Below are 230686 nucleotides of genomic sequence, written 5' to 3'. Positions count from 1 at the left end.
GATCCAAGATACATGGGCTATACACCAGATGTTGGTCATATAACTTTTGGTGGGATGGATGCAGTTAAAATCTTTAAAGACTATCTCCCACTTATCAAACATGTTCATTTTAAGGATGCTTCAAACAATTGTGAGTGGAAGAAGATGGGTGAAGGTGATATCGACTTCCAAGGTTGTGTTCAAGTCCTCGTGGATGGGGGATATAAGGGCTGGATAATGGTTGAAGAAGAAACGCCAGAAGCACAATCTAATACAGAAGAGGTTCTTGTTGATATTAGTAAATATGTGAATAAAAATTTAGTTCCAATTATTAAAGGTGAAACAAAAGTTAGCATTTAATGAAAATAAAGTAGTCTTAAAAAACGTGATATTACTGGGGTCTTAAAATGATTGTCTTTTCATTTTGATTGTACCCCTTTTTCTATACTACCAGATAAGGAGTGTATCCATTGAAAAAACTATTAAATAATCCAACTAATGTAGTAGAAGAAATGATTGATGGTTATTTAAAGGCACATCCAACTTATGTAAGAAGGTTAGAAGAGAATGATAGAGCTGTCGTTACAACTCGTAAAACGCTAGATAATAAGGTTGGTATTTTGATTGGTGGGGGATCAGGACATGAACCTGGATTCTTAGGCTATGTTGGAGACGGAATGGCTGATGGCGTTGCGGTCGGAAATATCTTTGCATCCCCACCGCCTGCTCCTATCTTGGAAGTAACAAAAGCAATTAATAAGGGTGCTGGTGTCGTTTACCTATATGGTAATTATGCTGGTGACGTTATGAACTTTGGGATGGCGGCAGAATTGGCTGAAATGGAAGGGATTGAAGTAGAGATGGCCCTTACTACAGATGATGTAGCCTCTGCTCCTAAAGAGGAAAAAGAAAAGCGACGTGGAATTGCAGGAGAATTTTTCGTTTTTAAAACAGCAGGTGCTGCAGCAGATAAAGGGTATGATTTAAAAAATGTTGCACGAGTTGCTAGAAAGACAAATGAAAATACAAGATCGATGGGGGTTGGGCTGACTCCTTGTTCATTACCTCAAACAGGAAAACCAAGTTTTGAAATTGGTGATGATGAAATGGAGCTAGGCCTAGGACATCATGGTGAGCCAGGTATTAAAAAGGCCCCACTTGATACAGCGGATAACGTAGCAGATGAACTATTAGATCATATCTTTGCAGATATGCCTTTGAATGCGGGTGATGATGTAGCCGTCCTAGTAAATGGATTGGGGTCTACTCCAAGAATGGAATTGTACATTATGTTTAGAAGAGTAGAACAGAGATTAAAAGAAAAAGGGATTAACATTTACCGTTCCTATGTTGGGGATTATATTACATCTCTAGAAATGGGTGGGTGCTCTATCACTTTAACAAAGCTCGATGATGAATTAAAGACTTTTATAGACCATCCTGTTGATTGCCCAATGTTCACCCAAGTTAAGGAGGATTAACTAATGAAAATTACTTCTATAGACTTTTTGAATTATTTTAAACATGTTGTTGATGTTATCGAGAAAGAGAAGGATTACCTTTGTGAACTCGATCGAAAATTAGGGGATGGGGACCACGGAGTTACCATGTCGATCGGATGGCAGAGTGTAAATGAAAAACTAAATAATGAGCTAGCAAATGAAACAGATTGCGGAAAGATTAGTTCTGTCATCGGTATGACATTTTTAAATGCTGTAGGTTCGTCCGTTGGTCCATTATATGCCTCTGGGTTTATCAAGGGCTCCCAAGTAATAAAAAATAAAGACGTGTTAAATGATGAAGACCTTACAGAATATTGGATTGCTTTTGCACAAGCTGTGAAGGATCGAGGGAAAGCAAACGTCGGTGACAAAACCATGATCGATACCCTGGAGCCATTTGGGGAAACTTTAAAAGAAAACTTTGCAGAATCAAGTGACTTTTTAACTTCATATCAGAAAGCAGTATTAGCTGGTAAAAAAGGAATGGAATCTACGAAAGATCTACTTTCCAAAATTGGCCGCTCAAGCCGTTTAGGTGAAAGATCTTTAGGTGTACAAGATCCTGGCGCAACTTCTGCCTATTTAATCTTAGAAGCATTCCTAGAGGTATGTAAGTCAAAATCAAACAATTAGGGAACATAGTCATGTAAGTAAAAATGGAAATGAGATTAGAAATTAATATTTCTCTTTAGGAGGATTTGTAATATGAAGCTTGCAATCGGTTGTGATCATAATGCATTTCATTTGAAAGAAACAATTAAGGAATTTTTGGCGAATACAGAGCATGAGATTATCGATTATGGATGTTATACGACAGAGGCAGTCGATTATCCTGATGTTGCATTTGAGGTTGCTCAAGCAATTAGTGAAGGAAAAGCTGAACGGGGAATACTTTTATGTGGTACTGGTATTGGTGTTTGTATAGCTGCTAACAAGTATCCTGGAATTCGAGCCGCTCTTACACATGATGTATACTCTGCTGAACGCGCACAATTAAGTAATAATGCCCAAATTATTACACTAGGCTCTCAAATAGTTGGTCCTGAACTTGCTAAGAAAGTTGTTTCGGCATACTTAAATGTAGAATGGGCTGAGGGATCTAAAGTGAAGGTTGATAAGATTATACAGAAGGAACAAGAAGTATTATTGAATTATAGTGGTAACTCTGGCTGTTAGTAATGGATAGAGTGATAGCTAATCTATTAAAATAGTATAAAGATGAAAGCATTTACGTAACCCCACGACAGTGGGGTTATCTTTGCATAACTGTTCTCTATTAAGATTAATGAAAAAGAGAATGGGGAATGGTTACTCCATGTAGTAAGAAGAATTCCGATGCAATAATAATAGGAGGGAAAATAGTGAAATATCGTAAACTTGGAAACACTGGATTAGAAATTAGTGAGGTTAGTTTTGGAACTTGGGCGATTGGAGGTGCGTGGGGGAAAACCACTGATGCTGAGAGCTTGAGGTCTTTGGAATATGCTATCGACCAAGGTGTAAATTTTTTTGATACTGCCGATGTATACGGAGATGGTCATAGTGAAGAGTTGTTGGCAAAAGCAACGAAGGGGATGGAAGATAAAATTCATATTGCGACAAAGTTCTGTCGTCAAGGTGACATCGCTGATCCGCAAAATTACAGTTATGAGCAAGTTAGCCGCTATTGCGAGGACAGCCTTCGTCGTTTAAATCGTGAGACAATCGATTTATATCAAATTCATTGCCCTGCGACTGAAATTTTAAGAGATGGCCAAGTGTTTGAAGTACTTGATCGTTTACAAAGTGAAGGGAAAATCCGTCATTATGGAGTGAGTGTTGAGACTGTAGAAGAAGGACTTATTTGTTTGGAAAATCCTAACGTGAAGAGTCTCCAAATCATATTTAATATGTTCCGTCAAAAGCCGCTAGAGACTCTAATTCCAGAAGCTTATAAAAAGGGAGTTGGAATACTTGTTAGATTGCCGCTTGCGAGTGGATTATTAACAGGCAAATTCACGCCAGACCATGTGTTTGAGGAGGATGATCACCGTCGTTTTAATGAAAATGGTGAAGCATTTAATGTTGGGGAAACCTTCGCAGGACTTGGTTTTAAAAAAGGTGTAGAGCTGGCTGAACAACTAAAGTGGATTGCGGATGGTAGGAATACAATGGCAAGTGCAGCTCTTCGTTGGATTTTAGATTATGAGGAGATATCTTGTATTATTCCAGGATTCAAAAATGTAAGACAAGTTCAAGAAAACCTAAAAGCGCTTGAAACAAAATCATTTACAGCTGAAGAAAAGCAAAAGATTCATCGCTTTTACATGGAAAATGTCAAAGACTTTATTAGAGGTGCATATTAATAGAGGGACGAGCACAGCTCGTTCGGAGACTGTTGACAAACGCTCGCATACTTCGTTGCTTGCTTCACTCGTCCGCTCATGAAGACAACTTCTATTCGCGTCTTCGGTCGGCTTCGCTCCTCGTCTGAGAAGCGTTTTTAATACAGTCTGAGAAAGTGAATCTTACTAGTGTTTCTTATAAAAATGGGTGTAGACAAAGTTAAATTTGACTTTGTCTACATTCTGGGACGAGCACAGCTCGTTCTTTTTTTAGGAAGAACTACAAATGTAAGACGTTCATATATAGATAAATTGAGTGATTTGTAAATTTGTTACAAGATTTAAGAATTTTATGGTTTAATTATGTTAAAGGTATTGTGGGATAATTATTTATGCGGGAGGTGATAGGATGGGTAAAACGGCTAATCGAGCTTATGCTGCTACAATATGGATCACAAAATTCGCCTATTTAAATTTACTTTGGTTAGGCTTTACTTTAGTAGGACTTGTTTTGTTAGGGCTATTTCCTGCAACGGCGGCAATGTTTGCAGTCATTCGTAAATGGTTCATGGGGGAGACCGATCTTCCAATTTTTCGTACATTTTGGGGTAATTTTAGAACAGAATTTTTGAAAAGTAATGGTGTTGGGTTAATTCTCGTCATTGTTGGTGGACTGATTGTACTCGACTTAATTTTCGTTAAAAATTCAAATGGTGGTTTTATTCGTTTAATTCAAATCCCCATCTATTTATTTAGTTTTGCAGCAGTGATGACAACACTTTACGTTTTTCCTGTATACGTACATTATGAGTTAAAATTGATTCATATTTTTAAAAATTCATTTTTGATGATGGTAATCAATCCACTTGAAAACCTTGTTATGATTATTAGTTTGATTACTGTATTTTTTGTCTCGAAATATATTCCAGGACTAGGCTTTTTCTTTGGCGGGAGTTTATCTGCGACAATCATTATGGCAGCATGCTACCGGGCTATTCAAAAAACGGAGAATAAAAGGAGAGGTTAGAATGAAGGCCATCAATAAGGCTTTTCTTTTAGAACTAAGCTCTTCAATCGATTTTAAAGTGGTAGGATTAATAAATGAATAGTCCTTCATCAAGCATATGAAGGACTGAACGGATCTCATCCACTAATCTTCAAAGTTAAAAATTGTCAAAGATTCTGTCAGTGCGGCACTTTCAGTTCTTTTACTGTTTCTCCCTCAATTAATTTGGGTTGATAAAAGGTTTCGTTAGGTAGATCTTTTTTACCTTGTAATTTTTTTATGACCCAATCCGCTGCATCACGCCCCATTTTTTCTTGAGGATGTGTCAAAGTAGTGAGCTTGATATTTGCATTTTTGGCAATGTATGAATTGTCTTGACCAATAATTGATAAACTGTCTGGAATAGAAATATTAAGTTGTTTGCATACATTTGCCACTTCTAATCCGACCTCATCGTTATAACAAACAAGTGCAGTTAAAGCATCCTTATTTTTACTTAAGAATTCCTTCAGATTCTTAGACAAATCTGGTTTTGTTTCTGTGTCATACGAAAACACATGATCGGGTATAAAACGTAGTTTAGCTTCACCTAGTGCTTTTATATACCCCTTCATTCGGTATTTTCCTTGTAAATCATCTGTTTTTGAAATAAGTCCAATTTGAGTGTGACCTTTTGAAATCAATTCTTTTGTTGCAAGATAACTCGATTGCACATCATCGAGGCATAGGAACGGAACATCTAGTTCTTCATAGTATGCATTAATCATGATGAAAGGCACATCCTGTTCCTTGAAAGATAAGTAGTAAGCAATGTTAGGATTGTATAAATTGCTTTTTGTAGGTTCCACAATTAATCCGTCTACGCCGTATGATAGCATCATTTCTAGAGCTTTTTTTTCTTGTTCAACATCGTTATTTGTGCTGGCTAAAAGTAAGGAGTAATTATCCTCATTTAATCTACTCTCGATTCCACGAATAATTGAAGGGAAAATATAGTCGGAGATATAGGTCGTGATTACACCAATCGTTTTCTTATTAGAGATTACTGGTGATCTAAATTGGTTCGTTACATAAGTTCCAGATCCCTTTTCACTTCTTAAGTAACCCTCAGTTGAAAGTTCCATTACAGCCTTACGGACGGTGTGTCGGCTAACATTATATTTTTTTTGCATGGCAAGTTCTGTAGGAATTTGTTCTCCAACGTTATAATCTCCAGAAAGAATTTTACTTTTTATATCTTCAACAATGATCTGATATTTTGGTTTCATCTGCCTCACTACTTTCCTATCTGTTCATAAACATAGACTACCAATTAAATAGTTGTGCGTACATATTTTATCATAGATTTTATTTAGTTGAAAGTTTGAAAAAATGTACATTTGTTAGGTAATAGATCTTTTATGAGATAAACGTTAGCTAGTAGAGGAAATATAATTGACTGCACTATTTCTTAATATGTTGACAAATGTACGTACAAAAAATATACTTTATTTGTAAGCGTTATTAAAAATATAAGTCTATCCTTAATAGATATTGATACTTTTGCTGGAGAGGAGAAATTAGGTGGAAGCGAATCAAGTAGACATTAAACAGGTAATTACCCGAGGAGAAACCTCACTTGGAATCGAGTTCGGATCCACTCGCATCAAAGCAGTCTTGATTAATAGTCAATTTGAGACAATTGCATCAGGAAGTTATGAGTGGGAAAATCGTTTGGAAAATGGTTTTTGGACGTACAACTTAGCAGATGTTTTGGATGGTTTGCAAACAGCTTATCGAGAAATGAAACAACAAGTTGAACAAGAATTTGGGATTACCCTTGAAAAAATTGGTTCTATTGGATTTTCTGCGATGATGCACGGGTATATGGCTTTTGACGAAAAGGGTGAGCTACTTGTTCCATTTCGGACTTGGAGGAATTCGACAACAGGTCCAGCGGCAAAAGAACTTTCGAACCTATTTCAATTCAATATTCCCGAACGGTGGAGTATTGCACATTTATATCAAGCAATCTTAAATGACGAGGAACATGTTCCGAGAATTCATTTTATAACGACTTTAGCTGGTTACATTCATTGGATGTTGACTGGAAATAAAGCGATTGGAATAGGTGATGCATCTGGAATGTTCCCAATAGATGAAACAACAAAAAATTACAATGAAGAAATGATCGAACAGTTTGATGAACTTATCGCTGAAAAAAAATACCCTTGGAAGCTTAAAGAAATTCTTCCTAAAGTGTATATTTCGGGCGATCAAGCAGGGGAATTAACAAGTGCTGGGGCGAAAATATTAGATCCATCTCTACACTTACAGCCTGGCATCCCAGTTTGTCCACCAGAAGGTGATGCAGGAACAGGAATGGTTGCGACAAATAGTGTGAGGAGACGCACTGGAAATGTTTCGGTTGGAACATCTGTTTTTGCAATGATTGTATTGGATAAAGAACTATCAAAAGTATATCCAGAAATCGACTTAGTCACGACACCTAACGGAAGTCCCGTAGCCATGGTCCATGCGAATAACTGCTCAAGTGACATTAACGCTTGGATAGGTTTGTTCCGTGAGTTCTCGGAGGCGATGGGGTATGAGGTTGATACCTCTGAATTATTTCGTGTGATGTTCAACAAAGCAATGGAAGCAGATCCAGATGGCGGTGGACTGCTAAGCTATGGATATTTTTCAGGAGAAAATATTACAGGTTTAATAGAAGGTCGACCTTTGTTCGTTCGTTCACCTGAAAGTCATTTCAATCTAGCGAATTTTATGAGGGTTCATCTTTTTACGGCATTTGGTGCGTTAAAAATTGGGATGGATCTCTTGACAAAAGAAGAAAATGTATTGATCGACAGCATTTTGGCTCATGGTGGGTTATTTAAAACACCAGTAGTTGGCCAAAAAATTATTGCAGCTGCGATGAACGTTCCTGTTTCTGTTATGGAAACAGCTGGAGATGGCGGTGCCTGGGGAATGGCGATTCTTGCATCCTACATGATGAGTAAAAGCGAGAATGAAAGTTTAGAAGATTTCCTTACTGATAAAGTTTTTGAGGGAATTGATGCCCAAGAGATTCATCCTGATCAAAGTGATGTAGAAGGATTTGAGGTATTTATCGAGCGTTACATAAAAGGACTGAAAATTGAGCGAGCTGCTGTCGAATATTTACTTCCATAACGAGAAGGAAGGAGAGATTAACATGTTAGATCGACTTAAGGAAGAAGTGTATCAAGCAAATTTGGAATTACCTAAACATGGTCTAGTCAAATTCACTTGGGGGAATGCCAGTGCGATTGATAGGGCTAGTGGGTTATTTGTGATCAAACCAAGTGGTGTTGATTATGAAACGATGAAACCTAGCGATATGGTGGTTGTAGATTTGGATGGGAATGTTGTAGAAGGCGAGTTAAGACCTTCATCAGATACACAGACACACGCAGTATTATACAAGCACTTCCCAGAAATTGGCGGAATCGTTCACACACATTCTACTTGGGCGACGATATGGGCACAAGCAGGACTTGATGTTCCAGCAATGGGAACGACTCATGCAGATACTTTTTATGGTTCAATTCCATGTGCTCGATTTTTAACGCAAGAGGAAATCGACAGTGGGTACGAGGCCGCAACAGGACGCGTCATCATTGAAACATTCGAGGAGAGAGGACTCGATGTTCTAGCTGTACCAGGTGTTTTGCTTCATGGACATGGCCCCTTTACATGGGGAAAAGATGTGAATGCTGCCGTGGTGAATAGCGTTGTGTTAGATGAAGTTGCAAAAATGAATTTGTTCACACGTGGGTTAAATAATTTCGCTGTAGAATTACCGCAACGTATTTTGGATAAACATTATTTACGGAAGCATGGGAAAAATGCATATTACGGACAAAAATAATTCTAAACTATGAAACTAGGAAAAGGGGATTATGATGGAGAATAAAGAGTTTTGGTTTGTTGTTGGCTCCCAGCATCTATATGGGGAAGAAACGTTAGCAGAGGTTAGAGCACACGCAAAAGAGATGACCGAGTCATTGAATGCAAGTGGTGTGTTACCATATCCACTCGTATTGCAAGATTTAGCTGTTAGTGCGGAAAAAATTACTAATATTATGAAAAAAGTTAATTATCGTGATGAAGTTGCTGGGGTCATAACGTGGATGCATACGTTCTCGCCTGCAAAAATGTGGATACGTGGTACAAAATTATTACAAAAACCGTTATTGCACCTAGCAACCCAATATAACGAAAGTATTCCGTGGCAGACGATTGATATGGATTTTATGAATCTAAACCAATCCGCTCATGGTGACCGTGAATATGGTTTTATTAATGCTCGTTTGAAAAAACAAAATAAGGTAGTAGTCGGTTACTGGCAACGCCCTGAGGTTCAAAAGCAAATAGCCGATTGGATGGATGTAGCTGTTGCTTACAATGAAAGCTTTAATATAAAGGTAGCTCGCTTTGGCGATAATATGCGTAATGTTGGTGTAACAGAGGGCGACAAGATCGAAGCTCAAATTCAATTCGGATGGACAGTTGACTATTTTGGTATTGGAGATCTTGTTCAATATGTGAAGGCTGTTACAGATGAAGAGATTGATGCATTGTTTGCGCAGTACGCAGAAGCCTATGAATTTGATTATGGTAATTATAGTCAAGCAGATTGGGAAGCGAGTGTGAAGGTGCAAGCTAGTTATGAAATTGCCATCAAGCGTTTCCTTGATGATGGCGGGTACACAGCGTTCACAACTAACTTTGAAGATTTGTATGGCATGAAACAACTTCCAGGTTTAGCAGTTCAACGATTAATGGCACAAGGTTATGGTTTCGCGGGTGAAGGGGATTGGAAGACTGCAGCTCTCGATCGTTTACTAAAGGTCATGAGTCATAATCAATCTACTGGATTTATGGAAGATTACACATACGAATTAGCAGCAGGTAGGGAAGCTGTGCTTCAGTCACACATGCTTGAAGTCGATCCAACATTAGCGAACAATCGCCCGAAGATTGTAGTGTCTCCATTAGGTATTGGTGATCGGGAAGATCCAGCACGTTTAGTATTTGACGGCAAAGCGGGTGAAGGAGTTGTTGTTTCAATGGCTGACTTTGGTACCCATTTCAAATTATTAATCAACGAAGTTACAACATTTGAACCAACCGTACCTGCTCCAAACCTTCCAGTTGCACGTGTACTTTGGGAGGTGAAGCCGAACTTCCAAGAAGGAGTGAAGGCTTGGATTGAAAATGGTGGTGGTCACCATACTGTAGTTTCACTGAATCTAACAACTGATCAGATTATAACCTTTGCAAAATTAGTAAACCTCGAATATGTCTTAATTAATTAGCTAATAAAGAAAGTCTAGATACCTCTTGTATCTAGACTTTCTTTATTTTGGGGTTCTTCTCAAAGTGGTTGTAGTGATTTGAAAAAACAAACCTAGTTATAGAAGTGGAAAGCATCTCACGATCAGAAATCTATTGTGTCATAAGCAATAAATTTTGCGAAATGCCTTATTTTTTAATGTGATTTATACATGACCCTGCTAAATATATAAGCATTGTTTTATGTATCAAAATGGATACGAGGTATCAATTTTTAAGCATTAAATTTTAGCTTGATTCTTAAGGGCTATTGATTAAACAAATATTTCATATTAATATTTAAGTAAATGGTTATACGTACAACTTATGTGCAAGGAGGTTCTTGATAGAAAAGTTATTGTCAATGTGTTATTTTATACAACATAAACTTATTAAAATTAGATGGAATACTGAAAAGATCCTCACAATATATGGGTAGGGATATTATAGAGTATAAGAAAAGCCACTATAAAAACAGATAATCAATCAATTTTTACTACAGATGTATGGATGGAGTGTTATTGAGTGAATGAAACAAAATACGGTATGGTAAAAAGTTGGATCAAGTCCAAAATATTAGATGGTACCTTTTTGCCTAATAATAAGATTTATTCAGAAAGTGAGTTAATGGAACAATTTCATGTTAGCAGACATACGGTTAGATTAGCATTAGGGGAATTAGTAAGTGAGGGATGGTTGTATAAGGAACAGGGGGCAGGAACATTCGTTTCGGAACAAAACGAAAAATCAGTAGGCACTCCTGGAACGACAAATAATAAGAGGATTGCTATCATTGTTACCTATATCTCTGACTACATTTTTCCTTCAATCATTCGAGGGGCTGAAGGTATTTTGAGTCAGGAAGGATACCAAGTTAGCCTGTTCAGTACAAATAACGATCATGATAATGAACGTAAAATACTAGAAACAATCATTACTCAAAAATTTGACGGAGTCATTGTAGAACCTACAAAGAGTGCAATATCTAACCCGAATATTAATTATTATTTAAACTTAGAAGCTTTAAATATCCCTTATGTCATGATTAATGCTGCATATGATGAACTAGAACCAATCAGTATTGTTATGGATGACGAAAAAGGTGGATACATACAGGCTGAACATTTGATTAACTTAGGACATCAGAATATATTAGGTTTCTTTAAAAATGATGATTTACAAGGTTTGAAAAGAATGAAAGGATATTTTAAGGCTCATCGTGAAAATGGAATTCCGATTAATCCGAATAATGTTGTAACCTATACGACTATGGAAAAATCTACGAAACCAGTTGAGGCGTTAGAAGATATATTGAGTACCAAAGAAAATCTGCCAACTGGAATTGTTTGCTATAACGATGAACTTGCAATGAAATTACTTGATGTTCTTAGACGAAAAGATTTATGTGTGCCAGAAGACATCTCCATTATAGGTTTTGATGATTCCTTTTTTGCTGATATATCAGAGGTGAAACTAACGTCTGTCAAACATCCTAAAAGTGAACTAGGTGAAATGGCTGCTAAGAAAATCATTAAATTAATTAAGAATAGAAAAAAACAAAATGGGAGTGACACCTATGAATCATTCTTGTTTGAGCCAATCATTACTTATAGAAATTCAACAAAGGATTTAGTAAAGGACTAAACGGCTTCTTCTATTTTTCTATCAAAAAAAGAATTGTGGTACAAGTGTGCAACAAAACTTCAGTTTTCAAAGTGATACGTACAACATAATATACTTAAGAATTTGTCATACAAATGTCTTAAAATTCTATACATTATTCGTTGACATGTACGTATAAGGTGGATATAATAAAAGTGTAAGTTGAATGCGTTTTCAAACATTTTCAAAGTTCTTGAAATCGCATTAACTTTACATAGACTATATTAATTAGGAGTGATAGTTACCAGATTAATAACTTACCTTTTTAGCGAACTTAGTTTATTAGTTGGATAAAGAAAGTACAGGGGGAATGAATAATGAAAAAGAAGAGTCTTTCGTTCTTTAGCGTTCTACTTTTATCTTTTGTGTTATTATTGGCTGCTTGTAGCGGAGGAGGAAGCGAGGCGAAACCAACAAACTCTGATGATGTAAAAACCGCTGGTTCTGATATTGAAGACGCAACAGAATTAAGTTTTTGGACTTTTGCTGGGACACACGCTGATTTTTACGCAAATGCCGCTGAAAGATGGAATGAACAAAATCCAGATAAACCAATTAAATTGACAGTTGAAAACTATCCATTCGATCAAATGCACAACAATTTATTAATGGCCTTGCAATCTGGATCAGGTGCACCTGACTTGGTGGATATTGAGTTAGCAAAATTTTCGAACTTCCTTAAAGGTGATGTCCAATTAGAACCTCTGAATGATTTAATTGAGCCTGAATTAGATAAGTTTATTCCAGAAAGAGTTAGTATTTATGAGAAAGATGGAAACTATTATGGTGCTCCAACCCATCTAGGTGCTTCAGTTGTTTATTATAATATGGAAATTATGGATGAAGCTGGTGTAGATATTGATGAAATTAAAACTTGGGATGATTATGTAGAAGCAGGTAAAAAAGTGGTGGAAGTGACAGGGAAGCCGATGACCACCATTGCAACTAACTGGTACGGAATATGGCCTTTTGCAGCTCAAAGAGGATCAGATTTCTTTGATGAAAACGGCGAATTAACACTAGATAGCAAAGAAAATATTGAAACATTAGAATTTGTTAATGCTTTAGTTAATGAACATAAAATTGCAGAAATCGCTCCAGGAAACGGCTATCATTCTGAAGAATTCTATGGCTTCATGAATGATGGTGGCCAAGCATCTTTAGTTATTCCTATGTTCTATATGAAAGATTTTACAACTTATATGCCTGACCTAGAAGGAAAGGTTCAAATTCGTCCGATGCCTAAATGGTCTGATTCAGAATATCAATCCGCAACGATGGGTGGAACAGGTACTGCTGTTACTAGCCAATCAAAACATATTGACTTAGCGAAAGAATTTTTATACTTTGCTAAATTATCTAAAGAAGGAAATATCCAACTTTGGACAGAACTAGGATTTGATCCTCCTCGTTGGGATGTCTGGGAAGAACCAGAAATGAAAGAGGATAATGTTTATTATCAATATTTCCATAAAGATATTTTTGATATCTTACTAACTGTAAAAGATAATGTTGCGGGAATTCAGATATCTGAATACACTCCAGATGTTCTATCAGAAATTGATTCAAATATTATGCATAAAGTACTCAGGGAACAAAACGCTACCCCAGAGGAAGCATTAAAAGAATCAGCAGATACTATTAGACAGAAAATGGGAAGTAATTAATAGTCTATAGGTATGGGCAGGATGTATGTAATCCTGCCCATACCTCTAATTTTAATATGATAGAAGGGATAAAATGTACGAAGTAAATGTAAAAAACAAAAGAAATCTTACCCCTACACAAAAGCCCAAAAATGAAAACAGTATTATGAAGTTTCTTAACTCAAAAAAAGTTGTACCATATGTTTTTGTTTTTCCATTTATCGTATCCTTTACAATACTTACCTTATATCCTACGATTCAAGCTTTTATGATGAGTTTCCAAAGAATCTTACCTGGACAAATTGAATTTATAGGATTACAGAATTATGAAAGGATTTTCAATCAGACATTTTATAAAGCGCTATTCAATTCAACAATCTATACAATACTAACCGTTTTAATTCTAGTATCAGTACCCATAATTCTTGCGATATTATTAGATTCTAAATTAGTTAAATTTAAAACAATTTTTCGTTCAGCATTGTTTATTCCTGCTCTGACTTCTATCGTAGTCGCTGGTGTCATTTTTAGGTTAGTTTTTGCAGGGTCAGAAAATGCGATTGCGAACCAAATAGTAGGCTTCTTTGGTTTTGAACCTGTTAGTTGGCAATTCACTGCATGGTCAGGAATGTTTTTAATGGTAATTATGGCTTCTTGGAGATGGATGGGAGTCAATGTTCTTTACTTTTTGGCAGGTTTACAAAGTATTCCTAAAGAATTGTATGAATCAGCTGAAATTGATGGTGCCAACCTATTTCAAAAGTTTAGAAATGTGACACTACCATTCTTAAAACCTATTATTATTTTTGTAACGACAATAAGTATTATTGGTGGCTTTAGAGTCTTTGAAGAGAGTTATGTTATTTGGCAAGGAAATTCACCTGGAAATATTGGATTGACACTTGTTGGATTATTGTATCAAGAGGGTATTCAACAAAATGATATGGGCTTTGGAGCAGCGATAGGTGTAGTGCTCTTAATCCTTATCTTTATCATCAGTATTATTTATTTATTATTGACAGGTGCATTTAAAAGAGGTGATGAGTAGCATGAAAAAAACGAATACTCTAACAAAATGGATTGTAAACATATTTTTAGTAATCGTGGCGCTTATTGCTTTATTTCCATTAATAAGCCTCATTATCTCATCGTTTCGTCCATCATCAGAACTAATGAGAAACGGGATATCATTTTCAATAAATTTCAGTGAACTTTCACTAAAAAACTATGCACATATCTTTACTGAATCGCCTGCATATTGGAAATGGTATAGTAATAGTTTAATTATTTCAGGATTAACGATCGTCTTATCGTTATTTTTCTCTTCTATGGTTGGTTATGCACTTGCAGTATACAACTTCAGAGGTAGAAACCTGCTATTTCTCTTTGTGTTAGTCATTATTATGATCCCATTTGAAGTGTTAATGCTACCACTCTATCAATTAATGATTAGTTTTAAATTGATTAATACGTATACGGGAGTAATGTTACCGTTGATTGTTGCACCAACTGCTGTATTTTTCTTTAGGCAATATGCTTTAGGGCTACCTACAGAATTGATGGATTCTGCTAGGATTGATGGCTGTACTGAGTATGGAATCTATTTTAGAATAATGGCTCCATTAATGTTACCTTCATTTTCAGCTATGGCTATCTTACAAGGGTTAGGTAGTTGGAATAATTTCTTATGGCCATTACTTGTCATACGATCAAGTGACTTGTTTACATTGCCAATCGGATTGGCGACATTATTGACGCCATATGGAAATAACTATGATACGTTAATTGCAGGATCTGTAATGACAATAATACCTATCATTATCCTGTTTATTTTCTTCCAACGATACTTTGTTGCGGGTCTAGCTTCAGGTAGTGTAAAAGGATAATTAAATTTAAAAAAGATGAGCGAAAGGTGTTAGAGGATGAGTAGCCAAAACATTGTTAATTCTCTGGATAGACTATTTACTTGGATAACTCGTTTAGTGGTCTTAAACTTATTATGGATTTTTTACACGATCATTGGACTAGTAGTTGGAGGGATCTTTCCAGCAACATTGTCCGTTCTAAAGATATTTAGAAAGTGGATTATTGGTGAAGAAGAAGTACCACTTTGGAGTACATTTAGACAAGAATATCGGAGAGATTTTATTAAGTCTAACATAATAGGTTGGATACTTACTCTTTCAGGAATGATCCTTTTTATGAATTATCTAGTCATTAAAAGCACAGAAAATATTAGTGTTTTAATTCCTGTAGCCTTTTATATTTTAATTATCCTTTATATAAATGTATTGATTTGGTCCTTCCCGCAATTAGCGCATTATAATGGTGAAATTAAAGTTTTCTTAAAAAATGCGATCATTTTGGGATTTGGTAAATTACACTACACAATTGCTATAATCATCTATTTATTTATAGTAATGTATATTTCATTAAGTTTTCCTGGAATTCTTCCTTTTTTTACAGTTAGTATAGGTGCGTTCGGTTGGATTTGGTTATCAATGAACTTGTTTCAAAAAATGGATTTAAAAAGTGAACAGACTACAATGCTTTGAGAAAGGTGAATAAAATGACTTTGAACGTTGTTAAGGCGAAAATGGTTATAGATAAGACATTTAAGATAGCAGAAATAGATCCAAGGATTTACGGTTCTTTTATAGAGCAACTAGGTCGTGCTGTATACGGTGGAATCTATGAACCTACTCATAGTACTGCTGACGAAGAGGGGTTCCGCCAAGATGTTATGGAATTGGTAAAAGAATTAAAGGTGCCAATTATTCGCTATCCAGGTGGGAATATGGTTTCTGCATATAATTGGGAAGATGGAGTAGGACCAAAAGAATTAAGGCCAAAAAGGTTGGAGTTGGCATGGAGTTCGTTAGAAACAAATGAAGTTGGAACAAACGAGTTTATCTCCTGGGCGAAAAAGGTAGATGCTGAGGTAATGATGGCTGTAAACTTAGGTACACGAGGTATTGATGCAGCTCGAAACTTGGTTGAATACACTAACCATCCAGGAGGGACATATTGGAGTGATTTGAGAAAAAAACATGGGTATAAAGATCCTCATCAAATCAAAGTCTGGTGTCTCGGAAATGAAATGGATGGACCTTGGCAAATAGGGATGAAAACAGCATATGAATATGGTCGGCTTGCTGCTGAAACTGCGAAAGCTATGAAATTAGTTGACCCGACAATTGAGCTAGTTAGCTGTGGAAGCTCAGGTTCAGGTATGCCAACATTCCCTGAGTGGGAAGCAGAAACGCTTGAACATACATATGAATATGCTGATTATATTTCTCTACATCAGTATTATGGAAATCGTGATAATGATACCGCTAACTATTTAGCAAGTTCGTTAGATATGGATAATTTTATTAAAACTGTCATTGCAACATGTGACTATATAAAAGCGAAAAAACGTAGTAAAAAAACAATAAATTTAAGTTTTGATGAATGGAATGTGTGGTACCACTCAAATGCTCAAGATAAAGAAATTGAGCCTTGGTCTGTTGCACCACCATTATTAGAGGACATCTACACATTTGAAGATGCACTCCTTGTAGGAAGTATGCTGAATACATTACTAAAGCACTCAGATCGAGTAAAAATGGCTTGTATGGCACAATTGGTGAATGTTATCGCGCCAATTATGACAGAAACAGGTGGTGGTGTCTGGAAGCAAACTATTTTCTATCCATATTACTATACATCTGTTTATGGACGTGGAACTGCGCTTCATTCTATCGTTGATTCTCCTAAATATGATAGTAAGGACTTTACGGATGTTCCGTATCTAGATCAATCGGTCATTTATAATGAAGAAAATGATGAACTAGTCATATACGCAGTGAATCGAAATTTAGAGGACGCGTTAATAGTGGATGTTGATATTCGTTCATTTGAAGGGTACAAATTAATCGAGCATGTTACGCTAGTAAATGAAGAAGCAAAAGCTGTAAACTCCATCGTGAGCGAACAAGTTAAACCTAGTATTTGTAATGATTCTTATATCGAAAACGATACTTTAGTAGCTGTATTGCCTAAGATGTCATGGAATATGTTACGTCTAAAGAAAAACAATGAATAATAAAGATACGAAAAGAAAGGGGCTGTCCAAAAAGTCACTGAAAAATGACTTTTGAGGACAGCCCTCATTTTTTGTTTTTTGGGTTTACTAAAAATTCTGGTGTTGATTTCCGCTGCAGGTACTCGCTTCCTTACCTGTAGTCAAGTGTTTTTCTTACCTGTAGTCAAGTGTTTTTTTAAAATTGTTTTTCTGTCATAAATAATTTAAATAGTTTAAAGCTGCCGACAGGCCGTTACTCTCCGTTCCGGCGCTCCGCTTTCCGCGGGCATGGCTTGAGCCTCCTCAGGAGCGAAAGGACTGCTCCCTGCGGGGTCTCAAGGCTCATGCTATTCCCGCAGGAGTCGAGCGCCTGCACTACTAGGACCAGGTTTGGATAAAATAAAAATGTGTATACCAAATAGACCTAGCGAATATTTGTTTTTTTCACAAGGTCTTATGTGATATAGTGGAGCTATCCTGTTACGAAGCTTTGGCTGATTCGTAATCATACAGGACATCATGTTGAATAAGGTGAAATGCGACTTTCAAGAACTTATTCACACATGCAATCATCGCAACCTTATGGGGCTTACTCTGGGGTTGCTTTTTTAATTGGTCGTAATAATCCACAATCGTATTTTTAGTTTTTGTCCTTAATGAGATCATTGACATCACCATGAAATAAAGGATCTGCCTCAACCTTCGGTTTCCACGTTTATTTATCCGATCCTGGTACTGAAGTTTACCTGATTGGAACCGTTGGATATCAATCCCTACGTATGCATTGACCTGTTTGTGATTTTTAAAGCGGCGGATGTCGCCTAACTCGCCAATTATTCTAACTGCTGTAGATTCCCCAATTCCAGGAAATGACACGAGAACTTGAAAATCAACACGATCTTTCGATAGATCCACCATCTGTCTAATAATATCCTTTTTCTGATCCACCAGTTCCAAAATGCGTTTGGCATAGTGTCGTAGATGTTGGCAGCGTACGTCTTCCGGCCGAATTGCTGAATAGGAATTTTCTGCAGCGTTGATTAGTAATGCCGCTTTTTCCTCCGCTTTTTGATTAGATATATTCTTACGGGTTGCTTGTTTGATTTGGTTACGTAAATCCTCTTTTGAAAGCATATGTAAGCATGCAGGATGGGGATAAAGCTGAATGATATTTAAAAACAGGACTGAGCTCTTTGTAAATACCTTTTCAAGTAGCGGAAAGCTTAGTTGTAGGAAAGAGTGTAGCCTGTTATAGTGATGCCTTATCTCCTTTTCTATATCTTCATAGTAGCGTCCCAGTGCACGCATTTGTTCAAAGTATTCTTCTTGTACGTATGTTTCCTGCCGGTCCAATCTGAAATGGGATTTAGCCAATTCATGTGCATCACTAATATCTGTTTTATGTCGGCGCATGGCTGCCATCTGAAGCTTAGCCTCCAAAGGGTTCAAGCGAATATAGGGATATTGGTGTACCTGCAGGAAGTTCTCAAGCCCTTTAGAATAGACACCCGTAGCCTCAAAGACAATGTCAGGTACTTTGCCGTCCTGTTCCCTAAGTGATTCAATACGTCCTTTTAATGATTGGAATCCAGATATCGTGTGTTCTAATTCCCCTTCATATTGACAGCGTTGATAGCAGTCGTATATTACTATTGTACTTTTTCCCATACTTACGTCAAAAGCAATTACATGTTTCATAATTCTTCCCCCTGTTTACATCACATAGAAGTTCTTCACAGTGCCTCATCGATTCCACTTTCTTATACACGATCTCGAAGATCCAACATACTAAACTGATTCTAATAAGGGTGTGAAGCGTGTCGGTTTCCTTATACGGATTCTTAGATCCCAGCGAGTACACGACTTCACTTCACTTCTACTAAAAAAATAGTAGCACAAACCGTGGCCTTGGTCTGTACTACTAATGTTAGTATGTTTCCGCGGGCGGTCCGGGAGCCTCCTCGTCGCAAGCTCCTGCGGGGTCTCCCCTGGCCACGCTTTTCCCGCAGGAGTCTCGTACCTTCCGCTACAATCAACAAGGTTACAAAATTTAATAGTATTGACTCGTAACTTTTAAAAAAACACACAAAAAAATCATCCTTTTTAGTAAAATGAAGTTTTAGGTGATCGCAATAGTTATTCTAAAACGGACAAAGATTCCACCTTCTTGCGTATGAAAGAAGATCATATGAAAAATGGCCAACTTAAGCCAGGATACAACGTATAAGTAGGAACAGAAAACCAGTTTATTCTATACTATACAATACATCAACGCCCACCAGACAATCGGTGCTTCATCCCTCATATGGAGAAACTGGCAGCTTCTTCTTTACCAATACCCAAAACGGTTATTGCCGATGCAGGATATGGTAGTGAGGAGAATTATGTTTACGCTGTCGGAGATGAGAAAGAGCAACGATTCGAGTTTCTTATTCCGTATGGAAGCTATGTACAGGAACCAAACCCGTAAATATAAAAAGGACATCAAAAACGCAAAAAATTGGACTTACGTGGAAGATGACGACTATTTTATTTGCCCGAAAGGAATGAAAGTAACGTTTAAAAAATACCTGAATAAAAAGAATAAATCTGGCTACGAGCAAAGTTTCAAAATATATGAAAGTGAAGATTGTACCGATTGTCCACTAAAAGCACAATGCACAAAAGCAAAAGGGAATCGTCAGATTCATTGGAATACGATTTTTGAAGAAATGAAAGCCAAGGCTAAAACAGCCCTTGAATGTGATGAAAAGTCCGCTATCTACGCACAACGTAAAGTTGAAGTAGAAAGTGTGCTCGGTCACATCAAGGGCAATAGGTCGTTTCGCAGATTTTCTCTGCGGGGGCTCGACAAAGTATATGTCGAGTTTGGAATTGTGGCATTAGCCCACAATATATTGAAAGTAGCAGGCATACGCCAGCTACTTTCAGAGAAAAAATCGAAAAAAACAAAAAGGCAAGGGAGAAAAACGACCGTTTTTCTCCCTTGCCTTTTTGTTTAGGACTTATCGGACAGCCCCTTCTTTTATTGTACCTTCAATTTCATTGGAGAAAAATGTTTATTATGATTCACTCTATATCTAGTAGGTGATAAGTTCGTAATTCTTTTAAAATTACGGTTAAACGATCTGAGATTGTTGTAACCACAATTAAAGGCTATGTCGCTTATGGACTGGTCACTGTTTTTAAGTAGATAACAAGCTTGGGTAATCCGATAATGATTTAGGTATTCAGTAAAGGATAATTTGGTCATTTGAACAAATAGCTTCGATAGATAGGCATAGTCATATTGTAATTGTTTTGCGATTACTTTTAAGGTGCACTCTTCACTGTAATGACGATCTACATATAATAAAATTTTGTGTAATACTTTTGTTTTTGTAGAGTATTCAACTGGAGTAAATTCTGTTTGATCTACCAATGTACCGCACACATCATAAAGAAAACTTTTTTGTCGATAGATTGAATTCAAGTTCGTATAGTCAGGAACAGATTTTAGGCGAATAATATTGTTTTCTGGTACAAATCCCTTATAATTCATAAAAAAATGTCCAACAATCTCTGGTGAAAAGATAATAATGGAAATATCGGATTGATAGGGCGTCTTAAATTCGTGCATTTGGTTATTAAAAATGAAGGCAGCATCATTTTTATGTAATACGTATTCTTTTTGATCAATTGTCACGGCTATCTCTCCGTCGTTTACAATGATAAGTTCATATGCATGATGATAGTGGAGAGGAAAGCTAAAATTATATAGATGAGAAGTGTGAAATAATTCATTTTCCTCAACGCCATGATGTTCAAAAAAAGCCATAAATAATCCACCCCTAATCAGATAAAAAAACACTAATATTGTCTTTAATTATACTATTTTTTGAATAGAATACGTATCGATTTACCTCCTATAATAAACATATAATGACTAAAGGAGGAAGTGGAGTGGCATACGTATATCATGTAGCAAAGTCTGGTTCTGACCTAGCAGAGGGAACCAAACAAGATCCTTTCTTAACCATAAATAAGGCAGCGTCGGTTGCCGTAGCAGGGGATACTATTATTGTCCATGAAGGAGAATATCGGGAATGGGTTAAACCGAGAAACGGTGGATTAAGTGAAAATAGAAGAATTACTTATCAAGCTGCCGAAGGAGAAAAGGTTGTTATTAAAGGTTCTGAGCAGATAAAAGAATGGGAACGAGTAGAAGGAACTGTTTGGAAAGCAGTACTCCCAAATGAGTTTTTCGGAGACTATAACCCGTATATAGAAAAAATCTTTGGGGATTGGGTTGTGTATAACCCTGGCAGACATTTAGGTGATGTTTATTTAAATGGCATGTCCTTTTATGAAGCTGAAAATCTAGAACAATTACAAAATCCTGAAGTGAAAACGGAAGTATTAGACCATTGGACACAAACGATTGTACCAGTCATTAACCCAGAGCAAACAAAATATCTTTGGTTTGCTGAAGTGGATGAAAAGAATACAACCATCTATGCTAACTTTCACGAGTCAAATCCTAATGAAGAATTAGTAGAAATAAATGTAAGGAAAGCTTGTTTTTATCCAGAACAGATGGGGATTAACTACATTACGGTGAGAGGTTTTGAAATGTGCCAAGCGGCAACTCCTTGGACTCCACCGACAGCCGATCAACCTGGATTAATTGGGCCGCATTGGAGTAAAGGGTGGATTATCGAGGACAATATTATTCATGACTCAAAGTGTAGTGCTATTAGTATCGGAAAAGAGGCTTCAACTGGAGATAATTTCCGAAGTAAAAGAAAAGATAAGCCAGGCTATCATTATCAAATAGAAACTGTTTTTCTAGCAAAGCAATCTGGTTGGAGTAAGGAAAAGATTGGTTCTCATATTATTAGAAACAATATCATCTATGATTGTGGTCAAAATGGAATTGTAGGTCATCTAGGCTGTGTATTTAGCGAAATCTATCAAAATCATATTTATAATATAGGCATAAAGCGTGAATTTTACGGACATGAGATAGCTGGTATTAAGTTGCATGCTGCCATCGATGTGCAAATTCACAATAATCGGATTCATGATTGCTCTTTAGGAACATGGTTAGATTGGCAGACACAGGGGACAAGAGTCAGCAAGAACTTATATTACCGTAACAGTCGTGATTTATTTGTAGAGGTAAGTAGTGGTCCTTATATCGTCGACCACAATATTTTAACAGCTGACTATGCTTTAGATAATCATGCTCAAGGTGGAGCTTATATCAATAACCTGATTGGTGGTAAAATGGTACACCGCAAAATGCTCGATCGTGCCACACCGTATCACGTTCCACATAGCACTGAGATAGCTGGATTCGCTGTTACGTATGGTGGAGATGATCGCTTCTTTAACAATATTTTTATCGGTGATGATGGGTTAGAAGATGTAGGTACTGTGCATTACAATGGATACACCACTTCACTTGAAGAATACATTGAAAAGGTACATGAACAAGAGGGAGATCATCAAGCATTTAATCAAGTAGAGCAGCCCGTTTATATTAACAATAATGCTTACTTTAAAGGTGCAAACTCCTTTGAAAGAGAAAATGAAAAACTTGAAGATCATAACTTCAATCCGAACCTAGAAATTATTGAAGAAGGGGACGAGATATATCTGTCACTTGAACTGCCTGAAGGCTTTGGTAGATTCCTAGGAGAGATCCATTCTACAAATACGCTGGAGAGGGTTCGTATTGTAGATGCGGAATTTGAAAATCCAGATGGAAGTGTTTTATCATTGGAGACGGATTTAGTAGGAAATCAAAGAGAAGAAAAAAGTGTAATAGGACCAATCGCCCAATTAAAGGAAGGAAAGAATTATATTAAGGTCTGGGGTTAATCTTTAGAGAAATTTTTTTCTTATTGCAAAAAAACTGCCACAGTTGTCCTGTGGCAGTGAAACTATTTTTAATCGTATCTTTTTACAAGGGTTATTTTAAAGGCTTTATCCTTTCACAGACCCTGCAGCCATACCCTCAACAATCTTATCACTTAAGAATAAGAAAGCAAGAAGGATTGGTACAATACTGATCACAAGTGTGGCACCGATTGCGCCCCAGTCTGTTAAATACTGACCAACAAAGTTGTTAATCCCAACTGTTAACGTCTTCCATTTATCAGAACTGATGAATGTATTGACAAATACGAACTCGTTCCAGTTATAGATCATGTTGATAATAGCAGTTGTAGACAAGACAGGGACTGTCATTGGAAGTGTAATTTGGAAAAAGATTCGATGAACGGAGCATCCATCCATAACTGCTGCTTCTTCAATTTCTCTTGGAAATGTTTTATAAAATCCAAGTAATATCATGATCGTTAATGGCAAGTTAAAAGCTGTATAGGATAAAATAAGGGATAATGGATTATCCGTTAAGTTTGTACTGTTATACATTTTAAAAAGCGGTATTAAAGTTGAATGTAATGGGATCATATAAGCGACTAGGAATAATCCAAGGACTGGTCCGCTAAGTTTCCAATTCATTCGTGTAACCGCGAATGTTACTAAGCTAGCGAGAATGACAGTTAAGATGACCGCCGAAATAGTAATCCAAACACTGTTAAAGAAGTAGACTCCAATATTTCCAGATGTCCACGCTTTCGTATAGTTACCCCATTGTGGGTCTTGTGGTAAAGAAAAGGGAGACATACCAAAGACTTCTTTATTGGTTTTCAGGGAAAAGAACAACAACCAAATCAATGGATAGATTTGAACAATGGCAAATCCCCCGAGTAAGAGATAAAGAAATCCAAAGCCAATTTTGTTCAAGAAGGATTTCTTTGGTTTTTCCGTAGATAGGCTTGGTGTTACTTGCTGTGTTCGTACCTCACTCATTATGATTCACTCCCCCTTAAAATTGAACTTCGTCTTTGGATTTTGTCAATTGTGATGTTAACCATGTCATTACTAGACAGATAACTAAAAGTCCAAATCCAATTGCACTACCGTATCCAAAGTTATTTAATTTAAATGCTTCTTTGTACATGTATGAGGCCATTACTTCACTTGCACCGTTTGGCCCGCCACCAGTCATAACATAGATTAAATCAAAATATTTCAATGAGCCCACTACTGCAAGCATAATCGTTACTTTAAATACACCTGAGATTAGTGGCAATTTAATTTTAAAAGCAATTTGTAGTGGGTTTGCACCATCAATTTTTGCAGCTTCAATGACTTCATCTGGCACATTCTTTAATGCTGCATAATAAATCAAAATGTAAAAACCTGCGAACTGCCAAATGATTGGGATAAAAATTGCATACAGTACAATTTCTGGATCAGCTAACCAAATAGGTGGATTTTCAACACCAAAGTATCCTAGTAGAGTATTTAACATACCATTTGTAGGGTCGAAAATTTTCATCCAAAGTTGAGCGATTGCAACTGATGATAATAACATTGGAATTAAATAAATCTTACGTAATAGGTCAGACCCTTTAATTTTACTTGCTAAGATAAGTGATATAGCTAAATACAGTAGTAAGCTAGCGGTTGAAAAGATAGCTAATAAAAATGAGTGCCATGTACTGGACCAGAATACTTTATCTTGAATTAAGGTAATGTAGTTGTCTAAACCGATAAACTTCATTTCACCAATTCCGTCCCAATCCATGAGACCGTAGTATCCAGATAATCCAATTGGGATATAGATAAGGACTAGAATGAGAAGTAAAGCAGGGAGTGTATAAAGGGCGATAACGAATTTATTTGACATCACACTTTTCATAATGGTTTTGCCCCTTCCTTTCTATTAAGAAGAGGGCATATTTTTGAGTAATATGCCCTCTCATTGTATGCCATGATTATTTTTCGGCAGCAAGAGCTTCCTCTTGGGTTTTTGCAAATTCTTCTGGAGTTGTTTGGCCACCAAATAAAGCTTGGATTTGGTTTAAATGAACATCAGCCACGCCCGCAGACATTTGAACATCTGCATAAAGTGTTAGGTTTGTTGCATTACTTAAATCGTTAAGAATATCAATGTACATTGGGTGAAGGTCGCCACTAGATGTATCCACAATTGTTGCAGGGATTACACCAGCGTCTTCAACTGAACGTTTACCCCATTCTTCAACAAGGTAAGAAACAAAATCTTTTGCTTCTTCTTTTACCTTTGATTGTTCAGATACGAATAGACCAATACCAGGGCCACCTACAAAGCTGTCAACATCACCTTTACCACCTTCATAGATTGGGAATTTGAAGTAACCAATTTTGTCCTTAAACTCTTGTTCAACTTCTGGACTTGTTGTGTAGTTTGGTAATTCCCAAGTAGCCATCAAGTACATTCCTGCTTGTTCATTCATGAAATAACCTTTAGCTTCATCATTGGATAATCCGTTAAATCCTTTTACAAATGCATCCATGTTTACAAGTTTCTCAATTTCCTCTGCAGCTTTCACCAATGCTGGGTCTTCAAAACTTCCTGTACGGTTAATTGCATTGTTTAAAGCATCTTTTCCACCGATTCTGTCTGCAAGGTACATGAACCACATAGATCCAGTCCAACGGTCTCTATTACCTAACGTAATTGGAGTGACACCGTTATCCGCAAGTGTTTCCACTACATTTAGGAATTCATCATATGTTTCTGGTACTTCTAAGTTATATTTTTCAAAAATTTCCTTATTATAATAAACGGGTGTAATGTTTAATTCTAATGGTAGACCGTATGTTGTGTCATCCACAGAAAATGCATCTAATGTGCCAGCTACAAATTTATCCTTTTCAACGACGTCATCAAGTGGTGTGAACATATTTGCGTCAACGTAAGGCTTCATATAACCAGCAGCCCATGTCACACCAACATCTGGAAGTTCATTAGATGCTGATAATACTTTAATTTTTTCTTTGTATTGCTCGTTAGCTAAGATTTCAGTTTGAATATCTACATCAGGGTTCTCTTCCTCGTAAGACTTAATAATGTCATCAACGATTGTGTATTGTGCTTTTGAGCTACCCTCAGACCAGATATGCATCATTTTTACTACGGTTTTGTCACTGCTAGATCCATCAGAATCTTTTGCGGTATCATCAGAAGATGAGCATCCTCCTAAAATTAATCCGCCCGCAATTGCCATGGACATAACAGCGGTAAACGCTTTCTTTTTAATCATTAAAAAACCCCCTTATTTGTTGTCCTCAATATCTTACACTTAAAGTCTATCATTGAGAAACGTATCAAAAAAGGGGACGATAATTGGGAATAATACTACTATTTTTAGAAAGCCTTTTCATTGCTTGTTTTCCGGTATGCAGTAGGTGTCATTTTCTCATATTCTTTAAAAATTTTTATAAAGTACTTTGTAGTGTTATACCCTACTTCTTCGGCGACTTCATTGATCGTAAGTTTGGTTGAAAGGAGTAGTTCTTTGGCACGCTGAATTCTCCGTCTAGTTATATATTCACTAAAATTTAATTTAATTTCATCTTTAAAGAGTACACTAAAATAACTTGGATTTAGATGAACATGAGCTGCTACTTCTGTTAGGGTAATGTCATCCTTAATATGTTCATCTATATAGGTGACAGCTTCACGGATTGTGTTAGATGTTCCATCGATTTTTGTTGTAGCATCAACAATCTTTTTGTCAACCACCTTTTCTATTATTCCTGCTCTAAGTTTTTTTTCTAGTATTTGTACCGCATCTTCAACCGCTTCTATTAACGTACTCTTGCTAATAGGTTTTAAAAGATAGTTTACAACACCGAGGCGAAGTGCCTCTTGTGCATATTCAAATTGAGAGTATGCAGATATAACGATAACAACAGGGGACAACCCTTTATCTCTAATGTTTTGTAGAAGTTGCAACCCAGTCATCTCTGGCATGCGGATATCAGAAAGTAAAATATGAATTGGTTGTGTTTTCGCAATTTGAAGAACTTCCTCACCACTTTCAGCAATGAGGATTTTAAATTCGCCATTATTCCAGCTCTCTAAGGTTCTTTGTAAACCTTGTCTTGTTCTTGGCTCATCATCAACAATCAAGATATTTTTAATTAACATATTATTCTCCCCCAATAGGTATTTCAAACGAAATCCGTGTCCCTTTAGTCGGTTCACTTTCAATTAATAGTTCTGAATACAAGTTTTCGTTGTAGTAGAGTTTTAAGCGCTTATTTACATTTGAAATAGCAATCCCTTTACCTTTTGTAGAAGTGACACCACTCGTTTTCATCGCTTGTACGATTTGATGGACGCGCTCTTGGTCCATTCCAGGGCCATCATCTTGAACTGAAATTCGAATCCGATTGGTATTAACTTGTTCTACTGTGATCGTTACAAGACAGTCGCCGATTTTATTTCCAGCACCATGTAGGATCGCATTTTCAACAAGTGGTTGAATAATGAGTTTTGGAATTCGTACATGCATACATTCATTAGGGATTGTAACTTTCCATTGTAGGCGGTCACCAAATCTCATTTTCATAATTTCCATATAATCTTTAATGTGTTTGATTTCATCCTTTAGATATACCCAATCATCATCAGTCTCTTTTGTGATGGTATATCGGAATAAATCAGACATTGCAATCACAATATCAGATAGTTCATCTTCATTTTTTTCTTCTAATGACCAATGCAAGGCATCTAGTGTATTAAAAAGAAAATGTGGGTTGATTTGTGCTTGAAGTGCCTTTAATTCACTACGACTACGTAGGATCTCTTTCTGATAAACCATTTGGATTAAATGGTTTGTTTCCTTCACCAACTGATTGTAAGTACTGTTTAGTTCATTAATTTCATTGACTGAAGGAACATTTGGATTTAAGGTAAGAGTTCCTTTTCCCGCAAGTTGCATTGTTTTGGTTAAGCGAACAATTGGTTGTGTGATGATTGTTGACAGGAATAAGGAGAAACTCATAAAAATAACTGCACCAACTACACCAGACAGAACGATACCTCTCCGTATTCCTTCGATTCCTTTAGTAAGTTCACTTATTGGGGTTAAAATAAATACTGTCCAACCTGTAAGAGTTGAGGTTTCCCTTGAGACTATAAATTCTCCTTCCTCAAGTTGAAGTGTACCTTCTGGATTTGAAATGATTTTTGTGAGATCCCCATCGTAATTCTGAATAATAGGCTGCTCATTTTTGTCTAACAGGATGGAAAATTGGTTGTTCGATTTTGCAAACTGAAAGTGATTACGGTCGATACTAATTAGTAAATATCCTCCATTTTTATACGTACGGTCGATTAAACTTATTCTTCTTATGGCAAGGAAGTTATTTTTATCTTGTGGATCATCTCCAACCCAGACCAACCTACCTTTTGCTTGGTCTGCTTTTTGAATCCATCTAGGATTAATTCGGTCTTTTAATAAGCCTTCATCAAGAGGTATCACACGATGTTGTTGCTTAGAAAAAATTTGATATGAAAAAATTCCATCGCTATTCCCTAAAATCCGGTTAACACTTCCCATTAATTGCTGGCGTTCTTGAAATGAGATTTCTTTCCCATCATAGATTTTTGTAAGTATATGTTGCACTTCTTCATCTGTAATCACGAGTTTTGAGGACATGTTGATTTGTTCGAATAACGATTCAAATCTAGCATTTGTTTCAACAGCAACCTGATTAATTTGTTTCTCTGCATTGCTTTTTAAAAGAGTAGAAACCTCGTTCAAAGTTAGTAGTCCCACAATTACTAGAACGATGATCATAACAAACAAGAAGATAAATAAAATTTGATTTCGTAATGTATTCCATTTTCTTAGTTGCTTAAGCATAAGAGTCGCCTCTCAATTTTGACGTAAGTAGATTACAAAGCAATAGTGTAATCGCTCGCATGTTAAATTTGGTAATTGTAGGGAGTTAGTCCCATTCCCATTTTATCATCTACTCAATAAAATGAAAACGTTTGTTTATTAGTTATACTAAGTGTGGAGTACATTAAATGTATTTTTGGGACTTTAATTTTTAAAATTTTTCGTTAAGTATTGACTAAATTATCTAAAATGTATAACATTTATTCTAATAGTTAAATAACGCAATTCTTCTTATCACGAGAGGTGGAGGGACTGACCCAAAGAAGCCTCGGCAACCAGCTAGTCAAAGCCCGGTGCCAAGTTCAGAGGAAGTATTATTACTTTCGAAGATGAGAAGGTGGACGAATGTAAAAGGATGTTTATATATTCATGTGCCCCTTCTGTTATCTTACAGAAGGGGTTTTGTTTGTTTCCAATATGTAGAGAGGCTCTATGCGGAATCTACAGAACATTCTTGATTAATATGGAAGAGATTTAAAGGGAATCTTAAGAATATCAGCATTTTTCAAAAAATATATTGACTATATTAATAAAATATTCTATAATCCTTTATGTAGATGAAGTGTTAATACGTTAATACGTCAATTTAATAAATATTTCTTATCCAGAGTGACTGAGGGAACAGGCCCGAAGAAGTCCAGCAACCTTCAAGTGAAAGCTTGAAAAGGTGCTAATTCCTGCAGGTGCGTTAAGCGCCTGATAGATAAGATGAGGCCCCCTCTTCTTATATTGAGGGGGCTTTTTATATAACCATAAAATGAAAAAACGATTATTCTAATAATCTTTTAAAAATGAATTCGGAGGTATAAACAATGACTACACAATATAACACGTATGATGATGAGACGATACTATTACATGGGGGCCAATCTCCTGATCCAACAACGGGTTCACGAGCAGTTCCAATCTACCAAACGACTTCATTTGTATTTCATAATACAGATCATGCTCAAAGTCTATTTAGCCTTGATGAGTCTGGGAATATCTATTCTCGTATTGGTAACCCGACTGTTGATGTACTTGAAAAGCGAATTGCGTTATTGGAGGATGGCGTCGCTGCCGTAGCAACATCGTCAGGAATGGCTGCAATTGCTTTAGCTATCATGAACGTAGCGGAAGCAGGAGATGAAATTGTAGCAGCTTCAAATTTATATGGTGGAACTTACAATCTCTTCGCTGTTACGTTACCGAAATATGGAATTAAAACTCATTTCGTTGATCCAACAGACCCAGAGAATTTTAGAAAAGCAATTACGCCTAAAACAAAAGCTGTATTTGCTGAAACAATTGGAAACCCAAGCTTGCATGTATTAGACATTGAAGCTGTTTCGGAAATTGCACATGAGAATGGTATACCTCTCATTATTGACAATACGTTTGCTTCACCATATGTTTGTAAACCAATTCAATTTGGAGCAGACATTGTTGTTCACTCTGCAACCAAGTGGATTGGTGGACACGGAACAACAATTGGTGGACTAGTAATTGATGGTGGCCGATTTAATTGGAACAGTGAAAAGTTCCCAGGTTTTACAGAGCCAGATCAAAGCTATAACGGCATATCTTATGCAAATGAATTTGGTACTTTGGCATTTAGTACAAAACTCAGAGTTCAGCTTTTAAGAGATTTTGGCTCTTCTTTAAGTCCACATAGTGCGTTCTTATTACTACAAGGACTTGAAACATTACACTTACGAATCGAAAAACATAATGAAAATGCATTACAGGTTGCAAGATTCCTACAAGAACACCCTGCAGTTGAATGGGTTGCTTATCCAGGTCTTGAAGAGCATCCAGCACATGAACTAGCAACTAAATATTTACGTTCTGGATTTGGTTCAATCGTAAACTTCGGAATTAAGGGTGGCAGAGAAACTGGTAAGAAAGTAATTAATAACATTGCGCTATGGTCACATGTAGCAAATGTTGGAGATGCAAAGTCACTAATCATACACCCTGCGTCAACGACTCACCAGCAATTAAGTGCAGAAGAATTAAAATTAACGGGAGTAAGTGAAGAGTTAATTCGTCTTTCAGTTGGAATTGAATCATACCGTGATCTAGTCAATGATTTAGACCAAGCTTTTTATGAAGCGACAGGAATCTCATCAAAAGGTGAGCAAAAAGGTGAAACAGCTGTTAACGATGAGGGAGTCATTCGTTGGGCTCTACAATCTACATTTATTCGTGAAGAAGTTGATGGGAAGGAAATTCAACGTGCCAAAACAATTGCAGTTGTAGGACTAAGTGGTAATCCAGCTCGACCAAGCTACAGACTCGCACGAAAAATGCAACGTCTCGGCTATAAAATTATTCCTGTTAATCCAAGAGAAACAGAAGTATTAGGCGAGCAAGCTTATCCAGATTTAGCCTCTATTCCAGTGAAGGTAGATATTGTTCAGGTATTCCGTAGTCCTGAAGCAGCGATTGGTGTTGCAGCAGAGGCAGCTAACATCCAGCCAAAAGTGTTCTGGCTACAAGAAGGGGTTATTTCTCCGAGAGCTGTTGAGGTAGCGAAAGAAGCGGGTCTTGAAGTTGTTCAAAATAGATGTACTTATAAGGAAGCACAACGACTCAGGGGTGCAATTGTTACTTACGCTTGCGAAATTTAAGACTAAAAGTCAGATAATGACTTACAGTTTTTACATGGTAGATTTATTAAATAGTAAAAGATAAAAGCATGAGCTGACGGAAATTTTAAAATGGTTTTTGTTAGGTGACTGGTGCAGCGAGGGAAATGCTTTAATTTCGATAAGGGAGGAAGAAAATAATGACAACACAACACAGTTTACTAGAATCTAATATTCTGTGGGAGCCAAGTGAAACTTGGGTCTCACAGTCTAATTTGATGAATTTCTCACAAAAGGTCGGTTTTCCGCTTCTGCCTTATGAGCGTTTTCATCGCTGGTCTGTCGCTGAGCCTGAAAACTTCTGGTCAGCAGTATGGGATTTTGCGAATGTTGTAGGAGAAAAAGGTACGAAGATAATGATTCCACCAAGTGATGGTGGGATGCTTGGTACTCAATGGTTTCCAGATGCCCAATTGAATTTTGCAGAGAATCTTTTACAAGGTGAAGAATGGCAGACAGCCGTTATCACAGCAGATGAAAACGGAGTCTCTCGTTCAGTAACATTTGGAGAACTACGTAGCATGGTGGCTACTGTTCAGTATGGATTAAAAAGTTTAGGAGTAAATAAGGGTGATCGTGTTGCAGGTGTTGTTATAAATGGCCTTGAAGGCTTAGTGGCCTTGTTAGCAACCACTTCGCTAGGCGCTGTATGGACATCATGCTCTCCAGATTTTGGTCCAAAGGGAATCATTGATCGGATTGGGCAAGTTCGTCCAAAGGTATTAATAGCCACTTTGGAATACCAGTATAACGGAAAGTTCTTTGATATTCGAGATAACATTTCAGCAGTTAGTCAGGTACTTAAGGATGTTTCGGCTATCGTGACTTTATCTGAAGGAACTGATTTAGTAGTAAATCAAGACACAACAGTGTTAAGTTGGCAGGATTTATGTCAAGACAGCTCATCTCAGCTGGAGTTTACTAGAGTTCCTTTTAATCATCCACTATATATCCTATATACATCTGGAACTACTGGACTACCAAAAGCGATTGTTCACTCGGTAGGAGGTACATTGCTTCAACACTTAAAAGAACACCAGTTGCATTGTGACGTGAAAACTGGAGATGTAATGTTTTGGTACACAAATACTGCATGGATGATGTACCCATGGCTTGTTTCAGGATTAGCAAGCGGTGCTGCAATTCTTCTCTATGATGGGTCACCCATTCCTAAGAAAAATAAAGGCATCTTATGGGAGATTAGTGAAAAAATTGGACTCACACATTTCGGAACAAGTCCAAAATATCTAGAAACTTTGATGAAGGCGGGCTATCAGGTAGGGAAGAAACATGATCTATCTAGTTTGCGTAGTGTTCTTTCTTGTGGAGCACCTTTAGCAGCTGAACAATATGATTGGATCTATAACGACATCAAGACGGATATTATGCTAGCTTCTATTTCAGGTGGAACTGAAATTATTGGATGCTTTGTGATGGGTTCCCCTGTACATCCAGTTAGACGAGGAGAAATTACATGTAAAGCACTCGGTATGGCAGTGGATGTACTAGATGACCGTGGAGTTTCGGTGATCAATGAAAAAGGTGAATTAGTATGTACAAAAGCATTTCCAAGCATGCCAATTACATTCTGGGGTGAGGACGGAGACGAGCGCTACTATTCTGCTTATTTTGCTGAACGTCCTGGTATATGGTCCCACGGTGACTTCGCAGAACAGACAGTTGAACAGACGCTTGTCATTTACGGTAGAGCGGATACTACACTTAATCCTGGTGGGGTTCGAATTGGAACTGCGGAAATCTATCGAGTTGTTGAACAAATTCCTGAGGTACATGATTCAATCGTTTTTGGTTTTCCTGTAGATAATGATGAAGAAATCGCGTTGTGTGTTGTGACAAAAGATGGAGAGCTCGATCAAGCCTTAGTTGATTACATTCGTAAGGAAGTTAGGAAAAAAGCTTCACCACGTCATGTACCGAGACGTATTTACAGTGTAAAAGAGATTCCTTATACAATTAACGGCAAAAAGGTTGAGGGAGCGGTGCGTTCAACAGTACTTGGACAGCCAATAAAGAACAAAGGTTCACTTGCAAATCCCGAATGCCTTGAAGAATATAGCAGCTTGACTGAAAGGAGTTTCTTATAATGGTTAGACGCCAACCTAAAGGTGCAATTATAGGGATTGGAGAGCTTACTCCAGTCCGTTATAGCGAGGGTGCAACCACTCTTGGGTTAATTGCAGAGTCAGCAAGGCTGGCTATTCAAGACGCTGGTATTGTAAAAGGTGAGATTGATGGTTTATTAATTGGTCCACAAGTAGGAGAGACTCCGCAACATGTGCCAGCTACAGTTGCAGAATACCTTGGTCTAGAGCCAACAATGTCAAATGTGGTAGACCTAGGAGGTGCTACTGGTGCGGGCATGATCTGGAGAGCTGCTGCTGCGATTGAAGCAGGTATGTGTAAAACAGTTCTATGTGTTCTTGCCAATATCAATGAAAAAGGTAAAACCTTACGTTCTCCGAACCGTAACCCAATTCGTGAATTTGATGTTCCATTTGGCGCTTCAGGTGCAAATACTTCTTACGCGTTGCTAAAGCAACGTCACATGGCGGAGTATGGTTCGACTCAAGAGGAATTTGCACTTATTGCTCATTGGGCAAGAAAAAATGCACAGCTAAATCCTAAGGCGATAACGTATGGTAAGCCTGCTTCTGTTGAGGATGTGTTAAAATCTCCATTAATTATCGATCCTTTGCATTTATTCGAAATTGTAATGCCAGTCGCTGGTGGAGCGGCAGTCATTGTTACCTCAGTTGAAAATGCCAAAAGAGGAGTACATTCGCCCGTTTATCTGCTCGGAGCAGGAGAGAAAATCACCCATAGGGCAGTTAGCCAAGCACCGTCATTGGAAAATGCACCACTAAGTTATGCCATTCCAAGTGCACTAGATCAAGCAGGTTTAACAGTGCACGATATGGATTTGCTTTCTATATATGATTGTTATACGAGTGTAGTTGCACAAACATTGGAGAATGCAGGGCTTTGTGAACCTGGAAGGTTTGGTTCCTGGATGAAGGAGCATTCTTTCGGTCATGATGGGGATTGGCCACTGAATACACATGGGGGTCAATTAGGTTTTGGTCAGGCAGACCTTGCTGGAGGTATGTCACATGTTATTGAAGCTGTACATCAATTACGACATGAAGCAGAGTTGAGACAGATTCCGAATGCACGCCACGCGCTAATAACAGGGAATGGGGCAACACTAAGTGAGGCTGCAGCATTAATCCTGGGGGTGGAATCATGATAGAGAAAATAGAAAATTTAACGGTTCCAGGTCCAACTGTGACACCAACTACAAAACCATTTTGGGATGCAGTAGCCCGAGGTGAATTTATCCTACAGAATTGTTGTGATTGTAGCAAATGGGTATTTTATCCTCGTTCCCACTGCCCGCATTGCTGGAGTAATCAACTTGAGTGGGTACCAGCTTCAGGGAAAGGCAAGTTAAAAACGTGGAGTGTTGTACATCGACCAGGTCACCCAGCTTGGGGAGAAGTTGCACCTTATACATTAGGAGTTGTTGAGTTAAAAGAAGGTCCAACAATGCTTACACATTTGTTGGTAGAACCTAATCAAGAATTAAAAATTGGATTACCATTGCAAGTTAAACCAGTTAAAGTTAATAATGTTTGGTTGCCGTTTTTTGAGAATACAGAAGAATAATTGATGAAATACATTACATCATCTCAATAAAGGAGGGAAATTGATGTCTACAGCCCCAGTCAATCATGAGGAAATAAATACAGATAACAAAGGTTTCTCTAAGGAACATCGCAAGGTCGGTTTGGCCAGCTTTATTGGTACAACTATTGAGTGGTATGATTTTTACCTATACGGTACAGCTGCAGCTTTAGTATTTCCAGCATTATTTTTTCCAACATTCGATCCACTTTATGGAACTCTAGCTGCATTTGGTTCCTATGCTGCAGGATTTATAGCTCGACCATTAGGAAGTGCAGTATTTGGTCATTTCGGTGATAAAGTTGGCCGAAAGAAAATGTTGACATTATCTCTTTTATTAATGGGAATAGCAACATTCTTGATGGGGCTCGTTCCTTCCTATCAAACCATTGGATTGCTTGCTCCACTTCTAATAAGTCTTCTTCGAATTGTACAGGGATTTGCAGTTGGCGGTGAGTGGGGTTCAGCGGTGGTGATGTCTGTTGAACACGCACCGAAAGGAAAACGGGGGTTATATGGAAGTTTTCCGCAAATGGGAGTTCCAGCTGGTCTTCTTTTATCCACTTTCGTATTCTCAATGGTAAATAATAGCATGTCAAATGAGGCTTTCCTAGCTTGGGGTTGGCGAATTCCATTTTTACTCAGTGCTGTACTTGTAATCATTGGACTTTGGATTCGATTAAGTGTGAGTGAATCGCCTGTATTCCAGAATTTAGCAGAAAAGAAGCAGATTGAGGAAAAACCAGTGCTTACTGTATTACGTACTCAAAAAAAGCCATTATTCTTAACAATTGGTATGAAGTTAGTACAAAATGCAACATTTTATATTTATTCTGTATTTGTCCTAACGTATCTTGTGGGGACCGTTAATGTTGATCGCTCCATTGGCCTAAATGCAGTGATGATATCTTCAGCTGTTGGTTTAGTAACAATGCCTTTATGGTCATATTTATCAGATAAGATTGGACGTAAACCTGTTTATTTGGGCGGTACAATTGCTACGACACTCTTCATATTTCCATTTTTCTGGCTAATGGACACAGGCTCGGTCCTTTGGATAACAATAGGAATTGTGCTCGGTTTAAATGTTATCCACGATGCGGTATACGGTCCACAGGCAGTATACTATTCTGAACTTTTTGGGTCACAGGTTCGTTTAAGTGGTGCTTCCATTGGTTACCAAATTGGGGCAATTCTAGCTGGTGGATTCTCACCTCTAATTGCAACGTGGTTGTTAGCAGAATACGATGGACAAAGTTTGCCAATCATTCTATATCTAGTCGCACTAGGTGTGATAAGCATTATTTCAACGTTATTTGCACGAGAAACGTACCGTGATTCTCTAACCTAAAGGTTTGTTCAAAGGTTAGGTAAAAATGACTTCATAATAGAAGAGCCTCGGTAAAATACGACACGGCCTATGTCTAACGTCGGCGTCACCATATCCTGTATACGTTGGTTGGTTTACATTTGAGTTACTAGTAAAAAATAATTTTTCCTATGTGCGGAGAATAGCTACTTGGTTATAAATAGCATTCACTTCTCAACTCAAAGATGTTTCCCCCTAAAACTTTCGACGTACAGGATGTGCTAGTGTCGACACTCAAGACATGTGGACGTGTTTTTTTGTTCATGTTGTCGTTTTTTTATCCTATTTTTTGAACGCAGAAAATGAGAAGGATAGGTGATTTCATATGAAAAAGACGGTTTTAATTGATGGAGTTCGTACACCTATTGGACGATTTAAGGGAAGTTTAAGCAGAAAAACTGCTACAGAACTTGGAACAGCCACCCTTTCGGAGCTGATTCGTCGTGTTCCAGAAACAGCTCAAGCAGACGGTGTGATACTTGGTCAAGTAATACAGGCAGGCCAAGGCCAAAACCCAGCACGTCAAGTTGCATTTGATGCGGGTGTGGATATCCATACTCCTGCTATAACGTTAAATAGTGTTTGTATTGCAAGTATGGCATCTATATCTGATGCTGCTCGTCGTATAAAACTAGGAGAAGGCGACCTTTTTGTTGTTGGAGGCTTTGAATCGATGACCAATGCCCCTCATGTTTCTAACCTTAGACGTGAAGTCAAAATGGGCGCAGTCGAATTCTACGATACATTAAACGATGGATTATGGTGTGCACTTTCTGAACAATCAATGGGTGGTTTATCTGAGGTTACGAACCGAGAGTTAAATATTAGTAGAGAAGAGCAAGATGAATACGCTCTAACTTCTCAGTTGAGGGCAGCAAACGCGCAGAGTGCTGGAATTTTTAGAGAAGAAATCGTGGGAATTAATGTTGCAGGGCAACTCATTACAGAGGATGAATGTATACGACCTCAAACCTCGATTGATAAACTGCAACAACTTACACCTGCTTTTGAAGAGAAAGGAACGATTACTGCTGGGAATGCTAGTCAGATGTCCGATGGTGCGAGTGCAGGGATCCTCTCTAGTTTGGATGCATGTGAAAAATTAGGAAAATCACCACTGGCAACAATCGTTGACTGGGCTTATGTGGCAGGACCAGATCCATCCCTACATCTACAGCCAGCAAATGCGATACGTGCTTTATTGAAAAAAACAAATTTACAAGTTTCAGATATTGATTTGTTCGAAATCAATGAAGCTTTTGCTAGTGTAGTTCTTGCAAGTCAACGTGAATTAGGGCTACCATCTGATGTTGTTAATGTGAATGGCGGGGCGATTGCCCTTGGTCATCCTCTTGGCGCCAGTGGCTTCCGTCTAGTATTAACTCTTGCTCGTGAACTCAAACGACGTGGGGGCGGCCGAGGCATTGCATCTATGTGTGGTGGTGGAGGGCAAGGAGCAGCAGTCCTAGTAGAAGTAGAATAACAGACATCATATTATAAGAGTTGATGTCTTTCGTTTCGCAAGGCGTTTTACCTTTAAAGGTCAAAACGCCTATTTTTTCATGCTATTTTAACAAAGAATGATATAATTGAATGATATTTTTAAATATTTTAACAAAGAGGTGCAGCATGACAAAACGTATAGGAATTTATTTAGGTGGCCTCTCGCTTACTGCACTAGGTATTGCACTTATTATTTCATCATCAGTTGGAGCTGGGCCGTGGGATACGGTGGCTGTGGGATTAACTAAGCATTTAGGACTGACGATTGGAACGTGGTCCATTTTTAGCCAGGTAATGTTTATTTTAATTACTTGGATTCTAGAAAAGAGTAGATTCAGAATTGAATCGGTTATCCCCATTTTCATAAGAAGTGTTTTTGTTGATTTTTGGTACTATATTGTATTAGGAAATGTTGAATTAACTTCGTCTTGGGAGCTTCAAATTGCCAGTTTCCTTACAGGCATCATTTTAGCAGGAATCGGGATTGGCATTTATATGGAGGTGAATTTTCCTAAGACTCCGATTGATGGCATGATGGTGGCAATCAGCAATCGATTTGGTTGGAGTTTTAACGTAGTAAGAATGGGAATTGAATGTACAGGTACTTTTCTTGGGTTTGTATTAGGGGGACCTGTAGGGCTTGGTACTTTAGTGATTGCATTGTTTTTAGGAAAAATTATTCAAATTGTCAATACTAGAATGAAGAGAATCATGCAGGTATCAAACGCTACTCAATCTTTTTAAGTATACGGATATTCAAATCAGCTGCAATTTGGTAAAATGAAATGAATCTAAAATAGAGGTAATGGTATGGATCCTTTTACAAACTACATCGAATTTAATAGAGAAAAATGGGCTTTATTACGTAATAAGACGCCTTTGTTACTCACAGAGGAAGAGTTAGATAGCATTCGAGGGATTAATGAAGAAATTTCCCTACAAGAAGTTGAAGAGATCTACTTACCTTTAACACGGCTGATTAATTTAAAAGTTAAAGCTACTCAGCAATTACAAGGTGCAACCAATTCATTTTTAGACTATAAAGCAAAAAAAGTTCCATATATTATTGGGATTGCTGGTAGTGTCGCGGTCGGAAAAAGTACGGCAGCAAGGGTTATTCAAACCTTGCTTTCACGATGGGACAACCATAAAGAAGTAGGTTTGGTTACGACTGATGGGTTCTTGTATCCTAATGCTACCTTAGAAAAGAAGGGTCTAATGAGTCGAAAGGGCTTTCCTGAAAGCTATGATACTCAAAAGTTAATTCATTTTATGATGAAAGTAAAGTCTGGTAAATCAAAAGTCGAAGCACCGTTATACTCACATTTAACGTATGACGTGCTACCTGATAAAGAGGTTATTTGTAATCCAGATATTCTAATTGTTGAAGGAATTAATGTTCTGCAAGTTAGTAAATCACATTCTGTATTTGTCAGTGACTTTTTTGATTTCTCCATCTATATTGATGCAGATGTTGCAAATATCAAGAAATGGTATATAGAACGATTTTTAACGCTGCAAAAAACAGCCTTTCAAAATCCAATGTCATACTTTCATCGATATAAGACTCTGTCAAGGGCAGAGGCTATCCAGAAAGCAACTAACATCTGGGAAGAAATCAATGCTAAGAACTTGCGCGAAAATATCCTCCCTACACGACTTCGAGCGGATATCGTATTAAAAAAGGGTGAGGAGCACCTGATGGAAAAAGTGTATTTGAAAAAGTTTTAAGCGATTAGTGTGGGTCACAGGAGAGTTCCGTGACCCATGCTCATGTGCAGTTGATTCAATAAATATAATCTTATTATTTTTTAGTGCAAGGAATAATTATAAATCAACCCCTGTACTACGAATTGAATGTGAGAGATATTCCTGTTTCTCTAGATGCTTTGCTGGACAAGCATAACATTCTTTCTTATCCTTATATGTGGAAAATAGGAAAGAATGAGGGATGAAAATGGAAATAAATAAACCATATCTATCAAGAAGAGATGGTGACCTTTGGCTTACGGAAGATGAATATAATAACCTAAAAGTTAGTTATCGGATAAAGGATATCATTTTTGATCAACAATCTTCTTTCCAGGATGTCATGATTCTGGATTCATATCAGTTTGGAAGAATGCTAGTGCTAGACGGGATTGTTCAAACTACTTCAGTTGATGGGCATATTTATAACGAGATGATTTCACATGTGCCAATGGCGATCCACCCAAATCCGAAGAAAGTCCTAATCATTGGTGGCGGGGATTGTGGAGTCGCGAGAGAAATTTGCAAATACGATGAAGTTGAGCACATAGATATGGTAGAAATCGATGAGCTCGTTGTAAAAGCAAGTATTGAGCACTTGCCTGAGGTATCAGGACGTATTGAAGACCCGCGTGTTCATTTTGTTTTTGATGACGGGGTTAAATTTGCCGCTAATAAAAGTAACGAATATGATTTAATTATCGTGGATTCATCTGATCCAATCGGCCCAGCAGAGGTCTTATTTGAAATGGACTTTTACCAAAGCCTACGTGAGGCATTAAAAGAAGATGGAATAATGGTTTGCCAAAGTCAATCACCGATTTTCCACTCAGAAGTGATGAGACAGTCATATACAAGAATTATGGAACTATTCCAAGAGGTCAAACTGTATACAGCAGTTGTCCCAACTTATCCTGGCGGGCTATGGAGCTTCACGATTGGGTCAAAAAAATATACTGAGGCCGACCCAACTAAAGTGAATAATAAGAATACGAAATATGTGAATGGGAAAATTGTGGAGAGCTGTTTTACACTACCAAAGTTCATAAGTGACCTATTAAAATGAGGCGGGTTGTGATCAGCTACCCTTACCTATTAAGAATAATTGTTACTGGGCTTAGTTCTTTACTTGAACTAAGCCTATTTTGTTATAAAGTATGTAAAGGTTCCTTTACATTATAAAAAATATAAGAGATGAAGAACGGAGTGAAAAATAAGGTTTCAGAATTTAAGAAAAGATATGGTTTTTCACAAGATCGTTTAGCAGAAAAACTAGGTGTTTCCAGACAAACAATAATCTCAAACGAAAATGTGGTCTATTCGAAAATATAGTAGAACACCTTGGTGTTCTACAATCACGCTTGCTGCTCAAAATATAGTGCAGTTTTGTTTACGCAAAATCAGATTGATACTCTATGAAACAATTCTAAAGGGCAGTTCGTATAATTAGAAAGGAAAAATGTTAGGTAGCATGTAAGACGGTTCCGTGAAACAAAAAAGGAGTGATGAGGATGGATGAAAGAATACAGAGTTTGTTAGATTATACAAGAGAAAAATATGGTCTCTGGGACTATTACCTCGAAAGATATAGCTTCGACCGAAATGTAACTATCTTTAATGAAACAGTTTATACGTTAACAATGGAATGGTTTCCTAACCATATAACAAATCAAGAGAATGAGGATGAGAATCCAGAAGGTACGGCAGTAATCACAATGGATGTGAAGAGTCGTAGAATTGAAAGTGTTATTTTCGTGATGGGTCAAACATTTGCAAAGAATGGTATTACCTTCTCAAGTAAACTTGACATCATTAAATGGATTGAACAAGAAACGGGATTAACCTATGGACAGCAATTCAAACTTAGTAAGGAAGCTGAAGGGGCAATCCATTTTAATGAGTGTATCGATGGTGTTGATGTCTCCCCATCTGGATCTATCGAGGTGAATTGGAATCATCATGGCGATCTTACCTTATTCACAGTCCATGGTCATTTTCCATCACATGAGATCATCAAGGTGGAACCATATACATTAAGCTTTGAAAAAATAGAAGACATCGCAAGAGAACAACTGAAAATGCTTGAATTTCCCGATTTTGAAAAGCAACAACTAGTGACTGCTTATGCAGTAGAAGAAATCTATGTCAGGAATGATCTTACATCAACAATACCATTTGAAGTCATTGTTGATGGACAGGGATATTTAAAGATTGATGAAACATTGTATTGGGACGAGTCTCTCTCGACACCCTTTGATCGAAAAGAGATTATTTGGCGTGATGAGATTACCGCTGAACAAGCATTTTTATGCGAACTTTCGCCTGACTCACTCCCGATTACGAAAGCTGAGCAAGAGAAATGTATTGTAGCGGTTCGGGACTTTTTACGAAGTGAATATCCAGATGATTCTGGGATCTGGGTTTTAAAATCACTTCATCGAGAATCGGGATATATTCATGCGATTCTAAGAACAAATCAGCAGAATAAGCGTGTTTTTCAACGGAAATTAACTATCATGATTCGTGTAAATAGCCTTCAAGTTGCGAATTATATAGACAACCAGATGATGTTAGAAATGTTTGATGAGTTTAAGGCAAGTGGTGAAATATTAATTAGTAGGGAAGAGGCATATTCGAAGCTAAAAGAAAAGTATGATCTAAAACCTGTTTATGTGTATGATTTTGACCAAAAGCAGTATGTCCTGTGTGGGAAAATTGATTGCCAGTTTGCAGTTCACGCATCAACAGGTGAAATTCTTCCTTTAGATGAATTATAACTATTACAAAGTGACAGGTCTCCAGTTTCGTTTTGCTAGGATGACCTGTCACTTTGTGATTTTATTTCAATTATCTGCGATATTTTTCAGTGACTTCTTTTGTGAGAATTCTAATTTGTTAGAAGTGATTTACATAAACAAAAGCGAGCATTTCTTTTTCATGGTAATCTCCATTTTCGAAAGGGTATGATTGATCATTTCCTTTAATTCCTCAGGAATGGCGTACATGGTATTCCATTGTTTTGAAATATTCCACATATCAGCAAGTAGTATCTTAGTTAGACAGGATTTCCTAGTTTGAGATGATTTATTAATGAATGCAAGAATGCTCGACCAGCGGTTTCTTATATCCTTCGTGAAACTGCGACCTGTCCCAATGGTGGCAAAGGATCAATTCTTGTTCAAAAAAAACCGACACTTTTGTGACTTTTATCACACGAATATAGTACAAAAGTATTAAACGTTATATAATTACGGAATAATAATATATTTAATTCAAGATAATTTGGGGGATATTATGGTGAAAAAAACACTAACAGGACAACTAGGTATCATTATTATCGCAGTCATATTTATGTCTATGATTATCTCCACCATATCAAATTACTGGGTAACATATCAAAAGACATATGAAGCAGCGGGAATTGAAGCTTATGGTTGTGCGAATATTACAACTGGTTTGATAAGTCCAAAAGAAGTTCAAGCACTATTTGAAGGAAAGAAGGATCCTAAAGAATTTAAAGAAACGTTAGACTGGACGACTGATCACAAGTCAATATTTGAAGGACAATACATTCTATCCCTTGATGGTACTCTTATGGCTGTGGATAGTAATTTGGAACAACAGGGATTCAAGGCGGGAGATACGTACCATATTGATCAAACAGCTTTAAAGAAAATCCAAGAAACAAAGCATCCTCAGTATTCTGAAATTTATAAATATGAAGGGGTGAAGCGTATTACTGGGTATGCACCAATATTTAAAGATCATGATCCAACGAAAGAAATCATAGCTTTAAATGCTATTGATTTTGATGCTCAGATTGTAAAGGATAGGACTTGGGATACTGTAAAAGATAGCTTTATTCTTGGTCTGTTACCTATGCTGCTAGCAGGTATTCTCACGATTCTTATCATTAGAAGAAAGACGAAACCTCTTACCACGTTAATCCATCATGCACAACAAATAGCGGCAGGAGATTTAACAGTTGAAAATGTGGTGATTCGAAATAAAGATGAAATTGGAGAATTGGCGACATCATTTAATCAAATGGCAAAAAATCTACGTCATCTTATCGAACAGGTAAGTTCTGTTACAACGTCTTTAGCTGCTTCTGCTGAAGAGTTAACGGCAAGTTCAGAACAAACTAATGAAGCTACCAAACAAATTGCTGAGACGATCCAGCAGGTAGCGTCTGGTGTGGATCAACAGGTAAAAAGCGTTGAGGAAACGTCACAAACTGTGACTGAAATGTCAACTGGTGTTCAGCAAATTTCGAAAAATACTCAAGTGGTTTCAGCTTCAGTGGTTGATACAGTTGAGAAAGCTTCAGAAGGTGGAGAATCAATTCGAATTGCTGTAAATCAAATGAATTCTATCAATCAAACATTTAAAGATTTATCCGAGAACATTAAAGGATTAGGTAATCGTTCAGAGGAAATAGGTAAAATTATTGAGGTCATTACTAATATTGCAAGTCAAACCAATCTCTTAGCATTAAATGCTGCAATTGAAGCTGCAAGAGCCGGCGAACATGGACGTGGGTTTGCTGTTGTTGCAGATGAGGTACGAAAATTAGCAGAACAATCTGCTGGAGCTTCCAATCAAATCTCAGAGCTCATACTCGATATACAAAGTGAAACAAAAAAGTGCATACAAACAATGAAAAAAGCTACAGAGGAAGTTAATTCAGGAATTGGAATTGTTCACACTGCTGGGACCAACTTTGATCAAATAGAAGGATCAATTCAAGAAGTTACAACACAAATCCAGGAAGTATCAGCAGCTATTCAGCAAATGGCAGCAGGAACTGAACAGATTGTTCAAGCCATGCGCTTAATCTCAGAAGTTGCGGAAGAATCAGGTGCAGGTACACAGGAAGTATCTGTAACAACTGAGGAACAGATGGCATCAATGGATGAAATATCTACTTCTGCAGGCTCATTAGCAAACATGGCTGAAGAATTACAGGGCATTGTCAATAAGTTCAAAATATAAAATTTTGAAACACTTACAAGGAGACATAATAGCATGGAGTTGAATTTAGAGAATAATCCAATACTCGAGAAATTAAGTCCTGAAGATCAAAAAGAACTTAAAGAGATACTGAAAAAACTTTCCGCTGTAAAGTTTGCGTTAGACCAGTCATCGATTGTAGCCATTACAGATAATAGAGGAAGAATCACGTATGTGAACGATAAATTTTGTAAGCTATCTAAATATACACGTGAAGAATTAATCGGACAAGACCATCGGATTGTAAATTCAAACTACCATTCCCGGGCATTTTTCAAAGACATGTGGGCAACCATTGGCAGAGGCAAGGTTTGGCGAGGGGAAATGAAAAACAGGGCAAAAGACGGTAGCCACTACTGGGTAGATACAACAATCGTTCCATTTCTAAATGAAAAAGGGATACCTTATCAATATGTTTCGATTCGTAATGATATTACATTTAGAAAGAAGATGGAAGAGGAACGGGAAAAGTCAGAACAAATGATATACAGGTTAGCTTACTATGATACGTTAACCGATCTACCAAATCGAAGGTTATTTACAGATCTTCTAACAAATGAGGCCCAAAATCTTGGAGAACAGAATGCAGTAATGTTTTTAGATATTGACAAATTAAAAAATATCAATGAATTTTGTGGCCATGAAATAGGAGACCTCATTTTAATGGAGGTATCCCATCGCCTTAGTCAATGTCTTCGTGAATCGGATGTACTCTCTCGGTTTGGTGGAGATGAATTTACCATTTTATTAAAAAATATCTCTGGAAAATCTCAGGTGGAACAAATAGCTCAACAAATGCTTGAGAACCTTGAGAAAACAGTTATTTTAGGGGAACGCACCTTTAATATTACCTGTAGCATTGGAATTGCATTGTCACCATATGATGGCTTAGGATCGGAAATTCTATTAAAGCGTTCAGCTATTGCGTTAAATACCTTAAAAGAAAGTGGTGGAAATGGCTTTGTATTCTTTGACGTGAATATGGAAAAACGTGCTATGGAAAAAAATCTGTTCGAAGCTGATTTACGAAATGCGATCCAATTAGAAGAATTCTTTCTTGAATATCAGCCGAAAATCGATTTATTTTCCGAGAAAGTCATAGGGCTAGAGGCACTGGTTAGGTGGCGGCATCCTCAACGGGGATTGATTTCTCCAGCTAAGTTTATTCCAATTGCAGAGGAAACGGGACTGATCATCCCATTGGGAGAATGGATTTTACGCAAAGTTTGTGAGCAAACGAAACGTTGGCAACAAAAAGGGTTGCCTCCATTACGGGTTTCGGTGAATCTTTCGGTACAACAACTGAATCAACTTAATTTAGTTGATAATATAAAACAAATTTTAATAGATACCGAGTTGAATCCAAGATGGCTTGAGATAGAGATAACCGAAAGTATTTTTGTGGAAATTGACCGTGTTTCTCCTGTTTTGGAGCAAATTAGAAATCTTGGGATTAAGATATCAGTCGATGATTTTGGGACAGGGTATAGCTCATTAAGTTATTTGAAAAACCTTCCTGTAGACATCTTGAAGATTGATGCTTCTTTTATTAGAGATATAACGTATGATCCTGGAAGTCAGGCAATTGTAAAAGCCATTATCACTTTTGCAGAAGCTTTTAATCTAGAAGTTATTGCCGAAGGAATTGAAAACAGAGAGCAGTTAAATGTATTACTAGGTCAGGGCTGTATCCAAGGACAAGGATATTACTATAGCAAACCACTTCCAGTGCAAGAAACTGAAGAATATTTGAATAAACCCGTTATATAATAGAGAGCGAGAGACAGGTTCAATTGTCCACTGTTAACAAACAGTGGATAAGTGAACCTGTCTTTTTTTGTCTACAGGGTTACACTCATGCCTAAATATGCATACGATAATTTATTATGAATGGGAGGGAAACGAAAGATATGTATTATGTACCGTATGTATATCCATCTCACTATCACCAACATTATCAACCATATATGAATGTCCCGATGTATCACTGGAACTATTCGAATTATTTTCAATCACCGATGTCTAGAGAAAAAGTGGTATTTAAGGATCAAGGAAGACAACCATTTGTTGTGAATATTAATGAAGCCTCAAAGCAAAATCAAAATTATCGTACATCGATTTGGACAGGAGACCATTTACAGGTGACATTAATGAGTCTACAAGTTGGAGAAGATATAGGTTTAGAAGTGCATCCAAATGTTGATCAATTTTTACGACTCGAACAGGGGCATGGGCTTGTTCAAATGGGAAAACGAAAAGAGAATCTGGATTTTGTTCGTGAAGTGAACGACGATTCGGCCATTATTATCCCAGCGGGAACATGGCATAACCTTACTAATATCGGGAATGTGCCGTTAAAACTCTATTCCATCTATGCACCACCAAATCATCCATTTGGCACGGTTCATAAAACGAAAATGGAAGCAATGGCAGCTGAATCCGAACATCACGAATAACAAATAGTCAAAAAAAGGCAGTGTTTTACAGCACTGCCTTTTTGTTTATTTGTCTTTTTCTTCAAAATGAGCATCAATTGGTCCATTTTTTTCTTGTTCAGTTTGTTCCTGTCTTTTTGATTTTTTCTTTCGACGCAAGCGTTCGAGTATCTTGCGGTAATTTAAGGTAATTGTTTTAGGTTCATAATAATCGGATACCATGATGTCCCGAGTTGATGCTTTCATAAATGACCAGCCAAGCATGACCATGATGAATAAAAGTGGAAAACCACCAACAATACTTGCGGTTTGAAGGGTTCCAAGTCCGCCGATGAACATCAGGGTTAGAGGCATGATACAAAGAGCAAATGCCCAGAAAAGACGATTCCATCGTATTGGCTCATCTTCAACTACCTTTTGTACAACAGACGCTAACACAAAGGAACTAGAATCGAATGTTGTAGCTAGAAATACAATGGCAAGAACGGTAAAAACCAAAATAATAAACCATGACATAGGCAGGCTGGACATCACATCTAATATAGCGACAGGTGCTCCTTGCGTATTCAATGTGTGAATGATGTCCATTTCTCCCGTGAGCTGCAAATGCATTGCGTAGTTTCCTAATACACCAAAAAATAAAATACTTCCAATCGTTCCATAAATCATAGTACCAAGCACCATTTGTTTGATGGTACGACCACGGGATATTCTAGCTACAAAAAGACCTACAAACGGTGCATAAACTAACCACCATGCCCAGTAAAACACCGTCCATGTTTCAGGGAAAGAGGTTGATTCAAAAGGACCTAATGAATTAAAGGGTTCAGTCCAAGTACTCATATGAAAGAAGTTATCCAATAGGAGACCGATACTATTAACAGTTGTTTCTAATATAAACAGTGATGGCCCAAAAATAAAAACGAAAGCCAATAAAAAGAAGGCGAGATATAAGTTTACATCTGATAGTACCTTGATTCCTTTTTTTAATCCTGTATAAGAACTAACTGCAAAGACGACCGTTACGAATAATAAAATAATTGTTTTAACGGTCATATTCACTTCAAGACCTGTTAGTCGGTTGATCCCTTCCGCAATCATCGGGGTTCCTAGAGCAAGAGTAGTACCTGCCCCACCGATCAGACCAAACATAAATAAAATATCAATAATAGTTCCAAAAGGACCATCTGCAAGCCTACCAATTAATGGTCTTGTTGCCTCACTAATTTTTAAGACTGGCTTTTTTCTAACATAGTAAAAATAGGCGATTGGTAATGCTGGTAATGTATAAATCGCCCAAGCAATTGGCCCCCAATGAAAAATACCATAGGTAGTCGCCCAAGCAATAGCTTGCTTGGTTCCAGGTGGAACTCCGAATGGAGGTCCTTGAAGGTAATAAGCCCACTCGATGGTTCCCCAATATAAAATACTTGAACCAATTCCAGCACAAAAAAGCATGCCAGCCCAAGAGAAATCATTAAATTCTGCTTTTTCTCCTTTATCTCCGAGCAAAATCTGACCATTTGCACTAAATGATACATAAATAAGAAAAAAGAAAATCATAATCCCTACTAATAAATATAAAACTCCAAAATTTGTTGTCACATAGGCATTCGCGGCATTAACTACCTCTTCACCAGACTCTGGCCAAATGACAAGAGGGATGGTCACCAATAATAGTAATGTGAAGGCACCAATAAATGTCGGCCAATCAATCACTTTATTTTTCATCTGAAGAAAACCCCCTTCTTTTTCTGGTAGTTTTTACAACTAATTAGGAAATATGCAATTCGGAATTCTAATTCATTTAGCGACTAAGAGTATAACAGCTTTCGCTCCTTCATATTATGTATCGTGAGAGGGGGCATGATGATTTGAACGATGAACGTAAGACGAACCGTAACACGAAGGATGAGCAATTAGAGCAATTCCGTGTGGATGATAAGGGAAAGAAACTTACAACGAATCAAGGATTAAAGGTGTCAAATGATGAATTTTCGCTAAAAGCTGGAATCCGTGGACCTACTATTATGGAGGACTTTCATTTTCGTGAAAAAATGACACATTTTGATCATGAGAGAATTCCAGAGCGCGTCGTTCATGCCCGAGGATTTGCGGCTCATGGTGAATTTCAAGTATATGATACGAGTATGAAACCATTCACAAAAGCAAAGTTCTTGAATGATCCAACGGTAAAGACCCCTGTGTTTGTTCGCTTTTCAACAGTTGTAGGCTCACGAGGATCTGCTGATACAGTGCGAGATGTACGTGGTTTTGCCACTAAGTTTTATACAAACGAGGGTAACTATGATTTAGTAGCGAATAATTTTCCCGTCTTTTTTATTCAAGATGCCATAAAATTTCCAGACATCGTACACGCAATCAAACCTGAACCAGACAATGAAATCCCTCAAGCATCTTCGGCACATGATACATTTTGGGATTTTGTCGTTAATAATCGAGAAACTGCCCATATGGTTATGTGGCTGATGTCAGATCGAGCTATACCAAGAAGCTTTCGTATGATGGAAGGATTCGGGGTCCATTCATTCCGTTTGATTAATGATGAGGGGAAATCTCATTTTGTTAAGTTTCATTGGAAACCAATGTTAGGAGCACATTCTCTCGTTTGGGATGAGGCACAAAAAATTTCAGGAGAGGACCCAGACTTTCATCGACGTGATTTGTGGGAGAACATTGAAAAGGGGAATTTCCCTGAGTATGAATTAGGCGTCCAAATCCTCAAAGAGGAAGATGAGTTTAAATTTGATTTTGATATTTTAGATGCAACCAAAATTTGGCCAGAAGAAGATATACCAGTTAAAATTATTGGAAAAATGACTTTAACACGAAATGTGGATAATGCTTTTGCAGAAATTGAACAAGTTGCCTTTCACCCTGGTCATGTGGTCCCTGGGATTGATTTTACTAATGATCCGTTATTACAGGGACGTTTGTTCTCTTATACAGATACTCAATTGATTCGACTCGGTGGACCAAATTTTCATGAGATACCAATAAATCGTCCAGTTTGTCCCTTTCATAATAATCAGCGTGATGGATATCATCGTCAGACAATAAATCGTGGTAAAGTAAGCTATCACAAAAACTCGTTAGCAGGGAATACACCTACTCCAGCTAGTGTCGAGCAAGGTGGTTATTCCCACTATCAAGAGAAGGTAGAAGGGAGAAAAATCCAAGCTAGAAGTGAAAGTTTTAAAGATCATTTTTCACAGGCAACACTTTTCTGGAATAGTATGCGCCAACCTGAAAAGGAGCATATAATTGAAGCATTTCAGTTTGAACTAGGTAAGGTCAAGAGTCAATCTATTCAACAACAAGTAGTTGATATGTTTGCCAATGTAAATGTAGATTTAGCAACAGAAATAGCGAATTATCTTGGTGTTCGGCCACCAAAGGCTGGAGGGTCTAACGTCAAAAAGTTCTCTCCTGCTTTAAGTCAGCTCAATACAACATTTAGTCCAAATACTCGAAAAGTTGCTGTAATCCTTACCGATCATTTCAAAGCTCAAGACGTAAAGCATGTACTTGATCAATTAAAGACAAGTGGTATTCAACCCGAAATTATTAGTGAGAGACTGGGAATAGTAAAAGGTTCAGATGGTACTGACTTGAAGGTTCATCATACCTTTTTAACGACTGAATCTGTATTATTTGATGCGGTTTACATGGTGAGAGGAAGTAGACGGAGTAAAAAGTTTAATAAAGATGCTGCTCATTTTATACATGAAGCCTTTATACATTACAAGCCGATTGGTGCAACTGGTGAAGGAAAGAAGTGGATGGAAGTAAACAAAATCGAAAATGCTCCTGGAGTGGTCGTGGGAGATGATCTGGATAGCTTTGTAAAAAAGTTTATCCAAGCGGTTAAAGCCCACCGTCATTGGGACCGTCAGCTTGTATAAGATTGTTAAAAGCAATAAATAAGGGGATGAGTACTTTACAAAGGTAAAAGTAAATCATCCCCTTCTATACAATCATAGTCGTTAATTAAACAAGTATCCTACTTTAGTACATGGTTTAAGAGTGATTATGAAAGGTTTTACTATATAACATAAAATCCTCAATTAGTTCTCTGTTTGGTTCAAAACCAATCCCAGGTTCTGTTGGAACTTCAATATATCCATCTTTCATTGTTACTTGAGGAGTAATAATATCTTGTTTCCAGTAATGGGACGATGGTGCAGTATCACCTGGTAAAGTAAAGTTTGCTAGGCTAGTGATTGCGATGTTGTGAGCACGTCCAACACCTGCTTCAAGCATTCCCCCACACCACATCGGGATCTTGTTTTCCACACAGAGTTTATGAATTTTTAACGACTCGGTAATCCCGCCGACACGACCAATTTTTAAATTAATGATTTTTCCACTATTCACCTCAATTGCTTTACGTACGTCTTCCACCGTATGGATAGATTCATCAAGACAGATTGGGGTTTTGAGCTCCTTTTGTAATCTAGCATGATCAATCAAATCATCATAGGCAAAAGGCTGCTCAACCATCATTAGATCAAAATCATCTAATTGTTTGAGATACGAAATATCATTAATGGTATATGCACAGTTTGCATCCGCCATAAGTGGTATTTCTGGGAACTCTTGACGGATTGCTTTTAAAATATTCATATCCCAACCTGGCATAATTTTTACCTTAATGCGTTTATAGCCTTTGGTTACAAAGCCATCAATTTTTTGTAATAGTTCTTTTTCTGACTTTTGGATACCGACACTTACTCCTACTTCAATCTTATCCTTTACACCACCAATAGCTTTAGCTAGAGATATACCCTGTTCTTTTGCATATAGGTCCCAAATCGCACCATCTAATGCAGCCTTTGCGTTATAGTTTCCACGTAGCTCCTTGAAGGTCTTTGATACATCATCAGGGTGCTTAATCTCGGTTTGCATGAGCTTTGGAATCAAGATATCCTCCAGCAAATGCCAATTGGATTTGACGGTTTCTTCATGATAAATAGGGATGGCATCTGAGACCGTTTCTGCCCAACCAGAAATACCACTTTTCGACTTTACTTCCACTAAAATAAAGTCTTTATCTGTTAACGTTCCAACACTTGTCTTAAAAGGATGAAGCAATCTCATTCTCATATATCGTAGAATTATACTTTTTATCTCCATATTTGGTTCTCCTCATTTAAACATTCTTTTTTAAAAGATACATATAAAGCTCGTGGTTGTCAGAGGCTTTTATTAAATCAGTAACGATCCAATCTTGATTTAGATAATGGGTAAACACCTGCTTTGTCTTTTCTCTCCACATAACTGCAACTTCAAAATTCTTCTTCTTTATTTCTTGAAAATTACCAGGTACAGGAACTAACAAGATTTCTTTAGATTCCTCGAGGTTAATCGTTCGTGGTACAATACCTTCGCTATTAGTTTCCGTATCGATTAAAATAGGAGCATTACGTAAATCATCGTTTCTTGATGCTTGTCCAGTATCTTTGACAGACCATTTTACAACGAAACGATCGGTAGAAATACCATCGTTCATGCCATCTGTCATTTCCCCATAGGCATTTTCAATATACGAGGTACAAACTGCGCCTAATTTATGTAAATTTAAATTTCCATTTACCGTTTCAAGTGGATCATAGGTCCAAGAAATTAAATCATAGCCCATTTTTAAGGCTAATTTACGTTGTTCATGCTTTAATTTCTCACCAATACCAAGTTTGCGGAAGTCGGGATGAATTCCTAGACTATGAGAAACAAGGTATGGCTTCCTTCCGTCAAAACCCGGAAAGCTATATTGGAACCCAATTAGTTGTTCTTCATAGAATGCACCTAAAATAAAACCGCCGTTTTTTATCGTTGCGGCTGTATGGCTGATAGGTACAGTGTCTTCAGGACTCCAAACGATTGATTCTAACTTGTGAACTAGTTGTAATTCTTCTATTGATTTTATGTTCTTATATGTTATGGATGATAAAATTTCTTGTTGCATTATGTACCTCCTAGTAGCTCGAATACATCTCATTATAAAATGATTAGAACACGAGCACAAGGTAACAGGTCCAACTACCTTCGGAGGAAAGAGGACCTGTTAGTGATACCTATAATATTAATAGGCCGATAATGGTAGATATAATTAATCCAATCGAAACAGGAAGAAAGCTTTTTCGGACGAGTTCGATGACGGAAACTTTTGCAAATCCTGCGACTGCTATGAGTGATGACCAGGCAATTAACGTTCCACCACCTACCCATATAGAGCCCATTTGCCCAATAGCGGACAATGTTTCAACATCAACACCCACACTTCCACCTAAAGCACCAGATAATGAACCAACTAAAGGAAGACCTGAGAATCCAGAACCATCTAATCCTGTTATTACTCCAGTTAAAAGGATTCCAAACCCAGCAATAAAGGCATTTTCAGGGATGAAATGTTGACCAGATACAACTAAATCAAATAAGAATGAAGGTGAATCATCAGGATTCGTTCCAAATATTTTGCTGGTTAATTCACCACTACCTAAAAAGAAGAATCCAGCAATCGGAATGACAGGGCCCATCGCCTTAAAAGCAAAAACAAACCCCTTTACAATATTGTCGCTAACTGCAGTTAGGGATGAACGCGGCTCCTTAAATGTTGAAGCAGCAATAAGGAGAATGGCAGCAGCTCCACCAATTAACGCAGCACCCGTTCCACCTTCGACTGACGGAATGACATCGGAAAACTTTGCTAGGAACATGTAGACAATAATAATTAAAAACGTAATCGGAACAAGTATTGAAAAGAGTAGACTATATTTGCTTTTCTTTGTTTCGTCATTCGAAGTTTCAGTGTTATCTTGTTCAAAATCAGCATCACTGTTTTCCCAAGCCTGTAAGTGATCATCAGATGGACGTAAAATGTATTTTCTCAAGGTTAGATAGGCGATAACAATTGCCGTGACTCCTGTTATGATGGATAGTAACATTGCTCGGTCTGCCACAATGCTAACATCTGCTCCTGCAGCAGTTGCTGTTAATGTTGGGGCAATTTGAATGACATAATCTGAAGATAACGCCATACCTTGACCTGCAAGGGAAATTGCTATTGCGGCACCAATTGGGGGAAGACCGGCTCGAACGGCAACGGGGATAAGTAAAGCTCCAACAAGTGGTACAGCAGGTGTCGGCCAAAAGAACAAGGAAATAACATAGGTTACAAAGATAATAACCCAGAAAGATATATGACCGTTTTTCATCAACTTCTGGAATGGTGTGATCATTTGTTTGTCAGAACCTAATGATTTTAGGGAGTGTAAGAGAGCGGTCATAATAGAAATGATTAGAAAAATGTTAAATAATTCTCCAGCTGCTACCAAACTCGCATTGAAAATAGTCTGAAGACCTGATGAAAATGAACCTGTAAAAATCCAACCAACCAAAAATGTAACAATAATTGAAGGGACCACAACATTTTGTCGAAATAGCATGGTAAAAATGATGATACCGGTCCCAAATAAATACATCCAATGAGCCGCAGTAAGTTCCATTTATATAAAACCCCCTTAGAAGTCGAATAGCAAAAGATATTCGCTCAATATTTTATGCATTTGTGTGGGCTTAGGTGAAAGGGCAGGGGGTCCATATAAAATTTTAGTGCGATTGTGATGAAAATCCTACTAAGATAAAAAAATGCCTGTGTCTCATAGGTAAACCTAAGGCACAGGCACTTCTATTACATGTGACGAAATTTTACTTTAAGAAGAACATACTGAGTTCTGGAATAAAGCTGATAATAATAATATCCACAATCAACATGATAAGGAACGGAACAATGGCCCGAACTATTTTTTCTAGTCGTAGGTTTGCAATATTGGATGCGACAAATAGATTAATACCAACTGGAGGTGTGATAAACCCAATCGCGAGGTTTACAACCATTATAATACCAAAATGAACAGGGTCGATACCAACAGCTGTTGTTACTGGTAATAAGATTGGCGCCATGATTATAATTGCTGCAGAAGTTTCCAAGAATGTACCAACAATTAATAGAATGACGTTAATAATAAGTAATACAATGATTGGATTTTCAGAAATAGTAAGTAGTGCATTCGTGATTGAAAGTGGAATTTGCTCTCTTGTTAATATAAAACCAAAAATCGATGCACACGAGATGATAAACATAATAACCGCTGATGTAACTGCCGATTGAATAAAGACTTCAGGTAAATCCTTCCACTTAATTTCACGATAAATAAATAGTCCAACAATCAATCCATAAACAACAGCTACAACAGAAGCTTCAGTTGGCGTGAATACACCACCATAGATTCCGCCTAGTATAATAACGGGCATTAATATAGCGAGAATCGCTCTATTAAAAGACTTGATAACATCAAGAATCGAGCTCTTTTCACCCTTACCATACCCTCTTTTTCTAGAGATAAAGTAAGCTACAAGAATGAGTGAAATACCAACGAAAATACCTGGTAATATACCTGCTATGAATAAATCACTAATTGATGCTCCAGCGATAACACCAAATAGTATTAAAGGAACACTTGGTGGAATCATGACACCGATTGTTCCACCAGCAGCTTGAATAGCGGTCGAAAAGCTCTTATCATAGCCTTTTTGAACCATGGCAGGAATCATGATTGCACCAACTGCTGCAGTTGTTGCTGCACCCGACCCTGAAATTGCAGCAAAGAACATACATGTGACGACCGATACCATTGCTAGGCCCCCGTGCATTCTTCCAACGATTGTCATTGCAAAATCCACGAGTCTTTTTGAAATACCTCCAACTTCCATTAACTTACCTGCAAGAATGAAGAAGGGAACAGCCATTAACGTAAATGAATCTGTTGAAGTAAACATTTTTTGGACAACAACCATTAATGGCACATTGTCTTGAATCATAAGTACAATCATAGAAGCGAGTCCAAGAGCAACAGCTATTGGAATGTTAATTAAAAAAAGAACGATTAGTAATCCAAATAATAACCAAGCCATTAGTTCTTCGCCTCCTTATTCCATTCAGTAATCACGACATAAAGTAGATTGATAATAAAAAGTACACTTGATATCGGAATTACTGTATAGATGTACCCCATTGGGATTTGAAGGACTGGAGACTTCTGAATCATGCTTCGATCAATAAAATCTAAGCTATGAACGATAATCTGCCAAAAGAAAAAGATGACAAGAATCGAAATAACGACATTGAGTATTTTTTTAACTTTTGGTCCGAAAGCATCATAAAGTATTTCGACTCCAGGATGTGCATTTATACTCATTCCATATCCAGCACCGAGGAATGTAGTCCACACGAGTAAATAACGTCCTAGTTCTTCAGTCCATGCTAGCGGTTGTTCAAGGACGAAACGGAAGAGGACTTGTAAAAAGACAACGACTACTAATACAAAAAATAAAATGATCAGTACCCATTTAAAAAATCCATTTATTATATCTACTACCTTTTTTATCACCTGATATTACCCCTTATGGTAAAAAAACTTGGATTGTGCAAGGCACTCACCAAGTTTTTTTAAGATTAGTTTCCGTTCAAGATTGCTTCAATGTTTTCTTTACCAAAGTCTTTTTCATATTTTTCAAATACAGACTGAAGTGCGTCACGGAAAGGTTGTACATCAACATCTTCGATTACTTCCATACCAGCGTCTTTTACAACTTGTAAAGAATCAGTGTCCGCTTTTGTGCTAAGTTCACGAACTTTGTCACCTGCGATTTTTGCTTCTTCCTTGAGTATGTCTTGGTATTCTGAAGGAAGTGTATCCCAAACAGATTTACTGAACATAACCACTGCAGGAGAGTAGATATGTCCTGTTAAAGTCATGTATTTTTGGTTTGAATCAAAGAGCTTGTACGTATCTGCAATAATTAATGGATTTTCTTGTGCATCAACAACTCCTTGTTGTAGGGCGGTTAATGCTTCATTCCATGCCATAGGTGTTGGTTGAGCACCGAGAGCGTTAAATGCATCAAGGTGAATTTGGTTTTCTTGAGTACGGATTTTTAATCCTTGTAAGTCTTCTGGTTTTGTGATTGGATGTTTACTGTTTGTAATGTGGCGGAATCCATTTTCTGCCCATGCAAGACCCATAAGTCCAACTTCTTCCATTCCAGATAGAAGGTCTTGACCAACTTGTCCATCAAGAACGCTGTATGCATGTTCTCTTGATTCAAATAAGAATGGTAAATCAACAATACCGATTTGTGGATAAAAGTTTGCAATCGGTGCTGTTGATGAAATGGACATATCAGCTGTACCGAGTGTAAGAGCTTCTGTCAATTCTCTCTCTGCTCCCAATTGGTTTAATGGAAAAATTTCAATCGTAACTTTACCATCAGTACGTTCTTTCACGTTCTCAGCTAGATCAAGAAGTGCAAGATGATAAGGATGTTCTTCAGTTTGAGAATGTCCTGCTTTAAAAGTATATGTTTTTCCTTCGTCTATCGCGTCATCTGATGATGAGTCGCTTTCTTTACTAGTATCAGTACCTCCGCATGCTGCTAAAACTAAAGCAAACACCATGAAGAGTACCATCCAGGAAAGTTTTCTTCCTTTCATGATAATGTCCCCCTTATTGTCAGAAAATTTTATATGATATTGAACATTATAACATCTTTCGAACATTTTTCTACAATATTTTTTATTTTTAGATATTATTTTTCTTTAAAGTGTAAAAGGGGTTCATAATGTTATATTCACTGAGCGATAAGCAAAAAAAGGAATCGTTGTATACTAACGATTCCTTTAAAACATTATTTTCCTAGACTTTGTAAATATTCAATTAGTACATCAATTTGAGCATCGCTTAAACTGTCCTTAAATGGAGGCATTCCAGCGCTACCATTTTTGATTTGATTAATGAGTGTTTCTCTATCTTCAAGCATTGCACTACGCTGTAAACTTGGTCCATTATGGCCACCTACACCGTTGTCTCCGTGACATGCTAAACAGTTGTTTTTATATACATCTTCACCTTGATGTACAGTGGATTTATCACTTTCTTCAGCATCTTGTTTCTTATCAGTAGCTTCAGGGTCATTAGCGGTTGGTGAAACATTGATTTGATCTTCAGGTATATCTTCTAAAGACGCATAGCTTCCTTCTAGAGAGAATGTATAAACCTTGTCACCATGAGTGGTTCCTGCAAGTGAGTTACCAGCAGCAAAAATAGTGATATACTGCTTACCATCAATTTCATAGGTGATAGGAGGTGCATTCGCTCCTGCATCCATTTTAAACTCCCATAATTCATTGCCATTTGTTGCGTCATATGCAATGATTCGGCCATCATTATGACCTGCAAACAAGAGATCACCTTTTGTTGTTAGAAGGCCACTATAAGCAATCTGGTCCCAATTTTTTTGCCATACAATTTTATTCGTTTTAATATCTAGTGCCGTTACGGTACCACGACCAGGTGCGTACGGTACAGGCTCCATTAAACTTCCTAGCCATACTTCACCTTCTGTGTAAGTGTTTGCTTCATCATCTTTATCATGGGAGAACGAATAATACGTATCATTCGCTTGTACGTAGAAAAGTTCAGTATTTGGGTTATATGCTGATGGCGGCCAGTTTGCTCCACCTTGTGGTCCTGGTTTTACTGTAATTGGTTCATCCCAGAATGGTGTAAATATATCACCTATTTTACCTTTCCATCCTTCTGGTAAGTCTCTTTCAACATCTTTTTCTGTTACAGTTTGAGGAATAAAAGCATCACCAACAGGGAATGGCTGAGTAGGTGATGTTTTTTGTCTTTCATCCTGAGGAACAGGCTTTTCTTCAATACCAATAAGTGGCTCACCATTTGTTCGGTCCAATATGTAGACCCAGCCTGTTTTCCCAGCTTGTGCAATCCCTTTTCTCATCTTTCCATCCATTTCTACATCAAATAAGATCACTGGGTTTGGTGCATCGTAATCCCAAATATCATGGTGAACTTCTTGGAAATGCCATTTGTATTCACCTGTTTTAGCATCAAGTGCTAGGACTGAATCGGCAAATAAGTTGTCTCCTTCACGTTTACTTCCATCTAAGTCGGGAGCTGTGTTGCCAGTAGAAAAGTAGATAAGTCCAAGTTCTGGGTCGATAGCCGGTGTTTGCCAAACCGGTGCTCCACCTTTTTTCCAGGCGTCATTATCCTGTGGCCATGTGTCATGTCCTACTTCTCCAGGTCCTGGAATAGTGTAGGACTTCCACTGTTCTTCGCCTTTCTCAGAGTCATAAGCGGCAACAAATCCACGTATCCCGTATTCACCACCGGCAATCCCAGTATATACCATTCCGTTATAATAAAGAGGAGCGCTAGTAATGGTATATCCTTTTTCCCAGTCTTCAACTGTGGTTTCCCAAACAAGTTCACCAGTTTTTTGATCTAAGGCAACTAATCTCGCATCTAAAAGTCCGACAAAAACCTTTCCGTCGCCTAATCCAACACCTCGACTTGTCCATCCACAACAGACAGTATCTAAATTTGCTGCTAATTCAGGGCGATATTCCCAAATTATTTCACCTGTCCTTGCATCGATTGCTTGAACATCGTGAGCTCCAGTAATAGTGAACATAACTCCGTCATAGACAATGGGAGTTGCTTCACCTGAATATTTAAACTCATAACCAGAGCCGAGACTTGTAACCCATTCGGCTTTTAATTCCTTTACATTCGATTTATTGATTTTATCCAGCGGTGAATATCTACTATTAAATATGTTTCCACCGTTTGTGATCCAATCTCCTGATGGTTCGGCCGTTAAATCCTCAGCACTAAACTTCGGCGCCATTTTTCCAGGGTAGTCCTTATGCTGAACTGAAAAGTGCTTGTTATTGTCTACTTTTTTGTCTTCTTTTTCCTGGTTTTCAATGCCTTGTTCAGCCTGTTCTTCACCGATATTTTGAGAAATCATTATACCAGCTCCAACGGCAAATATAACTAACAAGGTGATAATCAACCATCTGAACTTTCTCATCTTTAAAACTCCTTTCAATGATGATTGTTACTAAATTTGTAATAATTTCCCCTTTAATTAGCAAATTCATTCTTTTATTTCATTAGTGGTAAAGAAGATGGATAAAAGTTTGTTTGTATAGTGAAAAAATTCAGTTCAATATGTATGCAAGAATCTTGTCATGTTACTTAATGTGTGTTAATTTTAGTTTATGTAACATTAACGGGAGGATAAACGAATGGAGTTTGTCGATCCAATTAGGGAAGTAAGTGAGATAAATGCGATTAAAGAAGTATTAAGAAAACAATCGCAAAGAGATCTCTTGCTTTTTGTATTTGGAATAAATACAGGAATTAAGGTGAGTGACTTACTTTCATTACGCGTCGGGGATGTATGGGACGAGTCGGGAATGAAGGAGTTCTTGTATGTGAAAGATGTAACAAGTTCAACAGTAAAAGCCTACTATTTAAACAACATGATTTATTGTGAGTTAAGCAACTATTTACAGAACCAAAATTATAAAGAGGGCGACTTTCTATTCAAATCAAAGAAGGACGATCAGCCTATTTCTAGACAGCAGGCCTATCGCATCATTCACAATGCGGCAAAAGAAGTTGGAATTTCTGGGAAGATAGGAATGCACACACTTCGAAAAACATTTGGATATCATGCCTATTTAAAGGGAATTGCCATTTCTATCTTAATGAATATATATAATCATCATTCACCATCGGAAACGTTCAAATATATCGGGATAAATAATGAAGAAAAGCAAATGGTAAAAGTGGACGTTAACCTATAGGTTAAATCGTCGTCACTAGGGTGATACAAAAACACAAAAAAACTCCGCGCAAAAAGCGGAGATTATAAGAAGTCATCATCGTCTATATTTGTATTCATTTCTACATTCGTTAAATCAGTTACGATATCCTCGTTCACTTGGACCTGTAGTGTCTTTTGGTCTTTCATAAATTTAAAAATTCCATTATTAAAGTCGGTACCGAATTCTTTGAAAAAGATTCCTTCGTAAACAACGTTTCTTGTATGTTTAAAGATAAGACGATAATGTTCATCTTCTTTTACAAGATAAGCACGAACTCCTTTGTCAAAATGCCCTTCAGTGTTTTTAAGGAAGCGGGCAACTGAAATAATATGAAGGTCAACAAAAGGTATTTCTTTTAATAATGAGTTTATAATGGACCCCTTTGTCATTTGCTCCCAACGACTTTGTGCTGTTTGACCTAAGATGATTTGCGTAATATTTTTCTGTCTAGCAACATCAGCAATTACTTTCGCAATTGGTCTTTTCTCATTGTCTTTCATAATAAATGCATCCGCACTATGTTGGTCAGCAATTTCCTTCCATCTCGTAATGTAGGAAACTTTCTCAGGGTCTAAGTCATCGAAAGGCTTTGGATCAACAGTTAGAATGTACAATGGACAGTCTAACATTTTTGCTATGTTGCAACCACGTTGGATGAGACGTTCACCATTAGGACCATAATATACACAGACGAGAATACTTTCGTCCATTCGTTCTTTTTTCATTTTCATTAGCAACTCACCTCAAAGCTTGATGTGAAATCTGTGGCAGGGCCATTTATCTTAATAATAATTAGTAATAAAATATGGAACCACTATAGATAGTCCTTCAACTAAATGGGAGCTCTCATGTATCAAACCACCTGAAAAATGTAATTATAAAATGTCAATTAGTTATAAACTATGTATGACTATATCGCATGCTACAAAATGAGTCAATCTATTAAACTAAATTGTAAAAAATATCCTTATAAAGGAGGCGATTCCATTGTATTGGTTTCATCTTTTAATTATGTTGCCTTTTCTATTCGCCGTGTTTGTTCCTATATTATATAAAAAATTCTCTTCGCGAATTCATACAGGTTGGTTCGTTTTCTTCGTGCCACTCTTGATATTCGCCTATCTTTTAACTTTTATTCCCACAATTTCGGCTGGGAATACAATCATCACAACTATACCTTGGATTCCAACCTATAATATTGATTTTTCAACTTATATCGATGGGTTAGGTCTGACATTCGGATTGCTAATTTCAGGCATTGGTGCCTTAGTCATCTTATATTCAATTTTCTATTTATCAAAAGAACGTGAAGCACTTCATAATTTTTATGTGTATTTACTTATTTTCATGGGTGCGATGCTTGGTTTAGTCTTTTCTGATAATGTCTATGTTCTATATGTGTTTTGGGAAATCACGAGTGTTTCTTCTTTCTTATTAATTGCGTATTGGTATGAACGTGAAAAATCACGATATGGAGCACAAAAATCAATGTTGATTACTATTTTTGGCGGGCTTGCCATGCTTGCTGGTCTCATCATGATTTCAAGTGCTTCAGGAACGAATAGTATTCGTGAAATGTTACTACATGTTGATGCTATTACCTCTAGTGCATTATTTATCCCAGCAATGGTGTTAGTTTTACTTGGTGCTTTTACTAAATCAGCTCAGTTTCCATTTAGCATTTGGTTACCTGATGCAATGGAAGCTCCAACACCGATAAGTGCCTATTTACATTCAGCGACGATGGTTAAGGCAGGGATTTATTTAGTTGCGCGATTAACTCCAATTTTTGGGGGTTCATCTACTTGGTTCTGGCTTGTAACAGGAATTGGTTTAATTACATTATTGTATGGTTCAGTAAATGCAATTAGACAGACAGATTTAAAAGCATTATTAGCATATTCTACGATCAGTCAATTAGGACTAATCATGAGTCTTCTCGGTCTTGGATCAGCTGCTATGTATTTCGATTTAGGTAATGAGACGACTTTATATGGAACTGCGATATTTGCTGCAATCTTTCATTTAGTCAACCATTCAACGTTTAAGGGAAGTCTCTTTATGGTGGTTGGTATTATCGACCATGAAACAGGGACTCGTGATATTCGAAGACTAGGTGGATTAATGAGTCTTATGCCTATTTCCTTTACACTCACAGTAATAGGTAGTTTTTCAATGGCTGGATTACCACCATTCAATGGCTTTCTAAGTAAAGAAATGTTTTTTACAGCTGCAAAAAATGCAGCAGGGATGGACTTTTATAACATGCAGACCATCGGAATTCTTATTCCGATAGTAGCGTGGGTTGCGAGTGTCTTTACATTTATCTATTGCATGATTCTCTTATTTAAGACATTTAGAGGGAAATATAAACTTGACAATGATCGAGTTGTTCATGAAGCGCCATTGGGAATGTTGATCTCTCCTATTATATTGGGATCACTTGTCATTATTGGTTTCTTTTTCCCAAATGTACTCGCGGATAATTTATTAAAGCCAGCACTGACATCTATCTTACCAGTACTTTCAGAAGCAGCCGTATTAGATCTTAAAATATCAGCATGGCATGGGTGGAATCTTGAACTATGGATGACCATAGGTGTCATTGTTCTTGGAACCATCCTTTATCTAAATTTAAGAAAATGGTATCGAGTGTATCACCTATATCCACAATCATTAACGATCAATAATATTTACAATTTATTTATCAATGGAACAGAGAAGTTATCTGGCAAGATTACAAATGTTTATATGACTGGGTTTATTCGGGATTACCTCGTTTATATTTTTGGTTTTATGATAATTGCTGTTGGAGGGGGAATATGGCTGTTTGGCGGAATCTCTTTTGATTCCTCCAATGACGCAGTAGCAACACCTTTTGAAATAGCGATGATGATTTTAGCTTTAGTTTCTGCAGTTTCCGTTATTTTTTCAAAGTCGAGGATTACTTCAATTGTAGCGGTGGGAGCACTCGGATTTTTCGTGGCATTCTTCTTTGTCTTATTCCGTGCACCAGATTTAGCGCTAACTCAACTAGTTGTTGAAACGGTAACTACAGTGCTGTTTCTGTTATGTTTTTATCATTTACCAAAAATGCGCAAGGAAGTTAGTCGTATACCGTTTAAATTAACGAATTTGATTATTTCAGTGGGAGCAGGGGCTGTTGTCACAATCGTTGCATTAGCAGCGAATGGAAACCGACTGTTTGACTCCATTTCAAGTTATTATGAAAATTCATATGAACTAGCAGGAGCGAAAAATATCGTAAACTCCATTTTAGTTGATTTCCGCGGTATAGATACGATGCTAGAAATCCTTGTCTTAAGTATTGCTGGCCTTGGGGTTTACTCATTAATAAAATTACGTTTAGCGAAGGAGGGATCAGATGAAAGAGCCGAATGATGTCATCATCAGAAGTGTCACAAAGGTAGCTGTTGTTATTATTTTTACCTTTGCCATCAATTTATTTATTTCTGGACACCATAATCCAGGCGGAGGTTTTATTGGAGGGCTGGCTTTCTCGGCAGGTCTGGTTCTTCTATTCCTCACGTTTGATATTGAAACAGTTCGGAATAACTTGCCCTTAGATTTCAAAGTAGTTGCTGCAATTGGTGTACTAATTGCAGTATTAACGGGGGTAGGTGGGATGCTTTTTGGCAAAGAGTTTTTGACACAAGCATTTGGATATTTTGATATTCCAGTTTTCGGAAAAACTGAGCTCGCTTCAGCGGTTTTATTTGATGTAGGGGTCGCCTTGGCAGTCATTGGAACATCGCTCACAATTATTATGAGTATAGGTGATGATCGATAATGGAAACATTAATGTCAATTCTAGTAGGGATTTTATTTGCAATCGGGATATATCTTATCTTATCAAAAACATTATTTCGGATTATATTAGGAACTTCCATACTTGGCCATAGTGTGAACCTACTTATTATCACAATGGGTGGTCTTGAAAAAGGTGGACCTCCATTGTTAGGAATCAAGGGATTATCTTATGTTGATTCATTGCCTCAGGCACTTCTTCTAACAGCAATCGTGATCAACTTTGCAACAACAGCATTATTTTTAGTGCTAAGTTACCGTGCTTATAAGGTATTAGGCACGGACGATACTCAAGCAATGAGAGGTAAAAGCGATGGGTAATTTAGTTGTTTTTCCAATTATCATCCCCGTCATTATCGGGATGATTATGGTTGTTTTTCGAAAAAACATAAGATTGCATAGGGCTCTTAGTCTAACTGCAGTCATTGGTGTATTTATCATCTCATTGATATTAATGCACCTAAATAAAATAGAAGGGATTCAAGTTCTTCAATTAGGTGGTTGGGCAGCGCCATTTGGAGTGAGTATGGTTGCAGATATGTTAGCGGCCATATTAGTCATGGTAACAAGTATCGTAGCACTTTGCTGTCTCTTGTATGCTTTTAATAGCATCGGGAAGGAAAGGGAGTTATTTTATTTTTATCCACTTTTCTTGTTTCTCATTACGGGTGTGAATGGTTCCTTCCTTACAGGAGATATTTTTAACTTGTTCGTTTGTTTTGAAGTGATGCTTGTTTCATCCTATGTATTGATTTCTTTAGGCGGAACAAAAATTCAGTTACGAGAATCAATCAAGTATATATTAGTGAATATGATTTCGTCATTCCTATTTTTAGTAGCTGTTGCGTATTTATATGCAATTACAGGTACCTTGAATATGGCTCACCTTTCAGCTCGCATTTCAGAGGTAGGTCAAGATGGTGTCATGACTACCGTGGCGATTTTGTTTTTGATAGTGTTTGGGTTAAAGGCAGGATTGTTTCTTTTCTTTTGGCTTCCAGGATCTTACGGTGCACCCCCAACAGCAATTGCAGCTATTTTTGCAGCTCTTTTAACAAAGGTTGGAATCTACGCAATTATGAGGGTCTTTACGCTAGTGTTTTACCATGAGCCAGAGATTACCCATTTACTAATCGGAATTTTAGCAGCTGTCACGATGATACTTGGAGCAATTGGTGCAGTGGCATATTGGGATATTAAACGAATCATTACCTACAATGTGGTTGTGGGTGTCGGTTTTATTTTAGCTGGGGTTGCTTCTCTTACTACAGAAGGAATCACTGGTTCTATTTATTATTTAATGCACGATATGATTGTGAAAGCACTTGTCTTTCTTTTAGCTGGAACGATTATCTATCTTACAGGTACGAGTAACTTAAGAGAATTTAGCGGACTGATGAGGCTACAGCCAAAATTCGGTTGGATGTTTTTTATTGCAGCACTATCGCTTGCAGGAATACCACCGCTTAGTGGATTTTTAGGAAAAATATTTATCACTGAAGGAACATTTGCTTCTGATTATTTTTGGCTAGGCGGTATAGGTTTATTGACGAGTTTAATGGTGTTATTTTCAATCATGAAGATTTTTATGAACGGCTTTTGGGGATATACCGATGTACCAGAAGAAACAGAAACACTTGATTTAAAAGGCCTGCTTTTACCAATGGGAATTCTTACAGCTTTGACGATTGTACTTGGTCTCGGGGCACAGGGCATCAGTGAATATGTTGATATTGCAGTTGATGTAATTATGAACCCAAGCATCTATATCGAAGCGGTCTTAGGCAGTGCCGTTAACAGGTAAATTTAAAGAATGTAGTAATGATAAGAAGCCCACTGTTGTTCATAATCAGAAAGGGGTGGTTTAGAGATGCCCATGCAGGTTTTAATCAATTTGCTCATCAGTTTTATATGGATGTTCCTCCAGGATAGCTGGACTTTTCTAACCTTTTTAAGTGGCTATTTGTTCGGATTGATCGTGTTATTTATCCTGAGGAGATATTTTTCAAGTCAATTTTATGCAGAGACTTTACTCGCCATTATAAAGTTATTTCTAGTCTTTATATATGAGTTATTTACTTCAAGCGTCTTAGTTGTAAAGCAGGTTATGCGTCCGCGAATTAATATTACACCAGGCATTTTTACTTTGGAAACAGAGCTTGAAGGGGATTTGGAAATCACATTGCTTGCGATGCTCTTAACATTAACTCCAGGTTCGGTTGTTGTTGAGGTTTCACATGATCAGAAAAAGTTTTATATTCATGCTATGGATATTCCAGAATCTAGTGACGCAGTGTTGCGTTCAACAGCTAAATTTGAAGAGGCTATTAAGAGGGTGACGCGTTAATGATAAAAATAATTTTACTCATTTCATTATGTTTTCTAACGTTTGCTGTTTTTGCGACAATCTATCGTTTGGTGAAGGGTCCGTCAGCCTCTGACCGAATTCAAGCCCTTGATGTATTAGGGATTAATATTCTCTCAGGAGTAGCGATCTTTTCCGTGTTTTTGCGTAATACCGGCTTTTTTGAAGTGATTTTACTAATTGGAATCCTCTCTTTCATTGGGACGATAGCCTTCGCGAGATTTATTGAAAGAGGTGTTGTTATTGAGCGGAATAAACAATCCGGTTGAAGTAATTGAAGTCTTTGCGGTTTTATCTATTTTAGTAGGGACCATCTTTAGTTTTTTTGCTGCAGTTGGGTTGATACGGTTACCTGATGTGTATTCACGGGCACATGCTGCATCGAAAAGTTCAACGATGGGAGTACTGTTTATCTTAGTCGGAACGTTTCTATTTTTCATAATGGAAGGTACATTTAGCATTCGTTTATTTCTAGGAATCTTTTTTGTCTTCCTTACTGCCCCTGTGGCAGCACACGTTATCGTCCGCTCTGCATACCGTTCAAAGGTTCCCCTTGCTGAACAAAGCGTTCAAGACGATCTCAAAGGAGTTATTGAAATAGGAGAACAGGGAGAAGGATCTTCTGGTTCTGAGAAATAAGGGAGCAAATGAGTAGCATACGGATTAGTGGAACACGAGATATTCTAAAGGTTCGAGTGAGATGAAGGACATCGCGGATTAAAGGTGAATCTGAAATGTCCTTCATAATCACTCTGGATGATAAAACATGTAGAAAAAATTAGTCAGTTTAAAATGACAAAACTTTTTAAAAGGTTACTTAGTGTCGCTGACAAACTGGTTTAAAAAGTAGCTGGAATGTCTTTGATAGGTATTTTGAAAGACAAATCAGATTAAAAATCAAACTAATATGTCCTATTTTGTCAGTGTGCTAGACAAAATGGATAAAAAAATGATCTAATAAATTGAACCTCATCAACTAGCAGTAGTTCTATAATATGGGACCCATAGACAAACTTCCCTTCAAGGATGTCCTCAAAAAATTTAATTGTGAATCGGCTAATGTGCCGATCGCAACATTATAAGCTTCCTCAGTACATATTACTGTGGTTGGTATCATTGCCAAAGCTTTCGAAAATCAAACTTTGTTATCTCAATAACAATTTCCCCTTCTGAGAAGTAATTATCATTTTTCTCTTTCCATTAGAAATAGCTATATATCAGACAACCAATTTTGTACCAAATCACCAATTAGTACACATAATCCAGTTTTCGGTCATAAAATATATAAAAGACTGGAAAGTTGTGATATGAATTTATGAGAAACAATTCAAACAATCACTGCTTATTTAAAAATTTAAAAGAAAAACGGATGTCATTTGAGCGGGTTTTTGAACATATAACTGAGTTTATGCGTTCTCAACCAACTGGGAAATTCAGGCTCATTATTGGTACAGACTCTCAAGTGCATCCAAGGCAAACTACCTTTATCACAGGTATTGTCATACTTAATGAAGGAAAAGGTGTGTGGGCATGTATCCGAAAAGTGGTTGTTCCAAGAAGGATGGAGCAATTGCATGAGCGTATTTCCTATGAATTATCATTATCAGAAGAAATTGTCTCGTTGTTTACCGAAGAGAAAAAGAATCAACTCATTGAAATAGTACTCCCACATATCTACGATGGCGCATCATTTACAATGGAAGGTCATATTGACATTGGAGCAGGAAAGAGAAACAAGACGCGTGAATTTGTCAATGAAATGGTAACACGAATGGAAGCAATTGGTGTAGAACCAAAAATAAAACCAGATGCATTTGTCGCATCATGTTATGCAAATCGTTATACTAAGTAATTAAAACACTACGAGTTAAAAGAATCGGTGCCCGTCATCAGTGAAGGGAGAAATTTCGCTGTTGTCGGGTACCGATTCTTTGTTGTGACTTCAGAATAATATGTGGAGTAAAGGAAAAAATGAATGTGAAATTCCGCTCAAATCTTTATCATCCTGGTAAAAAGGAAGAGGGGGAGGAATTTGTACAGAATCTTCATCATAAGAGAAGTGATGTATCCTCATAAAGTCCTTCATAAAGCAGATGAAGTTCCGAATTATATGAAGTATTCCTCACAAAGTAGTTCTTCTGCAAGAACATCCCTTGCAAACCTAATTCTTCTCCTGAAAGTCCCCCGTATAATAGACGGATCTGATCAATTCATTTGAATGTTGTTGGACAAGCATACCCCTTATTCAATCGTCTGAGTTTATTCCCTCAAAGAGCCAAAAAATAAAAAAAACCCAAGAATAACTAAAATACATCAGAAGTGTTCGTTTTTATAGGGTGCTAAAATAAGATTACTAGTTATTGAGAATATAAGGTGAAATTGAAAAGAGGAAAGGTTGGAAAGAGGAGGTTGTGTATTGGCTTTTCGTTAACTATCTGAAAATGTGACAAAATCGAAATGATTAGGGGGGAAGTAGATGAAGGGTTCAGTTGTAACTGAAGAGAATACTAGTAATAAAGAGATTCGTTACAATCACAAAACAAGTTTTCGAAGAAGATTAGGTTTGCTGAACAAGCATAAAATGCTTTACATCATTTCTATACCAGGAATATTGTACTTTATTATCTTTAAATACATACCACTGATAGGGTCGGTCATCGCATTCAAGGATTATAATATCTTTATGGGAATATTTGAAAGTCCGTGGGTTGGTCTAAAACATTTTGCAGGATTGTTCCAAAACCCTGACTCTATTCGTGTATTAAAGAACACTCTATTATTAAGCTTTTATGATATCATCATTTTCCCTGCGCCACTGATTTTGGCATTACTATTAAATGAATTAAGATTAATCATTTATAAACGCATCATTCAAACAATTGTTTATATGCCTCATTTTCTTTCTTGGGTAATTATAAGTGGGTTGTTTATCGGTATTCTTTCTCCAACAACTGGAGTTGTTAATCACTTTATTGGATGGTTAGGATTTGAGTCAATTTATTTTATGGGTTCGGAAAAATATATTCGTCCAATCCTAGTGTTAACGTACCTGTGGCAAAGTGTTGGTTGGGGAACGATTATTTATTTAGCTGCCCTAGCTGGAGTCAATCCTGAGCTTTATGAAGCGGCTAAAGTTGATGGAGCAAATCGATTCCAACAAGTATTAAATATTACACTCCCAGCTATTTTGCCTACGTTTAGTATATTGTTTTTACTTCATATTGGTAATTTTCTAGATTTTGGTTTTGAAAGGGTTTACGTTTTTCTAAATCCACTCAATCAAGCAAATGGAGATATACTAGATACCTATATTTACGAAGTAGGTTTACTAAATGCACAATATAGTTTTACAACAGCAATAGGTCTCTTTAAATCGATTGTAGGTCTTATACTTTTAGTTTGTGCAAACTTTTTTAGTAAAAGGCTCACTGGAAATAGCTTGTATTAGGAGGTAATGACATGAAAAAAAACGTAAGTCTAGGATCTAAAATATTCGATATATGTAATGTATTATTTTTAGCGCTTATTTCTTTGACGATGTTACTCCCTTTAGTTTCGGTCATTGCAAAATCATTTAGTAGCTCTAATGCCATAACAAAAGGGGAAGTCTTCTTTTGGCCAGTTGAATTTACATTAATGAATTTTCAATATGTGTTTCATGATGCATCAATATGGAGAGCTTTCTTTATCTCGGTTCTTATAACAGTAGGAGGAACTTTAATAAATTTACTTGCGACAACATCTCTTGCTTATCCACTCTCCCGACCAGAGTATCAGGGAAAAAAAGTTATTCTATTACTTGTTTTATTTACAATGATTTTTTCCGCACCATTAATCCCTTCATATTTGGTAGTAAAGAACTTAGGGATGGTTAACACCCTATGGGCATTAGTTATACCAGGTATGATAAGCGCATTTAACTTTTTTGTTATGAGATCGTTTTTCTTGAATATTCCTAGCACAATGATAGATGCCGCACGTATTGATGGGTTAAGTGAGTTGGGAATATTATTTCGAATCGTTTTACCTCTATCAAAACCAGTATTAGCAACGATAGGGATATTTTATGGTGTGAATCACTGGAACAATTACCAAACTGCTTTATATTATTTGAATGATCCTAAGTTATACCCGTTACAAGTAAAATTGAGACAAATGATCGTGAACGATGAAATGAATATAGAAGCCAACTCAGTATTTTCATCAATGGCATTAAATTCACCTGAAGGGATTCAAATGGCAACTGTGGTTGTAGCTACAATACCAATCCTGGTGTTGTATCCATTTCTACAAAAGCATTTTGTAAAGGGAGCAATGTTAGGTTCAGTTAAGGAATAACACAAAAAAACACCAAATCTGCCTAAAGATAAACCATGTTGAGGCGTTTATTTCAAAATATAATTTATACAAGCGAATGAAAGCGCTTAATTTAAAGAGGGGGCTGGATAATGAAAAAAGGATTCTATTTGTTAGGGATGTTATTACTCTCGATGATCGTAATGATCGGTTGTCAAAGTAAGCAAACCGCAGATGAAGAAAAGCCAAAAGAAAACACAAATGATGCAACAGAAGAAAATGACGAACCTTTGAGTTTTTCGATTTCAATGCGTACTCTAGCGTTTACTCATGTTGAAAATTCTCCTGATATTAACAAGGATGAGTATGTACTAGAGCTAGAAAAGTTAACGAATACTGATTTAGATATTCGACTTTTACCACACAAAGAATACTCGACTAAGATGGACCTAATGTTTGCTTCTGGGGATATACCTGATGTAGTTCAGACATCTGGTGGTTTTGGAGAAGGAAGTGGTCAATCTTTACAGCAAGCTGTACAAGCAGGAGTTTTTCTATCACTAGATGATTTAATTGAGGAGTATGGACCTAATTTGAAAAAATATATTCCTGAAGCTGCGTGGGAGCAACAAAGATTTACCGATGGGAAAATATATTCAATACCTGAGTTTTTATCAAACCCATCACGTAGAGCAACTTGGATTCGAAAAGATTTATTGGATAAGGCTGGATTAGAAGTCCCAACTACCGTTGAGGAGACAATTGATGTATTACGTGAGTTTAAAAAGATGGGAGTACCGCAACCATATGGTGGACGTGCAGAATTTAAGTACTCAGATACATTCTTTGGATCCTACGATGTTCTACCATATCAAAGTATGTGGGAAATAGATGAAGATGGAAATCCTGTTCCTAAGTTTTTTGATAGTGAAAATATGCAAGCAGCCCTTCAGACATATAAGACAATGTATGATGAGGGATTGTTACACAAAGAGTTTTTAACAATTGATTCAACTCAATATAAAAATGAAGCAATTAATGGAAATATAGGAATGTGGGTCATGAATGCAAATGAGTTATTACAGTGGGAGCAGCAGCTAAAGGAAAATGTACCTGATGCTGAAATTGCACTTGTACCTTCACCAATTGGTCCAGACGGGAAGGGTGGATATTACCTATATGGTGATGTCACTCGTGCATATGCTATTAACAAAGATGCTAAAAACCCAGAGAAAATCATTCAATTCTTCGATTGGATGTTATCTGAAGAAGCAGAGAAATTCTTTACTTATGGTATTGAAGGAAAAGACTATACAGTAGAGAATGGCAAAATCAATTATAATCAACCTCAAACAATAGATGAAGTAAACATTGAGCGTTATCGTACTGCATTCTTATGGATGGTGCAAGATACAACATATATCAAAGGGTTGTTAGAATTGACTCCAGAAGGCCAACAACTTATTGAAGTATATGATACCATCCTTGCAAATGAAGGTAGAGATGGAATTAGATTTGAACCACCATTACAATCCTTAGATACATTACCAGATTTACAACCTAAATCAGACACTCCACCGAAATTGTTAATGGGGCATATGGCCAAAATGATTACTGGAGCAGAACCAATTAGTGATTGGCCAAAAGTGGTTGAAGAATGGAAAGAAAGAGGTGGAAATAAAGTTCTAGAAGAGGCATCTGAGCGGTACAAGAGTGGGGAATATTCAGCCCCAAGAAAATAGGTAGAAAGACGGCTGTCCTAAATGCAAATTTGGGGTGGCCTCTTTGAATTTATTTTTTAATCTACGTTCTATTATTTTCTAACCCTCACTGAGAGTAAGCATATTAAATTGAAGGTCCTATCATTTGTGTAGTAGAATAGTTTAAAGATTCAAAAAATAGAGAGGGGAATAGCATTGAAAATTTTAGTGATTGAAGATGAACATATGGTGCGGAAACGTATATGCTATTTACTTAGGCAATTGAATTTCGGTGTGAATACGGATGTAGAAATGTATGAAGCCGAAGATGCTTTTGAGGCTGAAGAACTATTAATCACTCACTCCTTTGATATTGTTTTGTCAGATATTAATATGCCTGATAGGGATGGACTATCTTTACTCTCAAAATGGTACGAAGTGTACCCACATACTCAGTGGGTTATTATCTCGGGCTATGATTCTTTTCAATATGCCCAGAGAGCAATGGTTTATGGTGTAAAAGACTATCTATTAAAACCAATTTCAAAGGATAAACTGTCCGAAACGGTGGATCGACTAGTAGAAAATATAAAGAAAAAGAATAACGATTTTATAAAAATTAGTGAAATCGAGAATATTTTAATAAAACTTGAAGAAGTCATATGGTTTATGAACGAAGAATTAGTACAAAAAACTGTAAACGAGTGGGAAAATGAAGTCGAAAAGAAAGATTTTGGTACACATTATTACCGCAACCTTATGAATCACTTGATAAATACATTGAGTAATCGAATCAATCAAAAAGGGAGTATTCAACTGGACTGTTCTTATATTCTAACTGGCAATAATATCGAAAGTATTACAAGAGAATTTGTACAAAGTTGTCATAAAATAATTGATGAAATTCGCATCCAAAGAAAAGGAAAATTGATTGACCCAATAGAGGCAGCTAAACAATACATGGAGAAGAATGTTTGTGCGAGAGTGAATCTAGATGATGTGGCACAAAGATTAGGACTTAATTCATCCTATTTTAGTCAATTATTTAAGAAAGAAACAGGTCAAACATTTGTAGAGTATAGGACTCAACTAAGGATGGAAACCGCAAAGCGACTTCTTGAGAGTAGTGATTTACGGATAATCGATATATCAAATGAGATTGGATACGATGATGCAACACATTTTACAAAAATGTTTAAGAAGCATACTGGCTATTCTCCAAAAGAATATCGAAATTTATTAGGGATTAAACAATGAAAAAGTGGTTACTGAGTTTAAATTTATTTCAGAGATTATTGCTCTATTTTTTAATTATCATGATCGTACCATTAATTCTAGTGTCTAGTATCATCTATATCCAATCTTCTAAACTACTTGAAGAACAAACAGAAGAGTATCTAGAACAGGTGATTACGAATCTATCTTATCAATCAGATCGTTATATAAGAAATTATGAGTTAGCAACTTTGCCCCTGGTTTCAAATCCTAATGTGAAGTATTTTCTTGATTTAAACGATGACAATACCAAAGAACATATCAGATATCAATATTATGAATCAATTTGGTCAATGATGGATCAAATCGCCATTCAGCATCCAGCAATAAATCGAATGTACATTATTGGGGATAATGGTAGGCATATCGCTTCACAGGATAATAGTACTTTTCCGCGAGAAGAAAAATACAAAAATCTTCATCCCATCACGCCAGAGAACGGAAAAATTATCATTCAACCTTCTGATAAACATGATGATATTTCAATAACGATTGCGAGAAAAATTAGGGGGATGGAATCATTTTCTCCTAATGGAATTTTAGCCATTGAAGTAAGTATTGAACAACTAGGTGAATTGTGGAGGAAAACAAGGCTCGGTGATAATGGATTTTTTATGATAACTGACACAAATGGGAAAGTTATTTATCATCCAGATTTCAAGTTTATCGGTGAAACATTAAATGAAGTTGGGCGTATGCAAGTCAGTGAATTTAATCAGGGAACATTTTTTGAAGAGTGGGACGGAGAAGATACCTTTTTTCGGTTTTTAACTTCAGACTATACAGGATGGAAGTTAATTGCAGGGGTACCCGAGTCTCAACTACTTGCTCCAATTGCAGGTGTTAGACAAACTGCGTTGATATCGGCAGGGATTGTTGTATTAATTGCGTGCTTGTTGGCCATTAGTTTTATCAAACATATTGTACATCCGATTCGATTAATCGAACGTACTATGAAATCAGTTGAGCAAGAAAAATGGGAAAAGGTTCCAAATTTCTCCAGGAATGATGAGATCAAGAGTTTGGTTAATAGTTATAATACAATGGTAGATAAACTCTCAACACTAGTAGAACAAGTCTATAAAGCAGAATTGAAAAATAAACAAGTAAAAATCGAACTACAAGAAAGGGAATTAGAAAAGCAAAAAATCGAGATACAAGCTCTTCAATCACAGATTAATCCTCATTTTCTATATAATACTTTAGAAACAATGGGAGGTTACGGTCTAATAAATGGGATAGAGGAGATTTCCGACATGGCTGAAAGTTTAGCTCACATGTTTCGGTACTCTATTCGAAACCTCGAAATCGTAGAATTATCAGATGAAATTGAACATATTAGAAATTATCTTACCATTCATGAATGTAGAATGAAAAAACCTATCTCTCTAAATCTAGAAATTGAAGAAGAAGTGTATCATGCACAGATGGTTAAATTAAGCCTGCAACCTCTTATCGAAAACGCGATTGAGCATGGTCTTAAAAAGACAATGAAAGAGTTGGAGATTACAATACGGACTTTTATTCAAGGAACAGATCTCCATGTTTGTGTAATTGATAATGGCAAAGGGATCTCAGCAGAAAAACTAGAGGAAATCAAATGGACTTTGAAAAAGGACAATCGAAATAACCATAAATTTAGTGGTGATCTAGGGATCGGTGTTACAAATGTAAATAGAAGAATTGAATTACTTTTTGGTGAAAAATATGGGTTAGATTTCGAAAGTAAAGAAAATGAAGGGACAACTGTTTCAGTTATTATCCCCTATAGGAAGAATGAAAAATGCAAGCCAGCATAAGTCTATCAAAATCAAAAAAAGACAAAAAATAGCATGTATCAACCTCAATGCTAAAAATTCCATAATTCAATATAAAGAAAACACCAGAAATAAATTTACTCTCTATCTATAATGAAAAAAATGATAGCGTTTTCATTACTATTGATAAAAGGAGTGAGATTTAAGTAGGTAGTGGTTGAATATTGTTTATGTTGAAGGAGGAGTACGATGAGGTTTAAGAAGAAAAAAGTACCATTTATTTTGTATTTGCTGTTAACGATTATTCTAGTTATTCCGGGCTTACCAGTTTTCTCAGAAGATATACAGCCTATTAAATTAGAAATTAAAGAGGTTACAGCAAGTGGACACGATGGAAATTTTCCTGAAAATACATTAGATGATAACTTAGAAACTCGATGGTCATCAGAAGGTTTGGAAGAATGGATCTTATATGACCTAGGAAAAATACAAGCCATCGGATATCTAGGTCTAGCTTTTCACAAAGGAGATCAAAGAATATCGTTTTTTGATGTCCAAGTGTCTGTCGACGGTGAGAATTGGCAAACGGTATTACAAGATGGTAAATCGAAAGAAGGAGAACTCGGGTTAGCTGCCTATGATATTGAAGATGCTAATGCCCGCTATGTAAAAATTATTGCTAAAGGCAATTCGTCCAATCTATGGAACAGTATTACAGTCACGCACATATATAGTCCTTCTGAGACTGGTGAGTTAATTCTCGAAGAACTTGTCCCTCCAGAGCCCGAGGAGCGAGAGGATATAACATATACTGAACCAGGACTAATAAATACGGATGGAACGAAGCATTCCATTCATAAGCCAAATAAAGTGACAGGTCAAACGTTAAATGTAATAGATTTTGGTGCAGACCCTGCAGATAATGAAAAGGATGATCTTCCAGCTATCCTATCAGCAATTGAAGCAGCTAATCCTGGAGATGAAGTATACCTACCAAAAGGTACCTATAATTTAAAAAGTACTTTACCAAACGATGGATCGTCCCATATTGGATTAAAGTCTGGAGTGAACATTCGTGGGGAAAGTCAAGAGAATGTATTTCTTGTATCTGTATTTGGTGCTGATGATCCAAATGGTAAAGTGATTCGGGCATATGGATTAACGAATATTGTGATATCAAATCTAACAATAACCTCTACCTTTAGTGGTAGTTTTTCAACAGATTCGAAGCAGAATAATCCAGACCGTGGGGGACCCACATATGGAATCTATATTTCAGACGGATTTGGCAGTATGCCTTCATCAAATATTCTTATTGACAAGGTAACAATTGAAAAGTATCAAAGAATGGGAGTTCGTATAGAAAATAGCCATGATATAGTTGTGCAGCATGCCCTATTTCAGAACGCAACAGATGTGGGTGGTGGAGGCGCTGGTTATGGGGTCACGATTCAGGGAATTCCGAAAACTGACCGAACTGGATATAAGAATGATACTCGGTATAACGTAATAAGAAACAGTGTATTTAAAGGTCCCTATCTCCGACACGGTGCATTGATTCAATATTATGCACATAATAATGAAATCTATAATCATACATTTGAGAGCACAGTGTTAGATGCTATAGATTTACATGGAGAAGATGAGTATTTAAACGAGATTTATAAAAATGAGATTTCAAATATTTTAACTGGTGCTGGAATTGGTGTTGGTAATACTGGGGGATCTGCTCCTAGTAATCATGATGCTTCAGGCCCATACAATTATATTCATGATAACAAAATAAGTAATTCTCGTGAGGGTATTAAAGTCCACATGGGATCTCCTAATACCATCATCGAAAAAAACACAATAATGAAAACAACCCAACCTAGTAATGCAAAAGGGATCTTCATTCAAAATGCCCCAGGAACAATTATTCGTGATAACAAGATTATGAATAATACAGCTACTGGGTTTGTAGGGATTATACTTGCATATGATAATGGAGATAGCAATGCAGGGAATATTGGTGCAGGTAACCCCAAAAATATCGAAATAATAGGCAATAAAATTAATGGGAATATGAATGGTCTACGGATTGAAGCAGGTACTGATATTAGAATGCATAATAATGATGTGAAAAATAGTATCGAGAATGATTATTATATTAACTTTACAGAAATAAAGCATGGAGAACCTAGTGAACAAGAAGTGCTTATTCCTATAGACGATGCGTTAGTAGATATTGAAAAACCAGATTCAAATTATGGATTAGAAAGCCCTGACCTAACTGAAGCTGGAGCGTCTGATAGGAATTACTTTAAATACTTCAATATAAAAAGTAATTCAGACTACAGTAAAGGTAGAGTTGGTTTTTACAAATTTGATATTTCTAAGAATGTAGATATCGAGAAAGCGCTATTTGAAATAACAGGAAAAGTAGGAAGTAATACTACGAGAGTTGAACTTGATGTGTATGGATTAAAAAATGATAACTGGGATGAAGAAACCATTAATTGGGGAAACTCACCTAATCTTGAGTCTAATTCAGTAAGTATAAAAGGAGTGGGGGATTCAGCATTTTATCTAGGTTCAATTACGGTAGAATCTGTTGATGAATCAAAATTATATTTGAATGTAACGGACTTTGTAAAAGAACAAACTGATGGAATAGTCACTTTTTTGATTATTGACACACTTGGGCAGAGTGGAAATGTGAATATATACTCTAAAGAAGAAGGTAACGCCACAAGGTGGCCATCCCTAAAGATCGGAAAATAGCAATCTGATGATAAAGGACTTATCCAATTGGATAAAGTCCTTTATTTGTTTTATTTTGCATCTAAAAAAAAGCCAACAATCACTAAAATAATACCGAGGACCGATATGGTCAAAATGATACGATTTATTTAATCAACTAAATTACAAATGTAGGAGGTATAGACTTGGAAATCAACTTAAATGGAAAGGTAGCATTAGTAACGGGGGCTAGTGGGGGGATTGGTCAATCGGTTGCTCTTGAATTAGCATCGAATGGAGCAAAAGTAGCAGTGAATTATTTAACAAATAAAAGAGGTGCAGAAGAGACTGTAAAATTAATAGAAGAACAAGGTGGAAAAGCAATTATGATTCAAGCAGATGTTACTGACCTTGCTCAAATCGAATCTCTAGTGAACGAAGTTGAAGACAAATTGGGGAAAGTTGATATTTTAATAAATAATGCTGGTAACTTAGTAGAGAGACGACCAATTGCAGAGATGACAGCAGATTTATGGAAGAAAGTAATGGATGTCAATGTTACTTCTGCAGTTTTCGTAAGTAAAGCTGTCCTTCCAGGAATGAAAGATAAAGGGTCAGGTTCTATTATAAATCTTAGTTCACTTGCAGCCCATGATGGAGGCGGACCAGGTGCTGTACCTTATGCAACCTCAAAAGGGGCAATCTTAACATTTACAAAAGGTTTGGCAAAAGAACTTGCTCCTTTTGGAATCCGAGTAAATGCCATTTCTCCTGGATTTATTGATCAAACAAAATTTCACACTGTATTTAATACGGAAGAAGGAAGGAAAGCAGCAGTTAGTAAAATTCCATTAGGTCGTGGAGGAGTTCCGCAAGATATTAACGGTGCTGTCGCTTTCTTAGCTTCAGACTTTGCTTCCTTTATTACAGGAGAAACAATTGAAATTAATGGTGGAGTGTTTATGAAGTAAAAAGAACCCAAGTCAAAAAGGGGGAGATTTGATGCGGTCTATCTATCAACCGATTAGTGGGGTTTTAGATGTAAAATATGCACCAGATGAAAACACAGATATTATAGAAAATCCCCCACGTTTTACGTGGATGCCAGTACAATTAGAAAATGATCAATATTGTTTACAAATCTCAACGAGTGAAGAATTTTTACCAGAGCAAACAGTAACGATTCACAATATCCCATACAATTTTTACACTCCTAATCAAGTAATGAAACCAGGTACATATTATTGGAGATACTCACTTGAACAACCTAATACTAGTACAGCAACTGATGCTTGGAGTGAGGTAAGAAGTTTTAGTGTACCTGAAAATGCAACAGAAACACCACTTCCAAGTAGGGAAGAACGTTATGAAAAGGTAAATCTTGCACATCCTAGATTATGGTTAGGTCCAGAAGAGCTTGAAACATTTAAGCAAGAAATAAAGAATAATCCTTCACATTGCAATTGGAATGTTTTTTATAAAAAATCCGTAAAACCTTGGCTTGAAAGAGATTTTATCCCTGAACCAAGCCCATATCCTGAAAACAAACGTGTTACAAAACTTTGGAGACAAATGTATTTGGATTGTCAGGAAACACTATATGCAATTCGTCATTTAAGTGTAGCGGGTGTCATCCTAGAAGATGCTGTCATCTTAAATCGTGCGAAAGAATGGTTAATCCATGTATCAAAATGGGATACAGAAGGCACGACTTCACGTGACTATAACGATGAATGCGCTTTCCGAGTAGTTGCTGCTTTGGCTTGGGGATATGATTGGTTATATGATCATTTAACGGCAGAGGAAAAAGGCTTAGTCCGACATTCTCTTAGAAGAAGAACGGAACAAGTTGCTGAGCATGTCGTTAAACGTTCAAAGATTCATCAAGTCCCATATGATAGTCATGCTGTCCGCTCTTTATCTTCGGTTCTTATACCATGCTCCATCGCGTTACTAAATGAAGTAGAAGAGGCAAAAGATTGGCTAGATTATACACTCGAATACTACGCTTGTCTCTACACGCCTTGGGGAGGAAAAGATGGTGGATGGGCCGAAGGTGGAATGTACTGGACGACTGGTATGGCTTACCTTATCGATGCATTAAACTTGATTAAAAAATATATGAAACTTGATTTCTATCAACGTCCATTTTTTCAAAAAACAGGGGATTTTCCTTTATATTGTTATAGCCAAGATACACGACGAGCAAGTTTTGGTGATCAGTCGAACCTAGGTGAACGTCCAGGTTTGAAAACTGCCTTTAACATTCGTCAGTTTGCTGGTATTACAAATAACGGTTGGTATCAATGGTATTATGAACAGGTAAAAGCCTGGGATACAGAGGCTGATACAAAGTTTTATAATTATGGTTGGTGGGACTTTCCATTTGATGACATGGTATATTTACATGACTATCCTGAAGTTAAGGCAATTCCACCTTCAAATATTGACAATGTGAAGTGGTTTAAAGATATAGGATGGGTAGCATTTCATCATAAAATGGACCAGCCGAATGACCATATTATGTTGTTAACAAAAAGTAGTCCATATGGATCCTTAAGTCATAGTCATGGAGATCAAAATAGTTTTCTCATTCATGCCTATGGTGAACCACTTGTCATTAAATCAGGTCATTATGTAGGATTTTTTAGTTCCATGCACAAAAAGTGGAGAAGACAAACCCAATCTCATAATACGATTCTTATTGATGGCATTGGCCAATACGCCGATTCTAATAAAATTCTTAATAAACAAGCAGAAGGTAAGATTCTTGAGGTCGGGTCTACCGATGAATATAGCTTTGTCCGAGAAGATGCAACAAAAGCTTATTCTGAAACGGTACCTTATTTGGAAAAATTCGAGCGAGAAATCTATTTTGTTAATCAGTCGTATTTTGTAATCGTAGATTATATTAATTTAAAACAACCAGGTAGGGTTAATTGGCTTCTACATTCCTTGCATAAATATGAGATTGAGGATCAGGTGTTTAGAATTAAGGGTGACAAAGCGAATCTTGAAGGACGCTTTATCTATAGTTCTTCTGGTGATTTATCGATAAGTCAAACCAATGAATATAAAGATGTAGACCCAGCAGAGATTGAAGGGTTGCCGAAAGAATGGCACCTAGAAGCAACAAGTAAAAAGTCTAACCGACATCGCATTGTTACGCTACTTACGCCAAATCGTAAAGATGAAAGTAAATATGTTTCTTTCTTCATGGATGATCAAGATCATGGTGTCCATCTCTATTTTACCGAGAATGGAAAGACATTTCGAGTTGAAGTGTCTAAGGCATATTAAATTACGTGAGTAGCAGTGGTTGAGTGCGAAATGTAATTCAAAAAGGGCATCCAACAGTCATTTAAACGTGACTAGTTGGATGCCTTGCTTTATTAATTATTAATATACTTTTCAAAGACCTCGCCAAAATCTTTTTGGAGGTATTGTTCACGCGCTGATGAGAGCCAAGAGAAGCCATATTCCGTTAAATGTTTGTATTCGTCAGAAAGGGTAACATCTGATGTTCTTGAATTGTGTAAGACAGATACAGCTTTATCTAAGCTAGTGACCGCCATATCATACATAATACTATTTTCGTGAATGACCTCAGAAATATAAACGAGTGCTTTATATAAATCATTTAATTTATCAATTTGTCTTTTATCTACATCAATACTAAATGCTTGGTTTCCGAGAGTGAATTTAATTTCAATATCTAAGTCGACTCTACCAGCCGTCTCAAGAAAGACATTCGAAATTTTATGCTGTGAATATGGATATCGTTTTAACATCCTCTTAGACGAAACCGCATTCGCACCATCGACATGAATGAATGCAATATTGGTAAAGCAGTACTCGTCTGCTTTTGTCTTAATTAAGAAATAAATCTTCTCGTTGTCCTCATGTCTTATGTAATCATCCGCGTCCGTTTTATCATAATCTTCAGGACCAATAATTTTTCCGATATCAGATAAACCTAAAGCATCTGCTGCGAATTTTTTTAACAAGTTAACTTCCCCTTCCAACCTAATATTTTTGCTCCAAATTCATTATATCGTGTATCTTACGGAAGTATAACCAGCAATTCCTAGAGAACAAGACCTAAAAAATGCTTTTATGATTGATTTCTAATCTAATAGTACTAGACAAGAGTGCATGTGAATAAACAGAGGTAACGTCATTTTCTAAAAAAATGACAACCCATCTAAAGTTACGACATGGTCATTTATGAAGACTAGTGCTAAACTTGAAGCGATTGTTAAACCTTTTTTTTGGAACAGAAAAAAAGTAAACGATTTCATATAATTGAAATCATCTAAGGGTTTAGTGCGGTATTTTTTTGATATGGCCATAAGGGAGGAGAGATAGATGATGAAACAAGTCAGATTAGGAATTATTGGCGTTGGGGTGCAAGGGAAAAACTATGCCCGATTTGTAAAAGAGGGAAAAGTGAAGAATATGGTGATTGGAGCGTTTAGCGATATTGATTCGTCCCAACAGGAATATGTCAATGAGAATTATCCAGGTGTGCCTTTTTACTCAAATTATATTGACATGTTAGAAAGTGGTGATGTTGATGCAGTTGTAACAACAGTTCCTCATTATCTCCATCCAAAGATTGCGATGGACGCATTAGAACGTGACATCCATGTACTTGTTGAAAAACCAGCAGGCGTATACACAAAACAAGTTAAGGAATTGAATGAATTCGCAGCAACCAAACCTGAATTAACATTTGCTGTTTTCTTCAATCAACGAACGAATCCACTTTACCAAAAGGTAAAACAAATTATTGATGATGGAGAAATTGGTGAAATTCGGAGTTCAAATTGGATTATTACAACATGGTGGAGACCACAAGGATATTATGACCAAAGTGCTTGGAGAGCGACTTGGGAAGGTGAAGGTGGCGGAGTTCTTGTGAATCAAGCACCACACCAAATTGATCTAATCCAGTGGATTTGTGGAATGCCTAAGAAAGTATTCTCAAATTTAAAATATGGCTTTAAACGTAATATTGCAGTTGAAGATGATGTAAAAGCAATATTCGAATATGAGAATGGTGCAACAGGATTCTTTGCAACTTGCACCCACGATGTGTTAGGTACTGATCGTTTTGAGATCTTAGGAGATAACGGGAAAATTATTGTTGACGATAGTAGAAAGTTGACGGTAAGAAGACTGCATAAATCAGAGCAAGAAATGAGCGCTACCCTTGGCATGGGAGAATTAACCAAACTTGTGAAAAGTAATGGCACAGAGCAAATTTATGAAGAAGAAGTTATTGAGTTCCAAAGTGTATGGGGTGTCCAGCATTGTACGATTCTCGAAAACTTTGCAGCTAATATTTTAGATGGAACTCCATTAATAGCACCAGGTCGTGATGGAATACATGGTGTTGCATTAGCGAATGCTATTCATCTTTCTAGTTGGTTAGGTAAAGAGGTTGAACTTCCACTTGATGAAGAACTCTACTTAACGGAATTGAACAAAAAGATTGAAGAAGAAAAGAAAAATCACTTAGTAAAACAATAGAATCTAGTAACCCCCTTTACTATTTAAAAGCGGGCGAGATTATCCTCAATGAGTTGCTCACAATGATAATCGAACAACAGGTTGAAACAAATAAAGAGGAGGTTTTTTGGAAGATGAAAAAAGGTAAAATCGCAGTTCAAATGATGACAGTTAAATCCACGGTTGCTGAAATTGGTGTCTATGAAACAATGAAAAAGCTACACGAGCTCGGATATCGTGCAGTAGAAGTATCTCAAATTCCAATGACCGTTGAAAATGTAGCTGAAATCAAAAGAGCTTCAGAGGATTTTAATATTGAAATCGCAGCATTATCTGCACCAATTGAAGCAAAACCTGGAACAACAAATGAGAACTTAACCGATCATTTTGACAAAATTGTAGACGATTGTAAAACATTAAATAGCAAGTATTTACGAATCGGTATGATTCCAGTTGAGATTCTTGGAGACAAAGGAAAAATCATGGAGTTTATCGATAAATTAGAAACCTTCACAAATAGACTTGAACAAGAGGGAATTCATTACTATTTCCATAACCACCATATTGAATTCCAAAAATATGATGGAGAGTATTTACTAGACATCATAAAAAATAATACGACAAAGCTTGGCTTTGAAATCGATGTGCATTGGGTAGCACGAGCAGGAATTGAGCCTGTGAAATTTATGGAGGGGTATGCTGGTAGATTAGGATTACTACATATTAAAGATTATCGTGTTGGAGAAATCGACTTCAGCAAAATAACAGATCGTGCATCTTACGTCCAAAATGTTCATCATAATATTGAGTTTGCAGAATTAGGAGAAGGAAATTTAGATATTAAAGCAATCATGGACGCTGGACTGAAGTATGGGGCAGAATACTTCATAATCGAACAAGATAATACATACGGTAGAGACCCAATTGAAAGTCTTGATATTTCTGCGAAGCACTTAAGAAAGATCGGATACGGGGATTGGTTTTAATCTTATAGTAGATGAGTATGTTCAAATAGGTCCGTGAGAGAAAGCTCAAAGCTCAACCTTGTCCAGGTTGAGCTTTCTCTTTGTGTTTCTATGCGGACTTATTTTTTTTGATAAATTGACGAATGAGACTGATGATAAATAGAAGTGGGATATAGCCAAACATGAAAGCAGTGCTACTATAGGTAACCAGTTCTTTAATAAGGTGGGTGTAAAAGAGATCAATGAATCGACTATTTACAATTATTTTAATAGCTAATAAAAAGAGCAGAATATACGTCGGTTTAAATTTTGGAAACGTAACTTTAACTGCTCGAACAGCTGACCATAGATAGATGCACATAACTGGCATAATCACTAATAGAAAAGTGAAGATGAATATAAACTCAAAGCGCTCAAGAAATGGAAACTGTATGATTTTGATCATTGTTAAAGTAGGCCATGTTAAGTGTGTGATCTTACCTTGGATAAAGAACATAAATGTAATAAGTGTAACTAACATATACAAAAGTGTTGTTGCCAATAAACCCAAATGCCCCCATTTGCTCGCCTTTTTTCCATTTTTAATGAAAGGAAAATAGACAAGAACAGTTTCAAAACCTACAAACAATGGGATTGCTTCTTTTCCAGAAATAAAATAGTCTTTCATACTATGATCGAAAAGTGGTTGAAGATATGAAACCTCTAAATAGTTAACGATATAAAAGAATGAAATTAATAAAGTAGCTGGAATCACCACACCCCAAAATGCAATCCCTGTAATAACTCGGAATCCTCCTGAGACGAGATAATAAATGAGAATCCCAATTAGTAGAGCATACTCCCAGCTAGGTATTCCATCGAATACCCAAACTTGGAGTGCATCAATATAATCATATACTACCGCTACTGCAGATAAAGTAAAATAACACGCCAATATTAGATTTAAAACTCCTCCTAGTTTCTTTCCAACCAATTCTTTATGATACGATAGAATATCTCCTGCAGTAGACTGTTTTAAGATATAGAGTATCATTAAAAAGAAAAGATGAAAGCTTAAACCCAGAGCAAGTATGGGCATCCACGCTTCACTACCAGCTCCCTTACTCACATCCCCTTGAAACCGTAACATTGTCATGCTCGTTTGGGAGCCATGAATTAAAAAGAACAAGAAATAGGGGGAGACTTGTTTATTTTCACTAATCTGACTGTTCATAATTGACCATCCTAGTCTAGCCCTGAAGGCCAGAATGTATGATTTCTAAATCTAAATTTATATTGATTGGAAGGGAAGGGTATTGTTGATCATAAAACGATTTTTGATCCCAATTTCGGTCCTGGGAACGAACGATATTGCCAATACCAAGTGGATCAACCCCATTTTCTTTGAACGTATTTAACAGTTCGTCAATGTCTTTACTTATATTTTTTTTAATCATTCTTTTTATCGTCTCGAGATCTTGTGGATTTTCTAAATTAAACCTGTCTGGATGGTGCATAATTGACCAGGTTAGATGTAAGGTAAGGTTTAATTGCTGCTCTTCTTTTACCCAATCCCATTTACTCTTACTTCGAAATCCTTGAACGATAATGACATCTTTTCGACTTTCCTCATCTAATACAATTTCATAAACTCCTTGAGTACGCTCATCCTCTAGAATTGAGAAAATAAACGTTTCTGTGTCATTCAAGTGAAGTTTAAGTTTATCGTCTTTAAATATACCAACCCTATCTACCTGAATCTTATTATTTTCGTCAATGGTCAGCATAGGTACATAGGGATCTACTCCTTCACCGTATAAGTGGTTTAAGTATACATGTAGGTTCGTTCTTGGTATTTGTTGACCTGTCATATTTTGCTTAATTTTATCATCTAAAGTTAAATCGGTTTTTTGTAGGACTTTAAGCGTTTCTTTAGCACTCTGGGTAGAAACGGCAATCTGTATATTAGTGGCGATTTGTGGTGTCAAAAGCAGACGTTCTATGACATCACTTACTCCAGATTTTGCAAAATCATTACCGAATACTATTACATTAATTTTTGATAGTGCAACTGGCATAACAGTGTGTGTGGACATTTTTGGCCTTTGTAGACCAACTGCGTCTGTTTTTTGTTCAATAAATTGACTATTATCACTCGATTTACTTTTGGTGTATTCTGGGAATAATGCGGTTCCAATTATATTCCCCTCCTCATCTTTATCAAAACCAAAGACATGGATAATACTCAATTTATCGACATACTTCGTTCTCGCACAGCCTACTAAGCTTATGATAATAAGCAATAACATGATAACGATTAAACCTTTTCTCCATTTACCCATACAATCTTCGCTTTCCTTTGCACGTGTTTTTATTCTGAATCTAGCCCTTCCTCTGGATTTTTATTTGTAGATGGATTATACCTTTTTTTATGTAAAGGCCGAACGATACTTGGTCGTTTGCTGAGATTTGTAAAATTAGGTCTTATAAAGGAACCGAGTGCCAACCCTTTTCTATATGGATAGAGAGGAGCCATATATGGTGCTCCCAATGATTTTAGTCTTAATAAATGTCCGATAATAAATAGGACGCCTACATAGATCCCTAACCCGCCCCAAATAGCTGCAAGAATGATAAAAGGATATCGCAATAATCTAACAGCATTCGACATTTTATAAATAGGTGTAGTAAAAGAAGCTAATGCCGAAAGGGCGACTATTATTAATAAAATATTACTTGTTAGTGCTGCTTCAACAGTTGCTTGTCCAATAACAATTCCACCCACAATTCCTAGTGTTTGACCAATTTTTGTTGGCAGGCGCGCACCTGCTTCTCTCAATAGATCAATCGTTACTTCCAGGAATAAAACTTCAAGAACAGGGGGAAAGGGAACATTTGCCCTTGAGTTAATAAGTGGACCAAGTAAATCCTTCGGGATAACCTCGAAGTGGAAGGTTAAAATGGCTACATAAAAAGAAGTAGCAAAAATAGAAAATAACATTCCAAATATCCGAATTAATTTAAAAAAAGATGCCACCACAGAAGGAAGATAGAAATCTTCTGGATTTGAAAAAAAATCCATAAGGCTTACGGGTCCTATTACGGCATAGGAGGATTTGTCGCTAAGCAGTACAACTTGTCCTATTAAAAGAGAAGCTACCGTTCGGTCTAATCTCTCTGTCGATACAAATAATGGAAAAGGAGTTCTTGAATGATCAGAAATAAATTGTTCAAGTTGAGTATTATCAAATACAACATCTACATCGAGATCTTGTAACCTTTGTTTTGCCGTTGTGACAAACTCAGGATTCGTCACGCCGTCTAAATATGCGATAATAACTTTCGTTTGACTTCTCGTTCCAACCACAAATTCTTCAATAATTAAGTCTGGTGTATCTAGATGCTCTCTTAGCATATGAAGATTGGTATCAATATCTTCAATAAACCCAACCTTTGGGCCAAGCACACTAAATTCATTTTGTGTATCATTTGTTTCTCGTTGACCTAATCTTGAATCACCTATATTAATTAATGCAAACTCATCCAGTTTATTTTTGAAATAGAGAGCAATTACTCCTTGATGAAATGACTTTTCAATTTCGTTAGGATCCTTTGAGATTTTAATATCAACATTTGGAATAATGCTTCTCAAATCCGAGAGTTGTTTTATCTCAGTAGCTGGTTGTAAATAGGGTAAGATAAACTGTTGTAATAGTTTTTTATCTATTAATGTTGAAAAAAAACTCACTTGTAAGGAATGTTTTTTTTCAATAGGTGAAAATGTTAAAAAATCACTCGATTTTTTTGCTTTTTCAAAAACTTCTTCAATGGTTTTTTCTTGTGTGTCATAATGTTCCACAGACTTAGTCAGTTTCTTCTTTCTAAACATACCTCCACCTATCTCCACAAAAGTTACAATTTCTTTCAACTAGTATTTAACAACAAAAAAGGAAATATTCGTCAGAATGCAAATCCTTGCCGAGAACGCAAATTTCGTGTAAACGGCGCAATTCTTGTGTTTGACGGCGCAAATCCCGAGTCGGGGACGCAAATCCCTGGCCGATGACGCAAATCTGGTGTGCACGGCGCAAAAATCCCGAGCTGACGGCGCAAATCCTGTGTTCGATGACGCAAATCCCGAATCGATGACGCAAATCTGGTGACGACGGCGCAAATCCCGAGTCGGGGACGCAAATCTCGTGCCGATGACGCAAATCTGGTGTGCACGGCGCAAATCTCGTGCCGGGGACGCAAATCCCTGGCCGATGGCGCAAATCCCGAGTCGGGGACGCAAATCTCGTGCCGAGGACGCAAATCTGGTGTGCACGGCGCAAATCTCGTGCCGGGGACAGCAAATCCCTGGCCGAGGACGCAAATCCCGTGTCGAGGACGCAAATCCCTGGCCGATGACGCAAATCCCGAATCGATGGCGCAAATCCCGAATCGATGGCGCAAATCCCGAGTCGAGAACGCAAATCCGAGTCGAGAACGCAAATCTGGTGTGCACGGCGCAAATCCCGTGTCGAGGACGCAAATCCCTGGCCGATGACGCAAATCCCGAATCGATGGCGCAAATCCCGAATCGATGGCGCAAATCCCGAGTCGAGAACGCAAATCCGAGTCGAGAACGCAAATCTGGTGTGCACGGCGCAAATCTTGTGTCGGGGACGCAAATCCCTTGCAGATGGCGCAAATCCCTGGCCGAGGACGCAAATCCCGTGTCGAGGGCGCAAATCCCGAGCTGACGGCGCAAATCCTGTGTTCGATGACGCAAATCCCGAATCGATGACGCAAATCTCGTGTTGACGCCGCAAATCCCGTGCCGAGAACGCAAATCCCAAGGTGAAGACGCACACCCCGCGTCAAAACAAAAATCTCGTAGTGGAAGGCGCGAAAATCAGTTACGAAACCCAAAACTGAGTTAACAAATGTTAAATGCTAATACTTTCTAGGTAGTTGGGAATTCCAAAATTGCAGTTTGTGCTTTATACTTGGTTAGGATGTTGTAAAATAGGATAGAAATGGACTATACTTCTAAATTTAAAGACCAAAAAACCACTTAAATAAAACTATGTATAGGTATCTAGCTTTTTTCCGAGGGAGGAACATGATTTGGCAGTAACAAAACCTGAAACAATGATTGTTGATATAAAAAAATTAGATGAAAAGGGTTCTGGCCAGGCAGTTGTTTGGCGTGAGAATGAACATGGCAACAAAAAGAAGTTAAAGCTCACGATTCCACAAACCTTAATTGGAGAGAAAGTTCGTGTAACGGTAGACCAGCCAGACCGTAAGAGAAGAAAGGTCGCGGCTGAAGAAATCCTAACATCAAACGAACAAAGGGTTGCACCACCTTGTCCACATTTTGAAAAATGTGGTGGCTGTGTGTGGCAGCATTGGGATTATCAAGGACAACTTCAGTACAAAACCGAATATGTGAAACGACAAGTGGAATCACAAGGGTTTAATCCAGATCTTGTGAAAGAGACGATCGGAATGGATAATCCTTGGCATTATCGCAACAAAATGGAATTTACCTTTTCACCTGAAGGTGCACTTGGTTTGCACGAACAAGGAAATTTCCGAAATATCATTTCTCTTGAGACCTGTCTGATTGCAGGTGAAGAAATGGTTGAAGGTGCAATGGAAGTAGCAAGATGGGCGAAAGACCATCAGCTACCAGGATATAACAAAGACCGTCATGAAGGACTTCTTCGTCACTTAATGGTTAGACAGTCTTTTGTAACGGGAGAAATCATGCTAGCACTGTTTGCGACAGAAGCTCCAGAGGGAAATCTAAAGGAAGCAGCAGATGATTTAGTAAAACGTATTGAAGAAAAATTCCCAGAGGTAAAAAGCCTATTATGGCTTGAGAACACAGACTGGGCCGACAGAACTCAATCAGAGAAAACGCATGTCTTAGCGGGTCGTGACTTTATATATGATGAAATGGATGGGTATCGTTTCCGTGTATGGTTTGATACATTCTTCCAAACTAATCCAACACAAGCTCAAAAATTAGTCGATCTTGCAGTTGATATGGGAGAACCGAAGAAAACAGAAAAGGCGATTGATCTTTTCTGTGGTGTTGGCACATTTTCTCTACCATTTGCAAGCCGTGTTGAAAAGCTTGCAGGGATTGAAATCGTTGAAAGCTCTATTGAGTCAGCAAAACGAAATGCGAGTGACAATGGTTTATCAAACACGTATTTCCTAGCGAAGGATGCACGAAAAGGAATTGACGAAGTGCTTGAGAGTTTTGGAAGACCAGAGCTTCTCTTACTAGATCCTCCACGCTCAGGTGCTGGTGGTAAGGTGATGAGAAGAATTGGTCGCTCACAGCCTGAACGCATTGTTTATGTTTCTTGTAATCCAGAAACTTTTGCAACTGATATTAAAGAACTTGAACCATTTGGATATACTCTAAAAGTTGTACAACCAGTGGATTTATTCCCACATACGGTGCATGTTGAAGCAGTTGCGCTACTCATTAAAGAATCATAAAAATTGTCACCTGCCCCAAAATACGGGCAGGTTTTTAATTTACTTGAACCTATAGTTGGGATATAGGTCATGTAAAACACGTGTTTAGTTGCCTTATACATGTGTTTGATTAACTTGGGTCAGGCATTTTTAAATTCAAGAGTAGAAGAACAAACTTACTAATTCTAATTTCCTCCAATAAATTTTTCAAAAGTAATAAATACTACAAGTATTACTAAGAATGTTTGATGGAGGACACTATGTCAAAAAAACAGAGTTTATTAAGAAATGGAAACAAGTCTTCACTGATCGCTTCAATCGTAAATACCATCATTGCAATCATTAAGGGAGTCGCCTATTTCTTCACAGGTAATGTTGCGATGTTTGCGGAAACGATGCACTCCTTGGGTGATGCGGCTAACCAGTTTTTTGTCTATATTGGCAGTGCATTAAGTAAAAAAATGCCGACAGAAAACTATCCAAATGGTTTTGGCCGACTTGTAAATCTGGTCTTACTTTTTGCTGTACTTATCGTAGGGATTATGAGTTATGAAACCATTAAAGAAGGATATCATCATATTATCCATCCAACCGAATCAACTGGAATAGCCATTAGTCTTTCTGTTTTGGGATTGGCAGCAATCTTAGAGATGTACGTTCTATTTAAGGCAATGAAGGAAGTTCTTCATGAAGCAGGTGTAGAAGCAAAGGGGTTTGGGATTGTTCGTAAAAGCTTTGTGAATTTAAAAAGGGCTACCCCTGCAACAGAGCTTGTTTTTATGGAAGATTTAGTTGCAACTCTTGGTGGTATCATAGCAATTATAGGTATTTTACTTTCTTATTATGCCAGGTGGCATGCCGCAGAAGGAATTGCTTCTATTATTATTGGTCTGATGATGTTTTATGTAGTGGGAAGAGTGTTTTTAGACAATGCGAAAGGAGTGTTAGGTGAAGCAGACGAAGAATTGGAAAATAAAATTGCTGAATTTATTTTTACTAATCCTGAAATCAAAGATATACACACCTTGTATGCAATGTCAGAAGGAGAAAACTTTCACATTGAAATGAAGCTTGTCATTGATTCAAATTTAACTGTAAAAGAAGCATTTGAAATAAAAAATCGAATCGAAGAAAAGATACAAGCCATCAAAGGAGTGACAGATGTCATTATTGAATTTGTAGAGGATGATGGTGTAAAGACATGGACACAGGGACTTATAACAGAATAAGAAGTGTTGCGAAAGCTTCACTAAAAAGGGCAGTTTACCATGTGGTGAGTTGCTCTTTTTTTATAAAGGAAGTAGGTAAAATAAGCAAAAAGTTCGTGGGAATTATGATATTATAATCATATCCATAATAAAAATGTCGTTTTTTATCTTACAAATTAGTTAGGGGAGACTTATGATAGGATTTATACCTACGAAAAGTAAACAAAATATCGACAGGATCCTATTAGCAGCCCTAATGGGATTGGTTTTATTAGCCTCTCATTTTGAACTTTCTCTCTTGTATGGAATTACATTTACTTTTGCTAGTATCTTTATGTTCTTAATACTTCGTATTTTTGGCTATGTCACAGCCATTATAACGGGTCTTATAACCATCTTCTTTAACATAACTTTTTCCGATAGTTTTTACCTTACAGGCATCATGCTTGTGGAAGTTGTTTTTGTTGGTGCTTTTTTCTTACGAAGGAGAAAAGCAAAAATGTTTTTCGTTGATGTATTTTTTTGGTTGTTAATCGGAATTGCATTATTGTATTTCAATTTCCGAGAATCTATATCTGGTACGGCACTCTACTTTCTAATATTCAAAGATGTTACAAATGGTCTTTTTAATGTATTAATCGCAGATATGTTATTAGCCTATTTACCATTTTATAAATTAGTAAAGAATAACCGAGTGAATAAAAATAATGTCTCTATCCACCAATTTCTATCTCAAATTACCATCTTTACAATCCTTGTCCCTTTTTTTATCAGTGTGATTACAAATACTCTCAATATATTCGAAGATATTAAAAAGGATGTTGTAAAAGCAGGTGAAGCAAGAGTCAATCGGATTGAAAATGAACTACATCGATTGGAACATGGCAATACAATTGACATAAGCCAGATTGTTGAGATGATTTGGAGAAATAAGAATCCAGACAGTAACATTTATATTCTCGATAATGAAGATCATGTGATTGCATCAACATCCTCTCTTAATCTTGATCTAAAACAATATCGGATCAGGGAAATATCACCTAATCTGTTTGAGGCATTCCCAGTCAGAGCAGGGGATGTACATCCTGTTACGAAATGGAATGATGCCTTTTATTTTTATACAAGGAACACGGACACTTTTCAAATCATGCTGCAATATCCAATTGGTCAGTATCAGCAAGAAATCTTTGAAATATCGCTTGATCAGCTTAAATATTTACTGCTACTTGCCGTTGCGGCCATCCTATTTATTATGATGGTAAGTCGCTTGCTCACCAATCATTTGAAGCTACTCACACAGATTACAACAGGCCTACCAGAAAAGCTTCATTCATCTGAAAATATCCAGTGGCCACAAGGATCGATTTCTGAGCTTCGTGTGCTAAGTAATAATTTAAAAGAGATGGGGAATAAGTTAAAGGAACAATTTCAAGAGAGCATTGAGATGAACAAAATTTTAAGAGAGCAAACAGCGAGATTAAAGGAATCCGAGGATAAGCTCCATAAACTAGCTTTCTACGATAGCTTAACTTTTTTACCAAATCGCTATTTTTTCCAGAAATATGTTCGAGAATTGATTCGTAAAGAATCAGGACAACAGATAGCCATTATCTTCCTTGACCTAAATCAATTTAAACAAATCAATGATACGTTGGGACATGATGCTGGTGACATGCTTCTAAAATTGACAGGAAGAAAGTTAATGAAGTTGCAGGAAGAATATAGGCAAGTTTTCAGACTTGGCGGAGATGAATTTGTTGTTGTACATACCGCAAGAAATAGGGAAGAAATTAATAAAACCTTGCAGATGATTGTCAAAGAGTTTTCAACTTATTTTACAATAGCGGGTCAAGACCAATATATTACAGCAAGTATTGGGGTAAGTGTATACCCTGATGACGGAGAAGACCTGGATACATTAGTGAAATATGCAGATATTGCTATGTATATGTCCAAAGACAAAGGTGGAAATACTGTTCAATTTTTTGATGAATCCATGAAATATAAATTCCAAGAGCGCCTAGTGATCGAAAACGCATTACGGACTGCTTTGAACAATGGGGGATTCGAACAATATTATCAGCCAAAAGTTTCAAGAAGTACCATCACTGGGGTTGAAGCATTGCTTCGCTGGAATGACCCACAGCTAGGAAGTGTATCTCCAGCAGTTTTTATCGAAGTTGCAGAGGATATTGGGCTCATTTCGCAATTAGATGAGTGGTCGCTTGTAAGGGCTTGTAGACAAAACAAACAATGGCAAGAGGAGCGTTTTCTAAAAGTTCCAATCTCTGTAAACTTATCCGCGAAACATTTCCAACAGGATTATGTCGTTTCGATGGTTAAGAAGGCGTTGGCAGATTCTCAATTAGAGCCAAAATATTTAAAGCTTGAAATAACTGAAAGTGTGTTTATTTCCGATCAACAACTGGTTGCTGATCGAATTCGAAAACTTAAAGATCTAGGTGTTCAAATTTCAATAGATGACTTTGGAAAAGGATATTCTTCTCTCTATCAATTACTACAGCTTCCAATTGACGAGATCAAAATTGACAGACAGTTTATACATCATATTGATCAAGATGATAAAAAGGCGTTAATGGTAAAATCAATTTTTGATATTGCCCATGGTCTTCAATTGAATATCGTTGCAGAAGGAGTTGAAACTTGGGAAGAATACAGCGTCCTTGTGAATATGGGGTGCGATGAAGTTCAGGGCTATTTATTCAGCCGCCCATTAAATAAATGCGACATGACTGAATTCATGCTTGATGATAGGGAATTGAAGGACAAAGAAACAGTCTAAATGGAAAAGGAGGTTCATAGACACAGAACCTCCTTTTCTCTATAGGGTAATATTCACATCTCCATCCTCTGTAATTTCTACTGTTGTGTAGCTTTCAAATGTGGACATTTCTGTGATTTCCCGGTCTTCATTACTTGCAAAGCTCTCCATGTATCTTTGATATGTCTCTGGGTCCTTGACAATATGGTAATAATAAGTCATTTTACCGTCGTGATCATTGTGAGTTCTTAAAAAAAATCGATCTTTAAACTCATTTTTAAACCATTCCCTGGCTTCCAAATGATTCGTAAAATCCGGCATGTTCTCATAAATAGATGTGATATCGATGTTCAATTCTAAACACCCCCAATAGATTCTCCACTTAGTATGTGCTACGCTTTTTAAAATATAATAACAGCTGACAAGAAACACCGCTTTTCATTAATCAAAAAACAAACCATCAAAAGGGATTTTGGTCTGATATCAAGAATAAGTAATACAAGCAGCGAAAAGAGTTGCATCCTTGATATTTTTGAAATGAGGTGGATAGGATTGGAACACGTAGTAGGAAAGTTTATTGAAGTAGACAAAGGTGTAGAATTGTTTGTTCAAGACGTTGGTGAAGGTGAGCCACTTGTGTTTATTCCAGGGTTTACTTTTACAACCGAAGTTTTTACTAAGCAGGTTGAGCATTTCTCTAAAACAAATCGAGTCATTGTTTTAGACCCTAGGAGTCATGGGCGTTCGACAATTGCTTTACACGGAAATGATTACCAAACACATGGGGCTGATTTAGCGAAAGTATTGGAAGCATTGAATGTAACGAACCCGACGCTTGTAGGGTGGTCATTTGGTTGTTCCACCGTTTGGGCCTACATTAGACAGTATGGATTGGAAAATATTAAATCCTTTGTTTTTGTTGATATGCCCCCAAAAGCATTATCAACGAACCATGAAGATTGGGTGGAAGGACCACTAGACACAATAGCTGCGATTCATACGACATATTTACGTAACCCATCTGGGCAAAGAGAGTTTATGACAGATTACACAACCCAGGTTATGATTCAGAGGGAGCTTGCAAAAGAAGAATTAAATTGGATCGTTGATCAGTCTATGAATACTCCGTATTACATTGCAGCTAGTTTGTTTGCGGATGGGATGTTTTCGGATTACCGTGAAGAAGCAAAGAAAGCAAGTGAGACGCTTCCAACCTTAACAGTCATTGCAGAGCATTGGGCTGAAACAGCCGTTGCTTATACAAAGAAACTTACACCTAAATCGGCGATCGAAGTACTTGGTGGGCATATGATGTTTTGGGAACATAGTGAAAAATTCAATCGCATTCTAGAACACTTTTTGAAAAAAGCATAAGTTTGAGAAAAGACTGGGGGGATTAAGCCCCCGGTCTTAAATTGTTTTCAGCTTTCATTTTCTTTTCGAAGTCATTTCGTTCGATTAATAGGGAGACAATAACACTGCCAACAATCGCCCATAAAGGTGCACCAATGTTAAAGTAGTTCACGCCAGACATTCCGATAATAAAGGCAAAAAAGGCACCCATTTGAAATTTAGAATCTGAAAAAGCAATTTTCAGAGATGATAAAAGTACATTTAACATAGCCAGGCCAGCAATTGTACTCACAATAACACTTGGCATGGCAATAACAAAGGGAACGACAAATGCTGCAAATAAACCAAAGCTAACAAACAGTACACCACTAACAGCAGAAGCAGCATATCGGCCATCCTTTATTCCAGATTCATCAGAAGCGCAAATAGCTGTCATAGGACCAGCAGTATTAACGGCATGTCCTCCGAAAAAGGATGCAAAAAATCCAAAAAATGAGCCGAAAACTGCCATTGCACTAATTGGAGGTTTATACCCTTTTGACATTAAGATTCCTGTTGATTGAGCATTTTCTGTACAAATAATTACGATTGCAAGAGGGATAGAAAGTGAAAAAACGGCATGTAAACTAAAAGTCGGTATTTCTAGGTGAGGAAGTACAAACGAACTTTGGACATTTGAAAAATTAAATTCATTCAACACAAGAGCAAGTACGACTGAGACCACTAATGCTGATAACACAGGAGGTATCTTCTTAAATAAACGTGACGATAGTAAATAAACTAAAATAGCCGAACCAGCTAAAAAAGGAGACACTTCTACAGATGTAATCATCTCAATCGCAAATCGCATCATAATACCTACAATCATTCCCATCACAATAGGAATCGGTATCCAATTCATCACCTTATTAAGTAACCCTGTGATACCGAGGATAAAGACGATGAGATTTGAAATTAGGTAGGCACCAATCGCTTCTGGTAAAGAAAAGTGTAACAAAGCGCTTCCAACTAGCACGGCTCCAGCAATGGAATGTGCTCCAGCAATGGGGAGCCTATATTTTAAAGATAAAACTAGACCTAATAGACCTCCAAAGAAATAGACGGCAAATAACCAGCTAATGGTTTGGGCATGGGTAAGACCGCCGCTTGAAGCGCCTCCGATAATAATAAGGGCAGGACCTGTACAACCAAAAATAGCAGCCACAATTCCAGAACTAACGGTATTCATGTTAAGATTTTCATTTAAATCTTTTAATATACTATTTCCCTTCATTGGTACCTCCTACAATTTAACCATTTTCACATTATTAATAGAACATATGTAATTAGGTACATAATAACACAAATTGAAACGTTAATTATGTATTTTTTCCGAGCGGTTAAAAAACGACAAAAAAGATAGAATAGAAGAGTATTTTAGAGAAAAAAGAGTATTTGTTAGCAAAAATGACCAATTTGTAGATTTGATAATAAAAATAATATTCAGTATATTTTAAATAAATTACGAAAGTTTTAAAAGCGTAATATATGACTCTAGGAGGTAATGAAGAATGACAACTACAGTAAACGAAACAAAAACATTAACAGTAAAAAAAGCTAATGGAATTGCAGAAATCCACATGCATGTGAACAAAACAAATGCCTATGACCTTGAGTATTACAAAGAATTAAATGCAGCAATTGATGATATTCGTTTTGACAATGATATAAAAGTAGTTGTATTAATGAGTGATATGCCAAAGTTCTTTTCAGCAGGTGCAAACATCAATTTCTTAAAATCTGCTGAGCCACGCTTTAAAACACAATTCTGCTTGTTCTGTAACGAAACATTAGATAAAATTGCACGTTCTCCACAAATTTGGATCGCTTGCTTAGAGGGTCATACTGTTGGAGGCGGCCTAGAAATGGCTCTAGCATGTGATTTACGCTTCATGGGTGACCAGGCCGGAAAAATTGGTTTACCTGAAGTTTCGCTAGGTGTATTAGCAGGAACTGGGGGTACACAGCGTCTAGCTCGCCAAGTAGGACACTCTAAAGCTCTTGACCTAAATATAACAGGTGAAACATTAACCCCGCAAGAAGCTTTGGATATTAATCTAGTTGACCGAGTTTATCCACAAGAAGAAATAAGAGAGAAAACATTAGAATATGCGCAGAAGATTGCCAACAGTGCAACTTACGCCACATCTAATATAAAACTATCAATTATGAATGGTAAAGAAATGCCACTTAACGTAGCCATTCGTTATGAGGGCGAGCTTCAGAACCTACTATTCCGTTCACAAGATGCACAAGAAGGGCTGAGCGCATTCATTGAAAAGCGTGAACCGAACTGGAGTGGACAATAAAATAACAGGCTATGATCTCTCACATGAATGACGGTTTGAACAGAAACTATGCTTCTTAGTCTTGCTCATTCCTAATTGATTATAGTTGAGGCCACATGATGTGACGTTCTTTATCTTAGTTAATGTAGTCGTGTTTTTACGCCCCACTTATCCAATTAATACTTTGAGGTTCTTAAGTAGAGGGACTGTCTGTTAATGCGGGATATAGTCAACTGAATGAAAAGCGATATCGGAAATTCCGATATCGCTATTTTAAAATAGTTTATATATTCTAATGGATTTAAAAAGGTTCGGTGAACTTTCCCGAGCCTTTTTAACACTAGGAGGATTGTATATGAGGTCAAATACATTTCAAGTTATCGTGAACTGGGGGGATACGGACAAAGCAGGTATTGTCTACTACCCTAACTACTTCAAATGGTTTGATATTGCAGGTCACCAATTCTTTAGAAGTTGTGGATTATCGCCTAATAAGCTGGAAGAAGAACGACAAATCATTTTACCAATGCTTGATGCAAGATGTATTTTTGAAAAAACATTATTTTATGATGATATTATCACCATTCGAACAGAGGTCGAAGAAATAAAAACGAAAACCATTCAGTTAAAACACGAGGTATTTAGAGGAGAAACAAGAACAGGACATGGGTATGAAATCCGAGGATGGGTCAGACAAACACCAGATGAGATTAAAGCGGTACCAATACCAGAAGACGTGCTTTCTATACTAAGAGAAGACCTTCATACAAATGAAACAGGGAAAAGACCACTTTTTAATGCATAAATTCCAAAATCCTCTATAATAAAAGAAACAAACAATTTCAAAAAATAATAAATCATAGGTGTGTGACTAAAGATGAAACCAAGATCCTTAATGTTTACGCTATACGGTGAGTATATTAAATATTATGGAGGAGAAATTTGGGTTGGCAGTTTAATTGAATTGATGAAACAGTTTGGTATATCCGAATCGTCAGTTCGAGGAGCTATTTTTAGAATGGTGCAGAATAACTTACTCAAAGTACGAAAAGTTGGAAAGAAAAGTTATTATTCACCAACTTCGAAAGGCCGTGTTGATGAAGGGGTAAGCAGAGTATATGCAACACAAAATCACACATGGGATCAAAAGTGGAGAATTCTCACATACTCATTTCCAGAGGAAAAACGTGAAATTCGTAATAAAATCCGAAAAGAACTGATTTGGACGGGGTTTGGTAATCTTACAAATAGTACGTTGGTATCACCAAATCCAGTTGAGGAACAGGTTCTTGAAATGATTAAGGAATATGAGATTGAGGAATACGCATTTTTATTTACATCATCTTCTATCGTTTCACATGATAACCAAAGCATTCTTGACATCGGGTGGGACTTAAATATGGTGAAAGTAGAATATCAAACATTTATAGAAAAATTCACTCCTAAATTTGAGTACCTACGTGAAAAAGCATTAAATAATACGTTAAAGGATGATGAATGTTTTATTGAAAAAACAGTTCTTGTCCATGAATATCGGAAATTTCTCTTCCAGGACCCGGGCTTTCCAAGAGATTTACTACCAGAAGGCTGGATTGGTATTAAAGCTCGAGAATTATTCTGGAATATACATCAGCTATTATCAATCCCGTCAATCCGTTACTTTGAATCTGTTTTTGAAGGTGCTCCAGATCGTGAAATTCAAATAGAACGAGATAAAGCAATTAATCCATTCGGAGAGATCTACATTTAACGTTTATAGAGGTGAGCCATGAATATTGAAAAAATAGAATTTGGTGGCTATCGAGTGGGAATTCCAGTCCCGTTCCCAATGAAGTATGTGTATTGTTATCTTTTTAAACAAGATAATGGCTATGTGATGATTGATGTAGGGTTAAATTATAAAGCAGCTCGAGATGCATGGCAGGTGGTTTTTGACCATTTAGGAATAGCACCTAAAGAAATTCATACGATCTATCTTACACACTTCCATCCAGATCATTCAGGGCTTTCTGGTTGGATGCAAGAGTTAACTGGCGCGAATCTTTATATGCATGAAATAGATGCAGAAATGATTGAACGTGTCTGGGGAAAAAATAGCACTCAAGTTTCAAGAATGCATGAAATGGTAGTAAAGCACGGAGTTCCTGAAGATTTAGCAGATGGAATCTCTGAACATATGGATAAATTACATAAGAATGTGCTTCCGTTGCCTGTTGTAAAACCAATTGAAGACAAGGTTGTGTTTGGCGAAAAACATTGGTCAGTTATCCACACGCCTGGACATAGTGCGGGTCATATTTGTTTTTATCAGCAAGAGGAAGAGATTCTAATTGGTGGAGACCATATTCTTGAAAAAATTACACCAAATATTAGTGTATGGCCAGGTGCAAGTCAACATCCATTACATGAATATATAGACTCCTTACGAAAATTGAAAAAGTATGTCATAAAGAAGATTTACTCTGCCCATCATGCACCTGTTCTGAATGTAAATGAACGAATCGATGAACTGATTGAGCATCATCACGAACGACTAACCTATATTGAACGTTTAGCGGATCAAAAAACAACCTACGAAATTGCAAAAGTACTGTTCGCTTATAGGGAACTTAATCCGCATCAGTGGCGTTTTGCAATTGCTGAAACAATTGCTCACCTAAACTACTTAGAACGTGAGGGACGAATAACAAAGCGAAGCGGCGGTACATTTGTTTATTTCAGGTCGCAGATAAACTAGGAAAATAGCAATAAAAGAATTGGTAAACCCAAGATGCTAGTATTCTTTACTAGCAATCTTGGGTTTTTTTAAATATGAATTTCCACTGTTGAAGCCCCGAATAAAAAGGTCGGACCTGTAGAAAGTCCCACATCCACCAATCTATAAATATCTCTAAAACAAAGAATGTATTATGATTTTTAAATTAACGTCTAAAAAACATTATAAACATATTGACAAACAATTTTTAATATTCTATATTACAATATATAGACGATAGTTAAAAAAACGTAATACAAAGAGGTGTTCATTGATGAGTTTAAAAGAAGCTGAGGTATTACTGGAAAAAGTTCAGAATGGTTTCATTGTTGAACGCATGGAGGATATGAATGATGAGTATTTGAAAGCGTTAAAGCAAACACTTGTGATTGTAGGAGATACTGAATTACTTAGCGTGCCACCACTATTGACTGTCTACGATCAAGCCCCAAACTTAAACTATAAAATTACCGCTCTAGCCGTTATGCAAGATGAAATTGGTCATGCACATATCGCTTACCGCTTGTTAGAAGACCTTGGCGAAAACACAGATGAAATGCTCTACCATAGACCGGCAAATAGATGGAAAAATCCATATGCATTCGACTTCAAATTAGATAACTGGGTTGAACTAGGTGTCTTTAATGGACTGTTTGATCGTTCAGGATACACACTTTTAGGTGATGCATATGAACATACTTCTTACGGACCTTGGAAACGTGCTCTTGTAAAGGTAGATAAAGAAGAGTTATTCCACCTTCGCAACGGTGAGATTATTATGAAAAATGCAATGAAGAATCCAGAAACGGCAAAGCAAGTCCAAGATGCTGTGGATTGGATGTTTTTAATGGCACTTGAATTTTTCGGTGTTGCAGATAACTTAAAGAGCCGTTCGGCACAATTAGAGTATCGATTAAAAGGAAGAAGTAACGATGAACTAAGACAAAAGTGGTTATCAACGGCTGTCCCATTCTGTGAGTCAATTGGAGTTAAAGTACCCGCACATTACGACGAAGACCAAGGCAAATATGTTATAGATGTCCCATTCCCTTGTAAATTTGATGCAGAAAACAAGAAGTGGTTAACAGATCAACCTGATACATGGGAAGGAGCGATTGAACGCTTTAAACAAAGAGGCCCTCAAAATAAAGAGTTTGTGAATAGAATTCAAAAAGGGGCTTGGGAGTTAGAAAAAATGAGAGCAGAGGAGGCGTAAACATGAGTGGAATCATCCAAAACGTACAACCAACAACCACAAAATATTGGGATGCACTTAAGGAGGTTATGGACCCTGAGTTTCCTATAAGTGTAGTGGACATGGGATTAATTTATAATATAACCCAATTTGGAAGCGTTTTAGAAGTGGTGATGACTTACACATCTACTGGATGTGCCTGCATGCAATGGATCGAAAACGATATTAGAGAACGTTTGTTACAAGAAGAAGAAATAGAGGATGTAAACATCCAAGTTGTTTGGGATCCGCCTTGGACTACAGCGAACTTAAGTGAAGAAGGAAAGAAAAAATTAAAACACTGGGGGGTAAGTTCATGACAGTTGAAGTAGCAACCAAACAAGATTACCTTCTTTTCACTCGAATTAATCGAGGGGATGAACTAACTCATGTGGGAACCTTTAAAGCGGTTAATGATGATTTAGCAAAAATTTATGCTCAGTATATTTACGATGAAGAAGACTGGGTTGAGATGTATGTTGTGAAAAAAGAAGCACTGGTGAATGTTCGAAGACCAGAACCATTATTTGCAAAGGAGTGGGACCGATGACTAAGGAACATATATCGTTAATAGAACTAGGCGAAACAATAGCTGATAATAAATTCATTTTAGGAGATCGTTTAGTTGAAGTTGGAATTAGTGGTCCCAATTTGGAAGCTACACTGTCATCGATTGCGATGGCGCAGCAGGAATTAGGACATTCTAGACTTCTGTATCGTTGGGTTTCTGACCTAACAGGTATTAGGAAAGAAGTTAAACATCAGACAGGAAAGGCCTTCCAACAGAATGTTAATATCGCAAATTGGATTGAACTTATCGCTGGTCTTTACGTAACCAATGTTGCCATTGACCTAGTAATGCGAACAATGATTGATGCAAACAACCCAAATGTGAAACCACCTTTTACAAAATTGCTAAAGGAACAGCAGGAGCATCTGATCTATTCGAAAAACTGGTGCCAGCAACTATTGCTCGATAAGGGATCCATTCCAAGAAGATGTCGAGAAGCCATATCAAAAACAGCCCAAGAAGCGAAGGAATGGTTAATTAAGGTAGAGAATGATTTGTATCTCGTTACTGAGAACATTATTCCAAAGGATGCAAGATTAGTAGAGCAATTTGAATCTCAAATTAGCGAAGTTTCAAAGGATGTGGCGAAAACAAATGTCGGCTAATCATGAAACTGTTCAATGCTCGTTTTGTTCATCTGAGAATGTAAAGCGGATTTCATCCTTTGGTACTGCCCAATTAGTCAGGCAATACTATTGCAATGATTGTAAGAGTGTATTCGAATATATTCGATGGCAGAAAGAAAATGCGGCTAAGTAGAATACATCCTCCAGAAAGGATTAAAAAATGATGCAGCAAATTAAAAAAGTAGGAGTTATCGGTTCAGGAACTATGGGAGCAGGAATAGCTCAACTACTTGTACAAAATGGGTATCCCGTCATTCTTTTTGATATTGATGAAGTAACGGTCACACGTGCAAGAGAAGCGATAGAATCAAAGTTAGATAGATTAGTAGATAAAGAAAAAATGAGTATCGAAGCATCACACCAAGCAAAAAAGAACTTGGGTATTACAACGGATATGGTTTCATTTGCTGACTGTCAGTTGGTCATTGAAGCAGCGCCTGAAAAACTGGACATTAAACGTTCCATTTTTACACAGTTAGAAGAAATCTGTTCGAAAGATTCGATTTTGGTGTCGAATACGTCCTCCCTTTCGATCACAGAAATCTCTGGCCAGAGTACAAATCCAGAAAGAATCGCAGGTTTGCACTTTTTCAATCCAGCACCAATCATGCCACTAGTAGAAGTGGTAAAGGGTTTAAAAACAGCTACCTCAACTGTTGAAACTCTTACTCAGTTTGCAAAAACAATTCATAAAAGCCCAGTGACGTGTAAAGATACTCCTGGTTTTATTGTTAATCGTGTGGCAAGACCATTTTACAATGAAGCATTACGTATTATGAATGATAAGATTGCTTCAGTCGAACAGATTGATCGAATTATGAAACGTGCAGGAAATTTTAAAATGGGTCCTTTTGAATTACAGGATTTAATCGGAATTGATATTAATTTCGCAACTACAAAATCGGTATATGAAGGGTTCCACGGAGAAAGTAGATTCCGTCCACATTACTATCAAGAGCGTATGGTGCAATCAGGTAGCCTAGGAAGAAAAACAAAGGGAGGGTTCTTCGAATATGACAACTAAATCCGTTCTCATTGTTGGCGATAATTTACTAGCAAAAGAACTCTCTAGCGTGTTCCAGGTTAACCCTCAAGTAAATTTGGTAGATTCGCAGTTACAAAATACCAAAGTCGATGTTGTGATTGAAACAACAAATATGGATAAGGAAGAAAAGAAACGTCGAATCCATGAAATTGAGGCCATTGTTCCACAAACTACATTAATTTTAACAACAACACTAGGCGTGACAGCAACGGAAGTGGCATCCTGGGTAACCAATCCTGATAGAGTCTTAGGATTTGGAACTTTTGCAAATTTTAATGAAGGTAGCTTAATTGAAGTGGCGGTGCCAATACAGGCTGAACCAGGTTATGTGAAAGATGCTGAAACTATTTTTACAATGATTAATCAGGAGATAGAACTTGTGGAAGATGAGGTCGGACTCGTTTTCCCGAGGATTTTTTCAATGATCGTTAATGAGGCCGCTTATGCTTTAACAGAGCAAACAGCAGAGGCGGAGAGTATTGACTTAGCAATGAGGAAAGGCACCAATTATCCAAAGGGTCCACTTGAATGGGCCGAGGAAATCGGTCTTGACGATATTTATGCAGTTTTAAGCGGATTGTATCGTGAAATAGGAGAGGAGCGCTATCGACCAGCTCCCCTTATTCGAAAACTTGTATATGCTGGCTGGATTGGTGGGGAAAAAGACAAATGCTTTTATCATTATCAAAACCGCACAAGGAGCTTTCAGTATGAGAGAAGCTGTCATAATTGATGCTGTACGAACACCTATTGGAAAACTAAATGGTTCACTTACAAGTATACGACCAGACGATCTTGCTGCACATGTAATCAAACAGCTAATGGCGCGTGTTGACCTAGATTCCACTCTGATTGAAGATGTATTTTTCGGATGTGCAAATCAAGCGGGGGAAGATAATCGCAATGTGGCGAGAATGGGCTTGTTGCTGGCTGGTTTGCCAGTTTCGATACCAGGTGTAACGGTGAATCGTCTTTGCGGTTCTGGACTTGAGGCAGTAAATCAGGCTGCTGCTGCAATTAAATCAGGATTAGGTGATGTCTTTATTGCAGGAGGAACAGAAAGCATGACTCGTGCTCCTTATGTAATGATGAAACCTCAAGTGACAAATGCTAAAGGAAATCAAACCTTACATGACACGATGCTTGGCTGGCGCCTGATTAACCCAGAGATGAATGAAATGTATCCTCCGATTAGTTTAGGAGATACGGCTGAAAATGTCGCTGAAAAATATCGTATTTCAAGGTCGGAGCAGGATGAGCTTGCATTTCTTAGCCAGCAAAAGGCAACTATAGCCATTCAAAGCGGAAGATTCAATGATGAAATCGTGCCAATTCAAATTCCACAAAGAAAAGGAGAGCCTCTTCTTTTTAAGGAAGATGAACATGCACGCCCAGAAACTACTTTGGAAACCCTGTCAAAGCTAAGGCCCGTTTTCCGAAAGGATGGGACAGTTACTGCTGGGAACTCATCAGGGATCAATGATGGTTCTAGTGCGATTCTCGTAATGGAGAAGAATCTTGCAGAAAAGCTCGGGTTAAAACCAATCGCACGAATTGTAACCTCTGCAGTTAGTGGAGTTCATCCAGATTATATGGGAATTGGTCCAGTACCAGCGACAAGAAAAGCATTACAAAGAGCAGGTCTAACTGTTCAGGATCTCGATTTAATTGAAATAAATGAGGCATTTGCAGCACAATCAGTTGCATGTATGAGAGAGCTAGAACTTGATATGGATAAAGTGAATGTCAATGGTGGTGCGATTGCATTAGGGCATCCATTAGGATGTAGCGGTGCACGAATTGTGACTACACTGGTTCATGAGATGCAAAAACGAGACGTGCGTTATGGATTAGCGACCATGTGTATCGGCGTTGGTCAGGGAATCGCAACAATTATAGAGAAAATGTAGGGAGTGAAAACGACATCTATGGTTGAATTAAAAGAAACATACCAACTATTGATTAATGGAGAATACTCAAATAGTAGCAATAATGAATACTTTGAAACCTTTAACCCTGCAACTGGTGAAGTGTTAGCAAAAGTAGCAAAAGCAACGAAAGAAGACGTAGACCGCGCTGTTGATGCAGCAAGGAACGCATTTGAAAATGGAAAATGGCCCAAAATGCCACAAGCAAGAAGAGCGAGGGTTCTAAACAAAATAGCTGCAATTATGCGTGAACGCTTCGATGATCTAATCGAGGCCGAAGTATTAAACAGTGGAAAAACGGTCGCCGCTGCAAAGGGACAAATAGGTCAAGCGATCGAGGATTTTGAATTTTATGCAGGTGCCATAACAACCTTTGGTGGACGTACAAATCCTGTACCGAATGGTTTTTTTAACTACACTGTTAAAGAACCTGTTGGTGTCTGTGCACAGATCATTCCGTGGAACTATCCATTAATGATGGCCGCTTGGAAAATTGCACCCGCAATTGCTGCTGGATGTTCGGTCATCCTCAAGCCTGCTTCACATACTCCAATTACAGCCTATATGCTTGCTGATATTTGTCACGAAGCGGGAGTTCCAGCTGGTGTGGTGAATGTCATAACAGGTAGTGGTTCAGTAATTGGTCCATACTTAACGACTCACCCTGGTGTGGATAAAGTAGCCTTTACAGGGGAAACAGAAACTGGTAAAGACATAATGGCAAAAGCTTCAACAAACTTAAAGCGTGTTACTTTAGAATTGGGTGGAAAATCCCCGAATATTGTATTTGATGATGCTGATATTGATGGGGCAGTAGCGGGCTCAATCTATGGAATCTTCTATAATACAGGTCAATCCTGTGAAGCACGCTCAAGATTATTTGTTCATGAAGAAATTTACGATGAATTTGTGGAGAAATTTATTGAAAAAGCGAAAAGGCTTAAAGTTGGAGACCCTTTTAATAAGGAAACACATATGGGCGCCCTTATCTCTAAAGAGCATGAAGAGGTTGTCGATAGCTATGTTAAATTGGCAATTGAAGAGGGTGGAGAAATTCTTTATGGAGGAAAAAGACCAGAAGGTGGCGAATTTGAAAAAGGATACTGGTATTTACCGACGATTATCGGGAATGTAACAAATGATATGCGAATCTCTCAAGAAGAGGTCTTTGGGCCAGTCGTCGTCATTATGAAATTTAAAGATGAAGAAGATGTGTTAAAACAATCCAATGATTCTATTTTTGGACTTGGATCAGCAGTATGGACAAAGGACCATGGTCGAGCACATCGGATTGCTGAAGGTCTTCGTGCAGGAATCGTCATGGTAAACTGTCCAATTTCAGCTTTCCCAGGAACGCCATTTGGTGGCTATAAGCAATCTGGCTTTGGAAGAGAATTAAGTGTGGAAACCCTCGATTTGTATACTGAAACGAAGAGTGTTGTCTCGTACAATGGTGAAAAACCATTAAATATTTTCAGAATATAGTATATATAAATAATTTTCGAATAATGGAGGAGTGTAATAATGACAATCAATCTAGAAACGAAAAATCTGACCGTGAAAAAAGTAGATGGAATTGCAGAAATCCACATGCATGTGAACAAAACAAATGCCTATGATCTTGAGTATTACAAAGAATTAAATGCAGCAATTGATGATATTCGTTTTGACAATGATATAAAAGTAGTTGTATTAATGAGTGATATGCCAAAGTTCTTTTCAGCAGGTGCAAACATCAATTTCTTAAAATCTGCTGAGCCACGCTTTAAAACACAATTCTGCTTGTTCTGTAACGAAACATTAGATAAAATTGCACGTTCTCCACAAATTTGGATCGCTTGCCTAGAGGGTCATACTGTTGGAGGCGGATTAGAAATGGCTCTAGCATGTGATTTACGCTTCATGGGTGACCAGGCCGGGAAAATTGGATTACCTGAAGTTTCACTAGGTGTATTAGCAGGAACTGGGGGAACACAGCGTCTAGCGCGCCAAGTAGGACACTCAAAGGCTCTAGATTTAAACCTAACTGGTGAAACATTAACTCCACAAGAAGCATTGGCTATAAAATTAGTTGATCGTTTATATCCACAAGAAGAAGTAAGAGAAAAGACATTAGAATATGCGCAAAAGATTGCAAACAGTGCAACATATGCTACATCTAATATTAAACTATCAATTATGAACGGTAAAGAAATGCCACTTAATGTAGCCATCCGTTACGAGGGTGAGCTTCAGAACCTATTATTCCGTTCACAAGATGCACAAGAAGGGTTAAGTGCATTTATTGAGAAACGCGAACCAAACTGGCAAGGTATATAATATTGTTTTACTAATGAAGATGGCACAAATGCCATTCTATTATTTGGTTAAAAAACACTATTTATATAGTGCTAATAGTTATAAACACTTGCACTAAAAAATATTAAACTTCAATCTATGGGATTTTTCTTTATCGCTGCTATAGCACTATTTATACAGTGCCAATATCTACTATCATCTATGAGTAACTCCAAACATGTGGAGGTAATCATTTACCTCCACTATTGAAATGTACCTATCAATCATGATAGATAAGGAGGAAAATATGATAAAATTTGCTTCGGATTTAAAAGGAATTACCTCGAAGTATAATGCAGCCGACCGATTTATTGAAGAAAATGTACGGAATGGCCTTGGGAATAAGGTAGCCATTGTGTGTGGAGATGAACAGGTCACTTATCAAGAGTTATTATATCGCGTCAATCAATTTGGAAACGCTCTCAAAGGATTGGGTGTGGAAAATGAAAACCGTATGCTAATGGTTATGCACGATACCCCTGAGAATATAGTAGCCTTTTATGGTGCAATAAAAATTGGTGCACTTCCCATTCCAACTAATACCATGTTACAGCCTGGGGATTATGAGTATCTATTAAACCACAGTCGTTCGAAGGTACTGGTAATTCATGAGGATCTTTGGAGCAAAATTAAGGCAAATAGAGAACGATTTGTCTTTCTTCGGCATGTTATTGTCATCACAGAAAACACATCTGTGGAAGAAAATGAAATTGATTTCCATGAACTGATCAATCATGCATCACCAAATCTTGAGTCATTCATGTCAGTGAAAGATGACCCCGCATTCTGGCTTTATAGTTCTGGTAGTACTGGAAACCCAAAAGGTGTCATCCATCATCAACGAAGTATGGAAGCAGCTTATAACACATATGCAAAACAAGTTTTGGGGATCAACGAAAATGACATTACCTTCTCTGCTTCGAAACTCTTTTTTGCCTATGGGCTTGGAAATGGCATGTATTTCCCATTAGGAGCTGGGGCTACAACCGTTCTATTAAAGGAACGTCCTACACCTGAAAAAGTGTTTGAAACACTTGAAAAGAAAAAACCAACGGTCTTTTTTGGAGTTCCAACACTCTACGGTAGTTTAATTAACTATGTAGAACGTATAGGTAAGATACCTGACTTATCATCAGTAAGAGTGTGTGTATCTGCTGGTGAAGCATTACCTGAAACATTTGTGAACAAATGGAAGCAAATCTTTAATCTTGATATCTTAGATGGGATTGGCCTAACTGAAGCCCTACATATTTTCATTTCGAATCGAGTTGGCGATATTCGTCCAGGAAGTACTGGGAAACCTGTTCCAGGATACGAGGCAATCATTGTCAATGACGACTTTAAGGAACTAGGACCAAATGAAGTTGGTGACCTAGTGATAAAAGGCGAGAGCCTAACAGGTGGTTATTGGGCGAACATTGCTGAAAATCAGAAAAAACTCAAAGGTGAGTGGATGTATACAGGCGATAAATATTATAAAGATGAAGAGGGCTATTTTTGGTATTCAGGTCGCTCTGACGACATGTTGAAAGTAGGCGGAATCTGGGTATCTCCTGTTGAAGTCGAGGCAACCCTACTTAAGCATGATGCCGTTCTTGAAGTGGCGGTAGTGGGTGTTAAGACGGAAGAAAATCTAGACCTTCCAAAAGCATGTATTGTTTTAAAAGAAGGGGTTGCCCCATCTGAAGAATTAGAAGCTGAATTAAAAGCATATGTAAAAGCAAATCTAGCACCATATAAGTATCCTAGAATAATAGAGTTTATGAGAGAAATTCCTAAAACAGCTTCTGGTAAGATGCAACGTTTTAAACTGAGAGTATAAAAAGTTGTATCGAATACGGAAGGAAAAATAACATAATATACTATCTCGTTCGAAATGACCTAAAAACACGTTTGTGAATAGAAGAAAAATACATTGAATATAGAATATATCGAGGTTTTGATTAACTAAAGGTTCGGCGTTTGCTGAACCTTTATTTTAAGACCCCCTCATTTTTTTATGTAAATAGATAAAATTTATTACGTTTTTTTGATGAAAGTTTTAAATGTGTATTGAATATTCTAATAGTAATAACTATAATAATATTCAAAATATTAAAAAGTTTGAAAGGAGTGATCCGTACATATACAATTCCATAATTGTTTTTTACAATTTTCGTACCAAAAGAGGGTCAAAAATGAATGCGTTTTCAAAATGAGGGAGGGTAAACATGAAACGAGTAAAAAGAAATTGGTTGATCATGTTGGCGTTTGTTCTATTACTTTCAGCATGTAGCTCAGGGGCAATTAGCACTACAACTAAAAATAGCGAAAAGGATGAGAATAGCGAACCAACAACTTCTGATCCTTCAAGTGACGAGCCTATTAAGATTGGAGCTTTGTTACCATCAACAGGTGTATATGCATCACTTGGCGAAAATGTGATGAATGGGATGGAACTTTATTTTGAGGAAATCGGCTGGGAAGTAGCTGGTAAAGAAATACAAATCATACATGAGGATACTGAGGCGGACCCACAAGTATCATTACGCAAGCTTCGAAAATTAATGGAACAGGACAAAATTGACATTTTAACAGGTCCAATTAGTACTGCAGTTGCATATGCAATCCGTGATGAGGTCGATAAAAACAAATTACCATTCCTTGTTTCACATGCAGGTGGAAATGATTTAACTAGATCAAAGCGCAGTGATTATATTTGGCGTTCATCCTTCTCTTCCTACCAAATTGGACACTCTATGGGTCAATGGGCATATGACAATATTGGTGGAAAAATCTATTTAACAGCTGCTGACTATGCATTTGGTCATGAGGCTACAGCAGCGTTTAAAGATGCGTACACCGCAGCAGGTGGAGAAATTGTTGAGGAAGTATTTGCACCATTAGGGAATAATGACTTTTCGTCTTACTTAACTAAGATGAATCGTGATGATATCGATGGTGTCTATGCATTCTTTGCTGGTACCGATGCAATTCGCTTTGTTCAACAATACGAGCAATATGGATTAAAAGGAAAGATACCGTTAATCGGTTCTGGTTGGTTAACAGCCGAGGATACTCGTCCACAGCAAGGAACGGCCCCTGAAGGAATCATTGCTTCTATCTTCTGGGATTACAGCCTAGATACTCCAGAAAATAAAAAATTTGTTGAGGCATATGAAGCAAAATACGATGCTAGGCCAAGTATTGAATCCGCAGAAGGATATGATGCAGCAGCAATAATAGCAAAGGCAATTGAATCATTGAACGGAGATGTTTCAGATCCTGATAGATTAGTAGAAGAAATTTCAAAAGTAGAGCTTAATAGTCCAAGAGGTCCAATCAAGTTTGATCAGGAAACACATCAAATCATTCAAAATCTTTATATTGTCGAAACATATCTTGATGGAGATAAAACTGAAAATAAAGTCATTGATACTGTACCAGAAGTAATAGACCCAGGAAAATAAGGAATCAAAAAAAGAAGGAGGCAAATCTTACATAATTTGTTGCCTCTTTCTTTTCATCTGTTAGGGGGGATTAAGGAATGGATACTTTAGTCTTACAATTGATGAATGCACTGAGCTATGGGTTTCTCCTTTTCATTATTACATGTGGAATCAGTCTTGTTTTCGGTATATTAGGAGTATTAAATTTAGCCCATGGCTCTCTCTATTTATTAGGGTCCTACCTTGGTTATTCCATTGTAGTTAAGTCAGGTCTACCGTTTTGGGTTGCACTGTTAATTGTGCCGTTTGTCATTGCCATTATCGGTTTGATTTTAGAAATTATTTTACTTCGGCCTACCTATAAGCTAGGCCATCTTTCACAAGTATTATTAACATTTGGTCTTGCTTACATCTTTCATGATCTCTTCGCTATGATTTGGGGTAAAAACATCATGACCGTAAACCCTCCAGCATTCCTAAGCCATTCAGTTGAAATAATGGGGAATATGATACCTTCCTACCGTTTAGCTTTAATTGTTGTTGGTATCATCATTGCTGCTGTTCTTTGGTATACACAAGAAAAAACGAAATGGGGCGCTGTCATACGTGCTGGATTATCGGATAAAGAGATGGTCGGTGGGCTAGGAGTCAATATTCATCTTGTTTTTACACTCGTCTTTTTCTTCGGTAGTTTGTTAGCTGGAATTGGTGGAGTACTTGGTTCACCTATACTAGGAGTTGCTCCTGGAATGGAATTTAATATCCTTATCTTGTCACTCGTTGTTCTAGTAGTTGGAGGACTTGGTTCTGTGTCTGGCACAATTTTAGCCAGTCTTCTAGTCGGGATGGTCGAAACATTTAGCCGTTTTTATGTACCTGAACTTAGCTTAATCATTACATTCGCGTTAATGGCCACAGTATTAATTATCCGTCCGCAAGGATTGATAGGGAGGAGGGCATAATGGGCAAACAATGGGTCAAAGGTAGTCTCTTGTTCTTCTTAATGGTTGCTGCACCATTTTTCGTTTCTCTTTACTATGTAAATATTTTTACGGAGATTTTAATCTTTGGGATATTTGCAATTAGCTTGAATATCTTAGTCGGTCAAACTGGATTGGTTTCGTTGGGGCATGCCGCATTTTTCGGTGCAGGGGCTTATGCAACTGGTCTTGCAGCAACACATCTTTCTACAAATGTGTTTCTAACGATTGTAATTGGCATGTTGCTCGCGTTTTTGCTCGCGATTTTGATTGGTTTTGTGTCTACTAAAGCACATGGATTTTACTTTTTGATGTTGACACTTGCTTGCTCTCAAATGGTGTATTCCATCATTTATCAATGGACTGATGTAACTGGTGGGTCAAATGGATTATCAGGAATTCCTGCTCCAAGTCTATTTGGGGATTTTATCCTTTCTAACCAAGTGTTTATCTACTACTTTACTTTAGTTGTGTTCACGATTGTCATATTCGCCGTTAATAGACTCCTACAATCTCCGCTAGGATATGTCTTCATTGGGATAAAAGAAAATGAAGATCGAATGAAATCAATTGGCTACAACACTTCGCTATATAAAAATATTAGCTTTTTGATTGCAGGTACTTTAGGTGGATTAGCGGGAAGCCTTTATGTTTTTTTCAATGGATTTGTTGCCCCAACAGATGTGTATTGGACTGTCTCTGGTTCCGTACTGATTATGGTGCTCGTTGGTGGCGCTGGAACATTATGGGGACCAGTTATTGGCGCAGCCTTTATTGTTGTGTTAGAGACCATTATTAGTTCGTATACGGAAAGCTGGATGATGATTATTGGTACCGCCTTTATCTTATTTACCATTTTTGCACCAGCTGGAATTGCAGGATTATTCTCTCGTCTCACACGAAGTATTTTTAAAGAAAAACCCCATCCAGTAGAGAAGCAATATATTGAGGACGCGATTAAACCAATGAAGCGGCAATCAAAGATAAATGGTTAGGTGGGATATGAAATGACGACAATTCTTTCGATTCAACATTTATCAAAGCATTTTGGAGGATTAAAAGTTATTGAGGATATTACATTAGACGTTTCGGTTGGAGAACGAGTTGGATTAATTGGTCCAAATGGTGCTGGGAAAACAACCTTTTTCAATATGATTGCAGGAGATTTAAATCCGACTAGTGGGTCTATCTCATATTTTGAACAGGATATAACAAAGGTTCCTAATTATAAAAGGACGGAAAATGGAATTGTTCGAACCTTTCAGAAGAACAATTTGATGTTTGGATTAACAGTAAGGGAAAATGTTTTCCTCGTTTTGCAGAAAATGAGAAATGAGCATATTCAATGGTGGAAGAAGGTAACTCAAAGAAACTATCGTGCACTTCATGAAGAAACAGAAACCTTATTGCAAGAATGGAACCTTGAAATGTATAGCGATACAAAGGTACAAGAGCTTTCATATGGTGTTCAAAGGCAAATTGAAATTGTAATGGCTATTGCAGGCAAACCTAAGCTCCTTCTTCTAGACGAACCAACGGCAGGTATGTCACAGGTCGAAACGGATCAAATCATTGCCCTGATAAATAAGCTACCAAAAGAAGTTACGATTTGTATGATTGAACATGACATTGATGTGTTATTTGGAAACATGGATCGTGTAATTGTACTCCACAGTGGAAAATTAATCGCGGATGGCACACCAGAAGCAGTTCGAGAAAATGAAGAAGTGAAGGAAATATACTTGGGTCGGGAGGAGGCTAGGTATGCTTAAACTAAAGGATGTAAATAGTTTTTATGGTTCAAGCCATATCCTTCATGGAGTTAGCCTTGAAGTAAAGGAAGGACAGGTGGCTACTTTACTTGGAAGAAATGGTATGGGAAAGACAACAACAATAGGTTCTATCATTGGTTTTGTTGATAAAGTTCAGGGGGACATCCTCTTTGAAGGGCAAAATATAGCTTCACTCCCTAGTCATCAAATTGCCAAAAAAGGAATTGGAATTGTCCCTCAAGGAAGAAGAATTTTTCCGAACTTAACCGTAACTGAAAATCTAACCGTTTTTGCTGACCACAAAAAGGGAGAATGGAATCTAGGGAAAGTTTTTAATTATTTTCCTCGTCTAAGAGAACGTGAAAAATCCTATGCAGGGACATTAAGTGGAGGAGAGCAATCAATGTTATCCATTGGTAGAGCATTAATGCGAAATCCCAAAATCCTGTTACTCGATGAGCCTACCGAGGGACTATCACCATTAATGGTAAGTGAAGTAATGGATGTTTTATTAGCTTTGAAAGAAACAGGAATGTCGATGCTACTTGTCGAACAAAATATTTCAACGGCCTTAACTTTTGCTGATGATGTATACATTTTAAGTAAAGGAAAAGTCGTTTACCACGATAATCCAGAAAAATTAAAAGACAATATGGATATCGCCTATCAGTATCTGGCATTAAGCAGTTAACAATAGCCCTTCCCATTCTCGGGAACGGGCTATTTTTTAGCATTCATAGTAGAAAACTTTTTCGTATATACTATTCATGGTGATGAAAATGCCTTGTCAATCAAATGATGAATTGCTTGATCTCGTAAATATTGCACGTAATGTTGCAAAGCAAGGGCGTGTAGCAGACTACATACCAGCACTTGGTAAAGCAAACCCGAATGATTTGTCAATTGCCCTTACCTTTCCAGATGGGAGGTGTTTTTCGGCAGGTGACATTGAAAAGAAAATCTCTCTACAAAGTATTTCGAAGGTAATTACGCTTGCCCTTGTTTTAATGGATAGAAGCAAAGAGTATGTCTTTGAACGAGTTGGAATGGAACCGACAGGCGATCCGTTCAATTCAATTGCCAAACTTGAAACCCATGTACCATCCAAGCCATTGAATCCGATGATTAATGCAGGTGCCCTTGCTGTGACTCATATGATAAAAGGGAACTCTGTTCATGAGAGGTTTCAACGATTAATAACCTTTATACGAGACTTGTCGGGTAATGATGAAATCCAATATAATGAAGAAATTGCCCGCTCAGAATTTGAAACGGCTTACCTTAATCGTGCCCTCTGTTATTTCTTAAAGCAGCATCAAATTATCGAGGAAGATGTAGAAGAGCTAATGGATCTTTATACAATGCAGTGCGCGATTGAAATGAATTGCCTTGACTTATCTCGGATTGGTCTTGTATTTGCATTAGATGGAAAGGATCCTCTAACTGGAAAACAATTGATGTCACAAGATATAGCACGCATTTGTAAAACTTTTATGGTAACGTGTGGGATGTACAACGCTTCAGGTGAGTTTGCAATTAAAATAGGTATCCCTGCAAAAAGTGGTGTAGCAGGTGGGATTATGGGGGCGGTTCCTGGTAAATTCGGTATTGGTATATTTGGTCCTGCATTAGATGATAAAGGGAATAGTATAGCGGGACTAAAATTACTAGAACTTTTATCAAAAAACTATCAATTAAGTATGTTTTAAACCATTCTAAATCTTTTCTTTGCAATCCTAAAACCCATATTATAAGATATATCTTATGGCGATATAATTTAGTGAACTAAAATGTAAACGGTAAAATATGGGGGAATGTAGATGGATTTTTCCGAAAAACAAATACGACCTAACTATGGAATACTTACGGTTCTGATGGTTGGGGCTTTTATTTCATTCTTAAATAACACTTTATTAAACATTGCATTGCCTTCCATTATGACTGAATTAAAGGTTGATGCTCCGACAGTCCAATGGCTAACGACTGGTTTCATGCTTGTCAACGGAATACTGATTCCGACGACAGCTTTTTTAATTGAAAAGTTTACAGTTCGCCGTTTATTCTTAGTAGCCATGGGATTGTTCACAATTGGGACGATTCTTTCTGGTACGGCCCATGTCTTCTCTATCTTACTGGCTGGGCGGATGATTCAAGCAGCGGGCTCAGCAATCATGATGCCGCTTTTAATGAATGTCATGCTTATCAGTTTTCCAGTTGAAAAAAGAGGAACAGCAATGGGGGTTTTTGGATTAATCCTCATGTTCGCACCGGCTATTGGTCCGACACTATCAGGTTGGATCATTGAACATTATGACTGGAGAATGCTTTTCCATTTTATCACACCAATTGCAGTGTTGGTGTTTATCCTTGGGTTTATTATGCTTAAGGATAAAAAGGAAAGGGTTTTCATAAAGTTAGACTTCTTCTCAGTTATATTATCTTCAGTAGGGTTTGGTGGCCTATTATATGGATTTAGCTCTGCTGGAAACATGGGCTGGGGCAATCCACTTGTCTATGGAACGATTATTATTGGGATTCTCTCTTTGACTTGGTTTATTATCCGACAGTCAAAACTTGAAGTACCTATGCTGAACTTTGGTGTCTACCGTTACTCAATGTTTGCCTTAGCATCTGTGATTACGATGGCTGTCAATATGGCTATGTTTTCAGGCTTTTTATTATTGCCCATTTATGCCCAGACGATCGTAGGGATTTCACCGATGGAAACAGGGCTTATGCTCTTGCCTGGGGCAATCCTAAATGCCTTTATGTCACCTGTCAATGGTCGACTCTTTGACAAATTTGGCGGACGGATTTTAGCTGTAATTGGGTTAACAATTACAACCGTTACAACGTATCTTTTTAGTCAATTAACATTTGAAACTTCTTACACGTATTTAACCGTTTTACATGCAGTGAGAATGTTTGGAATGTCAATGGTATTCATGCCAGTCTCAACAAATGGGTTAAACCAACTACCAAGAAATCTATATCCTCATGGAACAGCTGTAAACAATACATTAAATCAAGTTTCTGCAGCGATTGGTACTGGATTATTAATTACTCTCATGTCCATTAAGGAAACAGCTTCTAAAGCGAATTTATTAAAGAATATCGAGGGACAACCAACACAAGCCCAAAGCTTACAAATTCAATTGCAAGCTATGCTTGATGGGATTAATTTTACATTTTTCGTTTCCACCTTCCTCATTGGTGCTGCTCTCATTCTCGCATTCTTTATGAAACGCGCGAAACAAGAAGAGGATATTACGGGGAGGCAAAAGCCAAAACAAAGTGTCAGGCCAACGCTAGCAAAAAATTAACAAAAAGGAGAAATCGACCAACATGGGTGATTTCTCCTTTTATATTTTTATTGCAGGAATTTTAATTTTAATTGAAAATTCTTGATCCTTGTATACAAAGTCCAAAAATCCATTGTATTTTTCGACGATATCATGAATAATCTTTGTGCCAAGTCCTTCGTGTCCGTCTCCTTTTGTTGTCTTTCCAGAGCGAATAAATAGATGATCAAGGATTGATGGTGGAATAGGGAGTGTACTGTTTTTACATTGTAATATATACAAACCACTTCGCTTGTAAAACTGCAAGGTCAAGAAGGCTTGTTTATTATACCTTTTTTGCCATTCTTCACAAGCTTCAATACTATTGGATAAAAGGTTTCCAACTAAAGAAATGATTTGTTGGTCTGAGAGTGGTAAGCTCGACAGGGGTAAGTCAATATCATAAATAATATCAATATCGACCGTTCTAGCTTTCCTATACATTTGGTGGAGGATGCCAGCAATTACTCCGCGCTCTCCTTTAATCGAAAGGTTCGTTTCTTTATATCCTTCAACTAATTCATCTAAATAGTGTTTCGCTTCCTCGTTTTTTCCGTTTTCAAGCATAAAGTGGATGGTGGACACATGCTTTAAAAAGTCATGGCGTTCACTCCGAACGACTCGGAATGTTTCATTAAATTGAGCACGTTGCTCCTCAAACCGTTTGTTCTCTTCAGTGAGAGTTTTCATTTTTCTCGAAATCGAAAGTCGTGATAGAAATGCGTATAGGCATAAAACACCTAATATCGCAATGATTCCCCAATATAGCATAATCAAACTTTCCCGCCACCTTAAAAATAGTTTTCTTGTAAAAATTCTACTTTTTCTTTTGTAATCATTGCTTGTTCATCGATGCCATCAAATGTGACAATATATGAATTCTTCGCATAGAGAGAAAAGTTTTTCACATAGTGGATATTGATGATGAAAGAACGATGTGACCGAATAAAATCCCTCTCTCGTAATTCCCCCTCTAACTCATTTAGAGTTTGATACGTTTTAATCGGTCCTGTTTTTGTGTAAATAGTAGTTGATCTTCCTGAGCGTTCAATGAAAATAATGTCCTTCTTTTGCAAGATATGAATTTCATTTTTTTGTTTTAAATAGAGTCGGCCATGAATTTCCGCTGACTTTGTTTTTTCAAGCAAACGCTCGATGGATTTCACTAAACGTTCCTTCGTATAGGGCTTCATGATATAATCATGAACATTTAGTTCAAATGCATGTACAGCATATCCACTATTTCCTGTTACAAAAATGACAGAAATATTGAGGGCATGAGTATGGATAATATCAGCAAGCTCGTACCCTGATAAATGGGGCATCTCAATATCAGCAATCAATAAATCAATTTCCTCTTTTTTGATTTGATCATAAGCTTCTTCGGCAGATAAGGTGGAAAAAACAATCTCAACACCTTGGATTCCACTCACAATTGCTTTTAACTTATCCAAATCAATTATACGGTCATCCACAAGACCAACCTTCATTTTCAAATCGACCTCACATCATTACTACAAAATTCCAAATATAGTATTCATCTATTTTAACACCTTTATAGGGAAAATTGGCCTATTCACGACAAAAAGTGGAACATTCACGACATAACTACAGATTTTCAAGAAAAGGTTGGCTAAGATATAGACATAAGAACAGAACAAGTCGAAGAGGTGGAAAACATGATTGAGATAAATGAAGTGACTAAAAGATTCAAAGATAAAAAGACTTCTATAACAGCTTTAAAACATGTGAAATTTACAGTTGAAAAAGGACAGGTGGTTGGATTATTAGGTGAGAATGGAGCAGGGAAAACAACTCTCCTCCGAACCATTGCAACTCTCCTTACTCCAACAGACGGTAGTGTAAAGGTAGCAGGTTATGATACTCAAAAAAATCCCGCAGAAGTCAAACGAAGAATTGGAGTTTTATTTGGAGGAGAAACGGGATTATATGATCGCCTGACAGCACGTGAGAATCTCGAGTATTTTGCTACCTTATATGGATTAAGTAAACATGAAACGAAAGTCCGTATTGATGAATTAGCCAGGATGTTTGGAATGAGAGATTATTTAAATCGAAGAGTAAGCGGGTTTTCAAAAGGAATGAGACAAAAGGTTGCAATTGCAAGAACCTTGATTCATAATCCAGAGATTATCCTATTTGATGAGCCGACAACAGGTTTAGATATTACGTCTTCCAATGTGTTTAGACAGCTAGTTCATCAATTAAAGCGTGATGGTAAGACGATTATTTTTTCAAGTCATATTATGGAGGAAGTTTCCATGCTTTGCGATCACGTTGCAATGATGCACAAAGGTGAGTTAGTTTATCACGGAGGTTTAGAAGAGCTATATAAATCAGAAGGAAGTCAAGATTTGAATTATATTTTCATGAGTAAACTTGTTAGGGGGAACGAGACTTATGCTTCGTAAAATATATGTAAAAGAAATAAAAGATTGTTTCCGAGATCGCAGAACTTTAATCCTTACGGTCATCTTACCAATTATTATGATGTCCGGAATGGTGTTCTTTTACGAGAGTATGATTTCAGATGGTGAAGGTGAAACCTATCAACTTGCTGTTAAAGAATCGTCTATGAAAGAAGCTGAATTGATTTTTTCAGGAGTAGAAAATGTGGAACTTATTGAATCTTCTAATCTAGAACAAACGATTAAGGACGGAAATGCACAAGTCGGACTAGAATTGACACCAAGTTTTATTGAAGCTACCCAAAATGGAGAGGAAGCAACCGTAACAGTACTAGGAGACTCTTTTAGTCAAAAGTCTACTCAATTAAATGCCATTTTGATTAACGCATTGACCGTTTTTGAGAAGACAGTTGTTGCAGGAAACCTTCTAGAAGGTGGAATTGATCCTTCGATTATGCAGCCATTTACGATTAAACACAAAGAATTGACCAATGAAGATCCAAGTGTGGATATGATTGCATTTTTAATCCCATTAATTTTATCTGTTGCAATTGGAGTTGGTTCTGGCCCAGCCGCATCTGATTTATTTGCTGGGGAAAAGGAAAAGAAAACGATGGAAGCCCTCTTAATGACACCAGTAAAAAGGTCCACCTTGTTGCTTGCGAAATGGCTAACCATTACAACAATTGGGTCAGTGATTGGAATTATCACATTAGGTGTGGTAGCACTTGAGATTAGCTTGTTAACAGAAAGTCTAAAAAACTCGGTATCATTTGGAAATGATGCTTATCTAATTATTGGAATTGCGATTTTATTTTCAATGATCTATGCTGCATTTACTGCATCATTAATCATGATTACAAGTATTGTTGCAAAGACAATCAAGGAAGCTGGAAGTTATAGTAGCCCAGCTCTGATGATCCCGATGTTCCCAGCCATGATTATAGTAGGTATTGGAATTAATGAATTGACAACATTCCATTTTGCAATGCCGATTATGAACCTATACACCTTGTTTAAGGAATTATTATTTGGCATCGTCAACTTCGAACATATTTTAATTGCATTCGGCAGCAACATTGTATGTATGCTCATCTTCTTTGTCATTGGCCGTATTTTATTTATGAAAGATAAATGGGTCATGAATTAACAAAAAGGGACCTACCACGTTGGAAAAACGATGGTAGGTCCTTTGAATTTTATTTAGATATTCCAACATAGTCTTAAACGTCTTGTGCGTATCGATCATCTGGTATCTTGGTTAGAGTCACATATAAACTTACATTTTCAGTACCGTCATTAACGAAACTTAAGTTTTCATCTCCATTACAAACAACAACGTCATTCTTTTTTACGTTTACCTCTTTTTCATCAATTGTAAAGGTACCTTCACCAGTTAGAACAAGTAAGTATACAATAGATCCTGGGTGTTTATGGGCGGGCAGAGTTTGGTTGGGCATAAAGTTTAAGACAAATACAGTACTTCCGCCTTCCTTAAAGATAACCCGTTTTGTAAGTCTTTCTTCATTATATTCAATAAACGTATCGAGCATTTCTTTTTGCATATGAATCGCCCCTTAATTGTTTTCTTCTTTATATCTATCCCCATTATAAGAGAGGATTAGAAACAGTACTGTGATTTATCTCATTCTCACCAGTGAAAACAAGTAAAAAAGCATGTAAGCCAGATGATTTTCCAATTACTCTTTAAAAAGAATTCAAATCTATCTCATTCTAGTTTAGAATGAAAGGTATACACTAAATGAGCATGTATAAGGAAGGTCTAATATGTCTGAAGAAAATATTACAAGGATCGAATTAGATGGTAAGGAATACATACTAATCGGAACTGCACATGTATCCAAGCAAAGTGCGGAACAAGTAAAGGAAGTTATTGAAGCAGAGAAACCAGATTCAGTCTGTATTGAACTAGATGAACAAAGATATCAATCCATGATGGATGGCAACAAGTGGAAAGAAATGGATATTTTTAAGGTCATTAAAGAGAAAAAAGCTACATTGCTTCTTATGAACTTGGCAATCTCGTCTTTTCAAAAAAGAATGGCAAGCCAATTTGGAATCAATGCTGGCCAAGAAATGCTTCAAGGAATTGAGTCAGCAAAAGAAGTAGGGGCTGAATTAGTTTTAGCCGATCGAAATATCCAAATCACGTTTGCGCGCATTTGGAATTCAGTTGGATTTACTGGGAAAATGAAAGTTTTAATGTCGATTATCTACAGTATTTTCAGTAATGAAACAATAACCGAAGAAGAGCTTGAAAAAATGAAGTCGAAGGACATGCTAAATTCGATGCTTACTGAATTCTCGACGAGCTTTCCGAAATTAAAAGAACCTCTCATAGATGAGCGGGATCAGTATTTGGCACAAAAAATCAAACATGCTCCTGGACAAAAAATAGTCGCAGTACTTGGGGCAGCACACGTACCAGGAATCAAGGAAGAAATAAAAAAGGAGCATGATTTAAAGAAGTTAACTCAGCTTCCTCCAAAATCAAAGGCTCCGAAAATTATTGGCTGGGCGATTCCAATCCTTATCGTGGCAATCATTGTTTTTACCTTTTTTGCTAACCCAGAAGCTGGTATGCAACAAACCTTAAGTTTAATTCTATGGACGGGATCTTTTTCAGCTATTGGCGCGGCCATTGCACTTGGGCATCCCCTTACGATTGTGACCGCCTTTTTTGCAGCACCTATTGGAGTCATGCATCCATTAATTGCAGCTGGTTGGATTGCTGGCTTTGTTCAGGCATTCTTACGCCGACCAAGTGTAAAGGACTTTGAAACACTTTCAAAGGATGTATATAGTGTTAAGGGGTTCTGGCACAATAAAGTAACACGAATTCTACTTATTATCGTCCTTTGTAACCTTGGTACAACACTCGGCCTGTTCATAGGTGGTGCCGATGTTGTAAGGTTGTTTATACAGAATTTATAATAGATAAAAGTGGCCTGTCGCGTTGACAGGTCTTTTTGGTTTGGCATGGCGAGCGGAAAATGTTCTGTAGGAGAACGTGATGGGACGGATTCTGACAGCCATTGTGAGTTAATTAGTATGTGAGTTCAAATGAAGGAATGATTTGTGATTTGGCCAGCCAGAGTGGAAAAATCTTCGAGTGAGTCCGAATGAAGATATGATTTGGACATCCACGGTGAGAACCGTAGCAAGTGAGTCCGAATGGAAACCTGATATTGACAGCAGTAAGAAGCAATACTATAAGTCAGGAAACAAGTCTAAATGTCAGTCCGATAAACAAAAAAAAGGGGCTGTCCGATAAGTCCTAAAAAATAAGGCAAGGGAGAAAAACGACCGTTTTTCTCCCTTGCCTTTTTGTTTTTTTCGATTTTTCTCTGAAAGTAGCTGGCGTATGCCTGCTACTTTCAATATATTGTGGGCTAATGCCACAATTCCAAACTCGACATATACTTTGTCGAGCCCCCGCAGAGAAAATCTGCGAAACGACCTATTGCCCTTGATGTGACCGAACACACTTTCTACTTCAACTTTACGTTGAGCGTAGATAGCGGACTTTTCATCACATTCAAGGGCTGTTTTAGCCTTGGCTTTCATTTCTTCAAAAATCGTATTCCAATGAATCTGACGATTCCCTTTTGCTTTTGTGCATTGTGCTTTTAGTGGACAATCGGTACAATCTTCACATTCATATATTTTAAAACTTTGCTCGTAGCCAGATTTATTCTTTTTATTCAGGTATTTTTTAAACGTTACTTTCATTCCTTTCGGGCAAATAAAATAGTCGTCATCTTCCACGTAAGTCCAATTTTTTGCGTTTTTGATGTCTTTTTTATATTTACGGGTTTGTTCCTGTACATAGCTTCCATACGGAATAAGAAACTCGAATCGTTGCTCTTTCTCATCTCCGACAGCGTAAACATAATTCTCCTCACTACCATATCCTGCATCGGCAATAACCGTTTTGGGTATTGGTAAAGAAGAAGCTGCCAGTTTCTCCATATGAGGGATGAAGCACCGAGTGTCTGTTGGGCGTTGATGTATTGTATAGTATAGAATAAACTGGTTTTCTGTTCCTACTTGTACGTTGTATCCTGGCTTAAGTTGGCCATTTTTCATATGATCTTCTTTCATACGCATGAAGGTGGCATCTTTGTCCGTTTTAGAATAACTATTACGATCACCTAAAACTTCATTATGTTCCTTATATTTAGTCATACGAGGTATAAAATCCTCACGGATTTGCTTGATTGATTTCTTTAATTGACTCCGTTCTTGCCTTTTTTCTTTTCGAACGTCTTTATCTGTTTCGCTATCAATTACCTTTGTTAATGCCTCAACTTTTTCCTCAAGTTCTTCGGCAACTTCTACTAATTCCTGTTCAGTGATTTCTTGTTCCTGATTTATTAATTCTTCTGGTTGTGCTTCTGCCCTGGTTATTTCATGGATATGCTGAAGGGTTTCCTTGATTTTTTCTTTTAATTTCTCTTCAAAATTTGAAGTAGCACGTTTCCATACAAAACTATACTTGTTGGCGTTGGCTTCAATCTTGGTGCCATCCAAAAAGTAGCTTTCGAATGTTATGTAGTTCTCTTCAATCAACTTGTGAATCATTGCTTCGAATAGTTCATCCATAAAGTCTTTCATGCGTCCCCCACGGAACTCATTAATTGTACGGAAATCTGGTTGTTGCATCGCTGACAACCACATAGCTGGGATACTTTCATTTGCTAATTTTTCTATCCCTCGGCAAGAATAAACCTTCTGGGAATAACCATAAAGGATAATTTTAAGCATCATTTTGGGATGGTAAGAACTTCTGCCACCGCCTACATAGTATGAAAATAGATTTTCATCAGGAATAGCTTCAACCATTTCGTCTACTACACGGGCCTCGTGATGTTGTGGAATAAGAGATTCGATATCATAAATCATTTGAATTTGTCGATTATCGTAGGGTTTGAAAGTAGGGGCTAATTGTCTTGGATTAGGTTCTTTTTGTTTTTCTTCATTTTGAACTTCTAGTTTCTCCTCTTCGAACTCTGGAAAAAGGGAAGTTTGCGTGTTATAATTTTCATTAGTAATCAATTGATTGCTCATAAAAAATCATCCTTTCTGGAATGTTGTGTGGTAACTTCATTTTACTAAAAAGGATGATTTTTTTGTGTGTTTTTTTAAAAGTTACGAGTCAATACTATTAAATTTTGTAACCTTGTTGATTGTAGCGGAAGGTACGAGACTCCTGCGGGAAAAGCGTGGCCAGGGGAGACCCCGCAGGAGCTTGCGACGAGGAGGCTCCCGGACCGCCCGCGGAAACATACTAACATTAGTAGTACAGACCAAGGCCACGGTTTGTGCTACTATTTTTTTAGTAGAAGTGAAGTGAAGTCGTGTACTCGCTGGGATCTAAGAATCCGTATAAGGAAACCGACACGCTTCACACCCTTATTAGAATCAGTTTAGTATGTTGGATCTTCGAGATCGTGTATAAGAAAGTGGAATCGATGAGGCACTGTGAAGAACTTCTATGTGATGTAAACAGGGGGAAGAATTATGAAACATGTAATTGCTTTTGACGTAAGTATGGGAAAAAGTACAATAGTAATATACGACTGCTATCAACGCTGTCAATATGAAGGGGAATTAGAACACACGATATCTGGATTCCAATCATTAAAAGGACGTATTGAATCACTTAGGGAACAGGACGGCAAAGTACCTGACATTGTCTTTGAGGCTACGGGTGTCTATTCTAAAGGGCTTGAGAACTTCCTGCAGGTACACCAATATCCCTATATTCGCTTGAACCCTTTGGAGGCTAAGCTTCAGATGGCAGCCATGCGCCGACATAAAACAGATATTAGTGATGCACATGAATTGGCTAAATCCCATTTCAGATTGGACCGGCAGGAAACATACGTACAAGAAGAATACTTTGAACAAATGCGTGCACTGGGACGCTACTATGAAGATATAGAAAAGGAGATAAGGCATCACTATAACAGGCTACACTCTTTCCTACAACTAAGCTTTCCGCTACTTGAAAAGGTATTTACAAAGAGCTCAGTCCTGTTTTTAAATATCATTCAGCTTTATCCCCATCCTGCATGCTTACATATGCTTTCAAAAGAGGATTTACGTAACCAAATCAAACAAGCAACCCGTAAGAATATATCTAATCAAAAAGCGGAGGAAAAAGCGGCATTACTAATCAACGCTGCAGAAAATTCCTATTCAGCAATTCGGCCGGAAGACGTACGCTGCCAACATCTACGACACTATGCCAAACGCATTTTGGAACTGGTGGATCAGAAAAAGGATATTATTAGACAGATGGTGGATCTATCGAAAGATCGTGTTGATTTTCAAGTTCTCGTGTCATTTCCTGGAATTGGGGAATCTACAGCAGTTAGAATAATTGGCGAGTTAGGCGACATCCGCCGCTTTAAAAATCACAAACAGGTCAATGCATACGTAGGGATTGATATCCAACGGTTCCAATCAGGTAAACTTCAGTACCAGGATCGGATAAATAAACGTGGAAACCGAAGGTTGAGGCAGATCCTTTATTTCATGGTGATGTCAATGATCTCATTAAGGACAAAAACTAAAAATACGATTGTGGATTATTACGACCAATTAAAAAAGCAACCCCAGAGTAAGCCCCATAAGGTTGCGATGATTGCATGTGTGAATAAGTTCTTGAAAGTCGCATTTCACCTTATTCAACATGATGTCCTGTATGATTACGAATCAGCCAAAGCTTCGTAACAGGATAGCTCCACTATATCACATAAGACCTTGTGAAAAAAACAAATATTCGCTAGGTCTATTTGGTATACACATTTTTATTTTATCCAAACCTGGTCCTAGTAGTGCAGGCGCTCGACTCCTGCGGGAATAGCATGAGCCTTGAGACCCCGCAGGGAGCAGTCCTTTCGCTCCTGAGGAGGCTCAAGCCATGCCCGCGGAAAGCGGAGCGCCGGAACGGAGAGTAACGGCCTGTCGGCAGCTTTAAACTATTTAAATTATTTATGACAGAAAAACAATTTTAAAAAAACACTTGACTACAGGTAAGAAAAACACTTGACTACAGGTAAGAAAGCGAGTACCTGCAGCGGAAATCAACACCAGATTTTTTAGTAAACCCAAAAAACAAAAAATGAGGGCTGTCCTCAAAAGTCATTTTTCAGTGACTTTTTGGACAGCCCCTTACTATGTCCTTATACTTTGATTCAACATCACAAATGATAATTAATTTACGCCCTTCATGAACTTTTGAATTTTTGGTGATACCAATAATAGAATGATACCTAAAACAATTGATGTTCCACCGATTACTCCAAAGTATGTCATCTCATTTTCAGGTGTATAGAATTTTACGAGCTGTGCATTTAGTGCTTGTGCAGCTGCGTTTGATAACATCCACAAACTCATCATCTGTGCAGTGAATGCGGCTGGAGCTAATTTTGTTGTCGCAGAAAGACCAACTGGTGATAACAATAATTCCCCAAGTACAACGATAAAATAACTTAACACCAACCATAATGGATTAACTAGTGACTCAGTTCCACCAAAGTATCCTGGTAAAAGGATGACAAGGAATGAAAGCCCAGCGAATAGCAATGCCATTGAGAATTTTTTCGGAACAGAAGGTTGACGATTTCCAAGTTTAACCCAGAACCAAGCAAAAACAGGAGCTAGGATGATGATGAATAATGGGTTTAACGATTGGAACCACGCAGGAGAAATTTCAATACCCGCAAAGTTTAATTGTGTTCTCGTATCTGCATAGTTTGCAAGTATAGTTGCCCCTTGTTCTTGGATGGACCAGAACATGACAGCAGCTAAGAATAATGGAATATATGCTAAAATTCTTGAGCGCTCAACATCAGTTGTTTTTGGACTACGGTACATAACTACAAAATAAGCAGTTGGAATTAGGAATCCAAGAATACCAATTAATGCAATAAAGGAATCAAATGTAAGAATACCCGCGGGGATAGTTATGGCTACTAAAACAGCAATTACAATAGTTCCTATGGCAATTTGAGTATAAACTTTTTTCTTTTCATCTTTAGCAAGTGGATTTGGTACAATTGTTCCAGCAAGTCCAAGATTCTTTTTCCTTGTTAATACAAACATGACTAACCCAACAAACATACCGACCGCAGCTATTGAAAATCCTAAGTGGAAACTATGCTTCATTCCAACTTCTCCAACGATTAACGGAGCGAGGAAACCTCCAAGGTTGATTCCCATGTAGAAAATACTAAATCCAGCATCACGTCTTGCATCTTTTTCACTATAGATTTCACCGACAACACTAGATACGTTTGGTTTTAATAAACCTGTACCAAGTACGATTAACACCATTGATACAAAGAATAGGCTAATACTTCCAGGGATTGCAAGTGCAATATGACCAAACATAATTAAAATTCCACCGTAGAACACGGCTTTTGAGGTACCGAAAATTCGGTCTGCTAACCAACCGCCAATAATCCCTGACATATAGACAAGGGATCCATAAATGGACATTATAGCCATTGCGGTGTGTTGACTAAGTCCAAGCCCACCTTCAGTTACTTCATAGTACATATAAAAGAGTAGGATTGCTCTCATCCCGTAATACGAGAATCGTTCCCAGAATTCTGTGAAGAAAAGAGTGAATAAGCCTTTCGGATGTCCGAAGAACCCTTTTTGAGGGACACTGTCCACAATTTTCTGTCTATTATAATCTGACATATTAAAACCTCCAAAATAATATAGTAATATAGTAATTTAAAAAGTTTTAATATGTCAAACAAATGAAAATTCTGATTTAGATGAATGTTTTACAAGGTTTTTAATTTTGTGTTAACTATAAAGATAATTCAGGTTGTTTTTTTAAAAAAATAAACAGAATGCGTATGCAATCTGTTTAATATCTCCAGTATTGGGTAGTTTTAAATTTATTTTTGGTGTGAATTATATAGTATGTATAATAATACCAATAGCACAATATCGAGTCTTGCAGCAAATGCAAACTGTAGAAAACCTGAATGTAAGACTGGAATCTTTGTTAAAAGGATTGCTCCAATCATGATGGCAAGTAATGGTATTGTTGCCTTCTTAACTTGTTTATTCATGATGAGAAGAATTCCGCAAATGATTTCAAGTATTGCGACAATATACATAACCGTCCCTGGTGCTGGTATTGGAAGTTTCATAAAGGCCCCGCTTAATTCAGTACTAAGAAGCTTCAACGCTCCAGATGTAATAAATACATAGGCAACAGCATAGCGAATTAAGCTCATAGTTGAGAATGAGTTATTCATGATTTGTCACTCCTTTTTTCTATAACTCTATGTCGGGAAGGACAAACTATTCTCCTGATAAAAACTAAATACTTTTAAAATGGTAAGCTGAACCCATTTCAAAAGTGGAGAATAAAATAGGCAAAAGACATCTATAGATAGGGGGAATGTTTTTTGTCTTATTACAGAGTACGGCAAACTGGCATGATCGCTTTTACGGCAATACGTGGTGGACATTATGATATTTGGTTATACAATGTCCAGAACGGAAGTAGGCTGCAGCTTACAAACCGTTTAGCTGTTTCATTTTCTAAGCCTGTGTGGTCAAGAGATAATAGCAAAATTGCTTTCGTCGGGAAAAATCAGATTGTGTACGTGATTTATCTTACAACGGGAAGAATAGCAGCGATTGATCAAATTGGAATTGATGATGGTCTTACTTTGGATTGGTCTCCAAATAATCGGACGTTAGCTTATACTACGCGAAATCAAATCATCCTGTATGATGTATTATCACACCAATCAACAAGTATCCTTGCTCCTGATTCATCTGATGTACAGTGGTTTCCAAGTGGTAGAGAACTACTTTTTCAAGGTGTAGATTCTACGGGCAATCAGCAATTATACCGTATTGATACAAACGGAACGAGGAGAAGACAAATCACGAATAATACTGAAGGCCCATTAAATGAAGTATCACTTTCACCAGATGGAACATTTGCACTTTATACGACTCCTGGAGCTAGTATTTCACTTGTACGGACAGTTGACTTGTCAACTGGTGATGTGTACGAAATTACTGGTGGAGAACAAGCAAAAAATTACTATCCAACGTGGTCACCGAATGCTAATCTGATTGCATTTAGTGCAACAGCTTTCCGTGAAGATGTTGGGTATTATAATGAAATTCGAGTTGTTGGAAAACGAGGGGGCAATGAGCGAATCCTAGCAACCTCTTCATGCTTTGCAACTCCAGTTACTTGGTCTCCAGATGGTCGTTCTATAGCTTATTTATCTGGTTGTTCTGAACAAAATTACGCTACTGAAATGTGGTTGATCGAAGTTCAAAATCTGATACCTATGTTGCTTGCACGAGACACCCAAATCGGAAATTTGAGTTGGTCTTCAAGGAGTGTTCTAGGTTAAATAGGGAATCTATACTTGTGAAAAGTTTCGAATTCGATTCCATTATCTTCTTGATTGACTTCAGATAGAACCTGATTAATATGATGGAGTAGATGGTTATAGGTGATGAAAATATACATGAATGTGTGGAGAAAAGAAGCATTTTGCGAATTGATACCTATGGTTCACTCCCTCGAATTTTCGAGACTAGAATTAAGATGTTTACTTTTCTCAAAAAGGCTTTTGTTTTCAAGTTTAAGGCGTCCAAAAAAAGAGTTGCAACACTTTGGTTGCAACTCCTTTTTACATTTCGCGCAGTTTTCTAGATAATGTACTGATCTCTTTCTCAATTTCTGCAATTTGGCGTTCAAGTGGAGCGATGTTGCCATTTACAGAATCTAATTTTTCTAAGTCATTTTGAAGGCGGACATAATCTAATTTTAGTTCGCGAATTTGGTATTCTAGGTTCTTTTTATCCATTCCATTGTCCTCTTTCATTTTTTCTACATTATAACATTGCATAAGAGGATTTACCTTATTTTGCTTCATTTGGTTCAGGAACACGAGTTAATACAATAAAACCGATGATGAAGAGAAGCACTAAGCTAAAAACTCCCATATTAGAATGACCTGTAAGTTGTGCAGTCGCACCAACTAATAACGGACCCATAATGGAGGCAAACTTTCCAAAGATATTATAAAAACCGAAGAACTCGTTTGCATTTTGTTTTGGCACAAGTTTTGCAAAATAAGAGCGGCTCAATGCCTGTATACCTCCTTGTGATGTTGCAACAAGCATAGCAAGTATCCAAAAATCAAGGGTCGTTTTTAAGAAAAAGGCATACACACAGACAATAATATAGACAAAAATGCCGACATAGAGCATCTTTTTACCTGTGAATTTTTGCGCTAATCTCCCATAAAGAATGGCAAAAGGAGCTGCTACCACTTGTGTAACGAACAACACAATTAATAGATTTGTAGCACTTATTCCTAGGTCCGTTCCGTATGCGGTAGACATTGAAATAACGGTACCTACACCATCGATATAGAAGAAATAGGCGACTAAGAACAAAAATACAGCACGATACTTTTTAATTTCTTTAAAGGTCTTGCCTAAGCGTTTGAAGCTGTTTACGACAGGATTTGGTTCCCGTTCGATGTAGTAGCGTTGATGCACATTTTTAAATAACGGTATTGAAAAAAGGCCCCACCAAACGGCAGTGATGAGAAATGCAATTTTGCTAGCTACGGTTGCTGATATAGGAAGAATTTCTTGTTGTGCAAGTAGGATAATTGCGATTGCAAGTAAGAATGGGATTGTACTACCGATATAGCCTAAACCATACCCACGTGCAGAAACTCGGTCCATTTTTTCTTCTGTCGTGACATCTACGAGAAAGGCATCATAGAAGACGTTTGCTCCAGTTGATCCTAATGCTGCAAATGTATAAACAATTAATAAGAGCAGCCAATTATCACTAGGTATAAACGCTAATAATGCAGTGGCCAACACACCAAGTGCAAAGAAGAAGGTGAAAAATTTCTTCTTGTAACCCTGGTAATCTGCAATTGTTCCTAAAATGGGTCCAATCATGGCTAATATAAACGTAAATATGGCAATCGTATAGCCGAGATAAGCAGTTGAATCCGCTGCATCCACACCTGCATTTGTAGCTGCAGCCTTATAAAATATCGGAAAAACAGCAGTTGTAATAATGATTGAATAAGCAGAATTCGCCCAATCATAGTACATCCAACTCGATTCCTCTTTCGTAAATCTCTTCATAAAACTTAACCCCCTTCTCTATAGAACCAAAGTCTATATTTGACAATCGCGAGTCCAGTGGAAAAACTGGACTTGTGGTCAGGTACCTGAAGAACTGTCCCCTATATCTTCCAAAATCTCTTCAATAGCACGGCCGTCTGTTTTTCCAAGATTGAGACCTAGGAGTCGAGCGAAAGTTGGTCCTTCGTCAACTAAATGCATAGAAGGAATCTTGATGTTGGGCCGAATACCTTTTCCAGAGGCAATGAACACGGTTGTGTAGTTTTCCTTTTCTGGTGAATATCCGTGGCTAGCGAAGGTATATCTTTTTTCTCGTACATCTTCAACTCCAATCTCATCGATATATTCCCCATCGTACTGTTCCTTGAAATAGTAGCCAAGCCGTGCTTCAATCATAAAGGCACATCTTTCATCGGCACCTTTTTTTCTTGCCTCTTCACTTGAGAGAATTCGTTCAATTCCGTTAGTTTCATGAGCTAAAAGTTGTTCTAAAAGAGTTTTTAGTTGTTTCTTTGTTTTTGTATCGTTTTCGTCTTTCATATAAATATATGCAGATCCATCACAGCTTTTGCAATAAGCCTTCCAATCTATTATTTTTCCAGTTGTGTTCACAGAAATAAGTCCTGCATTTTTTAAGAGTACATTTAATTTAACGGCCTTAGACTCATCCAAAGCACTGTGATCACCCAAGGCAATGATAGTTGTTTGTTCAAAGATCCCACTTTCCTTTAACGCAGTCATAATTTTACCGAGTCTCTCGTCGTGACGAAGTAAAGCTGCCATTGCTTCTTTGGATGAAAAACCATGATAGTGACGCTGTGAATCTAAATCGACAAAATGAACAAGCATGAGATTGGGTTTTCTCGTTTTAATGGTTTCTACTGTCGACTCAAGCACAAAATCATCGAGTTGTGGTTGATTGAGTCCATTACGGAGATGCCCAAATTTACGATTCATATCCAACTGGTAGAGTGGACTTCCATTAAAAAGGGAAACAAAAATTTGATTATGCCAAGGACGGTTTGCGAAAATCTCTGGCATATTATAATCAATATTTGCCTTTGCCGTCACAGGCCACAAAAGTGCAGCCGTTTTCAACCCTGCCTTCTTAGCCTCATCGTAAAGTGTAGTTCCCTTTATATGGCGCCTGTGCCAATACCAGTCTGGTGAAGGACGTCCAGGCTGAAGAAATGTATTGTTCACGATTCCATGATTCTTGGGAAATCTCCCTGTCACAATCGTTGCATGGCATGGGTACGTTACAGAAGGATAGATGGTTTCAACGTTTCGGCAATAGGATGCGTGCTCTAACAACTTTTTAAAATTAGGTAGCTCTTCAATAATCGGAAAATCAAGTGATGATAGGCAGTCGAATGAAATAACAAGTAAATGGTTAGTGAGTCGAGACATATTTGGCCTCCATCCTAGAAAAATATAGCAATCTAGTTCAAATATAACAGAAAATTCGTAATTAAAATATGAAATTAGTGTAAAGGAAAGATTAAAGTGTTCATTTCAATTGGAGATGGAATATAATTAGGGTTATGCGAATTTTTTACTAAGGAGATAGCATCATGTACGAAACAAACACCATTAGAGAAAAGGTAAAATTAATTTTTGTGATGTTGATTCCTATTTTAATCACGCAGTTAAGTATGTTTTCTATGGTTTTTTTTAATACCATTCTGACTGGTCGATTTAACTCATCAGACTTAGCTGGGGTAGCGATTGGATCGTCGATATGGAATCCGATTTTTACAGGAATAAGTGCAATTCTACTAGCTGTGTCGCCCATAGCCGCACAAAGATTTGGTCAAAAAAAAGGGAATGAAGTTGCAACGGTTGTTTCTAGTGGAATTTATGTAAGTTTCATCATTGGGTTTGTTGTTATTTTAGCAGGGGTGGCCTTTTTAAATCCTTTGTTAACCATGATGAATTTACCTGAAAATGTGCATCAGACTGCACATGATTATTTGGTAGGGCTAAGCTTTGGGATTATCCCACTGTTTGTTTTTAATGTATTGAGGTCTTTTATCTATGCATTAGGAATTACTAGAGTTGTCATGTTCATTTTATTGGTATCTGTCCCAATAAATCTACTATTAAACTATGTACTCATTTTTGGGGCTTGGGGATTTCCATCATTTGGTGGAGGAGGAGCGGGGCTAGCAACCTCTATCACCTATTGGATTATCGTTGGAATTACGGCTTTTATCATTATGACGAAAGAGCCGTTTACTTCGTATAAAGTGTTTGTAGGATTAAGAGGGTTTACGATTAAAGAAAGTAAAGAACTTTTGAAAATTGGCATCCCGATGGGGCTGTCCACCTTTTTTGAGACGAGTATGTTTGCCGTTGTGACCATTTTAATAAGTAAATTTTCTGTCACAACTGTTGCAGCTTATCAGTCTGCTCTTAACATTGTTTCATTTTTATACATGATTCCAGTGAGTATTTCAATGGCGTTGACTGTATTAGTAGGATTTGAGGTAGGGGCTAAGCGTTATATGGATGCAAAAATTTATAGCTGGTTAGGAATTGCTTTATCTATGCTCATTGCACTTGTAACTGGTTTATTGGTGATTCTTTTCCGCTTTGAGGTAGCAGGACTTTATTCAACTGAAACGGCGGTTATCACATTAACAGCACAATTCTTGATATATGCATTGTTTTTCCAAGTCTCTGATGCGATCCAGGCAACCGCACAAGCCGCATTGAGAGGATACAAAGATGTTAACATCGCGTTCGTCATGACATTAATAGCCTACTGGCTCATCTGCTTACCAGCAGGATGGGGGCTTGCTCATTTTACAGACCTAGGAGCAGCAGGTTACTGGCTAGGACTAACATTTGGCTTACTAACAGCAGGCGTGGGATTGTCTGCAAGACTTATCTATATTCAACGGACAAGGTATGCGGAGGAAAAGATAGTTGGATAACGTTGAGAATTGTTTGACTATGAAACTTTAGTTCTCAAAAATATATAAGGTTTATAACTCAATATACGCCAGGATTCTTGAAAAGAAGGGAGCCCCTTCTTTTTTTATTTTATCTATACCAAAACTTTACAATACTTTAACACTGGCTAAAGAAAATAATCGCAATTCTTCGATAAGATGTAGAAAAAGGCGATGGAGGGATGAAATGAAGATTACGGTAGCGGGTGCAGGATATGTAGGATTAGTTACAAGTGTTTGCTTGGCTGAACTTGGTCATGAAGTCATTTGCATTGATATCCAGTCTGACAAAATTGAGACCTTGCAAGAAGGGTGCTCTCCAATCTATGAGCCAGAATTAGAACCACTCTTACAAAGAAATTTAAAAGCAGGCAGGCTTTATTTTACAAAAAATTCACGTTATGCGTACTCAGATGCAGACGTTATTTTTATAGCAGTTGGAACTCCTCAAGATGAGGATGGTACTGCTAATCTAGACCAAGTGTACGATGTTACCGAAACGATTGCTCTCCATATTGAGAAAGATGTCATCATAAGTACGAAGAGTACAGTTCCTGTAGGAACAAATGAAAAAATAAAGCGAATAATTGATTCGAGAAAACTTCCAAAATTACAAATTGATATCGTGGCAAATCCTGAGTTTCTTCGAGAAGGGTCTGCTGTGTTTGATTTCTTTTATGGAGATCGGATTGTATTAGGGGCAGAAAACGATGAAAGTGCGCAAGTACTTGAAAAAATTTATCTCCCTCTAAAAATTCCAATCATCAAAACGGATATCAGAAGTGCTGAGATGATTAAATATGCTTCCAATGCTTTTTTGGCGACAAAGATAAGCTTTGTGAACGAGATTGCCAGAATGTGTGAAAAAGTAGGAGCGAACATTGACGATGTCACGTATGGGATCGGAAAGGATCAGCGAATTGGACCTTATTTTTTAAAAGCAGGATTAGGTTATGGGGGTTCTTGTTTTCCTAAAGATACAAGAGCGCTGATGCAAACTTCAGGTAGTTTAGGTCATCATTTTGAATTGCTTGAAGCCGTGATACAAGTGAACAATCGCCAAAAATCGTACGCTGTTATGAAAGCAAAGGAGATCTTACCGTCCATAAAAGGTAGTAAGGTAGCGGTCTTGGGTCTCTCTTTTAAACCAAATACAGATGATGTCAGAGAGGCTGCCTCCATTACAGTCATTAAAGAACTGCTTGAAGAAGGGGCAACTGTTATGGCTTATGATCCGATAGCTATCAAAAATGCCAAAAAGATTTTTGGCAATGCTATTGACTACACAGATCATATTCAAACAGCGATTCAGAAGGCTGACTTAACAATCATTACAACAGATTGGGAACAAATTAAACAATTCCCGTTAGACCAATATAGTCTATATATGAGAGAACCAAGAGTCATCGACGGAAGAAATTGTTATCGTCTTGAAGAGGTTAGGAAACATCCATTGATCTATGTTTCCGTCGGAAGGCCTACAGTAATTACTACATTAACAAGTAGAATGTGAAAGTAAAGAGAGGAGGTTTTGAAGCTGAATTTGAAGCTTTTGCTTTCATTCTATCATGCTGATTGTCGAATCTTTCAAAGCATAAACCAGCATTATGATCAAAGAATTTTACAGTTGTTTTTCTCGAGAATTACTCATTTAGGTGGCGCAACTTTTACAATCTGTACCTGTCTTATTTTAGCCTTTTTGACTACAAATCTAACAAGGCAAACAGCCATTGCAAGTGCAATTTCCCTTGCAATTAGTCATATACCCGTACACTTAATCAAAAAACTTTATCCAAGAAAAAGACCTTATTTAATCATCGATAAATCTAAGTTTCCTATAAAAGCGTTACGAGATCATTCATTTCCTTCAGGACACACAACGGCCATATTTTCAGTTATTATTCCGTTTGTCTTATATATGCCAACCCTGTCGATCCTGCTAATCACCATTGGTCTCAGTGTAGGCATATCTAGAATATTTCTAGGATTGCATTATCCTTCTGATGTGATGGCTGGTGCATTATTAGGCACGACATCTGGAATGATCAGTTATTCTTACGTACAGCAAGTAACAGAATCTACCTTAAGGGGGATACTATGAAAATAGCGATTTTTACAGATACCTATTACCCAGAGGTTAACGGCGTAGCTCGTACATTAAAAAGATTTACTGATTATTTAGAGGAACAAGCTATCGATGTGAAGGTGTTTGCTCCGATGTCTGACTCGAATGAATATGTATCGAACCATATACACCGATTTAAAAGCTTATCATTTTTTCTCTATCCAGAGTGTCGGCTTGCTTTTCCTAAGATGCATCAAATTCGAGACGAACTAGAAAAATTCTCACCTGATCTCATCCATGTCGCAACACCTTTCAATCTTGGATTTTGTGGAAGCTATTATGCAAAGAAGCTAAATATTCCACTTGTAGGCTCCTATCATACGGATTTTGACTTTTATTTAAAATATTATGATTTGCAGTTCTTATCCAATCCATTGTGGTCTTATATGAAATGGTTTCACCGTCCATTTCAAAAGATATATGTTCCATCACTGGTGACAAAAAAACAGCTTGAGGAAAAAGGGTTCGCTAACATAGAGATTTGGACACACGGAGTGGATTGTGAATTATTTAGTCCATACTACAATAAAGAAGAGGTTCAGAAAAAACACCAACTTACAAAGAAATTCACGCTCACATACGTGGGGAGGCTAGCTCCAGAAAAAGATGTAGATATGCTGCTAGAAATTGCAAAATTGTTACCAGTAGAGTGGAGTGAACAAATCCAATGGGTAATCGTAGGTGACGGACCACAGAGGAGCAAGCTGGAGGAAGAGGCACCAGCAAATATGAAGTTTACTGGATTTTTAAAAGGAACGGAATTGGCGGAAGTATATGCAGCATCTGATCTTTTTGTTTTTCCGTCCTCATCGGAAACCTTTGGTAATGTCATTCTTGAATCAATGGCTAGCAGTACACCAGTTGTCGCGGTAAATGCAGGGGGAGTTCGGAATATTATACAAAATGAAATCACTGGATACCTATGTGAGCCTGGTCATACACAGGAAATCACGAATACCATTCTGCATCTCTTAAAAAATGACGGGGTTCGCAATCGAATGGGAATGGAAGGACGAAAATATGCATTAACCCAAAAATGGGATGTGATTTTTGAAAAACTATTATATAGTTATTCAACTGTATTAAAGGAACCAAATAAACAGAAATATGCATAATAAGAGGAAGGGACATCCCTTCCTTTTTAGAGTTTATTCACCAATAAAGTGAATAAACTCACTTCCAGTTAGCTTAAGATCCTTGGGAACACGAACAATAAGAAATTCATAATTTAATGGTTTGTCTTCTTCAAACCTTCTATCAAAATCCTCCGTGATTCCACCGCCTCTAAATTGAGATACCACAAAATCATTATGAAAGCTGTGAAGTTTAACTTGATAGTTCATTGGCGGATACGCAGTCAAATGATTACCTTCAATGGAGATGCTAGGTAAAGGGATTTCTTCAAAAAAATCGTACCCATTAAAATTCGTGTTCGCCACATAAAAAATAACTTCTATGATTTTATCATCATCATTTTCTTTGCGATCAAATATCGTGTATAGGTTATTATCTTCGAGGTATTGAATATTTAATTCATCTTGTTCGAATGGAATATTCCATCTTTCTTTTTCGTGAATCGCTTCTACAGTTTCAATTTTTCCCTGTTCAATCGCCTGATGAATTTGCTCATAAGTCAAACTCTCGGTATGGCTCTCTGATGCAAAAAAACTAGATTGTGGGATGAAAGAATAAACAATCACGGACACTATTAAAACGAAAGCATACGAACCGAGTAAAAGCTTTGTGATTTTAACACCCGGGTACCTTTTACCGATAAATATAGAAGCTAAAACTATCACTATGATAAACAAAATAATCACAGGAAGTATGAATGTACCGATTACCGACATTATTTTCGAACCTCCAATCGATTCGTTGCAGCGATAACAGCTAACACCATTAGGGCAACTGTAGCGACAACTTTAATTGTAAAAATAAGAATGGATGTTTCAGTGAAAAAGAAAAGAATGTAACTAACGGTATCATTTGCACTGACTTCATAAATAGCCCAGCCAATGAATAGCGCAGGAATGACAAAGGCGAACAGTTTGCTAATCTGTGTAAACATTCCAATGAAATAACCTAGTGTTGCGAATAAAAGGAGATATAAGGTACCAATATAAATTCCCACTAATAAATCAGAGAATGAAAGAAAGAAATGATCAGCAATGATCTTTGTGCTACCATCCTTAAAAAACAGGATAACTCTTAAAAGAATCCCAGCAAAGGTTGAGGTGGTACTGGCAATAAATGAATAGACCACTAGCATCCCAACTGTTGAAAGATGACTGCTCAATCTGTTTGTCACAAATGAAAAGTCGATATAAAAATACGGCTTTGTTGTTAACGTGACGGCCGTGATAAAAGTCCAAAAGATTGTAAACACAAATATCGTGCTTCCAGAATAAGTAGAAATTGAAATATTTCCGAGTCCCATCTGCCCAACGCCATTAAAAGAAAATAAAAGGGCAATGACCTGGACAGTGATAAGGCTTGTAAACGTACCATAATATGACCGTACTTTAAAGAATATCTGTTTTTTTACGACATCAAGGAAACTCGCATTAATTAAAGACATCGTTAATACCTCCTTTATTCTTTGAAGTGAGATACACGCAAAGGTCTTCTGTTGAAACAGGAGAGAGTTCGATTCCTTGCTTTTTTACTTCAAGCCATGTTTCCTCTGGATAGAGATCTTTTACGACTGTATAAGTGTAGGAATCCCCGAAGTCCTCAGCATAAATGACTTCCATTCCATTGGTGACTTGTTCAATAATGTGTGTTTTCCCCCGAAGGCCAACTGCATACTCTTTCAAATTGTCAATCGGCTCATGAAGTGCAACACTTCCATTCCGAATGAGCAGTACGTTTTCTAAGATGCTATCAATCTCATTTAGGAGGTGGCTCGAAAAAAGGATGGTTCTTGGATGTGAGATATAATCTTTCAATAAAGCTTTATAGAAATCCTTCCGAATGGCTGCATCCATTCCAGTTGTAGGTTCATCGAAGATTGTAATGGGACAGCGGGAACAGAGTCCAATGATCATGTTAAATGTACTTTTCATACCTTTTGAAAGATGATGATGTAGTTGCTTTGGATGTAAGTCGAAATAATCAAATAGTCGTTTTGCCAATTGATCATCCCAATTCGGATAAAAACGTGCACTAGTTTGTAAAACTTCAGATAAAGTTATCCAAGGTGGAAAGGCCATATTGTCATCCACAAAAACAAGATTCGAGGATACTGTTAAATTATTAAATGGGTTTTCTGAAAATACGCGTACCTCTCCAGAGGAAACGGAATAATACCCAGCTATTGTTTTCAAAAGTGTTGTTTTTCCAGCCCCATTTCTTCCAATGATTCCCGTTATCGTTTTTGGTTCGATTGTAAAAGATAGATTCTCAAGAGCCTTAAAATTCCCGTAATGCTTAGAAACATGTTGAAACTCAATAACGCTCATCTCGATTCCCCCTTTGCTTACCTTTCTCAGCTTTAATCAAGTTTATTAATTCCTCTTCACTTACTCCTAGACGCTCCGACTCCATTACAAGTTCACTTACGAGATTTTTCATCATTTGACTTTTCCTTTTTTCTAAAATAAATTCTTTAGCATTTGGTGTCACAAACATGCCCAAGCCTCGCTTTTTATAAAGAATATTTTCATCTGCAAGGAGATTTAGTCCCTTTGCAGCAGTAGCAGGATTAATGTTGAACATCTCAGCAAGTTGATACTGAGAATATACTTTCTGATCCTCAATAAAAGCTCCACTGATTATCTCGGTTTCAATCCACTCTGAAATTTGTACATAGATCGGTTTTGAACTATCCTGCTTAAACTTCATATAAACACCTCCTTAGGTGATTATGTACATTGGTGCATTAGTGATATAATGTACTATACTACATGCTATGTTGAATTGCCAGATTATTTACTATTATTTTTAAAAATGACTATAATTAGGTATTAGACAGCTGTTTACGTCTGCTATCAAAATACGCCTCAAGTCTTAGATTTTTGTAATGACTAGGTCCATAGTTCGAATAAATATCTTATTGTATAGTTAATTTGAGGAAAACTTTATAAAGGGGTTTGTGTGATCTCTTCTTGAACTCCACCAGCTAGTAGATATAGATGGAGATAAGTGTATGCTTGAGCAATCCCGCCACTAAAGTGGGGGAGGGATAAAAATAAGCGCGAGTGCAGGAGAAATCTCGTTCATCAAGGATATGAAGAGGGAAAGGTGGCTCTCCAGCCACAGCAAAGCTCATCATCAAGCGAATGAAGAGGAAAAAGTAGCTCTCCAGCCGCAGTAAAGCTCATCATCGAGGGGATGAAGAGGGAAAGGTGGCTCTCCAGCCACAGCAAAGCTCATCATCAAGCGAATGAAGAGGAAAAAGTAGCTCTCCAGCCGCAGTAAAGCTCATCATCGAGGGGATGAAGAGGGAAAGATAGCTCTCCAGCGTCAGAAAAACTCTTCATTAAGCGAATGAAGAGGAAAAGATAGCTCTCCAGCGTTAGCAAAGCTCTTCATTGAGCGAATGAAGAGGAAAAGATAGCTCTCCAGCGTTAGCAAAGCTCTTCATTGAGCGAATGAAGAGGAAAAGTTCGCCCACCAGCGTTAGCAAAGCTCTTCATTGAGCGAATGAAAGAGCAAAACGCCGCTGCTCTTCAACCTAAAGTAACAAATTTCGTAGGACAGAGTTACACACTAAAAAACAGAAAAAACCACCAAATTTTCCCTTATAATTTTTTGAAACCAATGTTCGCTTTGGTCCGTATATAATAGTAAGACTTAAATGTTAGGAGTCGATTAAATGAATTCATTTCTCGCTTTTATTGTTAAAACGTTCATTTCAGTACCGACAACGGTTACTGTTTGGTTAGTAAGTTTTTTTGCATTTGATCAAACGTTTCTCCTTTCGTCTGGATATGCGTTATTAGGGGGCGGTATCGCCTACTTCGGAACATCTGTCATCATGAAACAGGCTTTTTTACGAAAACATCGTTTAACAAGGAAGGAATATCAATATATTGAGAGAAATTTAAAAGAAGCAAAGAAGAAACTTGCTAGACTTAATAAATCCCTTTTCGCCATTCGTCATATCCCGTCATTAAAGCAGAGAGTAGATTTGCTTCGTGTTACAAAAAAAATCTATCGCTTATCTAAAAGTGAACCGAGACGCTTTTACAAAGCAGAAAGATTCTATTTTTCTCATCTTGATTCAGTTGTGGAGTTGTCGGAGAAATATGCTTTTCTTTCATCACAACCGAAGAAAAATAGTGAGCTTGAGCGGACACTACATGAAACGAGAAGAGTACTTGAAGAATTAACGCGTACTATTGAAAAGGATTTACACAAAATGCTCTCGAATGATATAGATGACCTACATTTTGAAATTGATGTAGCCAAAAATTCGAATAAGCAAGCGAATGAAACACAGTTTATTGATCAAAACAGGAGGTAAACGAGTATGAGTGAACAGAATTCTCGCAAAGCCGAAGAGACTGCTAATTTAATGGATGAATTACTTGCAAATCCATTTGCTGAGACTAAAGAAGAACAAGAAAATCCTATAATCTTAACACAAGAGGAGAAAAAGGAGCCTGTTCGTTTAGTAGATGTGCTGCCTGAAGAAAATAAAGAAAAAGCATTACAGCTTGCGAAACAAATCGATCCAACGAATCACCAAGCCATGATTTCATATGGAACACCAGCTCAAAACAAGCTACTGTCTTTTTCGAATACCATGCTAGAGCATGTGCAAAAAAATGATGTGGGCGAAGTAGGAAAAATTATCTCAGACCTCATGAAGCGTCTAGATGATATGAAGCCTGAAGAGTTAAATATGGAAAAACGTTCTGTGCTAGCAAGAATGTTTGGTAAGATCTCAAATTCTGTTCAAGAGGTATTATCTAAATATCAAAAAACAGGGGCACAGATTGATCGAATTAGTGTAAAGCTTGAGAGAAGTAAAAATGTATTACTTTCAGACATTGCCATTCTTGATAAACTTTACGATAACAATAAGGACTATTTTGATGCGTTGAATGTATACATTGCAGCGGGAGAACTAAAACTTGAAGAGATGCATCAAAAACTTATTCCTGAATTAAAAAAACAGGCAGAAGCTACGAATGACCAAATGAAGGTGCAAGAAGTAAATGACATGGTCCAATTTGCAGATCGTCTTGAGAAGCGGGTACATGATCTAAAACTAAGTAGAGAAATCACGATTCAAAGTGCACCGCAAATTCGTTTAATACAAAACACAAACCAAGCACTTGTTGAAAAGATTCAATCATCCATTATGACGGCGATTCCGTTATGGAAAAACCAAGTGGCAATCGCATTAACCTTAATTAGACAACGTCATGCAGTTGAGGCACAAAAGCAAGTTTCGAAAACTACGAATGAACTCTTACTTAAGAATGCTGAAATGCTTAAGAGTAATACGATTGAAACAGCACGGGAAAATGAACGTGGTTTAGTGGATATAGAAACACTGAAGAGAACGAAGGAAAACCTTATTTCCACATTAGAAGAGACGCTGCGTATCCAGGAAGAAGGACGAAACAAGCGACGTCAGGCAGAACATGAGCTAGCCTCAATGGAATCTGAACTACGTCAAAAACTATTAGAAATCAAGACAGACTAAAAAAAGGCTCTATAATATTTGTTGGGGTTTAAACAAAATTTTGTGTGCATAAAAAAACACGCAAACTCCTCATTCTTTTATACTTGAATTGTCGAGAAACAAGTCTAAAGAATGGAGTTGCGTGTATATGGATTTTACCATGATTATTCCTGGATTAAAAGGGTCTATCCTAACCAATGTTGAAGAAGTGGGCGAAGTTATCCGCCTGTACGTTGAAATGGAGCGAAAAGTACATCGGTGCCCTAAATGTAATCAAAGGACGAGTAAAATTCATGACTATCGTATACAAAAAATTCAACACTTAAAGTGGTTTGAAAGAAAAACCCAAATCTTTTATAAGCGTAGACGATATGTCTGTGAATGTGGGAAACGTTTTTCAGAGAAAAATCCTTTTGTCATGCGTTATCAACGTACCTCAATAGAATGGAATCAAGCTATATCAATTAAAGCAATTAAAGGAAAAACATTTAAGGAAACAGCTGAAATCTACGGGTGTTCATCTTCAACCATTATACGTCGATTCGATCAAATTTCACGAAGTGAAATTCATCCGGTGGAAGAATTACCTACAGTTATAGCTATTGATGAATACAAGGGTGATACCCGCGAAGGGAAATACCAGTTAATCATTGCGAATGGGATAACAAAAGAACCGATTGATATTCTACCAAATCGTTATAAACGTACGATAAAAGACTACTTAAGAAAGCACGGATCTAGAGTGCAAATAGTCATAATGGATATGAATCATTCCTTTAAAGCAGCCGTTCAAGAGGCATTAGGTAAACCTGTTATTGTAGCTGATAGATTTCATTTTTGTCGTTACATCTATTGGGGGCTTGATGGAGTAAGACGTCGAGTACAAAACCAATTTCATGGCTACGACCGTAAAAAGTGTAAACGTATGAAACATGTCTTTCATAAAGACTGCCAACGCTTAACTAAGGATGAGAAATGGCATTTAAATCGTTACTTGGAGATGTCGAATGAACTCAAACAAGCATATGAAATTAAAGAGGCATATCGTTCTTGGTTTTTACGTGCCAAAGAAAACGGAAAAAACAGTATCAGTATGGTTAAAAAGGAATTGGAAGAACTATATAAGTTAATTGAGGATTCAAAGATACCTGAAATGATTAAAGCAATAAAGACCATACAAAATTGGCAAGTTGAAGTATTAAATAGCTTTGCCTATGAATATTCAAATGGGTTTTTAGAGGGAATTAATAATTCAACCAAAGTTCTAAAGAGAAATGCTTATGGATTTAGAGTTTTTGAACGCTTTAGGGCGAAGATTTTATTAACACACAAGTATAAAAGAATTGGGGTACATATTGGTTAACCGAGTTGGTGTGATTCTCCTCTATAAAAAATGATGAATGGTACCATCCATCATTTTTTATAGAGGCCACCAAGCGTAGCGCGGTAGCCTAAAACCCCAACATTTGATTTAGAACCTAAAAAAAGGATAGGTACCCAAGGGTGGAATCTATCCTTTTTACTTTTATTGTAAAACTTTTATTTAACCATTACTTCCTTTTTACTAAATCGACTCAGCACAAGCCCTAAAGCTGTTCCCAGAAGGGCAGGTACAATCCATTCCAACCCCACGGATGCTAGAGGTAACATGTTTTTTACATCTTGAATAGGTCCTAGTGTAAGTCCAAATGCATTTAAACCACTGATAAGTGCAAATACTCCAGTAAAAACAAAAGCTGAGCCATATACGGCTTTTACATTTCTATAGTAACGATTAAAGAAAGTTAATACAACCAACATGATTAATAGAGGGTACGTCATCACCAAGAATGGAACCGATATTTTTAAAATCTGCGCTAATCCAAGGTTTGAAAGTGTAAAACCAACTAATGTTACAAGCAGTACAACTGTTTTATAGCTTGCCTTTGGGATTAAATTTGAAAAATACTGTCCACAAGCAGTTGTTAATCCAACAACAGTTGTGAAACAAGCTAAAGTAAAAATGAGGCCAAGCAGAACAGTTCCACTTTTTCCAAAAAGAAGAGTAGCTGCAGATGACAAAATGTCTGTTCCATCATCAAATGTGGTGAGCCCTGCCATTTTGGCACCAATTAATCCAATTCCAACATAAATTGCTGATAACAAAACTCCTGCAATGATACCAGCTTTAAACGTATATTTTGTTAACTGTGAACGATTTTCGATTCCTCTTTTTTGAATGGAGTTTAAGATTACAATTCCAAAAGCTAATGCAGCAAGAGCATCCATCGTATTATAGCCTTCAAGGAACCCAGTGAAGAATGCACCAGTTTGGTAACCTTCTGTTGGACTTAGTAACGAAGTATCGATTTTAAATAGACCAACTACGATTAAAATGACAATCGCTATTACCAAGGCTGGAGCAATTAGACGTCCCATGTATTTTTCCATTTTGCTTGGATTTAAGCTAATAAAATATACAACCCCGAAGAAAATAGCTGAAAAAAGCAAAAGAACAAGAGCAGTATTAGATGACTCAGGTACAAATGGGGTAATGCCCATTTCAAACGCAACATTTGCATTCCTAGGAATGGCAAGGAATGGTCCGATACATAAATACACGGCTACCATAAAAGCAGTACTAAAAATTGGATGAACACGATTCGCCATTGCCACAGCTCCACCTTTTACAAGTGAAACAGCAAAGATCACAATAACTGGCAATCCTACACCTGTTACAATAAATCCTAGCATACCAGCCCAAAAGTTCGTACCTGCACCAGCCCCTAAAAACGGAGGGAAAATTAAATTACCAGCTCCAAAAAACATTGAGAATAACATAAACCCAATAAATAAAGTGTCCCATTTCTTCATCTGAATCCTCTCCTTGAAAGTTATTTTAAAATAATTAACCCAGGCAGCTCTTTTTATTTACAAAAACAAAAAACCTCGCCCCTATAAAAGGGACGAGGTTAACTCGCGATACCACCCTGATTCCATAGTCGAATGAAAATAGACTATGACACTCACTAACGTACGATCATACGTGTTCCTTGTAACGGCGGACTCCCGTCAAAGCTTACTTTCTTCAGCTTTGCACCTCGGAGATGATTTTCAGATAAGCTCTGAACATCGACTTTCAGCAACTGTCGACTCTCTGGAGAACAGACTTCTTATCTTACTCTTTCTCGTCATCGATTTTTAATATATTGGTATAATAGCAGAGAGAGGTAAAATGGTCAATAAATATTTTGATAGTTTATATAATTTTGTAAAACCCTTGGTAATTAGGTTAGGTTCCTTGTTGAAAAATCTGTTTCGATAACCACTGTAAGTTAGTTGAGCTCACTCTCAATTCCATTTTTGCAAGCGAGTACATTCTCGATAATTTGTTGAATAAATTCATCGGTGATTCGGTATTTTGGAACACTGACACTGAATGCTCCGTGGTTTTTTCCATTAACTGTGATACTTGCTCCCACACAAAAGACATCTGCCTCATGCTCTTCATTGTCAAAAGAATATTTTTTTTGGCGAATGTCATTGATTTCCTTCATAAAGTCTTCTTTATTTGTTATGGTGTTCTCCGTCTTTTTTTCTAATGTAATGCTGTTTAAGTACTCTTCAATCTGCTCATCTGTCTGTTCAGCAAGTATGGCTTTCCCCATAGCTGAACAATAGAGCGGGATTGATTTTCCGACGCGTGAGTATAATGAGATAGGATTAAAGCTCTCAAGTTTGGTTATATAAATAATGCTTGTTTGATCGAGAATCCCTAGATGTACAGTTTCCGTTGTTTCTTTTCTAAGTTTCTCTAGATAGGGTTGTGCAATTTCTTTAATTTCAGTTTGATTTAATGCTTTGTTTGCATACGTTATGATTGATTTACCTAGAAGGAATTTTTTCGTTTCCGTGTCTTTTTGTACATAGCCTATTAATTGGAGTGTGTCTAGAATCTTTAAAGCTGTCGAACTTGTTAATTCTGTTGCCTTTGCAATTTGTTGAAGGCTTTGTGGCCTGTCAACTGAGGAAAGATACTTTAAAATGTAATCGGCTTTTATTAGGACGGTCCCATATGGCTGTTTTTTTTGTGTCAAAATAATCAATTCCTTTTTATAATTTTTGAAATAATTAATATATCTATTGAAATCCTTTTCATGATTTTATATAATAGCTTTAAAGTTTCTATATAATAAATTTAATTTCCAAATAGGAAATTGTCAAGGGGTTTTGAGTCAACCATGAAAAAAATAAATGTACTCTCAAAAATTGCAGATTGCGGAGTTGTCGCTGTTGTTCGAGCGGACTCAAAAGAAGAAGCAGTTAAAATCTCAGAAAGCTGTGTAGAGGGGGGGATCATTGGAATTGAGGTGACGTTTACAGTTGCTGGTGCTGATGAAGTGATTAAAGAACTTACATCCATCTACAAAAATAGTGAGGTTGTAATTGGTGCAGGGACAGTTCTTGACGTTACAACAGCTAGAATTGCAATCCTAGCAGGCGCGCAATTTGTTGTTAGCCCAAGTTTTGATGAAGAGACTGCTAAACTATGTAACTTGTATCAAGTTCCCTATATGCCAGGTTGCTTGACTATTACCGAAATGAAACAAGCCCTTGAATCTGGTGCCGATATTATCAAGCTCTTTCCAGGGAATGCATTTGGGCCAGATTTTGTGAAGGCGGTTAAGGCGCCACTTCCACAAGTAAATATCATGCCAACAGGTGGAGTAAGCCTAGATAACATTGATCATTGGATTAAAAATGGAGTCGTTGCTGTTGGCGTAGGTGGGAATTTGGTTGCTCCTGCCAAAACAGGAGATTACGCGAAAATAACAGAATTTGCAGCACTATATGTTGCGAAAGTCAAAGAAGCAAGAGGGGCGTAACATATGAAAAAAAAGATTGTTACATTTGGAGAACCCTTACTTCGTTTTTCAACTAATTTGGGCGAACGCCTTTTTCAAGCAAACCAGCTAACTCTGAATTACGGTGGAGCTGAAGCAAACGTAGGAGCATCCCTTTCAAATTTTGGTTATGATGTCTATTTTGTAGGTAAAGTACCAAATAACCCGCTTGGTTATGCATATGAAAGACATCTGCATTCATATGGCGTTCATACAGATTACCTTTTAAAAGGTGGAGAACGTTTAGGTACATACTACCTGGAAACTGGTGTAGGAGAAAGAAGTGCGCAGGTCACATATGATCGTAAAAGTTCCAGTTTTGCACAGCTTTCAGCCGAAGAAATTGATTTTGCTAAAATTTTGCGAGGTGCAGAGCTTTTTCATGTAACAGGAATCACACCTGCACTTTCACCAGTCTTGCAGCGTTTAACATTAGAAGGCTTAAAAATGGCAAAGGAATTAGGCGTACAAACTAGTTTTGACTTTAACTACCGGGCAAAATTGTGGAATTTAGAGGAAGCACGAGATGCAATCCAACCCTTCTTACCATATGTTGATATTTGTTCATGTGGTGAATTGGATGCACACAATCTATTAGGAATCGAAACAGCGGATGAAGATTTAGATCATTCAGGGAAACTAACCCACTATTATGGAAAAATATCTGAGATGTATCCTAACATCCAGTTTATGTATTCGACTACTAGAAAAGTAATTTCCGCTTCACATAATACATTACAAGGAAATTTATATGTGAATGGGAAATTGTATCAATCACGAGTACACGATATCAACCCTATCGTTGATCGTGTTGGAGGCGGAGATGCCTATGCTTCTGGAATTCTATATGGAATTTTAGAGGGAAAAGAACCCGAGCAAATTGTTACCTTTGGTACTGCAGCTTCTGCATTGAAACATACCGTCCATGGAGATAGCAATGTCTTTTCGGAAGAAGATATTAAAGCGTTTTCTGAAAGCGCTACAGGTAAAATCGACCGATAAGATATTCAAATATTAATTATTATATTAGGAGGAATATGAAATGGAAGAAACAAAAATGGAAACACGTTATGCAAATCATCCCGAGGAAATCAAGAGATTTAATACAGATGAGTTAAGAAAACAATTTTTGGTGGAAACTATTTTCGAGCCTGGTGAAGTGAAATTAACATATACACATAATGATCGCATGATCTTTGGTGGGGTAACGCCTATTGACAAAGAATTAACGATTAAACTAGATAAAGAATTAGGGGTAGAGTATTTCTTAGAACGCCGTGAATTAGGAATTATTAACATCGGTGGCGAAGGAATGGTCATCCTTGATGGTCAAGAGTACAATATGGTTCGTCGCGATGGACTATATGTTGGAAAGGGAACGAAAGAAGTTTTATTCACTTCTAAGGACCCAAACAATCCAGCAAAGTTTTATATCAATTCAGCGCCAGCACACCACAAGTATCCAACTGTAAAAATTGATATTAATGAAATTACACCATTAGAAGCAGGCGAGCCTGGAACATTGAACGAGCGTAAAATCTATCAATATGTGCATCCAAATGTATGTGAAAGTAACCAACTACAAATGGGTCTAACAATGCTTTCACCAGGAAGCGTTTGGAATACAATGCCATGTCATACACATGAGCGTAGAATGGAAGTTTACTTATACTTTGATATGGAACCAGAAACTCGTGTATTCCACTTCATGGGTCAACCAAACGAAACAAGACATCTTGTTATGAAGAATGAACAAGCAGCTATTTCTCCAAGTTGGTCAATCCATACTGGTACTGCTACAAGCAACTATACATTCATTTGGGGTATGTGTGGAGAAAACATCACTTACACTGACATGGATGTAGTACCAATGGAAGACTTAAGATAAGAGCGTTATTTAATAAAATTCCATATTTATAATGTTAGAGAAAATATAAAAAACACATTATTTCAGTCGGGGACCAACCCCGACTAAATGATGTTAGCCTCTGGCTGATGCACTGATTTTTAAATTTATGTCTAAAGACTAACAATCACTACATGCAAGCTTGTCTTTGTGATAAGTATCGCGTGGACCTGAAAAAATCTGAGTAGGCATACGCCAAGGCGCACCTGATAGGAGGCTTATCAACATGGCAACTCAATTATCTGATTTCTCGTTAGACTTTTTCTCGCTTACTGGAAAGATTGCGATCGTAACTGGCGGAGCTACTGGACTAGGTCAAGGCTTTGCGGTTGCCTTAGCAAAAGCAGGAGCAGACTTGTTCATTACGACACATGGCACTAGCTGGGATGAAACTAGAGAATTAATTGAAAAAGAAGGCCGTCGTGTCGAATTTTTTCAAACAGATTTATCTAAACGTGAAAATGCAAAAGAAGTAGTAGCAGCATGTGTGAAAGCATATGGAAAAGTTGATATATTAGTAAATAACGCAGGCACAATCCGTCGTTCGCCAATCCTAGAGTATAAGGAAGAAGACTGGGATGCAGTTATCGACCTTAACTTAAATTCTTTGTACTTTTTAAGTCAAGAGGCAGCGAAAGTAATGGTCGAACAGAAAAGTGGAAAAATCATCAATATCGCTTCTATGCTCTCATACCAAGGAGGAAAATTTGTACCTCCATACACTGCAAGTAAGCATGCTGTGCACGGTCTTACAAAGTCATTTGCAAATGAGCTTGCTGAGTATGGAATCCAAACAAATGCTATAGCACCAGGATATGTAGCAACAAACAACACGAAACAAATCCGTGCAGATGAAAAACGCAATGCAGAAATCCTATCCCGAATTCCTGCTGGCCGCTGGGCTAGCCCAGCAGATTTAATGGGAACAGTTGTATTTCTAGCAAGCCGTGCATCTGATTATGTGAACGGTCATACACTAGCTGTTGATGGTGGCTGGTTGGCAAGATAATATAAAAAAGCTGAATCGCTCATGTGATTCAGCTTTTTTTGGGGATCAAAGAGGACAGGCTCTCTCCTCGATATTTTAAATGAACTAACACTCTGCAGTTGTAATTTATATAAAATGTATTATTATGTAAATATTGGAAGTATTTAATATATGTTAGGAGTGTTTAGAATTAAACCTTTTCGATGGAATATAGTCTATTTTTTAGGGATATATATCATTTTAATATTTTTCGATTATTTAAACCACGGTTCATTCGACTTTCTAGAAAATTTTATACAGGCTTTTTGCATTGCTACTATATTTGCAGTTGGAATGTGGTTTTTCCATTACAGACATAACAAAAATGAAGTGTAGACAGAAACAAGAAACTTATAGGAAACACCATCTATTAACAGAAAATATTTTTTGATAATAGTAGTGTTCCAGCGGTTCTGGAATACTACTATTTTACAGAAATTAGGGAATTGGATGTACTCTAGCGACTCTGGAGTATCACCAGCTTCCAGTAAATAGGAGGTTGATTGTACTCCAACGACACTGGAGCAACATCAAATTCCAAAAAATAGGAGTTTGAGTGTACTCCACTGACTCTGGAGTATCTCCATCTTCCAGTAATTAGGAGGTTAAATGTACTCCAACAACTCTGGACTACTACCATCTTCCAGAAAATAGGATAGTGAGTATGCTCCACTGACACTGGAGTATCACTAATTCCCAGTAATTAGGATATCGAGTGTACTCCAACGACTCTGAACTACCACCATCCCCCATAAATTAGGAGGTTAAATACATTCCGCCAACTCTTGAATACCACTATTTCCTAGAAATTAGAAAAAAGGGTATACTCTACACCAGTTAAAGCTATCTCACTGATCTCCTTATCGTAAACCACCAAAACAACCTCCCTGTTCCCGGTTAATTTTGCACTTTAACCAAAAGATAGTTAGAATAAAAACTAACCCAATTAAAAGTGAACTTAGTAAGGAAGGTACATAACATGTCAAATTGGTCTCAATTAGAAGAAATGAAACCTTTTATACAGAAAATCTGGCAGGAATCTGGATTTGAAGCACCAACAAGTATTCAAGAAAAAGCGATTCCAGCAATCCTGGAAGGGAAGGACGTCATTTGTGAATCACCGACAGGAACTGGTAAAACTCTTTCCTATTTACTTCCAGCCATTCAAAAGCTTGATGAAACAAAGAACGGCATTCAAATTATCATCTTGGCTCCATCCCGTGAACTTGTCATGCAAATTTTTGATGAGGTAAAAAAGTGGACGAAAGGTACAAATATAGTAAGTAGTGCCTTTATTGGAGGTGCCAATATTAAGAAGCAAGTCGAGAAGTTGAAGGAGCGTCCTCAAATTGTTGTTGGAACAACTGGACGAATTATTGAACTTATTAATATGAAAAAAATGAAAATGCATGAAGTGACAACTGTCATTGTCGATGAAGCAGATCAACTCGTTTCGAATGAGCATCTTTCCAATCTTCAAAGCATTATCAAATCAACATTAAGGGATCGGCAAATTTTATTTTTTTCTGCGACAATCTCGGAGAAAACTGAAAAAACAGCTAAATCCTTAATGAACAATCCAGAGACGATTAGAATTCAACGGAAGCTCAATCTGGAAAACATATCGCACATTTACTTCCTATGTGAGCAGCGGGATAAGATTGATGTACTTCGTAAAATAATGTACACCGAACCTGATAAAGTAATTGCCTTTATTAAAAGTCTCGATAAGGTTGAAGAAATTGAGGCAAAGTTAACCTATAACCATATCGACGTAGCGGTACTTGCTGGAGAAGCGAAGAAACAAGAACGTCAGCAATCGATGAAAAATTTCCGTGCTGGAAAGATTCCGTTATTGTTAACAACAGATGTAGCAGCAAGAGGTTTAGACATTCAAGATGTTACCTATGTCGTCCATTTTGACTTTCCAAAAACAGTTGAACAATATGTTCACCGCTCAGGCAGGACAGGCCGGATGGGGAAAGAAGGGGTTGTTATTTCTATTGTTAATGCCCGTGAAGAAAGCTTCCTTAAAAAAATGGGCTATGACCTAGGGATTACGTTCACTAAAAAGGACTTTTATAAAGGTGAAATTGTGGACGCACGAGAACAGAAACAAAAACCAAAGGCGCTAAAATCGAGAAATCCTAAAAATAAAACAAAAAAATAAGTATCAAAAAAAGGATAAACAGTATTGGTGTTTATCCTTTTTTATATGGAATGACACTTTAGTTTCCTACAATTATTGATAGCATCCTTTTAGTTTGGGAGGTATACTAAATGTACTAGCCTATTATACTTATCATTTTAAGGGGGACAAAATATATGTTTCTTTTAACCAAAAAAAAAGAAGAGACGAATAAAGAGGAAGCGTTCACAAAATATTTAGTAGAGGAATTACAACGAGTATATAAACAAAATGAAAACTATGATGGTTTATCAGGTGAAGTTCCTTATTTATCTGGTGATAGTGAAATAGAAGTGTGGATCAATAAACTACTTGAGTTAAAAAATTCTCAAATTAGAGCGCAATTCATGAAAAATATTGAAATAATAGAATTTGTGACTCAAATGGATTACGTGAAAGACATGGTAGATCATATTTCTGTGCAGAAGTCATCGATGGATGATGTGGCTGCAAGCAGTGAGGAAATGAGTGCTTCAATCGAGCATATCTCTAATTTTGTTCAAACCTCATTAAATACAACAAATGAGACGATTTCTATTTCAACGAGTTCACTTGATACGATTAATGGTTCCTTTACATATATTAATCAATCATTTGAAGAGATAAAGGCAGTTCAAGATAAAATGCAGAATGTAGTAGAAGTTACAAAGGAAATTGAGAATGTTGTTAATATAATCAATAATGTGGCGGGACAAACCAATCTACTTGCATTAAATGCGAGCATTGAGGCAGCACGATCAGGAGAGGCAGGTCGTGGATTCTCGGTGGTGGCTGAGGAAATAAAAAAATTAGCCGATAATACGAAACAATCGGCCAACTATATTAAGGATATGGTGACCAAGTTAAGAGGAGAAATTGGAGTATCTGAACAAACAATTACTGGGGCGGTTACTGTTTTTTCAAAAGGGAAAGAGCAAATTAATCAGGCTGTTCTATCTATGAATCAATTAGAAAAGTCATTAGGAAACATATCAACAGTTTTTGAGGAAATCTCCGCAAATGTCGAAGAGCAAACAGCTACTACTCAGGAAATCACCAGTAGGCTTTCTGAAATGAACATTCAAACTCAGGCCCTAAATGATGCATGTATAAAAACAGGTCAGGGGATATACGATGTAAGTAGTATGCTTCAGGATTGTAAAGAGATGGCTCTCCCTTATTTTAAAGATTTAAATGGTGAACATATTAAAGAAGTAACGGCAGTTGACCATCTTCTATTTAAATGGAAAGCATACAATGCGGCTTGTGGATTTGTGAAACTAAATGAGCATAGTTTAGGTGAACACACTACTTGTAATATGGGAAGATATTTGGAAAATATAAAACAAAAAGATCTTTCACATGAGGCAGTACGGACAATGTATGAACCGCATCGAAAAATACACGATCTCACGAAAGAGGTCATTCAGGCTGTTAATAGTGGCAGTAGAAATAATAATGTAAATAGTATAATAAAAGAATTAGATGCAGCGACAAATGAGTTTTTACAAGAATTGAGATTGATGAAGATGTGATTGCTAAGAAGGTTTAAAAAAGAGGAAGTTCTCATAGTAGAGAATTTCCTCTTTTTTTAGAATATGTAGGTACTCTTTTTATCGTTTTATACACTTTTGCTTGGCTTCAGTACGATTTCATGTTTACCTGAAGGTTTATTGGCAATATAAACTCCAAATAAAACAAGGAGTCCACCAACAATTTGGCGAGCCAAAATTGGATCCCCTAAAATAAAATAGGCAGCAAGAATTGCAACAAATGGTGGAATGTTCATGAACATTGATGCCGTTCCAGCACCGACTTCTCCGACAGATTTATTCCACAAAAATCCAGCCATACCTTGAGTAATAATAGCCGAAGATATTAATAATAACCAAAGCAATATGGAGTAGCTAATTACCGTTTCACTAATAATTGCTTCAACACCTGCAGCTGGAATCATAAAGAGACTACCAAGAACAGTAGCAAAAACGGTTATGAAAAAAGAGTTCATATTTTTAGAAAGGGCTCGTATAAATAAGATGCTAATAGATAAAGAGAACATCGCTATTAATATATTTAAATCCCCCCATGATATTTCTAGTGATCTGCTTGTTATACCGATTATCGAGAACACTCCTACTAAACTGATCATGGCACCAATAATTTTTTTATATGTTAATTTCTCTTTAAACACAATGCGCTCTAAGAAAATCGTTGTGATGGGGGCCAATGCGATAATTAGTGACGCATTTGCTGATGTTGTATGCTGTAAGCCTGTAAAAAAGAAGATTTGGTTTATTAAAGTACCAAAGATTCCAGCACCCAATAACAGTTTCCATTCTGTTACTGTTGGACGTCTTATTCCTTTCTGGCTAATCGCAATTAGGATTAGAATAATAGATGTGCAAGAAATACGTATAGTAGATAAAAAAACAGGTGAGAAACTTTGAAGCAGAAAAGCACTTATAGGATAATTGATTCCCCATAAAATGGATATAAAAGTTAAAGTAATAAAAGCCTTATTTCTCATTTAACCAAAAACCTACCTTTCTTTATGACCGTGGAAACTGAATATTTTCAAAAAAGTTAGCTTCATCCTATCCTCCATTTGGGACTAGGATGAAGCTAACTTCACATCAAACAAATCTTTTATTTTCCATATATAGTTAACATTAAATTTAAACTCCATTACTCAATTGTTCTTGTTTCTTAGCCACTTTTTTATACGCGAGATTTGCGGAAGAGAGAATCACAAGACCCAGCAAACTCATACTAAAAAAGAATCCTAAGCCAGATACGTTAGTCACAGCAAAGTATACGGCAGCAAAGCCAAAAATAATGAGAAGACTTGGTACTGGACTGTAGATTGTAATAAGAAAAGCATTTTTTAGATGAGTTCCTAATGATTGTTCAAATTCAACATAGGAAGCCATTGCATAGCAAATGATGAGAATATAAATACAGCACATGACTAGACTTGAATAAAAAAGGAAACCAGACATCTCGCTAGATGTAGATTGTAAAAAACTGATATTCATATACAAAATCAAACCGATAACGCTAATGATTAAGCCTAATTTATTACTACCTAAAAACTCCTTTTTATAATAAGTCCAAAAGGTCTTGAACACTGGTGGTTCATTCTTATTTATGAATTGTCGTAATGTAGCTAACATTGCAATGGTAGCTGGAAAAACTCCGAAAATCACTAAACCACCTATCGTAAATAGAATCCATAAAATATTTAAATAAGCAAGTCTTGCTACCCATTCACAAAAGGTAAAAACTGAGCTTGAAAATGACCCTAATTGCATAATGATCCCTCCTTATCAATAATATATCACGCAATAAATAAAAGCGTTTTCTTTTTTGGAAGAAGGTAAAAATATTTCTTTGAAAGTAAAAAATAGGTCAATTTCGAATGAGGTTATCGATAATAAAGTAAGAAAATTACAAAAAAAGTGTAGAGAAGGTAAAAAAAATACCAGTAATGTAAAAATAGTTAATTGTTGAAAGCGATTACAACCACTATACTTAGGCTACGACAAAAGTTCTAAATCTTCAAAAAAGGAGAGGTGGAAACCATGAGTAGCGAAGCGAAGTTCGGGACAGAGCTCGTACAAAAAACTAGTAATCAAGTAAACAAAAGAACAAAGAAAAAGAAGAGTGGTCCGTTTAATGGATGGAAGGAGATTCTTGCAGGCTATGCATTTATAGCCCCGATGTTTATTGGAACATCCATATTAGTATTATTCCCTATCCTCGCATCATTTGTTTTAAGTTTCACAGATTGGAATTTTGTGGCGGGGTATGCAAATGCTAACTTTATAGGGTTTGAAAATTTTTCGAAACTACTAACCAATGCCTTATTCATTAAGGGATTAATCAACAATCTGATCCTAATTCTAGCGATTCCAATAACGTTAACGCTTTCTCTAGGATTAGCAGTCATCATAAACAAATATGTGTATTTAAAGGATTTGTTTAAAGTTATTTACTTCATGCCGTTTATCTCGAGCGTGGTTGCGGTAGCGGTTGTGTTTCAGGTGCTTTTCCACCCAACTAAAGGTCCGATTAACCAATTATTGATGACACTTGGGATTGAGAATCCGCCTGGATGGATTGCGGACGTATCCTTTGCCCTTCCATCCGTTATGTTAATTATGATTTGGACGGGAATCGGCTTTAATTTAATTATTTATCTAGCAGGCTTACAGAATATACCTAAAGAACTCTATGAAGCTGCACAAATGGATGGAGCCAGTGCCTGGTTACAATTCAGAAAAATTACGATTCCACTCGTGTCACCTACAACTTTCTTATTGTTTGTGACAGGTGTTATCTCAAGCTTTAAAGTGTTTGATTTAATCATCGTTTTAACAAATGGTGGACCAGCTAACTCAACCATCACACCGGTGGTGTATTTGTATCAACAAGCATTCATTGAATTAAGAACAGGATATGCTTCTGCGATTTCGTTAGTGATGTTTATCATCATTTTAATCATTACGTATATTCAATTTGTTGGACAGAAAAAATGGGTGAACTATTAAAGGGGAGGGAGCAGTCAAGATGGTAGCACGATTAGATATGCGAAAGTTAATAATGACAGTAATTATGGCTCTAATAGGAATTGCTTTTCTAATGCCATTTTTGTGGATGATCTCTGCTTCTTTAAAAGTGGAAGAGGATGTTTTAACTTTTCCAATCCAGTGGATTCCCCAAACGTGGAATGCGATTGAGAACTATAAAGAAGTGTGGACAGGCTCAATGCCGTTCCTACTTTTATACTGGAATTCAATTAAGGTTACGGTACTGACCACTTTAATCTCATGTACGGTTTCGTGTTTAGCGGCTTATGGATTTGCGAAAATCAATTTTAAAGGAAGAGATTTGATCTTCTTAATTGTATTGGCAACATTCATGATTCCACCTCAAACACTGTTAGTTACACAATTTCTATTGTATAGATGGTTAGGTCTGTATGATACGCATACTGGTTTGATTTTATTAAATAGTTTTAGTGTGTTTGGAACGTTTATGTTACGTCAATTCTACCTCGGTATTAGTAATGAAATCATTGAATCAGCGAGAATGGATGGGGCAGGACACTTTCGAATTTTTGCATCGATTGCATTACCGTTGGTAAGACCTGCGATTGCAACTTATGCGATCTTACGATTTATTTGGACATGGAATGACTTCCAAAACCCACTAATTTTCTTAAGAACAAAAGAGCTATATACGATTCAGCTAGGTGTACAGAGCTTTGCGGATGAACATGGAAGCGTTTATTCGTTAATGATGGCAGGAGCCGTATCTGCGATTCTACCACTACTTATCATCTTCATAATCGGACAGAAAAACGTTATTGAAGGGATACAACTCGGTGGGGTTAAAGGATAGGAAAAGGATAAGGTATCAACTCTTCTCCTTGTAGTAGAGTTGATATTTTTTCCATAAATTAAGGGGGGCTATTAAATTGAAAAAATGGATGTTCTTGTTGTTGGTTGGACTTTCGTCCATGTTTATGTTAGTAGCTTGTGGAAGTAGCGATGATGCATCAAACTCATCTGACGGAGAAGTTACGCTAAACTTTGTCCACTGGATTAATGAAGATGTTGGAAAATGGGAAGAAGTGATTGCGAAATATGAGGAAGAAAATCCTGGTATTAAAGTAAACTCCATGCCACTTGTGGAAAATATGAACTCTTTAGATTATTATAAGCAATTAGATTTAATGTCGTCAGCAGGCGATAAAATTGATGTCATTTTACTTAATAATGTGAATGAATATGTAAAAAGAGTAGATGCAGGTCTAGTAGAGCCACTCACTGAATTTGTTGAATCAGAAGGAATCGATATTAATGAAGTATACAATAACAGTTTACCGACTATTGATGGTAAGCATTATGGATTACCGATGAAAAACAACACAATGTTAGTGATGCTTAACAAATCGCATCTTGATGAGGCAGGTTTAGAGATTCCGACAGAATGGACTTGGGACGACTATGCAGAATATGCTAAAAAGTTAACGACTGATGAGCACTATGGATCTTATTTACACTCTTGGCATCACTTCCATTCTATTTTGAAACTGATGGGGAAAGAAGATACTAACATGATTTTAAAGGATGATGGTTCATCGAATGCGGATGATCCGATGTTACGTGCATCAATAGAATTCCGAAATCAATTAGAAAATGTGGATAAAACTTCCGTACCATTTACTGAAATTTTATCTCAAAAGCTAGATTATCGTCAGCAATTCTTTAGCCAGTCGGCATCAATGGTTCCAGTCGGTACTTATATGGTAACGGAGTGGGGGCAATTTAATCCTGAATTTGAAATGGCATGGGCACCATGGCCAAAAAACAATGAAAGTGATAAAAATCTTGCACCAATGTCTGGGGATGTCATTTCAATTGCTAAAAGCTCTAAGCATAAACAAGAGGCATATGATTTCATGCGTTGGTTGTCAACGGAAGGGATTGTAGAACAAGGAATTTTTATGCCGTCATGGAAGGAAGCAGATTTAGATAAGGTGCTAGAAACAATGGTAAATGGAACTGCAAAACCAGAAGCAGTTCATATGGAATCTTTGAAACATGCAATTTCTTCAGTAAATCCTACTAATGTATATGCACCAGCATCATACATTACGGAAGTATATACCGAATATGGAGCAGAGGTTGAACTCTATCTTCTTGGTGAACAAGACCTTGATACAACGATGAAGAATATTGAAAAAAAGGTACAAGCTATCGTAGATGCCAATAAATAATTAGAATACACAAGTTTGAAATTGAGAGAATATCCAATCTCTCTCAATTTCAAACACTAGTACGATTTCTTTTATATATTTTAATCGGCTAATTAATCTGGTTACTCCAACAATACGACTATGAATGGGGTTAATTTTTCCAACTAATATGGAGGTAAACAAATGAAAAAAGGTAAAATTGGTGTTCAAATGATGATGCTTAAGCAAAAAGTAGAAGAGCTTGGCGTCTATGAAACAATGAAAAAGCTTTATGAGCTTGGATTTGGTGCAGTTGAGGTGTCCCAAATTCCAATGACGGAAGAGAATGTAGCGGAATTAAAAAGAGCAAGTCAAGACTTTAATATAAAAATTGCAGCTTTATCTGCAGCATTAGAGCCTATGTATGAAAATGCACCTGGAGAGGCACTGACCACTCATTTTGATAAAGTCGTAAATGACTGCAAAACTCTCGACTGTCATTTTGTACGGATTGGAATGCTTCCTTTTACAGTAATGGGTGACAAAGATAAAATTATGGGCTTTATCGGAAGAGCAGAAGAAATGGCGAATCGTTTAGCAGAGCATGATATTGAATTATATTATCATACTCACCATGTTGAATTTGAAAAATATGACGGAAAGTACTTACTAGACTTAATGAAAGAAAACACTTCTAAACTTGGATTTGAGCTTGACGTTCATTGGATTCAGCGTGCTGGTGAAAATCCTGTAAATATTATTGAACGCTACAAAAATCGTATTTCATTACTGCATTTAAAAGATTATCGAATCACTTCGTTCGAATTTAATCCAGAAGACGTTAAAGATAGAGAAGTTTTCAGAAACAAATTTAATAACATTATAGAATTTGCAGAACTTGGTGAAGGAAATTTGGATATTGCTGCAATGATAGAAGCAGGTCTTGGTAGTGGTGCACAATACTTTTTAATTGAACAAGACGATACATATGGACGTGATCCATTTGAATCTCTTGAGATTTCAGCGAAATATTTAAGAGAACTTGGTTACGCTGATTGGTTCTAGTAATGGCAAGCATCCCATGAAATTAACATACAAGCTAGATCATGAATTGAGCAACTATACAGTTTGCAGAAAGCTGTACAGACATGTGGAATTAGAGACTATTCAGGTATTTTCTCCACCGATTAGGAGGAGTTAATATAAAACCTAAATTAAAGGGAGGCTTTTATAATGAAAAAATGGGGGTTCATGTTGCTTGTTGGTCTGTTGACATCGTTTATGTTAGTCGCTTGCTCAGGAAATGATAATGCTTCAACAGATGGAAAGGACTCTGGGTCAAAGTCATCTGATGACGAAATCACATTAAAATTTGTGCACTGGATCAATGAAGATGTTGGAAAATGGGAAAGTGTTATTGCGAAATATGAAGAACAGAATCCAGGAATCAAAGTGGATTCCATACCGCTTGTAGAGAATATGAATTCTCAGGATTACTTCAAACAATTGGATTTAATGGCATCTGCAGGAGAAAATATGGACCTGATTATGTTTAGTAATGCTCAAGACTTTGCAAAACGTATTGATGCTGGACTTGTTGAACCAATCACTGAATTTGTTGAAGCAGAAGGTATTGATGTTACGGAAGTATATAATTATGGGTATCCAACATTTGATGGTGAGTACTACGGTTTACCAATGAAGTCTGTAACGAACCTTGTAATGATGAATAAAGCACATCTAGATGAAGCTGGCTTAGAGATTCCAACTGAATGGACTTGGGATGATTACGCTGAATATGCTAAAAAGCTTACGACTGATGGGCACTATGGTTCATATTTACACACATGGCACCAATTTCATTCTGTATTAAAAGTGATTACTAAAAAGGATGATAACTTATTATTAAATGAAGATGGGACTTCTAATGTAAGTGATCCTATGGTACGTGCATCACTGGAATTACGAAATCAATTAGAAAACGTGGATAAGTCATCTGTACCGTTTTCTGAAATATTATCTCAAAAACTAGATTATCGTCAGCAATTCTTTAGTCAATCAGCATCGATGGTTCCTGCTGGTAGTTTTATGATTACAGAATGGGGGCAATTTACACCTGATTTTGAGATTGCTTGGGCTCCATGGCCAAAAAATAATGAAAGTGATGAAGCAACTGCCACTATGGGAGGCGATATTGTTGCTATCGCAAAAAATTCAAAATACAAGCAAGAGGCTTATGAATTTATGCGTTGGTTAACTACAGAAGGCATTATAGAACAAGGAGTCTGGGTTCCTTCATGGAAGGAAGCAGATTTTGATAAAGTGTTGGAGAATGTAGTTAGTGGAACAACAAAACCAGAAGCAGTTCATATAGAATCATTGAAAAATGCACTTACAGCAGTAAAGCCTAATAATGTATTAGCACCTCCTTCTTATTATACGGAAGCAATTAGTGAATTTGGTGCGGAGGTAGAATTATATCTCCTCGGTGAACAGGATCTTGATACGGCAATGAAAAATATTGAAAAAAGAGTACAAGCAATTGTCGATGCGAATCAGTAAATAGAATATGCATGTTGAAAGAGAGTACACTCGTGTACTCTCTATTTTTTTGCTCTAGTGACCATTAAACCTCCAAGATTTATCTTGCAACTAGTTTTGGAAAACGCTATCATACTTTGTAAGGAGTGAGTAGAATGTATAAAGTAGTCTTGGTAGATGATGATGTGTTAGTTATTGAATTTTTGAAGAGGTTCATTCCATGGGAGGACTATGGTTTCAAGGTTGTTGCACATTTTAATGATAGTACTCTTGCATTAGCATATTTACAAGAAAATCCTTTTGATGTTTTATTTACCGATATTGGGATGCCAAAATTAAATGGAATCGAATTAATTGAACATCTGAAAAAATCAAAAATAAACTCAAATAATATTATTCTTTCCTGCCATGATGAATTTCACTACGCACAACAAGCATTAAAATTAGAAGTTTTTGATTATATATTAAAAGAAACAATAGAAGAATCGAATATCATTGCTTTACTGGAAAGACTAAAGAATAAGCTAGATGAAGAGAGATATACAAATAATCAGCAGTTAATCGTAACGCATTTTTTAGAAAAGAATAATCTAGCATTAAAATCAAAGTTTATCGAAAAACTAATGAAAGAGCAGGAACTAGAAACAACATCTTGGTTTAAAGAACAAGAAGAACTCTTAGGAATGGACTTTTCACACGAAAGATATACACCAGTGCTTTGCTTTATTGATCACTATCAAGAAGCAATCAATCACTTTGAAAATGAAACATCACTTCAATTTAGTATAAATAATATTCTTGAGGAAGTATCCACTAATGCTCAACGAGGGGTACAAATTTTCTTTCTGCACAATCAATTTTATATACTTATCCGAGATAACAAGACGACAGATACAAAAAGTATGGTTGAATCCATACTGAAAGCTATTCACTTTAAGTTACGCACTATCTTGAAAGTCTCTATTACATCAGTTATCGGAAAACAAAATGTAAGGGGCCAAGAATTGATTGAAAACATGAGACTTTTACTTAACAACAAAGAACAGCGATTTTATTATCAGTATGATAGTATTCAATACTTCGCTCCGATTGTATACACGAACGAATCAATTTTTCAGAATTATGTAGAGATCTCATCTAAAATACGGGAGTTAGTCTTAAAAGATAGAAAAGATAAGCTCATGGAATGTATTACTCAACAATTGAATCTAGTAAAAGAAAAGAAATATTCTCCCGCGGTCATCAAAGATTGGGTCATTAAATTAATCTATGATATTAAACTCTCCTTAAATGTTCTCAATCATTTTGACGGTCAATCGCCCGAAATAAAAGATCATGACATTCAACATGTCGAGACCATAGAACATTTAGAAGGTGTTTTAGAAGTAATCTTCCACAAGTTTTGCGAACATTTGCAATCAAGTGATTTATCAAGTAGAAATGAAGATATTTTAAAAGCACAAAAATATGTTCAAATACATCTTAGTGAAAAAATTTCTTTGAAAGATGTAGCAGATCATTTACATTTAAATTCAAGTTATTTCAGTAGAATGTTTAAAAAAGAAACGGGAGAAGGCTTTGTTGAATATGTAACAAAGGTAAAAATGGCAAAAGCAACAGAATTACTTGATCATTCGTCAAAGTCAGTAGAACAAATCGCATACGAATTAGGCTTTGACAACAAAAGTTATTTCTTAAAAACATTTAAGAAATTTTATGGTGTGTCTCCAAAATCATATAGGTATAAAGATAAGGAGTCTGTATAAACCTGCATAGATAATTTGTTAACTAAACAAAGTATTTTACGAAATATGTAAAAAAAAGACCATATAACAAAAATAAAAGATAGGATGTCCCTGTCTTTTTTTGTTTTTCTACATTTCTTTATAAAAATGCACAAAACGTGTAAAAAAAGGTAAAAAATTTGTCAATTATGTAAAAATACTTGATTGTTGAAAGCGGTTTCTGAAACTATACTTAAAAGCAATCCTAGATATTACAAAAAGAAGAGGTGAAACCATGAGTAGCGAAGCGAAGTTCGGGACAGAGCTCGTACAAAAAACTAGTAATCAAGTAAACAAAAAAACGAAGAAAAAGAAGAGTGGTCCCTTTAATGGATGGAAGGAGATTCTTGCAGGCTATGCATTTATAGCCCCGATGTTTATTGGAACATCCATATTAGTATTATTCCCTATCCTCGCATCATTTGTTTTAAGTTTCACAGATTGGAATTTTGTGGCGGGGTATGCAAATGCTAACTTTATAGGGTTTGAAAATTTTTCGAAACTACTAACCAATGCCTTATTCATTAAGGGATTAATCAACAATCTGATCCTAATTCTAGCGATTCCAATAACGTTAACGCTTTCTCTAGGATTAGCAGTCATCATAAACAAATATGTGTATTTAAAGGATTTGTTTAAAGTTATTTACTTCATGCCGTTTATCTCGAGCGTGGTTGCGGTAGCGGTTGTGTTTCAGGTGCTTTTCCACCCAACTAAAGGTCCGATTAACCAATTATTGATGACACTTGGGATTGAGAATCCGCCTGGATGGATTGCGGACGTATCCTTTGCCCTTCCATCCGTTATGTTAATTATGATTTGGACGGGAATCGGCTTTAATTTAATTATTTATCTAGCAGGCTTACAGAATATACCTAAAGAACTCTATGAAGCTGCACAAATGGATGGAGCCAGTGCCTGGTTACAATTCAGAAAAATTACGATTCCACTCGTGTCACCTACAACTTTCTTATTGTTTGTGACAGGTGTTATCTCAAGCTTTAAAGTGTTTGATTTAATCATCGTTTTAACAAATGGTGGACCAGCTAACTCAACCATCACACCGGTGGTGTATTTGTATCAACAAGCATTCATTGAATTAAGAACAGGATATGCTTCTGCGATTTCGTTAGTGATGTTTATCATCATTTTAATCATTACGTATATTCAATTTGTTGGACAGAAAAAATGGGTGAACTATTAAAGGGGAGGGAGCAGTCAAGATGGTAGCACGATTAGATATGCGAAAGTTAATAATGACAGTAATTATGGCTCTAATAGGAATTGCTTTTCTAATGCCATTTTTGTGGATGATCTCTGCTTCTTTAAAAGTGGAAGAGGATGTTTTAACTTTTCCAATCCAGTGGATTCCCCAAACGTGGAATGCGATTGAGAACTATAAAGAAGTGTGGACAGGCTCAATGCCGTTCCTACTTTTATACTGGAATTCAATTAAGGTTACGGTACTGACCACTTTAATCTCATGTACGGTTTCGTGTTTAGCGGCTTATGGATTTGCGAAAATCAATTTTAAAGGAAGAGATTTGATCTTCTTAATTGTATTGGCAACATTCATGATTCCACCTCAAACACTGTTAGTTACACAATTTCTATTGTATAGATGGTTAGGTCTGTATGATACGCATACTGGTTTGATTTTATTAAATAGTTTTAGTGTGTTTGGAACGTTTATGTTACGTCAATTCTACCTCGGTATTAGTAATGAAATCATTGAATCAGCGAGAATGGATGGGGCAGGACACTTTCGAATTTTTGCATCGATTGCATTACCGTTGGTAAGACCTGCGATTGCAACTTATGCGATCTTACGATTTATTTGGACATGGAATGACTTCCAAAACCCATTAATTTTCTTAAGAACAAAAGAGCTATATACGATTCAGCTAGGTGTACAGAGCTTTGCGGATGAACATGGAAGCGTTTATTCGTTAATGATGGCAGGAGCCGTATCTGCGATCCTACCATTACTTATCATCTTCATAATCGGACAGAAAAACGTTATTGAAGGGATACAACTTGGTGGAGTTAAGGGGTAACCCGAATCAAATATCGTTTACAAGGTAGGCATAGATTTAATAGAAGAAACCTTCTATATAAGATTGAAAAAATAGTGTAATCGCTAAAGGGGTACTTATATAGTTTTCACCACTCACTTTTATTTTTAGAGAGAGTTTATATACAAATTGTATAAATTACAACTAAGAGAGGAAGTAGTTTATGATGAAAAAATGGGGCATATTGGTACTAGTTGGGCTTTTATCAATGTTTCTGTTAGTGGCATGTGGAAGTAGTGATGATGCTGCGACAGAAGGTGAGTCATCAGATGGTGATGTTACGTTAAAATTTGTCCACTGGATTAATGAGGATATTGGTAAATGGGAAGAGGTTATTGCAAAATATGAGAAAGAAAATCCAGGAATCAAGGTAGAGTCCGTTCCACTAGTAGAAAATATGAATTTTCAGGACTATTTGAAACAGTTGGATTTAATGGCATCAGCAGGTGATGACTTAGATCTCATTATGTTTGCGAATTCTACAGATTTAGCAAAACGTATCGGTGCTGGATTAGTTGAACCCATTAATTCTTTTGTTGAAGCAGAAGGAATTGATATTCATGAAGAATACAACTATAGCTATCCAACTTTTGATGGTGAATATTATGGATTACCAATGAAAAATAATACAATGCTCATCTTACTGAATAAAGCACACCTAGATGAGGCTGGCTTAGAGATTCCAACAGAATGGACATGGGATGACTATGCAGAATATGCGAAAAAGCTAACGACTGATGAACACTATGGCTCTTATTTACACTCTTGGCATCACTTCCATTCAGTTTTGAAATTGTTAGGGAAATCAGAAGGAAATATGATTTTAAATGAAGATGGTACATCGAATGCTGATGATCCTATGATTCGTGCATCACTAGAATTTAGAAATCAATTAGAAAATGTGGATAAATCATCTGTTCCATACACTGAAATTTTATCTCAAAAACTAGATTATCGCCAACAGTTCTTTAGTCAATCTGCTTCAATGATTGCGAGCAGTAGCTTTATGATTAATGAGTGGGGCCAATTCACACCTGAATTTGAAATTGCATGGGCACCATGGCCAAAAAATAATGCTAGCGATGACGCATATGCTCCAATGGGTGGTGATTTACTTTCAATCGCGAAAAACTCTAAACATAAGCAAGAAGCATATGACTTTATGCGTTGGTTGACGACAGAGGGAATAGTGGAGCAAGGTATCTGGACACCAGCATGGAAGGGTGCAGATATTGATAATGTGTTAGAAGAGATTGTAAATGCTACTCCTAAACCAGACGCAGTTCATATGGACTCATTGAAGAATGCACTTGGTTCAGTAAAGCCTACAGAGGTTATTGCACCACCTTCATATATTATTGAAGCAAATACGGAATACGCTGCGGAAGTAGAATTATATCTTCTTGGAGAGCAAGATCTCGACACAACTTTGGAAAAAATAGAAGAAAGAATACAAGCTGTTGTAGATGCGAATCAATAGATAGAATTTACGTGCTATAATAGGGGGTAAACACTCGTTTACTCTCTATTTTTACATTTTTTATTAATTGAAGCGGTGATTAATGGTGAAGAACTTATGGAACATGATAAAACAGATGTCACTCAGAACAAGATTAATCATTTCAGTCATTCTTTGTATTCTCATTCCGTGGGTGAGTACCTATATCGTTTCAAACTATTTTACGAAGGATGTATTAGAACAACGTGCAGCGCAACAATCAGAAGATGATTTACGTATGATTGAATTAGGTATAAGGAATATGTTCGATGATATTATGTATACTTCAAATTATATTCAATTCTATTCAAACAGCCAGGTACTAAAAGCACAAGAGTTAATTGATGCGAATTCTCCGACTGTAAAGGAGGAAATTGCCCTTAACTATATGAAGTTGTCAGAAGAATTGACAGGAATAACGGATTTATTAACTCCACTCTATATGACCATTTTGTTTAATAATGATTTATTCTACACGAATTATTCTCGAGTAGACTTTAATCCGATAGATTTTAAAGATAAACCATGGTTTGAGACGCTGAAAAGTTTAAACTTTTACGAAACGTTATGGTTAGGGGCGCATCCTACCTATATTCAATCTGAAGAGGATGACTATCCATATTTAATCACCGTTGGTAGAAGAATTCAAAAAGCCAATTCTTCAAACATTTATATGATTATAAGTTTAAAAGAAAATGAGATAAAGAGGCTATTTAGTCAATTTCAAAGTGATAAGCGTGCTAAATTTTATTTGACCAATAGGGAGGGAGAAATATATTCAAGTTTAAACACGGATGAAATTGGAGAGTTTTTACCATATGATATAACAGGCTCTAGTTATCAAATTGTCGACTATGAAGATGAAAAGCATTTAATGGTTTCATATCCTGTTTCTTATTCAAAATGGAGTTTGGTCAGCCTTGTTCCTTATAATGACACCATTGGATCAATTAATACAGTAACTAGAACAACTATCTTAATACAAGGTGGTTTTTTAGTCATATTTTTATTCGGGCTTATTATACTCGTTCGGGAATTCACAAAACCGATTACGCAACTTAATAATGTTACAAAAGCGATTAAAAAAGGAGATTTATCAGCACGGACACGAATTGCGGGAAGTAATGACGTTGCCGAATTAGGCCACTCATTCAACATGATGTTGGATACGATTGAGGACATGATCAAGCAGATTAAACTACAGGAAGAAGCGAAACGGAATGCTGAATTAGACATGCTTCAAGCACAAATTAACCCTCATTTTTTATTTAATGTGTTAAATGCCATCCGTTTAAAAATAAAAATGGGTGGTGATAATGACAGCGCTTCACTCGTCTATTCTTTGTCAGCATTGCTAAGAATGACGATAAATCGCAATAATGCTTTTATACCGTTGGAAGAAGAGATCTTAATTGTAAAACATTATGTAGAGTTGATGAATTTTCGCCACCAGCATAATGTAGAACTAAGTATTGATTTAGTTGATACGGCTTCTAGTATCGAGGTACCAAGGTTTTTCTTGCAACCTGTGATCGAGAACTCGATTATACATGGAAATAATAATAGACACCAAAGAATTGAAATAGTTGGTAAACAACATCCAGATACACACTACCTACAGTTAATCATCGCAGACAATGGAAAAGGAATGGATAAATTCACATTAGAAAAATTACAAGAGAAAGTTTATCATTCTGCTAACGGTAATGTTGATAAAAATAAACACTCGTTTAACGGAATTGGACTACAAAATGTCTATCAACGAATGAAATTGATATATGGAGAAGAATTTCAAATGGACATTGATAGTAAAGAGGGAGAAGGGACAACTGTTTCTTTTCAAATCCCAGTTCCTAAAGAAGAAAGATAGGGAAAAGTTGTCTATATAGCTGGTTTGTCGTATAAACTGTGTTCAAAAAAACGTTAAAAAGTATTACGCAATCAATCTAGGGGAATATAAAGATAAATCGTAAAATAAGGTATGACTACATCAAAGATATACTTATAGTTTTCTATGTCTGTTCCAGGTGCGCCATCGACTTAGGCCAAAAGTCAATCGCTTTCAATGATAAAAGGAAACTTTTGTAAGCGCTCGTCTTATGCTTGTCGCCTAAAGCTGAGCACCTTCTCCTTTTCCTATATTATCTATTGAAAGTAAAAGCGTTTTCTCTTATTATTAAGTTAGGTTAAATAGTTTGTTTACTAGCCTAATTAATTATTATATAGTAAAGATAGTATTATTTTTATCACCTAGATCATGCTATATATTTGGAAAGGATGAATGAAATGAAAACATTTATTAATGATGATTTTCTTTTGTACAATGATACCGCGAAAGAGTTGTATCATAATGTGGCGAAACACTTGCCAATTATCGACTATCATAACCATTTAAACCAAGTTGAGATTTTGGAGAACAAAAACTTCAGTAACCTAGCGGAAATTTGGCTTGGCGGAGACCATTATAAATGGAGACTGATGAGAGCAAATGGTATTAGTGAAGATTATATTACAGGAAACAAATCAGATTATGAAAAATATATGGCTTGGGCAAAAACCGTACCAAATACGTTAGGAAATCCACTCTATCATTGGACTCATTTGGAACTTTTACGCTATTTCGGTATTGATGATCTATTAGATGAGTCAACTGCACCTGCTATTTGGGAAGAAGCAAATGCAAAGTTAGCAACACCTGAGTTATCTGTTCGCTCAATCTTTGATAAATTCAATATTGAATTTGTAGGAACGACAGATGATCCAACAGATGATTTAGCAAGCCACATTAAGATTAAGGATGAAGGCTATAAAGTACATGTATCACCTTCATTCCGTCCAGATAAAGGATTAACAATTGAAAAAGAAGATTTTGTAGCATGGGTTGAAAAATTAGGACAGGTTACCAACCAAAATATTGAAACATATGAAGCTTTCCTAAGTGCACTTGCAGACCGCGTAGAATTCTTTGATGAACAAGGCTGTAAGAGCTCTGACCACGGTTTAAGTGTATTATTCTATGAAGAGGCAACGAAAGAAGAAGTTTCGGCTATCTTTGCAAAAAAATTAAAAGGTGAACAGCTAACTCAGAAAGAAGTTGACCAATTTAAAACGTATACGTTAGTAACTTTAGGCGAACTTTATTCTGAAAAAGGCTGGGTTATGCAGCTTCACATTGGTGCAACTAGAAATAATAACACTCGTATGTTTAATTTACTTGGCCCAGATGCTGGATATGATTCAATTGGAGATATTATGATTGCTGATAAATTATCCAGACTTCTAGATGCACTTGAAGTACAAAATAAATTACCAAAGACTGTTTTATATAGTTTAAACTCAAATCATAATAATGTATTAGCTGCTATGGCTGGAAACTTCCAAAGTTCAGAAGTTCCAGGAAAAGTACAATTTGGTACTGCATGGTGGTTCAATGATACATTAGATGGCATGGAAGACCAAATGAGAACATTGTCAAGCATGGGATTAATCAGCAACTTTATTGGAATGCTGACTGATTCAAGAAGTTTCCTCTCATTCACAAGACATGAATATTTCAGAAGAATTCTATGTAATCTAATAGGATCATGGGTAGATCAAGGAAAAGCGCCAAAAGATATGGCTCTATTAGAGAAATATGTGCGCGGAATCTGTTACGAAAATGCAAAACGTTATTTTTCAATCTAAGAATTGAATTGAATTGAATTGAATTGAATCGTTTTGATTAGTGAAATGGTGGTTTTTGAGAAACTTTCAAAAACTGCCATTTTCTTTTATCTTTACATTTATTGTAGAATACAATGGGGGGGAGTGAGAGAGATGATTGAGTTTTTAAATATACTTAGGGAAATCATTTTACCGATCTTTATTATTATTGCGATTGGTTATATTCTTCAGAAAAAATTCCATATGAATGTACCTACTCTAGCCAAGATTAACATGTATTTTTTGGTGCCTTCCTTTATTTTTGTCCGATTATATAGCACGGACTTAACGTTCAAATTATTTGGTTTTGTTCTATTGTTTTTTATCATAATGGTTGTAGTCCTTTATGTCATTTCGAATTTGGTAGCAAAGCTGATTGGCCTGAAAAATGGAGAAAGGATTACATTTTCGAATAGTACGATCTTTTTTAATTCAGGAAATTACGGTGTCCCTGTGAATGACCTTGTTTTCAAGGGAGATCCTTTTGCAATGTCAGTACAGGTTATTGTGTTAACCTTACAAAATATCTTAACCTTTTCGTACGGTGTTTTTTCCCTCCAAGCTGCTAAAGTAGGAAAATTAAAGGCCATGCAAGGGTACTTAAAAATGCCTGTGTTGTATGCGATGTTAACTGGTATTCTATTAAACTACTTTTCTATTCCGCTCCCCTCATTTGTATGGGTTCCAGCGAATTATATTGCGGATGCGATGGTTGGAATTGCCTTATTTACATTAGGGGCTCAGGTTGCTGAAATTGATTTTAAAGTGGGACTAACGAAGGTATATTGGAGTCTTTCATTTCGACTACTAGGAGGACCAGCCATTGCATTAGGCCTTATTTTTCTTTTTCAACTCGAAGGAGTTATTGCACAAGCGCTTTTTATCGCTTCTAGTATGCCTACCTCTGTTAATAGTGCAATAATTGCTGAAGAGTATAATAATTATCCTGGATTTGCTGCTCAAATTGTATTATTTTCTACTATTTATAGTTCAATTACTGTTTCAATTATGATCTATTTGTCGCGGCTACTATTTTAAGATTATGAAAGGCTCTTCTTTAAAAGTTTAAGTTAAATAAAACAAATTTATTGAAACTAGCGCAAAATCGTCTACCTGAAGCGGAATATAAGTGTATCAATAACAACAAAATTTGTGGATACAGCCTTATAAAAAAAGGTTCTAAATCAAATGTTGGGGTTTTAGGCTACCGCGCTACGCTTGGTGGCCTCTATAAAAAATGATGGATGATACCATTCATCATTTTTTATAGAGGAGAATCACACCAACTCGGTTAACCAATATGTACCCCAATTCTTTTATACTTGTGTGTTAATAAAATCTTCGCCCTAAAGCGTTCAAAAACTCTAAATCCATAAGCATTTCTCTTTAGAACTTTGGTTGAATTATTAATTCCCTCTAAAAACCCATTTGAATATTCATAGGCAAAGCTATTTAATACTTCAACTTGCCAATTTTGTATGGTCTTTATTGCTTTAATCATTTCAGGTATCTTTGAATCCTCAATTAACTTATATAGTTCTTCCAATTCCTTTTTAACCAAACTGATACTGTTTTTTCCGTTTTCTTTAGCACGTAAAAACCAAGTACGATATGCCTCTTTAATTTCATATGCTTGTTTGAGTTCATTCGACATCTCCAAGTAACGATTTAAATGCCATTTCTCATCCTTAGTTAAGCGTTGGCAGTCTTTATGAAAGACATGTTTCATACGTTTACACTTTTTACGGTCGTAGCCATGAAATTGGTTTTGTACTCGACGTCTTACTCCATCAAGCCCCCAATAGATGTAACGACAAAAATGAAATCTATCAGCTACAATAACAGGTTTACCCAATGCCTCTTGAACGGCTGCTTTAAAGGAATGATTCATATCCATTATGACTATTTGCACTCTAGATCCGTGCTTTCTTAAGTAGTCTTTTATCGTACGTTTATAACGATTTGGTAGAATATCAATCGGTTCTTTTGTTATCCCATTCGCAATGATTAACTGGTATTTCCCTTCGCGGGTATCACCCTTGTATTCATCAATAGCTATAACTGTAGGTAATTCTTCCACCGGACGAATTTCACTTCGTGAAATTTGATCGAATCGACGTATAATGGTTGAAGATGAACACCCGTAGATTTCAGCTGTTTCCTTAAATGTTTTTCCTTTAATTGCTTTAATTGATATAGCTTGATTCCATTCTATTGAGGTACGTTGATAACGCATGACAAAAGGATTTTTCTCTGAAAAACGTTTCCCACATTCACAGACATATCGTCTACGCTTATAAAAGATTTGGGTTTTTCTTTCAAACCACTTTAAGTGTTGAATTTTTTGTATACGATAGTCATGAATTTTACTCGTCCTTTGGTTACATTTAGGGCACCGATGTACTTTTCGCTCCATTTCAACGTACAGGCGGATAACTTCGCCCACTTCTTCAACATTGGTTAGGATAGACCCTTTTAATCCAGGAATAATCATGGTAAAATCCATATACACGCAACTCCATTCTTTAGACTTGTTTCTGGACAATTCAAGTATAAGAGAATGAGGAGTTTGCGTGTTTTTTTATGCACACAAAATTTTGTTTAAACCCCAACAAATATTATAGAGCCTAAAAAAAATCCCTGTTATTTCAACAGGGATTTTGGCTTTTCGATTAATGTTTCTGGAAGAGGGAGAAGGAGGTTCTGAACTTCTAAAAACTGTTGAACTCCTAATGCACATGCGCCGAGCACACATGAACGATTCCCTAGATCAGAAAGGACAATTTCTCCATACTCACTTACAGAAGAAATTAAATGTCCTTTTAATTTTTCAATAGAATCTGGGTAAATCTTTAATAATTGGCTATTCATCACAATTGTTTCAGGATTGTATAAATTAATAATGTTGTTAAGTCCAATTGAGACATATTGCAGATATCTGTCCATAAAACTTTTTACAATGATATGATCTGTTTCTATGAAATTTTGAATATCCGATATTGTTAAGTTAGTAAGTTGAAGTTCAGTTTCCAGTCTCTTTAATAATTTTGGTTCAGATGCATAAAGCTCCCAACAGCCATGGTTTCCACATCTACATGGATCCCCATTCGGGAAGACAATCATATGTCCCATTTCTCCAGCATACCCATGAAAACCTTTATGCAAGTCCCCATCAATGATCATACCCGATCCGATCCCAGAGGTTAAAATGATTGTAAGAAGGTTATTGCTGTGATGGTGCTGATACACTTTTTCTGCATATGCAGATAAATTTGCATTGTTTTCAATAAATACTGGAATACTTAATTCTTTTTGTAAATCATCTTTTATGCTTTTTTGGACCCATTTATATCTTGGATTAAAACGAATGCTTCCATCCTTTTTATTTACTGTTCCATGAACCCCAATTACAGCATTTACAACACCATATGGACGATCTGAAAAGCGTTGTTGATACTGTTTTATTCTGCTAATCATCATCTCAATGATAGTTGAATACTCTCCAGTCTCGAACTGTTCTTCACTTTCATGGATCGGTTTTCCTTTAAGATTTGATATTGTGTAAGTAATCGATTTATAATCTAAATCGATTCCCAATACATAGCCAGCATCTTCATTAATGGAGAGCATAATAGGTCTTCTTCCGATTGTATGATGCTCAATTTGCGTTTCACAAATTAATTCTTCTTGTAATAAATCTGCAACTTGGACAGAAACAGTTGCTTTGTTTAAACCAGTAATTTTTGATAAATCAGCTCTTGATATGAAATCATTCTTTAATATTTTTCGCAATATTAAACTTCTGTTTATTTTTTTAATATAGGAACTATCTCCTGTGACCATATAAATTACCCCTTTTATGTTCATTTCGACAAAAAACTCATCGTAATGAAAAAATATCTGTATTTTTGTAAAGGCTTACATTAAATTAGTTGGTTGAGTAGATAATCTAATTATAACAGATAATAGTAGTTAGGAATACGAAAAAAGAATTTTTTAATCAAAATTTAAATCTTCCTAATTAACCAACATATAAAATGATACAATACCTAATTCTCTTCTTTTAAAGAATTTCACTAAAATGTCATACAAAAAGCAGTCTCAGTCAATTTTGTGCCGAAAGTAAGTGTTTACAGTCAAAAAATTTCATTTTTATTGTGATATGATTAGGTTAACATCAAGAATGAAAGGATGGTAGTAGTGAAACACCCTATATTGCCTAATTATCGATTATCTCCTAGGCAAGAATTCATACTAGACTATCATTCTCATCAAGAATATGAAATTTATTTTTTTCATAGTGGTTCCTGCCGTTATTTGATAAAAAATCAGATTTATGATTTGGAACCTGGTGATATTCTCTTGATGGATGGAAAAACATTACACAAACCCATTGTTTCACCAGATAAAGAGTATATTCGCAGCACAGTTCATTTCTCGCCACAGTGGATTGAAACCGTTTTAAGAGCATTGAATGCAGAATATTTACTAGATGTATTCAAGAAATTACACCATTGCTTAATTCGGACAAATGAAAATCAACAATCCAAGAAATTAGAGGAATTAATTTGTCAACTTGATGAATTATATAGGACGTCAAGTAACAATCAATTTTCTGATGCGGAAGTTGAAATGAAAGTCATCCTGATCGAATGTCTAATTCTGCTAGATAAGATGGGAAGCGAGAATTCGTATAAAAAGCCTGAAACAAAGGATGACAAAATAGATTATGTTGAGAATATCGTGTCCTATGTTCAGGAACATTATATGGAGAAGTTAACGATTGACTCGATTGCGAAAGCTCTAAACCTAAGTAAGTCTTATTTGTCACATTTATTTAAAGAAATAACTGGGTTTACAGTAATGGAATACTTAATGGCAACAAGATTATCACAAGCAAAATATATGCTTGCGTTGGAGCCAAATAAACCATTGAAAGATGTCTCCTTTGATTGTGGTTTTGAAAGCGCCTCTCATTTCAGTCGCTATTTTAAAAGTAAAGTTGGAATGACTCCAAAGGATTATCGTAAATTACAAATTAAAGAAGAAGGGAAGTAAGAAAATGAAAAAAGTAAGATTAGGTATTGTTGGTTTAGGAGCACAAGGTGGAGCTTATGCAGGTTTTATTGCTGAAGGAAGAGTTCCAAACATGGAAATTGGAGCGATCTGTGATATCGATCCTGCAAAAAAAGCGGTTGTTGAGGAGAAGTACCCTAACGTACCATTTTATGAAGATTACATTGAAATGATGGAAAGTGGAAATGTAGATGCAATTGTTACAACTGTTCCACATTACCTACATCCTGAAATGACAATTGAAGCACTTAAAAGAGATATCCATGCATTAGCTGAAAAGCCAGCAGGTGTTTATACAAAACAAGTAAAAGAAATGAATGAATTCGCTGCTTCAAAACCAGAACTAACATTTGCTATCATGTTTAACCAAAGAACAAATGAACTTTATAAAAAGGTGAAAGAAATTATCGATAACGGAGAAATTGGTAATATTCGCCGTACAAACTGGATTATTACAACTTGGTGGAGACCACAAGGTTACTATGACCAAAGTGCTTGGAGAGCAACTTGGGAAGGTGAAGGCGGCGGAGTTCTTGTAAACCAAGCTCCACACCAATTGGACCTACTTCAATGGATTTGTGGTATGCCGAAGAAAGTTTACTCAAATGTAAAATACGGTTACCAAAGAAATATTGCAGTTGAAGACGAAGTTACAGCATTACTAGACTATGGTAACGGCGCTACTGGAGTATTTGTAACTTGTACACATGATATTGTAGGTACTGACCGTTTTGAAATCCTTGGTGATAAAGGGAAAATCATTGTTGACGATAGTAAGAAGGTTACAATTAAACGCTTAACAAGATCTGAAAGAGAAATGAGCGACAGCATGAGCATGCAAGATGTTATGAAGATTTTCATGGGTCAATCTGATGATAAAGTGTTCACTGAAGAAGTAATCGAATTTGAAAGCGTATGGGGTGCTCAACACTCTGCAGTTCTGGAAAACTTCGCAGCAAACATCCTAGATGGAACTCCATTAATCGCTCCAGGTAGTGACGGAATTAACGGTGTTCAATTAGCAAATGCGATTCACCTTTCAAGCTTCTTAGGTAAAGAAGTAGAAATTCCAGTAGATGAAGAAGTTTACTTAGCAGAGTTAAATAAACGAATCGAAGAAGAAAAAAAGAATCCAATTAAATAATAAATCTAAACAATACTAGAAATCGGCATTTGCCGATTTCTAGCTTGATGTCTAGCTCTAATCGCAATCGGCTATTCAAATTAATATTTTTTCTTAAAATAGGTGACTTGCGACAAACATTAGCATTCGCTGATTTAAATGTGCCTTTACCCCTTCGAAGTTACAGGTCAGACCTGATTTTAGCGTTGATTGGTTAGCACTTAGAGCTTTTCATTTCATCTTCACTCGTAGAGGAGGAAGTAGACGATGCTTAAAGTAGCGGTAGTTGGTTTAGGGGATATTTCTAAAATTCACATCCCTGCCATTCAAAATAGCACGAAGGCTGAATTAGTAGCTGTTTGCGATACAGATGAAGAACTGCGCAACACTGTTGACAATGTCAATTTCTATACGGATCTGGAAGAGATGCTTGAAATAGAAGAATTAGACTGCGTTCATATTTGTTTGCCGCATTATGCGCACTACTCTGCAACAAAGACAGTTGTGGAAAAAGGCGTACATGTCTTTTTAGAAAAACCATTAGCAAGAAGTGCAGAAGAAGGAATGTTTGTAGTTGAATTAGCTGAACAACACCCAGAAGTAAAAATCTGTGTGAGCCTTCAAAATCGTCTAAATGAAACATTTGTTAAATTAAAGGAAATTGTAGATAGCGGTGAATTAGGAAAAGTAACTGGAATCAAAGGTTTAGTTACATGGTTTCGTCCAAAATCCTATTATGATGTAAAACCGTGGCGCGGCAAAATGAAACTTGCTGGCGGAGGAGTTATGATCAATCAATCGATTCATACACTTGATTTGATGCAAATCATCGGTGGAGAAATCGAAACAATTCGTGGTTCTGTTGATCAATTACTTGATTATGGATACGAAGTAGAAGATACAGCGGTTGCCAATATTAAATTTAAAAATGGTGCAACCGGATTGTTTTTCGCAACAACAACGTATGCAACGAATTCTTCAGTAGAGTTTCAGGTTATCCTTGAAAAAGGAAAACTAACGATAAAAGACAGTGTACTCACTATCACAAATAATGAAGGTGTCAAAGAAAAGCTTATTGAAGACTCTAAGCTTCCAGGTGCTAAGTTTTACTATGGGGCAAGCCATGATAAGTTGATTAATCAATTCTATGACGCAATTATTAACAATACAGAAGATTATATACATGTACAAGATGCACAAAAATCAATGGAAATGATTAGTGCCATTAAACGATCGTCTGAGGTAAAAATTCCAATTAAAATGGAGGTATACAAATGACAAAAGGTAAAATTGGCGTTCAAATGATGATGCTTAAGAATAAAGTAGAAGAACTTGGTGTTTATGAAACAATGAAAAAGCTTCATGACCTTGGATTTGGTGCAGTAGAGGTTTCTCAAATCCCAATGACTGAGGAAAATGTAGCAGATCTAAAAAGAGCAAGCAAAGATTTCAATATAAAAATTGCTGCATTATCTGCAGGATTAGAACCAATGTATGAAGGTGCTCCTGGTGAAGCATTATCAACTCATTTTGACAAAATAGTTAATGATTGTAAAACACTAGATTGTAATTTTGTGCGCATTGGTATGCTTCCATTTTCAGTTATGGGTGATAAGGAAAAAGTTTTAAGCTTTATTGATAGAGCTGAACAAATGGCACACCGTTTAGCAGAACATGGAATTGAGCTCTACTATCACACACACCATGTTGAGTTTGAAAAATATGATGGCGTTTATTTACTAGATCTTATGAAGCAAAACACAACAAAATTAGGATTTGAATTGGATGTACATTGGATTCAACGTGCTGGTGAAAATCCTGTGAAAATTATCCAAGAATACAAAGATCGTGTTTCACTCCTTCACTTAAAAGACTATCGTGTTACTAAGTTTGAATTCAATCCAGATGACATGAAGGATATGGCAGGATTTATGAACAAATTCTCTAATATCATTCAATTTGCGGAACTTGGTGAAGGAAACATGGATATTGGGGCTATGATCGAAGCAGGTAAAGAAAGTGGCGTACAATACTTCCTAATTGAACAAGATGATACGTATGGACGTGATCCATTCGAATGTCTAGAAGTTTCAGCTAATCACCTAAGAAAAATTGGATACGCTGACTGGTTTTAAAAACAAATGCGTAAGCGCATTGAACAGCCCCGACAAGCACAAGACGAGCCGGCCAGAAGGTTGCTCTCTTTGACCTTCTTGTGACGGATTGGCTTGTGACCTCGAGGGGCTAGGCGCTGAAGCTGAACGCAAATAACACAAAATAAGCAGGCACCTGGTGAATTTTTAAGTTCAGGTGCTGTTGCATTTTTTCTTAATTTACAAATAGGAGTGATTTTTCAATGAGTAGTAGCGATGGAATGAATTATGCACCAAAGGGAAAACCAAATCCAGTTGTAAAAGAAGGAGAATTCCCGATTGCTGCAGTTGCACTTGATCATGGACATATTAACGGAATGTGTAATGGATTAATCGAAGCTGGTGCAACACTTAAATGGGTCTATGATCCAGACCCTGAAAAAGTAGAGAAATTTATTGAAGCTTTCCCTGGGGTACAAGCTGCAGAATCATTAGAGCAAGTATTAGAAGATAAAGAGATAAAATTAGTTGCTGCTGCAGCAATTCCAAATAAACGTAGTGAATTAGGAATAAAGGTAATGGAGGCAGGAAAAGACTACTTTACAGATAAAACTCCATTTACTACTTTAGAGCAGTTAGAGGAAACGAAAAAAGTCGTAGAACGTACAGGTCAAAAATATATGGTCTATTTCAGTGAAAGACTCCATGTTGAAGCGGCGGTTTTTGCAGGTGACTTAATTAAGCAAGGTGCTATTGGTCGAGTGATTCAAGTAACAGGATTTGGTCCACACCGTCTTAATGCTGATAGTCGTCCTGACTGGTTCTTTAAGAAAGAACAATATGGTGGTATTCTATGCGATATCGGAAGCCATCAAATCGAACAATTTTTATACTATACAGGAAACGAAGATGCAACAGTCCTTCATAGTAAAGTAGGAAATTATAACAACCCAGAATACCCTGAGTTAGAAGACTATGGGGATGCAACTCTTGTAGGTGAGAACGGTGCGACTTTCTACTTTAAAGTAGATTGGTTTACTCCTGATGGTTTAGGCACTTGGGGAGATGGACGTACGTTTATTACTGGAACAGAGGGTACGATTGAATTAAGAAAATATATTGATGTTGCTAAAAATGAAACAGGTGATCACCTCTTCTTAGTAAACAAAGAAGGCGAAAAACATTATGAGTTAAGAGGCGAAGTTGGATTCCCATTCTTCGGTCAACTCATTTTAGATTGTGTAAATCGTACTGAAAAGGCAATGACTCAAGAACATGCATTTAAGGCTGCTGAGCTATGCTTAAAAGCTCAAGAACAAGCAATCGTTGTAACTAAATAACAAAGAGTAACTGGTCAAACTAAAATGGTTTGACCAGTTTTTTTGTTTTATATTTATGAAAGTTTTTGAAAAAATAATTTTATTTAAAAAATATATTGCAATTTTAAACGCTTACATTTATTATAGAGTCATAGATAGTTTGAGTGGGAAACAAATTAAAAAACAAAATTTCCTAAAGTAGAACTAGAGTTTTTAATCAATTTTTTAAAAGAAATGAAAACGCTTTACTTATTTAAGGGGGATGATGCACGAAAAGTCTAATTTATAAATGAATATCGTGAATATTTAGTTTGTATGTTAGACAAATTCGAAAGAGTTATAGTTTCAGTGTATCCAAAATAGAATTATTTTAGTGTAATGTTTAAAGGGATGATTAGTAAAAGAAATGTAGTAAGAGTAGGTCTTTTAAAAAGGGGGAAAAATCATGTCAACTTCAGTACAAGATATTCAGTATAACAAGGCGAAATTGTGGCAAATTGGATTTTTTACATTTAATAATACTGCTACGAACTTATATTTATTCTTAATAGGGTTTCTATCATATTATGCAGCGGGGATTGCTGGACTAGCTGTAGTATTAGTTGGTACATTGCTAGGTTTTGCTAGATTCTTTGATGGATTAATTGACCCAGCAATTGGTTGGATCATTGATAGAACAGAGTCTAAATTCGGAAAGTTCCGACCACTCATGGTTGCAGGTAATTTTGTGACAATGCTTTCTGTCGTTTTAATCTTTATTACTCACTTAATGCCTGAGCCTACGCGTATTGCTTTTATCATCTTTGCTTTAGTTGTTCATAAGATTGGATATTCTTTGCAAACATCTGTAACAAAAGCTGCTCAAACAGTTATAACAAATGATCCAAAACAAAGACCCCTCTACATGGTTTTTGATGGCGTTTACAACGCATTACTATTCACTGGTGGACAAATTTATGTATCGAGCTATATGATTGCAAAATATGGTGACTTTACGCTTGCATTATTTACTGAACTTGTAATAACAATTATCATTTTATCGGCGCTATTAACAACTTTAGCTGTTATAGGAATTGCATCAAAGGATAGAAAAGAGTTCTACGGTTTAGGTGAAGAGACAGTTGAGACATCATCTCTTCGTGATTATTGGAAAGTCATTAAAGGAAATCGCCAATTACAATTACTTACATTGTCTGCTTCAGCAGATAAGCTTGCATCTTCAATTTCAAGAGACCAAGTAGTAACAGTTATGTTGTTTGGAATATTGCTTGGAGATTACGCATTGAGTGGTTCGATTAGTGCAGTAGTTTTAGTTCCAGGAGTGCTGGTAACATTTTTAGTAACATGGTTAGCAAGAAAATATGGTTTGAGAAAATCTTATTTAATATCTGCTTACCTAGGTATGTTTGGATTCTTAGCATTTATACCATTCTTCATGTCATTAGATGATCCAACTACTGCAATTTCAATGGAATCTATTGGGTTTGTAGCCATTATGTTCATGGTGTTACGTATCGTTTCTACTTCGTTTGGATCAGCACCTACAACTCTAGTAGTTCCGATGATTGCCGATGTATCAGATTATGAAACTTCTAAATCTGGACGTTATGTTGCTGGTATGTTTGGTACAATCTTCTCATTTATTGACCAATTAGTTTCATCTTTAGCACCAGTCATTGTTGGTTTTGTGGTTGCAGCAATTGGATTTAAAGATGCATTTCCAACAGTAAATGATACGTTAACATCATCATTATTTACTGCAACATTAGTCTTAGCATTCGGAATTCCAGCACTTTGCTTGCTGATTTCAATCGTTACAATGCACTTCTACAAACTAGATAGTAAGACAATGGAAGGTGTACAAGAAAAAATTGCTAGCATTAAAGCAAATAGTAAAAATAAAACAACTGCATAATAATCATTTGTAATGTAAGGGTTTACGTAAGTTTGAAAGGGGCTGTCCAAAAAGTCACTGAAAAATGACTTTTGAGGACAGCCCTCATTTTTTGCTTTTTGGGTTTACTAAAAAATCTGGTGTTGATTTCCACTGCAGGTACTCGCTTTCCGCGGGGGCTCGACAAAGTATATGTCGAGTTTGGAATGGTGGCACTAGCCCACAATATATTGAAAATAGCAGGCATACGCCAGCTACTTTCAGAGAAAAATCGAAAAAAACAAAAAGGCAAGGGAGAAAAACGGTGGTTTTTCTCCCTTGCCTTATTTTTTAGGACTTATCGGACAGCCCCTTTTGATTTAAGTAATAGTTGATCAGTGATTAACGATTATTCAAAGGTAATTGTTAGGGCAATGGAAGTACAATGTAAAAAGTGGCTGAAAGCTATCACATAAAATCTATGATGTATCGGTTTAGCACTGATTCGTTATCCAACATACTGTGGGATTTATCTATAGCTATGTTTCATGATAGTTTAGTTTCTATAGCAACGGGTTGAAATTAAAGAATGAATATAAAATATATAAACATTGAGAACTCTAGTTATGAAGTGATTTATTACTAGAGTTTTACTTTTTTATTTAGCTAGTTCAATAGTCATAAAAATAATAAAAATTTGTAGAAAAATGTCTTGCAAATAAAAACGGTTTCATATATTATGAGGATACAAAGTTAATTTGTTGGCCAAACAAATTATATAACATCCGATTTAGGATATGGCAGATTATTTTATGATTAGTTTATTTGACTGAAAAATTAAAGCGTTATCTGAAAACGTTTAATAAAGTTAGGGAGGTTATCTTTATGACAACAGCAGTTATGAATAATGAGCAATACAACAGAGCTAAACTTTGGGAAATTGGTTTCTTTGCATTAAATAATACTGCAACTAATATGTACATGTTCATCTTGGCTTTTGTATCCTATTATGCAGCTGGAATTGCAGGTATTGCCGTAGTGGTAGTTAGTACAATCTTAATGGCAATGCGAATTTTCGATGGGATTACTGATCCAATTGTCGGATATTTGGTGGATAAAACGGAAGGTAAGTTTGGTAAGTTCCGACCGTTTATGATTGTCGGAAATATCATTCTAGCAATCTCCATACTTGTTATGTATAATGTAACACATTTAGTCCCTGAATCTTTTAGACTTCTGTTCTTTATACTAATTTACGCTGTTCATATTATTGGTTATACATGTCAGACTTCTGTAACAAAAGCAGCACAAACAGTATTAACAAACGATCCTAAACAACGTCCTTTGTTCGCAATTTTTGACGGAATTTACAACACATTAATTTTTACAGGTGGACAAGTTTATGTAGCGTCATACCTAGTTAAAAAACATGGCGATTTTAATATGGCTTTATTCACTGAGTTAAACACTCTAGCAATCATTCTTGCAGCTGTATTCACAGTTTTAGCAGCAATTGGACTTTCAAGTAAAGATAAGAAAGAGTATTTTGGTTTAGCTGAAGAGACAGTTGAAACAAAATTCCGTGACTTCTGGCCTATTCTGAAAAAGAATAAACCATTATTAAAATTGATCACTGCTGTAACCGTTGACAAGTTAGCGTTTTCACTTCTACGTCACGCAGTAGTTGTCGTTATGTTATTTGGAATCTTAATCGGTGATTATGCACTAAGTGGTACAATTTCAATGATTACAATTGTTCCAACATTATTAATTACATTCTGGGCAGTTGCGAAAGCAAGAAAAACTGGAATGAAAAAAGCGTTCTTATTCTCAACTTGGATTGCATTAGGTACATTCGTTGCATTAATAGCAATGTTTTTAATCATTGATGGTTCATCTGTCTCAATGAGTAACTTTGGAATCGCTACACTTTTATTCATTGTTTTATACACAATGGCAATGGGCTTTGGTCAAGTACCTTCAACTCTTGTGAATCCAATGATTGCAGATGTATCGGATTATGAAACTTCACAATCAGGAAGATATGTACCAGGCATGATCGGCACATTGTTCTCTTTCATTGATAAGCTTATTACATCTCTAGCACCAGCGATCGTTGGTTTTGCTGTAGCACTTATTGGATTTAAAGATGCATTCCCATCTGTTACTGATACGTTAACACCAGAACTTAAAGCGGTAACAATCATCTTAGCATTTGGTATTCCTGCTTTAGCATTACTTATTTCAGGATTAATTATGAGCCGTTACGAGCTAAGTGCTGAGAAAATGGAAGAAATCCAAGCAACAATTGCTGAGAAAAAATCTAAGGGTGCAAAAAAAGAGGAACAAAAATTAGCTAACTAATGCAAACGTTTAATTCAAGCTCCTTTGTTGAAAAACAAAGGGGCTTTTCTCGTTCACAGTTAACATGATGATTCGTTCTTTTACATCAGCATATATACCTTGTTATACTAAGTGATAATGAATGTTGATAGAGAGAGGTAAGGTTTGAATGGATAAAAAGTTACCACCAAATCATGAGCATGTCGACGACGAAATGCTCAAACTTGAAGTAAACCTTGATAATATGTCGGGTGAGTGGTTAGGGTATGTCATGGACTTGTTGTTTGAGGCAGGGGCAAATGATGTATATTATACCCCCATTTATATGAAAAAAAATCGGCCAGCTGTTCTTTTGCAGTTGCTATGTTCCAAACGTAAATTGGAAAAAATGAAGGAAATACTATTTTCTGAAACAACGACACTAGGAGTACGTTATTACCCACTTACTGTACATAGACTAGAACGAAGATTTACAGAAATAACAACGAAATGGGGCAACGTGACGATCAAAGAAGGAATATTTGAAGGTGAAGTGATACAAAGGTCCCCTGAATACGAGGATTGCCGCCAAATCGCTGAAAATCATAGCATTCCACTGAAAAAAGTGTATGAAGAAGTTTGGAAAGTGGTTCATCAACACTAAAAATTAATGAATTGAAGTGAGAACGAACACTAGCCTACGCTGACTTAGAAATACTGTCACTATGGGGAAATTACTGTCACTATCCCCAAAATACTGTCACTATGGGGAGATTACTGTCACTATCCCCAAAATACTGTCACTATGCGAAATTACTGACACTGTCCAAGAAATACTGTCACTATGCGAAAAATACTGTCACTATTGACGAATTACAAAACCCACTGAAATACAGTGGGTTACATATCATTTAGTTCCAACTGTATATATTTCTTCGTTTGTGGACCGTATATCCCGTCATTAGCAAGGGCCGCATACATTGATTGGAACCTTCGTACTGCATCTTCCGTTAAAGGTCCATAACTACCATCAATCATTTTGGGATCAAAGTGAATATGCTTTAACGCACGTTGGATCATCCGAACTTCTTCACCTGTATCGCCTCGGCCCCAAACCCCATCAGGAAGTGGGAACTCTTCATCCATTGAATGATCTTGTTTTAATACTTCTTCAAGCTTTCTTATCGTAGCTGGGCCAACTAATCCATCCACAACGAGTCCATATCGTTTTTGGAATCTCATAACTGCACGCTCTGTGGCTGGACCAAAGCTTCCATCGGCTCCGTAACCAGGCATTGGGAAACCTGCTTGGATTAAATCTTGTTGAACTTCTTTTACAAATGGCCCAGTATTTCCTCGTCGTATTGGTAGTCGAACAGAAACTCCAGCAACAACGGGTTTTGTATTACTTGTAGGAATTCCTTTGAAATCACGATTATAAGATTCTTGTACGTCATTGATAAATTCTTCCCATGAGATCCCATGCGGGCGTAATGCACTTTGAGGATCCGATCTTCGAGAAGGATCTAAGGTACTATGTGCGACAATATGTCTTCTTGGGTCTAAATTAAACGTATCGCATAAATAAGCATGGTACCATACGTACCGATTATATGCCTCTTGGAAATTAATCTTCCCTCCATGGCAAAGCTCAACCCCAATTGCTGCATCATTCGCATTATCGCCAAATCGCTGGTTATCCGTATTGACGCTATAGCGAACATGCCATGCTTTTTCTGTAAGAGGGATTATTTCTAACACGTATTTATCATCAATAAATGTATGGGCAGAAGCACTCGGTTGAGAGCGATCAAAATAATTTCGGTTCGCATAAGCGGTTGACCCCGGGTTACCTGTATCATGGCACACGATAAAGCGGACCTTTGAAATTTTTTGCCCTGAACGTGAATTTCCAAAACGAATATAATCTCTTGTAATTGGATACTCCATTTCATTCACCTCCATGAAAAAATGAGTAATCGTTCCATCCTATGCGTGTTAAGGTAGTACCGTTCCATAATTATTTTTAGTATCAAATAAGGGTAGGATTAAACAATAAAAAAACCGAAGGAGATTTCCTTCGGTTTCGAAATGAAAGTCTTATTTCTTTTTTCGTTTTTTTGCACGAGCATCTGCAGCGTTTGAGCGTGCTAGAGCTTCTAGGTCATCCTGGTCGGCAAGTTCACGTGAAAACTCGACATCACGACCATCTGATTTCATATTTTTAGGAACTTGAGGTAAGCTCCCTTTGTTTTTATCGCGTGTTTTTTGTCCCCTAGATCTTCCCATTATCAACACCATCCCGACTTAATAATGGAGAGGCTACATATTTGTAACACTCTCTATAATTAGGATGACCTTGATAACCTTCTTCATAAGTGGAAGATACTGATATGTATGAAAGTCGAGTCTATTTTTTCGTATAGCCGCCAGCACGATCTGCCATTTTAAATTCCCGCGAATAAGTAACTTCCTGCATGCTACTTAATGTGCTTTTTGTCTTATCCCGTCTTTTCTCTTTCGCCATCGAAAATACCTCACTTTCTATGTAATGTAGTATTATTTTATCCAACCTAAAAAAATCCAAACAAAAAACCGATCAATTGCGTTTTGGCGAAATTGATCGGTTTTTTAACTTTTCAGGAGGCTGTTGGAAAACGGATATTTATCTATGCCTCTTTTAAATGCTCTTCATCAGATGAATGTCCAACACGTAAGGTGTGCATCGTATATAAGTCTTTAGATACTTCAAAAAGATTATAAATATCACCATTTGCATTTATTTCATCGAGTAATGATTTCCGTGTTTCATTCGCAAAGGTGACAAATGGAAGTTTACTTACCGCCTTTGTTGAGCGAAGGTTAACTTTCTTTACCCTCATAAATATCGTTTCAATGTTAAGTTCATAAAAGAGTTCAGTAAAAAACGCATCCTTGGCAATTTGATTATAGCCTTTTCCATGATATGGCTTACCAAGCCAGGTCCCCAGGAAACCAGCATTTTCTTCAATATCATATAAATTTATTGTGCCAATAGGAGAGCCCCATTCATCTAAAATGGTACGTGAAATCAATTCACCACGCTCTTCTGCCTCAATTGTTTGCTTTGTAATAAATAAAAACTCTTCATACGAATATGCCTTTTGACGCACAAATGGGAAGACATCCGGGTGCACCAGTAGGTCATAAAGAGCCTGACAATCCTGTAGCTCACGCTTTTTTAGCATCAGTTTCCCCTCCAACTGAGGACAGACCGGACCTGTGGTATATCGATCTACCCTCGAAATTTTTTGTTAGGATGTCAAAAAGTCACCAAATGATAAGCTGCGAACCTCGGCGTCACTCGCTCTCTACCGTTCCTCACGTATAAAATGCATACGATATTGGTCTTCGAGCTGCGAGTTACCTTGATCTTCCTGCTTCAGGTTTGTCGACTTTTTAAACACGCACTATGATATAAAAAATTTCGGGGTGGGAATCGAACCCACTAGAACCAGTGAAACTGGTGGCGCACCATTTGCCTTCCCTAAAGTTAGCTAACTAAAATTAGCCAAATTTAAGTTTGTATTATGTTATTGTAGTTTTGTTTTTTTACTTCACTCTAGGTATCATACTCGAAACTTTTGTAAAAATAAATAGGTTTTTTGTGAAAATTTTGTATCAAATTATTGGTAAATTCGACGCTTTTATTTGAATGATGGAGAATGATGTCGAATCATCATTTTAAGATGTGACTGAGTGCTTTCTCAAGGGAATCATAGGTAAAAGTAAACCCGTGGCTCTCAAGTTTTTTAGGTAATACCCTTTGTCCCTCCAATACTAAAATGCTCATTTCACCAAGTAAAAGCTTTAATGCAAAATCAGGAACTGGGAGCCAATGTGGTCTATTCAGGACTTTTCCGATGGTTTTTCCAAAGTTCATCATTTGCATTGGATTTGGCGCGGTGAAATTAAAAGGTCCGCTTATATTTTCGTTTTGTAAAAGAAAATCAATACCGTTTATCACATCATCAATATGAATCCAGGAAAGCCATTGTTTCCCTGAACCAATCGTGCCTCCAATGAAAAAGTGATAAGGGAGAACCATGCGTGAGAGAGCACCGCCTTTTTCACCTAAGACAACACCTAGCCGTAAGAAACACGTTCTAACACCTAGGTCAGTTGCTTTGCTGGCTTCCATTTCCCAATCGACAACAGTTTGTGCTAGAAAATCATTTCCATGTCGTGTATCAAATTCCGTAAAAGTCTGGGTGGTAGAAGTACCGTAAATTCCAATCGCACTTGCATTTAATAACACTTTAGGCTTTTTCTTGAGCCTTGCGATGATCCGTAAGATTTCTTTTGTTGCAGACAGCCGGCTATCCACGATTCTTTTTTTGCGAATTTCTGTCCAACGTCCACTATTTAATGATTCTCCAGCAAGATTAATGATTGCATCTACTTCCTTTAACTTGTTTTCAGGCGCATTGTTAGTCCCAAGCCACTCAATATATTGAAGGTTGGGATGGTGACTTTTTTTCGCAGCGTTCCTTGTTAAAATAAAGACCTCATGTCGTTTGCTTAAAAGAAAGTCTGTAAGATGTTTCCCCACAAATCCAGTTCCACCTGTAATCGCAATCCTCATGTAGTTCTTCCTTTCCATTCTCTTTTTGTACATAATTCAATACGTTTTTCATATATCCTTTAAATTACTTGTGCTACTATAATAGAGAGGTGTAATTCAAATGGCGATTATAGCAAAAATCACAACTCAAAAGAAAAATAAAGAGCGATTTAATATATTTCTTGATCATGGCAAGGGTGAGGAATATGCGTTTAGTGTAGATCAAGATGTCCTTATTTCCTTTCAATTAAAAAAAGGAATGGAGCTTGATGATCTAGATATATCTGAAATACAGTTTGAAGATGAAGTGAAAAAGGCCTTTAATTTGGCTTTAAATTTTTTATCTTATCGAATGCGTTCGACGAAAGAAGTCAAGGATTACCTTAAGAAAAAAGAAGTAGATGCCCCGATTATTCCAGACGTCATTCACAAGCTGGCGGGCTATAAATATATAAATGATGAAGAATTCGCGAAAGCGTATGTCCAAACACAAATCAATACAACATTAAAAGGTCCTGAAATCATTAAACAAGAGCTTATTGAAAAAGGAATCGAACAAGATATACTGTTGAAAAGTCTGGAGCTTTTTACGATGGATGAGCAGATTGAAAAGTGTATGAAGCTTATTACAAAAACAATTCCAAAGAATAATAAAGTATCTGAACGCCAGACAAAACAAAAGCTTGAGCAAACTCTTCAGAGGAAAGGCTTTACATGGGATGTCATTCAGATTGCGATGGAAGAAGCGACTATTGAGAAGAAACCTAGTGATGAATGGAAAGCTCTCGAGCATCATGGAATGAAAGCCCATCGTAAATATCACACACTTGAAGGCTGGGAATATGAACAAAAAATGAAACAAACATTATTCCGGAAAGGTTTTGAATTAGACTTGATTGAAAAGTTTATCAATCAAATAAAGGAAGGAGAGAATTAACATGCAAGAAAAGCGATATAGCCAAATGACAGAATTTGAATTAAGACAGGAAATAGCTGGCTTGAAAGAACAAGCAAGAAAAGCAGAACAGCTTGGGATTGTAAATGAACTAGCTGTACTAGAACGTAAGGCAGCAATGGCTAAAGCGTACTTATTAAATCCTAATGATTTTAAACCTAATGAAATATATGAAATTGATGGAGACCCTGGTACTCATTTTAAAATCAACTACATAAATGGAGTTTTTGCTTGGGGGCATCGAGTGGGGCAAGAAGATAAAGAAGAAGCACTTCCGATTTCATTACTTATAAAAGATTCATAAAAACCAGAGAGCGAGTACTCTCTGGTTTTTGTCATTTAAGACCGTTTTCGTGTTTGGTGTTCCAATATAATGAGGTTTTGTGTACGTCGTGTTTCTCCATTCACCTGTGCCCAAGCATGTTTTGGATTCGCCCATGCTTGTTGGAAAGGATTATTATATTCGTTTCTTTTATACCCTTTTTTACCCATTACACGCACCTCCAAGGTCATCTCGATTCGATTTTTTTACCCGCCTAAGTGGTTTACAAAGACGATTGCTTACGTAAAAGCGCAGTACGTCGTCATCTTTGCTTTTTTAAGCTGAATTAAAAATCGTTTCGTTCACTTGAAGCTTTCATTCTTTCCTGTGGATGTGTGTTAATGGAACCATCTGCTCTTGTTGAAGCGTATTCTGCTTTTGCTCTAGGTTCACCCTGAAACTTGTTACGATTCTGGTTAGGGAATCCTTGTTTCTTGTTTCGCATGCGAATACCTCCTGTAGAAGCAAAATTGGATATCGTGTAAAAAGGATGAGTAGATCATCCCTTAAACACGTATTAGTAGTATGGTGTTCTTCACCTTTAATCATGTAAAATGAAAGACGTGAAATAATGGTAATCCAAATGGGATAGGAAAAAATAATACCCATAACAATCGTTGTTATGGGTAAAAGGTCAGTTAGGAACTAATTCTAACTTTTTACGCAGTTTTTCTTCACTAAATATCCAACCTGTATAAGATGTAACAATATTTAAATCGAGGTCTAATTGTACGACAGCAATAAATGGGTAATGACCTTTACTTCGATATCTCAGGTCAATAAAACGAACCTCATAATAATCATCATATTCGTCTATTTCCCAGCGGAAAACAGGAGAGAAATGAAGAAAAGCTGCCAAGTTTCTATCTTTTTTAGCTGCATTTATGACTGGTGTATCTGGTATTGGTCGCTTGGCAAATTGATCATGTATGATAATCTCATTATCTTTAGCACGAGCAACATAAAAATAATTATCCGTTACAACCGCAATATGCCATTGGTTAAACCGATAGGTCGGTGAAATGATAACTTCCTTAATGTTTTCATGAATTTTATTCCGAATGGCCGTTTCTACTTTATTTCTCATTCTAAACCGAATGGTATAATAAATAAAAAGGATGGCGTATACGGAGAAAAAAGTAATACCTGGGTGCAAACCGAGCTTCCATATAATAATTCCCACTAAATGGATTAAGAAGATAAAAGGGTCAAACGTATTAATGACGCCTAATGCTACCCATTTATGTGAAAAAGGTCGCAATGCCTGTGTTCCATAGGCATTGAAGATATCAACAAAAACGTGAAGTATAACACCGATAAAGGTCCACATCCATAGATGAAAAAGATTTGCTTCAGGGAAGAAGAAAAAAAGTGCACCCGATATCAATATTGGCCACAGCAACACAGCTGGGATGGAATGTGTAATTCCTCTGTGATTTTTTATATAATGAGCATTGTTACGTAATTTAAGTATGGTATCAAGGTCTGGTGCCTGTGACCCAATTAATGTACCAAAAATTACAGCTTGTGTTGTAGCGGGATTAACTGTTACAACTGGATCTAGTGTGGCAATCCCACCTAAGGCAAGACCCATGACCACATGTGTGCCTGTATCCAAAAACTAAGACCTCCTTTTCCATACGTGTCTTATCATTAATGTATCCAACAATCATAATTTCAAAAGTCACCAGCGTGAAAATCTGAGATGCCCCTTTTAGAAAATAAATTATTTATATTTTAACACCTGGGGAGAAGGAATGGTATGAATAAATGAAAATGTTAGAAAAATTTAAGATAGATGAATTTCAAAGAGATTTAATTGAATGGTTTGAAAAAGAACAGAGGGATCTTCCGTGGAGAAAAGATCAAGATCCCTATAAAATATGGGTTTCTGAAATTATGCTACAGCAGACGAGGGTTGACACTGTTATTCCGTATTTTAATAATTTTGTTTCAAAATTCCCGACTGTTAAGGATCTTGCTGAAGCAGATGAGGAAAAGGTACTCAAAGCGTGGGAGGGACTGGGTTATTACTCAAGGGTAAGAAATCTTCACTCTGCGGTCAAGGAAGTTACAGAAGTATATGATGGAAAAGTCCCCAATACAGTTAAGGAAATTTCTAGCCTAAAAGGAATCGGGCCATATACGACTGGAGCCATTCTAAGCATCGCATATGGAATTCCAGAGCCAGCGGTAGATGGAAATGTGATGCGTGTTCTTTCAAGGATATTATCGGTTTGGGATGATATAGCGAAACCAAAAACTCGAAAGTTATTTGAAGACATTGTTAGAGAAATCATTTCTAAAGAAAATCCATCTGCTTTTAATCAAGCATTGATGGAGTTGGGAGCATTAATTTGTATTCCAAGTAACCCAGCATGTTTATTGTGTCCAGTACAGGAGCATTGCAGGGCTTTTGCAGAAGGAGTTCAGAAGGAACTTCCTGTAAAAAGTAAGAAAAAGGCGCCAACAGCAGTTTCAATGGCAGCAGTTGTCTTACAAAATGATGACGGTAAATTCTTAATTCATAAACGGCCTGAAAAAGGATTGTTAGCAAATCTATGGGAATTCCCTAACCATGAAACAATAACAGAACTTCAAACTCCGAAAGAACAACTTAGTGAATTTTTAAAAAGTGAATACAAGGTAGAGGCAAATATTGGACAGGCATTCACAACTATTCAGCATGTGTTCTCACACCTAATATGGAATATCACAGTATTCGAAGGAAAACTTACTGGTACTGTCCCTCAAACAGACCATCTAAAGTTAGTCACGCTAGAAGAACTGGAAGAGTATACTTTTCCAGTTTCCCATCAAAAAATTCTAAGAAGCTTTCTCGAAAAATGAGAAAGCTTCTATTTAACTGAAACGAAGGTATAAATTCTTAAAGCAAGTTGGTTCAATGTCTAGCTCCAGATGCAAATTCCTCAAGGTCATAAGTCAATCACTCTGGAAGGTAAATGGTGCCTTCTGCTAGTGCTTGTCTTACTATTTTCATCAATAAGAAGGACATTGCGCTCTTTTTACTAATATGGATTATCGTACGATAAACGAATATCACTTGTGTAGTCATGGTTACGATGAAAACCGCCTCTAGCTTCTATTTCTTGGACAATTTCATTGTGAAGGGATTTGCCCTCTGCATTCAGATATGGAACAATTTGTTGGAAGGAATGGTGGAAAAAAGCAAGCTCACTTTCCTTCCATTCAGATTTTGGGATCATTGATAAATGAGTCATGTCTCGACCAGCATACATCTTCAATTACCCTCCTTTGATTTTCACTTTGTTCAATTAATAAGATTATCCATTCGTTGAAAAAATATCCATTAAAAATAAGTAATTATATATAATGTTTTTTAGGGATAATTAATTCATTTCTGGGACAAATTAATTGTCGTGGAGGTGATAATAATGGCTAAACAACCAAACAAAACACAAGCGGGTACTAACGTACAAAAAGTAAGACAACAAAACGCTCAATCTCAAGGCCAAGGTCAATACGGTACTGAGTTTGCTAGCGAAACAAACGCACAAGAAGTAAGACGTCAAAACCAACAGTCTCAGGCTAACAAAGGCCAAGGCTAATATAAACTAGACTCAAATACTTAACAGAAAACACTTCCATGCATCCGCTGGAAGTGTTTTCATGTATTAACTTCTATAATGTCTTCAGTTAAGTTTACTATATTCTTTTTTACAATGATTGAGACAGAGCGAGCGGTCAGACCATTTGTTTGAGTCAGAAACAGTGGTGGATTGCGACAGAGTGAGTGGTCAGACGATAGTTTTAAGTCAGAAACAGGGAGAAATTGCGACAGAGCGAACGGTCAACCTACTGTATGTGTCAGAAAGAAACTCTAAAGGTGAAAATCATCAATAAATATTCCTCCGAAAGTCTACTCCTATTGTTTTGACAAAACCTCCTATAACTCTACATACAAAGACAAAGGAAAATGGGTCTATTTACAGAAATATAAGGTTATAACATTAATAATGGTTCATACACTAATAGGAGGATAACAGGATGAGCAATTTTAATGACCTTGTTGGTGAACAGTTAAAAACTATGGACAAGTTACTTTTCATTCAATCCGAAATTGAAAGATGCCAGGAATTAGAGAAGCAGATTTTGGAACTTCAAAAAGAAACAGAGCTTAAAACTTTAAAAGAAGAGATCAAACAAATGCAGGAAGAGTTAGCTCAAATTCATGATTTATTCCAGCAACAAACCGAAGAAGTCATCCGATCCTATAAAGGAAAAATCCACCAAACCGTGTAATATAAAGGATCGTGACCAGAGTCATCGAAATTTCGGTGGCTCTTTTATTTTCCTTATTAGCCTCTATGGTGGAAGTCTTTTAATTGAAGTTATTTTACAGTTAAATCAAAACGAAGCATTTGAGAGACAACATCTTTTTGTCTTCCATCAGAGCCCTAAAAATCCGCCGAAAATTTGTCAAGCCGAATTTGATAAAATAGTAGTTGAACCGTTATAATAGTATAAAAAGGTTTTTCTTTGTTTTTATACTTTCGATATGGGAGTTCTGTAAATTAATTCACTGTATTGTACAAAACATAAAGATTTAGAAATGTATAAGACAAAGCTGCCCAAAAATGAAAGTAGGGAGAGAGAATGGTTATTCCCATGGAAGGAGACAAAATACAAATCCATAGTTATAAACATAATGGTCATATCCACCGTGTTTGGGAAGAAACGAGAGTACTGAAAGGTACGCAAAGTCTTGTAATTGGAGGAAATGATCGGACAACGGTGACTGAATCGGACGGTCGGACTTGGATTACACGTGAACCAGCTATCTGTTATTTTCATGCGCGCTATTGGTTTAATATTATTGGAATGATTCGTGAGGATGGGGTGTACTATTATTGTAATATCAGCTCACCCTTTATTACCGATAATGAAGCTTTAAAATATATTGATTATGATTTGGATATCAAAGTATTTCCAGATATGACATTCATTCTATTAGATGAAGATGAATACGAAAAGCATCGTCGCGAAATGAACTATCCTGATGTAATTGATAAAATTTTAAAAAATAATGTAGACAAGCTAATCCAGTGGATCCGTGGACGGAAGGGTCCATTTGCACCTGACTTTATTGATATGTGGTATGAGCGTTATTTAACCTATCGAAGTTAACAAATTACTCAAAAAACCTGTTGAAATTAAAGCAACAGGTTTTCAATTTGTACAAAGCAACACAATTTGAAAGAAGGTCAGATATTTGGGGAGTACTAGACGTTATATGAAATTTGTGAAACCATACTGGTTTCAAATCTTGATTACAATCATAATTGGTATTATTAAATTTACAATTCCGATGCTCACTCCACTATTATTAAAATATATATTGGATGATGTCATTGCAGCCGATCTTGCACAGGACGAAAAGCGAACTAAGCTATACATAGCGATGGGTATCATGTTTTTTATATTTCTAGTCTTACGGCCACCTGTGGAATATTTCCGCCAGTATTATGCGCAATGGGTTGGTAGTAAAATTTTATATGATATCCGTGATCAGCTATTTGATCATATTCAAAAACTGAGTCTAAAATATTATGCGAACACTAGAGCTGGTGAAGTCATTTCAAGAGTCATCCATGATGTAGAACAAACAAAAACTTTTGTAATTACAGGATTAATGAATTTATGGCTCGATCTATTTACTATTTTTATCGCTATTGCCATTATGTTGACTCTTGATGTGAAATTAACAATCGTTTCTATCATTTTGTTTCCACTCTATGGATTTTCAATTAAGTATTTTTACGGGAGACTTCGTCACCTTACAAGGGCTCGTTCTCAAGCACTTGCAGAGGTGCAAGGCTATCTTCATGAACGTGTTCAAGGGATACCGGTTATTCGTAGTTTTGCAATTGAAGACCATGAACAAAAGTTATTTGACAAACAAAACAGTAATTTCCTAAAGAAGGCATTAGATCATACAAGCTGGAATGCGAAAACCTTTGCCGTTGTTAATACGATAACGGACCTTGCACCGTTACTAGTAATCGGATTTGCGGGTTACCAGGTAATACAAGGGAATTTAACAGTGGGAACACTTGTCGCTTTTGTCGCTTATATTGATCGATTGTATAATCCTTTAAGGCGACTTGTAAATTCATCAACAACATTAACACAAGCCCTTGCATCAATGGACCGAGTATTTGAATTTGTCGATGAGAAATATGATATTGAGGACAAACCAAATGCGGTTGAATGTAAAAATGTAGCAGGAAACGTGAGCTTTGAAAATGTCTCTTTTTCCTACGGAGATCATGAAAAAGATCAAGCGGTATTGAAAAATATCAACCTACATATACAAAGCGGAGAAACAGTTGCCTTAGTTGGGATGAGCGGTGGAGGAAAATCTACACTGGTGAGTTTAATACCAAGATTTTATGATGTGACTGGAGGAAGGATATTACTAGATGGAACTGACATACGTTCCTATAAAGTTCGAACACTCCGTGACAAAATTGGAATGGTTCTTCAGGACACCTTTTTATTCAGTGAATCTGTAAAACATAATATCCTTCTTGGAAAGCCAGATGCTACAGATGAAGAAATTATTGAAGCAGCTAAAGCTGCCAATGCCCATGAATTTATTGAAAAACTTCCACAAGGTTATGATACTAAGGTTGGCGAAAGAGGAGTAAAACTTTCAGGTGGTCAAAAACAGCGTATTGCAATCGCACGAGTGTTTTTAAAAAATCCACCACTATTAATATGGGATGAGGCTACTTCCGCATTAGATCTTGAAAGTGAACACCTCATTCAGGAATCACTTGAGGAACTGGCGAAAAATCGAACTACGTTTATCGTGGCGCACCGTCTATCTACGATTACACATGCGGATAAAATTGTCTTAATTGAACATGGAGAAATTGTAGAGATAGGTACACATGCAGAACTGATGAGCAGTAAGGGAAATTACTTTAACCTGTTCCAGGTTCAACAACTAGATAATTAAAGAGAAAAGACATGGGATTCAACATTCCATGTCTTTTTTTGTCTAAAAATTATGCCCTGATAATGGTTGTGCATACGGTGTGTTCTATTTAATATTGAAAATTCAAAAATAAGATTTATAATGAATAGATAAAGATTTCTAAAAAATCAAACAAATTTCCTGTTTAGAAAAAAAAGAGGGAGAGAGTATGAAAAAGAAAAACTTTTTTAGGCTATTGTTTTTTTCGTTTTTAATCATCATACTCGTTTATACAGTTGGTGTGACAGGTGTTTACTTTTTTAAAAATGATCAATTAAAGGATCAAGAACGGCGAAACAACCACAAGATGATGCTAGTTCAAGTACAAAAAGCAATGGATAAACGGATTCAAGCTGCTTTAAGTGGAATTATTCAGCTTCAATCTAGTGAAGATTTTATCCAGTATAGTTTGAATAAGAACGAGAGATTGAACTATTATTACATGAATGAAGTATTTAAAGAACTTCGTAAAGATTCTACCGTATATGCAAATTATCAATTTAACATAGGTGTAATGAAAACGAATAGTGATATTGTCATTACTCCAAACTATACAATTAATCGAGAAGATTATTACAAGGAATTAGGACTAAATCGTCAAAATTTAAAAGAGCTTCAATCGTTTATTGATGATAATACCTGGATAAGTATGATTGAGACTTATCCGCTTGTTACAAAGACGAAAGATCAAAATTTAACATTTGTAAAAAAGTCCAGAGTGGGAAATGGAAATACGTTAATTTTTGTTACATTCCATCATAATGACTTACTTCTTGAACAGAGAAATAATTTGATAGGAGATGGAATTGCCATCCTTGCAGATAATCAAATTCTGATGAAAGATACGTCCTTTAATGAGAAAACAAGTAAAACTATATTTGCCTCTGATGCCGTAAACTTGATAAGCGCAAAAAACGAACTGGACCCCTCGCACATTACGTATGATGTATCCAATTATACTGTTCATTCGATTGGCTCAGAGATCATGAGGGATTGGCGTTATCTTTATATCGTACCAAGCAAAATTGAACATCCCATTTCTGGTATGGAGCTAATTCAATCAATTTCCATATTATTGGGGTTACTTGTGATCGGTGTACTGTTAACATTTTTGATCGCAAATTATATCTATCGACCAGTAAAAAATATTGTAGGTATTTTGAGAGAAGGACAAGACCTCGATACTGATGATGAATTCTCATTTATTCATCATAAAACTGTAAAAATCAAATCGATTAATGAACAGCTCCAAGAAACAATAGAGGAGAGTAAATTATCACTTAAAGTGAAATTCTTAAGGGAGTTACTCTTGGGGATTGCTCATAAAGAGTCAATCTCTGAAATTATCGAGCAACTAAACTTGGATGTTCTACAAACAGAGATTACCTTAATCCTTTTAAGTATTCGAAAGAACGGTGACGTAAAAGAAAAGTTATCTCAAGATGGAATTAATAAATTAAAATCACATGCAATTAACTTTCTAAAGGAATTTATTACGAATCATAATTTGATTTGTGAAGTAATTGAACTGGATTCGGAAAAAATAGCAATCTTTGTGAAGGTAAAGGATGTAAATCAGGTGAAAGATGTCATCGAGGAAATGATGAATCAAGTAGAAGATGAGATTCGATCAAACATTGTAATGGCTGTTGCGAACCCTGTTACTTCAGTGCATCAAATCGAACAAGCCTATAATCAAGCAAGAAACCTCTTGGAATATCAATATGTGTTTGATAAGAATACGATTTTAACAATGAAAGTTCTCGAAGATATTGAACATGACGGTTATTTTTATCCGATGGACGCTGAAGTGGATCTTATCCAATTAACCCTGGGAGGAAAAAAAGAAAAAGCAGTTTCTATTCTTAAAAACATCGTGCAAGAGAATCTGCAAAAACGAAATCTAAATAAACAACTTCTTTCACAATTTGTGTTGGCAATAGTGGGGACAGTGAATCGTATTTTACATCATGTAAACAAAGCGGAAAAGGACTTATTTAAAAATGAAATTGATTTATATAATGAACTCTTAGAATTTAGTGATAAAGAGGAACTTGAAAACAGGATATATGATATTTTTAACTTAGTTTTCAAAGAGTTCGAAAAAGAAGAAACTGAAGACAAATCGATTGGTAATCAATTAGTTGACTATATTCAACAAAACTATACATCGGATATCTCTTTAAATGATTTATCGGATAAGTTCCAGTTGTCAACAAGTTATATAAGTACCATTTTTAAAGCGTATACAGGAACGAATTTTAAAGAATTTCTAAACAGGTATCGGATACAAAAAGCAAAAGAAATCCTCTCATCTAACGATATCATGGTGAATCAAGTCGCATTATTGGTTGGGTATAATAATGTAAATACATTTATTAGGTTATTTAAAAAATATGTAGGTCTTTCTCCAGGACAATATGAAAAAAATATAAATGAAAAATGTACCGATCTATAATACGGTACATTTTTTCTTTATTTTGGACTGCAATCGTTCATTAACCTATCAATAATTTTTCAAAAAAGAAGAAATGAAGATTACAAAATAAGTGAATATTGCATTTCGTAAGTTTTGTAGATGATTGAAAGAAATGATGATTGTCATTTTAGATTGGAAAATTTACATTATTGGTAAGTTATCGAGAAGATAACGTATCGAATTAATATGTAAGCGTTTTAAAGAGAGGTTTAGAGTTTATCAGATTTCTATATAGAAGGTGGTGGTCTAAGACTCGTTACGTACAAAATGGATTAAATAAAATAAGAAGAGGGGTATGGGGTATGAAGAAACGATTGCAATTACTATTCTTGCTAGTGGCGGTAGCACTGATTGCATTTGGATGTAGCAAAGAGGATACAAAGGAAGTAACAGCACCTTCTGATTCAAAGAATGAGACGGAAGGAACATTTGTTAGCAAGGATCCACTTGAATTATCCATTCATCTTCACTACGCAGATAAATACATATTTGATGATGAGTGGCTGGTATTTAAGGAAGCTGCTAATAAGACAAACGTCACATTAAAAGGAACGGCTTCAAAAAATGCAACAGACAGTAATGAGGTATTTAACTTAATGATGGCTTCAGGTGATATACCTGATATCGTTCATTCAAGTGTTCAAAATCTAAATCAATTTGGGGCAGAAGGTGCATTTATCCCATTAAATGATCTAATCGAAGAACATGCACCAAATATCAAAAAGGCATTTGAAGAAAACCCTGAAGCGAAGAAATATGTAACTTCAACCGATGGAAATATTTATACCATTCCTTTTATTCGAGACGGTAATCCTGAAAAAGGTTGGTACATCCGTTATGATTGGCTGGAGAAATTAAATCTGGAAGTACCCGAAACAACAGAAGACTATTACAATGTTTTGAAAGCATTTAAAACACAGGATCCAAATGGTAACGGAAAGGCAGATGAAATCCCTTATGCATCAAGGGGAGGAAGTAGAGGAATTGAATACTTCACTGATTTAATGTATCTATGGGGAGCATATGATGGAGCTTTCTTGAAGGATGGGGAAATTAAATATGGACCATTGGAAGAGGAATATCCGATTGCAGTAAAGAATTTAGCAAAATGGTATAAAGAAGGCCTTATAGACCAAGAAATCTTCACACGTGGAAAAAATTCAATTATTGAATTAGCTGGAAATGATACATTGGGGGCAGCCCATGACTGGTTTGGTAGTACAGCAGGTGTTAATGCCCTCTATAAAGATCAAATTCAAGGATTTGCTTTCAAGCCATTCGCACCTCCAACAAATACAAAAGGTGAAAAATTTGAAGAGTCATTGAGAGATCCAGTGGGAAGCGTTGGATGGGGAATTGCCCATAGTAATGAAAATCCAGTTGAAACCATTAAGTATTTTGATTTCTGGTTCACAGAAGAAGGTAGAACACTAATGAACTTTGGTGTTGAAGGTGATACTTACACAATGGTTGACGGAAAACCAACATTTACAGATGAAATTTTAACGGCTGGAAACGTAGCTGACTATTTAAAGTCTACATACGGAGTACAAATGGAGATTGGCTTCAAACAGGATTTTGCGTATGAAGAGCAATGGGTAGATCCAATAGCTTTCGAAGGTATGGAACTGTATGAGGAAAATGGATATTTTATCGATAAAGAAGATGATTATCCTTTACTATCCTTTAGCCCTGAGGAACAAGAAGAAAGTAACTCCATAAGAACTTCTATAGAAACGTATATCGATGAAAATCTACAAAAATGGATTCTAGGTGCATCAGATGTTGAAAAAGACTACCCTGCATTTAGAGAACAATTAATAAAAATGGGTGCTGAGAAATATTTAGAAATTCAAAATAAAGCTTATAAACGTTAAAAAAGTACTAAGGGCAGCCATTCCAAATTGGGTTTAAGCTGCCCTTATTTTTTCAAAATCTAATAATACAAAAGGAGGCATATTATTTGGCGTCTAATGTTGAAATGGTTAAGTCGAAGAAGCCATTACAAGAGAAATCAAAATTTCAAGCAAATATTGAAGACTGGAAACTAAGTTTTAAGAAATATAAGATACTCTATCTTTTGCTTATCCCGTTTATTACTTGGTATATTCTTTTTCAATACAAACCAATGATGGGGTTAATCATTGCTTTTCAAGATTACAGTGTTTTTAAAGGGATTGCTGGAAGTGAATTTGTTGGCTTTAAAAATTTCATCGACTTCTTTGGTGGCGATTACTTTTGGAGAACGTTTAGAAATACATTATTGATTGGCATCTATGGATTAATTTTTGCATTCCCAGCGCCCATTCTGTTAGCACTATTGTTAAATGAGGTGAAAAATAAATATTTTAGAAGTACTGTACAAACGCTTACCTATCTTCCTTACTTTGTTTCAACTGTCGTTGTTGTTGGAATCGTAATTAACTTTTTATCCCCATCTACGGGTGTAGTAAACATGTTTATCGAAAAGCTTGGTTTTGAACGGATTTATTTCTTAACACAGCCTGAATATTTTCGGACAATATACATTTTAACAATGGAGATTTGGAAAACTATTGGCTATACCGCAATTGTTTATATTGCAGCAATCGCAGGGGTTAATCCTTCACTATATGAAGCAGCAACGATGGATGGTGCAAGTCGAATCAAGCAGATGTTCCACATTACAATCCCCTCCATCCTGCCAACAATCATGATTATGCTAATTTTAAATATTGGAAATATATTAAGTGTGGGTTATGAAGCTATCATTTTATTATATCAGCCATCTACTTATGAAACTGCAGATGTAATAAGTACATATGTTTATAGAGCCGGGCTTCAAAATGGTCAATATGATATCGCAACCGTAGCCGATTTATTTAATGCAGTTGTCGGCCTTATTTTGGTAATTGGGGCAAATAAGTTAAGTAAAAAACTAACCAATAATGGTTTATGGTAGGTGACTTAAACTGAAACTCACAGGAAAAGATCGCATATTTGTGACTACTAATTATATACTTCTAGGTATTTTAGCCATTCTTTGTTTTTATCCTTTTGTCTATGTTTTTTCAGCATCATTCAGTTCTGGTAAAGCTATTGCAGAAGGTAGTGTCTGGTTATGGCCAGTGGACTTTAATATTGAATCATATAAGCAAGTGTTTACGCACCCAGGTATTTGGATAGCCTTTGGGAATACAATTTTTTACACAGTTGTGGGTGTTGCTGTAAGTTTATTTTTTACCATATGTGGTGCTTATCCATTGTCAAAACGTGACTTGAAGGGGAAGGGATTCATTGCATTCTTTATCGCCTTAACGATGTGGTTTAATGCGGGGATGGTTCCAACTTATTTAAATTTTGTCGGATTGAATCTTCTCGATACACGAACGGGGATCATTATTGGATTTGCACTTAGTACATTTAATGTATTTATCTTACGAACATTTTTTCAATCCTTGCCTGAATCTTTAGAGGAATCGGCTAAGATGGATGGAGCAAATGATTGGCAAATTCTTTGGAAGATTATTCTGCCTTTGACAAAGCCTGCTCTAATAACGATTGGTTTATTTTACGGAGTTTCAAGATGGAATGGTTATTTCTGGGCAATGGTTCTATTAAAGGATGAAAATAAGATACCTCTGCAAGTTTTATTACAAAAACTTATTATTGAAATGAACATTGAACAGCAATTCTCGATTGTTAATGCAGGTATTTACTCACAAGAGACTATCATCTATGCAACCATCATTTTCTCAACATTACCTATCGTCATCCTTTATCCGTTCTTACAAAAACATTTTAAAAAGGGTGCAGTGGTTGGTTCGATTAAAGAGTAGTCCAGCAGACATGATCAAGTCCCTCCTTACTAAAATGTTTTATACATTTTAGTAAGGATTTAGATATTAAACTGCTGCTTTTTTACATTGTTAAGAAGGTGATATGATGGGAGAATCAAGAGGTATATTTCGTTTTATGGAGTTTCTAAATTGGCTCGTCCAATTAGCCTATGTCCAACTTCTATGGGGGTTATTTACCTTACTAGGAGTAGGAATAGTTGGATTATTCCCTGCAACAAACGCCATGTATTCAATAATTCGCAAATGGTTATCAGGAAATACAGATGTCCCAGTCTTTTCATTTATGTGGAATACCTATAAAAAAGAATTTATTAAATCTAATCTTTATTTCTATTCGTTCGTTTTAATCGGTATGATATTTTATTTTTATTTTAAACTCTTTCAAAGTCAAGAAAGCTTATTGCATGCCATTCTAACTATCGTTTTATTCATTGTGCTCATATTCTATTGCATAGGTTTTATGATTGCGATACCGATATATGCACATTTTGATTTAAAATTACGCTCTTTCTATAAAATGACGTTGTATACTATTTTTAGTTTTCCGTTTCATATGATTACTATTATTGTGATTCACGTTCTCTTTTATCTATTAATTTCTTATATTCCAGGATTAGCACCGTTTATAAGTTTTAGTATATTAGCATTTGCAGTAACAGTGATCATGAGACTTGTTTTCACAAAAATGGATGAAAAACAAATTGTAGTGGAACAAGGAAATTAGAGTAGTAGACACGGTATGTAAAACCGTGTCTTTTTTTGTATTTCCATGGAAATAATTTACGTGAGTATAGACATATTTCTACTTGAAGGCAAGGCACAATTCCGTCTACCTGGACGCAAATCGAGAGCGAGGACGCAAATCAGGAGTGAGGTCGTACAAAGTCGAAACCACTCAAAAAAAGCACCCTCTACAACAGTAGAGGGTGCTTATAACTATTAAGCTTATTTTGTAATTACTACATCCTTGAAGAATGGAGTTCCACTAGAGTTTACAAATAGTCCATCGATACCGTTCATAGCATGAACGAAATCAGGGTGTTGTAGGTAAACCATTGGAGATTCTTTGATTAGGATTTCAGAAATTTCTTTGTAAGCTTCGTTACGTTTTTCTTGGTCAGTTTCAGTACGAGCTAAATCTAGTAATTCGTCAACACGATCATTCTTATAGAAAGAACGGTTTCCTGCTTCACCAAACATACTAGAGTGGAATAGAGCATATAAGCCGTAATCCGCATCACCAGTAACTGTAGTCCATCCAAGAATGAATAACTCATGTTCACCAGCTGCAGTTTTCTCTAAGAAAGTTCCCCACTCGATAAGGTCAATTTCAACTTCAATTCCAATTGGTGCTAATTGAGCTTGGATTAATTTTGCAATATTTTCGCGTTCTGCATTACCTGTGTTAACTTGAAGAGTTGTCTTGAAGCCATCAGGGAAACCAGCTTCAGCTAATAATTTTTTAGCTTCTTCAACATCATGTTCTAGTGGTTCTAATTCTTGAGAGTTTCCAACAACTGTTGGAGCTAATGGTCCAATAGCTGCAAGTCCTTGTCCATCTAAGATACCATCTACAATGTCTTCTTTGTTAACTGCCATTGCAATTGCTTGACGAACTTTTTCGTTGTCAAAAGGTTCTTTTTGCATGTTAAAACCTAGGTAGTCCATACGTGTACTGCTTACACGGTCAAGTTCAACACCTTGCATTGCTTCAACACGTTTAACGTCTGAAGATCCAAGTAATAGCGCGTGTGCTTCACCTGTTTCGATCATTGCTACACGAGTTGATTGGTCAGGAACAACCTTGAAAGTAAGAGTGTCTGCTTTTGCTTTTTCTCCCCAATAATCTTCAAACTTAACAAACTCAATGCTGTCTCCAGTATTCCATTTCTCAAGTTTGAAAGGGCCTGTACCAATTGGGTTTTCAGTTACTTTTTTACCACCATTGTTTTCTTCTTCAATTGCTGAAGGAGCAATAATTGATCCAGCATTATGTGCTAAGTGAGCTGGAAGTGGAGCAAAAGGTTTTTCAGTTTTAATGTGTACAGTGTACTCATCTACAACTTCAACCTCTGAAATCATGTTAACAACAACGATTTTTGGTGATGCAAACTCAGGGTCTAAAATGCGGTCTAGTGATGCTTTAACAGCTTCAGCATTAAAGTCAGTTCCATCATGGAACTTAACACCTTCACGCAGTTTGAATTCCCAAGTTGTGTCATCTACTGCATTGAATTCAGTAGCTAATAAAGGAACAATGTTACCGTCTTTATCAAAATCTGTTAGACGCTCAAAAATTTGTGATGTCGCATTGTTTGATGCGGTATCGTTGACACCATGTGGGTCAAGTGTAGGTGCGTCTGCAGGTGTTACATATACAAGATCTCCACCTTCAGTTGCCGCAGGTTTATCAGAATCTTTATTTTCTTCATCTGAAGAATTATTATCGCCACTACAAGCAGCAAGTGCTAATACTAATGAAAGTAGAAGCATAAGAAATAGATTCTTTTTTGTCTTCATTGAGTATTCCCCCTCTATGGATTGTATGTAAGCTTGGCCTACAATGATTTATGATAATAAAGAAATTGTAAATAATCAATAATAATTTTCAAAAAATATTTTTAAGTGTAAAAATTATAATTAAATTTTTTAAGTGATAATAATTGGAAGGGTTTACTCGATTATGACTAATTAGAATATTTAGATAGATAAATCCCTTTATTTTAGCGGTTTAATCCGTTAAACTATTAAAAGTGTAATTAGAAAAATAAACTATTGTAACACCTGAAAACATTTTGATATGATAATAAAAACTGCGAATATAAAAACTATATTACAATATCAAAAAATGGACTGATAAACTGAAAGGATGAGAAATGAATGAGTTCACCACAGCTTCAACCGAACGGAGCTTTTGTAGAAGTAGAAAAGACTCGACCGGCACGTTGGTCTGCTTTCTATAAGAAGCTTGCAAAGAATAAGGCGGCTATTGCAGGTGCGATAATTGTATTTGTATTTATAATTCTCGCAATCTTTGCTCCATTAATTGCACCGCATGATCCCAACCTACCAAATATTAAAAATAAATTACTTACACCTTCGTCTGAACATTGGCTTGGAACCGATGATTTGGGTCGTGATATTTTAAGTCGTATCTTATATGGGGCAAGAATATCATTAATTGTTGGAATTTTATCAACAATCTTAGGAGCAATCGTCGGTATCATTTTAGGTGTTGTTTCTGGGTATTATGGTAGATGGGTAGATTCATTAATTATGAGAATATGTGACGTCCTTCTAGCATTTCCAGGGATATTATTAGCATTAGCTATCGTTAGTGTGTTAGGTTCAAGTACAACAAATGTTATTATCGCAGTTGCATTTTTTGCTGTACCAACCTTTGCTAGAATTGTGCGTGGGTCAACATTGACAGTTAAGAAATTGGAATATATCGATGCAATAAAAGCGATGGGAGCGACTGATTTTAGGATCATTTTTAAACACATCCTACCTAACATTCTCTCGCCAATTATTGTACAAGCTACGCTTTACATAGCGTCTGCAATTATAACAGCAAGTGCTCTATCATTCTTAGGAATGGGTACACCACCACCTGCTCCAGAGTGGGGGACGATGTTAAGTGAAGGTCGTTCGTATGTTTCATATGCACCACATCTCACTTTGTTCCCTGGAATTGCAATCTTATTAGTAGTAGTTGGATTTAACTTATTTGGAGACGGGTTAAGAGACGCATTAGATCCGAAATCAAATAAATAACACAAAGGATGGTGACAATCATTGTTAATATATACAGTTAGAAGACTCTTGCAGATTATTCCAGTAATGATTGGTGTTACATTAGCCGTTTTTCTAATGATGCACTTAATCCCTGGTGATCCTGCTCGTATTATGGCTGGTGAAGGTGCTGATCCAGCCCAAGTGGAACAAATGCGTGAAAATTTAGGATTAAATGATCCCTTGTATGAACAGTATTTTCGTTATGTAGGAAATGCGATTCAAGGTGATCTAGGTACATCTATTAGAACGAACCGTGATGTAGTTAGTGAAATTTTTGACCAACGTTTTGGGATTACAGTTCAGCTTGCCCTTATTGGAACAGCGTTATCGGTACTCTTTGGGTTAGTGGCTGGTATTATTTCAGCAACAAGAAAATATTCATTTATCGATGTTTCGGTCATGGTTGCAGCATTATTTGGATTATCAATGCCTAACTTCTGGCTAGGAATTCTATTAATCTATTTCTTTGCAGTAAACCTAGGTGTATTACCTGTTGCAGGATGGGGAACTTGGCAGCATATGATTTTACCAGCAATCACCTTAGGAACTGGTGGAGCTGCAATTATTGCCCGTATGACTCGTTCAAGTATGCTAGAAGTTATTAACCAGGACTATATCCGTACAGCTTATGCTAAAGGTGTAAGTGATAAACTTGTCATCTATAAACATGCTCTTCGCAATGCCTTAATTCCTGTTGTAACTGTTGTTGGTTTACAATTTGGTGGTTTATTAGGTGGAGCAATTGTTACAGAAACGGTATTTGCAATTAACGGTTTAGGTCGACTTATTATTGACTCTATCCGTGCTCATGACTTTCCGATGGTACAAGGTACAATTCTTGTCTGTGCGGTGCTTTTCGTAATGGTCAATTTCTTGGTAGATATTACGTATCGATTAATAAATAAACGTGTAGATTTAAACTAGAAGCAGGGACGGTGAAAAACGATGACTACATCAAATACTGAAAAAATCCTTGAAGTTAAGGATTTACGTACATCATTCTTCACGGATGAAGGAGAAGTGAAGGCGGTTGATGGAGTAGATTTCTCAATCGAAAAAGGAAAATCAATTGGTATTGTTGGGGAATCAGGGTCAGGAAAGAGTATAACTTCATTATCAATTCTCCGTCTCCTACAAGAACCAATCGGTAAAATTGTCGGTGGAGAAATACTTTTCAAGGGTGAAAATCTTTTAAATAAATCAAAAAAAGAAATGATGGGGATTCGTGGAAATAATATCTCAATGATTTTCCAAGAACCTATGACATCATTAAATCCTACACTAACTTGTGGAGAACAAATTGCTGAATCAATACGAATCCATCAAAAGTTAAATAAAAAAGATGCATGGGAAAAGGCAGTGGAAATGCTTACTTTAGTTGGTATTCCATCGCCAGAAAAACGAGCTAGTCAATATCCATTTGAACTGTCTGGCGGTATGAGACAGCGTGTAATGATTGCGATTGCCTTAGCTTGTAATCCTGAATTGTTAATAGCGGACGAGCCAACGACTGCTCTTGATGTAACGATTCAAGCACAGATTCTTGAGTTGATTAAAAAGCTACAAAGTGAGCTTGGAACATCCCTAATGATGATTACACACGATTTAGGTGTAGTGGCCGAAATGTGTGATAAGGTCGCAGTTATGTATTGTGGTAAGGTAGTTGAATATACAGATGTAAAAACGCTTTTTACAAATCCAAAGCATCCGTATACGGTCGGTTTATTAAATTCAATTCCGAAGCATGACCAAGATTATGAGGGCGATTTAGCTGTAATCGAGGGTTCAGTACCAAGTCCATTTAATTTACCAAAAGGTTGTAGATTTGCTCCACGTTGCCCGCATGCAAGAGAAATCTGCCATTCACAGTTACCAAGCTTAGATTCTAATGAAGCTGGTGACCAGGTTCGTTGTTGGATGTACACAGACCAATGGGAGAAACAAGAGGAGGTTGGCGTGCGGAAATGAGTAAACAACCATTATTAGAAGTGAAAAATCTAAAGCAATACTTCCCGATTAAAGGGGGAGTATTTGGTCGAACTGTCAATCATGTAAAAGCGGTTGATGATATTAGTTTTTCCGTCTATGAAGGGGAGACTGTAAGTATTGTTGGAGAATCTGGTTGTGGTAAGTCTACAACAGGTAGGGCAATCCTTCGATTGGATAATCCATACGGTGGCGAAATTAGTTTTGAAGGCAAAGATTTACTATCATTAAGTAAGTCTGAAATGCGTAAAAAACGTAAGGACCTGCAAATTATTTTCCAAGATCCGTATGCTTCATTAAATCCAAGACAAACGGTTAGTCAAATTTTGGAGGAGGCACTAGAAATTCAAAATGTTGTTCCTCCAAATGAAAGACGACAAAAAATTAAAGAACTTCTTGAGACTGTTGGAATTGGTCCACACCAAATGGATCGTTATCCACATGAATTCAGTGGAGGTCAAAGACAACGTATCGGTATTGCTAGAGCATTGTCAGTAGACCCTAAATTGATTATTTGTGATGAGGCAGTTTCTGCTCTTGACGTATCCATTCAAGCACAGGTACTAAACCTATTGAAGGACTTACAGCGTAAACTTAATCTAACCTATTTATTTATTTCACATGATTTAGGTGTTGTACGTCATATCTCTGATCGAATTATCGTCATGTACCTTGGTAAGATTGTTGAGATTGGTGACAAGAAATCATTATTTGAAAATCCACAACATCCTTATACAAGAGCACTTTTATCGGCGATTCCAAGTACGAACATTGAAGAAAAAAAAGAAAGAATCATCTTAAAAGGAGATGTCCCATCTCCAATTAACCCACCAGCTGGTTGCCGCTTCCATACTCGTTGTCCATATGCTATGGAGCGTTGTAAAACGGAAGAACCAAGTCTTCACAGTGTGCACGGAGAAGATTACAAAGTAGCTTGTCATCTCGTAGAAGATGGGGTTGTAGATTATAAGGAACTTCAAACGATTTATTAATCGTTTCGAAATGAAAAGGTGCCAAATCGCAATGGTGAATGCGGTTGGCACCTTTTTTTATTCTTTATTTGTTTCTTCAACGATTACTTCATTATGAAAACTTTGAAAGCTCTCCACTAATGTATCTAAACGTTCTATGCTTTCTGCATATTCGAGAATAGATGATACGATTGTAAAGAGTTGATACCAACTATCAATATCTTCATCACTTGAAAGGTGCTGATATTCGATAAAGGTATCTATGACTTTTTTACGGTCAAATATAAAATCAAGTTTTAATTCTTCTGGTGCTTGAACTTTCACCTTACCAACAAACTTTAATAGAACCTGCTCGTGGGAATGAATAAGATCATCAATTTCTTTTACAAATAATTGTTGAGCAGGGATAGGCATGTCATGAAGCTCATTTTCATGTCTGTGTATCTTTTTCAACATATCCAAAGCACGATTTGTACATGTAATCATTTGTCTAAATAGAACAAGTTTTCGAGCCTTTTCATACTCGACCTTTTTAAAATAATTTCTTTCTTCTTTATAAAGCAAAAACAGCTGGTCTATTTGAATGATATTTTCTTTTATTTTTTCAATATCATCTTTCAGGATATTGTATTCAGATGCATGTCTCGTACTAATCCGCACCCATTTAAAAATTTCTTCGCATTGTTCCACAATTCGATCATATAATTTCTTCTCGTATTTTGGAGGAAGAAAGACAAGATTTACCACAAATGCCGATAAAATTCCTAGTAAAATGGCAAGAAATCGAAGGCTCGCAAACTCAATAAACTGATCACTAGGACTTTCCATAATTGCTATAATCGTTACAATCGCAACTGGAATATTCTTCTCCATCTTAAATTTAAGAGTGATTGCGATGACAAGAACAACAGTAAGTCCAATAATAAAGGCATTGTTACCAAAGTACATCCCAAATAGAACGGCAAAGAAGGCACCTATAAGGTTTGCCTGTACTTGCTCGACCACTGTTAAATAGGAACGGTAAATGGAAGGCTGAATCGCAAATACCGCTGAAATCCCAGCGAATACCGGAGAAGGTAGTTCCAATAACTTCGCTAGCAATAACGCTAGTGTGATGGCAATTCCCGTTTTTAACATGCGGGCACCAAATTTCATTTTTTACGAGTCCTTTCTATAAAAAAGCTAGTTTTATCTAATATCTATATATGTTCAAAAAGCAAGTTGAAAAGGGCAATGCCGTCAAGTGTGCAGTCCGTGTTACATTGCTGACATTCGTACATCCAGTGAGACGAATGTTCAAATCGATGCATTTTTAGTTCCAAAGCGCCGTAACAATTTGAATTATGTGAGGAATTTGCTTTGTGAAGTTAGTAGACGGAAGCGCAAATCCGTTAAAATCTAGAAACTTTTGGCAATGTTCCCGAAACTCGATGTGTCATTTTTCGCAGTCTTTTTGAACATCCTATATAATTAGCTTTTTCTTCATAGTCTAAACCAATACAGTATCATACAACGATTTTATGCTTATAGCAAGAGAAACATGTCCTAGTTGGAAGTACGTTGATTTTTAAGGGTTTTTTGAAGAAGTATTCTTAATTAGGTATGGTTTTTAATTGATATTGAAATACTGCCACTAGTTATAAACAAAAAGAACCTGCCACTTTGGCAGGTTCTTTCAATCATTATAGATTCTTAAACGCATATTCGACAGCAGCTAGCGTCTTTTCAATATCTTCTCTAGTATGTGCAATCGTGAGGAACCATGCTTCATATTTGGAAGGGGCAAGATTAATTCCCTGGCTAAGCATTAATTTGAAGAAGCGACCAAACATTTCTCCGTCTGTATTCTCAGCTTGCTCATAGTTTTCCACTTTCTCGTCGGTGAAGAAGATGGTCAAAGCACCTTTTAATCGGTTAATCGTGATTGGAACATTGTAATTTTTAGCGTGTTTTAAAATACCATCTTCAAGTATTGCGCCAAGTTGATCCAACTTTTCATACATGCCTTCCTCTTGGAGTACTTCTAGGCAAGCAATTCCTGAGAGCATAGATGCTGGATTCCCAGCCATTGTTCCTGCTTGATAGGCTGGACCAAGTGGAGCAACTTGTTCCATAATTTCCTTTTTTCCACCATATGCGCCAATTGGAAGTCCGCCACCGATGATTTTTCCAAGGGCTGTTAAGTCTGGAGTGATGCCTAATAGATTTTGAGCACCCCCATACATAAAGCGGAAAGCTGTTATGACTTCGTCAAAAATGACTAGTGCACCTGCTTCATGAGAAAGTTCTAATACTTGTTCTAAAAAGCCTTCCTTTGGCTCAACAATACCGAAGTTCCCAACAATTGGTTCTACGAGAACTCCAGCAACTTCTTCACCCCATTTTGCAAGAGCTTCTTTAAAAGGCTCAATGTCATTAAAGGGGACGGTAATTACTTCTTGTGCGATACTCTTTGGTACACCAGCAGAATCGGGGGTTCCTAATGTTGAAGGACCAGATCCTGCAGCCACTAGTACAAGGTCTGAGTGCCCATGATAACAGCCTGCGAATTTAATAATTTTCGTTCTATTTGTATACGCTCGCGCAACACGAATGGTTGTCATCACAGCTTCCGTTCCAGAGTTCACAAAACGTACTTTATCCATACCTGGGATAGCTTCTTTCAGCATTTTTGCAAACTTCACTTCATGTTGAGTTGGTGTACCGTATAAGACACCTGTTTCGGCAGCCCTAGTAATCGCCTCGGTAATATGAGGATGAGCATGACCTGTAATGATCGGTCCATAAGCCGCCAGATAATCTATGTATTTATTTCCGTCAACATCCCAAAAATAAGCACCTTTCGCACGCTCCATTACAACTGGAGCTCCACCGCCTACCGCTTTGTATGAACGGGAAGGACTATTTACGCCCCCGACGATATGTTTCAATGCTTCGTTATATAATTCTTGTGATTTTGAAAAATCCATTATGTCGTTCCTCCTAGATTTGAAATCAACTATTCTATTTTAGCATGAAAGGACATAAAGGGAAAAATCGTCATTGTCAGGAAGTAAACTAGCTACTTACATAAGGTGCTTCATTTGTATATCAGACTAAAGTTTTGTACCATTTAATTAATAGGAAAAACAGGAGGTAATCAAAATGACAATTGAAATCGGACAAAAAGCACCTGAATTTACAGCAACAGCCAGTAACGGAGAAACGGTCTCCTTAGCAGATTTTAAAGGAAAGAATGTCGTGCTGTATTTTTATCCAAAAGATATGACCCCAGGATGTACAACAGAGGCTTGTGAATTTAGAGATGCGCACGAAAACTTCAGTGGATTAGATACCGTTATTCTTGGTATAAGTACGGATTCACTTGAACGCCACAAAAAGTTTATTGATAAATATGACCTCCCATTTTTATTGTTAGTGGATGAAGAACATGAAATAGCAGAAAAATATGGGGTTTGGAAGCTAAAGAAAAACTTTGGCAAAGAATACATGGGAATTGAGCGTTCAACCTTTATTATTGATAAGGAAGGGAATCTCGTAAAAGAATGGAGAAAAGTAAGAGTCAAAGGTCATGTAGAAGAAGCTTTGACGTACGTAAAAGAAAATCTCCAATAAATAGGTGTTGATTATCAGATAATTTGTGAAGTTTTTGTGAAAAAGTAAAAAAGAAACCCTTCGTTTTTATGAGTGTGGGGTTATAGACCTAATGAGGACAGAGGCTTAGGGCTATGGAGGGTGGTAAGTTTGAACCACCCGTTATCTCTATTTATAGGTTGATTTTAGACTATTCTTTACTTATAATGAAGATAATAGTAATGATAATCGTTTTCAACTATCATTCTAAGAATATACACGTTATGAGGATTGTCAAATGAGACTATGGATGTTAATAATCACTGCCATAGTTCTTTCCTTCGTATCGCTATTTATTGGAGCTATTAATATTACACCGATGGATCTACTTAATTGGGAGTCTGATGAGACTCAAATATTTCTTATAAGTCGGGTTCCTCGATTAATGGCAATCATTTTAGCGGGAGCAGGAATGAGTATTGCAGGATTGATTATGCAAAGTTTAAGTAGAAATAAATTCGTATCACCAACGACTGCAGGTACTTTAGATGCAGCAAAGCTAGGGATACTTATTTCGATGTTGTTCTTTACGAATGTAACTTATTCACAACAGATCATTTTTAGCTTTGCATTTGCTTTAGCAGGAACGTTTGTATTTATGCAAATTTTAGACCGAATTAAATTTAAGGATGTTATTTTTGTTCCATTAATCGGAATTATGTATGGTAACATTCTGTCTTCGATTACTACATTCCTGGGTTATGAAGCAGACCTTCTACAAAACATTTCATCGTGGTTGATGGGGAGCTTCACATTAATCATATCTGGTCGTTATGAGTTATTATACATCAGTATCCCAGCGGTTATATTAGCTTATCTGTTTGCAAATAAGTTTACTGTTGCAGGTATGGGGGAAGATTTTGCGAAAAACTTGGGATTAAGTTATAAGATGGTCCTAAATATTGGCCTTACTCTTGTGGCTATTATTTCAACTACAGTGGTATTAACTGTTGGCGTTATTCCGTTTCTTGGGCTTATTGTCCCAAACATTGTCTCTCTCTATTTAGGGGATAATTTACGTAGGACGATTCCACATACTGCAGTTTTAGGGATAGTGTTTCTATTAATCTGTGACATTATTGGAAGAGTCATTATTCACCCATATGAAATTCCTGTCAATGTGACGGTTGCAGTTATCGGCAGTGCGATCTTCCTGATTATGTTATTTAGGGGGAGAGCATATGCGAAATAGTACAAAACTTATCATATTAGCAGTTATTTCAATTATTTGTATATTGTTATATGGTTTTTATGATATTAAGGGTGGCTTTGATTATGCTTTTCCTAGACGTATGATAAAAATTACAGCAATGGTTGTGACTGGTGTAGCAATTGCGTATTCGACAGTAGTATTCCAAACAATTACACAAAATCGTATTTTAACACCTTCTGTTATGGGACTCGATTCAATGTATGAGGTTGTTCAAACATTAATCTATTTCTTTGCAGGATCTATGTCTGTTTGGGTGTTAAATAAATATTTGAATTTTGGTGCTGCGATTTTTGCGATGGTTCTATTTGCACTCATTTTATACCGATTTTTATTCCGATCCGACAAGCATCCAATCTATTTGTTGCTCTTAATAGGTATGATTATCGGGACTCTTCTAGGAAGTCTAGTTACCTTTTTACAGGTATTGATTGATCCTGTAGAATATTTAAGTCTTCAAAATCGCTTATTTGCAACTTTTACGAATGTGAAAGCTGAGTTATTATATATTGCAATTGGGATCCTATTAATCGCGTTCATATACGGATACCTCATTATGGATAAATTAGACGTAATGTCATTAGGACGAGAAAATGCGATGAACCTTGGTGTTAATTATGACCGTATGGTGATGAATGTCTTAATTTTATCTTCGGTTCTAATCGCAACATCAACTGCATTGGTAGGTCCGATTACATTTTTTGGATTAATCGTAGCAAACCTTGCCTATCAATATTTGGTCACATATAAGCACTCCGTGTTAATTCTCGGTGCAAGTTTAATGAGTATTATCGCATTAGTAGGTGGGCAGTTCCTAGTTGAACACATTTTTGAGTTACGTACAACACTTAGCGTAATTATCAACTTTATTGGCGGAATTTATTTTATTTACTTATTACTAAAAGAAAGTAGGGCAGCAGGATGATTGAAATCAAGGGATTAACAAAACGATTTGGGAAAAAACCTGTTGTGGAAGATGTATCTGTTACTATTGAGCCGGGTACCATTACATCGTTTATCGGACCAAATGGTGCAGGTAAGTCTACACTTCTTTCCATGGTTAGCAGATTATTAGATTCAGATACTGGAGAAGTTCTACTTGATAAAAATAATGTAAAGAAGTGGAAGTCATCTGATTTCGCTAAGCGAGTTTCCATCTTAAAACAATCAAACTTTCTAAATGTAAGATTATCTATTCGTGAACTCGTTGCATTTGGTCGTTATCCATATTCAAAAGGACGATTAGATGAAGAAGATGAAAAATTTGTTAATCAAGCACTTGAATATATGAATTTAGTAGATATTCAAGATAAATTTTTAGATGAATTATCTGGTGGTCAAAGACAACGTGCTTTTATTGCAATGGTTATTGCACAGGATACGGACTATGTCCTGTTGGATGAGCCTTTGAACAACTTAGATATGAAACACTCTGTTCAAATCATGAAGATTTTACGTAAACTTGTGGATGAGCTTGGAAAAACTGTTGTCATTGTGTTACACGATATTAATTTTGCTTCCGTTTATTCGGATCGAATTGTTGCACTAAAGAATGGACGTCTTGTAAAAAATGGTCCAACTCATGAAATTATTAATTCTGCTGCATTACGAGAAATTTATGATATGGATATTCCAATTCAAGAACAAAACGGATGTAGGATTTGTGTCTACTTTAATTCTCATGCGTAATAATAGGAAGACCTAGAGACTACTGACTTTAGGTCTTCTTTTTTTTAAGTGAGAATAGACATCATATTTTTGGAGAAGGTAGACATAAAGAGCGAGAAGTAAGTTCCTTTGTTCACGTACTTAAAGTAGGTCAATATATGTAAACATTATATAAACACAGAGTAGTTCTGGTTTTTGAAAAAGTTTTAAAATAATTTAAATTTTATATTGACGTTGATAATAAATGGACTTATAATGAGAATAGTTATCAATGAAAATGATTATCATTGTTAATCATTACATACAACATGTTCTAAGGAGAGGAATACAGAAATGAAAAAATGGAAGTTAGCTATTGCGTTTTTAGTATTGACACTAATGCTTGCTGCTTGCGGATCAGACGAAGAAGCAGGAAGCAATAGCGGAGCTAAGGAAGAAGATAAGCCGAAAGAAACTGAAACAGCAACAGATGGTTATCCAATGACAGTATCTTCAACTGTATCTTCCACTGAAGACGAAGAAACAGGAACAATTAGTTATGAAGATGTAACATTTGATGAAATGCCTGAAAAACTTGTGGTGTTTGACTATGGTTTTCTAGATACATTAACTGAACTAGGTGTTGAAGGTGTAGTCGGTGTAGCTAAAGACTCAAGTTTACCTGCGCATTTAGAAAAATATTCTTCTGATGAATACGAAAATATTGGTACATTAAAAGAACCTTTACTAGAGGATATTGCTGAAATTGGTCCAGATGCGATTTTTATCTCTGGTCGTCAATCTGTCTATTATGAAGAATTAAAGGAAATTGCTCCTGTGGTATTTGTTGGAACTTCTCAAGATGACTACTGGAATACTTTTTTAGCATCAGTAGATACTGCTGCTAAAATGTTTAACAAAGAAGATGAAGCAAAAGAATACTTAGCTAAATTTGATTCTGCATTAGAAGAAGTCAAAGCACTAGCTGGTAACTTCGACTCAACTCTAGTAACTATGTACAATGAAGGTAAATTATCTGGTTTTGCAACAAATTCACGTTTTGGATACATGTACGACGTTTATGGATTTAAACCTGCAACAGAAGATATCGAAGCATCTTCTCACGGTTCAAACTTCGGTTTCGAAAATATTTTAGATATTAATCCAGAAGTATTATTTGTAATTGACCGTACAGCAGCTACAGGTGGAGAATCTAATATCCAAGCTGATATGGAAAATGACATCATCAAGAAAACAAAAGCTTATCAAAACAATCGAGTTATTTACTTAGATGGTCCACTTTGGTACCTAAGTGGTGGAGGTTTAAAATCTGAGCTTGCAAAAATTGAAGAAATTTTAGCTGAATTAAAATAAACAAGAAAAAGCTAACCAGAAACTCAGTGAAAACTGATTCTCTGGGTAGCTTTTCTTATTTAATCAATGATTATGTTTGTCTAGGTTATGTAGGGGCATCTTATTCGGAATTTTACTAGATGATGATTAGTTTTAGATACTTCAAATGGACAGAATAAAAAGGAGCCTATTTTAAAAAGACAATGTCAAACGTCTATACACTTTAACTACACCGGACGTATCTTATAAGTGTAGGGCATACCTCCTCAGATGTTAGCGAATTTTGTGCGAGAGAAATCTCGCACCTTTTTTGTTATCGAGGGGGCTACCCATTGTGCTTTATACATTAGAAATTTTACTACCACCATCCTTCGAAAGTTGATACTATAATAAATAAGACAAGGAGGCGTACTGATGCGAATTCTAACAACATTTATTCCCATTGACGAAGTTATTGATAACATGAAAATGACGTTTCCAGACGAAGATTTTATTTATTGTAAGGATATTGAAGAGGCAATACCAGAACTACATAATGCAGAGATATTAATTACATTTGGAGAGGATTTACTCCCTGAACATATTCGAATAGCGAAAAATTTGAAATGGATTATGGTGATATCAGCGGGACTAGAACTAATGCCTCTAGAAACCATAAAGGAAAGAGGAATACTTGTAACAAATGTCAGAGGCATACACAAAATACCAATGTCAGAATATACATTGTCTATGATGCTACATGTCACTAAGAAAAATAAGAAAATTATTGAACAACAAAGAAATAAAAACTGGGATCGCCTTACTCATTTTCCAGTAGGTGAACTTTATGGAAAAACAATTGGAATCTTAGGTGTTGGTGCGATTGGTGGAGAAATAGCTCGACTGGCAAAAGCATTTAATATGAAAGTAATTGGACTAAACCGAAGTGGTAATCAGCATGAATATGTAGATGAAATGGTTCAGTTTGATGGTCTCAATTACATTTGTGAAAATGTAGATTACCTAGTTTCAGTCCTACCGAGTACTGATAAAACAAAATATATTCTTAAAGATCACCATTTTGATCTAATGAAAAAAGAAACGGTTTTCATCAATATTGGTCGTGGTGATCTAGTGAGTGAGGAAGTAATTTTGAGGGCTATTCAATCAAATAAGATTTCACATGCCGTACTCGATGTTTTTGAACGGGAACCTCTCCCAGCTGACCACCCATTTTGGACACTCGAAAATGTAACAGTTACCCCACATATTTCGAGTAGAACAAAATATTATCAACCGAGATCATTTGAAATCTTTGAACACAATCTTCATATATATAAACAAGGTGGTAGTGATTTTATAAACATTATTAATTTAGACCGGGGGTATTAAGAAATGAAAATCTATACAAAAACAGGGGATAAAGGGACAACCTCATTAGTTTATGGACAAAGAGTATCAAAAAATGACATTCGTGTTGAAGCATATGGAACATGTGATGAAGCAAATTCCATGATTGGATTAGGTTTAAGTCACCTTCATGCTACTACATTTGAGGGAAAGGATGAGGTTGAGCAGGTTTTTAAAAAGGTACAAACGACCTTATTCCATGTTGGAGCTGAACTTGCCACTCCTGTAGGCAAAGAGGTTAAATGGAAAGTTTCCGAGCAAGATCTTTCTCTTTTAGAGGCGACTATTGATAAATGGGATGCCCAAATTCCTCCACTTACTAATTTTGTTTTACCTGGTGGTAGTCAAGCGGGTGCTGCTTTCCATGTAGCAAGAACCATTGTTAGAAGAGCGGAAAGAAAAGCCGTTGCAGTAGGAGAGGTAAATTCACTTGTAAACTCATATTTAAATCGACTTTCGGATTTCCTGTTTGTCGCAGCACGTTACATAAATCATAAACTTGGGCAAAGTGAACCAACTCTCCACCAATAAAAATCTAAAAAAGTGCGTAATTCAATGAAATTAGTCATATAGTAATGGTAGAAATGTTGACAAAAATGGTCGGAGCAAGATACACTAATTATAAGGATTATAAAGTAATAATGTTTACTAGAAAAGAGGTGCATGGCGGTGTCTGAAAATCTTTTGAAAGAGGCGCTTGATACGTTGAAAGAAACCGGGGTTCGAATTACTCCGCAACGTCATGCGATATTAGAGTATCTAATTAATTCTATGAGTCACCCGACAGCGGACGATATTTATAAAGCACTTGAAGGAAAATTTCCCAACATGAGCGTAGCAACAGTGTATAACAATCTACGTGTCTTTCGAGAAGTTGGCTTAGTTAAGGAATTACCTTATGGAGATTCATCAAGTCGTTTTGATTTTATCACTACACAGCACTATCATGTGATTTGTGAAGAATGTGGTAAAATTGTTGACTTCTCTTACCCTGGATTGGATGAAGTAGAAGCATTAGCAGCACATGTAACAGGCTTTAAAGTTAGTCATCATAGAATGGAAATTTACGGAACGTGCCAAGAATGCCAAAAGACAGCGCATTAAAAAAGCTGACAAGTTTAACTTGTCAGCTTTTTTATACTAAGTCAAGACACTATTGGCTATGTGTACGATGGCTTTGTTATATATAGCTTTCACCAAATAAAGCACTTTTATCTTTCTACTTTACTATATTTCTTACTATTGTATTTCTCATCAAACTCTTTCCCTTCAAGTTCAGGATCAAGAGTTAATGGTTCTTTACAATACATACAAACATCTACTCGCCCCAACATCTTAGTCTGCTTTTGACATGATGGGCACGTTACTTGAATAGTACGAGTAGAAAGCATACCAATCCAGAAGTAGACAACCGTGCTTAATAAAATAAAAATTAGACCTAGTAACATAAAGATTGTCATTAGAACAACATTTTCTTTGAAGAAGATACCGCCGTACATTACGATAAACCCGATGAAAATCAAAGCTAGAGCAAAAGAACGAATTTTATTAATTTTACTTGAATATTTTACACCCATTTTTCATACAACCTCCTTCATATACTATACAATATATAAAAGAAAGAGAAAAATAAAAATAAAGATTCTGCATAAAATGTGCAGGGTTTTATTTTTTATGCGTCGAAATATATACCAATGGATTTGAATGGAGGAAATCAAAATGGAAGATTTACTTCGACCCCTTTACCTAGAAAGAGCAGGTCAACCCAATACTCTAGGGATCTTATTAATTGAAAAGGGAAAGGTAGCTTTTACTCATATAGATTATTTTGACGTAGCTTTACTCGTAATCGTAAAAGAGTCTGATAAAAATGTGTTCATCAAACATTATAACTATAACAACCAGAAAGCATCCTTATATACAGTTAAAGAAAGTCAATTAAAGGAATGGTTATTTTTTGGTTCTAATCGGAAAATTGTCGATTGGGTTTTAAACGGTAAAGTACTATATGATCGAAATGATTATATTATTAATTTTAGAAACAGATTACATGAATTTCCCACGGAGGAAAGACAGATAAAAATGGGAATCGAATTTGCTAAACTAATTCGACGCTATCAGGATGGCAAAGCATTTTTTAATGCAAAGCAACATCTAGATGCATTTAATTATGTCATTCATGCACTTCATCATTTAGCGAGGCTAGCAATTATCGAAAATGGATTCCATCCTGAAGTAACTGTCTGGAATCAAGTGAGACAAATTGATCCGCAGATTTATAAATTGTATACTGAACTTCTGGAAAGTGAAGAGTCGCTTGAGAAAAGACTAGAGCTCTTATTTTTAGCTAGCGAGTTTCTTATTCATTCTAGAGCCAAACGTGGAGCTATTCATATTTTAAATGTTCTGTCTAGAAGAGATGGTTCGTGGACATTTGGAGAAATCATGGAACTTCCTGAGTTAAAGGTATATTCAGTAGATCTTGAAGTCTATCTAGAATTCCTTGTAGAGAAACACTTTATAAATGTAGAAAAGCAAGAAACAAAAGGGAAAGGAATATTCCATAGAACATATCACGTCACTAAATAGATTACTAAAACTCCTTCTTTCAGGGGTTTGTTTAGAAGGAGTTTTATTATTTTAATAAAATATTCACGAAAGGTGTTGACGAATTATTTACCCCATGTTATATTAAATTTCGCCGCTGAAAAATACAATTCAGTCGAAAAAAAGTTTTTTGAAAAACATGTTGACACTAACGAAACAACATGTTATATTAATAAAGTCGCTTCTGGGCGATGAATTAAAAAGTTCTTTGAAAACTGAACACAATACAAGCGTCAACGTTAATTCTAAGTAACAAAACTTATTGAGCAATCAATACTCTATTGGAGAGTTTGATCCTGGCTCAGGATGAACGCTGGCGGCGTGCCTAATACATGCAAGTCGAGCGAATCTAAGGGAGCTTGCTCCCAAAGGTTAGCGGCGGACGGGTGAGTAACACGTGGGCAACCTACCTGTAAGACTGGGATAACTTCGGGAAACCGGAGCTAATACCGGATAACATATGAGACCACATGGTCTTATATTAAAAGATGGCTTCTCGCTATCACTTACGGATGGGCCCGCGGCGCATTAGCTAGTTGGTGAGGTAACGGCTCACTAAGGCAACGATGCGTAGCCGACCTGAGAGGGTGATCGGCCACACTGGGACTGAGACACGGCCCAGACTCCTACGGGAGGCAGCAGTAGGGAATCTTCCGCAATGGACGAAAGTCTGACGGAGCAACGCCGCGTGAGCGAAGAAGGTCTTCGGATCGTAAAGCTCTGTTGTTAGGGAAGAACAAGTATCGTTCGAATAGGGCGGTACCTTGACGGTACCTAACCAGAAAGCCACGGCTAACTACGTGCCAGCAGCCGCGGTAATACGTAGGTGGCAAGCGTTATCCGGAATTATTGGGCGTAAAGCGCGCGCAGGCGGTCCTTTAAGTCTGATGTGAAAGCCCACGGCTCAACCGTGGAGGGTCATTGGAAACTGGGGGACTTGAGTGCAGAAGAGGAGAGCGGAATTCCACGTGTAGCGGTGAAATGCGTAGAGATGTGGAGGAACACCAGTGGCGAAGGCGGCTCTCTGGTCTGTAACTGACGCTGAGGCGCGAAAGCGTGGGGAGCGAACAGGATTAGATACCCTGGTAGTCCACGCCGTAAACGATGAGTGCTAAGTGTTAGAGGGTTTCCGCCCTTTAGTGCTGAAGTCAACGCATTAAGCACTCCGCCTGGGGAGTACGGTCGCAAGACTGAAACTCAAAGGAATTGACGGGGGCCCGCACAAGCGGTGGAGCATGTGGTTTAATTCGAAGCAACGCGAAGAACCTTACCAGGTCTTGACATCCTCTGACACTCCTAGAGATAGGACGTTCCCTTCGGGGACAGAGTGACAGGTGGTGCATGGTTGTCGTCAGCTCGTGTCGTGAGATGTTGGGTTAAGTCCCGCAACGAGCGCAACCCTTGATCTTAGTTGCCAGCATTCAGTTGGGCACTCTAAGGTGACTGCCGGTGACAAACCGGAGGAAGGTGGGGATGACGTCAAATCATCATGCCCCTTATGACCTGGGCTACACACGTGCTACAATGGATGGTACAAAGGGCAGCGAAACCGCGAGGTTAAGCCAATCCCATAAAACCATTCTCAGTTCGGATTGCAGGCTGCAACTCGCCTGCATGAAGCCGGAATCGCTAGTAATCGCGGATCAGCATGCCGCGGTGAATACGTTCCCGGGCCTTGTACACACCGCCCGTCACACCACGAGAGTTTGTAACACCCGAAGTCGGTGGGGTAACCGTAAGGAGCCAGCCGCCTAAGGTGGGACAGATGATTGGGGTGAAGTCGTAACAAGGTAGCCGTATCGGAAGGTGCGGCTGGATCACCTCCTTTCTAAGGAAAAAGTCGAAAAGCGAAGGTGACTGATCAGCCTCGACAAGTGCTGGAACTTCTGAAGGAAAAGTCAGCAGACTTTGACAGAAGAAGTGAAGCAACCTCGAGAGGCTAGGAACCGTAGCTAGACAATAGAAGTTCTACGAACTTCATAAAAAGACGTTTCGTATTGTGGTCAGTTTTGAGAGTGCTTTTTCTCTCAAAGGTCGATTTTTGCCTTTCGCAAAAATCAATTGCGCTTGCGTCTGCAAGATTAGTCAATGATGATTAATTCCTCATCGCAAAGCTGCATGGAGACTATTCACTGATGTAAATCACGATGTGATTGAAGTCAGTAGCTTCGTTCCTTGAAAACTAGATAACGTAACAAAACATTCATTGTAGTAATAAAAGTTCTTATAACTATAGGCGCACGAGAAGCGAAAAGTTCGAGGAACTGATGGTGTCAGCACCGGAGCGTACTTAACGGTACGTGAGGATGCTGACGAGAGCAGTGACGAAGAAATTTGAAGCTTATCGAAGCCGAACAGGTTAAGTTATAAAGGGCGCACGGTGGATGCCTAGGCACTAGGAGCCGATGAAGGACGGTACTAACACCGATATGCTTCGGGGAGCTGTAAGTAAGCATTGATCCGAAGATTTCCGAATGGGGAAACCCACTGCTCGTAATGGGGCAGTATCCTTACCTGAATTCATAGGGTAAGCGAAGGTAGACCTGGGGAACTGAAACATCTAAGTACCCAGAGGAAGAGAAAGCAAACGCGATTTCCTGAGTAGCGGCGAGCGAAACGGAAGATAGCCCAAACCAAGAGGCTTGCCTCTTGGGGTTGTAGGACACTCTATACGGAGTTACAAAAGAGCGAAGTAGACGAAGTGACCTGGAAAGGTCCGTCAGAGAAGGTAACAACCCTGTAGTCGAAACTTCGTTCTCTCTTGAGTGGATCCTGAGTACGGCGGGACACGTGAAATCCCGTCGGAAGCTGGGAGGACCATCTCCCAAGGCTAAATACTCCCTAGTGACCGATAGTGAACCAGTACCGTGAGGGAAAGGTGAAAAGCACCCCGGGAGGGGAGTGAAATAGAACCTGAAACCGTGTGCCTACAAGTAGTCAAAGCACATTAATGTGTGATGGCGTGCCTTTTGTAGAATGAACCGGCGAGTTACGATTACGTGCAAGGTTAAGTCGAAGAGACGGAGCCGCAGCGAAAGCGAGTCTGAATAGGGCGAATGAGTACGTGGTCGTAGACCCGAAACCAGGTGATCTACCCATGTCCAGGGTGAAGTTCAGGTAACACTGAATGGAGGCCCGAACCCACGTACGTTGAAAAGTGCGGGGATGAGGTGTGGGTAGCGGAGAAATTCCAATCGAACTTGGAGATAGCTGGTTCTCTCCGAAATAGCTTTAGGGCTAGCCTCGAGTATAGAGTCTTGGAGGTAGAGCACTGATTGGACTAGGGGCCCTCATCGGGTTACCGAATTCAGTCAAACTCCGAATGCCAAAGACTTGATTCTCGGGAGTCAGACTGCGAGTGATAAGATCCGTAGTCAAGAGGGAAACAGCCCAGACCACCAGCTAAGGTCCCAAAGTATACGTTAAGTGGAAAAGGATGTGGAGTTGCTTAGACAACCAGGATGTTGGCTTAGAAGCAGCCACCATTTAAAGAGTGCGTAATAGCTCACTGGTCGAGTGACTCTGCGCCGAAAATGTACCGGGGCTAAACGTATCACCGAAGCTGTGGATTGTTCTTACGAACAATGGTAGGAGAGCGTTCTAAGTGCAGCGAAGTCAGACCGTGAGGACTGGTGGAGCGCTTAGAAGTGAGAATGCCGGTATGAGTAGCGAAAGAGGGGTGAGAATCCCCTCCACCGAATGCCTAAGGTTTCCTGAGGAAGGCTCGTCCGCTCAGGGTTAGTCGGGACCTAAGCCGAGGCTGAAAAGCGTAGGCGATGGACAACAGGTTGATATTCCTGTACCACCTCTTTACCGTTTGAGCGATGGAGGGACGCAGGAGGATAGGGTAAGCGCACTGTTGGATATGTGCGTCCAAGCAGTTAGACTGGTAAGTAGGCAAATCCGCTTACCGTAAGGTTGAGCTGTGATGGCGAGGGAAATATAGTACCGAAGTTCCTGATTCCACACTGCCAAGAAAAGCTTCTAGCGAGGTAAATGGTGCCCGTACCGCAAACCGACACAGGTAGGCGAGGAGAGAATCCTAAGGTGATCGAGAGAACTCTCGTTAAGGAACTCGGCAAAATGACCCCGTAACTTCGGGAGAAGGGGTGCTTTTTAGGGTGCATAGCCCTGAAAAGCCGCAGTGAATAGGCCCAGGCGACTGTTTAGCAAAAACACAGGTCTCTGCGAAGCCGCAAGGCGAAGTATAGGGGCTGACACCTGCCCGGTGCTGGAAGGTTAAGAGGAGGGGTTAGCGCAAGCGAAGCTCTGAATCGAAGCCCCAGTAA

At 36.9% G+C, this 230686-nt stretch carries 193 protein-coding genes, 2 rRNA genes, 4 pseudogenes, 2 riboswitches and 1 other annotated feature (2 of these 202 cut by a window edge); of the genes and pseudogenes, 143 read left to right on the top strand and 56 right to left on the bottom strand.

Translation table 11 applies throughout. The features are described 5' to 3' along the window. The 6 genes from ACWPVE_RS05290 to ACWPVE_RS05265 form a co-directional block, all read left to right on the top strand. Window positions 1-339: the 3' portion of a sugar phosphate isomerase/epimerase family protein gene (locus ACWPVE_RS05290; RefSeq protein WP_453991360.1), read on the top strand. It extends 498 nt beyond the left edge of the window; the window shows 339 of its 837 coding nt (coding positions 499-837); its start codon lies beyond the left edge, outside the window; the stop codon is at window positions 337-339. A 110-nt stretch (window positions 340-449) separates the two neighbouring features. Then, on the top strand, window positions 450-1460 hold the full coding sequence (locus tag ACWPVE_RS05285) for a dihydroxyacetone kinase subunit DhaK (RefSeq protein ID WP_453991358.1): 1011 nt from the start codon (window positions 450-452) through the stop codon (window positions 1458-1460). Window positions 1461-1463: 3 nt separating this feature from the next. Next, window positions 1464-2114, top strand: a complete 651-nt coding sequence (gene dhaL, locus ACWPVE_RS05280; protein ID WP_453991356.1) for a dihydroxyacetone kinase subunit DhaL — start codon at window positions 1464-1466, stop codon at window positions 2112-2114. 72 nt (window positions 2115-2186) lie between these two features. After that, window positions 2187-2657, top strand: a complete 471-nt coding sequence (rpiB, locus tag ACWPVE_RS05275) for a ribose 5-phosphate isomerase B (RefSeq protein ID WP_453991354.1) — start codon at window positions 2187-2189, stop codon at window positions 2655-2657. Window positions 2658-2842: 185 nt separating this feature from the next. Next, on the top strand, window positions 2843-3826 hold the full coding sequence (locus tag ACWPVE_RS05270) for an aldo/keto reductase (protein ID WP_453991352.1): 984 nt from the start codon (window positions 2843-2845) through the stop codon (window positions 3824-3826). Window positions 3827-4214: 388 nt separating this feature from the next. Further along, on the top strand, window positions 4215-4832 hold the full coding sequence (locus ACWPVE_RS05265; protein WP_453991350.1) for a YesL family protein: 618 nt from the start codon (window positions 4215-4217) through the stop codon (window positions 4830-4832). 158 nt (window positions 4833-4990) lie between these two features. Here the strand turns inward: ACWPVE_RS05265 and ACWPVE_RS05260 are convergent, their stop codons facing one another. Continuing rightward, the gene (locus tag ACWPVE_RS05260) at window positions 4991-6079 is read right to left on the bottom strand and encodes a substrate-binding domain-containing protein (RefSeq protein ID WP_453991348.1); all 1089 of its coding nucleotides are present in this window, start codon (window positions 6077-6079) and stop codon (window positions 4991-4993) included. Between the two features lie 295 nt (window positions 6080-6374). Here ACWPVE_RS05260 and ACWPVE_RS05255 point away from each other — a divergent pair, with 295 nt between their 5' ends. The 9 genes from ACWPVE_RS05255 (at window position 6375) to arfA (ending at window position 17567) form a co-directional block, all read left to right on the top strand. Continuing rightward, window positions 6375-7985 (top strand): xylulokinase, encoded by a 1611-nt coding sequence (locus tag ACWPVE_RS05255; RefSeq protein ID WP_453991346.1) that lies wholly within the window; start codon window positions 6375-6377, stop codon window positions 7983-7985. 22 nt (window positions 7986-8007) lie between these two features. After that, complete coding sequence (locus tag ACWPVE_RS05250; protein ID WP_453991344.1) at window positions 8008-8703, top strand: L-ribulose-5-phosphate 4-epimerase; 696 nt, start codon at window positions 8008-8010, stop codon at window positions 8701-8703. 31 nt (window positions 8704-8734) lie between these two features. Beyond that, a complete protein-coding gene (araA, locus tag ACWPVE_RS05245; RefSeq protein ID WP_453991342.1) occupies window positions 8735-10153 on the top strand; it encodes an L-arabinose isomerase in 1419 nt (472 codons plus the stop codon). 562 nt (window positions 10154-10715) lie between these two features. Continuing rightward, window positions 10716-11813: a substrate-binding domain-containing protein gene (locus ACWPVE_RS05240; protein WP_453997370.1), complete on the top strand. Its 1098-nt coding sequence runs from the start codon at window positions 10716-10718 to the stop codon at window positions 11811-11813. 335 nt (window positions 11814-12148) lie between these two features. Continuing rightward, window positions 12149-13498, top strand: coding sequence for an ABC transporter substrate-binding protein (locus tag ACWPVE_RS05235; protein ID WP_453991340.1), 1350 nt, complete (start codon window positions 12149-12151; stop codon window positions 13496-13498). Between the two features lie 145 nt (window positions 13499-13643). Next, a complete protein-coding gene (locus ACWPVE_RS05230; RefSeq protein ID WP_453997368.1) occupies window positions 13644-14525 on the top strand; it encodes a carbohydrate ABC transporter permease in 882 nt (293 codons plus the stop codon). Next, window positions 14518-15363: a carbohydrate ABC transporter permease gene (locus tag ACWPVE_RS05225; RefSeq protein ID WP_453991338.1), complete on the top strand. Its 846-nt coding sequence runs from the start codon at window positions 14518-14520 to the stop codon at window positions 15361-15363. Before ACWPVE_RS05230 ends, ACWPVE_RS05225 begins: the two co-directional genes overlap by 8 nt. 36 nt (window positions 15364-15399) lie before the next feature. Beyond that, window positions 15400-16032, top strand: coding sequence for a YesL family protein (locus ACWPVE_RS05220; protein WP_453991336.1), 633 nt, complete (start codon window positions 15400-15402; stop codon window positions 16030-16032). A gap of 14 nt (window positions 16033-16046) precedes the next feature. After that, window positions 16047-17567 (top strand): arabinosylfuranosidase ArfA, encoded by a 1521-nt coding sequence (gene arfA / locus ACWPVE_RS05215; RefSeq protein WP_453991334.1) that lies wholly within the window; start codon window positions 16047-16049, stop codon window positions 17565-17567. Window positions 17568-18026: 459 nt separating this feature from the next. On the opposite strand, the gene ACWPVE_RS05210 is transcribed toward arfA, so the two are convergent. Next, complete coding sequence (locus ACWPVE_RS05210) at window positions 18027-19244, bottom strand: IS110 family RNA-guided transposase (protein ID WP_324301027.1); 1218 nt, start codon at window positions 19242-19244, stop codon at window positions 18027-18029. 415 nt (window positions 19245-19659) lie between these two features. Between ACWPVE_RS05210 and ACWPVE_RS05205 the strand changes: the two are divergent. Then, window positions 19660-20548, top strand: a pseudogene (locus tag ACWPVE_RS05205) (transposase); the annotation flags it as partial. A 23-nt stretch (window positions 20549-20571) separates the two neighbouring features. Here ACWPVE_RS05205 and ACWPVE_RS05200 read toward each other — a convergent pair. After that, window positions 20572-21363: a helix-turn-helix domain-containing protein gene (locus ACWPVE_RS05200; RefSeq protein ID WP_453991332.1), complete on the bottom strand. Its 792-nt coding sequence runs from the start codon at window positions 21361-21363 to the stop codon at window positions 20572-20574. 125 nt (window positions 21364-21488) lie between these two features. Between ACWPVE_RS05200 and ACWPVE_RS05195 the strand changes: the two genes are divergently transcribed. Beyond that, window positions 21489-23411, top strand: a complete 1923-nt coding sequence (locus ACWPVE_RS05195; protein WP_453991330.1) for a right-handed parallel beta-helix repeat-containing protein — start codon at window positions 21489-21491, stop codon at window positions 23409-23411. A 105-nt stretch (window positions 23412-23516) separates the two neighbouring features. On the opposite strand, the gene ACWPVE_RS05190 is transcribed toward ACWPVE_RS05195, so the two are convergent. The 5 genes from ACWPVE_RS05190 to ACWPVE_RS05170 all read right to left on the bottom strand — a co-directional run bounded on the left by ACWPVE_RS05190 (window position 23517) and on the right by ACWPVE_RS05170 (window position 29302). Continuing rightward, window positions 23517-24407, bottom strand: coding sequence for a carbohydrate ABC transporter permease (locus tag ACWPVE_RS05190; RefSeq protein WP_453991328.1), 891 nt, complete (start codon window positions 24405-24407; stop codon window positions 23517-23519). A gap of 16 nt (window positions 24408-24423) precedes the next feature. After that, on the bottom strand, window positions 24424-25302 hold the full coding sequence (locus ACWPVE_RS05185) for a carbohydrate ABC transporter permease (protein WP_453991326.1): 879 nt from the start codon (window positions 25300-25302) through the stop codon (window positions 24424-24426). A gap of 76 nt (window positions 25303-25378) precedes the next feature. After that, window positions 25379-26689 carry an extracellular solute-binding protein gene (locus ACWPVE_RS05180; protein ID WP_453991325.1) on the bottom strand — a complete coding sequence of 437 codons (1311 nt, stop codon included), beginning with the start codon at window positions 26687-26689 and terminating at the stop codon, window positions 25379-25381. Between the two features lie 104 nt (window positions 26690-26793). Continuing rightward, the gene (locus ACWPVE_RS05175; RefSeq protein ID WP_453991322.1) at window positions 26794-27579 is read right to left on the bottom strand and encodes a response regulator transcription factor; all 786 of its coding nucleotides are present in this window, start codon (window positions 27577-27579) and stop codon (window positions 26794-26796) included. A gap of 1 nt (window position 27580) precedes the next feature. After that, a complete protein-coding gene (locus ACWPVE_RS05170; RefSeq protein WP_453991320.1) occupies window positions 27581-29302 on the bottom strand; it encodes a sensor histidine kinase in 1722 nt (573 codons plus the stop codon). 267 nt (window positions 29303-29569) lie between these two features. Next, a riboswitch (SAM riboswitch) is annotated at window positions 29570-29677 on the top strand. A gap of 261 nt (window positions 29678-29938) precedes the next feature. Beyond that, a riboswitch (SAM riboswitch) is annotated at window positions 29939-30051 on the top strand. Between the two features lie 102 nt (window positions 30052-30153). On the opposite strand from ACWPVE_RS05170, the gene ACWPVE_RS05165 reads away from it, so the two are divergent. The 14 genes and pseudogenes from ACWPVE_RS05165 to ACWPVE_RS05100 all read left to right on the top strand — a co-directional run bounded on the left by ACWPVE_RS05165 (window position 30154) and on the right by ACWPVE_RS05100 (window position 47766). After that, a complete protein-coding gene (locus tag ACWPVE_RS05165) occupies window positions 30154-31953 on the top strand; it encodes a PLP-dependent aspartate aminotransferase family protein (protein WP_453991318.1) in 1800 nt (599 codons plus the stop codon). A 158-nt stretch (window positions 31954-32111) separates the two neighbouring features. Next, a complete protein-coding gene (locus ACWPVE_RS05160; protein ID WP_453991316.1) occupies window positions 32112-34076 on the top strand; it encodes an acetoacetate--CoA ligase in 1965 nt (654 codons plus the stop codon). After that, window positions 34076-35239 (top strand): thiolase family protein, encoded by a 1164-nt coding sequence (locus ACWPVE_RS05155; RefSeq protein WP_453991314.1) that lies wholly within the window; start codon window positions 34076-34078, stop codon window positions 35237-35239. Before ACWPVE_RS05160 ends, ACWPVE_RS05155 begins: the two co-directional genes overlap by 1 nt. After that, complete coding sequence (locus tag ACWPVE_RS05150; RefSeq protein WP_453991312.1) at window positions 35236-35658, top strand: Zn-ribbon domain-containing OB-fold protein; 423 nt, start codon at window positions 35236-35238, stop codon at window positions 35656-35658. Before ACWPVE_RS05155 ends, ACWPVE_RS05150 begins: the two co-directional genes overlap by 4 nt. A 43-nt stretch (window positions 35659-35701) precedes the next feature. Further along, entirely contained in the window at window positions 35702-37027 is a 1326-nt protein-coding gene (locus tag ACWPVE_RS05145) for an MFS transporter (RefSeq protein WP_453991310.1), read from the top strand. Window positions 37028-37370: 343 nt separating this feature from the next. Continuing rightward, window positions 37371-38528: an acetyl-CoA C-acyltransferase gene (locus ACWPVE_RS05140; protein WP_453991308.1), complete on the top strand. Its 1158-nt coding sequence runs from the start codon at window positions 37371-37373 to the stop codon at window positions 38526-38528. Window positions 38529-38674: 146 nt separating this feature from the next. Next, the gene (locus ACWPVE_RS05135) at window positions 38675-39292 is read left to right on the top strand and encodes a YczE/YyaS/YitT family protein (RefSeq protein ID WP_453991306.1); all 618 of its coding nucleotides are present in this window, start codon (window positions 38675-38677) and stop codon (window positions 39290-39292) included. Between the two features lie 66 nt (window positions 39293-39358). Continuing rightward, a complete protein-coding gene (coaA, locus tag ACWPVE_RS05130; protein ID WP_453991304.1) occupies window positions 39359-40279 on the top strand; it encodes a type I pantothenate kinase in 921 nt (306 codons plus the stop codon). A gap of 226 nt (window positions 40280-40505) precedes the next feature. Then, window positions 40506-41363 (top strand): polyamine aminopropyltransferase, encoded by an 858-nt coding sequence (gene speE, locus ACWPVE_RS05125; protein ID WP_453991302.1) that lies wholly within the window; start codon window positions 40506-40508, stop codon window positions 41361-41363. A 140-nt stretch (window positions 41364-41503) separates the two neighbouring features. Next, window positions 41504-41617 (top strand): annotated as a pseudogene (locus tag ACWPVE_RS05120) (helix-turn-helix transcriptional regulator); the annotation flags it as partial. A gap of 191 nt (window positions 41618-41808) precedes the next feature. Continuing rightward, window positions 41809-43074, top strand: coding sequence for a hypothetical protein (locus tag ACWPVE_RS05115; RefSeq protein WP_453991300.1), 1266 nt, complete (start codon window positions 41809-41811; stop codon window positions 43072-43074). Between the two features lie 517 nt (window positions 43075-43591). Then, on the top strand, window positions 43592-45292 hold the full coding sequence (locus ACWPVE_RS05110; protein WP_453991298.1) for a methyl-accepting chemotaxis protein: 1701 nt from the start codon (window positions 43592-43594) through the stop codon (window positions 45290-45292). A 33-nt stretch (window positions 45293-45325) separates the two neighbouring features. Beyond that, window positions 45326-47080 (top strand): putative bifunctional diguanylate cyclase/phosphodiesterase, encoded by a 1755-nt coding sequence (locus tag ACWPVE_RS05105; protein WP_453991296.1) that lies wholly within the window; start codon window positions 45326-45328, stop codon window positions 47078-47080. Window positions 47081-47220: 140 nt separating this feature from the next. Beyond that, complete coding sequence (locus ACWPVE_RS05100) at window positions 47221-47766, top strand: cupin domain-containing protein (RefSeq protein ID WP_453991294.1); 546 nt, start codon at window positions 47221-47223, stop codon at window positions 47764-47766. A 45-nt stretch (window positions 47767-47811) separates the two neighbouring features. Here ACWPVE_RS05100 and ACWPVE_RS05095 read toward each other — a convergent pair whose 3' ends face one another. Continuing rightward, the gene (locus ACWPVE_RS05095; protein WP_453991292.1) at window positions 47812-49476 is read right to left on the bottom strand and encodes a BCCT family transporter; all 1665 of its coding nucleotides are present in this window, start codon (window positions 49474-49476) and stop codon (window positions 47812-47814) included. 116 nt (window positions 49477-49592) lie between these two features. On the opposite strand from ACWPVE_RS05095, the gene ACWPVE_RS05090 reads away from it, so the two are divergent. Further along, on the top strand, window positions 49593-51671 hold the full coding sequence (locus ACWPVE_RS05090; protein ID WP_453991290.1) for a catalase: 2079 nt from the start codon (window positions 49593-49595) through the stop codon (window positions 51669-51671). 115 nt (window positions 51672-51786) lie between these two features. On the opposite strand, the gene menC is transcribed toward ACWPVE_RS05090, so the two are convergent. The 7 genes from menC to ACWPVE_RS05055 all read right to left on the bottom strand — a co-directional run bounded on the left by menC (window position 51787) and on the right by ACWPVE_RS05055 (window position 60726). Further along, window positions 51787-52902 carry an o-succinylbenzoate synthase gene (gene menC, locus ACWPVE_RS05085; RefSeq protein WP_453991288.1) on the bottom strand — a complete coding sequence of 372 codons (1116 nt, stop codon included), beginning with the start codon at window positions 52900-52902 and terminating at the stop codon, window positions 51787-51789. Window positions 52903-52918: 16 nt separating this feature from the next. Next, window positions 52919-53731, bottom strand: a complete 813-nt coding sequence (locus ACWPVE_RS05080; RefSeq protein ID WP_453991286.1) for a GNAT family N-acetyltransferase — start codon at window positions 53729-53731, stop codon at window positions 52919-52921. A 109-nt stretch (window positions 53732-53840) separates the two neighbouring features. Next, window positions 53841-55271 carry a hypothetical protein gene (locus tag ACWPVE_RS05075; RefSeq protein ID WP_453991284.1) on the bottom strand — a complete coding sequence of 477 codons (1431 nt, stop codon included), beginning with the start codon at window positions 55269-55271 and terminating at the stop codon, window positions 53841-53843. 202 nt (window positions 55272-55473) lie between these two features. Continuing rightward, the gene (locus tag ACWPVE_RS05070) at window positions 55474-56739 is read right to left on the bottom strand and encodes a TRAP transporter large permease (protein WP_453991282.1); all 1266 of its coding nucleotides are present in this window, start codon (window positions 56737-56739) and stop codon (window positions 55474-55476) included. Continuing rightward, window positions 56739-57215 (bottom strand): TRAP transporter small permease, encoded by a 477-nt coding sequence (locus tag ACWPVE_RS05065; RefSeq protein WP_453991280.1) that lies wholly within the window; start codon window positions 57213-57215, stop codon window positions 56739-56741. Before ACWPVE_RS05065 ends, ACWPVE_RS05070 begins: the two co-directional genes overlap by 1 nt. Window positions 57216-57280: 65 nt before the next feature. Next, complete coding sequence (locus ACWPVE_RS05060) at window positions 57281-58318, bottom strand: TRAP transporter substrate-binding protein (protein ID WP_453991278.1); 1038 nt, start codon at window positions 58316-58318, stop codon at window positions 57281-57283. 194 nt (window positions 58319-58512) lie between these two features. After that, a complete protein-coding gene (locus ACWPVE_RS05055; RefSeq protein ID WP_453991276.1) occupies window positions 58513-60726 on the bottom strand; it encodes a PQQ-dependent dehydrogenase, methanol/ethanol family in 2214 nt (737 codons plus the stop codon). Between the two features lie 217 nt (window positions 60727-60943). Here ACWPVE_RS05055 and ACWPVE_RS05050 point away from each other — a divergent pair, with 217 nt between their 5' ends. Continuing rightward, window positions 60944-61507: a tyrosine-type recombinase/integrase gene (locus tag ACWPVE_RS05050; protein ID WP_453991274.1), complete on the top strand. Its 564-nt coding sequence runs from the start codon at window positions 60944-60946 to the stop codon at window positions 61505-61507. A gap of 62 nt (window positions 61508-61569) precedes the next feature. Here the strand turns inward: ACWPVE_RS05050 and ACWPVE_RS05045 are convergent, their stop codons facing one another. Further along, a complete protein-coding gene (locus tag ACWPVE_RS05045) occupies window positions 61570-62259 on the bottom strand; it encodes a universal stress protein (protein ID WP_453991272.1) in 690 nt (229 codons plus the stop codon). Between the two features lie 256 nt (window positions 62260-62515). On the opposite strand from ACWPVE_RS05045, the gene ACWPVE_RS05040 reads away from it, so the two are divergent. From ACWPVE_RS05040 to ACWPVE_RS04965, 16 genes are all read left to right on the top strand, one after another. Next, complete coding sequence (locus ACWPVE_RS05040) at window positions 62516-64930, top strand: Na+/H+ antiporter subunit A (RefSeq protein WP_453991270.1); 2415 nt, start codon at window positions 62516-62518, stop codon at window positions 64928-64930. Then, window positions 64914-65339: a Na(+)/H(+) antiporter subunit B gene (locus ACWPVE_RS05035; RefSeq protein WP_453991268.1), complete on the top strand. Its 426-nt coding sequence runs from the start codon at window positions 64914-64916 to the stop codon at window positions 65337-65339. Before ACWPVE_RS05040 ends, ACWPVE_RS05035 begins: the two co-directional genes overlap by 17 nt. Then, on the top strand, window positions 65339-65677 hold the full coding sequence (locus ACWPVE_RS05030; RefSeq protein WP_453991266.1) for a Na(+)/H(+) antiporter subunit C: 339 nt from the start codon (window positions 65339-65341) through the stop codon (window positions 65675-65677). The genes ACWPVE_RS05035 and ACWPVE_RS05030 overlap by 1 nt, the downstream gene beginning before the upstream one ends. Further along, on the top strand, window positions 65670-67160 hold the full coding sequence (locus ACWPVE_RS05025; protein ID WP_453991264.1) for a Na+/H+ antiporter subunit D: 1491 nt from the start codon (window positions 65670-65672) through the stop codon (window positions 67158-67160). Before ACWPVE_RS05030 ends, ACWPVE_RS05025 begins: the two co-directional genes overlap by 8 nt. 66 nt (window positions 67161-67226) lie before the next feature. Next, entirely contained in the window at window positions 67227-67703 is a 477-nt protein-coding gene (locus ACWPVE_RS05020; RefSeq protein WP_453991262.1) for a Na+/H+ antiporter subunit E, read from the top strand. Then, window positions 67703-67990 (top strand): Na(+)/H(+) antiporter subunit F1, encoded by a 288-nt coding sequence (locus tag ACWPVE_RS05015; protein ID WP_453991260.1) that lies wholly within the window; start codon window positions 67703-67705, stop codon window positions 67988-67990. The genes ACWPVE_RS05020 and ACWPVE_RS05015 overlap by 1 nt, the downstream gene beginning before the upstream one ends. Then, window positions 67965-68360, top strand: coding sequence for a monovalent cation/H(+) antiporter subunit G (gene mnhG / locus ACWPVE_RS05010; RefSeq protein ID WP_453991258.1), 396 nt, complete (start codon window positions 67965-67967; stop codon window positions 68358-68360). Before ACWPVE_RS05015 ends, mnhG begins: the two co-directional genes overlap by 26 nt. 676 nt (window positions 68361-69036) lie before the next feature. Then, a complete protein-coding gene (locus ACWPVE_RS05005) occupies window positions 69037-69573 on the top strand; it encodes a ribonuclease H-like YkuK family protein (RefSeq protein ID WP_453991256.1) in 537 nt (178 codons plus the stop codon). Window positions 69574-70197: 624 nt separating this feature from the next. Next, window positions 70198-71169, top strand: coding sequence for an ABC transporter permease (locus tag ACWPVE_RS05000; protein ID WP_453991254.1), 972 nt, complete (start codon window positions 70198-70200; stop codon window positions 71167-71169). A gap of 11 nt (window positions 71170-71180) precedes the next feature. Then, window positions 71181-72059, top strand: a complete 879-nt coding sequence (locus ACWPVE_RS04995) for a carbohydrate ABC transporter permease (RefSeq protein WP_453991252.1) — start codon at window positions 71181-71183, stop codon at window positions 72057-72059. Between the two features lie 110 nt (window positions 72060-72169). Then, complete coding sequence (locus tag ACWPVE_RS04990) at window positions 72170-73759, top strand: extracellular solute-binding protein (protein WP_453991250.1); 1590 nt, start codon at window positions 72170-72172, stop codon at window positions 73757-73759. 174 nt (window positions 73760-73933) lie between these two features. Further along, window positions 73934-74974: a response regulator transcription factor gene (locus ACWPVE_RS04985; RefSeq protein ID WP_453991248.1), complete on the top strand. Its 1041-nt coding sequence runs from the start codon at window positions 73934-73936 to the stop codon at window positions 74972-74974. After that, entirely contained in the window at window positions 74971-76791 is a 1821-nt protein-coding gene (locus ACWPVE_RS04980; protein WP_453991246.1) for a cache domain-containing sensor histidine kinase, read from the top strand. Before ACWPVE_RS04985 ends, ACWPVE_RS04980 begins: the two co-directional genes overlap by 4 nt. Window positions 76792-76998: 207 nt before the next feature. Further along, window positions 76999-79512: a CBM96 family carbohydrate-binding protein gene (locus ACWPVE_RS04975; RefSeq protein WP_453991244.1), complete on the top strand. Its 2514-nt coding sequence runs from the start codon at window positions 76999-77001 to the stop codon at window positions 79510-79512. 164 nt (window positions 79513-79676) lie between these two features. Further along, window positions 79677-80441 (top strand): SDR family NAD(P)-dependent oxidoreductase, encoded by a 765-nt coding sequence (locus tag ACWPVE_RS04970; protein WP_453991242.1) that lies wholly within the window; start codon window positions 79677-79679, stop codon window positions 80439-80441. Between the two features lie 31 nt (window positions 80442-80472). Further along, window positions 80473-82770 carry a DUF4962 domain-containing protein gene (locus ACWPVE_RS04965; protein ID WP_453991240.1) on the top strand — a complete coding sequence of 766 codons (2298 nt, stop codon included), beginning with the start codon at window positions 80473-80475 and terminating at the stop codon, window positions 82768-82770. A 92-nt stretch (window positions 82771-82862) separates the two neighbouring features. Here the strand turns inward: ACWPVE_RS04965 and ACWPVE_RS04960 are convergent, their stop codons facing one another. Next, on the bottom strand, window positions 82863-83477 hold the full coding sequence (locus ACWPVE_RS04960; protein WP_453991238.1) for a PH domain-containing protein: 615 nt from the start codon (window positions 83475-83477) through the stop codon (window positions 82863-82865). 364 nt (window positions 83478-83841) lie between these two features. Here ACWPVE_RS04960 and ACWPVE_RS04955 point away from each other — a divergent pair, with 364 nt between their 5' ends. Beyond that, window positions 83842-85005: a Gfo/Idh/MocA family protein gene (locus ACWPVE_RS04955; RefSeq protein ID WP_453997366.1), complete on the top strand. Its 1164-nt coding sequence runs from the start codon at window positions 83842-83844 to the stop codon at window positions 85003-85005. A gap of 113 nt (window positions 85006-85118) precedes the next feature. Beyond that, window positions 85119-85970, top strand: a complete 852-nt coding sequence (locus tag ACWPVE_RS04950; RefSeq protein ID WP_453991236.1) for a sugar phosphate isomerase/epimerase family protein — start codon at window positions 85119-85121, stop codon at window positions 85968-85970. An 88-nt stretch (window positions 85971-86058) separates the two neighbouring features. Here the strand turns inward: ACWPVE_RS04950 and ACWPVE_RS04945 are convergent, their stop codons facing one another. From ACWPVE_RS04945 to ACWPVE_RS04935, 3 genes are read right to left on the bottom strand one after another with little or no spacing between them, the layout of a single operon-like run. Beyond that, entirely contained in the window at window positions 86059-87162 is a 1104-nt protein-coding gene (locus ACWPVE_RS04945) for a GerAB/ArcD/ProY family transporter (RefSeq protein ID WP_453991234.1), read from the bottom strand. A 16-nt stretch (window positions 87163-87178) separates the two neighbouring features. Further along, on the bottom strand, window positions 87179-88270 hold the full coding sequence (locus ACWPVE_RS04940; protein WP_453991232.1) for a Ger(x)C family spore germination protein: 1092 nt from the start codon (window positions 88268-88270) through the stop codon (window positions 87179-87181). 29 nt (window positions 88271-88299) lie between these two features. Beyond that, complete coding sequence (locus ACWPVE_RS04935) at window positions 88300-89817, bottom strand: spore germination protein (protein WP_453991230.1); 1518 nt, start codon at window positions 89815-89817, stop codon at window positions 88300-88302. A 1247-nt stretch (window positions 89818-91064) separates the two neighbouring features. On the opposite strand from ACWPVE_RS04935, the gene rlmD reads away from it, so the two are divergent. The 3 genes from rlmD to ACWPVE_RS04920 all read left to right on the top strand — a co-directional run bounded on the left by rlmD (window position 91065) and on the right by ACWPVE_RS04920 (window position 96422). Then, entirely contained in the window at window positions 91065-92432 is a 1368-nt protein-coding gene (rlmD, locus tag ACWPVE_RS04930; RefSeq protein ID WP_453997364.1) for a 23S rRNA (uracil(1939)-C(5))-methyltransferase RlmD, read from the top strand. Between the two features lie 239 nt (window positions 92433-92671). Further along, window positions 92672-93640 carry a cation diffusion facilitator family transporter gene (locus tag ACWPVE_RS04925; RefSeq protein ID WP_453991228.1) on the top strand — a complete coding sequence of 323 codons (969 nt, stop codon included), beginning with the start codon at window positions 92672-92674 and terminating at the stop codon, window positions 93638-93640. Window positions 93641-93812: 172 nt separating this feature from the next. After that, window positions 93813-96422: a putative bifunctional diguanylate cyclase/phosphodiesterase gene (locus tag ACWPVE_RS04920; RefSeq protein WP_453991226.1), complete on the top strand. Its 2610-nt coding sequence runs from the start codon at window positions 93813-93815 to the stop codon at window positions 96420-96422. A gap of 39 nt (window positions 96423-96461) precedes the next feature. Here ACWPVE_RS04920 and ACWPVE_RS04915 read toward each other — a convergent pair whose 3' ends face one another. Beyond that, entirely contained in the window at window positions 96462-96755 is a 294-nt protein-coding gene (locus ACWPVE_RS04915; RefSeq protein WP_453991224.1) for a hypothetical protein, read from the bottom strand. Between the two features lie 198 nt (window positions 96756-96953). Between ACWPVE_RS04915 and ACWPVE_RS04910 the strand changes: the two genes are divergently transcribed. Continuing rightward, window positions 96954-97775: an alpha/beta fold hydrolase gene (locus ACWPVE_RS04910; RefSeq protein ID WP_453991222.1), complete on the top strand. Its 822-nt coding sequence runs from the start codon at window positions 96954-96956 to the stop codon at window positions 97773-97775. Window positions 97776-97797: 22 nt separating this feature from the next. Here ACWPVE_RS04910 and ACWPVE_RS04905 read toward each other — a convergent pair whose 3' ends face one another. After that, complete coding sequence (locus tag ACWPVE_RS04905; protein ID WP_453991220.1) at window positions 97798-99027, bottom strand: benzoate/H(+) symporter BenE family transporter; 1230 nt, start codon at window positions 99025-99027, stop codon at window positions 97798-97800. 277 nt (window positions 99028-99304) lie between these two features. Between ACWPVE_RS04905 and ACWPVE_RS04900 the strand changes: the two genes are divergently transcribed. From ACWPVE_RS04900 to ACWPVE_RS04795, 22 genes are all read left to right on the top strand, one after another. Next, the gene (locus ACWPVE_RS04900; protein ID WP_453991218.1) at window positions 99305-100102 is read left to right on the top strand and encodes an enoyl-CoA hydratase/isomerase family protein; all 798 of its coding nucleotides are present in this window, start codon (window positions 99305-99307) and stop codon (window positions 100100-100102) included. A 334-nt stretch (window positions 100103-100436) separates the two neighbouring features. After that, window positions 100437-100886: an acyl-CoA thioesterase gene (locus ACWPVE_RS04895; RefSeq protein ID WP_453991216.1), complete on the top strand. Its 450-nt coding sequence runs from the start codon at window positions 100437-100439 to the stop codon at window positions 100884-100886. Window positions 100887-100958: 72 nt separating this feature from the next. Further along, window positions 100959-101831 carry a PaaX family transcriptional regulator gene (locus ACWPVE_RS04890; RefSeq protein WP_453991214.1) on the top strand — a complete coding sequence of 291 codons (873 nt, stop codon included), beginning with the start codon at window positions 100959-100961 and terminating at the stop codon, window positions 101829-101831. Window positions 101832-101849: 18 nt separating this feature from the next. Then, window positions 101850-102818 (top strand): MBL fold metallo-hydrolase, encoded by a 969-nt coding sequence (locus ACWPVE_RS04885; protein WP_453991212.1) that lies wholly within the window; start codon window positions 101850-101852, stop codon window positions 102816-102818. 292 nt (window positions 102819-103110) lie between these two features. After that, window positions 103111-104052 (top strand): Phenylacetic acid catabolic protein, encoded by a 942-nt coding sequence (locus ACWPVE_RS04880; RefSeq protein WP_453991210.1) that lies wholly within the window; start codon window positions 103111-103113, stop codon window positions 104050-104052. 2 nt (window positions 104053-104054) lie between these two features. Then, window positions 104055-104390, top strand: a complete 336-nt coding sequence (locus tag ACWPVE_RS04875) for a metal-sulfur cluster assembly factor (RefSeq protein WP_453991208.1) — start codon at window positions 104055-104057, stop codon at window positions 104388-104390. Continuing rightward, window positions 104387-104620 (top strand): hypothetical protein, encoded by a 234-nt coding sequence (locus ACWPVE_RS04870; RefSeq protein WP_453991206.1) that lies wholly within the window; start codon window positions 104387-104389, stop codon window positions 104618-104620. The genes ACWPVE_RS04875 and ACWPVE_RS04870 overlap by 4 nt, the downstream gene beginning before the upstream one ends. Then, complete coding sequence (locus ACWPVE_RS04865; protein ID WP_453991204.1) at window positions 104617-105246, top strand: Phenylacetic acid catabolic protein; 630 nt, start codon at window positions 104617-104619, stop codon at window positions 105244-105246. The genes ACWPVE_RS04870 and ACWPVE_RS04865 overlap by 4 nt, the downstream gene beginning before the upstream one ends. Further along, complete coding sequence (locus tag ACWPVE_RS04860) at window positions 105221-105400, top strand: PaaD-like zinc ribbon domain-containing protein (RefSeq protein WP_453991202.1); 180 nt, start codon at window positions 105221-105223, stop codon at window positions 105398-105400. The genes ACWPVE_RS04865 and ACWPVE_RS04860 overlap by 26 nt, the downstream gene beginning before the upstream one ends. 30 nt (window positions 105401-105430) lie before the next feature. Then, window positions 105431-106291: a 3-hydroxyacyl-CoA dehydrogenase NAD-binding domain-containing protein gene (locus tag ACWPVE_RS04855; RefSeq protein WP_453991200.1), complete on the top strand. Its 861-nt coding sequence runs from the start codon at window positions 105431-105433 to the stop codon at window positions 106289-106291. Further along, window positions 106281-107045 (top strand): 3-hydroxyacyl-CoA dehydrogenase family protein, encoded by a 765-nt coding sequence (locus ACWPVE_RS04850; protein WP_453991198.1) that lies wholly within the window; start codon window positions 106281-106283, stop codon window positions 107043-107045. The genes ACWPVE_RS04855 and ACWPVE_RS04850 overlap by 11 nt, the downstream gene beginning before the upstream one ends. Continuing rightward, window positions 107023-108222 carry a thiolase family protein gene (locus ACWPVE_RS04845; protein WP_453991196.1) on the top strand — a complete coding sequence of 400 codons (1200 nt, stop codon included), beginning with the start codon at window positions 107023-107025 and terminating at the stop codon, window positions 108220-108222. The genes ACWPVE_RS04850 and ACWPVE_RS04845 overlap by 23 nt, the downstream gene beginning before the upstream one ends. A gap of 18 nt (window positions 108223-108240) precedes the next feature. After that, complete coding sequence (locus tag ACWPVE_RS04840) at window positions 108241-109725, top strand: aldehyde dehydrogenase family protein (RefSeq protein WP_453997362.1); 1485 nt, start codon at window positions 108241-108243, stop codon at window positions 109723-109725. A 39-nt stretch (window positions 109726-109764) separates the two neighbouring features. Continuing rightward, window positions 109765-110559, top strand: coding sequence for an enoyl-CoA hydratase/isomerase family protein (locus ACWPVE_RS04835; protein ID WP_453991193.1), 795 nt, complete (start codon window positions 109765-109767; stop codon window positions 110557-110559). 265 nt (window positions 110560-110824) lie between these two features. Then, window positions 110825-112399 carry a benzoate-CoA ligase family protein gene (locus ACWPVE_RS04830; protein WP_453991191.1) on the top strand — a complete coding sequence of 525 codons (1575 nt, stop codon included), beginning with the start codon at window positions 110825-110827 and terminating at the stop codon, window positions 112397-112399. A 388-nt stretch (window positions 112400-112787) separates the two neighbouring features. Next, on the top strand, window positions 112788-114026 hold the full coding sequence (locus ACWPVE_RS04825) for an ABC transporter substrate-binding protein (RefSeq protein WP_453991189.1): 1239 nt from the start codon (window positions 112788-112790) through the stop codon (window positions 114024-114026). 77 nt (window positions 114027-114103) lie between these two features. Continuing rightward, a complete protein-coding gene (locus tag ACWPVE_RS04820; protein WP_453991187.1) occupies window positions 114104-114967 on the top strand; it encodes a branched-chain amino acid ABC transporter permease in 864 nt (287 codons plus the stop codon). Then, window positions 114967-115980, top strand: coding sequence for a branched-chain amino acid ABC transporter permease (locus ACWPVE_RS04815; protein WP_453991185.1), 1014 nt, complete (start codon window positions 114967-114969; stop codon window positions 115978-115980). Before ACWPVE_RS04820 ends, ACWPVE_RS04815 begins: the two co-directional genes overlap by 1 nt. A gap of 12 nt (window positions 115981-115992) precedes the next feature. Beyond that, complete coding sequence (locus ACWPVE_RS04810) at window positions 115993-116757, top strand: ABC transporter ATP-binding protein (RefSeq protein ID WP_453991183.1); 765 nt, start codon at window positions 115993-115995, stop codon at window positions 116755-116757. Then, window positions 116750-117448 (top strand): ABC transporter ATP-binding protein, encoded by a 699-nt coding sequence (locus ACWPVE_RS04805; protein WP_453991181.1) that lies wholly within the window; start codon window positions 116750-116752, stop codon window positions 117446-117448. The genes ACWPVE_RS04810 and ACWPVE_RS04805 overlap by 8 nt, the downstream gene beginning before the upstream one ends. Before the next feature lie 88 nt (window positions 117449-117536). Beyond that, window positions 117537-118466 (top strand): glutaminase A, encoded by a 930-nt coding sequence (gene glsA / locus ACWPVE_RS04800; protein ID WP_453991179.1) that lies wholly within the window; start codon window positions 117537-117539, stop codon window positions 118464-118466. A 111-nt stretch (window positions 118467-118577) separates the two neighbouring features. Continuing rightward, complete coding sequence (locus ACWPVE_RS04795; protein WP_453991177.1) at window positions 118578-120080, top strand: DHA2 family efflux MFS transporter permease subunit; 1503 nt, start codon at window positions 118578-118580, stop codon at window positions 120078-120080. Window positions 120081-120119: 39 nt separating this feature from the next. On the opposite strand, the gene ACWPVE_RS04790 is transcribed toward ACWPVE_RS04795, so the two are convergent. After that, a complete protein-coding gene (locus ACWPVE_RS04790; protein WP_453997360.1) occupies window positions 120120-120869 on the bottom strand; it encodes a sensor histidine kinase in 750 nt (249 codons plus the stop codon). A gap of 20 nt (window positions 120870-120889) precedes the next feature. Further along, window positions 120890-121588 carry a LytR/AlgR family response regulator transcription factor gene (locus tag ACWPVE_RS04785; protein ID WP_453997358.1) on the bottom strand — a complete coding sequence of 233 codons (699 nt, stop codon included), beginning with the start codon at window positions 121586-121588 and terminating at the stop codon, window positions 120890-120892. A 189-nt stretch (window positions 121589-121777) separates the two neighbouring features. Here ACWPVE_RS04785 and ACWPVE_RS04780 point away from each other — a divergent pair, with 189 nt between their 5' ends. Together ACWPVE_RS04780 and ACWPVE_RS04775 are read left to right on the top strand one after the other, a co-directional pair. Beyond that, entirely contained in the window at window positions 121778-122530 is a 753-nt protein-coding gene (locus ACWPVE_RS04780) for an ABC transporter ATP-binding protein (RefSeq protein WP_453991175.1), read from the top strand. Then, on the top strand, window positions 122520-123677 hold the full coding sequence (locus ACWPVE_RS04775; protein ID WP_453991173.1) for an ABC transporter permease: 1158 nt from the start codon (window positions 122520-122522) through the stop codon (window positions 123675-123677). The genes ACWPVE_RS04780 and ACWPVE_RS04775 overlap by 11 nt, the downstream gene beginning before the upstream one ends. A gap of 73 nt (window positions 123678-123750) precedes the next feature. Here ACWPVE_RS04775 and ACWPVE_RS04770 read toward each other — a convergent pair whose 3' ends face one another. Next, window positions 123751-124092, bottom strand: coding sequence for a cupin domain-containing protein (locus ACWPVE_RS04770; protein WP_453991171.1), 342 nt, complete (start codon window positions 124090-124092; stop codon window positions 123751-123753). 223 nt (window positions 124093-124315) lie between these two features. On the opposite strand from ACWPVE_RS04770, the gene ACWPVE_RS04765 reads away from it, so the two are divergent. After that, window positions 124316-125482, top strand: a complete 1167-nt coding sequence (locus ACWPVE_RS04765) for a TraB/GumN family protein (protein WP_453991169.1) — start codon at window positions 124316-124318, stop codon at window positions 125480-125482. 303 nt (window positions 125483-125785) lie between these two features. Here the strand turns inward: ACWPVE_RS04765 and ACWPVE_RS04760 are convergent, their stop codons facing one another. Then, window positions 125786-127618, bottom strand: coding sequence for an IS1182 family transposase (locus tag ACWPVE_RS04760; RefSeq protein ID WP_453991167.1), 1833 nt, complete (start codon window positions 127616-127618; stop codon window positions 125786-125788). A 453-nt stretch (window positions 127619-128071) separates the two neighbouring features. On the opposite strand from ACWPVE_RS04760, the gene ACWPVE_RS04755 reads away from it, so the two are divergent. After that, a complete protein-coding gene (locus ACWPVE_RS04755) occupies window positions 128072-129289 on the top strand; it encodes an IS110 family RNA-guided transposase (protein WP_324301027.1) in 1218 nt (405 codons plus the stop codon). A gap of 483 nt (window positions 129290-129772) precedes the next feature. Here ACWPVE_RS04755 and ACWPVE_RS04750 read toward each other — a convergent pair whose 3' ends face one another. Next, the gene (locus ACWPVE_RS04750; protein WP_453991165.1) at window positions 129773-131266 is read right to left on the bottom strand and encodes a peptide MFS transporter; all 1494 of its coding nucleotides are present in this window, start codon (window positions 131264-131266) and stop codon (window positions 129773-129775) included. Window positions 131267-131472: 206 nt separating this feature from the next. Then, on the bottom strand, window positions 131473-131838 hold the full coding sequence (locus ACWPVE_RS04745) for a DoxX family protein (RefSeq protein WP_453991163.1): 366 nt from the start codon (window positions 131836-131838) through the stop codon (window positions 131473-131475). A gap of 153 nt (window positions 131839-131991) precedes the next feature. On the opposite strand from ACWPVE_RS04745, the gene ACWPVE_RS04740 reads away from it, so the two are divergent. After that, entirely contained in the window at window positions 131992-132963 is a 972-nt protein-coding gene (locus ACWPVE_RS04740; RefSeq protein WP_453991161.1) for a TolB family protein, read from the top strand. A gap of 282 nt (window positions 132964-133245) precedes the next feature. Here ACWPVE_RS04740 and ACWPVE_RS04735 read toward each other — a convergent pair whose 3' ends face one another. The 3 genes from ACWPVE_RS04735 to ACWPVE_RS04725 form a co-directional block, all read right to left on the bottom strand. Next, a complete protein-coding gene (locus tag ACWPVE_RS04735) occupies window positions 133246-133422 on the bottom strand; it encodes an SE1832 family protein (protein WP_453991159.1) in 177 nt (58 codons plus the stop codon). A 55-nt stretch (window positions 133423-133477) separates the two neighbouring features. Beyond that, window positions 133478-134731 carry an MFS transporter gene (locus tag ACWPVE_RS04730; RefSeq protein ID WP_453991157.1) on the bottom strand — a complete coding sequence of 418 codons (1254 nt, stop codon included), beginning with the start codon at window positions 134729-134731 and terminating at the stop codon, window positions 133478-133480. Between the two features lie 78 nt (window positions 134732-134809). Further along, on the bottom strand, window positions 134810-136141 hold the full coding sequence (locus ACWPVE_RS04725; RefSeq protein WP_453991155.1) for an alkaline phosphatase family protein: 1332 nt from the start codon (window positions 136139-136141) through the stop codon (window positions 134810-134812). A 164-nt stretch (window positions 136142-136305) separates the two neighbouring features. On the opposite strand from ACWPVE_RS04725, the gene ACWPVE_RS04720 reads away from it, so the two are divergent. The 4 genes from ACWPVE_RS04720 (at window position 136306) to ACWPVE_RS04705 (ending at window position 140928) form a co-directional block, all read left to right on the top strand. Beyond that, complete coding sequence (locus ACWPVE_RS04720; RefSeq protein WP_453991153.1) at window positions 136306-137670, top strand: MATE family efflux transporter; 1365 nt, start codon at window positions 136306-136308, stop codon at window positions 137668-137670. 205 nt (window positions 137671-137875) lie between these two features. Further along, window positions 137876-139201 (top strand): UDP-glucose dehydrogenase family protein, encoded by a 1326-nt coding sequence (locus ACWPVE_RS04715; RefSeq protein WP_453991151.1) that lies wholly within the window; start codon window positions 137876-137878, stop codon window positions 139199-139201. 39 nt (window positions 139202-139240) lie between these two features. Further along, the gene (locus tag ACWPVE_RS04710) at window positions 139241-139789 is read left to right on the top strand and encodes a phosphatase PAP2 family protein (protein ID WP_453997356.1); all 549 of its coding nucleotides are present in this window, start codon (window positions 139241-139243) and stop codon (window positions 139787-139789) included. Then, window positions 139786-140928, top strand: a complete 1143-nt coding sequence (locus ACWPVE_RS04705; protein ID WP_453991149.1) for a glycosyltransferase family 4 protein — start codon at window positions 139786-139788, stop codon at window positions 140926-140928. The genes ACWPVE_RS04710 and ACWPVE_RS04705 overlap by 4 nt, the downstream gene beginning before the upstream one ends. Window positions 140929-140961: 33 nt before the next feature. Here the strand turns inward: ACWPVE_RS04705 and ACWPVE_RS04700 are convergent, their stop codons facing one another. Genes ACWPVE_RS04700 through ACWPVE_RS04685 form a run of 4 tightly spaced genes read right to left on the bottom strand, consistent with a single transcriptional unit; the run spans window position 140962 to window position 143656 of the window. Beyond that, window positions 140962-141663: a hypothetical protein gene (locus ACWPVE_RS04700; RefSeq protein ID WP_453991147.1), complete on the bottom strand. Its 702-nt coding sequence runs from the start codon at window positions 141661-141663 to the stop codon at window positions 140962-140964. After that, window positions 141663-142391 carry a hypothetical protein gene (locus ACWPVE_RS04695; RefSeq protein WP_453991145.1) on the bottom strand — a complete coding sequence of 243 codons (729 nt, stop codon included), beginning with the start codon at window positions 142389-142391 and terminating at the stop codon, window positions 141663-141665. Before ACWPVE_RS04695 ends, ACWPVE_RS04700 begins: the two co-directional genes overlap by 1 nt. Beyond that, window positions 142378-143274, bottom strand: coding sequence for an ABC transporter ATP-binding protein (locus tag ACWPVE_RS04690; protein WP_453991143.1), 897 nt, complete (start codon window positions 143272-143274; stop codon window positions 142378-142380). Before ACWPVE_RS04690 ends, ACWPVE_RS04695 begins: the two co-directional genes overlap by 14 nt. Next, a complete protein-coding gene (locus ACWPVE_RS04685; protein WP_453991141.1) occupies window positions 143261-143656 on the bottom strand; it encodes a GntR family transcriptional regulator in 396 nt (131 codons plus the stop codon). Before ACWPVE_RS04685 ends, ACWPVE_RS04690 begins: the two co-directional genes overlap by 14 nt. Before the next feature lie 973 nt (window positions 143657-144629). Between ACWPVE_RS04685 and ACWPVE_RS04680 the strand changes: the two genes are divergently transcribed. The 3 genes from ACWPVE_RS04680 to ACWPVE_RS04670 all read left to right on the top strand — a co-directional run bounded on the left by ACWPVE_RS04680 (window position 144630) and on the right by ACWPVE_RS04670 (window position 147813). Further along, complete coding sequence (locus ACWPVE_RS04680; protein WP_453991139.1) at window positions 144630-145280, top strand: 5-bromo-4-chloroindolyl phosphate hydrolysis family protein; 651 nt, start codon at window positions 144630-144632, stop codon at window positions 145278-145280. Between the two features lie 6 nt (window positions 145281-145286). Next, on the top strand, window positions 145287-146471 hold the full coding sequence (locus tag ACWPVE_RS04675; protein WP_453991137.1) for a toxic anion resistance protein: 1185 nt from the start codon (window positions 145287-145289) through the stop codon (window positions 146469-146471). Between the two features lie 121 nt (window positions 146472-146592). Continuing rightward, complete coding sequence (locus tag ACWPVE_RS04670; protein WP_453991135.1) at window positions 146593-147813, top strand: ISL3 family transposase; 1221 nt, start codon at window positions 146593-146595, stop codon at window positions 147811-147813. A gap of 176 nt (window positions 147814-147989) precedes the next feature. Here ACWPVE_RS04670 and brnQ read toward each other — a convergent pair whose 3' ends face one another. Together brnQ and ACWPVE_RS04660 are read right to left on the bottom strand one after the other, a co-directional pair. Further along, the gene (gene brnQ, locus ACWPVE_RS04665) at window positions 147990-149303 is read right to left on the bottom strand and encodes a branched-chain amino acid transport system II carrier protein (RefSeq protein WP_453991133.1); all 1314 of its coding nucleotides are present in this window, start codon (window positions 149301-149303) and stop codon (window positions 147990-147992) included. An 85-nt stretch (window positions 149304-149388) separates the two neighbouring features. Continuing rightward, window positions 149389-149633, bottom strand: a binding site (T-box leader). A 131-nt stretch (window positions 149634-149764) separates the two neighbouring features. Then, a complete protein-coding gene (locus ACWPVE_RS04660; RefSeq protein WP_453991131.1) occupies window positions 149765-150526 on the bottom strand; it encodes an IclR family transcriptional regulator in 762 nt (253 codons plus the stop codon). Between the two features lie 144 nt (window positions 150527-150670). Here ACWPVE_RS04660 and ACWPVE_RS04655 point away from each other — a divergent pair, with 144 nt between their 5' ends. The 7 genes and pseudogenes from ACWPVE_RS04655 (at window position 150671) to ACWPVE_RS04625 (ending at window position 157968) form a co-directional block, all read left to right on the top strand. Next, on the top strand, window positions 150671-151315 hold the full coding sequence (locus ACWPVE_RS04655) for a bifunctional 2-keto-4-hydroxyglutarate aldolase/2-keto-3-deoxy-6-phosphogluconate aldolase (RefSeq protein ID WP_453991129.1): 645 nt from the start codon (window positions 150671-150673) through the stop codon (window positions 151313-151315). A gap of 3 nt (window positions 151316-151318) precedes the next feature. Further along, a complete protein-coding gene (locus ACWPVE_RS04650) occupies window positions 151319-152335 on the top strand; it encodes a PfkB family carbohydrate kinase (protein ID WP_453991127.1) in 1017 nt (338 codons plus the stop codon). 55 nt (window positions 152336-152390) lie between these two features. After that, window positions 152391-153221 carry a 5-dehydro-4-deoxy-D-glucuronate isomerase gene (gene kduI, locus ACWPVE_RS04645; protein WP_453997354.1) on the top strand — a complete coding sequence of 277 codons (831 nt, stop codon included), beginning with the start codon at window positions 152391-152393 and terminating at the stop codon, window positions 153219-153221. 244 nt (window positions 153222-153465) lie between these two features. Further along, the gene (gene kduD / locus ACWPVE_RS04640; protein WP_453991125.1) at window positions 153466-154248 is read left to right on the top strand and encodes a 2-dehydro-3-deoxy-D-gluconate 5-dehydrogenase KduD; all 783 of its coding nucleotides are present in this window, start codon (window positions 153466-153468) and stop codon (window positions 154246-154248) included. 997 nt (window positions 154249-155245) lie between these two features. After that, the gene (locus ACWPVE_RS04635) at window positions 155246-156436 is read left to right on the top strand and encodes a DEAD/DEAH box helicase (protein WP_453991123.1); all 1191 of its coding nucleotides are present in this window, start codon (window positions 155246-155248) and stop codon (window positions 156434-156436) included. Between the two features lie 155 nt (window positions 156437-156591). Continuing rightward, window positions 156592-157452: pseudogene (locus ACWPVE_RS04630) on the top strand (methyl-accepting chemotaxis protein); the annotation flags it as partial. A 54-nt stretch (window positions 157453-157506) separates the two neighbouring features. After that, complete coding sequence (locus ACWPVE_RS04625; protein ID WP_453997352.1) at window positions 157507-157968, top strand: CZB domain-containing protein; 462 nt, start codon at window positions 157507-157509, stop codon at window positions 157966-157968. Between the two features lie 86 nt (window positions 157969-158054). On the opposite strand, the gene ACWPVE_RS04620 is transcribed toward ACWPVE_RS04625, so the two are convergent. Then, window positions 158055-158960, bottom strand: coding sequence for a DMT family transporter (locus ACWPVE_RS04620; RefSeq protein WP_453991121.1), 906 nt, complete (start codon window positions 158958-158960; stop codon window positions 158055-158057). A gap of 148 nt (window positions 158961-159108) precedes the next feature. Further along, entirely contained in the window at window positions 159109-159744 is a 636-nt protein-coding gene (locus ACWPVE_RS04615; protein WP_453991119.1) for a YesL family protein, read from the bottom strand. A 270-nt stretch (window positions 159745-160014) separates the two neighbouring features. Here ACWPVE_RS04615 and ACWPVE_RS04610 point away from each other — a divergent pair, with 270 nt between their 5' ends. The 12 genes from ACWPVE_RS04610 to ACWPVE_RS04555 all read left to right on the top strand — a co-directional run bounded on the left by ACWPVE_RS04610 (window position 160015) and on the right by ACWPVE_RS04555 (window position 175813). After that, a complete protein-coding gene (locus ACWPVE_RS04610; RefSeq protein WP_453991117.1) occupies window positions 160015-160983 on the top strand; it encodes a carbohydrate ABC transporter permease in 969 nt (322 codons plus the stop codon). 19 nt (window positions 160984-161002) lie between these two features. Then, window positions 161003-161836: a carbohydrate ABC transporter permease gene (locus tag ACWPVE_RS04605; RefSeq protein ID WP_453991104.1), complete on the top strand. Its 834-nt coding sequence runs from the start codon at window positions 161003-161005 to the stop codon at window positions 161834-161836. Between the two features lie 76 nt (window positions 161837-161912). Then, on the top strand, window positions 161913-163217 hold the full coding sequence (locus ACWPVE_RS04600) for an ABC transporter substrate-binding protein (RefSeq protein ID WP_453991115.1): 1305 nt from the start codon (window positions 161913-161915) through the stop codon (window positions 163215-163217). Between the two features lie 162 nt (window positions 163218-163379). Beyond that, window positions 163380-164240 carry a sugar phosphate isomerase/epimerase family protein gene (locus tag ACWPVE_RS04595; protein ID WP_453991113.1) on the top strand — a complete coding sequence of 287 codons (861 nt, stop codon included), beginning with the start codon at window positions 163380-163382 and terminating at the stop codon, window positions 164238-164240. Between the two features lie 168 nt (window positions 164241-164408). Continuing rightward, complete coding sequence (locus tag ACWPVE_RS04590) at window positions 164409-165737, top strand: ABC transporter substrate-binding protein (protein WP_453991111.1); 1329 nt, start codon at window positions 164409-164411, stop codon at window positions 165735-165737. Between the two features lie 134 nt (window positions 165738-165871). Continuing rightward, on the top strand, window positions 165872-167482 hold the full coding sequence (locus ACWPVE_RS04585; RefSeq protein WP_453991108.1) for a response regulator transcription factor: 1611 nt from the start codon (window positions 165872-165874) through the stop codon (window positions 167480-167482). A gap of 253 nt (window positions 167483-167735) precedes the next feature. Beyond that, window positions 167736-168704 carry a carbohydrate ABC transporter permease gene (locus ACWPVE_RS04580; RefSeq protein ID WP_453991106.1) on the top strand — a complete coding sequence of 323 codons (969 nt, stop codon included), beginning with the start codon at window positions 167736-167738 and terminating at the stop codon, window positions 168702-168704. 19 nt (window positions 168705-168723) lie between these two features. Next, window positions 168724-169557, top strand: a complete 834-nt coding sequence (locus tag ACWPVE_RS04575) for a carbohydrate ABC transporter permease (RefSeq protein ID WP_453991104.1) — start codon at window positions 168724-168726, stop codon at window positions 169555-169557. Window positions 169558-169738: 181 nt separating this feature from the next. Next, complete coding sequence (locus tag ACWPVE_RS04570) at window positions 169739-171055, top strand: ABC transporter substrate-binding protein (RefSeq protein ID WP_453991102.1); 1317 nt, start codon at window positions 169739-169741, stop codon at window positions 171053-171055. Between the two features lie 82 nt (window positions 171056-171137). After that, the gene (locus tag ACWPVE_RS04565) at window positions 171138-172943 is read left to right on the top strand and encodes a sensor histidine kinase (protein ID WP_453991100.1); all 1806 of its coding nucleotides are present in this window, start codon (window positions 171138-171140) and stop codon (window positions 172941-172943) included. Between the two features lie 416 nt (window positions 172944-173359). Next, window positions 173360-174757 carry a glucuronate isomerase gene (gene uxaC, locus ACWPVE_RS04560; RefSeq protein ID WP_453991098.1) on the top strand — a complete coding sequence of 466 codons (1398 nt, stop codon included), beginning with the start codon at window positions 173360-173362 and terminating at the stop codon, window positions 174755-174757. Between the two features lie 132 nt (window positions 174758-174889). Next, window positions 174890-175813 carry an AEC family transporter gene (locus ACWPVE_RS04555; RefSeq protein WP_453991096.1) on the top strand — a complete coding sequence of 308 codons (924 nt, stop codon included), beginning with the start codon at window positions 174890-174892 and terminating at the stop codon, window positions 175811-175813. 253 nt (window positions 175814-176066) lie between these two features. Here the strand turns inward: ACWPVE_RS04555 and ACWPVE_RS04550 are convergent, their stop codons facing one another. Further along, entirely contained in the window at window positions 176067-177287 is a 1221-nt protein-coding gene (locus ACWPVE_RS04550) for an ISL3 family transposase (RefSeq protein ID WP_429896512.1), read from the bottom strand. Between the two features lie 131 nt (window positions 177288-177418). Next, window positions 177419-178618, bottom strand: coding sequence for an ROK family protein (locus tag ACWPVE_RS04545; RefSeq protein ID WP_453991094.1), 1200 nt, complete (start codon window positions 178616-178618; stop codon window positions 177419-177421). Window positions 178619-178975: 357 nt separating this feature from the next. Between ACWPVE_RS04545 and ACWPVE_RS04540 the strand changes: the two genes are divergently transcribed. From ACWPVE_RS04540 to larC, 8 genes are all read left to right on the top strand, one after another. Beyond that, window positions 178976-179833, top strand: a complete 858-nt coding sequence (locus ACWPVE_RS04540; protein WP_453991092.1) for an AraC family transcriptional regulator — start codon at window positions 178976-178978, stop codon at window positions 179831-179833. Window positions 179834-179837: 4 nt separating this feature from the next. Continuing rightward, window positions 179838-180995, top strand: coding sequence for a Gfo/Idh/MocA family protein (locus ACWPVE_RS04535; RefSeq protein ID WP_453991090.1), 1158 nt, complete (start codon window positions 179838-179840; stop codon window positions 180993-180995). A gap of 246 nt (window positions 180996-181241) precedes the next feature. Beyond that, window positions 181242-182252 carry a Gfo/Idh/MocA family protein gene (locus tag ACWPVE_RS04530; protein WP_453991088.1) on the top strand — a complete coding sequence of 337 codons (1011 nt, stop codon included), beginning with the start codon at window positions 181242-181244 and terminating at the stop codon, window positions 182250-182252. Beyond that, on the top strand, window positions 182249-183109 hold the full coding sequence (locus ACWPVE_RS04525; RefSeq protein ID WP_453991086.1) for a sugar phosphate isomerase/epimerase family protein: 861 nt from the start codon (window positions 182249-182251) through the stop codon (window positions 183107-183109). The genes ACWPVE_RS04530 and ACWPVE_RS04525 overlap by 4 nt, the downstream gene beginning before the upstream one ends. Before the next feature lie 221 nt (window positions 183110-183330). Further along, complete coding sequence (locus tag ACWPVE_RS04520; protein WP_453991084.1) at window positions 183331-184407, top strand: Gfo/Idh/MocA family protein; 1077 nt, start codon at window positions 183331-183333, stop codon at window positions 184405-184407. 424 nt (window positions 184408-184831) lie between these two features. Next, window positions 184832-186301, top strand: a complete 1470-nt coding sequence (locus tag ACWPVE_RS04515; protein WP_453991082.1) for an MFS transporter — start codon at window positions 184832-184834, stop codon at window positions 186299-186301. Window positions 186302-187144: 843 nt separating this feature from the next. Beyond that, entirely contained in the window at window positions 187145-188623 is a 1479-nt protein-coding gene (locus ACWPVE_RS04510; protein WP_453991080.1) for an MFS transporter, read from the top strand. A 148-nt stretch (window positions 188624-188771) separates the two neighbouring features. Then, window positions 188772-189245, top strand: coding sequence for a nickel insertion protein (gene larC, locus ACWPVE_RS04505; protein WP_453991078.1), 474 nt, complete (start codon window positions 188772-188774; stop codon window positions 189243-189245). 236 nt (window positions 189246-189481) lie between these two features. On the opposite strand, the gene ACWPVE_RS04500 is transcribed toward larC, so the two are convergent. From ACWPVE_RS04500 to ACWPVE_RS04475, 6 genes and pseudogenes are all read right to left on the bottom strand, one after another. Beyond that, window positions 189482-189946, bottom strand: a complete 465-nt coding sequence (locus tag ACWPVE_RS04500) for a peptidoglycan-binding domain-containing protein (RefSeq protein ID WP_453997350.1) — start codon at window positions 189944-189946, stop codon at window positions 189482-189484. 72 nt (window positions 189947-190018) lie between these two features. Further along, window positions 190019-190531: pseudogene (locus ACWPVE_RS04495) on the bottom strand (peptidoglycan recognition protein family protein); the annotation flags it as partial. Between the two features lie 150 nt (window positions 190532-190681). Beyond that, the gene (locus ACWPVE_RS04490; protein ID WP_309535690.1) at window positions 190682-190870 is read right to left on the bottom strand and encodes a YfhD family protein; all 189 of its coding nucleotides are present in this window, start codon (window positions 190868-190870) and stop codon (window positions 190682-190684) included. Window positions 190871-190991: 121 nt separating this feature from the next. Continuing rightward, window positions 190992-191108 carry a YfhE family protein gene (locus ACWPVE_RS04485; protein ID WP_453991075.1) on the bottom strand — a complete coding sequence of 39 codons (117 nt, stop codon included), beginning with the start codon at window positions 191106-191108 and terminating at the stop codon, window positions 190992-190994. Window positions 191109-191250: 142 nt separating this feature from the next. After that, entirely contained in the window at window positions 191251-191808 is a 558-nt protein-coding gene (locus ACWPVE_RS04480) for a GNAT family N-acetyltransferase (protein WP_453991073.1), read from the bottom strand. Window positions 191809-192299: 491 nt separating this feature from the next. After that, window positions 192300-193205, bottom strand: coding sequence for a TIGR01777 family oxidoreductase (locus ACWPVE_RS04475; protein WP_453991071.1), 906 nt, complete (start codon window positions 193203-193205; stop codon window positions 192300-192302). 100 nt (window positions 193206-193305) lie between these two features. Here ACWPVE_RS04475 and recX point away from each other — a divergent pair, with 100 nt between their 5' ends. Next, entirely contained in the window at window positions 193306-194121 is an 816-nt protein-coding gene (gene recX / locus ACWPVE_RS04470; RefSeq protein ID WP_453991069.1) for a recombination regulator RecX, read from the top strand. A 1-nt stretch (window position 194122) separates the two neighbouring features. Then, window positions 194123-194443, top strand: a complete 321-nt coding sequence (locus ACWPVE_RS04465; RefSeq protein ID WP_453991067.1) for a YfhH family protein — start codon at window positions 194123-194125, stop codon at window positions 194441-194443. A 35-nt stretch (window positions 194444-194478) separates the two neighbouring features. Here the strand turns inward: ACWPVE_RS04465 and ACWPVE_RS04460 are convergent, their stop codons facing one another. The 3 genes from ACWPVE_RS04460 to ACWPVE_RS04450 all read right to left on the bottom strand — a co-directional run bounded on the left by ACWPVE_RS04460 (window position 194479) and on the right by ACWPVE_RS04450 (window position 196079). Beyond that, complete coding sequence (locus tag ACWPVE_RS04460; RefSeq protein ID WP_453991065.1) at window positions 194479-194631, bottom strand: YpzG family protein; 153 nt, start codon at window positions 194629-194631, stop codon at window positions 194479-194481. A 116-nt stretch (window positions 194632-194747) separates the two neighbouring features. Further along, window positions 194748-194906, bottom strand: a complete 159-nt coding sequence (locus ACWPVE_RS04455) for a small, acid-soluble spore protein K (RefSeq protein WP_453991063.1) — start codon at window positions 194904-194906, stop codon at window positions 194748-194750. 189 nt (window positions 194907-195095) lie between these two features. Continuing rightward, window positions 195096-196079 carry a metal-dependent hydrolase gene (locus tag ACWPVE_RS04450; protein WP_453991061.1) on the bottom strand — a complete coding sequence of 328 codons (984 nt, stop codon included), beginning with the start codon at window positions 196077-196079 and terminating at the stop codon, window positions 195096-195098. Between the two features lie 152 nt (window positions 196080-196231). Between ACWPVE_RS04450 and mutY the strand changes: the two genes are divergently transcribed. Then, window positions 196232-197311, top strand: a complete 1080-nt coding sequence (gene mutY / locus ACWPVE_RS04445) for an A/G-specific adenine glycosylase (RefSeq protein ID WP_453991059.1) — start codon at window positions 196232-196234, stop codon at window positions 197309-197311. A 179-nt stretch (window positions 197312-197490) separates the two neighbouring features. Here the strand turns inward: mutY and ACWPVE_RS04440 are convergent, their stop codons facing one another. Continuing rightward, window positions 197491-197721: a cytosolic protein gene (locus ACWPVE_RS04440; RefSeq protein ID WP_453991057.1), complete on the bottom strand. Its 231-nt coding sequence runs from the start codon at window positions 197719-197721 to the stop codon at window positions 197491-197493. 156 nt (window positions 197722-197877) lie between these two features. On the opposite strand from ACWPVE_RS04440, the gene ACWPVE_RS04435 reads away from it, so the two are divergent. The 9 genes from ACWPVE_RS04435 (at window position 197878) to ACWPVE_RS04395 (ending at window position 208527) form a co-directional block, all read left to right on the top strand. After that, window positions 197878-198051 (top strand): gamma-type small acid-soluble spore protein, encoded by a 174-nt coding sequence (locus ACWPVE_RS04435; RefSeq protein WP_453991055.1) that lies wholly within the window; start codon window positions 197878-197880, stop codon window positions 198049-198051. Window positions 198052-198490: 439 nt separating this feature from the next. Continuing rightward, window positions 198491-198745, top strand: coding sequence for a YgaB family protein (locus tag ACWPVE_RS04430; RefSeq protein ID WP_453991053.1), 255 nt, complete (start codon window positions 198491-198493; stop codon window positions 198743-198745). A gap of 354 nt (window positions 198746-199099) precedes the next feature. Further along, window positions 199100-199630 carry a nucleoside tri-diphosphate phosphatase gene (gene ntdP / locus ACWPVE_RS04425; RefSeq protein ID WP_453991051.1) on the top strand — a complete coding sequence of 177 codons (531 nt, stop codon included), beginning with the start codon at window positions 199100-199102 and terminating at the stop codon, window positions 199628-199630. Between the two features lie 85 nt (window positions 199631-199715). Next, window positions 199716-201467 (top strand): ABC transporter ATP-binding protein, encoded by a 1752-nt coding sequence (locus ACWPVE_RS04420; protein WP_453991049.1) that lies wholly within the window; start codon window positions 199716-199718, stop codon window positions 201465-201467. Between the two features lie 187 nt (window positions 201468-201654). Next, a complete protein-coding gene (locus ACWPVE_RS04415) occupies window positions 201655-203943 on the top strand; it encodes a helix-turn-helix transcriptional regulator (RefSeq protein WP_453991047.1) in 2289 nt (762 codons plus the stop codon). Window positions 203944-204266: 323 nt separating this feature from the next. Continuing rightward, the gene (locus tag ACWPVE_RS04410; protein ID WP_453991044.1) at window positions 204267-205841 is read left to right on the top strand and encodes an extracellular solute-binding protein; all 1575 of its coding nucleotides are present in this window, start codon (window positions 204267-204269) and stop codon (window positions 205839-205841) included. An 86-nt stretch (window positions 205842-205927) separates the two neighbouring features. Continuing rightward, on the top strand, window positions 205928-206905 hold the full coding sequence (locus ACWPVE_RS04405) for an ABC transporter permease (protein ID WP_453991042.1): 978 nt from the start codon (window positions 205928-205930) through the stop codon (window positions 206903-206905). A 40-nt stretch (window positions 206906-206945) separates the two neighbouring features. After that, window positions 206946-207782 carry a carbohydrate ABC transporter permease gene (locus ACWPVE_RS04400; RefSeq protein ID WP_453991040.1) on the top strand — a complete coding sequence of 279 codons (837 nt, stop codon included), beginning with the start codon at window positions 206946-206948 and terminating at the stop codon, window positions 207780-207782. Window positions 207783-207888: 106 nt separating this feature from the next. Beyond that, window positions 207889-208527, top strand: coding sequence for a YesL family protein (locus ACWPVE_RS04395; RefSeq protein ID WP_453991038.1), 639 nt, complete (start codon window positions 207889-207891; stop codon window positions 208525-208527). A gap of 221 nt (window positions 208528-208748) precedes the next feature. Here ACWPVE_RS04395 and ACWPVE_RS04390 read toward each other — a convergent pair whose 3' ends face one another. Then, window positions 208749-210323, bottom strand: coding sequence for a glutathione ABC transporter substrate-binding protein (locus ACWPVE_RS04390; RefSeq protein ID WP_453991036.1), 1575 nt, complete (start codon window positions 210321-210323; stop codon window positions 208749-208751). 360 nt (window positions 210324-210683) lie between these two features. Here ACWPVE_RS04390 and nikC point away from each other — a divergent pair, with 360 nt between their 5' ends. The 4 genes from nikC to ACWPVE_RS04370 are packed head-to-tail and all read left to right on the top strand — an operon-like array spanning window position 210684 to window position 214579. Next, entirely contained in the window at window positions 210684-211580 is an 897-nt protein-coding gene (gene nikC, locus ACWPVE_RS04385; protein WP_453991034.1) for a nickel transporter permease, read from the top strand. 21 nt (window positions 211581-211601) lie between these two features. After that, complete coding sequence (locus ACWPVE_RS04380) at window positions 211602-212525, top strand: ABC transporter permease (RefSeq protein ID WP_453991032.1); 924 nt, start codon at window positions 211602-211604, stop codon at window positions 212523-212525. Window positions 212526-212546: 21 nt separating this feature from the next. Continuing rightward, entirely contained in the window at window positions 212547-213569 is a 1023-nt protein-coding gene (locus tag ACWPVE_RS04375; RefSeq protein WP_453991030.1) for an ABC transporter ATP-binding protein, read from the top strand. Further along, complete coding sequence (locus ACWPVE_RS04370) at window positions 213566-214579, top strand: ABC transporter ATP-binding protein (RefSeq protein WP_453991028.1); 1014 nt, start codon at window positions 213566-213568, stop codon at window positions 214577-214579. The genes ACWPVE_RS04375 and ACWPVE_RS04370 overlap by 4 nt, the downstream gene beginning before the upstream one ends. A gap of 57 nt (window positions 214580-214636) precedes the next feature. Here the strand turns inward: ACWPVE_RS04370 and ACWPVE_RS04365 are convergent, their stop codons facing one another. Continuing rightward, window positions 214637-215713 carry an FUSC family protein gene (locus ACWPVE_RS04365; protein ID WP_453991026.1) on the bottom strand — a complete coding sequence of 359 codons (1077 nt, stop codon included), beginning with the start codon at window positions 215711-215713 and terminating at the stop codon, window positions 214637-214639. A 527-nt stretch (window positions 215714-216240) separates the two neighbouring features. Beyond that, a complete protein-coding gene (locus tag ACWPVE_RS04360; protein WP_453991024.1) occupies window positions 216241-217527 on the bottom strand; it encodes a glutamate-1-semialdehyde 2,1-aminomutase in 1287 nt (428 codons plus the stop codon). 175 nt (window positions 217528-217702) lie between these two features. On the opposite strand from ACWPVE_RS04360, the gene bcp reads away from it, so the two are divergent. The 8 genes from bcp to perR all read left to right on the top strand — a co-directional run bounded on the left by bcp (window position 217703) and on the right by perR (window position 224894). After that, window positions 217703-218173, top strand: coding sequence for a thioredoxin-dependent thiol peroxidase (gene bcp, locus ACWPVE_RS04355; protein ID WP_453991022.1), 471 nt, complete (start codon window positions 217703-217705; stop codon window positions 218171-218173). A gap of 256 nt (window positions 218174-218429) precedes the next feature. Next, window positions 218430-219383 carry an ABC transporter permease gene (locus ACWPVE_RS04350; protein ID WP_453991020.1) on the top strand — a complete coding sequence of 318 codons (954 nt, stop codon included), beginning with the start codon at window positions 218430-218432 and terminating at the stop codon, window positions 219381-219383. Then, window positions 219373-220326, top strand: a complete 954-nt coding sequence (locus ACWPVE_RS04345) for an iron chelate uptake ABC transporter family permease subunit (RefSeq protein WP_453991017.1) — start codon at window positions 219373-219375, stop codon at window positions 220324-220326. The genes ACWPVE_RS04350 and ACWPVE_RS04345 overlap by 11 nt, the downstream gene beginning before the upstream one ends. Next, window positions 220323-221090 (top strand): iron ABC transporter ATP-binding protein, encoded by a 768-nt coding sequence (locus tag ACWPVE_RS04340; protein WP_453991015.1) that lies wholly within the window; start codon window positions 220323-220325, stop codon window positions 221088-221090. Before ACWPVE_RS04345 ends, ACWPVE_RS04340 begins: the two co-directional genes overlap by 4 nt. 312 nt (window positions 221091-221402) lie before the next feature. Beyond that, window positions 221403-222422, top strand: coding sequence for a siderophore ABC transporter substrate-binding protein (locus tag ACWPVE_RS04335; RefSeq protein ID WP_453991013.1), 1020 nt, complete (start codon window positions 221403-221405; stop codon window positions 222420-222422). A gap of 393 nt (window positions 222423-222815) precedes the next feature. Then, entirely contained in the window at window positions 222816-223772 is a 957-nt protein-coding gene (locus tag ACWPVE_RS04330) for a D-2-hydroxyacid dehydrogenase (protein WP_453991011.1), read from the top strand. Between the two features lie 3 nt (window positions 223773-223775). Further along, complete coding sequence (locus ACWPVE_RS04325; RefSeq protein WP_453991009.1) at window positions 223776-224321, top strand: cob(I)yrinic acid a,c-diamide adenosyltransferase; 546 nt, start codon at window positions 223776-223778, stop codon at window positions 224319-224321. Between the two features lie 132 nt (window positions 224322-224453). Beyond that, complete coding sequence (gene perR, locus ACWPVE_RS04320; protein WP_453991007.1) at window positions 224454-224894, top strand: peroxide-responsive transcriptional repressor PerR; 441 nt, start codon at window positions 224454-224456, stop codon at window positions 224892-224894. Window positions 224895-225001: 107 nt separating this feature from the next. Here the strand turns inward: perR and ACWPVE_RS04315 are convergent, their stop codons facing one another. Further along, complete coding sequence (locus ACWPVE_RS04315; RefSeq protein ID WP_453991005.1) at window positions 225002-225367, bottom strand: YgzB family protein; 366 nt, start codon at window positions 225365-225367, stop codon at window positions 225002-225004. Window positions 225368-225509: 142 nt separating this feature from the next. On the opposite strand from ACWPVE_RS04315, the gene ACWPVE_RS04310 reads away from it, so the two are divergent. The 3 genes from ACWPVE_RS04310 to ACWPVE_RS04300 form a co-directional block, all read left to right on the top strand. After that, complete coding sequence (locus ACWPVE_RS04310; RefSeq protein WP_453991004.1) at window positions 225510-226379, top strand: nucleotidyltransferase-like protein; 870 nt, start codon at window positions 225510-225512, stop codon at window positions 226377-226379. A gap of 296 nt (window positions 226380-226675) precedes the next feature. After that, window positions 226676-228225: ribosomal RNA gene (locus tag ACWPVE_RS04305) — 16S ribosomal RNA — on the top strand. A 529-nt stretch (window positions 228226-228754) separates the two neighbouring features. Then, window positions 228755-230686 (top strand): 23S ribosomal RNA (locus tag ACWPVE_RS04300) (it continues 1000 nt past the right edge of the window). Together the 16S and 23S rRNA genes form the textbook arrangement of a ribosomal RNA operon.

This window comes from Bacillus nitroreducens (assembly GCF_964021195.1).
The sequence above is the reverse complement of the archived record's forward strand: the minus strand, read 5'-3'. Positions and strand labels throughout refer to the sequence as shown.

What these genes read in the sequence shown, in the direction of transcription:
- dhaL (WP_453991356.1), top strand. Translation starts at nt 1,464, where the DNA reads ATGAAAATTACTTCTATAGACTTTTTGAATTATTTTAAACATGTTGTT.
- rpiB (WP_453991354.1), top strand. Translation starts at nt 2,187, where the DNA reads ATGAAGCTTGCAATCGGTTGTGATCATAATGCATTTCATTTGAAAGAA.
- ACWPVE_RS05265 (WP_453991350.1), top strand. Translation starts at nt 4,215, where the DNA reads ATGGGTAAAACGGCTAATCGAGCTTATGCTGCTACAATATGGATCACA.
- ACWPVE_RS05260 (WP_453991348.1), bottom strand. Translation starts at nt 6,079, where the DNA reads ATGAAACCAAAATATCAGATCATTGTTGAAGATATAAAAAGTAAAATT.
- ACWPVE_RS05250 (WP_453991344.1), top strand. Translation starts at nt 8,008, where the DNA reads ATGTTAGATCGACTTAAGGAAGAAGTGTATCAAGCAAATTTGGAATTA.
- araA (WP_453991342.1), top strand. Translation starts at nt 8,735, where the DNA reads ATGATGGAGAATAAAGAGTTTTGGTTTGTTGTTGGCTCCCAGCATCTA.
- ACWPVE_RS05240 (WP_453997370.1), top strand. Translation starts at nt 10,716, where the DNA reads ATGGTAAAAAGTTGGATCAAGTCCAAAATATTAGATGGTACCTTTTTG.
- ACWPVE_RS05235 (WP_453991340.1), top strand. Translation starts at nt 12,149, where the DNA reads ATGAAAAAGAAGAGTCTTTCGTTCTTTAGCGTTCTACTTTTATCTTTT.
- ACWPVE_RS05230 (WP_453997368.1), top strand. Translation starts at nt 13,644, where the DNA reads ATGAAGTTTCTTAACTCAAAAAAAGTTGTACCATATGTTTTTGTTTTT.
- ACWPVE_RS05225 (WP_453991338.1), top strand. Translation starts at nt 14,518, where the DNA reads ATGAGTAGCATGAAAAAAACGAATACTCTAACAAAATGGATTGTAAAC.
- ACWPVE_RS05220 (WP_453991336.1), top strand. Translation starts at nt 15,400, where the DNA reads ATGAGTAGCCAAAACATTGTTAATTCTCTGGATAGACTATTTACTTGG.
- arfA (WP_453991334.1), top strand. Translation starts at nt 16,047, where the DNA reads ATGACTTTGAACGTTGTTAAGGCGAAAATGGTTATAGATAAGACATTT.
- ACWPVE_RS05210 (WP_324301027.1), bottom strand. Translation starts at nt 19,244, where the DNA reads ATGAAACATGTAATTGCTTTTGACGTAAGTATGGGAAAAAGTACAATA.
- ACWPVE_RS05200 (WP_453991332.1), bottom strand. Translation starts at nt 21,363, where the DNA reads ATGGCTTTTTTTGAACATCATGGCGTTGAGGAAAATGAATTATTTCAC.
- ACWPVE_RS05190 (WP_453991328.1), bottom strand. Translation starts at nt 24,407, where the DNA reads ATGAGTGAGGTACGAACACAGCAAGTAACACCAAGCCTATCTACGGAA.
- ACWPVE_RS05185 (WP_453991326.1), bottom strand. Translation starts at nt 25,302, where the DNA reads ATGAAAAGTGTGATGTCAAATAAATTCGTTATCGCCCTTTATACACTC.
- ACWPVE_RS05180 (WP_453991325.1), bottom strand. Translation starts at nt 26,689, where the DNA reads ATGATTAAAAAGAAAGCGTTTACCGCTGTTATGTCCATGGCAATTGCG.
- ACWPVE_RS05175 (WP_453991322.1), bottom strand. Translation starts at nt 27,579, where the DNA reads ATGTTAATTAAAAATATCTTGATTGTTGATGATGAGCCAAGAACAAGA.
- ACWPVE_RS05170 (WP_453991320.1), bottom strand. Translation starts at nt 29,302, where the DNA reads ATGCTTAAGCAACTAAGAAAATGGAATACATTACGAAATCAAATTTTA.
- ACWPVE_RS05165 (WP_453991318.1), top strand. Translation starts at nt 30,154, where the DNA reads ATGACTACACAATATAACACGTATGATGATGAGACGATACTATTACAT.
- ACWPVE_RS05160 (WP_453991316.1), top strand. Translation starts at nt 32,112, where the DNA reads ATGACAACACAACACAGTTTACTAGAATCTAATATTCTGTGGGAGCCA.
- ACWPVE_RS05155 (WP_453991314.1), top strand. Translation starts at nt 34,076, where the DNA reads ATGGTTAGACGCCAACCTAAAGGTGCAATTATAGGGATTGGAGAGCTT.
- ACWPVE_RS05150 (WP_453991312.1), top strand. Translation starts at nt 35,236, where the DNA reads ATGATAGAGAAAATAGAAAATTTAACGGTTCCAGGTCCAACTGTGACA.
- ACWPVE_RS05145 (WP_453991310.1), top strand. Translation starts at nt 35,702, where the DNA reads ATGTCTACAGCCCCAGTCAATCATGAGGAAATAAATACAGATAACAAA.
- ACWPVE_RS05140 (WP_453991308.1), top strand. Translation starts at nt 37,371, where the DNA reads ATGAAAAAGACGGTTTTAATTGATGGAGTTCGTACACCTATTGGACGA.
- ACWPVE_RS05135 (WP_453991306.1), top strand. Translation starts at nt 38,675, where the DNA reads ATGACAAAACGTATAGGAATTTATTTAGGTGGCCTCTCGCTTACTGCA.
- coaA (WP_453991304.1), top strand. Translation starts at nt 39,359, where the DNA reads ATGGATCCTTTTACAAACTACATCGAATTTAATAGAGAAAAATGGGCT.
- speE (WP_453991302.1), top strand. Translation starts at nt 40,506, where the DNA reads ATGGAAATAAATAAACCATATCTATCAAGAAGAGATGGTGACCTTTGG.
- ACWPVE_RS05115 (WP_453991300.1), top strand. Translation starts at nt 41,809, where the DNA reads ATGGATGAAAGAATACAGAGTTTGTTAGATTATACAAGAGAAAAATAT.
- ACWPVE_RS05110 (WP_453991298.1), top strand. Translation starts at nt 43,592, where the DNA reads ATGGTGAAAAAAACACTAACAGGACAACTAGGTATCATTATTATCGCA.
- ACWPVE_RS05105 (WP_453991296.1), top strand. Translation starts at nt 45,326, where the DNA reads ATGGAGTTGAATTTAGAGAATAATCCAATACTCGAGAAATTAAGTCCT.
- ACWPVE_RS05100 (WP_453991294.1), top strand. Translation starts at nt 47,221, where the DNA reads ATGTATTATGTACCGTATGTATATCCATCTCACTATCACCAACATTAT.
- ACWPVE_RS05095 (WP_453991292.1), bottom strand. Translation starts at nt 49,476, where the DNA reads ATGAAAAATAAAGTGATTGATTGGCCGACATTTATTGGTGCCTTCACA.
- ACWPVE_RS05090 (WP_453991290.1), top strand. Translation starts at nt 49,593, where the DNA reads ATGTATCGTGAGAGGGGGCATGATGATTTGAACGATGAACGTAAGACG.
- menC (WP_453991288.1), bottom strand. Translation starts at nt 52,902, where the DNA reads ATGGAGATAAAAAGTATAATTCTACGATATATGAGAATGAGATTGCTT.
- ACWPVE_RS05080 (WP_453991286.1), bottom strand. Translation starts at nt 53,731, where the DNA reads ATGCAACAAGAAATTTTATCATCCATAACATATAAGAACATAAAATCA.
- ACWPVE_RS05075 (WP_453991284.1), bottom strand. Translation starts at nt 55,271, where the DNA reads ATGGAACTTACTGCGGCTCATTGGATGTATTTATTTGGGACCGGTATC.
- ACWPVE_RS05070 (WP_453991282.1), bottom strand. Translation starts at nt 56,739, where the DNA reads ATGGCTTGGTTATTATTTGGATTACTAATCGTTCTTTTTTTAATTAAC.
- ACWPVE_RS05060 (WP_453991278.1), bottom strand. Translation starts at nt 58,318, where the DNA reads ATGAAAGGAAGAAAACTTTCCTGGATGGTACTCTTCATGGTGTTTGCT.
- ACWPVE_RS05055 (WP_453991276.1), bottom strand. Translation starts at nt 60,726, where the DNA reads ATGAGAAAGTTCAGATGGTTGATTATCACCTTGTTAGTTATATTTGCC.
- ACWPVE_RS05050 (WP_453991274.1), top strand. Translation starts at nt 60,944, where the DNA reads ATGGAGTTTGTCGATCCAATTAGGGAAGTAAGTGAGATAAATGCGATT.
- ACWPVE_RS05045 (WP_453991272.1), bottom strand. Translation starts at nt 62,259, where the DNA reads ATGAAAATGAAAAAAGAACGAATGGACGAAAGTATTCTCGTCTGTGTA.
- ACWPVE_RS05035 (WP_453991268.1), top strand. Translation starts at nt 64,914, where the DNA reads ATGAAAGAGCCGAATGATGTCATCATCAGAAGTGTCACAAAGGTAGCT.
- ACWPVE_RS05030 (WP_453991266.1), top strand. Translation starts at nt 65,339, where the DNA reads ATGGAAACATTAATGTCAATTCTAGTAGGGATTTTATTTGCAATCGGG.
- ACWPVE_RS05025 (WP_453991264.1), top strand. Translation starts at nt 65,670, where the DNA reads ATGGGTAATTTAGTTGTTTTTCCAATTATCATCCCCGTCATTATCGGG.
- ACWPVE_RS05020 (WP_453991262.1), top strand. Translation starts at nt 67,227, where the DNA reads ATGCCCATGCAGGTTTTAATCAATTTGCTCATCAGTTTTATATGGATG.
- ACWPVE_RS05015 (WP_453991260.1), top strand. Translation starts at nt 67,703, where the DNA reads ATGATAAAAATAATTTTACTCATTTCATTATGTTTTCTAACGTTTGCT.
- ACWPVE_RS05005 (WP_453991256.1), top strand. Translation starts at nt 69,037, where the DNA reads ATGAGAAACAATTCAAACAATCACTGCTTATTTAAAAATTTAAAAGAA.
- ACWPVE_RS05000 (WP_453991254.1), top strand. Translation starts at nt 70,198, where the DNA reads ATGAAGGGTTCAGTTGTAACTGAAGAGAATACTAGTAATAAAGAGATT.
- ACWPVE_RS04995 (WP_453991252.1), top strand. Translation starts at nt 71,181, where the DNA reads ATGAAAAAAAACGTAAGTCTAGGATCTAAAATATTCGATATATGTAAT.
- ACWPVE_RS04990 (WP_453991250.1), top strand. Translation starts at nt 72,170, where the DNA reads ATGAAAAAAGGATTCTATTTGTTAGGGATGTTATTACTCTCGATGATC.
- ACWPVE_RS04980 (WP_453991246.1), top strand. Translation starts at nt 74,971, where the DNA reads ATGAAAAAGTGGTTACTGAGTTTAAATTTATTTCAGAGATTATTGCTC.
- ACWPVE_RS04975 (WP_453991244.1), top strand. Translation starts at nt 76,999, where the DNA reads ATGAGGTTTAAGAAGAAAAAAGTACCATTTATTTTGTATTTGCTGTTA.
- ACWPVE_RS04965 (WP_453991240.1), top strand. Translation starts at nt 80,473, where the DNA reads ATGCGGTCTATCTATCAACCGATTAGTGGGGTTTTAGATGTAAAATAT.
- ACWPVE_RS04955 (WP_453997366.1), top strand. Translation starts at nt 83,842, where the DNA reads ATGAAACAAGTCAGATTAGGAATTATTGGCGTTGGGGTGCAAGGGAAA.
- ACWPVE_RS04950 (WP_453991236.1), top strand. Translation starts at nt 85,119, where the DNA reads ATGAAAAAAGGTAAAATCGCAGTTCAAATGATGACAGTTAAATCCACG.
- ACWPVE_RS04945 (WP_453991234.1), bottom strand. Translation starts at nt 87,162, where the DNA reads ATGAACAGTCAGATTAGTGAAAATAAACAAGTCTCCCCCTATTTCTTG.
- ACWPVE_RS04940 (WP_453991232.1), bottom strand. Translation starts at nt 88,270, where the DNA reads ATGGGTAAATGGAGAAAAGGTTTAATCGTTATCATGTTATTGCTTATT.
- ACWPVE_RS04935 (WP_453991230.1), bottom strand. Translation starts at nt 89,817, where the DNA reads ATGTTTAGAAAGAAGAAACTGACTAAGTCTGTGGAACATTATGACACA.
- rlmD (WP_453997364.1), top strand. Translation starts at nt 91,065, where the DNA reads ATGATTGTTGATATAAAAAAATTAGATGAAAAGGGTTCTGGCCAGGCA.
- ACWPVE_RS04925 (WP_453991228.1), top strand. Translation starts at nt 92,672, where the DNA reads ATGTCAAAAAAACAGAGTTTATTAAGAAATGGAAACAAGTCTTCACTG.
- ACWPVE_RS04920 (WP_453991226.1), top strand. Translation starts at nt 93,813, where the DNA reads ATGATAGGATTTATACCTACGAAAAGTAAACAAAATATCGACAGGATC.
- ACWPVE_RS04905 (WP_453991220.1), bottom strand. Translation starts at nt 99,027, where the DNA reads ATGAAGGGAAATAGTATATTAAAAGATTTAAATGAAAATCTTAACATG.
- ACWPVE_RS04900 (WP_453991218.1), top strand. Translation starts at nt 99,305, where the DNA reads ATGACAACTACAGTAAACGAAACAAAAACATTAACAGTAAAAAAAGCT.
- ACWPVE_RS04895 (WP_453991216.1), top strand. Translation starts at nt 100,437, where the DNA reads ATGAGGTCAAATACATTTCAAGTTATCGTGAACTGGGGGGATACGGAC.
- ACWPVE_RS04890 (WP_453991214.1), top strand. Translation starts at nt 100,959, where the DNA reads ATGAAACCAAGATCCTTAATGTTTACGCTATACGGTGAGTATATTAAA.
- ACWPVE_RS04885 (WP_453991212.1), top strand. Translation starts at nt 101,850, where the DNA reads ATGAATATTGAAAAAATAGAATTTGGTGGCTATCGAGTGGGAATTCCA.
- ACWPVE_RS04880 (WP_453991210.1), top strand. Translation starts at nt 103,111, where the DNA reads ATGAGTTTAAAAGAAGCTGAGGTATTACTGGAAAAAGTTCAGAATGGT.
- ACWPVE_RS04875 (WP_453991208.1), top strand. Translation starts at nt 104,055, where the DNA reads ATGAGTGGAATCATCCAAAACGTACAACCAACAACCACAAAATATTGG.
- ACWPVE_RS04870 (WP_453991206.1), top strand. Translation starts at nt 104,387, where the DNA reads ATGACAGTTGAAGTAGCAACCAAACAAGATTACCTTCTTTTCACTCGA.
- ACWPVE_RS04865 (WP_453991204.1), top strand. Translation starts at nt 104,617, where the DNA reads ATGACTAAGGAACATATATCGTTAATAGAACTAGGCGAAACAATAGCT.
- ACWPVE_RS04860 (WP_453991202.1), top strand. Translation starts at nt 105,221, where the DNA reads ATGTGGCGAAAACAAATGTCGGCTAATCATGAAACTGTTCAATGCTCG.
- ACWPVE_RS04855 (WP_453991200.1), top strand. Translation starts at nt 105,431, where the DNA reads ATGCAGCAAATTAAAAAAGTAGGAGTTATCGGTTCAGGAACTATGGGA.
- ACWPVE_RS04850 (WP_453991198.1), top strand. Translation starts at nt 106,281, where the DNA reads ATGACAACTAAATCCGTTCTCATTGTTGGCGATAATTTACTAGCAAAA.
- ACWPVE_RS04845 (WP_453991196.1), top strand. Translation starts at nt 107,023, where the DNA reads ATGAGAGAAGCTGTCATAATTGATGCTGTACGAACACCTATTGGAAAA.
- ACWPVE_RS04840 (WP_453997362.1), top strand. Translation starts at nt 108,241, where the DNA reads ATGGTTGAATTAAAAGAAACATACCAACTATTGATTAATGGAGAATAC.
- ACWPVE_RS04835 (WP_453991193.1), top strand. Translation starts at nt 109,765, where the DNA reads ATGACAATCAATCTAGAAACGAAAAATCTGACCGTGAAAAAAGTAGAT.
- ACWPVE_RS04830 (WP_453991191.1), top strand. Translation starts at nt 110,825, where the DNA reads ATGATAAAATTTGCTTCGGATTTAAAAGGAATTACCTCGAAGTATAAT.
- ACWPVE_RS04825 (WP_453991189.1), top strand. Translation starts at nt 112,788, where the DNA reads ATGAAACGAGTAAAAAGAAATTGGTTGATCATGTTGGCGTTTGTTCTA.
- ACWPVE_RS04820 (WP_453991187.1), top strand. Translation starts at nt 114,104, where the DNA reads ATGGATACTTTAGTCTTACAATTGATGAATGCACTGAGCTATGGGTTT.
- ACWPVE_RS04815 (WP_453991185.1), top strand. Translation starts at nt 114,967, where the DNA reads ATGGGCAAACAATGGGTCAAAGGTAGTCTCTTGTTCTTCTTAATGGTT.
- ACWPVE_RS04810 (WP_453991183.1), top strand. Translation starts at nt 115,993, where the DNA reads ATGACGACAATTCTTTCGATTCAACATTTATCAAAGCATTTTGGAGGA.
- ACWPVE_RS04805 (WP_453991181.1), top strand. Translation starts at nt 116,750, where the DNA reads ATGCTTAAACTAAAGGATGTAAATAGTTTTTATGGTTCAAGCCATATC.
- glsA (WP_453991179.1), top strand. Translation starts at nt 117,537, where the DNA reads ATGCCTTGTCAATCAAATGATGAATTGCTTGATCTCGTAAATATTGCA.
- ACWPVE_RS04795 (WP_453991177.1), top strand. Translation starts at nt 118,578, where the DNA reads ATGGATTTTTCCGAAAAACAAATACGACCTAACTATGGAATACTTACG.
- ACWPVE_RS04790 (WP_453997360.1), bottom strand. Translation starts at nt 120,869, where the DNA reads ATGCTATATTGGGGAATCATTGCGATATTAGGTGTTTTATGCCTATAC.
- ACWPVE_RS04785 (WP_453997358.1), bottom strand. Translation starts at nt 121,588, where the DNA reads ATGAAGGTTGGTCTTGTGGATGACCGTATAATTGATTTGGATAAGTTA.
- ACWPVE_RS04780 (WP_453991175.1), top strand. Translation starts at nt 121,778, where the DNA reads ATGATTGAGATAAATGAAGTGACTAAAAGATTCAAAGATAAAAAGACT.
- ACWPVE_RS04775 (WP_453991173.1), top strand. Translation starts at nt 122,520, where the DNA reads ATGCTTCGTAAAATATATGTAAAAGAAATAAAAGATTGTTTCCGAGAT.
- ACWPVE_RS04770 (WP_453991171.1), bottom strand. Translation starts at nt 124,092, where the DNA reads ATGCAAAAAGAAATGCTCGATACGTTTATTGAATATAATGAAGAAAGA.
- ACWPVE_RS04765 (WP_453991169.1), top strand. Translation starts at nt 124,316, where the DNA reads ATGTCTGAAGAAAATATTACAAGGATCGAATTAGATGGTAAGGAATAC.
- ACWPVE_RS04760 (WP_453991167.1), bottom strand. Translation starts at nt 127,618, where the DNA reads ATGAGCAATCAATTGATTACTAATGAAAATTATAACACGCAAACTTCC.
- ACWPVE_RS04755 (WP_324301027.1), top strand. Translation starts at nt 128,072, where the DNA reads ATGAAACATGTAATTGCTTTTGACGTAAGTATGGGAAAAAGTACAATA.
- ACWPVE_RS04750 (WP_453991165.1), bottom strand. Translation starts at nt 131,266, where the DNA reads ATGTCAGATTATAATAGACAGAAAATTGTGGACAGTGTCCCTCAAAAA.
- ACWPVE_RS04745 (WP_453991163.1), bottom strand. Translation starts at nt 131,838, where the DNA reads ATGAATAACTCATTCTCAACTATGAGCTTAATTCGCTATGCTGTTGCC.
- ACWPVE_RS04735 (WP_453991159.1), bottom strand. Translation starts at nt 133,422, where the DNA reads ATGGATAAAAAGAACCTAGAATACCAAATTCGCGAACTAAAATTAGAT.
- ACWPVE_RS04730 (WP_453991157.1), bottom strand. Translation starts at nt 134,731, where the DNA reads ATGAAGAGATTTACGAAAGAGGAATCGAGTTGGATGTACTATGATTGG.
- ACWPVE_RS04725 (WP_453991155.1), bottom strand. Translation starts at nt 136,141, where the DNA reads ATGTCTCGACTCACTAACCATTTACTTGTTATTTCATTCGACTGCCTA.
- ACWPVE_RS04720 (WP_453991153.1), top strand. Translation starts at nt 136,306, where the DNA reads ATGTACGAAACAAACACCATTAGAGAAAAGGTAAAATTAATTTTTGTG.
- ACWPVE_RS04715 (WP_453991151.1), top strand. Translation starts at nt 137,876, where the DNA reads ATGAAGATTACGGTAGCGGGTGCAGGATATGTAGGATTAGTTACAAGT.
- ACWPVE_RS04705 (WP_453991149.1), top strand. Translation starts at nt 139,786, where the DNA reads ATGAAAATAGCGATTTTTACAGATACCTATTACCCAGAGGTTAACGGC.
- ACWPVE_RS04700 (WP_453991147.1), bottom strand. Translation starts at nt 141,663, where the DNA reads ATGTCGGTAATCGGTACATTCATACTTCCTGTGATTATTTTGTTTATC.
- ACWPVE_RS04695 (WP_453991145.1), bottom strand. Translation starts at nt 142,391, where the DNA reads ATGTCTTTAATTAATGCGAGTTTCCTTGATGTCGTAAAAAAACAGATA.
- ACWPVE_RS04690 (WP_453991143.1), bottom strand. Translation starts at nt 143,274, where the DNA reads ATGAGCGTTATTGAGTTTCAACATGTTTCTAAGCATTACGGGAATTTT.
- ACWPVE_RS04685 (WP_453991141.1), bottom strand. Translation starts at nt 143,656, where the DNA reads ATGAAGTTTAAGCAGGATAGTTCAAAACCGATCTATGTACAAATTTCA.
- ACWPVE_RS04680 (WP_453991139.1), top strand. Translation starts at nt 144,630, where the DNA reads ATGAATTCATTTCTCGCTTTTATTGTTAAAACGTTCATTTCAGTACCG.
- ACWPVE_RS04675 (WP_453991137.1), top strand. Translation starts at nt 145,287, where the DNA reads ATGAGTGAACAGAATTCTCGCAAAGCCGAAGAGACTGCTAATTTAATG.
- brnQ (WP_453991133.1), bottom strand. Translation starts at nt 149,303, where the DNA reads ATGAAGAAATGGGACACTTTATTTATTGGGTTTATGTTATTCTCAATG.
- ACWPVE_RS04655 (WP_453991129.1), top strand. Translation starts at nt 150,671, where the DNA reads ATGAAAAAAATAAATGTACTCTCAAAAATTGCAGATTGCGGAGTTGTC.
- ACWPVE_RS04650 (WP_453991127.1), top strand. Translation starts at nt 151,319, where the DNA reads ATGAAAAAAAAGATTGTTACATTTGGAGAACCCTTACTTCGTTTTTCA.
- kduI (WP_453997354.1), top strand. Translation starts at nt 152,391, where the DNA reads ATGGAAACACGTTATGCAAATCATCCCGAGGAAATCAAGAGATTTAAT.
- kduD (WP_453991125.1), top strand. Translation starts at nt 153,466, where the DNA reads ATGGCAACTCAATTATCTGATTTCTCGTTAGACTTTTTCTCGCTTACT.
- ACWPVE_RS04635 (WP_453991123.1), top strand. Translation starts at nt 155,246, where the DNA reads ATGTCAAATTGGTCTCAATTAGAAGAAATGAAACCTTTTATACAGAAA.
- ACWPVE_RS04625 (WP_453997352.1), top strand. Translation starts at nt 157,507, where the DNA reads ATGAACATTCAAACTCAGGCCCTAAATGATGCATGTATAAAAACAGGT.
- ACWPVE_RS04620 (WP_453991121.1), bottom strand. Translation starts at nt 158,960, where the DNA reads ATGAGAAATAAGGCTTTTATTACTTTAACTTTTATATCCATTTTATGG.
- ACWPVE_RS04615 (WP_453991119.1), bottom strand. Translation starts at nt 159,744, where the DNA reads ATGCAATTAGGGTCATTTTCAAGCTCAGTTTTTACCTTTTGTGAATGG.
- ACWPVE_RS04610 (WP_453991117.1), top strand. Translation starts at nt 160,015, where the DNA reads ATGAGTAGCGAAGCGAAGTTCGGGACAGAGCTCGTACAAAAAACTAGT.
- ACWPVE_RS04605 (WP_453991104.1), top strand. Translation starts at nt 161,003, where the DNA reads ATGGTAGCACGATTAGATATGCGAAAGTTAATAATGACAGTAATTATG.
- ACWPVE_RS04595 (WP_453991113.1), top strand. Translation starts at nt 163,380, where the DNA reads ATGAAAAAAGGTAAAATTGGTGTTCAAATGATGATGCTTAAGCAAAAA.
- ACWPVE_RS04590 (WP_453991111.1), top strand. Translation starts at nt 164,409, where the DNA reads ATGAAAAAATGGGGGTTCATGTTGCTTGTTGGTCTGTTGACATCGTTT.
- ACWPVE_RS04585 (WP_453991108.1), top strand. Translation starts at nt 165,872, where the DNA reads ATGTATAAAGTAGTCTTGGTAGATGATGATGTGTTAGTTATTGAATTT.
- ACWPVE_RS04580 (WP_453991106.1), top strand. Translation starts at nt 167,736, where the DNA reads ATGAGTAGCGAAGCGAAGTTCGGGACAGAGCTCGTACAAAAAACTAGT.
- ACWPVE_RS04575 (WP_453991104.1), top strand. Translation starts at nt 168,724, where the DNA reads ATGGTAGCACGATTAGATATGCGAAAGTTAATAATGACAGTAATTATG.
- ACWPVE_RS04570 (WP_453991102.1), top strand. Translation starts at nt 169,739, where the DNA reads ATGATGAAAAAATGGGGCATATTGGTACTAGTTGGGCTTTTATCAATG.
- ACWPVE_RS04565 (WP_453991100.1), top strand. Translation starts at nt 171,138, where the DNA reads ATGGTGAAGAACTTATGGAACATGATAAAACAGATGTCACTCAGAACA.
- uxaC (WP_453991098.1), top strand. Translation starts at nt 173,360, where the DNA reads ATGAAAACATTTATTAATGATGATTTTCTTTTGTACAATGATACCGCG.
- ACWPVE_RS04555 (WP_453991096.1), top strand. Translation starts at nt 174,890, where the DNA reads ATGATTGAGTTTTTAAATATACTTAGGGAAATCATTTTACCGATCTTT.
- ACWPVE_RS04545 (WP_453991094.1), bottom strand. Translation starts at nt 178,618, where the DNA reads ATGGTCACAGGAGATAGTTCCTATATTAAAAAAATAAACAGAAGTTTA.
- ACWPVE_RS04535 (WP_453991090.1), top strand. Translation starts at nt 179,838, where the DNA reads ATGAAAAAAGTAAGATTAGGTATTGTTGGTTTAGGAGCACAAGGTGGA.
- ACWPVE_RS04530 (WP_453991088.1), top strand. Translation starts at nt 181,242, where the DNA reads ATGCTTAAAGTAGCGGTAGTTGGTTTAGGGGATATTTCTAAAATTCAC.
- ACWPVE_RS04525 (WP_453991086.1), top strand. Translation starts at nt 182,249, where the DNA reads ATGACAAAAGGTAAAATTGGCGTTCAAATGATGATGCTTAAGAATAAA.
- ACWPVE_RS04520 (WP_453991084.1), top strand. Translation starts at nt 183,331, where the DNA reads ATGAGTAGTAGCGATGGAATGAATTATGCACCAAAGGGAAAACCAAAT.
- ACWPVE_RS04515 (WP_453991082.1), top strand. Translation starts at nt 184,832, where the DNA reads ATGTCAACTTCAGTACAAGATATTCAGTATAACAAGGCGAAATTGTGG.
- ACWPVE_RS04510 (WP_453991080.1), top strand. Translation starts at nt 187,145, where the DNA reads ATGACAACAGCAGTTATGAATAATGAGCAATACAACAGAGCTAAACTT.
- larC (WP_453991078.1), top strand. Translation starts at nt 188,772, where the DNA reads ATGGATAAAAAGTTACCACCAAATCATGAGCATGTCGACGACGAAATG.
- ACWPVE_RS04490 (WP_309535690.1), bottom strand. Translation starts at nt 190,870, where the DNA reads ATGGGAAGATCTAGGGGACAAAAAACACGCGATAAAAACAAAGGGAGC.
- ACWPVE_RS04485 (WP_453991075.1), bottom strand. Translation starts at nt 191,108, where the DNA reads ATGGCGAAAGAGAAAAGACGGGATAAGACAAAAAGCACATTAAGTAGC.
- ACWPVE_RS04480 (WP_453991073.1), bottom strand. Translation starts at nt 191,808, where the DNA reads ATGCTAAAAAAGCGTGAGCTACAGGATTGTCAGGCTCTTTATGACCTA.
- ACWPVE_RS04475 (WP_453991071.1), bottom strand. Translation starts at nt 193,205, where the DNA reads ATGAGGATTGCGATTACAGGTGGAACTGGATTTGTGGGGAAACATCTT.
- recX (WP_453991069.1), top strand. Translation starts at nt 193,306, where the DNA reads ATGGCGATTATAGCAAAAATCACAACTCAAAAGAAAAATAAAGAGCGA.
- ACWPVE_RS04465 (WP_453991067.1), top strand. Translation starts at nt 194,123, where the DNA reads ATGCAAGAAAAGCGATATAGCCAAATGACAGAATTTGAATTAAGACAG.
- ACWPVE_RS04460 (WP_453991065.1), bottom strand. Translation starts at nt 194,631, where the DNA reads ATGGGTAAAAAAGGGTATAAAAGAAACGAATATAATAATCCTTTCCAA.
- ACWPVE_RS04455 (WP_453991063.1), bottom strand. Translation starts at nt 194,906, where the DNA reads ATGCGAAACAAGAAACAAGGATTCCCTAACCAGAATCGTAACAAGTTT.
- mutY (WP_453991059.1), top strand. Translation starts at nt 196,232, where the DNA reads ATGAAAATGTTAGAAAAATTTAAGATAGATGAATTTCAAAGAGATTTA.
- ACWPVE_RS04440 (WP_453991057.1), bottom strand. Translation starts at nt 197,721, where the DNA reads ATGTATGCTGGTCGAGACATGACTCATTTATCAATGATCCCAAAATCT.
- ACWPVE_RS04435 (WP_453991055.1), top strand. Translation starts at nt 197,878, where the DNA reads ATGGCTAAACAACCAAACAAAACACAAGCGGGTACTAACGTACAAAAA.
- ACWPVE_RS04430 (WP_453991053.1), top strand. Translation starts at nt 198,491, where the DNA reads ATGAGCAATTTTAATGACCTTGTTGGTGAACAGTTAAAAACTATGGAC.
- ntdP (WP_453991051.1), top strand. Translation starts at nt 199,100, where the DNA reads ATGGTTATTCCCATGGAAGGAGACAAAATACAAATCCATAGTTATAAA.
- ACWPVE_RS04415 (WP_453991047.1), top strand. Translation starts at nt 201,655, where the DNA reads ATGAAAAAGAAAAACTTTTTTAGGCTATTGTTTTTTTCGTTTTTAATC.
- ACWPVE_RS04410 (WP_453991044.1), top strand. Translation starts at nt 204,267, where the DNA reads ATGAAGAAACGATTGCAATTACTATTCTTGCTAGTGGCGGTAGCACTG.
- ACWPVE_RS04395 (WP_453991038.1), top strand. Translation starts at nt 207,889, where the DNA reads ATGGGAGAATCAAGAGGTATATTTCGTTTTATGGAGTTTCTAAATTGG.
- ACWPVE_RS04390 (WP_453991036.1), bottom strand. Translation starts at nt 210,323, where the DNA reads ATGAAGACAAAAAAGAATCTATTTCTTATGCTTCTACTTTCATTAGTA.
- nikC (WP_453991034.1), top strand. Translation starts at nt 210,684, where the DNA reads ATGAGTTCACCACAGCTTCAACCGAACGGAGCTTTTGTAGAAGTAGAA.
- ACWPVE_RS04375 (WP_453991030.1), top strand. Translation starts at nt 212,547, where the DNA reads ATGACTACATCAAATACTGAAAAAATCCTTGAAGTTAAGGATTTACGT.
- ACWPVE_RS04370 (WP_453991028.1), top strand. Translation starts at nt 213,566, where the DNA reads ATGAGTAAACAACCATTATTAGAAGTGAAAAATCTAAAGCAATACTTC.
- ACWPVE_RS04365 (WP_453991026.1), bottom strand. Translation starts at nt 215,713, where the DNA reads ATGAAATTTGGTGCCCGCATGTTAAAAACGGGAATTGCCATCACACTA.
- ACWPVE_RS04360 (WP_453991024.1), bottom strand. Translation starts at nt 217,527, where the DNA reads ATGGATTTTTCAAAATCACAAGAATTATATAACGAAGCATTGAAACAT.
- bcp (WP_453991022.1), top strand. Translation starts at nt 217,703, where the DNA reads ATGACAATTGAAATCGGACAAAAAGCACCTGAATTTACAGCAACAGCC.
- ACWPVE_RS04350 (WP_453991020.1), top strand. Translation starts at nt 218,430, where the DNA reads ATGAGACTATGGATGTTAATAATCACTGCCATAGTTCTTTCCTTCGTA.
- ACWPVE_RS04345 (WP_453991017.1), top strand. Translation starts at nt 219,373, where the DNA reads ATGCGAAATAGTACAAAACTTATCATATTAGCAGTTATTTCAATTATT.
- ACWPVE_RS04340 (WP_453991015.1), top strand. Translation starts at nt 220,323, where the DNA reads ATGATTGAAATCAAGGGATTAACAAAACGATTTGGGAAAAAACCTGTT.
- ACWPVE_RS04335 (WP_453991013.1), top strand. Translation starts at nt 221,403, where the DNA reads ATGAAAAAATGGAAGTTAGCTATTGCGTTTTTAGTATTGACACTAATG.
- ACWPVE_RS04330 (WP_453991011.1), top strand. Translation starts at nt 222,816, where the DNA reads ATGCGAATTCTAACAACATTTATTCCCATTGACGAAGTTATTGATAAC.
- ACWPVE_RS04325 (WP_453991009.1), top strand. Translation starts at nt 223,776, where the DNA reads ATGAAAATCTATACAAAAACAGGGGATAAAGGGACAACCTCATTAGTT.
- perR (WP_453991007.1), top strand. Translation starts at nt 224,454, where the DNA reads ATGGCGGTGTCTGAAAATCTTTTGAAAGAGGCGCTTGATACGTTGAAA.
- ACWPVE_RS04315 (WP_453991005.1), bottom strand. Translation starts at nt 225,367, where the DNA reads ATGGGTGTAAAATATTCAAGTAAAATTAATAAAATTCGTTCTTTTGCT.
- ACWPVE_RS04310 (WP_453991004.1), top strand. Translation starts at nt 225,510, where the DNA reads ATGGAAGATTTACTTCGACCCCTTTACCTAGAAAGAGCAGGTCAACCC.